Consider the following 225,754-nt stretch of genomic DNA (forward strand, 5'->3'; position numbering starts at 1 on the left):
ACGTGCACCTCGATGAATACGCCTCACACTGAAGTGTGGGCCTTTGAGACGTTAGTCGAGGTAGGCGGCTGTTCCTTACGAACTAATGTATTCCTTTCTTACGCTGCAGCGCCGAAGACAGCACCGCCGGCTCGGCCGGCGGCGTGTGGCGTGACGCCGTGAGCATCGCGGTTCGCGATCGTGGTGCTATGACTTGCGCTCGATATCGACATCATCGGCGGCGGTAAAGTCGCCCAGGGCCATCATGTGACCCAGCTTGCCGGCCTTGGTCGACAGATAATGCTCGTTGTGAGGATTGAGGCCGGTGGTCAGCGAGACCCGCTCGATGACGTCCACGCCGGCGTCGGTCAGGGCGGCGACCTTGCGCGGATTGTTGGTCATCAGGCGCAGCCCCTTGACGCCCAGATGGTCGAGCATCGGGACGCACAGGTCGTAGCGGCGCAGGTCGGCGGCGAAGCCCAGGCGCTCGTTGGCCTCGACGGTGTCGGCGCCCTCATCCTGCAGGTGATAGGCACGGATCTTGTTGAGCAGGCCGATGCCGCGTCCTTCCTGGCGCAGATACAAGATGACCCCACGACCCTCGTCGGCGATGCGCTTCATGGCTTCCTGAAGCTGGTAGCCGCAGTCGCAGCGCATCGAGAACAGGGCGTCTCCGGTCAGGCACTCGGAGTGCACGCGTCCGAGCACGGGCTGGCCATCGTCGATGGCACCGAGCGTCAGTGCGATATGGTCCTTGCCGGTGGCTTCGTCCTCGAAGCCATGCATGGAGAAGGTGGCCCAGGGAGTGGGCAGCCGGGAGGCGGCGATGAATCGAATCGTCACGGAGTACCTCGGTGTCAATACCACGGCGATGCCGGCGGGTGGGCGGTCATTCTATCAGGATCCGTGTCTTGCCTCACGACACAGCTTCCGAGCGATGCTTGCGGTACACTAGGCGCCACATTTTCCGTGGATAACGCCCGCATGGAACTCCAAAACGATCGTATCCTGCGCGCCCTGGCTCGTCAGCCGGTGGACCGCACCCCGGTATGGATGATGCGCCAGGCCGGACGCTACCTGCCCGAGTATCGCCAGGTGCGCGGCGAGGCCGGCAGCTTCATGGACCTGTGTCGCGATACCGATCGCGCCTGCGAAGTGACCCTACAGCCGCTGGAGCGCTACCCACTCGATGCCGCCATCCTGTTCTCGGACATCCTGACCATTCCGGATGCCATGGGCCTTGGCCTGTATTTCGAGACCGGTGAGGGCCCCAAGTTTCGCAAGCCGGTGCGTAGCGCCGAGGAAGTCGCCGCGCTCAAGGCGCCGGATGCGGAACGGGATCTGGACTACGTGATGCGGGCGGTGTCGACCATCCGTCGTGAGCTCAATGGCCGGGTGCCACTGATTGGCTTCTCGGGCAGTCCCTGGACGCTGGCGACTTACATGGTCGAAGGCGCCTCGAGCAAGGACTTCCGCCACGTCAAGACGATGCTCTACAACACCCCGGACGTGATGCATCAGTTGCTCGACGTCCTGGCCGAGGCGGTCACCGATTATCTCAATGCCCAGATTCGTGCCGGTGCCCAGGTGGTGCAGATTTTCGATACCTGGGGGGGCACCCTGTCGACACCGGCCTACCGTGAGTTTTCGCTGCGCTACATGGAACAGATCGTCGCTGGCCTGATCCGCGAACACGACGGACGCCGGGTGCCGGTCATCCTGTTCACCAAGAACGGTGGCCAGTGGCTCGAGGACCTGGCCCAGACCGGCGCCGATGCGCTGGGGCTTGACTGGACCACGGAGATGTCCGTGGCCCGTGCCCGGGTCGGCCGCAAGGTCGCGTTGCAGGGTAACCTGGATCCCAACGTGCTGTTCGCCAGTCCCGCGGCGATTCGCGCCGAGGTGGGGCGCATCCTCGACAGCTTCGGCCACGGGTCCGGCCATGTGTTCAACCTGGGTCATGGCATCAGTCAGTTCACCGATCCCGGCTCCGTGCATGCCCTCATGGACGCTCTTCACGACCTGAGCCCGGCCTATCATGAGCAGATCGCGGTCGGCTGAGACGCATGGCGACAAGTGGGTCGGCTGACGTGAGCTGGATCGCGACTGTTCTCGCCAGGCGTCGCCTGTGGGGGTGTCTGGCCGTGCTGGTCGCCCTGGCGATTGGCGTGGGTAGCCTGCTGCCGGCAAGCGAGTTGCCGGAGCAGCTGCCCTGGGACAAGCTCAATCATCTGCTGGGTTATGCCGCTCTTGCCGGCCTCGGTGGGCTGGCAATGCGTCGACTGGGGCCGGTGTGGCTGGCGGCGACGGTCTATGGCCTGGTGATCGAACTGGCCCAGATCCCGGTTCCGGGCCGCCTGGGTGGCGACCCGTGGGACATGTTCGCCAATGCCCTGGGGGCGGCCTTGGGCGTTGCCCTGGCAGCGGTGCTGCGCCGACTGGCGAGACCCTGACCGGGCTGGCAACGCCCTGGCCGAGGCCTCACGGCGAGCGAGCGCAGCCGCCCCTGTCGCCCGCTTACAAGCTGGGCTCGCGGCGCTGCGGTGGTCGTGGGGCCGCGCTGTCGCCTTGATCCTGCGGCTGCCCCTCGTCCCGTTCTTCCGCTAGACGTTCATTCAAGTTCAGGCCTGGCTCGCTGACGCGACGCTTGCCGAGGGGCTCGGCCGGTCGCGTCACGCGAGCGCTGCCGACGGCTTCCTCGCCTCGTGTGATGGCGCGTGCCTGGGAGGTCCAGGCCTGGTCTTCGTCGTGGACGGCGGGGCGGCGCTCGAAGGAGCGTGTCACCACGTCCGACGCCGCGAAGCCGGGACGTTGTTCCGCCAGGTGATGGGGCAGTAGCCACAATTCGGCGATCAGGCGCAGCCCGACCATGGCCGCCAGGGTCAGGCTGGCGCCGATGGCGAGTGTCGGCCAGGCGTCCGCCCAGGTGGTCGGGGCCAGCCAGGGCGTCCTGGGGGCCAGCCACCAGAGACCGGCACCGAGCACGCCAAGCTGCAGCACGGCGTGACAGAACAGGAGCGTGCCACGGCGCAGTGGCGAACGCGGAAAAAAGAAGTGACGCATGGTTTGTCCTCCGGGGTCGGCGTGGTCGTGTACCAGTGGATGGCGCCGACCACCATCCTGGGCGTGGCGGCGCCGCCAGCCACGAGGGCAGCGCTTCGTCACGCGGGGTCGGAACCCGCATGCTACCCCAACCGGGGGAGCCCCGGCAGTGTCCGTGGAGGGAGACGCCGCTGTCGCCAGATGGCATCGCCCCAGGAGCAAAGGTGGAGATACCGGTGCCTGACGCGGGCATCGGTTGACGCTCGACCGTCGCCTTGCCATGGTGAATCTGTGCCGGTTCAGACTTCTGATCGGCCCCACTTTTGTGAAGTGAGGAGCGACTATGACGACCTACATCGTGGTGGCGGATGCGGCCAGGGCGCGGATGTTCACCCGCGTTGGCCACAAGCTCAGTGAAATCGAGAGTCTGGTCCATGCCGAAGGGCGCATGCATGAGGGAGATCTCGTCACCGACAAGGGTGGCGACGTGCATGAATCGACCGCCACGTCTTCACGCTCTGCCGGGAACGAAAATGTCGCCACGAACCACCACGAGGAGATATTTGCCCGGGAGGTCGCCGATCGACTCTACCGCGCGCGCACCGAGAACAGCCTGGAGAAGCTGATCCTGGTGGCCCCACCACGTTTTCTCGGCCAACTGCGCGATAAGCTCGATGGACCCACCGCCAAGCTGGTGATCCATTCGCTGTCAAAGGATCTGACCAAGGCCAACACCGACGCCATCGGTGACGCGGTCGACGACCTGCGCTGACGGCGAGGCCTTCGCCGTCGCCGGCCCCATCCGAGCAGGGTGGGGCTCGCCCCACCCCTTTCATGCTCCCCCCTGCGGTTTCCCTCGTCTGTCCGGCGTCCAGGCGCCGATGTGGTGTGTGCAGTGGCAGGCGTCTGGCGCGACATTGCGCCACGCAGCACAGGCGCGTCTGGCGGTATCTAGCGTGCGTCGGGCCCGGCGTGGCTAGGGGATCTGTGGCAGGTCGATCTCGTCACTGCGCTGAATCCCTTCGGTCATCTGGCGGCACTGACGCAGAAACTCACGCATCCCCGCCGCCAGGTACTTGTGGCGATGCCAGATGAAGGTGAACTGGCGGCTCAAGTCGAGCTCCGGGGTCGCAATCGGCATCAGGCTGCCACGCCGAAAGGCGTCACGCAGGGCCAGGCGTGAGACACAGCCGATACCGAGCCCGGACTCGACCGCGCGCTTGATGCCCTCGGTGTGTTCGAGCTCGAGTAGAATATTGAAGCGCCCGCGACGATGTCGGGCCGCCTGCTCCAGCGTCAGTCGCGTGCCGGAGCCTTGCTCACGCATGATCCAGGCCTCCCGCAGGAGCCTGTCGAGCTCCACCGGTCCTTGGCCCGCCAACGGATGGCGTGGCGAGCAGAACACCACCAGATCGTCCTCGACCCAGGGCTGGGTAATCACATCCTCGTCTTCGCACTGACCTTCGATCAGGCCCAGGTCCAGCTCATGCTGGCGCACGCTGTCGATGATCGTGCGAGTATTGCGCACCTGCAGGCGGACCCGGCTGCCGGGGTGGCGCTGCATGAAATCGCTGATCAACAGCGTCGCCAGGTAGTTACCGATCGTCAGGGTCGCACCCACGTCCAGGGTGCCGATTCCCTGTTGGCCACGCAGCAGCTCTTCCACTTCTTCGGCACGATCGAGCAGCGCCACCGCCTTGGGCAGCAGCTGAAAGCCCAGGGCGTTGAGCTTCAGACGCTTGCCGATGCGATCCAGCAGCTGGCAGTCGAACTGGCGTTCGAGCTCCGCCAGGGCGGTACTCGCGGCGGATTGGGACAGTGACAGGGCTCGGGCGGCGCGAGACACGCTCTCGTGCTGGGCGACGGCGACGAAGACCTCGAGCTGGCGCAGGGTGTAACGCATCATGGCCTCCTCTGGCGAGGCAGTGGACGACGGGCTTATATCTATTGTATGGATAAGTGTTATCCATACAATTCATTTAACAGATATCGGTCGCCGCCTTAGAATTCATGCCAACAGTTATCTCTTCTATCTATTCCTTTGAGGAATATGTAGAGCATCTTTTCAAGGAGTCGGCATGAGCAAGTTTGCGCTCGAAGAAGTCCTCAGCGTTCATCACTGGAACGACACCCTGTTCAGCTTCCGTACCACCCGGGAGCGCAGCCTGCGCTTCAAGAACGGCCAGTTCGTGATGATCGGCCTCGAGGTGGCGGGCAAGCCGCTGATGCGCGCCTACTCCATCGCCAGCCCCAACTACGAAGATCATCTCGAGTTCTTCAGTATCAAGGTCCCCGATGGTCCGCTGACCTCGCGTCTGCAGCACCTTCAGGTAGGCGATCAGATCATGGTCAGCCGCAAGCCTACCGGCACCCTGGTGTGTGACGACCTGCTGCCCGGCCGCAATCTGTACATGCTCTCCACCGGGACCGGCCTTGCTCCCTTCATGAGCCTGATCCAGGACCCCGAAGTCTACGAGCGCTTCGAGAAGGTCGTGCTGGTTCACGGGGTGCGGAATGTCAGCGAGCTGGCCTATGCCGATTTCATCACCAAGGAACTGCCGGCCCACGAGTACCTGGGCGAGGACATCAGCGAAAAGCTGGTCTATTACCCCACCGTGACCCGTGAAGAGTTCCACACCATGGGGCGGCTGACCGACCATATCCGCAGTGGCAAGCTGGCCGAGGACAAGGGCTTGCCGCCCATCGATCCCAAGCAGGATCGTGCCATGATCTGCGGCAGCCCGGCGATGCTGGACGACACCAGCGCCCTGCTCGACGAGCTCGGCTTCACGATTTCGCCGCGCATGGGCGAGCCGGGTGACTATGTCATCGAGCGGGCCTTCGTCGAGAAGTAAGTGCGCGGTAGGTGAGTACGCGGAGGGTGTTCGCCCCCGAAAGACGTCGCCCCCGACGGGCTCGCGCCTTTCGGGGGCGTTTGCTTGCCGCCACACGCCGGCGATGCGAGCGCCTCAAGGGCATGGACCGGTGTCGGGGCGATACCGGCTTGCCAGGACGGCAGCACCGTGGCCGTCGCGACGGCCTAGCGCAGCGCGTCGCCGATCCCGCGCTCGCCATCCAGCAGCACGAATTCGCGATCCTTGAGCTGCGTCGACTTGGCCAGGTGCAACAGCGCATGGGCGACATTGGCCCGGGACACCTGGTTGGTGCCGTCGGCCTCCTCCAGCGAGGTCGCGATACGCTGGCTGGCAGGCTCGTCGGTCAGTCGGCCGGGCTTGACGATCAGGTGGGAGACGCCGGCGGCGCGCAGGTAGGCGTCGGCGGCAAACTTGGCGGCCATGTAGGGGCGCAGCTTCTCTGGGGCGTCGAGAGGGTTCTCGGCGCGCAGGGCGCTGACGAGGAGCATGCGCTCCAGGCCCAGTTCGCTGGCCTTGTCGGCGACCCGGGTAGCGCCAAACAAGTCGACCATCAGGGTCTTGTCGGGGCCGGTATCGGGGCCTGAGCCGGCGGCGAACAGCACCTGGGTGCAGCCATCGAAGGCGTGGTGAAAGTTGCCTTCGAGATCCGCGACCACGCTGACGATGCCGCGCTCCTCGAACCAGGCCTGTTGCGCCTCGTCGCGAACCATCGCCTTGATCGGTTCTCCAGCGTCGCGAGCCAGCTCGCAGAATTGGCGGCCGATCTGGCCGTTGGCGCCTACTACCAGGGTGGACATGAGGCTCTCCTTGGCAAGTGGCATGCTGGTAACGACACACCGAAATCGGGGCACGATCCCAGCACGATGGTGAGGGCGTTCCTCTCTGGGTGGCGGCACCGGTCGACGAATTCAAGGGCCGGGTGGTCGCGTGGCCCACCGGTGATGCGTCACCCCAACCGCTGGCCGGACACGCTGGGGTGAAACAGCGGTTGAACGCTGTTGCCGTCAGGGTCGAGGCAGTAGAAGCTGCGTCCGCCGTCGCCATGATCGTGTGGCTCGCGGGTGATGGTGACGCCGGCTTCGGCGAGGTAGGCGTGCCAGGCGTCGACGTCCTCGCGCAGGTCGACGACGAAGCCAAAGTGGTCAAGGCGCTGGGGATCGTCGCCGGTGGGTTGCCTGGCACGACCGAGCGAGAAGTTGTCGTTGCCGAGTGTCAGGTAGACCAGGTCGGCGTGGGCGCGACGCAGCAGGCGCATGCCGAGAAGATCGACGTAGAAGCGTTCGCAGGCTTCGAGGTCCTGCACCTGCAGGGCGATATGGCGGATTCCGTTCAAGGGGGCGGGACGGGACATCTTGCGAGCTCCGATGGAGGTGGGTAGGGTTTGTTTGGAAATATTTTCCATAATATGCCCTCAGTCATCGGCCGATGGCAAATCCCGCTACCCTACGGAAGTCGACATGTACTGTATTATTGTCAGGACACAGCTCAAGCCGGGCTGTCGCGAGCGCTTTCTCGCGGCCATGCTACCCAATGCCCGCGCCTCGGTAGACGATGAACCGGGCTGCCTGGTCTTCGATGTGATCGAAGACCAGGATACCCCGGAGCTGTTTCACCTGTATGAGATCTATGCCGATCAGCAGGCCTTGGCCGCGCACAAGGAGACCGCTCATTACCTGGCATCGCGCAGAGTGGTGACGCCCTTGATCGCACAGCAGAGCGTGGTGCGCGCCGACGTGCTGGCGACCAACCCCGTGCGCCAAGAAGAGGGCGCTGCTGGTCCGCGGATGAACGGGCCTAGAGCTTCGGACTAGGCCCTGTGGCGAGAGCTTGTGGCTAAGCTAGTGGTCAGAGCTTGTGGCGAGAGCTTGTGGCTAGAGCTTGTGGCTAGAGCTTGTGGCTAGAGCTTGTGGCTAGAGTTTGTGGCTAGCGCTTGTGGTCAGAGCCGGTGGCGAGAGCTTGTGGTCAGAGCCGGTGGCTAGCGCTTGTGGCTAGAGCCGGTGGCTAGAGCCGGTGGCTAGCCCTGTTGACGCCCTGTTTCACGAATCCCCTACGACTCCGTTTCACTAGCCTCTTTACACAGGCCCTTTTCATAAGCCCCTTTCACAAACCCCAGGATCGCCCATGAAGCCAGAAGATCTCGAACGACTGGTCACCCAGACAATGCCCTTCGGCAAGCACGCGGGCACCTTGATCGCCGATCTGCCGGGGCCCTATCTCAACTGGTTTGCCCGGGTGGGGTTCCCGAGCGGCGAGATCGGCCGCCTGCTGCAACTGATGCAGGAGATCGATCACAACGGCCTGTCACCGCTGCTCGACCCGCTGCGTCGTTAGTCCTCTTCGAGCCGCCCGAGGCGGGTCAGGCGCGCCTTGATCGAGTCGTGGGTGCGGCCGTGACGGCGCCCCAACTCGGCGAGGCGCTCGCCGCCATCGAAGGCCACCGCCAGTGCCCCCGAAACGGCAATGCCAGGGGCGCTATCGGCGCGGTTCTGCATTCGGCTGTTGGCTTGCCGTGGTCTGCCCACAACGCACAAGAGCCGCAAGCAGCGGCCCTTGGGCGACGAACAGCGTATCGCTGTAGCGCTAGCCTGTTCGCCTGGCTCTCCCGCACTCAGCCGGCGTTATACTGCATCCTTGTCGGTTTCGCCGGTGCGAATACGAATGACCTGCTCGAGCGGGGTGGCTGAAGACAGCTTCCGTCGCCTGGGCCGCGCCTTGGTCTCTGGGTCAGACCCTCTGGGTCAGACCCTCTGGGTCTGACCGCATCCTTGTCGGTTTCGCCGGTGCGAATACGAATGACCTGCTCCAGTGGGGTGGCTGAAGACAGCTTCCGTCGCCTGGGCCGCGCCTTGGTCTCTGGGTCAGGCCCTCGGGGTTATACCGCATCCTTGTCGGTTTCGCCGGTACGAATACGAATGACCTGCTCGAGCGGGGTGACGAAGATCTTGCCGTCGCCGATCTTGCCGGTGTTCGCGACCTGGGTGATGGCCTCGATGACCTGCTCGGTCATGCCGTCGTCCACGGCTACCTCGAGCTTCACCTTGGGCAGAAAGTCGACGACGTACTCGGCGCCGCGGTAGAGCTCGGTATGGCCTTTCTGACGGCCGAAGCCCTTGACCTCGGTGACGGTGATGCCCTGGACGCCGATTTCCGAGAGCGACTCGCGAACGTCGTCGAGCTTGAAGGGCTTGATGATGGCGGTCACCAGTTTCATGGTCGTGTTCCTCGTCCTGTCCATTGAGGGAAGGCTCGCGTGCACGGCGTGACGGTGCGCTGGGAGCGCTTCCTGAAGCGGCGCGGCAATGCGCCTTTCCTGTCTAGTGTGACAAAGCATACGCCTGGCGGACAGCAATAAAAAAGACCCCCGAAGGGGCCAGGTGGAGCACGCCAGCTCACTGGAGTCGCGGTAACCTCGGGGTTACTTCTTGGCGACGTTAAACTCGGGGTAGGCTTCGAGGCCGCATTCGGCAAGGTCGACGCCTTCGTATTCTTCTTCTTCGGTGACGCGCACGCCCATCACCGCCTTGATGATCAGCCACACCACCAGGCTCGCCGCGAAGACCCAGGCGAAGATGCCGGCGATTCCGAGCAACTGGGCACCGAAGGTGGCGTCGGCGTTGTTCAGCGGGACCGCCAGGACCCCCCAGATGCCGACCACACCGTGGGCCGAGATGGCACCGACCGGGTCGTCCAGGCGCAGCTTGTCGAGGGTGACGATGGACAGCACCACCAGCACGCCGCCGAAGGCACCGATCAGGGTCGCGCCGAGGGCCGACGGCGACAGCGGGTCGGCGGTGATGGCCACCAGACCGGCGATGGCGCCGTTCAGGGCCATGGTCAGGTCGGCCTTGCGGAACCACACCTTGGCAAGCCCCAGGGCGGCGAGGACACCACCGGCGGCGGCGGCGTTGGTGTTGACCAGAACCTGGGCCATGTTGTTGGCGGAGGACACGTCGGAGACCTTGAGCTCGGAGCCGCCGTTGAAGCCGAACCAGCCCAGCCACAGGATGAAGGTACCCAGGGTCGCCAGCGGCATGTTGGCGCCAGGGATGGCGAAAATCGCGCCGTTTTTGCCGTACTTGCCCTTGCGCGGGCCCAGGACCAGGACGCCAGCGAGGGCCGCGGACGCGCCAGCCAGGTGCACGATGCCAGACCCGGCGTAGTCCGAGAAACCCGCTTCGGACAGCCAGCCACCGCCCCAGGTCCAGTAGCCGGACACCGGATAGATGAAGCCGGTCATGACCACGGCGAAGGCCAGGAAGGCCCACAGCTTCATGCGTTCGGCCACGGCACCGGAGACGATGGACATGGCGGTGGCCACGAACACGACCTGAAAGAAGAAGTCGGCGCGGGCGGAGTAGTAGGGCGCATCGTCGCCACCGGCGAGCACGGCGTCGACGCTGTTCTCGGCGCCGAGCAGAAAGCCGAGATTGGGCAGGAAACCGCCGCCGTCGGAGGAGTACATGATGAAGTAGCCCACCAGCAGGTACATGGTGCAGGCGATGGCGAACAGCACGATGTTCTTGGTCAGGATCTCGGCGGTGTTCTTGGCGCGCACAAGGCCGGCCTCGAGCATCGAGAAGCCCGCGGCCATCCACATGACCAGGGCGCCACAGATCAAGAAATAGAAGGTGTCGAGCGCGTAACTCAGTTCACTGATGTCGACCATGGAGGTTCTCTCTTATTCAAACCAGGGATGCGGTAGCCGGGGAGACGGCCAAGGCTCAAACGGCGTCCGCGCCGCGCTCACCGGTGCGGATGCGGATGACGTCTTCCAGCGGGGTGACGAATACCTTGCCGTCGCCGATCTTGCCGCTGTTGGCCGCGTTGCAGATGGCGTCCAGCACGGTGTCCAGACGATCTTCATCGACCGCGACCTCGACCTTTACCTTGGGCAGGAAGTCGACGACGTACTCGGCGCCGCGATAGAGCTCGGTGTGGCCTTTCTGGCGACCGAAGCCCTTGACCTCGGTGACGGTGATGCCTTGGACGCCGTTGTCGGCCAGCGCCTCGCGCACGTCGTCCAGCTTGAATGGCTTGATGATGGCGGTGATCAGCTTCATACCGGTTCTCCCTGCGGGAAGTGTGGCGGCATGGTGCCGCTCGGTGCATTCATGGCTTGTTAAAGCGTGAACCGTGCCAGGTCCTTTTTAATCTCTTACATATCAGTTTGTTGTAATTATCTATTGGTGCCAGATGCTGCAATGCACTGTGCCGGAGATAACGATGCGCACTATTTTGGTGCTCGGCGAGAAATGGCGTGCGCCAATGAGGGGCGAGCCGACGCCGGCTCGACAGGGTGAGTGACGACAAGACACATGCGCCGACGCCGCCCCTTGCGTATCCTGTCGGGAGCGTCACACCTTCATCTCAAGGAGAATCATCATGGTCAGCCAGGACCGTATCAGCCGCTTGGCCCAGCAGATCGGCGAGCGTCTGCAGGGCGCCTCCCAAGCCCCGGACGAGATCCACAAGGGCGTGCAGCAGGTGGTGCGCGGCGCCTTCGACCGACTGGAGCTGGTGTCTCGGGAAGACTTCGATATCCTGATGGACGTGCTGCAGCGCACCCGCTCCCGGGTCGAGGCCCTCGAAAAGCAGGTCGCCGCCCTCGAGGAGGCCGTGGAACAGCGCGCAGCCGCGACGCCCCCGGCCGTGGCTCAGGAAGGTGTCGAAGCGCCGGCCGGCCCGGCGCATGGCAGCGGCGACGACGAAGCGCGCTGAACCGCCTAGGCGGTGCGCAGAGGCCGGACAGGACGTCCGGCGGACCCTGAGGCGAGGGAATGCCAATGACGCTGGCGATCATCACCACTCGAGCCGGGCTCGGGCTGGATGCCCCCGAGGTTCAGGTCGAGGTGCACCTGGCCAACGGCCTGCCGGGTATGACACTGGTCGGCCTGCCCGAGGCCGCCGTCAGGGAGAGCCGCGAGCGCGTACGCAGCGCCCTGACGACCTCGGATCTCGAGTTTCCGCTGCGCCGTATCACCTTGAATCTCGCGCCCGCCGACCTGCCCAAGGAAGGCGGGCGCTTCGATTTGCCCATCGCGCTCGGGCTGCTGGTTGCCTCCGGCCAGATCCCCTCCGAGGCACTGTCCGGTGTCGAATGCGCTGGCGAGCTGGCGCTCGATGGACGCTTGCGCCCGGTGACGGGCATCCTGCCGTTTGCCCTGGCTACCCGGGCGGCCAAGCGGCGTCTGCTGGTTCCACGTGCCAATGCCGACGAGGCGGCGCTGGTGGCCGGCCTCGAGGTCCTGCCGGCGGATCATCTTCTCGACGTCGTCGCCCATCTGCTGGGTAAGGCGCCGATCGAGGCGCACCGGGCGGTGCCGCCGGTGATGGTGTCCCAGGAGATCCCTGACCTGGCCGATGTGCGCGGCCAACACCAGGCGCGTCGGGCCCTGGAAGTGGCGGCGGCCGGTGGCCACAACCTGCTGTTCGCCGGGCCGCCTGGCACCGGCAAGACGCTGTTGGCGAGCCGCCTGCCGGGAATTCTGCCGCCGCTGTCCGATGACGAAGTGCTGGAAGTCGCGGCACTGCGCTCGGTGTGCGGCATGGCGCTGGCGCCGGAGTGGAGCAGGCGTCCCTTTCGCGCTCCTCACCATACCGCCAGCGCCGTCGCCCTGGTCGGCGGCGGCTCGAAACCGCGCCCGGGGGAGATCTCCCTGGCCCACCGCGGGGTGCTGTTCCTGGACGAGTTGCCGGAGTTCAGTCGACACGTGCTGGAAGTCATGCGTGAGCCGATGGAATCGGGCAGGATCCATATCGCCAGAGCCAACTGTGAGCGAGAGTTTCCCGCGCAGTTTCAACTCATTGGGGCGATGAACCCTTGCCCCTGCGGCCATCTGGGTGACCCGCGCCAGGCCTGCGTGTGCACCGCGACCCAGATCCAGCGTTACCAGGCCAGGCTGTCGGGGCCGCTGCTCGACCGTATCGATCTGCAGGTTGCCGTGCCGGCCCTGCCGGCGGATCAACTCACCGCGGATACCCGCGGCGAGCCCTCCAGCGCGGTGCGTGAAAGGGTCGTTGCCGCCCGGGAACGCCAGGCCGAGCGCGGTGAGTTGAACGCTCGGTTGTCCGGCCGCGCCCTGGATGAGGCCTGTGCATTGGGCGCCGCCGACCGTGCCTGGCTCGCCGAGACCCTCGAGCGGCTCAAGCTCTCGGCGCGGGCCTACCATCGGGTGTTGCGGGTCGCGCTGACGCTGGCTGACCTGGCCGGCCACCGGCGCCTGGGCCGCGACGAGCTGATCGAAGCCATCGGCTATCGCCAGCTCGATCGGTTGCTCAGAGGAGGATGAGCGCGATCACCGGGTCGCCCCCACGGGGGCGATTCGGCAAGACGCTGCGGAACCCGGGAGCGGTCGCGGCGCTCGATGCCAGCGCCAGGCGAACCGTCAACGCCTCACGTCCAGGCGGCGGTCACGCGCCGTGGAGCGTCGAGGGCGCCGGTCAGGTCCAGCATCGCAACGGCGAAATCCGCGTAGGAAATCTGTGAGGCGCCGTTGGCGTCGGTCACCAGCGTGTCCGAGCCCAGGGTGTACTCCCCGGTTCGATCACCTTGTGTCAGCATCGCCGGAGGCCGCAGGCACGTCCATGCGCAGTCTTCGAAGTCGTCGAGCAGCGCATCCTGCGCGGCGCAGGCTTCGGCGATCGGGCGCACCTGGTCCGGCAGAAATCCCGGCGCCGTCAACACACTGTGGCCGCTATTATCGGCGAGCTTGAGCAGCGCCGCGCCGCCGGTGATGAGCATCCGAGTACGGGCGAGTCGTGCCGCCTGCATGATCCGCTGGGTCAACGCTACCAGATCGCTTTCCTGGCCGGCTGGCGGGCGCAGTGCGCTGATCGCGACATCGTGTTCGGCGAGCAACTCGGCGATCTGCTCTGCGGACGTGGCGAGCACGTCGAGATTTCGGCGGGCGATTGCGTTGGGGAGCCGCGCATCGTCGGTCGCCTGGCGAGACACCGCTGTGACGTTAACGTTGCGCTGCAGTGCCTCTGCCGTGACGGCTCGACCGACATCGCCAGTGGCGCCAAAAATAATCATCTTCATGGGGTGACTCCTGAGTTGACCTTCATGGTTGCTTTGCCCCCTGCGCGCTGGCCTAGCCATACGCTGACCAACACCACCGCTGCGCCGAGGATTTGTACTGTGCTGAGAACCTGGCCCAGAGCCAGCCACCCCAGCAGCACTGCCGACAGCGGACTGAGAAACCCGAACGCCGTCACCGTTGCCGGCCCGAGCCTGGCGATGCCTCGAAACCACAACACGTAGCTGATGGCGGCACCGACGATACCCAGCCACAGGTAGCCGGCGAGGTTCGCCAACGAAGGGGCGGGCAAGGGGGCTTCGAATATCAGTGCGCCAGGCAGTAGCAGGAGGCCGCCCGCCGTCAGTTGCCAACTGGTGAAGACCAGGGGAGAGACCGGAGGCTGCCATTTGCGTGTCAGCACGGTCCCCGCTGCCATGGAGGCCGCCGCGGCGAGGGCCGCAGCGACCCCCAGCGGATCGATGGCGGCGTTGGGCCCGAGAATCAGTAGTCCGACCCCGGCGATGCCGGTCAGCGCTGCGATGACGCCTGCCGATTGCACTGGGGTCGCGAGGGCGATCCGCGAGAGCAGGAGCACCAGCAACGGTTGAATCGCCCCCAGCGTCGCCGCCAGCCCACCGGGTAGCCGATACGCGGCGACGAACAGCAGGCCCCAGAAGAGTGCGAAGTTCAGCGCACCGAGCATCAACAGTCGGCCGAGCCAGTCGCGCCCGGGCAACTGCCGTACCAGTGCCAGCAGGACCAGGCCGGCGGGTAAGGCGCGCAACATCGCCACGCCCAACGGATGCCCCGCTGGCAGGAGCTCGGTGGTCACGACATAGGTACTGCCCCAGATGACCGGGGCGAGGGCCGCAAGAGAGAGGTCGGTATAGCGCATGGCTGGCTCCTTATCTTGACGTCAAGATATTCGGTAAAAATCTTGAGGTCAAGATAAAATGCCGGCATAGTGGCGAGCATGGATCATATTGATAGCGTTCTCGCGCAGTGGCGGGCCGAGCGGCCCGACCTCGACACGGCCCCGATGGGCACGATTGGCAGGCTGAAGCGGCTGTCGAAGACCGTAAACGACCGAATGGAGCAACTGTTCGTCGTCCACGGCCTGAACAGGGCGAGTTTCGATGTCCTGGCCACCCTGCGTCGGGCGGGGCCGCCCTATGCCCTGTCGCCCTCAGCCCTGATCGAATGGACGATGGTGACGTCCGGCACCATGACCAACCGCATCGATCGCCTCGAGGCCGCTGGCCTGGTTAAGCGAACCCGCAATGAAACGGATGGGCGCGGCTTCGTTGTCGGCCTGACGGACGCTGGCTTTGCGCTGATCGATCGGGCGGTGACAGAGCATGTGGCGAATCAACATCGCCTGACCGAGACGCTCGATGACGCGGAACGAGAGCAGCTCGACCGGCTGTTGGCAAAATGGCAGCAAGGGCTCGAGGGGTAGGCCGCAGGCACTCCGTCGATCAGCGCTCTCGCGAGGCCTGCCACGCACCGTGGGGGTGGCTACCGACCGCGAATCAGCCTCCAGGCCTTGGGCCCATTGCCGGATACCCGGCAATGGGCCTTTGGGCGTTCTTCGGGTCGCCAGGCGGTTGCGGAGCGGCATCGGGTGGGCATGACATGCGCCAGGGGCGATGGGGGCTCGGAGCGAGCACAGCGTCCGGGCGAGGCGCGGATGATGGAACCTGTCTTATTGTATAGCTATTTGGGTGACTCGAGCGGTGGAGCTTCACGATTAGACATTGGTCGAATATTGCGCGCGATATCGTGCCCTTTCATGCACCTATTTTTTATCATAATTCGTTGTTTAAAATAATTTATTTAGGATTTCTCGGTGCGCCTTCGAGGCACAGGGGCGTCCGGGGTGGCGGTCGGGCTCGTGGCGGCACTGGTCGCTATAATGTATATACAAATAGGCGTTCGGTTTCCACTGCCAGAGGCTTGAGCGTTTCCTGGCGACAGGCGGGACTCTGGCGAGTGGAAGCGCCGCGACAATAACCTCAATACATCGGCCGCGCTCCAGGTGCGGTCCGGTAGCGCCCTGCGCTGCCCCCCAGGAGTGACGCCATGTCCCCCCACCCGAACAAGGGCCTCAAGGCCGGGGTCTTCTTTCCCGTGTTCGCCATCGTCATCGTCTCGGTCGTTGTCGGACTCGTCGACAACGCGCTGCTGGTGAAAACCGCAAAGAGCCTCTTCTATTTCTCACTGTCCGATTTCGGATGGCTCTATCAGCTGATCGCCATTTCCGCGCTCGGCATCACCACGTTCGTGTTCTTTTCCCGCGTCGGGCGCATTCGTCTGGGTGGGCCGGACGCCAAACCCAAGTTTTCGATGGCGTCCAACTTTGCCATGGCCCTGACCGGCGGTATCGCGACAGGCGTGGTCACCTACTCGGTCAACGAGCCGATCATCTACCTGGGCAATGTCTACGGTGAGATCGGCCAGCAGAGCTTTGCCGCGGGCAGTGGCGAAGCGGCGATCTTCGCGTTGGCGCGCAGCTTCCACAACTGGAGCTTCATCCCCTATGCGATCTACTCCATCGTCGGCCTGATGATCGCCTATATGCACTACAACCGGAAGCAGGGCTTCTCCATCGCCTCGACGGTAACGCCGGTACTGGGGCGCTTTGGTGAGATGGCGGCGGTGCGTGCCTTCATCGATGTGATTTCGGTGCTCGCCATCGCGCTGGGGCTGGCATCGTCGTTGGGGGCGGGGCTTGCGCTGATCAGTTCCGGCGTCGAGGCTGAGTACGGTATCGTCGCGAGCCCGGTGACCTGGCTCGGGCTGACGTTGCTGATTACCGTGATCTTCGTATCGTCGGCGCTCTCCGGCCTCAAGCGGGGGATACGACTGCTGTCGTCGATCAACGCCTACATCTTCTATGGCTTTCTGGTGATCCTGGTCGTGGTGGGGCCCTTGTCCTACATGCTCAGTCTCTCGACGACCAGCATTGGCTATTGGCTCGATCATTTCCTGCTGTGGTCTTTCGATACCAAGGAGTCCGGTGGTGAGGCCCTGGTGACCTGGTGGACCATGTATGACTGGTCGATCTGGATCGCCTACGCCCCGCTGATGGGACTGTTCTTGGCACGCATCTCCTACGGGCGCACCCTGCGCGAGTTCCTCGTCATCAACTGGATCCTCCCGGCCCTGTTCGGCATCGTCTGGTTCGCCATCTGGGGGAGTTCGGCGATCAAATGGCAGCTCGATGGCGCCATCGATCTGGTCGAAATGGTAAAAGCCAATGGGGCGGTCTCGGGGCTGTGGGGTTTCCTCCAGCACATGCCGCTCTCGACGCTGCTGGTGCCGCTGGCGATCTTCACCCTGATCATTTCCTTCGCGACCTCTGCCGATTCCATGTCGTCGACCATCGCGACCATCTGTACGCGCAACATCGGTGCGGATGAGGAGTCGCCCAAGGCCCAGAAGATCCTCTGGGGGCTGTCCATCAGTGCCATCGCCTACATCATGGTGGCCTTTGGCGGCGGCGCCCAGGGGGTCGATGGCATCAAGTACCTGGCCGCGGCGGGTGGGTTCAGCGTGGTCTTCCTGTTCGCCCTTATCCTGATGTCGGCGGTGCGCGTGTTGATCCTTGATCAGCGTACCGTGGAACCGATGGCGCCCCCCAAGATGAGCGCGGAGGCGCCCCATGAGTGATGGCCAAAGGATGGCCCCGGTGGTGCTGGGCGAGGGCTCGGTTGGCTGGGGTGATGTGGTGCGGGTGGCGTGCCATGGCGCACCACTGACGCTCGCAGCGCCGTGCCTGTCGCGACTGCACCGTGCGCGCGCGGCGGTGGAGGCCATCGCCGATTCCGACCAGGCCTACTACGGTATCAATACCGGGCTCGGGGCCCTGTGTGATGTGGTGCTGGAGCGCGATGCGCTGTCGCGGCTGTCGCGCCATACGCTGATGAGCCATGCCTGTGGCGTCGGTGAGCCGCTGCGCCGCGAGCAGGTGCGCGCGATCATGTGCTGTGCCGTGGTGAACTACTCCCACGGTCATTCGGGTATCAGTCCGGGGGTCGTCGAGGCCCTGGTCGGGTGTCTCAATGCCGGGATCACGCCCGTCGTGCCGGCGCGCGGGTCGGTGGGTTACCTGACCCACATGGCGCACATCGGGCTCGCGCTGATCGGCGTTGGTGAGGTCGAGGTCGAGGGCCGGAGGCTGGCCGCGACGCTTGCGCTTGACGCCTGTGGCCTGGTGCCGGTGACGCTGGGGCCGAAGGATGGCCTGAGCCTGGTCAATGGAACCCCGGCAATGACGGGGCTGGCCTGCCTCGCCTTGGACGGTGCGTCGCGCCTCGCCGACTGGGCCGACATCATCGGTGCGATGAGTTTCGATGCGTTGCGGGGGCAGCGTGATGCGCTGGGGGCGGATGTGGCCGCGCTCAAGCGCCATCCCGGTGTGGCGACGTCGGCACGCCACCTGCGTCGCCTGGTGGAGGGAAGTGCCTGGCTCGATCACTGCCACGGTGACCACCTGCAAGACGCGCTGAGCCTGCGATCGATGCCCCAGGTGCACGGCGCCTGTCGCGATCAGCTCGACCATGCCGCGCGTCAGGTCGATGCCGAACTCCGTGCTGCCACGGACAACCCCCTCGTCATCGAGACCGAGCAGGGCGTGCGGGTGGTGTCACAGGCCAACCCCCATGGCGCATCGGTGGCCCTGGCCTGTGATGCGCTGGCCATGGCGGTGTGCGAGTGGGGCTCGATCTCCGAGCGGCGCAGCTACCGACTGGTAACCCCCCAGGTTAGCCAGTTGCCGGCCTTTCTGACCCACGAGGGCGGGGTCAAGTCGGGCCTGATGATTGCGCAGTATGCGGCGGCGTCGCTCGCGGCAGATCTCAAGCGTCTGGCGCAGCCTGCGGTGACCGACAACTATCTCACCTCCGGGCTGCAGGAGGATCACTTGAGCCTCGGGGACAGCGCTGCCTTGAAGCTCGACCGCGCCGTGGACACCGCCTTGCGGGTGCTGGCCATCGAATACCTTCTCGCGGCGCAGGCCATGGACCTGATCGGCGCCCGGGACTTCGGCGCCGGGACAACCCTAGCGCGGCGTGATCTGCGTGAACGGATCGCCTATTACGACGAAGGCCACCCCCTGTCCGAGGACATGGAGGCGGCCTATCGCTTGGTCTCGCACTCGGCCCGTCTGGAGGCTTTCGCCGAATTTCTCCAATGCCCCCCGGACGGTGAACCGCCGGGGAGGTATTGAGGCGCTACGAAGCGCGCTGCTGGCCGGCTTCGTGGCCTGGCGTATCTGGCCTAGAGCGCGTCGGCATCGAAGGCGCCGCTGATGACCGTGGACCACAGGGCGGCGCCGTCGCCGGGGCGCCGCAGGCGCAGTTCGAGTCGATAGGGCACCAGCTCCCTGTCGGAAAGACGCAGCCGAGGGCCGTCGGCGATCAGGCGGCTATCCACCAGCCATTGTTGGCTGTCTCCCGAGGGGGTGCTGCCGGGTTGCCAGTCGAGCACCTGGGGGCCGTCTTTTACCCCCAGCAGGCCGCGAGTCAGGCTTTCCTGCACGCGCTCCTGGGCCAGGTTGAGCTTGGCGTCGACGTCCGGGGGCGCGAGCAGCAGGACCTGGTCTCTGAGCGCTGAGGGCACCGGCGGGGCGGAAACGACTTCTTCTGCCGCGCGCTGCCCCAGGCCCAGCAACGCCTGGCGCAGCTGGGTCGGCGCGTCCGGCGTCGTGGCGCAGCCGATCAGCAAGGCGATCAGGCTCAGTAGCCCCACCCAGTGGACGGCTCGCCGGCGGTAGCCGGGTCGGGCTGCTGCAGCGCCGCGAACGCTAGCCGATGCGGTGCTTCCCGCCCACGCTTGAATCGTCATGACGTCCGCTGTCGTTGCGCAACTCGGGGACGAACCCGCTAGGCGTCGGGGCATCGGCAAGAAGTCCTTGTCTTGGAGGTGGGGCGGAGGCGGCCGGCGAGGAAGTCGTGCAGGTGGCCGAACAGCTCGGCGCGGATGGTTTCCGCCTCGTTGACCAGATGATGCCGTGCTTCGGGGTGGCGGTGAATGCAGGCATTGGGGAATTTTTTCTCCAGCACCGCGAGATTCCAGGGGCCATCTACCGTCAGGTCCTTGTCACCTTGCAGGATCAGGGTCGGCAAGGGACAGGGGGGGAGATCCATGAGGCGCGGCATCCAGCGGCGCATGGCGGTGACCCAACCCGTGGGCAGGCGGACCGGCTGCAGCGGGTCGTTTTCGCGCAGAAACGCGGCGAAGTCGGCGTCGTTGGAATTCGCCCGGAAGCGCCTCGGTACACTGGCGACGAAGGGGCTGACCAGGCGATGCACCCAGCTGGAGCGAGCCCAGCCCCAGGGGCGCACCAGCGGTGCCAGCAGCACCAGCGCCGTCCAGTGATGGTCGGCGCCCCGGGTCAGGGCATCGGTGGCCAGAATGGCCGCGCCGGTGCTCTGCCCGACGCCGATCCAGGGGCCCTCGGCCAACCCTTCGCGGGTCAGGTGATCCTGCAGCATGCTCAGACTGTCGCCGTAGTCGGCGAAGTCGGCGATATCGGCGCGCTCGCCGCTGGACAGGCCGTGGCCGGGCAGGTCCCACAGGACGACCCGCAGGTTTTCCTCGAGCAGCAACTTGAGCAGGTGACGATAGAGCCCCAGGTGATCGTAGTAACCGTGCACGATAATTGCGGTGGCACGGGGCCGTGGGGGGCTCCACACTTGGGTCCAGAGGCGAAAGCGCGGCGTCGCCAAGTTGCCGGCGTGCAGCGTTATCGCATTGGTGAGCATGGCTCTTAGGCCGTAATGCGTGAGGTACTTGGCCAGGGTCGAGGTGGGGGCCAACGCGTTGGCGTCCACCCGGGTGAGGCCATCGAGTGCCTGCAGGGGAGTGAAATCGGTCATCGTATTCTCCACCTTGGCACTCCATGCTAGCGAGCCTGATGGTTCTGCACCACTGTTTCCTAATCACGCATGGCCCTTGGGACTTATCATTTGGTCTAGCCTGGAGGCTTCGGCAGGTCCTTTGCCTTTACATATGGAATTGTTTTCCACAAAATTATTCGTGAGCAGTCTACCTTCCCCTGTCCGGCCGGTCGGTGCCAGGGGGGCATCGAGCAGCCTTGTGAGGAGCTACACACCATGACCCAACGAATCACTCGCCATCGTCTGCAAGTGGCCGCCGAGCTGGACCAGTTCATCAATGAGCAGGCCCTGCCTGGTACCGGCATCGATGCCGAGGCCTTCTGGAAGGGCGTTGATGCCCTGTTTCATGACCTGACACCGACCAATCGGGCGTTGCTGGCCGAGCGTGATGCGCTGCAACAAAAGCTCGATGTCTGGCACCGTGAGCATCCTGGCCCGGTCACTGACATGGCCGCCTACCAGGCGTTTCTCAAGGATATCGGCTACCTGGTGGATCCGCCGGCCACGGTCGAGGTCACCACCGAAAACGTCGATCGCGAGATCGCCGTTCAAGCCGGTCCGCAGCTGGTGGTGCCGGTCAACAACGCCCGCTACGCCTTGAATGCCGCCAATGCGCGTTGGGGTAGCCTGTATGACGCGCTTTATGGCACCGACGTCATCGCCGAAGATGATGGCGCCGAGAAGGGCACCGGCTTCAATCCGAAGCGTGGCGCCAAGGTCATCGCCTATGCTCGCAATGTGCTGGACCAGGCGGCGCCGCTGGCGACCGGTACGCATCGTGATGCGGTGAAGTACTTCCTGCGTGACGGCCACCTTGTGGTGTCGCTGGACGGCGGTCGCGAGACAGGCTTGAAGGCACCGGGCAAGCTGGTCGGCTACCAGGGTGACGCGTCCGCACCGAGCTCGGTCCTGCTGTCACACAATGGCCTGCACCTGGAGATCCAGGTCGACGCCAGCCATCCGATCGGCAAGACCGACCCGGCTGGCGTCAAGGATCTGGTCGTCGAGGCCGCACTGACGTCGATCATGGACTGCGAGGATTCCGTGGCGGCGGTGGACGCCGAGGAAAAGGTCGGCGTCTATGCCAGCTGGCTTGGCCTGATGAAGGGCGACCTGAGCGCCGACATCAGCAAGGGCGACAAGACCTTTACACGCCGCCTGAACCCCGATCGCCGCTGGACCGCGCCGGACGGCGGAGACGTCACCCTGCCGGGACGTTCGCTACTGTTCGTGCGTAACGTGGGGCACTTGATGACCACCCCGGCGGTGCTCGATGAGCAAGGCAACGAGCTGCCCGAGGGCATTCTCGATGGCATCGTCACCGGCCTGGTCGCTCTGCATGACCTGAACAAGGGCGACGACGAGCCGCGCAACTCGCGCACGGGCTCCATGTACATCGTCAAGCCGAAGATGCACGGTCCCAAGGAAGTCGCCTTCGCGGCCACCCTGTTCGGGCGCATCGAAGACCTGCTTGGCATGACTCGCGATACCCTGAAGATGGGCATCATGGACGAGGAGCGTCGCACTTCGGTCAACCTGAAGGCCTGTATCGCCGAGGCGACGTCGCGGGTCGTGTTCATCAATACGGGCTTCCTCGACCGCACCGGCGACGAGATGCATACCGCCATGGAAGCCGGTCCGATGATGCGTAAGGGCGACATGAAGGGCGCTGCCTGGATCCAGGCCTATGAGCGTTCCAACGTCCTGGTTGGCCTGGCCTGTGGCCTGCGCGGCCGCGCTCAGATCGGCAAGGGCATGTGGGCCATGCCGGACCTGATGGCGGCGATGCTCGAGCAGAAGATCGGCCACCCGAAGGCCGGAGCCAATACCGCCTGGGTGCCGTCGCCCACGGCCGCCACGCTGCACGCCCTGCATTATCACCAGGTCGACGTGGCCGCGGTGCAGAAGGAGCTCGAGGCGCAGGACGAGAGCACGCTGCGTGATGAAATGCTGCAGGCCTTGCTCAGCGTGCCGGTGGAGGCTGCCGCCGACTGGAGCGAGCAGGAGCGTCAACAGGAGCTGGACAACAACTGTCAGGGCATCCTGGGCTACGTGGTGCGTTGGGTCGAGAGCGGCGTCGGCTGCTCCAAGGTGCCGGATATCCATGATGTAGGCCTGATGGAAGACCGCGCCACGCTGCGCATTTCCAGCCAGCACATCGCCAACTGGTTGCACCATGGTGTGGTCGATGCGCCGCGCGTCCAGGAGACGCTGGAGCGCATGGCCAAGGTGGTCGACGGTCAGAACGAAGGCGACCCGAGCTACACGCCGATGAGCGCGAACTTCGAGACGTCGTCCGCGTTTCAGGCGGCTAGCGACCTGATCTTCAAGGGCCGTGTGCAGCCGGCGGGCTACACCGAGCCGCTGTTGCATCACTGGCGCCAGGTGCATAAGGCCAAGTAAGGCCAAGCAGGAGGCGCCGAGGGACACCGGCGCTGGTGTCGTAGGCCGTTTTGAGCCGCAGCCTCGGGGCAGGATCGCCTGGGGCCAGGCGCTGATATCGCCCCCGTGGTTGCCCACGGGGGCGTTTTTGTGGCGTCGCGGTGCCCACGGGCGTTCGCCGGCTCGGGGCTGGGGCTCCACGGGGGCCGTAGGTAGGCGGGGTGGCCTCGGCGGGCAAGTCGCGCGCCATCGCCCCGCGACGCCGCTGTCCTGCGTTGGGCTCCGTCACGTTGTCAGGGTGGGCGCACCGGTTGGCTTGCGCTATCGTGGGCCGGGTGCCTTTGCCGGGTGCCTATGCCGAGTACCAGGCCAGAGCTCAGACCGTTTCCAGGACCCGATGTTTTCGCCACCGTGACGCTGCCAGGGAGTGCCCCATGACCGTGATGACCGCCGCCGCCATCGAAGACTTTCTCGACGAGGTCTTTCCCCAGCGTGCGGGAACCATCGAGGGGGTCGGAGACATGCGGGCCACCATGAGCCTGGCGATCGAAGACGAACACCTGAGGCCCGGGGCGAGCGTGTCTGGCCCGACCATGATGGGGCTCGCCGATGTGTGCTTGTATGTCGCTATCCTGGCCCAGATTGGCCCCGAGGCCATGGCGGTGACCACCGACCTCAACTGCCATTTCCTGCGCCGAGCCCGTGGCGATCGCGACTTGATCGCCAATGCCCGAGTGATCAAGCTCGGACGGCGCCTCGCCGTCGGCGAGGTGCAGCTGTTCTCGGCCGGTGACGAGAGGCCGGTGGCCCACGTCACCGCGACCTACGCGCTTCCCGACAGCGACTGATACGCCGCGACCCCTAGCGCTGGCGCCAGACACCGGCGGCCAGCGCCAGCCAGCCAAGCACCAGCGCGAGTCCGCCGACCGGCGTGACGACGGCGAAGGCACCGAGCCCGGTGCCGGCCAGTGCTGCCAGCCCCATCGCGTACAGCGAGCCGGAAAACAGCAGTGTGCCCGCGGCCCACAGCATCAGGGCGTAGCGCTGGGCGCTGAAGCGAATCTGGGTACGCCAGGCCAGCACCGCCAGGGCCGCCAGCGTGTGCCAGGCCTGGTAACGTACCCCGGTGGTAAAGGCCTGTTCGAGGCGCGGCGTGAGTTGCCCGCTCAGGCCATGGGCGGCGAAGGCGCCGAGCATCACGACCAGCGCACCGGAGAGCGCAACGCCGAGCCACCAGCTGCGGTCCTGCATGAAAGGGCTCCTTTTGTCGTCGACGGTGGGGAAAGTTGTCGCCCAACCGTACCCCGAGTCGTGTCGAGCCGCTACAATAAGGCCCCGCAAAAGCGCGATGACACGACGTGAACCCGTCGCGTTGCCAGCGCTGTCCAACAGCCAGCCCGATGAATGAGGTGCCCATGCAGATTCAGCTGAACGGTGAGTCCCATGACCTCGGTCGCGCGCAGACCGTGGCGGAGCTGATCGAGTCCCTGGGACTCGGCGGGCGGCGTATCGCCGTCGAGCTCAACGAGGACATCGTGCCGCGAAGCCAGCACTCCGAGACGCGTCTCGCCGCGGGCGATAGCGTCGAGATCGTCCACGCCATCGGCGGTGGCTGACCCGCGCTCGACGCGGTGCACGCCATCCGCCCGCGCCGCTGGCGCAATTTTCGCTCTGGATACTCGCTCTCGCGATAAGGACCGTTTCATGACCGACTTCTTTCAGGACAGCCCACTGCGCATCGCCGGCCACGCCTTTTCCTCCCGCCTGCTGGTGGGAACCGGCAAGTACAAGGACTTCGACGAGACCGGTGAGGCGATCGCCGCCAGCGGCGCCGAGGTGGTGACCTTCGCCGTACGCCGCACCAACCTGGGGCAGGACGCGAGCGCACCGAACCTGCTCGATGTCGTGCCGCCGGAGCGCTATACCCTGCTGCCCAACACCGCCGGCTGCTACAACGCCAAGGATGCGGTGCGCACCTGCAAGCTGGCTCGGGAGCTGCTCGACGGCCACAAGCTGGTCAAGCTCGAGGTGCTGGGCGATGACGCGACCTTGTATCCCAATGTGGTGGAGACCCTGAAGGCCGCCGAGATCCTGGTCGCCGATGGGTTCGATGTCATGGTCTACACCAGCGACGACCCCATCGTCGCCCAGGAGCTCGAGGCCATTGGTTGCTGTGCGGTCATGCCACTAGGCTCACTGATCGGTTCCGGTCACGGCATTCAGAACCCCTACAACGTGCGCCTGATCATCGAGCGGGCCAAGGTGCCCGTACTGGTCGACGCCGGCATCGGCACGGCCTCCGAGGCGGCACTCGCCATGGAGCTTGGCTGTGATGGCGTGCTGATGAACTCCGCCATTGCCCACGCTCGCGATCCGCTGCTGATGGCCCAGGCCATGAAGCACGCGGTCCAGGCCGGGCGCCAGGCGCACCTGGCCGGACGCATGCCGCGCCGCAGCGCCGAGGCGTCTTCGCCGAGCAGCGGCCGCATCAATGCCTGAGGCACCTTGCCCGGGCTTCACCTTTTCGAGAGACACGACTCAGCGCATGACCGATCCGCATCACGACGACGAGCGCCCCGACGAGGCCAGGGCCACCCGGCCGGAATCCCCCGATGCTCCGCTGCACCGTCGCGGCATCAAGAGCTATGTGCTGCGCGCCGGGCGCATGACGATTGCCCAGACCCGCGGCCTCGAGGAGGTCTGGCCACGCCTCGGCCTGACCCTGGCAGAGGGCCGCCAGGACCTGGACGCCCTGTTCGGACGGAGTGCCCCGCGAGTGGTCGAGATCGGCTTCGGCATGGGGGCCTCGCTCATCGAGCAGGCCGAGACCCATCGCGATACCGACTTCATTGGCATCGAGGTGCATGCGCCGGGGGTGGGCAAGCTGCTCGACGAAGCCGACAAGCGTGGGCTGACCAATCTTCGTGTCTATCGCGAGGATGCGCTGGCGGTGCTCGAACAGTGTCTGCCCGAGGCGAGCCTCACGACGCTGCAGCTGTTCTTTCCTGATCCCTGGCCAAAGAAGAAGCACCACAAGCGACGCATCGTGCAGCCGGCCTTCGTCGAGTTGGTGCGCACCCGTCTGGCGGAAGGCGGCACCTTGCACATGGCCACCGACTGGGAAGCCTACGCCGAGTGGATGGCGGAGGTGATGACGGCCGCGCCGGGCTATCTCAACACGGCGGCTCCCGAGACGTCGCCTTACGTGCCGCGTCCCGAGTTTCGACCGCTGACCAAGTTTGAGGCGCGGGGCGAGCGACTCGGTCACGGCGTCTGGGACCTGATTTTCCGCCGCGTCGACTGAGGCCGGCATTGGCGCCGTGGCCGCGGCGCCGGGCGCCGGCTGCCAGCGCCCAGAGCGCCCCCACTAGTGATAGCGCCAGCCCGACTAGTCCCAGGGTGTCGGGGCGTTCGGCGAACAGCGTTGCCGTCATGGCCAAGGTGATCGCCGGCGTCAGCGCGATGAGCCCCGATGTCGACGTGACGCCGAAGCGCGTCAGGCTCGCCACGAAGAACCCGTAGCCGCCGAAGGTGGCCAGCACCACCAGCCAGGTCAGGGCCAGCCAGGCATCGGTTGTCGCCGGTGGTGGCGTCGGCCAGCCGGGTTCGAGCACCAGGGCCGCGACCATGAACAGGCCCGTGGCAGCGCTGAGCTGCAATGCCAGGCGCGTTTCGAGCGCCAACGGCTCAGGCGCCAGTTGCGGGTGTTCGCGGTGGCCCGGAGGCGGTAACACGCTGCCCACGGAAACCGCCAGCACGGCGATCAGCGGCAGAGCGTAGGCCCAAGCCGGCGCCCCACCCACACCTTGCATGTCGCCCATGACCATCGCGCCAGCGCCCAGGGTCGCGAGCCCCATCCCCGCCCACTGCGCCGCGCAGCAGCGCTCCTTCAACAGTTGTGTCGCCAGTAGTGCCGCGGCCAATGGCTGCAAGGCGCCGATCAACGCCGCCACCGAGGCGCTGACGCCCTCGGCCACGGCCAGCAGCATGGTCAGCAGGTAGACCCCGACGGTCAGTCCCCCGACGAGCATTTCATGCACCACCTGGCGCCCGCTCGGGCGGTGCCCAGGGTGGGCACGGCGCCACATCACCAGCGCCCAGGCCACCAGCGTCGCCAGCGCAAAGCGCCAGGCGTACAGGCCGATCACCGGGCTATCGACGTCGACGGCGAGGCGGCTACCGACGAAGCCACTGCTCCAGCACAGCACGAAGCCACCGGCGATGGTCAGCGACAGGGTGTGGCGGCGCAGGACACGAGCACTGGGCGGGGTAAACAGGCGCGCTAGGGACAGCATGGCGAGCGCCTCCTTGACGGTAGGGTGGAAGAGAGCCGGGCGACGATGAGCAACACCACGAGAGCGTGCCGCGAGTCTGGCGCGATGCTAGGCTTTCGAGTAGCGAAACTTATTGCAGATAGAGTTCAATTTTCTTTAAGGCAGGATCATGAACACTCCGGATACTGGCGGCGCGGCGCTCGATCTCGAGGCCCTGCGCAGCTTCGTTACCATCGTTCAGCAGGGCAGCCTGGCCGCGGCCGCGGAGCAGCGCCATCGCACCGTCAGCGCGCTGAGCATGCAGATCAAGCGTCTGGAAGAGCGGCTGGCGACCCGGCTGTTGATTCGTGGGCCGCGTGGTGTCACGCCGTCGCCGGCCGGTGAGGTGTTGTTGCGTGAAGCGCGGGAGCTGTTGCGCCAGCACGATGGCCTGGTGGGGCGATTGACCGGCCAGGGGCTATCCGGGCGCGTGCGCTTCGGCATGCCCGAAGGCTATGCCCCACAGTTGGTGGAGCAGGTGCTGCCGGACTTCCTGGCGAGCCACCCCAGTGTGCTGCTGGAGGCGGTGACGGCCCCCAGCGGCGAGCTGGCGCGGCGGCTCGAGCGCGGCGACCTGTCCCTGGCTGTGGCGCTGGACCGCCCCCACCGGGTGGCGGGCGGAGAACCACTGTGGAAGACCTCGCCGGTGTGGGCGGCGTCGCGGGACTACAGCATCGACCAGCACGCACCATTGCCGCTGGCGCTGCATCCATTGGACTGCCCGTTTCGCTCGTTGGGGGTCGAGGCCCTGGAGGCCCGCGGGCGAGAGTGGTACGCGGTGTTCACCAGTACCAGCATCCATGCGGTGGAAAAGGCCGTGGAGGTAGGGCTGGCGGTGAGTATTCTCGATCGTCAACGGCTGACGCCGAGCATGCGAGTGCTCGGCGAGGCCGATGACCTGCCGGAGTTGGGGGAGAGTCAGGCGTGTCTCTACTTCAGCCGGCGGATTGCCGCTTCGTCATGGCCGGCGGTGGAGGCGCTCGCCGTCATGCTGCGGCGTCGCCTGTCTCAGGTGGGGCCGTGGCACGGGGTGTGGTAAGGAGCGTGGTAAGAGCCTCGGGACAGGCCGGGCGCTAGGCGAGTACGGCGCCGGCGTCGGCGTCGGTCGTGAGACCGCGGCACGGTGCGATGAACCAAAGTGCGATGAACCAAAAAAAGCCGCTCCTGAGGCGGAGCGGCGCATAAGGACCGTGACTAGCAATGAGGAGGAGAAACCAGATAGCGACTGGCATGTCTCGAATCTGGTTGCCGGCGACTCATCAACGCCGACAACTGAAGCGTAAATCATTCTCGTTTGACGCGTCAACACAAACGAGAATCTTTTTTGTTTAGAGCCGCTAACTCGCTGAGCCTCCGTGCTTTTTTGGGTCTTTCATCCGGCAGTAGGGCGCTGGTGGTGGCATCGGATGCCGAGCGACCTGGTCCATGGGGGCGGGAGCGGACACCTCCTCGCCAGACATGCGCTCTACGCTGCAGCCCCCGGCCACAAGAAAAAGCCGCTCCCGAGGAGGAAGCGGCGTAAGGACCGTGACTAGCAATGAGGAGGAGAAACCAGATAGCGACTGGCATGTCTCGAATCTGGTTGCCGGCGACTCATTAACGCCGACAACTGAAGCGTAAATCATTCTCGTTTACCACGTCAACACAAACGAGAATCTTTTTTAGTAAGACTGGCTATTTACCCCACCAGTCGCATCCATAGCGGCAGGGTCAGCATCGCGGCCAGGGTCTGAGCGGTGATCAGGCCGGCCATCAATTCGGCGTCGCCTCCCAACTGGCGGGCCAGAATGTAGGCGGAGGTAGCCGTCGGCAGGGCCGCAAAGAGCAGGGCCACGTCGCGGCTGACCGTGTCCAGGCCCAGGCACCAGGCCAGGATCAACACCACCAATGGCATCAGCACGAGCTTGACCGCACTCGACAGCCACAGACCAATGTCACGGCGTAGCAAGGCCTGGGGGCGCAGCGCAACCCCGACAGCGACCAACCCCAGAGGCAGTGCCGCGCGGCCGAGCAGCTCCAGGGTTCCGGCGCTCCACCCTGGCAAGCCGATGCCGGACAGGTTCAGCCCGATGCCGATCAGGCAGGCCAGAATCAGCGGGTTCTGGGCCAGCGCGGTGAGGCTGCGCCATAGGCCCGAGCGTCCGAGTGTGCCGGCGGCGATAAAGGTCAGGACGCACAGTACGTTGACGACTGGAATCATCAGCGCGAGAGCCACGGCGGCGGTGGTGGTGCCGAGGGGGCCATGCAGGGCCGCAGCACCGGCGACACCGACATAGGTATTGAACCGAATGGCGCCCTGGAACACCGAGGTGAAGGCCGCTGCGTCCATCGCGAGTCGCGACTTGCTCCACCACAACAGCGCCGTGAACACGGCCATGGCGCCAAGCAGGACGATGGCCAGCCGAGTGACGGGGACCTGGCTGATATCCGCCGTGGCCATGGTGGCGATCAGCATGGCCGGGAACAGGATGAAATAGATCAGGCGTTCCATGCGCTGCCAGAAATCGCCGCCGGGGATGCGGCCGGCGCCGAGCACGGCGCCAAGCAGAATGAGCAGGAACAGTGGGCCGAGAGCGGCCGCGACGCCAGCCATGGTGACTCCTTGTCGAGAGGCTCGCCGGTCGCTCGGAACACGATGGCGAAACGTAGTTGAATGGGCCCCAAGAATAGCCTGGCCCGACGGGCGTTGACGTCGATAGTCGCCTGGCGACAGCGTCGTCAACAGCGTTGGCAGCTGCGACATCGGCGCGCAGGGTGCCTCGGCCATTTGCTGATAAGCTTACCGGTACTACTGATTTTTCGGGAGGCTGTCCATTCCGATGCTTTCGCGACGCCTGCCCTCATCACGTTCGACCCGGCGACCGCGCCTGCGCCTGTTGATCCTGGTGACCCTCGTGACGCTCGCCGTGACGCTATGGTACCTGTTGCGTCATGAATTGAGCGATCCTGATCCGGTGACCTGGTACCCCCCGGCGTCGACGGCCTGCACCCTGCACGCCGGGCCCTGCAGCACGGCCCTCGGCGAGGGGGAGCGGTTGACCCTCGAAATAGCGGTCGATGGTGAGATTCGGCCGCTCACTCCGCTGCCGCTCGATGTCGCCATCGACGGCGTTGCCGCGAGCCAAGTGAGTATCAGCTTCGAGGGGGTCGACATGGACATGGGGCTGAATCGCTTTGCGCTCGACGCGGGAGAGGCGGGGCATTTCCACGGTCAGGGCCAGCTCGGCATCTGTACCAACGACACCATGACCTGGCGTGCCAAGGTCACGTTTGACTCGCCTCGGGGAAGACTCGGGAGCTGGTTCGATATCGACGTCGAAAGGAGTCTGCCATGAAGGGACGGCTATGGGGGCTTGGCCTTGCGACGGCGGCCGTTCTGGTTGCCGCAACGCTATGGACGTTGGCTCCCTGGCAGCAGCGTCACGCCGATGGCGAACCCGTGGGGGGGCCTATCGAGCTACCCTCGACCCGGGGCGAGTTCTCGCTGTCGTCCCTCGAGGACGATCAGCTGGCCGTGATCTTCTTCGGCTACACCTGGTGTCCCGACGTCTGTCCGATGAGCCTCGCGGTCGTGCGCCAGGCACGTCAGGCACTGCCCGATGAGCAGCGCCGGCGTGTCGTGCCGTTGATGGTGTCGGTGGACCCCGAGCGTGACAGCCTGGCACGACTCGAGGAGTATCTGGGCTTCTTCGGTGAGGACTTCATCGGCGCGACCGGCAGCCAGGCGCAACTCGACGACATCGCCGAGCGCTACGGAGTGGTCTGGCGCAAGGTCGAGACGCCGGACTCGGCGATGGCGTACACCGTGGACCATACCGCTTCGCTGTATCTGGTGAATGCCGACGGCGATATCGTGCGCCGGGTGCTGCATTCCCCCACCCCCGGCCCTCTTCAGGCCGCCCTGGATGAGGCCTTGAGCGAGGGCTGAAGGCTCTTCATCGGCCCCGCTGAGGGCTCTTTATCGAGCCCGCTGAAGGCTCTTTACCGAGCCCGCTGAAGGCTCTTTACCGAGCCCGCTGAGGGCTCTTTACCGAGCCCGCTGAAGGCTCTTTATCACCCCGCTGAAGGCTCTTTATCACCCCGCTGAAGGCTCTTTATCACCCCGCTGAAGGCTCTTTATCACCCCGCTGAAGGCTCTTTATCACCCCGCTGAGGGCTCTTTATCGAGCCCGCTGAGGGCTCTTTATCGAGCCCGCTGAGGGCTCTTCATGGCTCGACACCGTCCGCGGCGTGCCCGCGCGGGGCCGGGCCGCGTCGAGGGTGGGGTGTCAGGCCTGGCCGTCACGAAAAACGCCAGCGGCGCCCGGATTCCCCGAGGCGTCGCTGGCGTTTGTGTGCCGCTGGTGCTGACCCGGCGGTTCATGGTGGGTCTAGGTCTAGGCTTTGGTTCGTGCCCGCTCAGGGCGCGGCCTGCAGGCTGTCGATCATGCCCATCAGCGCCTTGACCTGGCGGCCGTCGCGGCTGTCCTGGAGCGGATCGAGCTGCCAGGTGCTCTCGCTGAAGCCCCACCAGTCCCAGCACCCCTTGGGGTTGGCCAGGGTCGCCTCGGCCTGGGGATAGAGCACCGCCAGGCGATTGGCGGCGGCCCAGCGGTTCAGGCCGCTGCCCGACACGAAGGCCGGGACACCGGCGTCTTCTTCGTCGGAAACGCCCATTTCGCAGCCGTGCAGGGCGACCACGATGCCGCAGTGGCCGTCCTCGCAAGCGCTCGGCAGATACAGGTAGCCGGTGTCCGCCAGGCCACGGGCGTCGAAGGCGCTCTGGTCGAAGACCAGCAGGGAGCCAGCGGCAGCGGGATCGTCCACCGCGGGCTCGGGGGACGGGTACCACCAGGCGATGGCGTCGCCGGCGAGGTCCGTGCCGCAAGCAAGCAGGTAGGGGGGGCCGCTGGCGTGGCAGTCGGCCAGCGATTCGCCTGCCGTCTCGGCGTCCACGGGCCACCCATGGCCGGCCGTTGCGTCGACCACCGTCTTGAGCTGGGCCTCCGGGTCGGCGAGCCAGCCGTCGAGCTGCGTCACTGCGGCAGTGCTGACGGCAGGATCGACGGTACCGTCGCTGCCACCCTGCCAGGCGTAGACCCTGAGCTTGCCGCGGTCGGCCTGACTGCCGACCAGTTCACGCTCGCGATAGTCTGCCCAGCGCTGATCGATGGCGCTGAGGTCGGGGGCGCCCAGGCGAGTGAACATGCACTGACCAAGCGCCCGACCGAGTTCGCCCTGGGCACAGCCCCAGGGCCCGGTCGCCACCAGGCCAAGGGCATCAAAGCGTTCGGGCCAGGCCACGGCCAACTGAGCCGCCATGTAGCCGCCGGAGGATACCCCGATGGCGGCGAGCCGCTCGCCGTCCAGGCCAAGCCTGGGCAGGGGGTCGGGTGTTTCGGCATGGACGTTGGCCGTAAACGACAAAGCCAGCCCCGCGAGGAGGCTGGCGATGATGGTACGAGGGCTGGCGGTCACGTGATCAGCCTTCGTCGCTCGGGTTCACATCCAGCAGTTCGACCTTGAAGATCAGTGTCTCGTTGGGACCGATCGGGCCCTGGCCGCGTGCACCATAGGCCAGTTCGGCGGGGATCACGACTTCCCAGGTATCGCCGACGTTCATCATCTTGAGCGCTTCCTGCCAGCCCTCGATGACCTGACCGACCTGGAAGGTGACCGGCTCGCCACGCTCGTAGGAGCTGTCGAACACGGTGCCGTCGATCAGCTTGCCTTCGTAGTTGACCTCGACGGTATCACCGGCTTCCGGCGAGGCGCCATCACCCTCTTCCAGCTCCTTGTACTGGAGGCCAGAATCGGTGGTTGTCACGCCGTCCTTGTCGCCGTTCTCGGCCAGGTAGCTCTCGCCTGCCGCCTGGTTATCTTCGCCCTGCTTTTCCCGTTCGGCGGCAAGCTGCTCCTGTTCCTCGGCGCGCTTGGCCATGGCTTCCTGCTGGAACTTGGTCAGGGCGGCGGCGATTTCCTCATCGCTCAGGTCAAGCTCCTCTCCGGCGAACACGTCCTTGACCGCATCGGAGAAGGCGTCGGTGTCGAGGTCTTCGACATCCTGCTGGATGCTCTGACCGAGGGTCACGCCGAGGCTGTAGCTGAGCTTTTCCTGATCGGTTTCGGGGGCGGAGAAGGCCAGTGGAGCGGCGCCCAGCAGGGCGACCAGGGAAGCAGAAGTCAGCAGTGTCTTCATGAATGTCCTTAACTCTTGGGCGCTTGGCGCCATGCGTGATGAGTGACGAAGGTGTATGTCGGTGTTGAGACTCTAACAGGGGGCGGAGGGTTCCGCATCTGGTGCAAAGGTGTTGCATGACCCGGGGCCAGGCCAGAAGCGCACGGGCGTGCCTTGGGCGTGCCTGTGTCGGGGGGCTCGAAGGGCACGCTCCCAGCGTTGTCGGCGTGGCCGGGCCGACGATGAGGTGAGGACAGATGTCGCCAAGCACGGATTCTGCGCCGACCGGCATGTCGGGCCGGTAGTGGCACCCGTGCAACGACCGGGCCCCGGCGCGAGCGACATTCGCCGGGGCCTGGGAACCGCGTTCGCGGGCTTAGACCACCATGGTGGCCGCGTGAGCGGAGCCTGCGACTCGTTGGGCGACGCTGCCGAGGATCAGGCTGGAGTCGCCGTTGGTGCCCTGGGCGCCGATCACGATCAGGTCGCAGTCGCGCTTGCGGGCGAAGCGCACGATGGTGCGTGAGGGGCGGCCGCCCTTGACGAAGGCGCGGACCTTGTCTGCCGGCACGCCAAGCTCCACGGCGTGGGCCTTGGCGTGTACTGCGATCTCGGAGGCGTATTCCTTCAACGCATCGTCGGGCAGGTCCAGTTTGTCGGGGCGGACCATGGACAAGGACGCCTCGAGCAGACTGTGATGCTTGAACACGCACAGCACCCACAGCTCCGAGCCGGTCAGGTACTGCAGGCCCACGGCCTTCTCGAGGGCTTTCAGGGCGCCTTTGGAGCCGTCCACCGCCACCAGGATTCTGTTGAACATCGCTAGACTCTCCGTAAAAGGGGCGTGGTCGGCATCAGCGGAACGCCACGTCGCGCAGGAACAGCGCGATCTGCGGGAACATGATCAGCAGAGCCGCGGCCAGAATCAGCAGCAGAACGAAGGGCGGGGTGCCCTTAATCACGTCGAAGTAGGGCCGCTTGAAGATCGCGATGGCGGTAAAGATGTCGCAGCCGAAGGGCGGCGTTGCCGACCCGATCGCCACCTGCAACGTGATCAGGATCCCGACCAGCACCGGATCCAGGCCGGTGGCCTCGACGGCGGGGGCGAAGATCGGTGTGAGCACCAGGATGACCACGATCGGGTCGACGAACATGCAGGCGACGAAGAAGGCGATACAGATCGCGATCAAGACGCCTGTGGCGCCGGCATCGTTGATCCCCGCGGCCTCGAGCAGGGCCTGGGGAATCTGGGCGAAGGAGATGATCCAGGAGAAGCCGTTGCCCACCGCGACCAGGATGAACACCACCGCCGTGATCAGGCCGGTGGACTTGGCGATGGCGTAGATGTGGCTGAGCTTGAGCGAGCGGAAGACCACAAACTCGAGGAACACGGCATACAGCACGCAGGCCGCCGCGGCTTCGGTGGGGCTGAAGATGCCGCCATAGATGCCGCCGACGATGATCACCGGGAAGCCCAGTGGCCACAGGGCCTCGCGCACCGAGGTCAAGCGCTCGCGCCAGGAGGCCTTGGGTTCGGTGGGGACATCGCGGATCACGGCGTAGAGCACGCAGTAGACCGAGAACATCATCAGAATCAGCAGCCCCGGGCCGATGCCGGCGATGAACAGCTCGCCGATGGAGGTGCCGGAGATGACGCCATAGATGATCATGCCGATGCTCGGCGGGATCAGAAAGGCGATATCACTGGAGTTGATGATCAGGGCCAGGGTGAAAGAGTCGGAATAGCCGGCCTTGAGCATGCGCGGGCGCAGCGGCGAGCCGACCGCCACCACGGTGGCCTGGGTCGAGCCAGAGACTGCGCCAAACAGGGTGCAGGAGGCCGCCGTGGAGACGGCTAGGCCACCCTTCACGTGGCCGATAAAGGACATGACCATATTGATCAAGCGTTCGGCCGACTGGCCGCGGGTCATGATATCGGCGGCGAGAATGAACATCGGTACCGCGATCAGCGAGGCAGGACGAATACCCGCCATCATCTGTTGGATCAGGGTATCCATCTGGCCGAAGCCGTTGAACATCATGAAGAAGCCGATCACTGCGGCACTGATCAGCGGAACCATCATGGGAAAGCCCAGCAGCAGCAGGGCAATCATGGTGACTACCATTATTGTCGTCATAGGGGGATTCTCCGTGGCCTTCTCGGCGAGTCAGACTTCCGTTTCCGTATCTTTGTAACCGTCGAGTACCCCGGTGGAGAGGTAGACGTCACGCGAGGTCAGGTTCTTGACCGCGGTCAGCAGATACTGGATGCCTGTGATTAGAAAGCCCATGGGAACCCAGATGTATATGATGAAGATCGGGAAGCCTAGAGCCGGGAGAATCCGTCCCTTGTCGTACAGGTCGAGAATGTAGATCACCGAGTAGTAGAGCAGGAAAAACATCACCGCCGCGGTGAAAAGAGAGATGGTGACCATCAGCACCTTGCGTCCACCTACCGGCAGCGCATCGTAGATAGCGGACATACGGATATGACGGCCATGGCGCGCCGCGTAGCCGATACCGGCGAAGGTAATCATGATAATCAGGATGCGATTGATCTCGCCGGTGAAGAAGATACTTTCACCGAGAGCAAAGCGTCCAATGACGTTCGCGATGGTATTGACGGCCATCAGCAGCACCCCTACGGCAAGGATCACGGCTTCGATCTTGCTGATCAGGGTATCGATGGTCCCCAGGATGCCAGGCAGCCCGGAACGGTAGTTCATCTCGGATTCTTCGTCGGTCATGGCCGAGCTCCTCTCTGAGTTCAGAGTCCGCAACAGTGGATGCCCTGACCGCAGCGTACTCCCTGTGTCGGCGCCGATGGGGCACAAGCGTCAACGCTGGATGCACGCAGCGGTCAGTGAACCTCAGTGATGGCGCGCAGCGCGTTCTGGTGTGGTCATGCCCGGAACACGCTGGCGGCGAAAACAACAAGGGGGCAGCGTGGCTGCCCCCTTGGGTGGCGACGGCTGGCGGCAACGTATTTCTGGCGGTGCCATGTGTCGCGTCAGCCGCTGTTTCAGTGCGTGGTTTAGCCGTTGTCTGCGTTCTGTTCCACGGCCTCGAGATCGGCCTTGAACTGGTCGAGCAGCTCCTGACCGCCGTCACCGGTCATTTCGATGAACTTCTCTTCGACCTGGGGTGCACGCTCCTTGAAGGCAGCGATCTGCTCATCGTTCAGACGCGTCACGGTGACCTCGTCAGAGGCTTCCTGGATCTTGCCCAGAGCCTCTTCGGCGAGCCCTTGGATGTGCTCGATGGTGGTGTCGTAGGCGGAGTCGGTGGCGTCTTGGACCAGCTGCTTGTCCTCGTCCGACAGGCCGTCAAAGAAGTCCTGGTTGGCCATCATGGCGGTGGTGAACCAGCCGTGGCCGGTGAACGTCAGGTTCGGTGACACCTCGTAGAGGCCGCCGGATTCGATCCAGAAGATCGGGTTCTCCTGGCCATCGATGATGCCGGTCTGCAGGCCGCCGTAGACTTCACCCCAGGGCAGCGGGGTCGGCGTGGCGCCGAAGGCGGAGTAGGTCTCGGCCAGCAGCGGATTGGTCATGGTGCGGATCTTCTTGTTATCGAAGTCCTCCGGCGAGGTGATCGGCTCGTCGGCGGTGACGACCATTTCCCCTTCCGGATACATCTGCAAAAGCTCGAGGCCTTGTTCGGCGTAGAGCTCCGGGAACATCTCGTTGATGGCCTTGCTCTCGTCGAAGAACTTGAGCACGGTGCCTTCGTCGGTGGGCAGCAGGTAGGGGATGAAGAAGATCTGGGCTTCCGGAATCAGGGCGCCGGTGAAGCCGGGGGACTGGTTGACGAACTGCAGGATACCGTTCTGGGTCTGCTCCATGATGTCATCGGACTCGCCCAGCTCGCCGAAGCGGTAGACCTGGACGTCGTGATCGGAGTTCTCCTCGACATACTGCTTGAACGCTTGGGCGAAGACGTCCTGCACGTCGCCTTCGTACTCTTCGTGGGCGTAGCGCCAGCTGTCGGCGAAAGCGGCGGAGGACATGCCAAGCATCAGGGCGCCGATACTGGCGGTGGTCAACAGTTGGGTTGCCTTCATTCTTGTGGTTCCTCTGCAGGTGTTGTCGTGGCGATATTATGAGAGTGCTGCGATTGCCTCATGGGAAGGTCAGGGCATAGAACAAAGTGAGGTTCAGCCGCCATTTAGCGTGGCAGCGTTCGGGATATTGTGCGCGCCAAAATAGCGCGCCAGATACGCCGTAAATCTCATGCGATGACTTTCAGGCTAGCGTGCGGCTTGGGGAGGGTCAAGCTGGCTTTCGAGGCTTATGATGGCCATAACTTGCGATTTTTTCTGTGATTCGCCGTTCGGAAGTAGCACTTTTTCCAAGCCGGGCCTAGGGCGGGGAAGGGGCGTAATAGCCTCTGATTCAAGGCTAATTTTCATGAGCCTTTCGAGGGTTTCATGCTCGGCGGCGAGTTCGGCCTGCTGGAGATGTGAGCGAACGCTTGCCACCCCGGGATGTGCGTTCGCCTCGGCCTTTAGTGCGCGACGAAGGTGGCGCAAGGGCGCGGTGACCTCGCACTGCCAGCGCAGGACCTCGTCGGGGCATGGGCCAGTCTCGGCGCCATGTCGATACAGCCAGCAGCGCCACAGCAATTCGCAGACGTCGTGGCCACCTTCGTCCTGGAGGGTCAGGCAGGCGGACTCGACGCCGGGACGGCCATACAGGGCCAAGGCGAAGTCCCAAAGGGGGGCTTCGACGAGTCGCAGGCGCAGCTGGCGCCTGAATTCGGTAGAATGGCGGTTCACGCTTCGAGCCTCTGTGTTCAAGGTGACGACGCCCCGCCTCTGTGTCCAAGCCCGGGACGAGTGCCGCCTGTATCAGCGGGACTGAATCCCCCAGGGCGTGGGCGCCGATGCCGACGGCCGTCTCGTTATTTGCCTATCCCAAGTATCGCCGAGTGGAGCCTGCATGATTGCACTGCGCCAAGTGTCCCTGCAACGCGGGGCCGAGCCCCTGTTCGAGGGCGCCGATCTAACCCTGCACGCCGGGCACAAGGCCGGCATCGTCGGTCCCAATGGCGCCGGCAAGTCCAGCCTGTTTGGCTTGTTGCTGGGGGAAATTGGCGCCGACACGGGCAGCGTGGAGATGAGTGGCGGTCAGCGTATCGCTCATATGGCCCAGGAGGTCGAGGCGCTGTCGCGGCCGATCGTCGAGTATGTGCTCGACGGCGATGCCGAACTGCGACGTACCGAAACCGCGCTGGCCGAGGCTCAGCGTCGCGAAGACCACCATCGCGAGGCCGAACTGCACGGCGCCATCGAAGCGCTGGACGGCTACAGCGCTCCGGCCCGGGCGGCCCAGTTGCTGGTCGGCCTGGGCTTCGCCCAGCACGATCTCGACAAGCCGCTGTCGGCCTTCTCCGGTGGATGGCGGATGCGCGTCAACCTGGCGCGCACGCTATTCATGCCCTCCGACGTGCTGTTGCTGGATGAGCCCACCAACCACCTGGACCTGGATGCCCTGCTGTGGCTCGAGCAGTGGCTGGTGCGCTACCCCGGCACGCTGCTGTTGATTTCCCATGACCGGGACTTTCTCGACGCGGTGTGCGACCACATCGTGCACTTCGATCGCAAGCGCCTGGTGTTGTACCGCGGCAACTACTCCATCTTCGAGCGCACCCGGGCGGAGAAGCTTGCGCTGCAGCAGGCCGAGGCGGCCAAGCAGCAGGCGCGCAAGGAAGAGATCGAGAAGTTCGTCGCCCGCTTCCGCTACAAGGCGACCAAGGCCCGTCAGGCCCAGAGCCGCCTCAAGATGCTGGAGCGCATGGGTACCATCGCCCTGGCCCACGTCGATTCACCGTTCCACTTCAGCTTGCCGGCGGCGGACAAGACGTCACATCCACTGCTGGTGCTGGATGAGGCAACGCTGGGCTACCATCACCCGCAGCAAGGTGATCGCGTACAACTCGAGCAGGTACGCCTGACCATCTTGCCGGGGCAGCGCATTGGCTTGCTTGGCCCCAATGGCGCCGGCAAGTCGACCCTGATCAAGTCGCTCACCGGCGACCTGCCGTTGCTGGGCGGCAAGCGGGTCCCCGGCGAGCACCTGGCCATCGGCTACTTCGCCCAGCACCAGCTCGAAGGGCTGGACCTGGGGTCGACGCCGTTCCAGCACGTTCAGCGTCTATCGCCGACCGCCGCCGATAGCGACATCCGGCGCTTCCTCGGTGGCTTCGGCTTCCCCGGTGACGATGTCTTCGCTCAGGTCGGACATTTTTCCGGCGGCGAGAAGGCACGCCTGGCGCTGTCGCTGGTGGCGTGGCAAAAACCCAATCTGTTGCTGCTCGACGAGCCGACCAACCATCTCGATCTGGAGATGCGCGAGGCGCTGACCGAGGCGCTAGCGGCCTTCGATGGTACCGTCATCGTGGTGTCCCACGATCGCCATCTGCTCAAGGCAACCGTCGATGAGTTCTGGAAAGTGGCCGATCATCGTGTCGAGCCTTTCGACGGCGATCTTGACGATTACCGAGTCTGGCTCAAGACCCGCCTGGAAGAGGCGCGGCGCGGTGCCCGAGCCGACAAGGCGGAACGTGTCGAGTGGGCTCAGGAGGCGCCGAAGGAAGATCGCAAGGCCAGTCGGCGGGCCGCCGCCGAGCTACGCGAAAAGCTCAGGCCCTGGAGGCGAGAGCGGGACAAGGCGGAAAAGGCGATGGAGAAGGTTCAGGGAGAGCTCGGTGAGCTTGAAGAGCGCCTGGCGGACCCCGAGGTGTATACCGATCCGGCGCGCAAGGATGAGCTCACCAAGCTCCTGGCGGGGCAAGGTGAGCTGAGCGCTCGCCTTGGCGAGCTGGAAGGTCAGTGGTTGGTCGCCGAAGAGACCCTCGAGGAAATGACCCGGGAACTATCGGAATGACGCTGCCCGGCTGCGCTTCATGGGACCCTTGCGTGAGGCCTCATCCTCGGCGTTCATCTTCGCGGCGAGCCGCTCGCGCTCCTCACGTTCGTCGTCCAGGCCGCGTTTCGGCAGCACGAGGTTCAGCACCACGGCGGTGATCGCAGCCACGACCACAGGCGAGCCGCCGATGGCGAGCTGGAGTGTGGGCGGCAAGGCGCCAAGCGCGCCCGGCGCCGCATACAGTCCCAAGCTCATGGCCAGCGCAAGGCTGGCGATGGTCATGTTGCGGGCCGATAGTTCATCCCGGGTCAGCAGCTGGATGCCGGTCATGGTGATCATGCCGAAGACGGTGACCGTGGCGCCGCCGAGCACCGGATAGGGAATGGTGGTCATCACGGCGCCGAACTTCGGCACCAGTCCTGCGACCAGCATGAACACGGCGGCCAGGCCCAAGACGGAGCGGCTCACCACCTTGGTCATTGCGACGATGCCGACGTTCTGACTGTACGACGAGGTCGGCAAGGCCCCGAACAGGGCTCCTACCAGGGTACTCAGGCCGTTCCCCAACAAGCCGCCGGACAACTCCTTTTCGCCTAGCTCTCGGTTCATGCCTGCCATGGTGGTGGCCGATAGATCGCCGATGGTCTGCACCGAATTGACCATGCAGATGACGACCATGGACAAGATGGCGGCCGGCGGAAAGCTGAGGCTGACCGGCAGGAGCTCCGGCGCACTCAACCAGGCGGCCTCGCGCACCGCCGTGAAGTCGACCATGCCCAGCGCGAGTGACAGCAGATAGCCCACGGCAATGCCGCATATGATCGCCGACAGTTTCATGAAACCGCGGGCGAACTGAGAGATCACGAGCACCACGGCGAGTGTTGCCAGGGCCACCATCCATTGCTTGCCGGAGCCGTAGCCGGGTCGGCCGATACCGCCAGCCATGTAGTGGATGGCGATGTCGTAAAGGGAGAGGCCGATCACCAGGACCACGACGCCTGCCACCACCGGCGGGAACAGGTGGCGCAAGGGGCGAATGCCGAAGCCGACCAACAACATGGCCACACCGCCGATCAACTGAGCACCGAAGATGCCTTCGAGGCCGTACTGGCTACCCACGGCGGTCAACGTTGGCACATAAGCGAACCCGACGCCGAAGATGCTCGGCAGGCGAGCGCCGAAGCGACCCACACCGTAGAGCTGGATCAGCGTGGCGATGCCGGACGTCAGCAGGGACACCTGGATGAGCAGTAGCGTCTGGTTGCTGGTGGCACCGACGGTGCCGGCCACGATGATCGGCACGGTAATGGTGCCCATGATCATGGCGAGGATGTGCTGCAGCGATAATGGCAGGGCGCGGGTGAGCGGCGGCCGGCCATGAAAGTCGAACACGGAAGTGCTGTGGGGGCTTTTCATGGATACGATTACCGGTTGTTTTTGTATACAGTCGCAATTCTGGTAATCATTTCCAAAAACTTCAAGCGATGCGCCCGTTCGCGAGGAAAATTGCGACGAATGGATGAGATCACCGCGCGACGCCGGCGGCCGGTCTGAGGGGGTGGCGGCGCCCAAGGGGCAAAGAACCGCACCACGGCCGAGCCGAAGCGCGGGCGGCCATCTAGCAGGCAAGCGTGTCACGCCGATGGCGTCAGGGGCACCGTCGGTGCAAGGGTCAGGGGCAACGGAGAGATCCGCTGGCCTCGGCTCAGGGGACGGTGGTCATGCGGTCAAGTACCGCGTGGGCGGCGCTCGGCGAGGAGTGCCGTAGGCGGGCTGGACCGAGGGCTAGGCCAATAGGGGCAGGGCCTGCCCTTGTCTCAACTCTCGAGCAGGAAGGTCACGGGGCCGTCGTTGACCAGCGAGACCTGCATGTTGGCGCCGAACTCGCCGCAGGCCACGGGGGCGTGGCGCAGGTGAGCTTTTTCGAGTAGCGCGTGAAAGAGGCGTTCTCCCTCTGCCGGTGGCGCGGCGCTGGAGAAGCTGGGGCGCAGCCCCTTGCGGGTGCTGGCGGCCAATGTGAACTGCGACACCAGCAGTAGCCCGCCGCCGGCTTGTTGAACGTCGAGGTTCATCTTGCCATCGTCGTCGCTGAAGACCCGGTAGTGCAGCAGCTTGTGCAGCAAGCGATCGACGCTGGTTTTGTCGTCGCCCTTTTCCACCCCGATCAGAGCCAGCAGTCCGGGGCCGATGGTGCCCACGCAGCGAGCATCGACTTCCACGCTGGCACGGCTAACGCGTTGGATCAGGGCTTTCATGAGGCTCTCCGTGGTGGGCTCTCTGTGCTGGGCTCGGCTGACTCGCCGGGCAAACGCAGCGAGCCTATCACGAAGGCGGCTTGCCTCGCAGACGGCCATGCCTCGGGCAAGGGTACGGCTAACCTCGCCCCAGCAGGTTATCGCGAAAACCCCGACTCAGTGGCTCATCACCCAGCCAGATGCCGAACATGGCACTGGCCAGTGCCGCCTCGGGGGCCCGATACAGGACCTCGTCGTTGAGTGTCAGGGTCAACTGCTGACCGTCCCAGGTCAGGGTGTAGCGATCTCCGGGTGCCACGTCCCGATAACTCGCGTTGAACGTCCTCAGCGCTGCCGCGATGGTGGGAAAGTCGCGGGCACCGACCTGGTCGCGCAGGGTGTCTTCGGTTACGTCGGCGAAGTCGGCGGCATCGATGGCATGAAAGTAGTGCAGCACCAGCTTGCGTGGGACGCTCGATTGGGGCGCGGGGCGAGGATACCCATTGGCCTGATAGTAGGCCCCGGCATAGGCGTCCCAGATCATGTAGGTGAATAGGCCCGCACCGACCAGGCGGTAGCCGGGCGGCTCGGTCAGTGTCGTGGCGAACTGGGCGTCCTTGACCCTCACCCGGTCTTGGGCGTTGGCCTCCAGAGCAACCAGCGAGGCCAGCACCAGACAGGCCATCAGCCCCCCGCCGCGGATCAGGCGTGCGATGAGAGGGGCGGTGAGAGGGGAGGTAAGAGGGGCGATTCGACGCGGGACGTCGGGGCCGCGCATGGCGTCGTCTCCAGGGTCATGATGTGTACAAATCATGAGGCATCGACGTCGTTATGTATAGCTGTTGTATAAATTTTAGATGGCGACGAATGCGTCGCCTACCAGGCTCTGCATAGCATGATGTCGCAGTGCAGCTCGGTCAGCAGGCGCTTGGTGATCTGGCTTCGGCGGCCCACCTGGCCACGGTTGCCTAGCGCGAGGAGATCCGGGGGCTGACGCCTCAGGTGCGCCATCAGCACCTCCAGCGGTTCGCCCTGCTCGAGGACCAGCTCGAGCTCGGGCACCTGGTCGAACTCGGACATCAACTGGTCGATCTCGCGTTCCAGCTGGGTGCGCAGTCGGGCGACTTCCTGGTCGCGCCAGCGGGCATAGCCGCTGTCGGAGCCGAGTTCGCGTTCGCCGGGCACGTCCCAGGCGTGAAGCAGGGTCAGGCGAGACTCGGGAAAGCGGATCAGCGCCTCGCGCAAGGTCCGCCGGCAGGTCAGGGAGAAATCCACCGGGACCAGGATGTCGTGCCAGTCGCTGGACGGTGGCTGGCTTACCGTCAGTACCGGGCAGGGGGCGCTGCGCAGTACCCGGGCAAGGGTCGTACCACCGACCAGGTCAGGGTGGCCGCGCTTGCGATGGGTGCCAAGGATGATCATGTCGGCGCTGCGCTCGTGGGCCTCGCGAATGATCTCGGTATAGGCCGGCCCGGTTACGGTCTGGATCAGGTGCGCCGGTTCATCGAGAGCATAGTCCTCGCGCAGGTCGGTCATGATCGACTGGATATCGGCCACCACCGCGCCCTCAAGATCGCGCAGTACACGGTGAGGCAGATACGGATCGAGGACATGGATCACATCCAGGCGAGCGCCCTGCTCGCCGGCCAGGCGGATCGCTCGGCCGAAGGCGGCACGATTTTCGGCGGACAGGTCACAGGCAAACAGCAGGGTGCGAGTCATGGCTCAGCCCTCTTAACGCCGGCGGGTGAGTCCTCAGCATGGTGCGGCATTGGCGATCGCGCAAGCGACGTCATGTGGCGCCGGTTCGGGCGGCGGACCACCAAGGTGTGCCGATACGAGGCCCTATCCACGACGTGAATGGTGTCGAGTCGGGCCGGCAAGGGCAGAAAAGGAAAGACCCGGAATGGAAAGACCCGGAAAGGAAAGGCTCGGAAAGGAAAGCGCCGGCCACCGAGGCCGGCGTCTCGCTTGTCGTGGCCGGGGGGTCGCGGGCCTAGCCCAGGGGCTTGCTCAGAGGCCGCGCTCGGGGTAGCGATATGGCGGCCATGCGGGCTACCACCAGGCGTTGAAGTGATGCACCGGCCCCCGACCCTGGCCCACGTCCAGGCGGCGGCTTGCTTCCAGCGCCTCGTGCAGCCAGCGCTTGGCGTCGCCGATGGCGGTAACGATGCGTTCGTGATCGGCATCCGGCGGCAGGTGGGCGAGGTGCGCGGCGATCGCCGACGACAGCGCGCAGCCGGTGCCGTGAAGGTTGGCGGTGTCGATGCGCGGTGCCGGAAGCCAGCGGTCGCCCTGGGGCGTGGCCAGCAGGTCCGGACAGCTATCACCGGCCAAATGGCCACCCTTGAGCAGGACATAGGGCGAGGCCAATGCCTTCAGCGAAGGCAACATCGCTTCCATGGCATCGGCCGTGGTGGGCGCGGCAACGCCGAGCAACACGGCTGCCTCGGGCAGGTTCGGGGTGATCACATCGGCCATCGGCACCAGCACGTCACGTACGGCGCTGATGCCGGCGGCATCGACCAGAACATCGCCGCTCTTGGCGACCATGACCGGATCGAGGACGATCCAGCGTGGGCGGCGAGCCTCGAGCGCCTCGCGCAGCGTTTCTGCCACCTCGCGGCTGGCGACCATGCCGATCTTGACGGCATCGATGCGTACGTCATCGAGGAGATTATCGAGTTGCTCGCGGATGATACCGGCGGGCACCGGATGAACCGCCGCCACACCGCGGGTATTCTGGGCGATCACCGCGGTGATGACATTGGTGGCATAGGTGCCGAGGGCCGACAGGGTCTTGATATCTCCCTGCAGCCCGGCGCCGCCCGAGGGGTCGGAGCCAGCGATGGTCAGAGTATGAGGAATCGATACAGCGTGAGACATGAACGTGGCTCGAATGACAGCGTGACGCACAGCATACTAAAGCCAGCGGGGGCTGGGCCATGCTGAGCCTGTTTGTCGTTGCCCTGGTCAGTGCCACGGTGTTGCCCGGTGGCTCCGAAGCCTGGTTCGCCACGCTCTGGTGTCGGGGCGAGGCGCCCCTGGCGCTGTGGGCAAGCGCGACCGCCGGCAACGTGCTGGGCAGCCTGATCAATGTGGCGCTGGGGCGCTACGCCCGCGGTTTTCAGCACCGTCGCTGGTTTCCGGTGTCGCCAAAGGCCTTGGCGCGAGCGGAGCATTGGTACCGACGTGGCGGCGAAGCGACCCTGCTGCTGGCCTGGGTGCCGGTGATCGGCGACCCGCTGACGGTGCTCGCCGGCATCGCCCGGCTGCCCTGGTGGCGGGTGACGGCGTGGATACTGATCAGCAAGGGAGGCCGCTATGCCGCGCTATTGTGGCTCGCCGAGCGGTACCTGGCGCCGCTGTGCTCTGCCTAGTGTCGCAGGTCGCCAAGTCGGACTGGCGCCGGCTGTGGCACTCGGCGTGAACCCGATGTGAAGGGGCGCTCCAGGTATCGTGGTGGGCGGTTAGAGGGACGGGTGGGAAGGCCCCTGAACAACCACACCCCACTGCCGTCAGGCAGTGGGGTGTGAGGCTTCGTCGAGGATCCAGCCCTGCGGCTTGGCACTTGGCTGCAAGGACTTGGCTGCGAGGGCCTGGCTACAGGGAGCCGCTTGTCGCGGCTCGCAGGAGGTTACTCGCCGTCTTCGCCAAAGTCCGTCCCGCCGCCGGGGTTACGGGCGTTGTAGTACGCCTGCTCGGAGATGGCATGGTAGTTCACCACCTTATTCTGGAAGTCGCGGTAGGAGTCGTAGATGCGTCCGGCGATGTCGCTGGAATCGGCCAGCTCCTGCACCACTTCCGCGGAGTACTCCTGAGCCTGGGCCAGGACGTCATCGGGCAGTTTGCGCAGCTGAACGTCGTGCTCGTTGATCAGCGTCTCCAGGGCATCGTTGTTGCGCGCGGTGTACTCGTCGAGCACGTCCTGGTTCACATCACGCACTGCCGTGCGCAGGATCGCCTGCAGGTCGGCGGGCAGTTCGGCGTAGGCGTCTTCGTTGATGATCGCCTCGAACATCACGGTCGGCTCATGCCAGCCCGGATAGTAGTAGTACTCGGCGGCCTGGTGCAGGCCGAAGGCCAGGTCGTTGTACGGACCGATCCACTCGGTGGCGTCGATGGCGCCGGACTGCAGGGAGGTGAAGATCTCGCCGCCCGGCATGTTGACGATGGCCACGCCCATGCGATTCATCACTTCGCCGCCGAGGCCCGGCATGCGCATCTTCAAGCCGTCGAGGTCGGCAACGGAGTTGATTTCCTTGTTGTACCAGCCACCCATCTGCACGCCGGAGGCGCCGGCTGCCAGCACGTCGACGCCGAAGTCGTCATACAGCTCGTTCCACAGCTCCAGGCCGCCACCGTAGTGCAGCCAGGCGTTCATTTCCTGGGCGTTCATGCCAAACGGCACGGCGGCAAAGAACTGCGCCGCCGGCGCCTTGCCCTTCCAGTAATAGGAAGCGGAGTGACCGATCTGCGCGGTGCCCTCGGAGACGGCATCGAAGACCTCGAAGCCGGGCACGAGCTGGCCGGCACCGAAGACTTCGATCTTGAGACGGCCGTCAGACATTTCCTCGACCAACTTGGCCAGGCGCTCGGGGCCTTGGCCGACACCGGGAAAGTTCTTCGGCCACGAGGTGACCAGCTTCCATTCGAAGGTGTCCTGGGCCTGGGCCTGGACGCCGATCAGCATCATGCCGGCGGCACCGGTGAGGGCAATGGCCTTGGCGAGTGACGTGCGTTGCATGCGTTGTCCCCTTAGATTGTGCGTTGTGATGTTGTGGACATGGGACAGCCCGGGTCGGGCTGGCTTGCAGAAAGGGAGCGGCGAATGGGCCGCTCCGGCTTCAGGGAAGTGACGATCCGTCGCTTCCGACACTATAGACGGCCCCGGTGGGTGGCCCGCCTACCGTAAATCCACGCTAGGCGGTGTGGCCTAGAACTGCGCCGGAAGCCAGGTGGCCAGTTGCGGGAAGAACGACAGCGCGATCAGCATGCCGAGCTGGAGCACGATAAACGGGATCACCCCGCGGTAGATCGCCGATGTCGGCACCGAGTCCGGTGCCACGCCACGCAGGTAGAACAGGGCGAAGCCGAACGGTGGGGTCAAGAACGACGTCTGCAGGTTGATCGCGATCATGATGCCGAGCCAGATCGGGTCGAGGCCCATGGCCAGCAGGATCGGGCCGACGATGGGGACCACCACGAAGGTGATCTCGATGAAGTCGAGAATGAAGCCAAGCAGAAAGATGACCAGCATGACGATGATGGTGGCGCCGATCACGCCACCGGGCATGTTGTCGAACAGATGCTTGACCAGCTCCTCACCGCCATAGGCGCGGAACACCAGCGAGAACAGCGCCGCACCGATCAGGATCAGAAACACCATGGTGGTGACGTGGGTGGTGGAGCGCAGCACTTCCTTGAGCGTGGCCAGGTCAAGGCGGCGATAGGCCAGGGCCAGAACGAGAGCGCCGAAGGCGCCGACGGCAGAGGCCTCGGTGGGGGTGGCGAAGCCTCCGAGAATCGAGCCGAGCACCGCCACGATCAGCACGATCGGTGGCACCAGCCCCTTGAGCAGTAGCAGGCCGATGCCGCTGGTGTGCCCCATCTCGGCCATCAACTCGGCGCGATCCACCGCCGGTGCCGCGCTTGGCTTGAACAGTGCCACGAGGCTCACGTAGATGATGTACGCCACCACCAGCAGCAGGCCGGGCACCAGTGCACCCATGAACAGGTCGCCCACCGAGACGGTCTTGGGGCTGAAGATGCCCATCGACAGCTGGGCCTGCTGGTAAGCCGACGACAGCACGTCGCCCAGCAGCACCAGGGCGATGGAGGGCGGAATGATCTGACCCAGGGTTCCGGTGGCGCAGATGGTGCCGGTGGCCAGCGACTGGCTGTAGCCGCGCTTGAGCATGGTCGGCAGCGACATCAGGCCCATGGTGACGACCGTGGCGCCGACGATGCCGGTGGACGCCGCCAGCATCATGCCGACCAGGGTCACCGAGATGCCGAGACCGCCGCGCAGGGAGCCGAACAGCAAGGCCATGGCGTCGAGCAGGGTCTCGGCGACCTTGGACTTCTCCAGCAGCACGCCCATCAGCACGAACAGTGGCACCGCCAATAGGGTGGAGTTGGTCATGATGCCGTAGAGGCGATTGGGGAAGGCGCCGAGGTAACTGCTGTCGAAGTTGGCATCGATGCCGAGACTCTCGAGCCCGTAGCCGAAACCGGCGAAGGCCAATGCGGTGCCGGCCAGCGACAGGGCCACCGGATAGCCAAACATGAGCACCGCACAGATGACGCCGAACAGCACCAGGGGCATGAATTCCAGCATTACAGGTGCTCCTCGTTGGCGTCGTGGTCCTGGCACTCGGGATCGAGGCGCCCGGTCAGAATCAGCCACTGGCGGCAGGCTTCCGCCAGGGCCTGCAGCAGCATTAGCGCGGCGAACAGCGGGATCAACGTCTTCAACAGGAAGACCCCGGGAATGCCGCCGGCATCGGGCGACCCCTCCAGGATGGCCCAGGACTTGCCGACGTAGCCGAGGCTGGTCGCGATCACGAACAGCATGACCGGAAGCAGGAGAAACAGGGTGCCGAGCAGGTCCACCAGCGCCTTCTTGCGGGGCGTCATGGCGCGATAGAAGATGTCGACCCTCACGTGGCCGTCGTGTTTCAGGGTGTAGGCCGCCGCCAGCATGAAGACCATGGCGTGCATGTACATTACCGATTCCTGCATCGGGATGCTGTTGACGCTGAAGGCGTAGCGCAGCAACACAATCAGGAACTGGATCGCCATCATCGCCAGAATCAGCCAGGACAAGGCCTTGCCGAGGCGATCTGAGAAGGCATCCAGGGCCGCTATCGGGCCGGGTAAGCCGCGGGATTGGGGCATGGGAGAACTCGCTGGTGGTATCCGGTTCGTCAGGGAGCATCATCGCACGGGGGCGGATCACGCCGCCGGAGTGAGGCTAACGCTGACTATACGGTAAGCTCATGGCGACTGTCATGACGGCCAAGGTCGATGCTCGATGGGCACGAGTCCCTTGCGGGACGCGGCGTCAGACGCCTCAAACGGGGCAAGAAGGACGGTCTGGGAGGTGCCTGTCGGGTCAGGAGAAGGCGGCGCCGGTGTCGATGGTGGCCAGACACGCCTTGGGCAGGCGAATGTCGATGGCGACCGGCAGGTGGTCGGAGAACAGGTGGTCGAGCACTTCGACGTCGTCGGCCTCCAGCGATGACGACAGCAGGATATGGTCCAGCGCGCGACGTGGCTGCCAGGCCGGGTAACTCGCTACCGGGCGCACCGGGTGCAGCGGAAGGGCTTCATAGAGCCGGCTATGGGCCTGGAGGCGGTCCGGCGTGCAGTTCAAATCGCCCATCACGACCACGTGCTTGAGCGGCGTAATGCATTCGCTGAGGTAGTCGAGCTGACGCGTCTGGGTGCGCTGGCCGAGGGCCAGGTGGCAGACGAACAGGTGAAGGGCTTCTGGGCCATTGCCGAAGGTGGCATGGATGGCGCCGCGGCCGGGCAGAGTGCCCGGCAGGCGGTGCTCCTCGATCCGCGATGGCTTGAGGCGCGAGAGCAGGCCATTGCTGTGCTGACCAAAGCGCCCCAGATTGCGGTTCAGCTGTTGATAGTGGTGGGGAAAGCCCGCGGTCGTTGCCAGGTGGTGCAGCTGATTGACCTGGCTCGAGCGAATACTGCCGCCGTCGACCTCCTGAAGGCCGACCACATCGAAACGCGACAGCACCTCGGCGATCACGTCCAGGCGTCGCATGCGCTTGGGGTGCGGCAGCAGGTGCTGCCAGCTGCGGGTAAGGTAGTGGTGATAGGCCGACGTCTGAATGCCCACCTGGAGGTTGAAGGTCAAAAGCTTTAGATGACCGTCCTTCAGGGTGGGCGGATGGACGTCGGCCAGCGAGGTCATTCCTGGGCGGCCTCTTCCTGGCGGACTTGTTCGATCAGCTGAGTGGCGATCTTGGGCATGTTCTCGAGGCTGCCGGCGGTGCTTGGCGAGACGATATAGCGGCCATCCACCACCAGCGCCGGGACGCCCATCAGCTCGAGGTTGCGCATCGTGGCATTGGCACGGTTGACCTGGGACTTGACGCCGAAGCCGTTCAGCGCTTTCAGCGCATCGTCTTCGCTGACGCCGTAGTCACTGAAGAAGGCGGCGATGTCGTCGGGGTCGGTCAACTGCTGGCCTTCCTGATGGATGGCGTCGAAGAAGTCCTCGTGGACGTCGTCGAGGATACCGAGCTGTTCGGCGGCGTAGAAGGCCACGGCGTGCTTGGTCCAGTTGGCCCCGAGGGTGGCCGGCATGCGATTGAACTCGACGTCTTCGGGCAGATCGGCGACCCAGGCATTCAGCGGATCTTCCAGGGAGTAGCAGTGCGGGCAGCCATACCAGAAGATCTCCGTCACGTTGACCTTGCCGTCTTGGCTACCGAATTCCACCGCGTTGGGGGCCAGCGTGTAGTCCTCGCCCTCGGTGAGGGGGGCCGCAGAGACGAGAGTGGATAGTCCAAGGCCTGCCAGACCTACGATCAGTGACTTCAGCATGTCGCAATGACTCCTTGCGCAGTGGGATACAGGGTGGTCCTGAGGGGGTGCCGTCTTGGCGAACGCTGGTTTGAGTCTACAACGGCACAAGGGTTCCCGACACATGTGCCGCAACGGAACTGGCGTCGTCTGAGGTCCCGTGGTCAATGGCGAATAGCGTCTCACGGGGGGCGACCATTCGCCAAGGGGCCGGCGGTGGTGCTTGTTTTGGGTTAGCAGTGGTGACGTGACGATGCCGCGCAGTGGCCAAGCCACTGCGCGGCATTCGGGGGCGCCCTGCGGCGCCATTCGGGGGCGCTGCGGCGCCGGGTGTATGACGTTGTGTCCGGGGAGACCTGCCGCGGTGACAGGGTACCGGGCAGGCCGCTACGAGACCCCGGGACCGGGCCGGGGTCAGTGCAGGCCGAGCACGTAATTGGCGGCGGCGGCCATGTCGGCATCGCTCATCTTGGCGGCGATGTCACCCATCACGCCGTTGGGGTCATTGGTCCTGTCGCCGGCGGCGAAGGCCTTCAGGGTGCTCTCGATATAGCCGGCGTGCTGACCGGACAGGGCCGGGTAGACAGCCGAGCCGATGCCGGCACCGGTCGGGGTGTGGCAGGCGGCGCAGGCGGGAATGCCCTTGGCCATGTCACCGGCACGGTAGAGCGCTTCGCCGCGCTCGACCAGCGCCGGATCGGCCTGGCCGACCGCGGGTTCCTGGCCGGCGAAGTAGATGGCCACGTCCCAGGCATCCTGGTCGCTGAAGTTATCCACCTGTCCGGCCATCTGTGGCACCGAACGTGTGGCGTCGCGGATGTCCATGATCTGCTTGGCCAGGTAGGAGGCCTGCTGGCCGGCGAGGTTGGGAAAGGTGGGCGCTATGCTGATGCCGGCCGGGCCGTGGCAGGCGGCGCATGCCGCTGCCTTGTCGCGCCCGGCGGCGGCATCCGCATCGCCCTGCAGGTCGGCGTGGGCCACACCGACGATGCCGAGAGTGATTGCCAGGCTTGCCAGTAACTGTCTCATCGCTAGTCCATTTATGCCGTTATGGTTTTTTTGCGGTCCGACCCTGGGCGGGTGCGTTGCCACCTGATCGCTGGAATCTCGCTGCCTGTCCCGGTACGGGCACTGTCTTTTGCATCCTGTTGTCCGAGTGCGGTCGCCAGGCCGGCCGTTCGCCACCGTCGGGTCATTCGCTGGTGGCAACAGCACGATGCTATGATGGGGCTCCCGGGTCACAGACGCCTCAAAGATTACTATAACCAAACACCCGAAGCGCGGGAATGCCAGCCCCGTCATTGCCACCCTTGATCACCGTCAGGATTTTGCTCGTCCCATGTCGCTCAACTATCAGTCTGCCCGTTTTCTCACCAGCGCCCCGACCCTGGCTCGCTGCCCCATCGACAGCGGCGCCGAAGTCGCCTTTGCCGGTCGTTCCAATGCCGGAAAGTCCAGCGCACTCAATGTCATCACCCGGCAGAAGGCGTTGGCGCGTACATCGAAGACGCCCGGCCGCACCCAGCTGATCAACGTCTTTACCCTGGGCGATGATCAGGATCGCCGGTTGGTCGACTTGCCCGGTTATGGCTACGCCAAGGTGCCCGAGAAGGTCAAGCTCGAATGGCAACGTCACCTGGCCGAGTACCTCGAGTGCCGCGAGTCGTTGAACGGCCTGGTGCTGGTCATGGATGTTCGCCATCCGCTGACCGAGTTCGACCAGACGCTGCTCGAAGTCGCTGACTCGCGGGATCTGCCGGTGCATATCCTGCTGACCAAGGCCGACAAGCTGAAGCCGGGGGCGGCCAAGAATGCCCTTCAGCAGGTGCGTGTGCGCCTGCGCGAGTGGGAGGACCTGGTGACGATCCAGCTGTTCTCGGCGCTCAAGCGCCAGGGCGTCGAGGAGGCCCACCAGCGCCTCGATAGCTGGCTCGAAGGCGATATCGCGGCGTACGAGTAGCCGGGCCGTGGGGGCCGGGTGACGATGGTTCTGAGTGGAGCTGACGGCGATCAAGTTTCGGTGTAATGGCCGATCTCCCGCGCGGCTGGTGTGCTAAGACAGGTCCTCGCCCGTTGCCGCTGGACCGTCGATGCCGCACCCTAGATCGCTGTTGCCACTTGCCCGTCTGTTGACGCTAACCTGGGCCGTGGCTGCACTGGTGGCGATGCCGGCACATGGCGCCACCCTCGATTGCAACGGGCAGGCGCTGCAGCCGGGGCAGTGCTATTTCTCCCATGGCATCGTTCACTACCCCGATCGCGTTTCCGGTGGGGCGCTCGAGGGCACGGTGGTGGGCAGTGCCGACGTTCACACGCGGTTCGAGTGCCGCGCTAGCAACGACAGTCGTCGACAAGTGCTGATTGGTCTGGACACCTCGACCTCCTATGATGCCGCGACGGGAAATGCCAGAAGCAAGTACCCCGGGCTTCAGATGGAGATTCCCGCGACCTCCTCCACCATCGGTGGGCACCTTCACCAGACCTTTCTGGCGCGGCGGTTCGGCGCCAGTGCCGGCGCCTGTCTCTCCGGTGAGCTAGATCACAGTATCGACATCGTTCGCCACGGCAGCATCGCTGCCGGCACGCAGACCTTCGGCTATAACCCTAATCCTGTCTTCGTCAGTGCCCCCGGGGCGACCAGCGCGGCGTACTTTCCCACCCATTCGTCGCTGAATGTCGAGTACATCGAAGTGGTCATGCCGTCCTGTGGCATGGTGACCTCAAACATCGGCCTGCCCGACATCGATCTTGGCAAGATGCCGAGTGCGGGCGATGTGGCCGGGGCGACGGTCGCTGATCTGGTGGTTTTCTGCGCCAATGCCACCGCCTTCACCTACCGCCTTGATGTCGAGCATGGGGTCTATGTGGTCAAGGAGATTGGGCTGTTGGCCAACGCCGCCGGCGGGGCGACCGCCGCCGCCGGGATCGGCGTTCAAGTCGAGCAAAAGGTGCCAGGCCAGAGCCAATTTTCTCCTCTGCGCTTCGGCCATCTATACACCGAGGCCAGCCCCGAGAGCGTGACCCGTATCCCCCTTCGTGCCAGCTACTTTCGCCTGTCGAGCCAGGCCTCCGGCGGGCAGGTAGCGGCCGCCATGGTCGTGACCCTGAACTATTACTGACGCGGCATTACTGACGCGGCGACCCGGGCATGTCCGCCAACAGCGCCTCGAGCTCGGTGACGCGCTCCAGGCGCACGACGCCTGCCGGCAGGCTGCCGCGGCCTGTGCTGGGCCCCTCGGGCACGGGGGTTGTCGCGGGGGCTATCCACACCGCGCGCATGCCGAGCCGCAGCGCCGGCAGCACGTCCTCTTCCCAGGAGTCGCCCACGTGCAGGGCCTGCCCTGGGCTGACGCCCAGTCGCGCGAGCATGGCGAGGAAGGGGCGCGGGTCGGGCTTGGGGGCGAACATCTCGCCGGCGGCGATGCAGGCGTCGAAATAGCGCCGCAGCGGGAGGCGGTGAAAGGCCACGTTGCCGTTGGTGATGGTGCCGAGCCGGTACTGAGGCCTTAAGCGCTCGAGCATGGCATCGGTGCTGGGAAATGGGGTCACCTGGATACGCAGGCTGTGAAAGCGATCCATGGCGAGCGCCGCCCAGAGCCGCGCGGCGGCGGTGTTCAGACCGCTTGCCTTAAGCAAGGTGATCAGCGTGCGCTCACGCAGCCAACTGAAGTCGCCGCGTCGCTCCCAGGTCCGCTTGCCGAGTGCCACCCGTTCACGCTGATAGAGCTCGAGAGCGATGGCTGGCGTCACCGGCTCGCCCCGAGCGCGTTGCCACTCGGCGAGGTTTTCCGTCAGCCAGTCGACGTGACCCTGTTCGGTGGTCAGCATCACGCCGGCGTTGTCCCACAGGGTGTCGTCAAGGTCGAAGGTCAGGGCCTTGAGCATCAGGGCATCTCCTGGGAGGGAACATGTCGCTCTTCGCTTGTCGCAGGGTCGGCGTTCGCGGTGGATGCTCCGCCCCTCGGGCGTGCCCCGTCGCTGCCCGACCGTCGCGCCCGGGGATGGGCCTGATCGTAGCTCTCGGCCAGATGCTGCCAGTCGAGGCGGGTATAGACCTGGGTGGTCGACAGGTTGGCGTGGCCGAGCAGTTCCTGGACGGCGCGCAGGTCGTGGCTCGATTCGAGCAGATGGCTGGCGAAGGAGTGGCGCAGGCGATGTGGGTGCAGATGCTCGGGCAGGCCGCGGCGGCGGGCCTGGGTCACCAGTCGGCGCTGGATGGCGCGATGTCCCAGGCGCTTGCCTTGCTGGCCGACAAACAACGCCATCTCGCCGTCGCCGGCCATGGCGCTGCGCAGGCCAAGCCATTGTCCGAGTGCCTCGGCCGCGCGCCGGCCCACGGGCACCTGGCGTGGCTTGGCGCCCTTGCCGATGACGCGGACGCGGTTGGCCTGAAGGTCGCCGAGATCGAGCGCCGCCAGCTCTGCCAGGCGCAGGCCACTGGAGTACAGCAGCTCGAGCATCGCCTGGTCGCGTACCGACAGCGGTGAGCCGTCGTGGGGGGTGTCGAGAAAGCGCCCGAGCAGATCCACGTCCAGCGGGCGCGGCAGATCGCGAGGCGTCTTCGGCGCCCGAGTGAGGGCCACCGGGTTGTGGCCGAGCTGGCCCTGTTCGACCAGGAATTCACTGAAGCGAGACAGCGCCGCGCGGCGCCGCCTGAGGCTGCGCGGTGCCAGGCCGCGGCTGCGTTCGGAAGCCAGAAACCGACGCAGCGACGCGACATTCAAGGCCGCGTCGTCGGCGATGTCGTGGTCGTCGAGATAGTCGAGCAGGGCCGCGAGGTCACGTCGGTAGGCGTCCAGGGTCGCGGGGCTGGCGGTCTGGCCGAGCTCGGCCAGAAACCGCTGTACCGCCTCGCCCAACCGGCGTTCAGCCATGTTCACGCTCGCTCAGGCGGACGCTCAAGCGCACCAGGACATCGGCCAGATACTCGGTGAACAGGGTGTCCATGCTGGCGCGGAAGTGATCCGGGTCGGGGTTGGCCAGTACCAGGTAGCCCTGGGGTTCACCCAGGGTCAGCCGCGCCAGGGCACAGGAGCCGGCCTTGGTCGGTGCCTTGGCGTGGGGCAACAGACGCTTCCAGTCGGTGGGCGTGAGCCGCGCGCAGCGACTGGCTCGGCCCTCGAGCAACGCGGCCAGGCGTTGACCGGTGTGGTCGTCGAGCACATGTCGCGGGGCCTGGGGCGGGTGAGGGTCGCGATCGGTCAGGGTCGAAGGACACCAGAGAGCCACCGCCGGGGTCTGGAAGCGTTCCGACAGCTGGGTCGCCAGCGCCTGCCCCAGGGCATCGTTGTCCTCGGCCTCGAGCAGGGCCAGGACCAGCTCCCGAGTACGTCGATACTGTGCCTCGTTGTGGCGAGCCGAGTCGAGCAGTTGCTCGAGGCGCCATTCGGCGCCCTCGGCGCGTCCGCGCAGGTCGTGGACCAGGCGCTCGAGCAGCGACGTGGCGCCCTTGGTTTCCGGGTGGGGCACCTTGAGCTGTTGCAGCAGTCCCTCGCGGCCGACGAAGAAGTCGGGATGGCGGGCCAGCCATTCGGCGACCCGATCGGGGTCCAGGGTCTTGCGAGGCTCGGGGGCGGCTTGGGGCATGCGGTTCTCCCTGACAAACTCGGTGCAAGCGCCCGGGCCAGAGGCTGGTCCGTGGTGCGCTTGCCTGGTGACATCTTAGCGTAACGCAGCCGCCTCGGAAGCGACGCCTTCAAGGCGGACGACCGTCCGGTTGACTAGCGCAGCGGGATCTTGCCGTCGAACACGCGCTCCGCCGGCCCGGTCATGACCAGGGGGCTGTCGCCGCCCTCCCAGCGGATCGACAGTCGGCCACCGGGCAGCTGCACCGTGACCGGGCTCTCGAGCAGGCCCTGGCGGATGCCGCAGGCCACGGCGGCGCAGGCGCCGGTGCCGCAGGCCAGTGTTTCGCCGCTGCCGCGCTCGAATACCCGCAGGCGGATCTCGCGGCTGGAAACCACCTGCATGAAGCCCACATTGACGCGCTTGGCAAAGCGCGGGTGGGCCTCGATGGCCGGCCCCAGGCGCTCGACCGGAGCCGTGACCACATCGTCGACGCAGAGCACCGCATGGGGGTTGCCCATGGAAGCCACGGCGATCTCGTGCACCACGCCTTCGACCTCCAGGCGGTGGCGCAGTCGATCCTCGTCGGCCTCGAACGGCAAGGCGTGAGGCGCGAAGCGCGGGGCCCCCATGTCGACGCTGACCTGGTCATCGGCGTGGACATCGAGTACCAGCGGGCCTCCGGCGGTTTCGACCCGGATCTGGTGCTTGTGGGTCAGGCGTTTCTCGAGCACGAAGCGGGCGAAGCAACGTGCGCCGTTGCCACAGTTCTCCACCTCACTGCCGTCGGCGTTGTAGATCCGATAGCGAAAATCCATGTCCGGGTCGCGCGGGGGCTCCACCACCAGCATCTGATCGAAGCCGATGCCGAAGCGACGGTCGGCCAGTCGGCGGACCTCTTCGGCGTCGATACGCGCGCGCTGGGTGACCAGGTCGACGACCATGAAGTCGTTGCCGAGTCCATGCATCTTGGTGAAGTGGAGCAGCATCAGCCGTCCTCCGCGAGCAGCGTCTCGCCGGCCCACAGGTCCTCGAGACGTTCACGTCGACGCACGATCTGGTAGCTGTCGGCATCGACCATGACCTCGGCGGGACGCGGGCGACTATTGTAGTTGGAGGCCATGACGAAGCCGTAGGCGCCGGCGGAGCGCACCGCCAGCAGGTCGCCGGGTGCCACGGCCAGCTCACGATCCTTGCCGAGGAAGTCGCCGGTCTCGCACACCGGGCCGACCACGTCGTAGTGGGCCGTCTGGCGTGGCTCGCGGGTATCCACCGGCAGAATCGCCTGCCAGGCCTGGTACAGCGCCGGCCGGATCAGGTCATTCATGGCGGCGTCGACGATGGCGAAGTTCTTGGTCTCGCCGGGCTTCAGGTACGTCACCCGGGTCAGCATCACGCCGGCATTGGCGGCGATGGAGCGACCGGGCTCGAACAGCAGCGTCAGGTGCTTGCCGCCTTCCCAGCGTGACAGGCGCTCCAGCAGCTTCGAGGCGTAGGCGAAGGGCGCCGGGGGCGTTTCGTCCTTGTAGGGCACGCCGAGGCCGCCGCCGAGGTCGAGGTGGTCGACCTCGATGCCGGCGTCGCGCAGGCGATCGAGCAGTACCAGCAGGCGTTCGAGAGCATCGAGGAAGGGGGCTATCTCGGTCAGCTGAGACCCGATGTGGCAGTCGAGTCCGGTCACGCGCAGGTTGGCGAGTCCCGTCGCCTGGCGATAGACCTCGAAGGCCTGGTCGACCGGGATGCCGAACTTGTTGTCCTTGAGCCCGGTGGAAATGTACGGGTGGGTGCCGGCGTCCACGTCCGGGTTAACCCGCAATGACACCGGCGCGATCACGCCGAGGCGACCGGCCACGGCGTTGAGCCGCTCGAGCTCCGGGCGTGATTCGACGTTGAAGCACTTGATGCCGATCTCAAGCGCCCGGACCATCTCGTGCTCTTCCTTGGCCACGCCCGAGAACACTACCTTGGCCGGGTCGCCGCCGGCGGCCAGCACGCGCTCGAGCTCGCCGACGGAGACGATATCGAAGCCGGCCCCCTGGCGCGCCAGCAGGTTCAGCACCGCCAGGTTGCTGTTGGCCTTGACCGCGTAGCAGATCAAGTGAGGGTGGTCGCCTAGGGCCTCACGGTAGGCATTGAAGTGGCGCTCCAGGGTGGCACGCGAGTAGACATAGCAGGGCGTGCCCACTTCCTTGGCGATCCGCGCAAGGGGCACGTCTTCGGCGAACATCTCGCCGTCGCGATACTCGAAATGGTCCATATCAGTTGTCGTCCTGCTCGCCCTGGGCATTGCCATCTTGGCGCTCGCCGGCGCCATCTTGGGTAGCGTCGCCCTGATCGTTGTCGTCTGCATTCTGGCCCTGTGGGTCATAGCGCTCGGCGGCCGCTTCGTCACCCGGGTGATACAGCGGACCCTTCTGGCCGCAGCCGGCCACGGCGACACCCAGCAAGGTCAGCAGCAAGGCGATCTTCAATGTCTTCATCATGCCTTGGCTCCCTGGACGGTGATGGCGGCAAGCGCATCGCGGGCGCGCTGGGCAGCGGCGCGGACCTGGTTCGGTGCGGTACCGCCGATGTGGTTACGTGCGGCAACCGAGCCTTCAAGGGTCAGCACCTCGAAGACGTCATCCTCGATCTCGCTGGAGAACTGGCGCAACTCGTCGAGGGTCATTTCCGACAGGTCCTTCTTCTCCTTCAGGCCGAAGGCCACCGACAAGCCGACGATCTCGTGGGCGTCGCGGAAGGCGACGCCCTTGCGGACCAGATAGTCGGCCAGGTCGGTCGCGGTGGAGAAGCCCTTGCGCGCGGCCTCACGCATGGAGTCGGACTTGGCTTCGATGGCGGGCACCATGTCGGCAAAGGCGCGCAGGCAGCCATTGACGGTATCGAGGGTGTCGAACAGCGGCTCCTTGTCCTCCTGATTGTCCTTGTTGTAGGCCAGCGGCTGCGACTTCATCAGGGTCAAGAGGCCAATCAGGTGGCCGTAGACACGGCCGGTCTTGCCGCGCACCAGCTCAGGCACGTCGGGGTTCTTCTTCTGCGGCATGATCGAGGAGCCGGTGCAGAAGCGATCGGGCAGATCGATGAAGTCGAACTGGGCACTGGTCCACAGCACCAGCTCTTCGCTCATCCGCGACAGGTGCATCAGCAGCAGGCTGGCGAAGGCGGTGAACTCGATGCCGAAATCACGATCGCTGACCGCGTCGAGGCTGTTTTCGGCGGGGCGCTCGAAGCCCAGCAGCTCGGCGGTGAGGTGGCGATCGATGGGATAGGTGGTGCCGGCCAGGGCGGCGGCCCCCAGCGGCATGACATTGACCCGCTTGCGGCAGTCGAGCAGGCGTTCGTGGTCGCGGGCGAGCATTTCCTGCCACGCCAGCAGGTGATGGCCGAAGGTCACCGGTTGGGCGGTTTGCAGGTGGGTGAAGCCGGGCATGATGGTCTCGGCTTCACGGTCGGCCAGCTCGATCAGGCCGTGGCGCAGGCGCGCGAGTTCGGCGGCGACGTGGTCGATCTCGTCGCGCATGAACAGACGAATATCGGTGGCGACCTGGTCGTTGCGCGAGCGTCCGGTGTGGAGCTTCTTGCCGGTGATGCCGATCTTGTCGGTCAGGCGCGCCTCGATGTTCATGTGCACGTCTTCCAGCGCCACGGACCAGGCGAACTCACCGGCGTCGATTTCCTGCTGGATCTCGTTGAGGCCGGCGATGATGGCATCGCGTTCGTCGTCATTGAGCACGCCGACCCGGGCGAGCATGGTGGCGTGGGCGATGGAGCCTTGGATATCGTGGGCAGCAAGACGTTGATCGAAGTCCACCGAGGCGGTGAAGCGGGCGACGAAGGCGTCGGTGGGCTCGCTGAAGCGGCCGCCCCAGGACTGATTGGTGGTCTGGCTCATAAGATGGGACTTCCTCGGTACGGGAGTGACGAGCCGGCCGGGGCCGGTGCGACGCGCGGGAGATGCCGACCATCCTCTCCGCGGATGTCGCCGTCGCGATATGCCCCAAAGTGTACCAGAGTCGCTACCTCTGGCGAGGGCCCTGAGGCGAGGGACATGGCGATGCGACAGCCGGTCCGATTTTACTGCCGCAGGCGGTGCTTTATGATGGCGGTATTGCTGATGAAAGGTGGGGCCGATGACGCCGTCGTCGGCACTCGACCAGGGAGAATGACGTGCAAGAGATGTCCACGCTGAGAATCGCGACGCGCAAGAGCCAGTTGGCCATGTGGCAGGCCGAACATGTGCGCGACCGCCTGATGGCGATCCACCCGGGGCTTGAGGTCGAGCTGGTGGCCATGTCGACCCGTGGCGACAAGATCCTCGATACGCCGTTGGCCAAGGTCGGTGGCAAGGGCTTGTTCGTCAAGGAGCTCGAAGAAGCGATGCTCGATGGCCGTGCCGACATCGCGGTGCACTCGATGAAGGACGTGCCGATGCACTTTCCGGAGAGCCTGGGGCTGTCGGTGATCCTGGCCGGTGCCGAGCCTACCGATGCGTTCGTGTCCAATCAGTACACCAGCCTGGATCAATTGCCTGAAGGCGCCAGGATTGGGACATCGAGCCTGCGCCGCGGCCTGCAGATGCGTGAAGCCCGCCCGGATCTTGAGGTGATCAGCCTGCGCGGTAACGTGCAGACGCGCCTGGCCAAGCTCGACGCTGGGGATTTCGATGCCATTCTACTGGCGACATCGGGGTTGAAGCGCCTGGGGCTAGGCGAACGTATCGCCCAGGAGTTGCCGCCGGAAGTGTGCCTGCCGGCCTGTGGTCAGGGCGCGCTGGGCATCGAGTGTCGCATGCACGATGCCGAACTGGTGTCGCTGCTGACGCCGCTCGACGACCCCGATACCGCCACCCGCGTGCGCGCCGAGCGAGCCATGAACACCCGTCTCGAGGGCGGCTGTCAGGTGCCGATCGGTGGCCACGCCGTCTTCGATGACGACGGTCGTACCCTGTGGCTGCGCGCGCTGGTGGGTAACCCGGAAGGGACCCGGGTGCTGCGTGCCGAGGGACGGGGCTCGGTGGACGAGCCCGAAGCGCTGGGCATCCGTGTCGCCGAGGACCTGCTTGCCCAAGGCGCCGGGGAGATTCTGGCCGAGGTCTACGGCACGCGCTGATGTCTCGTCTGCCGATCGTGATTACGCGTCCGGGTGAGCGGGCCGCAGCGTTGGCAAGTGCCATCGAGGCCGAGGGGTTCGTGGTCCATCGCATCGACGCCATGGCACAGGAGTTTCTGGCCGACACCCCGGATGCGCGGTTTGCCTGGCTCAACATCGACCAGTTTCACAAGGTGGTGGTGATCAGCCCCGCCGCGGCAGAGGGCTTGATCGAGGCCCTCGACCGGTTCTGGCCGCAGCTACCCCAGGGGCTCACCCTGTACGCGGTGGGGCAGGCGACTGCCAGTGTGCTTTATCAGGCGTTGGGGGTGCGCGTCAGGGTGCCGCCGTTGGGCGCGGGAGAAGAGACCACCGAGGCCTTGCTGGCACTGGGGTCGCTGCAGAAACTCGACCACCAGCGGGTGCTGCTGGTCGCCGGCCAAGGCGGGCGGGCCTTGCTGGGCGACGGCTTGGCGGCGCGCGGCGCTCGTGTCACGCGCCTGGAGGTATACCGGCGGCGGTTGTTATCGCTGTCGCCGGTCAACGCGCAAGTGCTGCAACAGGCGCACTATGGCGCGTTGGTGGTCAGTAGCGGAGAAATCCTCGAACATCTGGCAAGATGGTGTACAGAGGCCGCTTTGCACCAACCGCTTGTCGTATCGAGCCAGCGGTTGGCTACACTGGCCAGCAAGCTGGGGTTTCGCGTCCCGGTCGTTGCGTCGGGTGCTTCCCCCGCAGCGCTGGCCGCGGCGGTGGCAAGGACCTGCGACCCGAAGGATGCCGAATGACGATCTCGAAAAGGGCTAGCGACAGATGAGCAACCAACATAACGATCAGGACGAACAGCAGACCGCGTCCAGCGCCACCCAGGGGGGCGCTGGCGGGCCGGCCGCGGGCAAGGACGCTCAGGGCGGTGGCGAGCCCGCCAAGAAGGGCGCGCAGCGTCGCTCGCGGCGGCGCGACAAGGCCGCGTCGGCAAGCACCGCTGCGGCGGCAGGTTCCTCATCCAGTAGCGATAGCGCTGGCGCCGACGGTACGCCGGCCAAAGGCGCCGGGAAGCCGTCGACCGCTGCTCAGTCCAGCGCGGCATCGCAGGCCGAGCCGGCCAGGTCCTCGGCGACGGGGAGTACCGGCGCCGGCGCTTCGCCCCCCGCAAGCAGCGCATCCCGGGGGGATGCGGCCAAGGACAAGGCAGGAACTGCGACGGATACCACGGCTGCTGCCGGCTCCAAGGCCGCCGGCGGGGCACCCAAGGCTGACGGTGGCGCGGCGGGTAATAGCGCCTCCACCACCCCCTCTGCCGGTGATGCCTCCAAGGCCAGCAATGCCACCAAGAAGGGCGCCGCCGGCAAACCGGCATCCTCCGGCGCCGCGACGTCCAAGGCGTCGTCGGGGGGCGCGTCCGCTCAGTCCAAGCCGGCCCCGTCCTCGGGCGGCGCCGGTGCATCGGCTGGGCGCACCGGTTCCGGTTCCGATGGCAGCGGCGGTGGCAAGGCCGGCGTCATCGCCCTGGTGCTGGTCCTGCTGGTGATTGCCGGCCTTGGCTTCATCGGCTGGAAGGGCTGGCAGGTCCAGCAGGCACTGAACGCACGCCTGGACCAGCTCAAGCAGAACACCCCGGATGTGGCCCAGCTCGAGCAACTCTCCAGCCAGCTCGAAAGCGGCCTGAACGAGCGTCGCGACACCATGAGTCAGGCGGTCGATGGCATCAAGAGCGACTTCAACGACTACAAGGGTGAGGTCAATCAGACCCTGGACCGGGTGCTGACCGAACTGTCCAAGGAGCAGAGCACCGACGAGCGTGACTGGCTCCACGCCGAGGCGGCCTATCTGCTGCGCTTGGCCAACCAGCGCTTGCAGCTCGAGCGCGACGTCGACGGTGCCGTCGCGTTGCTGCGCACCGCCGATGCTCGCCTGCTCGAGGCCGACAACCCCGCCCTGGTACCGGTGCGCCGCGCCATTGCCGAGGAACTCGCGGCGCTGCAGTCGGTGCCCAGCGTCGATCGCACTGGCTTGTACCTGGCGTTGAACGGTCAGCAGGAGCAGATCGCCGGGCTGCCGCTGGCTCAGGACATCGATGAGCTCACTGCCAATGCCACCATCGAAGAGGCCCCCACGGGTGCCTGGCAGGAGCAGTTGGCGAAGGTTGGCGAGGAGCTCAAGGAACTGGTCGTGGTTCGCCATCACGATCAGGCCCTCGAGGCCTTGATGACGCCGGAGCAGGAGTCCTACCTGCGCCAGAGCCTGCGTCTGGTGCTCGAGCAATCGCAGCTCGCGCTGTTGAAAGAAGAGCAGAGCCTGTACGAGGCGAGCCTCGACAAGGCAGTCACGCTGCTCAATGGCTACTACGACCTGGACGACGACGCGGTGCAAGGCGTCATCGCTCGCCTGGAGGAACTCAAGGGCGAGTCGATCCATCCGGATCTGCCCGATATCAGCGCCTCCCAGCAGGCCCTGGCAAGCTTCATCAAGCAGCGCTTCGAATCCGGCGCTGGTGCCGGCCAGGGAGGTGATGCATGAGAAAGCTGCTCCTGCTCATTGTCCTGGGCCTCGCGCTCGGGGCGCTGTTCGGCCAGCTGATTCTGTCGGTGCCCGGCTACTGGCTGGTGCGGGTCGGTGAAACCTCTTTCCAGACCTCGTTCTGGTTTGGCCTGGTCATCTTGCTGGCGGTCTTCCTGGTCCTGCACTTCGCGCTGCGCGTGGCGATGCGCCTGACCCGGCCGGTCAGCCGCTTCAAGGTGTGGAACACGCGAGCGCGCAATCGTGCCGCCATGAAGCGCACCGTACGTGGCCTGGTAGCGTTGGCCGAGGGTCGCTGGAAGCGTGCCGAGAAAGCGCTGGTGAAGGCTGCCGACGACTCCAGCACACCGCTGGTCAACTATCTGTCTGCCGCCCTGGCGGCCCACTACCAGGGCCGCTACGAGCAGGCCGATACCCTGCTCAAGCGTGCGCACCTGTCCACCGAAGGCGCTGACCCTGCGGTGGGCATGATGCAGGCCCAGCTGATGCTGGATCGCCAGCAGTACGAAGAAGCGTTGGCCATCCTGACCCGTCTCGATCGTCACCTGCCGCGCCATCCCCAGGTCCTCAAGCAGCTCAAGGCGGCCTATATCAGTGTCAGCGACTGGGACGGACTGCGTCGGCTCCTGCCGCGACTGGGCGATCAGCAGCTGATTTCTCGCGAGGAGCGAGAACAGCTCGAGTTCCAGGCCTATCGCGAACTCATCCTGCAGGAGACGCGCAACCCCGAGGACGTGGACCGGGTGCGCAACCTGTGGGCCGATATGCCGGAGCATCTGCGCGCCAATGTTGATCTGATCGTGTTGTATGCCGAGGCACTGGTACGCGGCGATCAACAGGTCATCGCCGAGCGCCTGCTGCGCCATTCGCTGAAGGACCATTGGGATAGCCGCCTGGTGCTGCGTTACGGCCTGCTTGGCGTGGATGCCTCGCGCCAGCTGGTCACGGCCGAGAAATGGCTTCAGGAACGCCCCAATGATCCGGACCTGTTGTTGACCCTGGGGCGACTGGCACTGCGCAACGCCTACTGGGGCAAGGCCCAGGAATACTTCGAAGCCAGCCAGCGCCAGCGTCCAAGCGGCGTGGTCTGCGCGGAGCTGGCGCGGCTCTACGCCAATCTTGGCGAGCACAACAAGAGCCAGCTGTACTATCGCCAGAGCGTCGAGTTGCTCGACAAGTCCCTGCCGTCGCTGCCCCAGCCGAGCGACGCGCAGCAAAGCTGAAATAGCCTGGCGACAGCGTTGAGCACTGCAGTATGACCGCCGCGGGCGGGGCCAAGGCCTCGCCCGCGGCGTTTCCGTTGGTGGACGACGCGGGCCCTGTTCTGCGGGAGGCACCGCTTGGCACGCCAGATGCGCCCCCCCCATCCGTCTTCGTGGCAGGCCTGGACTGGCTTGGTCGGCATCGCCTCGTCGTCATGGCCTCGTCGTCATGGCCCGGCCCACCCAGCGACGTCGTGGACGGGGAATCGAGTAAGCGAGCCGAGCCAGTGAGCCGAGCGCCTGACGCGAGGCCAGTCACTCATGGCCGGGCATGAAAAAGGCGGCCCGTAGGCCGCCAGAAGAATGCGTCGCTCCGCCGGGAAGGGCGAGGGTGCCGGCTCAGGTTTGTTCGCCGGCGTCCGGGTCGGGATCGTAGTCGCCGCGGTACTTGGCATTGGTATCGGCACTAGCCGGTGCCTCGTGGGTGTTGGGCGACTCCACGCTGCCATCTTCACCGGCGGCAGGGGCGCGGCTTTCTTTCCTGGCGACGGTGCCGCCATCCTTGTCCATGAGGCGCAGGTTGGCCGCCGGCGCCCGCCCCTTCTTGTCCTCGCCGAAAAACAGCGTGGTGTGGGGGAAGGGAATCTCGATGCCGGCCTCGTCCAGATGCAACTTGACCAGGCGGTTGTAGGCGCGACCCACGGCCCACTGGTTGCCCGGTGTGGTCTTGATGCGCACGCGAATATTGACCGAGCTGTCGGCCAGGGCGATGACACCGGCCACCTCGAGGGGCTCCAGGATGTTGGCCTTATGGGCCTCATCTGTGGCCAGCTCGTCGAAGGCATTGCGCAAGGCGGTGATGGCCTCATCGATGCTCTCGCGGTAGGCGATGCCGTATTCGCCGACGTGGAAGGCCCAGTCGCGCATATAGTTGGAGACCAGGTCGACGCTCGAGAAGGGCACCAGGTGGTAGGTGCCGTGCAGATCCCGGATGCCCACCGAGCGGATGCTGAGTTTCTCCGCGGTGCCGGTGATACCGCCTACCGTGACGACGTCGCCGGTGTTCATGGCGTTCTCGATCTGGATGAAGATGCCGGTGATGATGTCCTGCACCAGTTTCTGGGCACCGAAACCGATGGCCAGGCCAAGGACACCGGCACCGGCGATCAGCGGTCCGATATTGATGCCGATCTCGGACAGCACGATCATCGCGGTCATGGTGACCAGGGCGATGGCCAGGGCATTACGGAACAACGACAGCAGTGTTTGCGCCCGGGCAGAGGGCTGACCCCTGCCGGTGGATGGGTTGAGCTTGTGTTCGATGAGGCTGGCCAGGCCAATCCACACCGCCGCCGCGACGATCAGGATAAAGGCGACGCTGGCGACCTGCCCGACCAGCAGGCGGCCTGCCGCCGAGGCATACCAGGCGGCGAGGTCGAACACGCCCCAGGCGTTGAAGACCATCATCACGGCGACGATCAGGATCAAGATGTTGATCGCGCGAAGGATGTTGGGGATGTAGGAGTTGAGCCGCGATTCGAGCAGGGGCAGCTTGCGGCGCAGGTCGTCGGACAGACTGATACGGCGGCCGATGGCCTGCACCAGCAGGCGCGACAGGAGCATGCCGGCGAGCACGATGCCCAGTGTCTTGAGGGTCGCGAAGAGTACGAAGGGCAGGGCATCCTCGGGGCGGGCCAGGGTCAGCACCAGCACGACCGAGAAGTAGACGATGGCCAGCAGGTGCCAGGTCCGGGCCAGCAGGCGCATGGCCACCCGCGAGGCCGACAAGCTGGCGCTACGCGCCTTGTCGAGCAGCGCGTCGCGCAGTTTGGACCGATTCACCAGCACCACCGTGACGGCGTACAGATAGGCACTGATCATGATGAGAGCGCCGATGCCCTCGCCCAGGCGAGGCGACAGATAGGTATTGACCAGCGGCACGACGGCCATCAGGCCGTAGCCGGTGAGCCCGATCAGGCGGGCGATCCAGCGGTTCCAGTAGGAGGCACTGGCAGCGCCGATGGGTAAAAGGCGCAAGCCTTCGTAGCGCGAGGCGAACAGCATGCGCACCGCGGCCTTGAGCAGTTCGATGACCAGGAAGGCGTTGAGGAACAGCGAAGCACGAGTCGACAGGCTGCCGGTCTCGCCGATGGCGAAGGTGGCGGCCAGGTTACCGCCGACGTAGGCCAGGCCCACCACCAGTGCATCGACCAGTACGGCAAGCATGACACACAGCACCAGTCGAATCGTGGGGTTGAGGTTTTGCCCGTTGAGCGACCACTGGCTCAAGCGAGTAAACAGCGGCCTTACCAGGCGTCGCACCACGATGAACAGGGCGAAGGTGGCCAGGATCACCAGGCCGAGGTTGATCGCCGCCTCGGTAAAGAGCCCGAAGTTCAGCCCCTCGTCTGCGACCGACCCATCGACCAGGGAGACGAGGATGGTGGCCAGGTTATCGAACTGGTCGCCGAACTCGCTGACCACGCGGCTGGTCATGTCGGCCAGCTGCTTGGGCAGGGTGGCTTCGCCGCCAGCGGCGTTGGCGGCCTGGCTCGCAGCGCCGGAGGCATCGCTAGCCGCTCCGGCAGCCGCATCGGCGGGGGCCTCGGCGAGCTGGCGCAGTTGTTCGATCAGCTTGGCGCGTGCCTGCTCGTTTTCCAGCAGGTCGGCCAGGGTCGAGTAGGCGGGGCCGTCACCGCCGCTTTCGGCCTGCTGAGCCATGGCCGGTGTGGCGATCGCCATGACGGCGAACATCAGCACCCCCATCAGCAGTGCACAGAGTCGTGATGGCATCACTTCCGAAATCTCCTTGTGTCGTGGGCCTGGTCGGTGAGAGGTGGTGATCAGGCTAACATGGTCGTGGTGGGGTGTGGCCATTACCCCTATGCAAACCTTGTACAGTATGCGGCGCTTGTGCCATATTGGCGGCGAAGCTCATCGAGCTCCATCCCTGCTAGGTAAGCATGCAATTGCGCCGCCCCTCCTCCGGGGCGGCGTTTTTTTTCTCCGCATCAGCGCTTACCATGGATGTCCTTCCCTCAATAACGGAAAGACGATGCTCCAGGGGTGGCTCACGGTGGTTCTGGTAGCGCTGGGCGGTGGCCTGGGCGGCATGGGGCGGCTGTTCGTCAGTCGCGCTGCGGCGAGTCGTTTCGGCAGCCGCTTCCCCTGGGGCACCCTGGGCGCCAATCTGCTGGGAGCCTTCGCCATCGGCTGGCTGGCGGCGGTGTTGTCCGCCGGTTCGTCGGCCCTGGCGCCGTTGCTGCTCGTCGGCGTGCTGGGCGGCTTTACCACCGTATCCTCGTTCAGCCTGCAGACCCTCGACCTGCTTCGCGAGGGCCGCATGCTCGCCGCCGCCACTAACGTGACGGTGACGCTTGGCCTTGGCCTCGCGGCGGCGGGCCTCGGCGCCATGGTCGGGGCGCCAGCATGAGCCGCCGTGGCCAAGGTGCTTGTGTGAGCCGCCGTTGGCGGGGCGCCTGGCATCGCAGAGGTGACCGATGAGCACGTGGCGCTTGTACCTGGCTGTGGGCGCCGGCAGCGCGCTGGGGTCCGTGTGCCGGCTGCTGGTCGGTTGGTTGTTCATGGCGTTCGAGACGACCTCCTTTCCCTGGGCAACGCTCTTGGTCAACGTGCTTGGCTCGTGGCTAATCGCCCGTTTCGCAGTGCACGCCAGCTTGCGTGAGTGTGGCCGTCTAGCGCGGCTGCAGCCGTTTCTTGTCGCCGGTTTCTGCGGCGGTTTTACCACCTTTTCCCTGTTTAGCCTCGAGGCGGTGACCTTCGTCGCCGATGGCCGCCCGCTACTCGCCGCCTGGTACGTCTTGATCAGCGTGCCGGCGTGGCTCGTTGCGGCCTGGTGGGGCGACCGCGGGGCCCGTCGAGCGCTGACCTGAGCCGGTGATGGCGTTGTGGTGTTCCGGCGTCGTGCCTGTCGTGCGTGTCGGAGCTGCGGCGCAAAAAACAGCAGGGCCACCCACGGGTGGCCCTGATCGTTGACAGGTAAGAAGCGGGAACAGTTCCGCTGGTGTCAGCGGTGGTTCCTGGTCTTGCTCGTTTTGGTCGATTTTGGTGTAGCGGCCGGTTCGGTCGTCTTTTCCTTTGCCTTGGCGGTACTCTTGTTCTCCGGCTCGAAGTGCCCGCGAACCAGCCCCAGCAGGCCCTGGGTCGAGGCATCGAAGTCCTGGCTGTGTTCATCGATGCGCTCGCTGATCTCGCCGGCGATGCGCTTGCCAAGCTGCACGCCCCACTGGTCGAAGGAGTTGATGTTCCAGATCACCCCTTGGACGAACACCTTGTGCTCGTAGAGGGCGATCAGCGCGCCGAGGTTGCCAGGCGTCAATTCGTCGAGCAGCAGCACGCTGGATGGGCGATTGCCCGGACAGCTATAGGGGTCCAGGTCGCCGCCCTGCTGGCTGCCCTCCATGAAGGCATTGGCCTGGGCCAGCATATTGGTCAGCAGGGCGAAGTGGTGATCCTCGACGCCGGGCTCGGGCTTGAGCGAGGCGATGAAGTCGATGGGCACATAGCGAGTGCCCTGGTGCAGTAACTGGAAGAAGGCGTGCTGACCATTGGAGCCGGTCTGGCCCCACACGATCGGGCCGGTCTTGTAGTCGACCGGGCGACCGAAGATATCCACCGACTTGCCGTTGGACTCCATGTCCAGTTGCTGGAGGAAGGCCGGCAACTGATGCAGGGCCTGGTCGTAGGGCACGATGGCCTGGGTCTCAGCGCCGACGAAGTTGATGTACCAGATGCCGATCAGGGCCATCAGCACCGGCATGTTCTCGGCCAGAGGGGCGTTCAAGAAGTGCTGGTCCATCTCCCAGGCGCCCTGCAGCATCTCGATAAAACCCTCGAAGCCGATGGCCAGGGCAATGGGCAGGCCGATAGAGGACCACATGGAGTAGCGTCCGCCGACCCAGGCCCAGAACTCGAACACGTTCTCCTCGCGGATGCCGAATTCCATCGCCGCCTTGCGGTTGGTGGAGGCGGCGACGAAGTGAGCGCCTATGTCGGCGTCGTCACCGGCCTGCTCCAGGAACCAGCGCCGAGCGGTGCGGGCGTTGAGCAGGGTCTCCTGGGTCGAGAAGGTCTTGGTCGAGACGATGAACAGCGTCGTGGCCGGGTCCAGGCGTCTCAGGACCTTCTGGATATGGGCGCCATCGACGTTGGAAACGAAGTGGAAGTTGATATCGGCGTGGCGCTGCTTGAGCAGGGCTCGGCAGGCCATGTTGGGCCCCAGGTCGGAGCCACCGATGCCGATGTTGACCACGTCACGGATACGCTGGCCGCTGAAGCCCTTCCACTCGCCGCTGCGCACGGCATCCGAGAACCGCCGAATCTGCTCGCGGGTGCTGTGGATCTCCGGCATCACATCCTCGCCGTCGACCATCACCGGCGTATCGCCCAGGTTACGCAGGGCGGTATGCAGCACCGGACGGTTCTCGGTGACATTGATGATATCGCCGGAGAACATCTGGGCACGGCGCTGCACCAGGGCCGAGTGGTCGGCGAGCTCGAGCAGCTTGTCGAGCACTTCATCGGAGATCTGGTGCTTGGAATAGTCGAGGAACAGCCCGCCGACTCGCAGACTCATCTTCTCGAAGCGCTGGGGGTCACGGGTGAAGTAGTCGCGGATGCGATCGTCGGCGGTCTGCTCGTAAAGCCGCGTCAGGGATTGCCAGGTCACACTGCGAGTCAGCTGAAACACGGGGGTGTCCTCATTGGTGTCGATGAAATCAGTCGCTGCGCGAAGAGATCCAGGCGCCGGCGTCGGGGATGTCCATCTCGTAGTCCTGGTCGAGCAGGGGAGAACTCATCATGAAATCTGCGCTGGCCGGGTTGCAGGCGACCGGAATGTTCCATAGCGCCGCCAGGCGCAGCAGCGCCTTGACGTCCGGATCGTGCGGCTGGGGCGAGAAGGGGTCCCAGAAGAACACCAGCAGGTCCAGGCGCTGTTCGGTGATACGCGCCCCGATCTGTTGATCGCCGCCGAGAGGCCCGCTCATCAGGCCTTCCACTTCGAGCCCCAGAGCCTTGCCTAGGCGCGCCGCCGTGGTGCCGGTGCCGAGAAGCTGATGGCGGGCCAGCGTCTCGCGCCAGCGGTCGGCCCAGGCCATCATCTCGGGCTTCTTGCCGTCATGGGCGACCAGGGCGATGCGCTTGCGTGCCGGCAGGGTCCGGCGCGCGTCCTTGGCGGGGTGAGTGGCGGTCATGGCGAGCCTCCGGGCTTGGGCGGTGAATGGAGTCACCGAGGATGATGCCACCTTAGTATTTTGAAGGTAATATTACTACGGTAGCGAGGTTCGACTAAGGGATAAGGCGGCGGTCCTTGGCGATAGAGTTACGGCTAAGTCTTCGTTTTTATGTGCATATAAGCATATCTTGGTAAAAGCGCCGGCAACTAATGTTGTAAGTTTACCAAAATAACACTTGAGCCCGAGGCCGGGATGTACCACATTGGTGGCCATTAGCCGACGCCTTCGCGGGGGCTGGGGAGCCTTCTCGAGCCCGCCACTCGTCGACGCCAGAATACCGTTCATCGATTTGGGGGATTCCTCGCCATGACGCTCAAGATTGCCATCAACGGATTCGGACGCATTGGTCGCAACGTGTTGCGCGCACTTTACGAGAACGACTATCGCGGCAAGGTCGAAGTGGTTGCCATCAATGACCTGGGTGATCCGACGCTCAACGCCCATCTGCTGCGTCACGACACCGTTCACGGCCACTTTCCCTTCAAGGTAGAACACGACGAGGAGAGTCTCAGCGTCGATGGTGATCGCATCGCGATCCTGTCCGAGCGCGACCCCGCCAGCCTGCCCTGGAAGACGCTCGGCGTGGATCTCGTGATGGAGTGCACGGGGTTGTTCGTCAAGCGAGCCGATGCCGGCAAGCACCTTGAGGCCGGCGCCGGCCGGGTACTGATCTCCGCGCCGAGCCCCGACTGCGATGCCACGGTGGTCTTTGGCGTCAACGAGCAGGTGCTGACGGCCAAGGATACTGTCGTTTCCAATGCCTCGTGCACCACCAACTGCCTGGCCCCGGTGGCCAAGGCACTGAACGACGCCGTCGGTATCGAGAACGGTCTGATGACCACGATCCACGCCTACACCAACGATCAGAACCTGTCGGACGTGTACCACAAGGATCCTTACCGGGCGCGCAGTGCCACCCACTCGATGATTCCGACCAAGACCGGTGCGGCCGCCGCGGTGGGCAAGGTGCTGCCGGAACTGGCCGGCAAGTTCGATGGCCTGGCGGTGCGCGTGCCGGTGATCAACGTGTCCCTGGTCGACCTGGTGTTCACCGCATCCCGCGATACTACCAAGGACGAGATCAACGCGATCGTGGCCAAGGCCGCGGAGTCGTCTCCGGTGCTGGCGGTGAATGCCCAGCCGCTGGTGTCCATCGACTTCAACCACGACGCCAACTCGTCGACCTTCGATGCCAACCATACTCGCGTCAACGGCCGCCTGGTCAAGATCATGGCCTGGTATGACAATGAGTGGGGCTTCTCCAACCGCATGCTCGATACCGCCCTGGCCATGCAGGCCGCCAAGTAAGTAAAACGCACCTGCCCGCTGCCTTCGGCGGGCCTGGTGTGGCACCCTGAGGGTCGGGGTGAATCGTCGCCTCGACCAACAGTACAGACGCCGAAGCAATCACTGCTTCGGCGTCTTCGCGCGCAAGGACCGCCATGCTGCCCGACTATTCCTGGCTCGCCTGGGCCCTGATCATCCTCTCGACCTACCTCACCGGAGTCTCCAAGGGCGGCTTTGCCGGTGGCTTTGGCACGCTGTCGGTGCCACTGATGGCGCTGGCCATCGATCCCATCGCGGCGGCGGGCCTGCTGCTGCCGCTGTTGCTGGTGATGGACGTGATGGCGGTGAAGGCCTGGTGGGGCCACCACGACATCGCCGAGGTGAAGCGCCTGGTGCCTGGACTCGCGATAGGGGTGGTGGTGGCCACCCTGGTCGCCGGCAGCCTCGACGAGAACCACGTGCGCCTGCTTTTGGGGATCATCTCGCTGGCATTCGTCGCCTACATGATCATCAAACCCTCGGCGTCGAAGCCGATCCACCCCGTCTGGGCCTGGCCGGCCGGAATCGCAACCGGTATCACCAGCTTCATCGCCCACGCCGGTGCGCCGCCGATGAACCTGTATCTGGTGCCACGCCGCCTGCCCAAGGCCACCTTCATCGCCACCACCACCCTGGTCTTCGCCTCGGTCAACGCGATGAAGCTGCCGCCCTATATATGGCTTGGCGAGATCAACCTGACCAGCATCTGGGCGTCGCTGGCGCTGGTGCCGGTGGCCTGGTTCGGTATCAAGAGCGGACTCTGGCTGCAGCACCGGGTTAACGAGCGGCTCTTCTACCGCCTGGTGGTGCTGGCCATGGCCATCGTCGGCGTGCAGCTGATTCTCAAGGCGCTGGGGTACAGCCTCTAGGATTCGCCGTGCCGCGTGAGCCTTGCCCTGGTCCGCTCGATGGCCGATGGCCGATGGCCGATGGCCGTGTGGCGTTCGCGTCTAGCGGACGACCTCGGCCCAGGTGCCGCTTGAGGCCGAGGCGAAGACGGCGTCCAGCACGCTCATGTTGGCGATGGCGTCGTCAAGGCCGAATAGCGCGACGTCCTCGCCGCGAATGGCCCGGGACATACGCGTGATTTCCTGCTCGTACTGATCCACCGGCGCAAAGGTCTCGCTTTCGGGGGTGCAGGCGTCGAGGGCGGTGGCGTGGTCCTTGTACCAGCGACTGCGCGCTCCCTCGGCGGGGACGAAGGGCAGTGGCAGGTCCAATGAGCCTTCGCTGCCGGCGATGTGCAGGTGCTGGGTGGCGCGCATGGCGGTGGAGACCATGACCGTTGCGTGGCGACCCTCGCCGTAGTCCAGGATCACGCTGGCGCGGGTGTCCACGCCGTGTTCGGGGTCGCGGCTCAAGTGCGCGAGCACGCGCCGAGGCTCGTCGCCGAAGGCGAAGCGGGTGGCCATGATGGCGTAGCAGCCCAGATCGTAGAGGGCGCCGCCACCGAATTCCGGTCGCAGACGAATATCGCCCGGGGTGTCCAGGCTGAACGACAGCATCGCCTGAATCGCGAGCACGTCGCCGATCTCTCCTGCCTCGAGCCGTTGCCTGAGCGCCAGCCAGCGCGGCTGGTGGCGCACCATGAAGGCTTCACAGAAGATCAGCCCCGCCGGGACTCTCAGGGTGCGGGCTTCGTCGGCGGTCAGGGCCAGCGGCTTTTCACACAGCACGTGCTTGCCCTTGTCGAGCGCCTTCTGGGCCAGCGCCACGTGGAGGTGGTTGGGCACGGGAATATAGACCGCCTCGATCGCGGGATCGTCGAGCACCTCGTCATAGCTGGCATAGGCCCGCGGAATACCGAGTTCGTCGGCGAACGCCTGGGCCGAGGCGAGACTGCGCGAGCCGACGGCATGGGCGATGGCGCATGGGCTCGCGTCCATGGCGGGAATCAGCTTGGTGCGGGCGATATTGGCGGTGGACAGAATGCCCCAGCGTACCGGTAGGTGATTCATCGGGTCTCTCCGTCAGTGATTGGCGCTGGTTGGCGCCACCGTGACCCAGCGGCATTCGCGGCACGAGGTGTCGATGGCGGTGATGATGTTCTGATTGTGACGGCCGAAGGCGAAGTCGGGGGTGCAGCCCTCACGACCGGCGATCCCTTGGATAAGATCGTGGATCTCGATCACCTTGACGTCGAAGTAGCCGATGCCGCCGCCGCCATAGTCGAAGGGAAAGAAGGCGCGAAACTGAGGCACCTGGGAGCCGGCCAGCAGAGTTTTGAAGCCGCGGTCGGCGGGCGCGTCGCCGAGGCGGAAGAGCTTGAGCTCATTGAAGCGCTCACCGTCGTTGTAGAGCGTTCCTTCGGTGCCGGAGACTTCCCAGGTCATGCCGAAGACCTTGCCGGCGCAGATGCGCGAGCTTTCGATCACCCCGGCGGCCCCCGAGGCGAAGCCGACTAGCGCCTGGGTCTGGTCGTCATTTTCCACCGTGCGCCGCTTCGCATCGACGCTTGCCTTGGTGGAATAGCCGCTGCCGACGCCCGCCACCGGGCGGTCCTTGAACAGGACCTGGCTCTGGGCGCAGACCTTGGTGATATCGCCCATCAAAAACTGGGCCACGCTGATGGTGTGGGCACCGAGGTCGCCAAGCGAGCCGGTGCCGGCCTGTTCCCGGGAGCAACGCCACGACCAGGGCAGGTAGGGGTCGGTGAAGAAACCCTGATCGAAGGTGCCACGAAAGCGCACCGGGGTGCCGATGGCGCCGTCATCGATCAACTGCCGAGCGAGCAGGGCCGCCGGGGTCTTGGTGTTGTTGAAGGCGACCATGGTCTTCACGCCGCGGGCCAGGGCCGCCTCGTGCATTCTCGCCGCCTGGTCGTCGTCCATGGCCAGCGGTTTCTCGCAGTAGACGTGCTTGCCGTGCGCGATGGCGGCCATGACCATCTCGAAGTGCAGGGCGTTGGGCGAGGTGATGTCGACCACCTCGACCTCGGGGTCGGCGACGAGCTCGCGCCAGTCGCCGTAGCCCCGCTCGAAATCCAGGCGTGATCTTGCCGCCTCTGCGGCGGCCTCGCCAAGGTCGGCTATAGCGTACAGGCGCGGTATGAGTGGCAGGTCGTGGTAGAGGATACGGGCGCGGCGGTAGGCGTCGGCATGGGCCTGTCCCATGAAGCCGCTGCCGATCAGGCCTACCTTGAGTGTCTTGGGCATGACGATCTCTCTTTGCTGGTGTTTGGCTGGCGTTGCCGAGCCCTGGTGTGTCGACGCCTAGAGGCTCGCGGTTATGCGCCAGGCAACTCGTAGTCCGGGGCCTCGGTGGGCATGCATTCCTTGAGCAATGCCACCGAGCGAACGACGCCCTCGCGGCGCGATAGATTGAGGTCTTCGTGCTCGATGCTCAGCACACCCTTCTGATAGCCACCGGCCTGCAGCCAATAGCAGAATGCCTTCCACCAACGGCTGTCCTGTCCGTAACCGAGGGTGACGTAGGACCAGCCGCGCTGGCACAAATCGCCCATGGGCTGCGTGTCCAGGCGCGAGGTCAGGCCGATGCGCGCCGGATTGATCGCGGTGTCCTTGGCGTGGACGTGGTAGATGTGACGGGCGTAGCGCTTCACGATCTCGATGGGGTCGGCGCCCATCCACAACAGGTGGCTGGGATCCAGATTGAGCCCGACGATGTCGCCGATCTCGCCGTGCAGGCGCAGGAAGCTCGGCAGGTTGTAGACCAGCTGATTGCCGTGCATCTCAAGGCACAGCTGTGTGATGCCCTCGGCCCGGGCGTGCTCGGCCAGATCCCGCCAGTAGGGTAGCGCCACGTCATTCCACTGGTAGTCGAGCATGTGCGCCGTTTCCGGCGGCCAGGCGGCGGTCACCCAGTTAGGACAATGGTCGCCTGGCCCTCCTCCCGGCAGCCCCGACATCAGGTTGACCTGGGGCACCTCGAAGTGGCGTGACAACGCGATGGCTTGGCGCACCACGGCGTCCTGGCGTTGGCCGTCGGTCGGGTGCAGCGAATTGCCGTTGGCGTTGAACGCCGAGATGATGAGTCCATGGTCGTCCATACGGGCCTTTAGCTCGCGGCGCTCGACGCTGCTGCGGAGAAGCCCAGTGGCATCCAGATGGGGCGAATCAGACCAGTTGCCGATGGAAAACTCCAGGCACTCGATGCCGAGCTCTGCGCTGAGGGCGATGACCTCGTCCAGGCTCAGCGATGCCAGGCTGTCGGTGACGATTCCTATCTTCATGCGGGCTCCCGTGACCTTAGCGCCCGGCCACAGGAGCCGGGCGCTGGGCGATAAGGCGTGTTCACTTCGGCGTGCAGGCACTCGCGCCGCGAGTGTCGCGCGCGATGCTTAGCGATAGCCTTGCCTGGTCAGTTCGATCACCTGCTCGGCGTTTTCTTGGGTGATAAAGTTCGGCCCGGTCTGGATATTGGTGGTGGGCCTCAGGCCGTAGCGGTTATACAGCGCCAGCGAGACGATCGGCAGGTAGCCTTGCAGGTACTGCTGCTGATCCATGGCGAAGAGCATTTCGCCGTTCTTGACCGCCTCCAGCGACTCGGGGGCGAGATCGAAGGTGGCGAAGGCAATCTTGCCCATGGCGCCCTGATCACGAAACTCGTTGATCAGGGGCACGGTCGCCAGCGAGCCGAGGCTCAAGACGCCGTCGGTATCGGGGTTGCTGTTCAGGTGAGCGAGCACTGCATTGGTGATGGAGGTAGGGTCCTGGGTGGTGGAAAGCTGGGTGGCGGCGCCATCGAAGGCGTCGGTGAAGCCCTGGCAGCGAGCGTCGAGTTGCGACTGGCCGGGAGCGAAGTTGATGCAGATGGGCTTTGTCACGCCGGCCTCCTTCATGCGCTCACCGGCGAGTTGGCCGGCGCGATACTCGCTCTGGCCGACATAGTTGAGTGCGCCGATCTCGCCGGCAATTTCTTCACCGGTGTTGAGCACTACCACCGGGATGCCGGCGGCGATGGCGTCACGCACCGGCTTGGCGAAGGCGCTGGCATCGGGCATGGTCAACGCCAGGCCGTCGGGCTGGGTGGCGATGGCTTGCTCGATCATCCTGAGCATCTGTGAGGTGTCGTACTGGGCCGGGGAGTTGTAGAGCAGTTTGACGCCCATCTCCTCGGCGGCGTCCTCAAAGCCGCGCTTCAGCACATTGCCGAAGGGGTCGGCGGCGACGATATGGGTAATGGCGACGAATTCCAGTGGGTCGTCGTCCTGGGCTAGCGCCGTCTGGCCGGTGACCAGCGTCACGGCACCGGCGAGCAGGCCTGCGGTGATGGTGGTGGAAAAACGGCGAGTGAAGGGCTTCAGAGGGCTCATGGCGGACTCCTTGTTATTGAGAGCGGTACGTCTTGCTTGGCTGTTGTCGTTATCGTTGTTGCTGGTGTTGCTGGTGTTGCTGGTACGCTCAATTCGGCCAACGCCGGGCGGCGCTGTCAGGCGCATCGCGCCCTGGCCAGGCAGGCTAAGGCGTCGTGTAGCTGGGTCTCGGGCCAGGCCTCCGTCAGCGCCCGGGCGAGTAGCTCGCGTTGGCTTTCCGGCGCCAGCCCGCCAGCGCGCGGCGCAGTGCGGTCCAGATTCGCCGGAAACGGATAGCTTTCCGCCAGCGCATCGACGCAGGCGTGGGTCTGAGGCGTCCAGCCGCCGCGCTGAAACCTCGTCGTCAGGGCCGCATAGCACTTGCGAATCAGGCGCGCGTTGTCGACGCTCTCCATGGCGCGGCCGAAGGCCGAGGAGATCTGCAGCAAGTTGGCCATGCGCCGCCGGTGTTGACTGTCGTTGTCGCCGGCGGCGTGGAACAGCGCCGGGTTGAAGAACAGGCCATCGCCCTTGGCCAGCGGAAGCTGCACCCGATGGCGGGCAAAGACCTCTTGAAAGGCAGGATCGCGGTAGGCCAGGTAGCCTTCGGCATAGCGCTGAGAATGCGGCAGCAACTGCGTCGGGCCGCTCTCGAGTGGCATATCATCGTGGGCGACGGCGCCTTGCAGGGTCAGGTACTGCGAGGCCACTTGCTGGCCAAGCGGATAGTCCAGCGCCTGGGCCTCGCTCAGAAACCCCAGGTGATAGTCGCGATGCGGGAGCTGGGCGCGACCGCCGGGCTTGACCACGTTGACCTGGGAGGTGAGCTGATACCCCGGGCCGAGCCAGGCCTTGGCCACCAGGGCGAGCACCGGGTTGGCGTAGTAGCAGACGAAGCCGTCTGGATCGGCTTCCCCATGCTTTTGGAAGGCGTTCCACAGCCGGTCGTTGGCGCCGGCCGCGGCGAAATGATCGCCGCGCTGGCCGATGCCGCGCTCGGCCTCGATCAAGGCCAGAAAGGTCTCGGTGGCGCGGTCCACCACGGCGCCTTCCACCATGCCCGTGATCGCCAGCACACCGGGCCCTTGTGCCAGGCAGTGATGCCACTCTTCGAGCAGGGCGCGGCGGCGCGCGTTGGTCTCGCTGTCGTCGCGTTCAAGGCAATCTCGAGCACAGGCCGCCGCATAGATCGGAATCCCGGCCTCGACGCGCTCGGCCAGGGGCCAATCCTCGGCCCGAGTGGGCGTCTTGACCAGGGCCTCGAAGGCGCCAGGGTCCAGGTCGGCGCGGGTGGGAAAGTGACGGATGGCGGTCATCGACTCGTCTCTTCGCCTGTCGCGCCGAGCGTCATCGGCGCCGGCGGCTGGGGCGCGGCGTCGTGGCAGCCGAGCACGCTCTGATCCAGATCGATGATGGCGCCGCTCATCATTCCCGAGGCATCGGTGACCAGAAACTCGATGGCCCGGGCGACCTCTTCGGGCTCCAGCAGACGGCCCATCGGTTGGGAACTGGCCGCGGCCTCGAGCCAACCGTCTGCAGCGCCGTGGGTGTCGGTCTGGATGCGGTGCTCGCCTGGGGTGTTCATCCAGCCGATGTTGAGTCCGTTGACGCGGATGCGGTTGCGCAGCAGCGAGTAGGCGGCGTTGCGGGTCAGGGTAGCTAGCGCCCCCTTGCTGCCGCTGTAGGCACAGATAAAGGGCTGGCCGCCGTGACCGGACATACTCAGCACATTGACCATGCGGCCCGCACTGCCGTCGCGAATCATGCGCTTGGCGGCTTCCTGCATCAGGAAGAATGGCGCCTTGGTGTTGACGTCGAAGAGTCGGTCGTAGGCCGCTTCGTCGGTGTTAAGCAGGGTGCCGCGCTCGGTATTGCCGGCGCAGTTGATAAGGATGTCGACGCCACCGAAGACCTCGTCGGCGAGGGCCACCAGGCGCCTGCCATCGGCCACCTGAGTCAGGTCGGTCGCGGCGAACAGTACATGCGCTTGTCCTTGGCTATCGAGCTCGGCCGCCAGCGCTTCGCCTCTATCGGCCTGGCGTCCGCACAGCACCAGGCCGCGCAGGCCGAGCCCGAGCAGATGGCGGGCGACGGCTTCGCCGAGGCCCTGGGTGGACCCTGTCACGATGGCGACCTGGCCCTTGAGTGGGGGATTCGCTGGCATCGTCTGTTTCCCTCTTGTCGGTGATGGCGGTGGCTTGGGCGGGGCTGCTATTTGCAAGGGCTGTTATTTCCAGAGGCTGCTACTTCCCACGGCTGTTACGTCCCACGGCTAGGCCGCTCGGCCGTCCGCGGTCTTCTCGCCGTCGGCGCGCTGGAACTCGGCGAGTTCGGCGTCCAGGCTCTCGAGTTCGGCGCCACCGGCCATCATGTTCAGCACCTCCTCACGGCTGACGTCTTCCTTGCGGAAGGTGCCGAGGCTGGTGCCGCGCTTGAGGATGGTGAAGGCGTCCGCGACCGGGTAGGCGTGATGCACGTTGTGGGTGATGAAGATCACCGCCAGGCCGTCGCTGCGGGCCTTGGCGATATAGCGCAGCACCACCGAGGCCTGCTTGACCCCGAGCGCCGAGGTCGGCTCGTCGAGAATCAGCACCTTGGCACCGAAGTACACTGCCCGGGCGATCGCCACGCACTGGCGCTCGCCGCCGGAAAGCGTGCCCACCGGTTGGGCGGGGTCGCGGACATCGATGCCGATCTTGGCCATTTCCTCCTTGGCGACTCGATCGGCGAACGTCCAGTCGACTCGCCGCGTCGGCCCCCAACCCACGGTGGGCTCGCGGCCCATGAAAAAATTACGGGTGATCGACATCAGCGGAATCATCGCCAGGTCCTGGAACACCGTCGCGATGCCGGCGTCGAGGGCGTCCGCCGGCGAGGTGAAGTGGGCCTCCTCGGCGTCGACGAGAAATTGACCGTGGGTGGGCACGTGGACCCCGGAAAGGGTCTTGATCAGGGTCGACTTGCCGGCGCCGTTGTCACCGAGCAGACACATCACTTCGCCGCTGTGGACCTTCATGGTGATGCCGCTCAAGGCGATGACGCTGCCGAAGTGCTTATCGACGTTGCGCATCTCGATCATGGGAGTGAGGGCGTTCATTACTTGGCCTCCAGCGCCTTGCGACGCACGTAGTTATTGAACAGCACCGCGATGAGCAGCATGGCGCCGAGGAACACCTGGAACCAATCGGTGTTGACGCCGGTGTAGAAGATGCCCATCTGGACCATGCCGAAGATGAGCGCACCGAAGCTGGCGCCGATGGCGGAGCCGTAGCCGCCGGTGAGTAGTGCGCCGCCGATGACTACGGCGATGATGGCCTCGAGCTCCTTGAGGATGCCGCGGATGGAGTCCGCGGAGCCGGTGTCCATCACCTGTAGCGCGGCGAAGACACAGGCGGCGAAGGCGGTGAACATGAACAGTACGATCTTGACCAGATTGACCGGTACGCCGACGTTGCGCGCGGCGTTCTTGTCGCCACCGCAGGCGAAGATCCAGTTGCCGAAGCGGGTGAACAGCAGCACCCAGGTCGCCACCGCGGTCATTCCCAGCCACCATACGATCGACACGGGAATGCCGCTGACGCTGGGATTGCCGGCGAAATTGGTGGCGATCAGACCGGCCTCGGCGAGCCAGCGGAACAGGCCCTCGCCCACCTCACCGGTGAACAGCGCGGCGAACCAGTCGTTGCCGATCACATCGTGCACGCCCCCGATCTGGGTGCGGTCCGCCACCAGGCGTGGTACGCCGATGGCGACGCCGCGCAGAATAAACAGAAAGCCCAGGGTGACGATGAACGAGGGCAGGCCGGTGCGGACCACCAGCCAGCCATTGAGGGCGCCGATGGCCAGCGCGCAGCCGAAGGCGAAGGCCAGCGCCGCCCACAGCGGCCAGCCATACTGCACCGCGGGAATGGCGATCAGCATGCCGGCGAAGCCGATCATGGAGCCGATGGAGAGATCGAACTCGCCGCCGATCATCAACAGCGCCGCGGCCACGGCGATGATGCCGAGCTGGGCCGCGACCTCGAGGAAGTTGATGACACCGGCGCCGGAAAACATCCCGGTGCCGGAGGCCACCAGGGCGAAGAAGGCGATGACCAGCAGGGTGCCGGCGACGGCGCCGAATTCGGGGCGATGCAGGGCCTTCTTCAGCGGACTAACGCGCTGCAGGCGTTCGTCGGGAGAGGGGTGAACGGTGGTACTCATGGTGACTCCTTGGCGCGGGTCGTCTTGTTGTTGGCCAGCGTCCCTGAGCGTTCGAGTGTCGCCGGCAGTGTTGAAGAACATTCGGGGGAGTTATTGAAATGTAGATTCCAGGGATAAAATTAACAAATCAAAAATTCTATACTTTGGTATAGTCGGAACATTTATTCCTTTTCGGGTAGTCTACTGCCAGTGCTGAGGGTCGGGGCCTTGGGTAAGGGCATGCCGACCACCCGAGATGAGCCTAATGGCTCGAACAAGGAGTTAACCCATGAGACTGGCACTGATTGGCGCCGGACGAATCGGCAAGGTGCACGCGGCATCCATCGATGCCCACCCCGATGTCACCCTGGTAGCGGTCGCCGATGCCATCAGCGAGGCGGCCGAGGCGTTGGCGGCCCCACGTGGCGCCCAGGCGCTGAGCGTCGACGAGATCTTCGATGACGCGAGTATCGATGCCGTGCTGATCGCCTCGAGCACCAGCACCCATATCGACTACCTGCAAAGAGCCGCGGCCGCCGGCAAGGCGATCCTGTGCGAGAAGCCCATCGCCCTGGACCTTGAGGCCTCGAAGGCGGCCGCCGAGGCGGTGACCCATGCCGGAGGGCTCTGCGCCCTGGCCTTCAATCGCCGCCACGATCCCCAGTGCGCCGCGCTGAAGGCGGCCCTGGTGGACGGTCGGATCGGCAAGCTCGAGACCCTGACCTTCACCAGTCGCGACCCCGCGCCGCCGCCCATGGACTACTTGAAGGGCTCCGGCGGCATCTTTCGCGACATGATGATTCACGACTTCGACATGGCCCGCTGGCTACTCGATGAGCCTATCGTCTCGGTGCACGCCAGCGGCAGTTGCCTGGTCGACCCTGCCATCGCCGAGGCGGGTGACGTGGATACCGCAGTGGTGGTCCTGACGACCACCTCGGGGTGCCTGTGCTCCATCAGCGTCTCGCGACGGGCGGTGTTCGGCCATGATCAGCGCATCGAAGCCTTCGGTAGCCTGGGCATGCTGCAGACCCAGAACGAGACCGACACACGGCTCAAGGTTGTCGGCGAGCAGGGTCAGGTGGAGGAGGCCCCCCAGTGGTTCTTCCTCGAACGCTATGCGAAGGCCTATCGGCAGGAGCTCGATGACTTCTATCAAAGCTGGCGCGAGGGTCGCGCGCCGCGAGCGGGACTCAACGACGGCGTCGAGGCGCTGCGCCTGGCCGAGGCGGCGAGCCGCTCGCTGGAGCTTGGACGGGTGGTGTATCTGGAAGAGCTCTGACGTGATCGGCGGCTCGCAAGGGCGGGCGGCCTTGGCGACGGATTTTCCGGCCGCCCATTGCCGCGCGATTCTGCGTGAGGCTGCGCGAGTCTCGACACCTTCTCTTGCGAGCGCCACCAAAAAGCCTCAGCTCTTGATCCACCCCGTGTGATCCACCCCGTGCTTTGAGGGAGCACCAGAGTAGCGCCGCCTTGCCGAGATCAAGGCTTGCGGTCTCGAGATAGCCGCGCTTAATTGTTCGGGCAATCCGCTCGACCCGGGCGCGCTAGGCAAGCGCCACCGTCAGGAGATCGAGCAGACCATCCGCCTGGCCGGAGAGATCGGCGTTACGAAGGTGGTGACCATGTCGGGACTTCCGGCGGCCGCCCCAGAGGACAGCGTGCCGAACTGACTGGTGTACACCAAGAGCTGGCCCGACGAGATTCCCGAGCGCGACCGTTATCAGTGGGAAGACTGCGCCTTCCCCTATTGGCATGGCTTGGTCCGGCTGGTCGATGAAGTGGGGGTCGAGAAATACGCCCTGGAGAACTTCTCCGCCATGCTGGTGTGGAACCCGCAAACCCTGCTTCGTTTGCGCGACGAGGTGGGTCCTAAGGTCGGCATGAATCTCGGCCCCTCTCACCTGTTCTGGAAGGGTGCCTGCCCGATTGCCGCGGCTCGGGCCCTGGGCGAGGCGATCCATCATTGCCACGACAAGGATACGCGCATCGAGCGCGGCCTGGCCGAGGTCAACGGCCTGCTGGAGCTTAAAGACGTTACCGACGTGGCCAGCCGCGCCTGGAACTATATCGCCGTCGGCGCCGGCCATGACCTCCAGTGGTGGAAGGAGTTCTTCTCCGTGGTGCGAATGACGGGCTACAACGACTGGATCAGCCTCGAGATGGAGGACTTCACCGTGTCCACCGAAGCGGGCATCCAGTCCTCGATCAATGCCTTGGCGCAGACCATCAGCCGCTGATCGCCCCATCGACGAGACGTCATCGAGCGGTGAGGAGAACGTCATGATCCAGGGTGTTGCAAGGGTTGCCGAGCCTAGTCGCTCGCGCTGGTCGGCGGTGGCATGATCGGCGATATCCATCGCGCGGCGGCTCCAGATCATCTTCGCTGATCGCGTCAGCCGCGGGAGGGAAAGCGTAAGCCTGGCGGGGATGCATTCACGACTCGCCGCTACGTGGCTGGGGACCCGGCAGATCGCCTGCGAGCCGGTGGGCCGCTTGGCCACCGGCCAGGAGAGGCGTCGTATGGCAGTGCCCACCAGGGCCGAGAGAACCCACCAGGGCCGAGAGAACCCACCAGGGCCGAGAGAAGTGATGGCCGGGCGACAAAAAAGCCCCGCCAGGGCGGGGCAAAAGAGAGACGTGGTTGGGTCGATGAGTCAATAGGGCGGTGCAACGCGTTACGGGTGGCTATCGTTTCGCTGTCGTTTCGCTGTCGTTTCGCCACCGCTCTACTACTGATTCACTATCCACTCATGGTCCGGGTCGTTCTTGAATTTCCACTCACGCTTGGGGCCGGCCATCACGTTCAGGTAGTACAGCTCGTAGCCGTGGGGCGCGCCGACGGGGTGGTAGCCGCGAGGCACCAATACACAGCAGCCATTTTCCACCGCCATGGTTTCGTCAAGCGAGCGATCGTCGGTGTAGACGCGCTGGAAGGCGAAGCCCTGGGACGGATTCAGGCGATGATAGTAAGTCTCCTCGAGGATCGACTCCTCCGGCAGGTTATCCAGGTCGTGCTTGTGCGGCGGATAGCTCGACCAATTGCCGGCCGGGGTGTAGACCTCCACCACCAGCAAACTGTCGGCGGGCTCGGTTTGCGGCAGGATGTCCTGAATGTGCCGGCTGTTGGTGCCGCTGCCCCGGGTGGTGCAGGCAACGTCGCTTGGCGCGATAAGGCGCGGCCCGTGGTTGCCCTTGCCTGGGGCGCTACAGACCGCGAGCTCCATGTCGCTCAGCGCCTCGACGCTGAAGCCCACGTCATCGGGCAGGTAAACGGAGTACGGCGGGATCTTGTCGAACACGTCCATGCGCTCACCGATGTTCTCCCAGCGCTCGCCACCGCCCGCCACGGTGGCGCGGCCCGAGAGCAACACCAGGCAATGTTCGCGGCTGCCGGTCTCGCCGGACAGGGTCTGGCCCTTTGCGAGTCGATGCACGCGAAAGCCGACGTGGCCCCAACCGGCGGATTCGGGGGTGACGTCGAGGATGCGGCCATCGGCGTCGGGAGCGTGGGGGCGTACCAGCAGTGAGGTCATGTCGGGACTCCAGAGAGTGTTGCCAGAAGTGGTGAGTGTGCTCAGCCTGAGGCTGGGGCGTCCTTGTCGGTAGCTCGGCCGGTGGTCGGTTTGCTGGGGCGGCCGCCACTGGCATCGGCGGCGCTGTCCTTGCGCATTCCGAGGGCGATGGCCATCGATTGTGTCAGGCACAGGGTGGCGGTCAGGCCGCGGAAGCTTTTCACCTCGGCCTCCTGCACCACCAGGGTGATGTCGGCGATCCTGGCCAGCGGGCTCAGGCTAGAATCGGTGATGGCCACCACTGGCACATTGCGCTCGCGTGCCAGCTCGGCGATATCGCGGGTCTCCTGGGCATAGGGCGAGAAACTCACTACCAGCAGCGCATCTCGTGGGCCTATCGCCTTGATCTGCTCCATATGCATGCCGCCGAGGCCGCTGACCAGGTGGCTCGGCTTGTCGATATGGTTGAGCGCGTAGTTGGCGTAGCTTGCGACCACGAAGCTGCGTCTCGCCCCCATCACATGGATCGCCTCGGCGTGCTCGAAGATATCGAGAGCCGCCTCGAGCAGGCGCGGATCGATGCGCCCGGGCAGCTGTTCGAGCATCTCCCGGTTGGCCTCGGCAAACTCCCACAGCAGCTGCGTGCCGCTGGGGGTCTCGCCGGTGGCCGTGCGCACCGCGTGAATGCGCTCGGAGTAGTTCGGCAACTCATCCACCAGCCGAGCCCGAAACAGCTTCTGCATATCGGAGAAGCCCTTGAATCCGAAGCTGTTGGCGAACCGGATCAGGGTCGATGGCGTCACGCCGGCCTGCTCGGCGAGCTTGGCCACCGTGGCGAACGCGACCTCCTGGGGATGGTCGAGCAGAAAGCGCGCCGTCTGTTGCAGTCGCCGGCTGAGCGTCGGGTACTGCTCGGTGATCTGCGCCTCGAGCGCGACGAAGTCCTGGGGGAGCTGGGTCATGGGATCCGCCTTGTCGTTGCCTGCGATCGCCAGGGTGACGTGGTGTGTTCGTCACCCTAGTCGATTTGGAATAAAAATTCTAATACTGCTTTAGTATAGAACATTGAAGCCGAACGTTTCATCCGCCTTCCGGTCTGCATTCTGCCTGCGCCGATGGAATCTCGTCTCCTGCTTTAGTCGATGGTACGGGCTACGTAGCGACGATGCTCGAGCCTGGCGCGGATGCTAGGCAGTTGATAGAACAGAAAAAAGAGTCTCGATGAGATGGCGGGCAGAATGCCAGGGATGGAAAATTCTTTCCGTTGATATTTTGGAATGTATGTTCTAATCTGCAAGCCATTCCGACACGTCGTGGCGCTGGTCGGCGAGTCTCCGCCGTCAGCATCCACGACCATACCCACTATCAGCCTCCGCGACGTCAGTCTAGCGGCAGGCGGTGAGCGATACGCCGCCTGGCCGGGCCAAGGATCTTCTCTCAGGCACGTCACGAGGCACGCTACGAGGCACCTCAGAAGGCACCTCAGGAGGCACATCATGACGCACTCTCCGATCCGCTTCGCCCTTAACCATATGGTCTGCCCTAGGTTCAGCATCGATGAGCTGATGCAGGCCGCCGCCGAGCTGGGGCTTGGCGGCGTCGAACTGCGCAGTGATATCGGCGCCCATAGCCTGACCCACGTCGATCAGGCGCTGGCTGCCCGCCAGCGTGCCCAGGAGCTCGGCATCGAGGTGCTCAGCCTTAACGCCCTTTACCCGTTCAATCTGTGGAACGACGAGCGTCATCGAGAGGCCGAACGGCTGGCCGAGTTGACAGCCGCCGCCGGCGGCCAGGGACTGGTGCTTTGCCCATGGGTCGACGGCGACGGTGATAGCCCCGACAGCGACCTCGAGACAGCGCTGCTGGTGCTGGACGAGATCCTCGGCCGCCATGGGCTCAAGGGCTTCGTCGAGCCGCTGGGCTTTGTGGCCTCGTCGCTACGCTTCAAGCGTGATGCCGTCGCTGCCATCGACGCGGTGGGGCTCGCTCAGCGCTTTTCGCTGGTACACGACACCTTCCACCACCAAGGCGCCGGGGAAGTCGAACTGTTCGCCGCGCGCACCGGCCTTGTGCATGTCTCCGGCGTCGAGGATCCCGAGCTCTGCTTTGCGGCGATGCAGGATGGTGACCGCCTGCTGGTCGGGGAGGCCGATCGGCTCGACAACGTCGGCCAGCTGCGCCGGTTGATCGAGGGTGGTTATCGCGGTGACGTCTCCTTCGAGCCCTTCGCCGAGAAGGTCCACGCGCTTGCCGATCCGCTGGCCGCGCTCGAGCAGAGCCTGGCGTTCTTGCGTGAGCGGCTGGCCGCCTGACGCCATTGGCACCGCGACCGCGCAGGGCCGTGTTCGATCACTCACCGCGAGGACCGGGCTGCGCGGCAGCGGGACTGGAACCCCAACACGCCACGTTCAATGAACCATGAAACACGACTCAGGAGCCGCAAGATGAAGATCGCCCTCGACCCCTTCATGCATCGCCATGTGCCCCTCGATGACCTGCCGCGCCTGGCGGCGGATCTTGGCTATGACTACATCGAGCTGTCGCCTCGTGCGGATTTTCTTGATTGGTTCGTCCATCCCCGGGTGTATCCCGAGCGCCTGGCCTCGTTCAAGAAATCGCTCAAGGATCACGGCGTTCAGCTGTCTTCGCTGCTGCCCATGTACCGTTGGGCGAGCCCTCACGAAGACGAACGCCAAGCGGCGGTGAAGTACTGGAAGAAGGCCATCGAGGTCGCCGTGGAACTCGGCGTCGACACCATGAATTCGGAGTTCGGGCGTGGGCCTCATCCCCAGCGCGGGAGCTGCTCGAGCTGCTGCCAGGGCGGGGCGACCACCGAGTCGAGCGAGGCCTCCTGGTGGCGCTCGATGGAAGAGCTGGTGCCGATCTTCGAGCGCGAGGGCATCCAGCTCAACGTTGAGCCACACCCGGATGATTTCGTCGAGACACTGCACCCGGCGGTGGACATGATCCGCACGATCAACTCCCACCACGTCAAGTTTCTCTACTGCGCGCCGCACACCTTTCACTTCGGCGACGACATGGAACAGATGATCCGCGACTGCGCCCCGGTACTGGCCCACGTGCACGTGGCCGATACCTTCAATCACAAGGCATCGTCGGGTCTGCGCTACATCGTCAATCCGCCGGGTTCCACCGCACGCGTCCACCAGCATCTGGACATCGGTCAGGGGGAAGTGGACTGGGACTTGTTCTTCAAGACCCTGGCCGATGTGGGCTTTGACGGCATCATGACCGCCTGCGTGTTCGCCTGGGAGGAGCGCGCCGACGATTCGTCACGCTTCATGCGCGGCGAAATCCAGCGCTACGTCGACAAGTACTGGGGCAACACATCGCTCGCTCGGTAACCCCCATGCCCCCTTTCGAATCGCTTCAGGAGAACATCATGACAGTCAGACTCGGCATCATCGGCGCCGGTATGATCGGCGAAGCCCACGCCCTGCGTATTACCCAGGAACTCACCGGTGCGCGCATCAGCGCCCTGGCAGACGTCGATCCGAACAACACTGCGCGGCTCGCCGAGCGCTTGCCGGGCGAGGTAAAGGTGTTCGACAGCGGCGAGGACCTGATCGCCTCGGGCGAGGTCGATGGCGTGCTGGTGACCTCCTGGGGGCCAACCCACGAGGCGTACGTGATCGCTGCGATCAAGGCCGGCAAGCCGGTGTTCTGTGAGAAGCCGCTGGCCACCACTGCCGACGGCTGTCAGCGCATCATCGATGCTGAAGTTGCCACTGGCAGGCGCTTCGTTCAGGTCGGCTACATGCGGCGCTTCGATACGGGCTATCGCCGGCTCAAGACGCTGCTCGAGAGCGGTAGCCTCGGCGAGCCGCTGATGATTCACGCCGTTCACCGCAACCCCGAGGTCCCAGAGCGTTACATCACGCCGATGGCCATCGAGGACACTCTGGTCCATGAACTCGATACCTTCCGCTGGCTATTGGGTGACGACTACGTCAGCGCCCAGGTGGTGTTTCCGCGCAAGACCCGCCATGCCCACGCCAAGGTCGAGGACCCCCAGATCGTGTTGCTGGAGACGACTCGCGGGGTGCGTATCGACGTCGAGATCTTCGTCAATTGCCGTTACGGCTACGACATTCAGTGCTCGGTGGTGGCCGAAGACGGGCTCGCCAACCTGCCCCAGCCCGAGAGCCTCGAGTACCGCCACGCTGGCAAGCTTTCCACCGATATCCTGCAGGACTGGAAAGACCGCTTCGCCCAGGCCTTCAGCGTCGAGCTGCAGGCATTCATCGATGGCGTCGCCGGCGGCGAGATCGCAGGCCCCTCCTCCTGGGATGGCCTGGCCGCCGCGGTGGCCAGCGACGCCTGCGTCAAGGCCCAGAACAGCGGCCAGATCGAGTCCATCACGATGCCAGAGCGGCCGACGTTTTACGCCTGATCCTGGGCTCTGGGCTCTGGCCTTTGGGTTCTGGCCCTTGGCGAAGGGCGCTCGCCTGCGACGCATCGGCGCCTTCACCGAGCTCGACGTTCAGGTCGCGCCGCGCTCGGGTCAATGCTGGCCAACGACGCCTCGTCAGGTCCCCGCCTGGCGGGGCGTCGGCGTCTGATCGCCGCGCGCTCGCTCGCGTGACGGCCTTGCCGGCGACGGAGCGAGGGGACGCAGACCAGGCCTACGACCAAAGATGAAATGAATCAAGTGTTCCGTTTGTTGATTTAATGGAATATCAGTTCTAATATCATTGGAACATGAAACGATGATACCGGTGCCGCCGGCCCGCAGCGTTCTGACACCGTGCCTTGGGGCAGGCGAAGGAAGGCGAAGGATAGGGATGGATAGGGATGGATAGGGAAGCCCTGGCGGCCACTACCGAGACCACACGACAGGGTGCCTGCCAATGACCACCAACAAGCCGCTGGATCTCATCTGTCTGGGCCGCGCCGCCGTCGATCTTTACGGTAGGCAGATCGGTAGCCGCCTCGAAGACATGTCCAGCTTCAACAAGTATCTCGGCGGGTCCTCGGCCAACATTGCCTACGGCACGGCGCGCCTGGGACTCAAGTCGGCCATGCTGACGCGAGTCGGCGATGAGCACATGGGGCGCTTCGTGCGCGAAGAGCTGGCCCGGGCCGGCGTCGATGTCAGTCAGGTGATCACCGACAAGGGGCGCCTCACCGGCCTGGTCATTCTCGGCATCAAGGATGAAGACACCTTCCCGCTGATTTTCTATCGCCACGACTGCGCCGATATGGCGATCAGCGCCGACGACATGGACCCGGATTTCATCGCCTCGAGTCGGGCGCTGCTGATCACCGGTACCCACTTCTCTACCGCCGGCACCTACGCGGCCAGCAAGACCGCCATCGAATACGCCAAGGCGGCGGGCACGCGGGTCATTCTCGACATCGACTATCGCCCGGTGTTGTGGGGCCTGACGACGCTGGGTGACGGCGAAACCCGCTTCGTCTCCGACGACGGCGTCAGTCGCCATCTGCAGACCATCCTGCCCGATCTGGACCTGATCGTCGGCACCGAGGAAGAAGTCCATATCGCCGGCGGCAGCACCGATACCATCACCGCCCTCACGCGCATCCGTGAGCTGAGCGATGCCACCATCGTGCTCAAGCTCGGCGCACTCGGCTGCACGGTGTTGGACGGCGAGATTCCCCCGAGCGAAGACGCCTTCGAGGTCCATACCGGCGTGCGTGTCGATGTGCTCAACGTGCTCGGGGCCGGTGATGCCTTCTTGAGCGGCTTCCTGCGCGGCTGGCTCAATGACCTGTCGCCTGCCCGGAGCTGTGATTTCGCTAACGCCTGCGGGGCGCTGGTGGTCTCGCGTCACGGCTGCGCACCGGCGATTCCGAGCGCAGAGGAGCTCGATGACTACCTGAGTCGGGCGGCCGATATTCCTCGGCCGGACCTGGACACTCGCCTTAACCATCTGCATCGGGTGACCACCCAGCGGCCGCCCATCGTGTGGCGTGACCTGTGTGTGCTGGCCTTCGATCATCGCAAGCAGCTGTTCGACATCGCGCGCCAGGCCGGCGCCGCCCCGGCGCGTATCAAGCCGCTCAAGCGGCTGCTGGTCAAGGCCGCGGAAGAGGGCGCCAGGCACATCGGCGACAGTCAAGTCGGGGTGTTGATCGACGATACCTACGGCCAGGCGGCGCTCAACGACGTCACCGGCCGCGGCTGGTGGATCGGGCGCCCGGTCGAGCTGCCAAGCTCGCGGCCCATCGAGCTGGAAGGCGGGCGCAATATCGCCGCGCGGCTCGCGACATGGCCGCGCGAGCATATCGTCAAGTGCCTGGTGTTCTATCATCCCCGCGACGACATCGAGCTGCGTCGGGCCCAGGAGCGTCAGGTCATGGAGCTGTATGACGCCTGCCTGCACTCCGGCCATGAGCTGCTGCTCGAGATCATCCCGCCGAAGGATCTGGCCCGCGACGATGACACCTACCTCAACGCCATGCAGCGCTTCTACAACCTGGGGGTGTACCCGGACTGGTGGAAGCTACCGCCGCAGACCGTCGCGGCCTGGACGCGGATCACCGAGCTGCTGCAAACGCGCGCACCGCACTGCCGCGGGGTCGTGATGCTGGGACTCGATGCCCCCATCGAGACCCTGCGCGAAGGGTTCATGGCCAGCGCCGGCTTCGACGTCTGCAAGGGCTTCGCCGTGGGGCGAACGATCTTCGCCGAGCCGAGCCGCGAGTGGCTCGCCGGACGCATCGACGATCAGGCGTTGATCGATGCCGTGGTGGCCAATTACCTGTCGCTGGTGGAGGCCTGGAAGGCCCGCCAGCAGGCGTCCTGAAGCGGGCTCGTGGCGTAAGGCCTCAGCCGTCCGGCGCCCAAGGCGCCCCACCGTCTTGCACGTGAGAGCATTGCTATGACCACCATCCGATTGACCATGGCCCAGGCCGTCGTTCGCTTCATGCAGGCGCAGAAGGTTGCTATCGACGGCCAGATCGAGCCGCTGTTTCCCGGCGTCTGGGCGATCTTCGGCCACGGCAACGTGGCCGGCATCGGCGAGGCGCTGTACCAGGCCCGCGAGACTCTGCCGACCTATCGTGCTCATAACGAACAGGCCATGGCCCACGCCGCCATCGCCTTCACCAAGACGCTGAACCGGCGCCAGATCATGGCCTGTACCGCCTCGGCGGGGCCGGGTTCGGTGAACATGGTCACCGCCGCCGCGGTGGCGCACGTCAACCGGTTGCCGCTGTTGTTGCTGCCCGGGGACACCTTCGCCACCCGCAAGCCTGATCCGGTGCTGCAGCAGGTCGAGAACTTCCACGACCATACCCTGACCTCCAACGACTGTTTCCGGCCGGTGAGCCGCTTCTTCGATCGCATCACCCGCCCTGAGCAGCTGCTGACCTCATTGCCCCAGGCGATGCGGGTACTGACCGATCCGGTGGAGTGCGGCCCGGTGACCCTGGCCTTGCCCCAGGATATCCAGACCGAGGCCTACGACTATCCCGAGCGGTTGTTCGCCGAGACGATCCATCGCCTGCGTCGCCAGGCCGCTGATCGCGACGAGCTGGCGGAGGCTATCGCGTTGATTCGACAGGCCGAGAAGCCGCTGATCATCGCCGGCGGCGGGGCGCATTACTCCGGCGCCCTGGATGAACTCGACGCCTTCGCTTCGGCCTACCGGCTGCCGGTGTCCGAGACCCAGGCCGGCAAGGGCGCCTTGCCCTGGGATCATGCCCGCAACGTCGGTGCTCTCGGCGTCACCGGGGCGGCGGCGGCCAACAGCCTGGCCGGTGAGGCCGATCTGGTCATCGCCGTGGGCACGCGTCTTGGCGACTTCGCCTCCGGCTCGCGGGCCTTGATCAACCCCGAGGCGCGCATCCTGTGCCTTAACGTTGCCTCCTTCGACGCCGTGAAGCATCGCGCCCAGGCGCTGGTGGGCGATGCCCGGCTGACGCTGAGCGAACTGACGCGGGGCCTGGATGGCTGGCGGCCCAGCGATGCCTGGGTCGAGCGGGCCACGGGGCTTCGCGATGACTGGAATGCAGCCGTAGAGCGCATCACCACCGACCGGGGGACGCCCCTGCCCTGCGACGCCGAGGTGGTGGGGGCGGTCAATCGCGCGGCCGGGGAGCGCGACATCGTGGTCTGTGCCGCGGGCGGACTGCCGGGGGAGCTGCAGAAGCTGTGGCGCACGCGATTCGATCGTGGCTATCACATGGAGTACGGCTATTCCTGCATGGGCTATGAGCTCGCCGGTGGGCTCGGCGTCAAGATGGCGATGCCCGATTCCGAGGTCTTCGTCATGGTCGGTGACGGTTCCTACCTGATGATGAACTCCGAGATCGCGACCTCGGTGATGCTCGGCAAGAAGATCGTCGCGGTGGTGCTCGACAATCGCGGCTACGGCTGCATTCACCGGCTGCAGCAGTTCTGCGGCGGGCCCGGTTTCAATAACCGTCTCGATGATTGCCTGAGTGTGGAAGGCGGTGCGCCGAAGACCGACTTCGCCGCCCACGCCGCCGCCCTCGGTGCCCGCAGCGAGAAGGTCGCCACCATCGCCGAACTCGAAGAGGCGCTCTGCCGGGCCAAGGCATCGGAGATTAGCTATGTGATCGCCATCGACACCGACGGCCTCGCCGACACCCAGGAAGGCGGCGCCTGGTGGGACGTGGCGGTGCCGGAAGTTTCGCCCCGCGGCGAAGTTCAGGTGGCGCGTGAGCGCTACGCCTCGCACAAGGCTCGCCAGGCACGCAACCTCTGACACGAGCCCATCGCAAGCGCCTGTTATTCGCCCTACGTTTTCACCCTACGTTTTCACCCCATGCACGCTGCGGCGCCGGTTCGCCGGCGCCGGGCAGACACCTGGCAGGAGAGCACCATGAGCGTACGACTAGGCATCAATCCGCTGACCTGGACCAACGACGATCTGCCTTCTCTCGGTGGCGATACACCCCTCTCGGTGTGCCTGAGCGAGGGCCGCGAGGCGGGTTTTTCGGGGTTCGAGCTTGGCAACAAGTTTCCCCGCAAGGCCGAGACCCTGGGGCCGATTCTCGAACGCCATGACCTGGCGCTGGTCTCTGGCTGGTACAGCGCCGAGCTGCTGACGCGCAGCGCCGAGGCCGAGATCGAGGCGCTGACGCCCCACCTGGAACTGCTCAAGGCGCTGGGGGCCGAGGTGATGGTGTTCTGTGAAGTGACTCGCTGCGTGCACGGCACGTTCGGCGTGCCGCTGTCCCACCGCCCGACCCTCAGCGAGGACGAGTGGGCCCTGTTCACCGAGCGCCTCGATCGCGTGGCCGAGCACTGTCAGGCCCAGGGGGTACAGATCGCCTACCACCACCACCTTGGCACCCTGATCGAATCCGAGGCCGACATCGATCGACTGATGGCCGAGACCGGCCCGGCACTGGGCTTGCTGCTGGATTCCGGCCATCTGGTCGGCGCCGGCGGTGACCCCCTCGCGGTGCTAAAGCGCCACTCGGCGCGAATCAACCACGTCCACTGCAAGGATATCCGTCGCGAGGTGCTGGCGGACGTCACCAACCGCAACCTGAGCTTTCTTCAGGGCGTGCTCAACGGCATGTTCACCGTGCCCGGTGACGGGTTCATCGACTACGCCGCGCTGCTCAAGGGCCTGAAGACCAAGGGCTATGACGGCTGGTTAGTGGTCGAGGCCGAGCAGGATCCCGCCGTCGCCCATCCGTTGACCTATGCGCGTCTGGGCCACGCCAACTTGATGCGCCTGTGCGCCGAGGTCGGGCTCGAGGTCATCGCCTGAGACCCGCCGCCTGTCGCGCTTTTAGCGCTTTAACCGGCGATCATCAGATACACGAAAAGAGGTCTTTCATGATAACACTGGGTAACTATCTCAATGGCCGGGCCGTGGCCAGCCACAGCGGTCGCACCGCGCCGGTCTATGACCCGGCCACGGGCGAGATCAGCCGCGAGGTCGCGCTGTCCTCGGCCGACGAGACTCGCGAGGCCGTTCGCCTCGCGGCCGACGCCTTCGCCGGCTGGTCGCGCATGACCCCGCTACGGCGCTCCCGCATCCTGTTCAAGTTCAAGGCGCTGGTGGAGGAGCACGCCGACGAGATCGCACGCTTGATTTCCACCGAGCACGGCAAGGTCTACTCGGACGCGCTCGGTGAGCTCACCCGGGGACTCGAGGTGGTGGAATTCGCCTGTGGCATTCCGCATCTGCAGAAAGGCGAGCACTCGCTGAACGTCGGTACCGGCGTCGATAGCTATTCGATGATGCAGCCCCTCGGCGTCTGTGCCGGCATCTCGCCGTTCAACTTCCCGGCCATGGTGCCGATGTGGATGTTCCCCGTGGCGCTGGCATGCGGTAATACCTTCGTGATGAAGCCGTCGGAGAAGGATCCTTCCACGCTCATGCGCCTGGCCGAGTTGCTGACCGAAGCGGGCCTGCCGGACGGCGTCTTCAACGTGGTCAATGGTGACAAGGAAAGCGTCGATGTGCTGCTCACCGACGAGCGGGTTCAGGCGGTGAGCTTCGTCGGCTCGACCCCGATCGCCGAGTACATCTATGCCACGGCCTCGGCCCACGGCAAGCGCGTCCAGGCCCTCGGCGGGGCCAAGAACCATATGGTGGTGATGCCGGATGCAGACCTTGACCAGGCCGTCGATGCGCTGATGGGCGCCGCCTACGGCAGCGCCGGTGAGCGCTGCATGGCAATTTCGGTGGTGGTCCCGGTGGGCGAGGACACCGCCGAGCGCCTGCGCGCCAAGCTGGTCGAGCGTCTCGCCAGCCTGACGGTAGGCCCGGGTATCAAGCAAGGTCCCGACAATGACATGGGGCCGCTGGTGTCGCGTCAGCATCTGGACAAGGTGCTTGGCTACGTTCAGGCCGGCGTCGATGAGGGCGCAGAGCTCGTGGTCGACGGCCGCGAGGCGGTCATCGAGGGCGCTGGGGACGGCTTCTTCGTCGGTGGCTCGTTGTTCGATCACGTTAAGCCGGGCATGCGCATTCACGCAGAAGAGATCTTCGGCCCGGTGTTGGCGATCGCCCGGGTCGAGAGCTTCGATGCGGCCGTGGCCATGGTCAACGCGCATGAGTACGGCAACGGCACCGCCATCTTCACTCGCGATGGCAACGCCGCGCGCCAGTATTGTGAGCGTATTCAGGTGGGCATGGTCGGCGTCAACGTGCCGATTCCGGTGCCCATGGCGTTCCATAGCTTCGGCGGCTGGAAGCGTTCGCTGTTTGGCCCGCTGCACATGCATGGCCCCGATGGCGTGCGCTTCTATACGCGCATGAAGACCATTACCCAGCGCTGGCCGAGCGAAAAGCGTGATACCACCAGCCACTTCACCATGCCGACACACTGATTCGTCGGAAGGCCGACGTCAGGGCTGACACAAACGGTACCGTGTGATAGCACTCGGTGCCGTTTTTGCTGTTGGCGCACGGAGGGCCGCTGTCGTGGCTTGGGCATCTGCGGCATCCGGACACCTAGGCCCGATCTCGCGCCTGGCGATGCCTGAAGGGGCCCTGCGAGGGTGGCGTTTGTCGTCGTTTCCGCGAAGTTATGTGCCGTTTTAACCGTCGTCAGCGCATTATATGCTGTGCTGTCGTGATGGAATTTTTGTTCCGTTATACTAAAAAATAGAACATATGGATTGTTTTGTGCGACTTGGGAACGTAGCTTTCATCTTAGTGGCCGAGACCGAACGCGGTCATTCGCGCCGGGTGTCGTAGGTCGGGCATCTGGCTCCGATTCACACAAGATGGACGATGGCTATGAGCACTCAATCAGCACAGGCGTCGGCGTCACCGGAAACGGATGACGTGGCCCAGAGCGAAGAGCTCGAGTACCAACGCATTCCTCCTAGCCGGCAGTTGAGCGGCAAGTATTTCCTCGGTGCCTATTCCGGTGAGCACGTGGCCGGCACCGAGTTCGTCATCGGCGCCGCTCTGGTCACCCTTGGGGTCGGCACCAGCGATCTGATCTGGGGGCTGATCCTCGGCAACTTCATGGCGGTGCTGTCCTGGGCCTGGATCTGCAGCCCGGTGGCGACGCGCACGCGCATGACCGTCTACTGGTTCCTGGCGCGGCTGGCCGGCAAGAAGATTTCCTACATCTATAACATCGTCAATGGGCTCTTCTACGCCGTCATCGCCGGCGCCATGATCACGGTGTCGGCCTCGGCCTTTCGGGTGATGACCGATATTCCGCCCCAGACTGGCCTCTATCCCACCAGCGTAAGCTTCGTCGTGCTGGCGCTGTTCGTCGGTGCCTTCACCGTGTGGCTGACGCTCAAGGGCTTCAAGCTGATCGCCAACTTCTCCACCGTCTGCGCGCCCTGGATGGCGATCATGTTTTTGGTCAGCGGCATCCTGGCGATTCCGATTGTCACCCAGCTCGGCGCCGAGCAGGGCATGACCGGCCTTGGCGCCGTGCTCGATGGCCTGGTGTGGACCGGCGTCACCCCGAGCGGTGAGGCGGGCATCAATATGTGGGTCATCGCGGCCTGGGCCTGGGGCATCAATCTGCCGATGCACCTGGGCATGAGCGACATGAGCATCCTGCGCTTCGCGCGCAAGTCCTCCTACGGCTACTTCTCCGCCGCGGGCATGTACATCGGTCACTTCATGGCCTGGGTCTGTGCCGGCATCCTCGGGGCCACGTCGGCGATGTTGCTCAAGGAAGCGCTGGTCGATCTGGATCCGGGTGCCATCGCCTATCGCCTGCTCGGTGCCATGGGCCTGGTGGCGGTGGTTGTGGCCGGTTGGACCACCTCGATTCCGAGTCTGTATCGCTCGGGCCTGGCCTTCCAGGCGGTATTCCATCGGCACAAGCCGTTCAATGTCGCCCTGGCCGTGGGGGCGGCCACCACGGCGATCGCCTGCTTCCCGTTCGCCTTCAGCGCCCTGCTCGACGTGCTCTCGTACTTCGTCATGGTCATGGCGCCGGTCGGTGCGATCATCGCCGCCGAACACTTCGCCCTGCCACGGCTTCGCATTCGTCCGCTGTGGCGTGAGCACCAGGGCATCGACGACAACCGTCCCGCCCTGATCACCTGGGTCATCGGTGTGGCCCTGGGCGCGACCCTGATCGCCCTGCCACAGGTGCACCTGTTCACGGTGTTCATTCCGGTGTGGCTGACCGCCTTCATCGTCTACCCGGTCCTGTGTCGGGTGATGGGCGCGAATACCGAGAGCGGCATCGACTACTACGCCGAGGCTTACGGCCCGGTGGATCCGCCGGAGCTTCCCGGTGAGTCTGCCGAGCCGAATCCGCCGGTGCGTCGTGATCCCTGGTACTTCGTCGCGCTGGGCTGTCTGGTGGTGATCCTGATCGCCGGCCTGTGGTCCTGGATGGGCGATCCGGCGGGTGCCGTGGATTACGTCGAGACCTTCAAGATGCTGGTCGTGCCGGTGACGGTGGTGTACTTCATCGCCGCGACCCTGTGGATCCGCAACCGCCGCAAGTCGCCGGCGGTCGCCGCCGACGATCCTCACGTCTAGGCCATCGCTACCACCTGCGGCTTACGCGCCGGCACGCCAGTTCCACCCCAGTGGCCGCCTCGACCGTCGAGGCGGCCTTTTCATGCCTCCTTGTTATCCCAGTCCTTCGCCACCGCTCGACGGTCAGGGGCGATGGAACGACGCTCGCCCCTAGAGGCATCGATGCAGGCGGAGGCGACAGGCGGCGCGTCGAGCGTGTGAGCCACCGGCCAGAGGCGTCGCGGCGTAGCGAGAAGGCGTTCAGTCGAATATGCTGGCAGCGGGTTTTCCCCGCCGCCTGCAGGGAGCATAAGAACACGAGCACTCACCCGGTGCTTACCTTCGACTGGAGACACCATGCGCCATCTTTCGCGCCTACTGACATCGGCCGCCGTCGTGCTCGGCGTTACCGCACTGAGCGCTTCTCTGACCGCCCAGGCCGATACCCGCCTGACCTACAAGTCGGCGTCCGCCGGCACCGCCTATTACCAGATGGGGGTCGAGCTGTCCGAGGCCATCAAGACCGGCACCGACGGCGCCATGACGCTGACCCTGGAAGAGAGCCAGGGCTCGGTGCAGAACGTCATGGAAGTCATGGCCCGCCAGGGCAACTACGTGTTCACTTCTCCGCCTGGCCTCGTGAGCAAGGCGCGTGATGGCAGCGGCCCCTTCGCGCAGCGCCAGAGCCCGCGTTTCCAGGACATCCGCGCGCTGTTCCCGATCCCGTCGCTGACCATGCATTTCGTCGTTGCCGGCGATACCGACGTGCTGGCTCTCGATGATCTGGCCGGCAAGCACCTGCTGATTGGCCAGGGCTCCTTCGGCGCCCGGGAAGCCTCGCGCTATCTCGAGCTGTTCGGCCTGACAGGCAAGGTCGAGGTCGATGATGCCGACGTGGGCAGCGCCCCGGATGCGCTCAAGAATGGCCAGATCGATGCCTTCGCCACGGCCAGCTCCTTCCCCGCGCCCAACGTGATCGAGACCGCCGCCAGCCACGCGGTGGGCCTGGTCTCGTTTCGCGACGAGGAGATCGCCAAGACCGGCGCCGCCCCCCAGGTGATTCCCGCCGGCACCTACGCCGGCATCGACGAGGACGTGTTGACGACCTCGCTGCCGGTGGTGGCCTACACCACCAGCGCGATGGATGACGCCGCCGCCTACACTCTGACCCGGACGTTCTGGGAGCGTCGCGAGGCCATGGGTGAGACCTCCGCCTGGTGGAGCGCCATCTCGCCCGACATGCTGGCGAACCTGCAGGGCAAGCTGCATCCTGGCGCCCTGCGCTACTACGACGAAGCCGGCATCGAGGTGCCAGACGCGCTGCGTTGATCGGCCCCATCAGTTGCCACCGCGCCGCGGCCGATGGGCCGCGGCGTCGATGTTCTCTTGAGTGAAGGTGTCATGACCCCTGCTTCTTCTTCGGCCGAGGCGCCGACTCCCACGGCCGCGACCGCGCGTGTTGGCCGGTGGTGGATAGCGCTTGGCGCCCTGTCGGTGCTGTTCCACCTCGGCCTGATCTTCCACGGTCTGACCCCGGCGTTGGTCAGTCGCCCCTTGCATATGGCGCTGGTATTGCCCTGGGTGCTGGTGTTTGCCGCCAGGGGCCGTGTTCAGCGCCTCGGCGGGCTGATTCTCACCGCCCTGGGCATCGCCGCCTGTGTCTGGATCGCCTGGAACGAAGACGCGCTGAGCGGCCAGTACGGCTTCATCGACACGCCCTTCCAGATGGCGGTAGGCGTGTTGGTGATCGTGGTGGCGCTGGAGGCGGCACGCCGGGCCATCGGCTGGCCGCTGCCGCTGGTGACGGCCCTGGCGCTCGCCTATGCGGTCTTCGGCGAGTTCGTGCCCGGTGAATTCGGCCACCCCGGCATGCCCATGGCGAGCCTGGTCGGGTCGCTGACCATCGCCGAGAGCGGACTCTGGGGCAAGCTCACCGGCGTCAGCGTGTCGGTGGTGGCGATCTTCGTCATCTTCGGCGCGGTGCTCAATGCCGGTGAAGCGGGCAAGGGCTTCATGAACCTGGCCGGCGCGGCGGCGGGGCGCCTGACCGGCGGCGGCGCCAAGGTATCGGTGATCTCCTCGGCGCTGATGGGTTCGATCTCGGGCTCGGCCTCGGCCAACGTGGCCTCTACCGGCGCCATTACCATTCCGTCCATGGCTCGGCTCGGCTACCCGAAGTCCCTGGCCGGGGCGGTGGAGGCGGTCGCCTCCTCGGGCGGCCAGATCATGCCGCCGCTGATGGGCGCCGGCGCTTTCGTGATGGTGGAGCTGACCGGCACGCCCTACACCGAGATCATGGCCGCGGCCCTGCTGCCGGCGTTTCTGTACTTCGCCACGGTGTGGCTCGGCATCAACGCCTTCGCCACCCGCTATGACCTGCGCCCGGTCGACGCCGCCGATCGTCCGGCCCGGCGCGAGGTGGTGATGACGGCGCTGTTCTTCGCCGTGCCCTTCGCGGTGCTGCTGGAGCGCATCTTTATCGCCGGCAACACGCCGCAGTACGCCGCCAGTGTGGCGATCTTCGCCGGGGCTGCACTGCTGGCGCTGAATGCCGAGCTCAAGGTCAACGGCCGCGAGTTCCGCGCGCGCCTGGCCCAGGCGGCACTGACCGCGGGGCGCCAGATTGGCGTCATCGGCGCCATCATTCTATGTGCATCTCTGGTGATCGGGGTGCTGTCGCTGACCGGGCTCGGGGTCAAGGTGACCTCCGGCATCCTGGCGCTCTCCGGCGGCGCCCTGTGGCCGGCGCTGCTGCTCACCGCCCTGGCCTGCCTGGTGCTGGGCATGGAAGTCCCGACCACCGCCGCCTACGTGATCTGCGTCTCGGTGGCAGGCCCTGCGCTGACCGAGCTGGGGCTGCCGCTGTTGACCGCGCACCTGTTCGTGTTCTGGTTCGCGCTGCTTTCCACCATCACGCCGCCGGTCTGCGGCGCGGTCTTCATCGCCGCCGGCATGGCCGATGAGAACTGGCTGAAGGTCGCGGCCAAGGCCATGGCGCTTGGTGTGGGGCTGTATGTCATCCCCTTGGCCATGGTCGCCCACCCGGCGCTGCTGGCGCTCGGTGATGGGCCGCTGACGGCGGTGGTGACGACGCTGGTGGTGCTGGCCGGGCTCGGGGCGATCTCCTACGGCCTGATCGGGCGCTTCGCCTGGTGGCTCAGGGCCCTTCTGGTGGCGCTGGGGCTTACGCTGATCTTTGTGCCCTGGCCGGTGTAGCCCCGTTGGCGGCCGGCCCGAGTCTCGCTTGCCCCATGGCGCCGTCTGTTCGGCCTTGGCGCCGGCGCCAACGAACTGCTGGTCGACAAACTCAACAGCCAGTACAGCGACCTTCCAGCGGCAGAAAGAGGCCGGCTGCTGGTGATGAACTCCCAGATCATCGGCGTGATCGCCGCCGAGATCGCCGGTAATGACGACAGCGAGCTACAGATCGGCGCCCAGGTGGCGGGTAGTGCCACGCAGTATAACTACCTTCCCCATAACGATCAGAGTACCTGGATTGAGCGGGCGTCCGAAGAAGACCCCGCCAAACAATTCCGTTTGGCGGCGGCTGCCTGCGTCGAAATTCACTGCTCGGCGGAGTTCCCGGTGGATAGCGGGCAGTCCGCCTGCTATCGAGGCCTGGAAGCGTTGGGGAGCCGTCCCAGAGGGGCACCTTGCTGATTGCCTGCCGGAGCCCCCCGGGGGAATGCGCGAGTGGCAGCCATCGGTCCGCCAGACTGGCCGTGCCAGGCAGTGAGAAAAGGGCGATGATGGGAACGGCGCTGGCGTTGGCACCACGGATTCAGGGAGTTGAAAGGATCGCCAAGTCTATCCGTAGCTAACGGGGAAGCGATTTTTCAAGGGATGTTTCAAGCCTCGTTATTTCGGAGGGGTGGCTCCAGGATGGAGTTGCCGGTTTTCGCAAGGAGAGTGAACCATGAATGATAATGTCGTAGAAAACATCAGACCTCTTACGGGTATGGAGAGGCGATATGTGAACGCTTATGTCGTCAGGAGAACTTGGCTGCAAAGGATTATGGGTGGTGTGGCTTTGGTGTGTCTCTCTTCTTTTCTTGTGTGTGCTATTATTTTTATTTTTGACGTTGACAGGATGGTCGAGTTGGCCTGGGTGTTTTTTCCCACCCAGTTTTTATGTTTTTTTGGAGTAAGATACTTTTCCAAGAAATACAAGGTTAGAGGGTACGCCTAGAGGGTGGGTGGTGGCGTAAGTAAGGTCTCTGGAAAGTTTGAAGAGTTGAGTTTTTCTGTGAGCATCCCTAATGGCGGTAGACACACTCACTATCGGCACTTTATCGGTGACATTGAGTTGATCTTTCCGCCTGGTGCTCGTCTTGCCTTTCTTGGTATGCACGGCAGAAATGTGACATTGTCGGGGGTGCTGTGGCACAACCTGGGTGATGTTGAGTTTTCCCGTTACGCCAGTAAAGTTATGCCAGAGGCGGCTGCCAGGGTTCCGGCAATTCAGTTCCTGGTGCTTGAGTGGCAGGGCTTGATCGATGTCGGTGGTGTGCTGGAAAAGTATGGAAAGTATTATTTTCTTCAGTATCGTGCAAAGAGCTTCTGCGAAGGCTTGGTCTTGGCTGTCGTCGTATCAGCCCTGGTAGGGATTCCCTTTCTCTTTGACTCCTGTTTTGACTTTTATGTTGATCGTAGCGTACTGGGAGCTGCGCTACTTTTTCTTGTTCATATATTAGCTTCGATAGCCATTTCGATCTTTATTTTGATTTATCTGTCAAAGGGCTACGTAGCGATCAGAAAACGACACGACCCCGATTACGACACGACGCCCCACGAAGATCGCCTGAAAGGGCATTGGTAGGCGCTGCCGTCGTGGCAATATGGTGTCGGCTTCGCTGGTTGTTGTCCGGGTGATCGTAAAGCTGGATGAGCAAAAAATGTATCAGAGTAATGAGGGCGTTCGGTGGTACAGTGCAACCTGGGTACGTTGATGTGTCTGGAAAAACGATTAACGACGCGGGAATTCAGGGATGAGTGATGCGCCGGTCAGTGTGGTCAGGAATGTAAGAAAAGTGACAGCAAGTGAAAAGGCCTATCTTTCCAGTTGGAGGAGGAGAGATAAAATTGCGCTGGGATATATAGTGGTATTTTTTTTGGTCATGCTTGTGGCGATGGTTTATTTGAGCATCCTGGTCTTGCGAAGAGATGATTGGTCTGAGTTTTCATCTATTGCTTGTTTGATCGCGTTCTTGTTGTTTGGTTCGGGGGCCGGGGCCGTTGTCTTCCTGATATTGACTGGTGAAAAGGTCATTTATGGCACGGCGGCGTCGAGGGTTGTTGGGTCGCTGAAATTTAAAAAAGAGAAAAGTAGTGGCCTAAGGCGATCGCCGGGCTGGCCCTTGTCTCAATATTATCTGGATGATTGTCCGCTGAGGTGGCCGCCTGGGTTTCAAACACGCCTTTCACCATGTGTCGGATCAGAGGTCGAGGTGATTGCCGTATTTCCGATGATCGTATCTTCACATGATCCGGTTGATAATGGAAACAACCATGATGCGTTATCATGTGCTGAATGCGCGCAGATGTTTCGCGGTGTTGGTTACGTAATCGAATTTAATAATGAAAGTGTGATCGCAGGTTGATGCCCGGCGTCGGAAATGGCTGGGATGGCTGGGGTCGTCTGAAAGAAGCGCCATCACTGGTACGGCGAAATGGAGCGTCGTCGCGTCATGTGGACATGTTGTCTTTCGTCGCCCTGAAGTGCTTCGACACCGCGTCGTCGGTCCCCAGCATCGGCCCCTGTTCTCTACTCGGGAGCAGGGGCCGATTGGCGTAGAGCACCCAGGTATCCAGCGCCGCGCCTAGCGGACGGATCAGACGCAGGCGCTCGGGATACTTCGTCAACGAGTCGGCGGCGACGATGGCGGCATCGGCCGCGCCCGCAAGGAGCGCGTCGAGCGCGGCGACGATGGTCTCGGCATCGTGTTCCTCCAAGGCGCCAAGGTCGGTGTAGTGGCGGGTGGCGGGCTGACGCAGCACGCTCCTTGGCGTCTTGATCTCACGCCTTGCCACCAGCGCCAGCGGTCGGCTCGGAGCAACAAACGCGTCCACCGGAAAGGCCCGGTGCATGAAGCGACCGACGCAGTCGGCGTGGCTCGGGTGGGCGCTGACCTGAAGCACATAGTCATGGCCGCCGATCACCAGGGCCTCGAAGGCGGCGGGGAAGTCGTCTATCAAGGTGATGTCCACGCAAGCGTCGGCCACCGGCTCGCCCGGATCGGGGGCACCGGCACGGCCCGGGGCGCTGGGCGTGCCTGGCGCATTGACGAGGCCTTGCCGACCGACCAAGCCGCGAGCAGCCAGGTAGCGTGATAGCACCAAGGCGTGGTTGCTGTCGGCGGGGCCAAGAGTCGCGAAACGCAGCGTCATGCCGGAGGGTTCCTTAACGCAACAGAGTACCGAGTATCGCTTGTGTTGGCATGACAGCCAACACCACAGGACGCAGGACGACGGCTCGGCTTCTGGCCTGATACTGACGATGCGGCTTCGCTGCATGACAATCGACTGCCATGTTGGGGGCGAACGCCTCGGTGACTTCCTTCTAGCGCTCTATCCCGCCAAGGGCAGCATCACTACCGTGGGATCGAACGGTGTCTCGACGCGCCTATTGAGCGGCAGTCGTTTGGCTCTTGCCTCTGTGGCCTGGCTCATCTCATTGACCGGCGGCGTGTCAATCTGGTGCGCCCTGAGTGATCGGTTCCCAGCGGGGCAGCATCGGTAGTGGACGCTTTAGTAGAGGCCGTTTTGCCCGCCGTTCGATGTCAGCGACAGCGAATATCTTGCTTTCGCGGGGGCCGTTCGGCGCTCCAGGCGCTGTTTCGCTTATAGCTGGCGCCGCCAACGGCTCTCGATGGTGTCGAGCTCGGCGGGGCCGTACACCGGTGCCGAGTTCAGACCCTGCTGTCCCTGGTAGTGGGCCCACAGCTGGTCGCCGTAGTCGAAGTGCCACCATTCGCTTGGCAGGTTGGTGAACCCCTGGTCGGCCATGGCGTGATAGAGCAGGCGGCGGTTGTCGCGGGCGTCGCGCTGGCTGCCGCTCAGGTCGTTGCGGCCCTCGTAGGCGGCGCTGTGAGAGTCCGGCACCGCCTCGTCGAATTGGGTGCCCATGGGCAGCGGCAGGCCGTCGCTATCGCATAGGGTCACGTCGACGGCGCCTCCGGTCAGGTGCGGGCTCGGCGCGTTGGGGGCCCGGCTGGGCAGCGAGACGAACTCCCGGGTGCGGGCCGTCAGGTCCTGCTCCGAAATGGTCGGGTTGGCATCACGAATGGCCTCCATCAGGGTCTCGAACAGGTACTGCTGGACCCGCCAGGGACGCCAGCCATCGAGCACCAGTAGCGTCATGCCATGCGGCAGCGCCCGAGCGACCGCCAGCAGGCGGCGGTAGACGCCTTCGCGGACGTAGCATTCGTTGACCGCCCCCGGGATATCCATGCGCGCGTAGGCGGGAAATACGCGAATGGGAGGGGGGGCCAGGCTCATGGGAACCAGTGGCTCGGTACTGCCGAGAATGGCGCGGCCTGTCAGGGCCGGCCAGTCCGGTTCCGGGAAGACGGGGATCGGGCGCTGACGCAGCGTGTGAGCGGCTGAGCTGGCTGCGTCACGGGGAGCGGCCTGGTGGGGGTCGTGGGTCATGGGGTCATCCGAGAAGAGTCGGTAGCCAGAGAGTCAGCGGCGGGGCGAGGATCAGCGCCAGCAGCACGATCAGCGCCGTGACCACGAAGGGCCAGATGGTGCGAAAGAGTGCCGTGATCTCGAGCCGGCTGACGGCGGCGGCGACGAACACGCAGGCGCCCATGGGCGGCGTGATCAGCGCGATGGTGATGTTCAAGGTGATGATGATACCCAGATGAACCGGGTCGATGCCCGCCATCATCGCCACCGGAGCAAAGATCGGCGTCAGCAGCATCAGCGCCGAAACCTCTTCCATGAACATGCCGGTGATAAAGGTGATGGCGCTGAGCAGTAGCAGGATCAGCACCGGGTTGTCGACGTAGGGCGTCAGCAGGGCGACGAACTGGTTGGGCACCTGGGCGTAGGCCAGCAGCCAGCTGACGGTGGCCGAGGCGGCCATGATCACGAAGATCGCCGCGGTGAGCCGGGTGGTATCGACGATGGCCCGCCACACGCCGGCGATGCCGAGGTTCCCGGCGACCATGCCGTAGAGTGCCACGTAGAGTGCGGTGAGTGCCCCGGATTCGGTCGGGGTGACCAGCCCCATGACGATGCCGGCGACGATGATGAAGGGCGCAATCAGCGCCGGCAGCGCGCCCAGGGCCGCACGTCCGAGGTCTCCGGCAGCTGGCCAGGTGCCGCGCTTGGGCAGGCCCTTGCGCCAGGCGTAGAGGGCGTTCATGGCCATGAAGGCGACGCCAAGCAGCAGCCCCGGCACGACGCCGGCGAGGAACAGATCGCCCACCGAGGTATTGGTCAGCGAGGCATACAGGATCATGAAGATGCTGGGCGGAATGATCGGCCCGATCAGCGAGCTGCCCGCGGTCAGGCCAGCGGCGAAGGCGGTGGAATAGCCTTCCTTGCGCATCGCCGGTACCAGCAACGAGCCCAGCGCCGAGGTGTCGGCCACCGCCGAGCCATTGACGCCGGCGAAGAACACGCTGGAGATAACGTTGACGTGCCCCATGCCGCCACGCAGATGACCGACCAGCAGCCGGGCCAGGGTGAGCAGCCGGTCGGTCAGGCGGCTGGCGTTCATCAGGTTGCCGGCGAGGATAAATAGCGGGATGGCCATCAGCGAGAAGGCATTGATCCCGCCAAAGAACTGCTGGGGCATCAGGCGCGGGATCATGCCGATATCGACGAACAGGAAGCCGACCACCGCGGTGGCGAGCAGGGCGATGAACAGCGGTAGGCCGAGCAGCACATGGGCGACGAAGACGCCAAGCATGGCAAGGGTCATGGGCGAGGCTCCTTCGTGGCTGGGGTAGCGTCGTTTGAATCGTCGCTACCGTCGTCGCCGGCCTCCAGATCCAGCGTCGGAAGCGGCTGCGGTCCGTGGCAGATCGCCATCAGCGCCAACAGCGCAAAGCCGATCGGCAGTGACATCACCGGGACCGAGCGGCTGATGCCAAGGCCTTGGCTTTGAAACATCGCCACCGACTGGGCGTAGTGATAGCTGAACCAGGCCCCGGCCAAGGCCAAGGCCAGCGTCAACAGCCACTGGTACCAGGACAGCACACGGCCGAGGACCCGCGGCAGCAGCCGCTCGATCAGGGCGACGCGCATATGGCCGCCCTCTATCCACACCGCGCCCATGGCGAGCATGACGGCACCGATGATCAGAAAGCGCGCCAGCTCGTCGGTCCAGATCGGCGCGCCACCGGCGATGTAGCGCATGAATACGCCGTAGAGCATGGCCGTCAGGTCGACGGCGAGCATGCCACTGGCGATCCACAAGGAAAGCCGCCGGACGGTGTCCGGCAGCGGTGACAGCGAAGCAGACATGGCAATTTCCGTGGTCTCGGGGGCAGGGGCGAGAGCTCCGTGCAAGGCCTCACGACGTCGGTCGGGGGCGCAGGCCTTGCCAGTGGCGAGTACGCCGGTTCGTCTCGCAGAACCGGCTAGCCAACATTATTCGCTGGCGCTGACACCCATTTCGACGCCGGCATCCTCGAGGGCCATGTCGATATAGCTCTGCTCGATGTTCTGATCGGCGAGCCAGTCCAGGTAAGCCGGTTGGCCCTGTTCGCGGAAGGCATCGAGCTGTTTGGCGGTCGGCCGGATGACCTCCATGCCCTGATCCTCGAGGAAGGCGATGCGCTCATCGACCTGGGCCTGGTTGTGCTCGCGTGCCATCTGGTTGGCCTCGGCAACGGCCTCGCGGAAGGCGGCCTGGGTCTCGCTGTCCCACCCGTTGAGCATGCTGGCATTGCCGACCAGGAACTGATCCGAGTACTGGATATTGGCCAGCGTCAGGTAGTCCTGCACCTCGTAGAGGCTGCCGAGGATGATGTACATCGGCGGGTTCATCTGGCCGTCGGCGACGCCGGTCTTCAGCGCCATGTAGACCTCGGTCCAGGGGATCGGTGTGCCCGAGGCGCCGAACGCCTCGTACAGCGCTACCTGGCTCGGGTCCATGGCGCGAAAGCGCAGGCCGTCGAAGTCTGCGGGTTCGGCGATGGGGGTCTTGTTGTTGGTGAAGGCCAGAAAGCCACCCTCTTCCACGACCGCCAGCAGCTCGAGGCCTGCACGACCGTTGAGGTCGTCTTTTACCGCCTGCCAGTACGCGCCCTGGTCGAAGAAGTTGCGTGCCGCACCGAAGTCATCGAACAGGAAGGGAATGGCGCTGACGAACACTTCAGGGACCACCGGCGACAGGCCGGCGAAGGAGGCAATGTTGAGGCTCGGCGAGGTCATGGTCTGTTCCATGCGCTCCTGCTCTTCGCCCAGCATGCTGTTGGGGTAGAGCTTGATCTCGATCTCACCGTCGGTCTTTTCCGCGACCAGCTCCTGAAGGTTGGTGGCGAAGACGTGAACGGCGTTCTTGTCCGGGTCGGGGGCGCCGTTGTAGCTCAGGTTGACCGTGGTAGCGGCCTGGGCGCCAAACGCAGTGCCCAGCAGTATGGTCGCCAGGGCAATGGTCACAGGCTGGGTCAGCGCCTTGAGCGAGCAAGAGGCGGTGGGACGCATGTCTATCATCGAAATCTCCGAAGTTTATGACGTTGTTATGGGGGCGGGGTGGGAGATGGCGGCGTCGGCCGGCGCAACGACTGGACCGAACCTCGTCGTCCTGCTGAGAGCCTAGGCGTTGTCGCGTTGACTAATCAAACCCGAAGGTGTTGATGTTGATGCAACGCGTCGAGGTTTTTATGTGCTGATATGTCTACGCATTCCCGATGCCGCAAGGGAGCTTGGTACTTTGGTACTCTAGCGCATGGCGTGGCAGGCGGCATTCATGCCTCTGCTGCACGGAACGACAAGGACAGCGTTCAATGAAATCTTTTTCCATTTATGAGCATCCCCACCATGGGATCAAGGCGGTCAAGCAGGGGATGTCCTGGCCGGCATTTTGCTTCGGACTGCTGTGGGCGCTGTACAAGACCATGTGGCTGTTGAGTGCCATCTGGGTCGCCGCCCTGGTCCTGTCGGGGCTCCTTGTGCCACTGGATTCCGCGCTCGACACGGTGATCAACGGGCTGTTCCTTGGTCTTCAGCTGGGCGTCGCGTTCAAGGGCAACAGTTGGTACGAAGGTGTGTTGCGCGCGCGCGGTTTCATCTTTCGTACCACCATCGAAGGCAATAATCCGAGTCAGGCGTTAGGCAACTACGTCTCGAGCCGTGATGCCTCGGAGTTCTCGTTGTCGACGCGGCAAATATCCGCGCCCGATGACGAGGACGATGGCCCGTCGAATCTCAAGGCCTGAGCGAGCCGTCTGGCGTGCCCTTAACGGTTCGCGTGCTGGCCCATCAGTCGCGGTGCGTCGGCCTTGAAGAAGCGCATGCCCGAACGCAGATGGTCGAGGCAGGCCAGCGCCGCTACCGACAGCTCGCGGTCTTCGCGACTGACGATCTGGGCACGAGCACCGCTGAGGACGCGGTGCGCCAACGGCACCACCGCGATATCACCGTGCTCGATCTCCTCGGCCACGCTTAGCTCCGGCATGAAGGTGACGCCGATCCCGGAGCGGACGAAGTTCTTCAGCACCGCGACCGAGTTGGTGTGCAGCCGGGCCTTGAGGTGCAGGCGCTCTTGGTGGGCGACCTGATTGACCATCTGGCGCATGCCGAAGGGGTTATCCATCAATGCCAGGGGCCAGTCGGCGATGGCGTGAAGCGACAGTGGCGCGCCGGCGCCGATCAGTGGGTGATGGCGTGGCACGATCAGGTCCAGCGGCTGGCGGGTCTCTACATGACACCTGAGCAGAGGGTCCATGGGCGGCGCGTAGAGCAGCGCCAGATCCACGCCACGATCCTTGATCAACGCCATGGCCTCGTTGACGCCGGCCATGACCACCTCGATGTCGATGCCGGGATAGGCGGTCATGAAGGTCTCGAGCGGAGCGTTGATCAGGTCGGCGATGAACCCCTCACCGACGGCGATGCGGACCTCGCCGGCATCGAGCCGAGTCAAGGCACGCAGGCGAGATACCGCGGCTCCGTCGGCATCGCGCTGGGCGCGGTGGTGTTCCGCCAGCAGTTGACCCGCCTCGGTCAGTTTGACGCCGCCGCTGTGTCGCTCGAGAAGGACCACATCGAGTTCGTCTTCCAGGCGCTTGATCAGGCGGCTGACCGCGGAGACGTCCACATGCAGATAAATGGCGGCACCACGTAGCGAGCCTCGCCGTTGCACTTCACACAGGTAGGCAAGAGCGCGCTGATTGAGCATGGGGTCTCCGTTGGGTGGCCAGGACAGGGGCGCTCGAGCAACATGCCTGATGACACAAGTCGTTGGCGTCGCGTCGAGGTGGTGGCAGACTCATCGAGCATATCGACATATGGTCATAACGATAACGCCAAAAGGATACTATCGATGCGACGTGTTTTTCTTTCCGTCTCCGCGGTCACGCTGGGGACTCTGCTCGGCTGTGCATCCCTCTCTGCCCAGGCCGCCGAGCCGCTGAAGCTTGCCGTGGACATTCCCTTCGAGCCGTTCGAGTATCGCCTGCCCGACGGCACCCTGACCGGTTTCGAGGTGGAACTTGGCGAGGAGGTGTGTCGACGCATCGAGCGCGAGTGTGAGTGGGTCGAACAGACCTGGGACGGCATCATCCCGGGGCTGCTGGCGCGCAAGTACGACGCCGTCATGTCGTCCATGGCGATCACCGAGGAGCGTCGTCAGCAGGTGCTGTTCTCCGATCCGTACTACAGCAATCCAAGCGTCTGGGTCACCCGCCGCGGCGAAGAGATCGACGTTGCCGACGAGGCCTCGCTGGAGGGACTGACGGTGGGCGTGCAGCGCGGCACCATTCGCGACCGCTTCATTACCGATACCTACGGCGAGCGCATGGAAGTGCGGCGCTATGCGACCGCCGAGGACCTGGCTCTTGACGTCAAGACCGGCCGCCTGGACAGCGCCTTCATGTACTATCCGCTGGCGCTGTCCAACCTCGGGGTCGACGCCGCGGACAGCGACGTGGTGGTGAGCTCCGAGCTGATTCGCGAGCCCAAGTCGTACTTCGGTTATGGCGTGGCGGTGGCCTTCAGGCCGCGGGATGAAGATCTGGCCGAGCAGTTCAACGCGGCCCTGGCCGAGATCAAGGCCGACGGCACCTACGATACCCTGATGACCAAGTACGTCGACTACGATATCAAGATCTAGCGTCGGGCGAGCAAGATCTGGAATCGTGATATCGAGGTTTCGGGTCGGGATCATGAGAGCCAGGGCCGCGACGCTAGGCGCGATGCGCAGCGCCGGGCCCAAGGGAACGAGCCGCCAGGGGCACGTTCCCGCCTGGGGTCCTTGGCAGGCCGCTGGCCGCAAGAGGCCTTAGTGATTCACGCCGGGTTCGAGAATCTCCTGGGCCAGGCGACGTCCCGCCTGGGTCAGCTGCAAGCGTTCGCCGTGTTGGGTGATCAGCTGGCGCTGGCGGGAACGCTCCACGACGTCTCTGGCCCTGGCCGGGGCCCAGCGCAGGTGCTCGCGCAGGGCCTGGGTGACGTTCTCGACGGCCTTTTCGGGACCGTCTTCGTGGTTGTACAGGTGCACCATCAGGGTTCGGCTCTCGTTGAGCTGGCGCTGGCGGCGGCGCTGCAGCCACTGGGCGGCGATGCCGTAGCGGGGACCGGCGAGAAAGGCCAGGGCCAGGAACACGCCGGTCATGACCGCCATCATGCCGCCGATGGAGACGTCCCAGGCCACCGCCAGGTGGTAGCCCGAGATGCTCGAGGCGATCGAGATCAGGGCGCCGTAGAGGAACATGCGCCCGAGGCTATCGGTCAGCAGGTAGGCCGCGGAGGGCGGCACGATGACGAAGGCCACGAACAGCACCGCGCCGACGGCGTCGAAGGCGGCGACGGCCGTGCCGCTGGTCAGCAGCAGCAGGCCGTAGAACAGCACCCCGGGCGCGAAGCCGAGCGCCTTGGCGAGGGCCTCGTCAAAGGTGGCAAGCTTGAGCTCCTTGTAGAACAGCGCGATGAAGGCGCCGTTGAGCAGCGTCATGGCGCCCATGGACAGCAGCGAACGAGGCACCTCGGCGCCACCGAGGGTCAGGGTGTCGAGCCAGACGAAGCCAATCTCACCGAGCAGCACGGTGTGGGCATCGATGTGCACGTCGCTGGCATAGAGGTTGATCAACAGCACGCCAAGCGAGAACAGTACCGGGAACACCAGGCCGATGGCGGCGTCTTTCTTGACCTTCTGGGTCGACACCAGCAGCTCGGTGAGAAAGACCGTGAGGATGCCGGTCAGGGCCGCGCCGATGATCTGCAGCGGGCCGCTGGCCTGATGGGTAAGCAGCCACACCACCACGATGCCGAAGACGATGGAGTGGCCGATGGCATCCGACAGCATGCTGGTGCCGCGCAGCACCAGGAAGGTGCCGACCAGGCTCGAGGCGATGCCGACCAAGGCGCCGACCAGCATGATCATCAGTTCGATGTCGTTGAACAATGCGGTGATCATGCGCTGGCCTCCTGGCCAAGGCTGTCCAGGATGCGTTCGGCCTCGCGGCAGCCTTCGGCGGTGAGCACCCATTGCTTGCGCTGGCCGGGCTCATGGCTAGGCGGCGTCGTCAGGGTGACGAGGCCACGGCGCATGAGGCGTTCAAGGGCACGCTTGGTGTTGGTGCGGTGATAGGCGTCGACCATGCCCTGATCCAGGCGATAGCCGGGGTCTGAATGGTGGCTTGCGAGCCGGTAAAGCGTGGTCAGCACCTGCTGGTAGCGCAACTGGCGCCTATCGCGCTTGAGCTTGAGGATCTCCCACACGAACCCGCGTCCCGGGGCGAACATCAGCGACACGATCACCACGCTGGACAGGCTCAGGATGATCAGCGGCCCGGTGGCCAGGCCTCGGGCCAGGGCACTGATCATGGCGCCGCTGACGCCTCCGATGATGCCGAATACCGCCGCCAGGAGGACCATGGACTCGAGCCGATGGGCCCACTGGCGGGCGGCGACGGCGGGGGCGATGATCATCGCCGCCATCAGCACCACGCCAACCATCTGCAGGCCGACCACCACGGCCAGCGCGATCATCACCGTCATCAAGGCCTCGAGCCAGGCCACCGGCAGGCCCAGCGTCGCGGCGAACTGAGTGTCGAAGGACACCAGCTTGAACTCCTTCCACAGGGCGGTGACCAGGGCCAAGGCAAAGACGCTGACGCCTCCCATGATCCACAGGTCGCTTCTCAGGGTGGCGGCGGCTTGGCCGAACAGGAAGGCATCGAGTCCTCCCTGGGAGGCGTTGCTGCCCCCTTGAAGGTAGCTCAGCAGTACCACGCCGACGGCGAAGAAGACGCTGAGCGAGATGCCGAGTGCGGCGTCGGTCTTGAGCCGACTCATGCGGGTCAACAGCAGCATGACGAGGGCTGCCAGGGCGCCGGTGATCAGGGCGCCGGCGAGAATGCTGCCCATGTGGCGACCGCCGCCGATGATGAAACCAAGACAGACGCCGGGCAGTGCCGCGTGGGACAGGGTGTCGCCCAGCAGGCTCTGCTTGCGCAGCACCGCAAAGCTGCCCAGCACGCCGCTGACCAGGCCCAGGAGGGCGGCGCCGATGGCCACGTTCTGCAGTGTATAGTCCGAGAGCAGGGCCAGCAGTGACATCAGGGCGTCTCCCGGGCGATGTCGCCAAGTGCGTTATCCGCAGGGGGATCCCGGGCATCATCCACGGTCCGGTCCACCGGCGTGGCGGCGGTGGGGCTTTCTGCGTGGGGCGCGGTAACGTCGTCGAGCAAGGCGATCTGCCCGCCGTAGGCCCGGCGCAGGTTGTCGGCGGTGTAGACGTCGTTGACCGGCCCCTGGGCGATGACGCGCACGTTGAGAATCAACATCCAGTCGAAGTAGCTGCGCACGGTCTGCAGGTCATGGTGCACCACGATCACCGTCTTGCCCTGGTCGCGCAGGCGACGAAGGATATCGACGATGGCGCGCTCGGTGGTGGCATCGACCCCGGCCATCGGCTCATCGAGGAAATAGACATCGGCCTTCTGCACCAGCGCCCGGGCGAGGAACACGCGCTGCTGCTGACCGCCGGAGAGTTGGCTGATCTGACGGCCGGCGAAGGCCGCCATGCCGACCATGTCAAGCGCGGCCATGGCCTCGGCTCGCTCGCGCTTACCCGGCCGCCTGAGCCAGCCAAGGCGCCCGTACAGGCCCATGGTCACGACATCCAGGGCGGTGGTGGGGAAGTCCCAGTCGACGCTGGAGCGCTGCGGCACGTAGCCGACCCGGCGGCGGGCGCCACGGTAAGGGCGGCCGAACAGGGTGACGTGGCCGGCAACGCTAGGGACCAGTCCCAGCACGCTCTTGATCAGGGTGCTCTTGCCTGCGCCGTTGGGACCGACGATCGCGGCCATGACACCCGGGGGAACATCGAAGTCGATGTCCCACAGGACCGGCTTGCCGTGGTAGCTGACCGTGAGGTCTTCGACGTGGAGGGCGAGGTTGGGCTCGTGGAGGGTATCGCTCATGATGAGGTGTCCCCGTCGCTGGTCTGTTCGTCGCTGGTCTGTTCGTCGCTGGCCTGTTCATCACTGGCCTGGTCATCACCGGCCTGGCTGACGCCGACACCGTCGCTGGCAATGCCCCAGCGCCGCGCCCAATCGCTTAGCGCAGGAGGCAGCGGCGCCGGCTGGCCGCCGAGCGCCTTGACGATGTGGGTGGTGTTGGCATGCAGCATGCCGATATAGGTGCCGCTGGCGGTGTCGGCATCGCCCATGGCGTCGGAGTAGAGCTGGCCGCCGATGGAGATCGCCAGGCCCTGTTCCTTGGCCGCGGCGATCACCGCCTGCACGGTGCGTGGGTTGATCGTGCTCTCGACGAACATGGCCGGAACACCGCGCGCGACGACCACGTCGGTCATGCGACGGATATCGGCGACGCCGGTCTCGGTGGCCGTGGACAGGCCCTGGATCCCGGTGACCTCGATGGCGTAGGCGCGACCGAAATAGCCGAAAGCGTCATGGGCGGTGACCAGAATGCGCTGGTCCTCGGGAATGCTGGCGATGCTGGTGTCGATCCAGGCGTCCAAGGCCTCAAGTTCCAGGGCGTAGGCCTCGGCATTGGCGTGCATGGCGTCGCGGCAGCTGGGACGCTGTGCTGACAGCGTAGCGGCCACTATCGGGACGGTCTGGGCCCAGAGCCCGACATCCATCCACAGGTGAGGGTCGACGCCGTAGGCGTCCTGGGTGCGGATCAGTTGGGCATCATCTACTGCCGCTTCGGCCACGGCCTGGGTCGGCTTGATCCGCGAGAAACGCTCGAAGACCTTGCCGAGCTGGCCTTCCAGGGAATACCCGGCATAGAGAATCAGTTCGGCCGCGTCGAGATCGTGAACGTCACGCGCGCTGGCCTGGTACAGGTGGGGGTCGACGCCGGGGCCCATCATGGTGGTGACGGCGACGCAGTCGTCACCCACGGTCTTGACCACGTCGGCGAGCATGCCGACGGTGACCACGGTGTCGAGTGGCGCCGGTTCGGGCTCGGAGGCGGCCAGCACTGCGGTGCTGGTTCCCAGCAGCGCGGCAGCGAAGGCGCTACGACGATACCCCATCAGACTCTCCTTGACTGGCCTGCTCGCGGTGGTGCCTGGCGATTCGCACCGAGCGGCGATTCGGTATGTGGCTGATTCGGTGCCGGGCCGACGAGGTGCATGGTGGTACGACCCAACCTGGCATTTTTGGCATTTGGCTATCATTTATAGACTTGGCTAAGTTTTGGCGCTTACGCCGGCTGGGTCAAGCCTTTCAAGGGCTATGGTGGATATAGCGGCGGCCTATGGAGGCGGCCAAGGCCCGCGCTGGCGCAGCGGGCATCGATGCGCCGCGGGGCGATGGCGCTACTGGCTCAGAAAACGCTCGAAGGCGGCGAGCGTCTCGGCGCTGACGTGGTGCTCGATCCCTTCGGCATCGAGGCGCGCGGTGTCGTGGGTGATCCCCAACTTGATCAGGAAAGCCTCGACGATGCGGTGGCGCTGGCGGCTGGCGTCGGCCAGGGCCTCTCCTGACGCTGTCAGGAATACCCCGCGATAGGGGCGCTTGACGATCAACCCCTCCTCGTCCAGGCGCTTGAGCATCTTGGCGACGGTGGGCTGGGCGACGCCGAGGCGCAGCGCGATATCGGTCTGGCGGGCTTCGCCGCCATCGGCGATCAGATCGGAGATCAGCTCAACGTAGTCTTCGATGAGCTCGGTACGACGCGCGTCCCGGGCCTTGCGGAAGCCTTCGACATGGCTTTCGGGCGAAATGAGCGACGCACGGGGGTCGTCGGGGCTGACGGAGTCATTCATGGGGGTAGCGGGCTGCACCTTGGGACAAGAGTCCCATCTTGCCAAGCGGTGGGGCTAATGCAAGTTCAGTCGTGATGATCGGAGGTCGGCGCGGGGGGGAAGGGGGCGGCGGGAGGGCTCACCTTTGCCGTGTCATCGAGAAATTCACCGCGCGGACGCGGCGCCGAGAACAGATAGCCCTGAAACTGACGACAGCCCAGTTCGGTCAGGCGTTGGAGCTGCTGCTCGGTCTCGACGCCTTCGGCGATGACCTGCAGCTCAAGGGTATGAGCCAGGGCGATGATGGTCTGTGCTATCGGAGCCGCCGTGGGCTCATCGGCCAGGTCGCGGACGAAGGCGACGTCGATCTTCAGCGCGTCCAGGGGCAGCCGTTTCAGGTAAGCCAAGGACGAATAACCGGTGCCAAAATCGTCGATGGAGAAGCGTACCCCCAGGGCCTTCAGTCGAGTCATGGTGTCGATGACAGGGTAGGCCTCACCCATCATCAGAGACTCGGTCAGCTCCAGGGTCAGGCGCTTGGCCGGAGCACCACTTTGCTTGAGCATGCCCTCGACGGCATTGACGAATTCCAGGCGCTGAAATTCCCGCACGCTGACATTCACCGAGAGCTGCCAGTGGCGCTTGACCGGGTCGTGTTGCCAAAGGGCCAGAGTTTCGCAGGCATGAAACAGCACCCAAGCGCCGAGCTCGATGATCTGGCCCGTGTCCTCGGCCAGGCCAATGAAGGCGTCGGGGGTAATCAGCCCGCGTTCCGGATGCTCCCAGCGTACCAGCGCCTCGGCCCCGAAGATGGTCCGGTGGTTGTCGAACTGTGGTTGCAGGTAGAGGCGCAACTGGCCGCCGCGGATCGCTTCGCGCAGTTGGCGTTCCAGCCGCAGCCGCGAATTGAGGCGTTCGACCATCGATGCGGCGAAGGCTTGCGGGCGTTGGTCCTGCTGACACTTGGCTTCGAGCAGAGCGAGGCCGACTCGCTTGAGCAGTTCATCGACGCCGACCTCGTCACCATGAAACACCAGGAAGCCACCACTAATGGCGCAGTTATGGCGCTCCCCGGCGAGCGAATAGTCGCCATTGAGCGACTCGAGCACGCCACGCGCCTTGGCCAGCGCCTGGGCGTCTGCCTTGTCGGCATTGGATGAGAGTCCATCGTAGAGCAGCGCGAACTCGTTGCTGCTCAGGCGTGCCAGGTCATCGCCCTGACGCCCCCAGGGCTTGAGCCTGGCGGCGACCGCCTTGAGCAGCCGGTCGCCGGTGGCCTGGCCCAGGGAGTCGTTGATCCCTTTGAAGTTATCGATATCGACCAGCAGTAGCATGATGTGCCGTCCACTGACACCGCTGGCCAGCTGCAGGGCATAGATGCGTTCGCGTAGCGAGCTTCGGTTGGGTAGCCCGGTGAGCCCATCGTGATAGGCCTGGTAGTGGATGCGACGCTGGGCATCGTGATGTGCCGAGGTGTCGGATAGCGTCGCCACGAAGTGGCTGATGTCTTCGCCATCGGGCCTGACCTGATTGATGCTCAAGCGGGCAGGAAATCGGCGCGCGTCGAGGTGTCGAACCTCGACGTCACCGACCCAGGCACCGTGCTCTCTCAGCGAGCGCAGAATATCGCTGCGCTGATGGCTAACCCGCAAGATCGTGTTCATGCGCAGCAGGGAATGGCCCTGAATATCCCGGTGGGGGATGCCAGTAAGCGTCTCGAAGGCGTGGTTACAAATGACGACCCTGGCGCGGCTATCAAGTAATACCACGCCGTCGTGCATGGATTCGATGATGTCGGCAAGCTGCCGCCGTGACATTCGCATGTTCTGGGCATTGGCTTGCAGGTGACGGTCGACCAGTACGGCGGCCATGGCCGCGATGCCTAGCAAGACGGATAGACCGCCCACGATACCGGCGAGCAAGCCGACATGAGCGGCATCCAGTTCGTGTGAGGAGGCATGGGGTAGGAAGTAGGCGGCCTCCATGGCGACGTAGTGTGTGCCGTCGATGGCCGCCGCCATCAGGGCCCCGCCCAGCAAGGTACGCAGGCCGATGCCGAACCGCCGTGGCCAGGGGCGGCCGGCATGCAAACCGTGGACACCGGCGACGGCGGCTCCCATGGCGAACAGCACCGACAAGCCAAGCGGAATGGGGGCGTAGCGAAGGCTGGCGTGCATTTCCAGAGCCGACATGCCGAGGTAGTGCGTGGCGCAGACGCCTAGCCCCAACAGGCAACCACTGAGGGTACGCTGGGCCCCCGACCAGTCGTCGCGTGACAGTACCTGGATGGCCATCAGGCCAGCGGCGAGAGCGGGTAGCAACGAGGCGAAGGTTAGCCAAGGGGCATGACTGACGGGGAAGGGAAGGCGATAGGACTGCATTGCGGTGAAGTGCGTGCCCCAGATGCCAATCCCCAGCAGGCCACCACCGCATAACCACCAGGCCAGGCGAGGCCGGCGCCAGCGCGCATTGTTCAGGCGCTCGCAGATAGCCAGTGCGGAGTACGCCGTCACCAGAGCCACGAGGCAGGAGAGCAAGACTATCCACAGGGTATAGTGCCCCTGTACCGCCTGCGCTGCCTGTGGATAAGTGATGAAGATTGCATGCATCGTGTGGGGCAGTATCCAGAAAAACGACGGGTGAACGTGTCTGACTTAATTGATTAGCATGACCTCAATACTAGAGCAACGCTCAGAATGTCGGATCGCGACAGTCAATCGGCTTACTCGTATGCTCATTTAGGCAAAATATCGTTAAATGTCCGGAATGGCTATAGAAGCGACCGAGCCCACACGATGGTGACTCGGCGCCGGGGCAGAGAGGCGGTCCAGGGTCGGCTAGCGCGCGGCGACGTTAGCCGCCGGGAAGGCTAGGCGCAGACGTGCTTGACCACCGGCCTCCCTGCGGGAGGCCGGTGGTCCGCACTAAAGAAGGGCTGCCTGGCGCCGACGCCAGGCAAGGTGGTTCGTCTCAGTCCAGCCGTTCCTGGTTGCCTATGCGAGCGAACATCTCGGTAAACATCTGGATATCCAGCATCAGGTTATCCCTCTTCTTGAACTCCTCCGAGGTATGTCCGGTGTAGTCTTCGCCGGGCATGGAGGGGCCGAAGTTGATGGCGTTGGGCAACAGCTTGGCGGTCGTGCTGCCGGCCGATGAGACGGGCTTTGCGGGTAGCCCCGTCGTATCGCCGAAGATGTTCAGCAGGGTTTGCAGCCAGGCGCCCTGGGGGTCGCGCAGCATCCAGTCGCGGATGCTCACATCTACCTCCATGGTCGAGGCGTTCTGCTCGGCGTAGGCGGTCAGCGTGTCGCGAATATCCCCGGCCAGTTCGTCCGGCGACCGTTCGCCAACGGGCGCGCGGACATTGACCGCGACGCGCAGACGGTCATCGCCAAGTTCCAGATAGGTCGGCGAGACCAGCAGCGGCCCCATGAAGTCGTGCTCGTAGGCGACGCCGAGTTTCTCGCCGTGGTAGTCGAGCCCATAGTTGCCATTGAGGTAGGCGATGGCCGCGGTGTAATGATTCGCGGAGAAGGCCACCTCGGATTCTCCCAGCAGTCCGGTCAGGCGTGGCACCGGATTGATCCCGGAGTCGGGCTTCGATGAGTGAGCGGACTTGCCCTTGACGGTCAGCGTTACAGCGCCATCGTCGACCTCGCTTGTGACCTCGAAGTCGCCGCCGTTTGCCTTGGCGTAGGCGTCACCCTGGGCCTGTAGCGTCTCGCTCAATGCCTCGGGATCATCGGCCTGAATGGTCGCCACCGCGGTCGCGGGAATCTGGTTGGTGGCGAGACCACCGGTGATCTCGGTGATCACGGCGCCGTCGCCAGGAGCCGCGACCCGCGGGAAGTAGGCATCGATCGTGCCGAAGCCGTTCTCGGCGATGACCGCCGGATAGCCACTATCCAGCACGATGTTGTAGGCCGGCAGTTCATTGCGTTCTTGATAGTAAGCGAAGCCTTCGCCACCGGTTTCCTCGGTGGTTTCGATCATGAGTCGGATGGTGCGGTTGAGTGGCACCTCGTTTTCGCGGATGGTCTTCATGGCGTAGAGGGCGGCGGCAATGGAGGCCTTGTCGTCTTCGGTGCCGCGACCGTAGAGCCGTCCATCCTTCGGCGTGATCTCCAGCGGATTCAGCTCGGTGCCATCCTCCAGCGTCCAGCTGTCGGCGGCGGGAACGGTGTCGCCGTGGGTCAGGATGCCGAAGGCCTCGTCGCTGCTGCCGGGCAGCTCGACCTCGAAGACGCGGTTGTCCACGTTGCGAAACTCGAGACCAAACTCCTCGGCCTTGGCTTCGATCAACTCGCCGAAGCGCGCGATCTCGGGGTTCTCGTGCTGAGGGGCCTCGCCTTTCTTGTCGGTCGGGATGGCCACCATCTCGCCGAGCAGATCGACGACGTCATCGCCGTAGTGCAGGCGAGTGTAGATGCCCAGCAGTCGGTAGAGGTTGACGAAGTCATCGCCCTCGACCGGCTCGTCGTGAAGATAGGACTCGACCGCGCCCTGCAACTCGGCGTTGGAAGACTCTTCGCGCACCTGCTGGAGGAATTCATTGAAGTTCGACGGCACCTCGTCGGCGTGAGCCGTCAGCAGCGTCTGGATCTCATCGCGCTTGAGGGTGCCCGTTTCGTCTTGTGCCTGCACCGGCGCTGCCAGGCTTACGGCCAGGGCGGCGGCGGACAGCATGAAGAGCGGAGTGTTCATCGTCATCATCGCTTCCTTGTGGTTGTCAGAGTGTCGAGGAGGGCCCGTGCAAAGGAGATGTCGTGTCTGCACAGGTCGGCCTGATGGCAGTCTAGTTCGATCCGTCGGCGGGTGATTGTTTTGATCTTCTCGTAACGACTAGAGGAAAGGGCTGTGGATGTGATTAAGCGTGATCTAATTCACTGTCGTCAGCATATACGCCCATTGGTGCAGGGACAAACTGTCGGAGCCCGAGTGACGCGGCGGGAATGGAACCCCTGGGCTTGTAGAGAGCGCCGACCCCGCCCTTCGGCTCTCAGTCTATTCTGGGCACAAAAAAAGCCCCCTTTTCAGGAGGTTTCTTCGTCGACTGTTGGTGGAGGCGGCGGGAATTGAACCCCGGGGCTTGTTGAGAGCGCCGACCCCGCCCTTCGGCTCTGCTTTCGTTTTTTATCCTTGGCTATGCCTAGAAACGACAAAAGCACCCGAAGGTGCTTTTGTCGTCGACTGTTGGTGGAGGCGGCGGGAATTGAACCCCTGGGCTTGTAGAGAGCGCCGACACTCGCCCATCGGCTCTCAGCCTTTTCTGGGCACAAAAAAAGCACCCGGAGGTGCTTTTTTTGTCGGTGTTGGTGGAGGCGGCGGGAATGGAACCCCGGGGCTTGTCGAGAGCGCCGACCCCGCCCTTCGGCTCTGCTTTCGTTTTTTATCCTTGGCTATGCCTAGAAACGACAAAAGCACCCGAAGGTGCTTTTGTCGTCGACTGTTGGTGGAGGCGGCGGGAATTGAACCCGCGTCCGCCGACACTCGCCCATCGGCTCTACATGCTTAGGTCCGTCTTTTGATTTAACACGACTGGCTCCGACGGGCAGGATCCAGCTATGCGATTCCTCTAAGTTTTAGCGGCTGACACGAGGACAGGGCCAACCGCGATCCCATCAGTCTGAGCTCATATCCCTTCTGTGATGAATGGGCACATCACTTCCGGGCCGGACAAGAAGCTAGCAGTTGTTACGCTGCCAGCGCGCCCTGAGCGTAGTTGTCGTCGTTTGCGACTATTCAATTGTGATGTTGGATTTACGAGATACATCACGCTCTCGGCATGCACCTAAGGGGTTGTCATCGGCGTCGAAACCATGTCGCCCCCTAAAACACTGACCAGTCTATCAAACTGGGCAATGGTTAGCACTAGTTCTGATCGCTCAACCGCGATTTTGTTCCCGCATGACACGTCCCTTCTGGCGTTCCCAGTCGCGATCCTTCTCGGTGGCGCGCTTGTCGTGGAGCTTCTTGCCGGTGACCAGCGCCAAGGCACACTTCACCCTGCTGCCCTTCCAGTACAGTTTGAGCGGCACACAGGTGTGTCCCTTGTCCTGGGTGCGCGAGAAGATGCGGGCGATCTCCTTGCGATGCAGCAGAAGCTTGCGAGTTCGGGTGGGGTCGGCCACCTCGTGGGTGCTGGCGGTATTGAGCGGCATGATATGGCTGCCGAGCAACCAGGCTTCGCCGTTTTTCACCAGAATGTAGGTGTCGGTCAGCTGCGCCTTGCCGGCGCGCAGGCTCTTGACCTCCCATCCGGACAGCGCAAGCCCCGCCTCGAAGGTCTCGTCGATATGGTACTCGAAGCGTGCCTTCTTGTTCTGGGCGATGGTGCTGCTGCCGGGACCCTTGTCCTTTCCCTTCTTGTTGGCCATGGAACCTCTTGGACGAAAACCGAATGTTGGCCTTGCGACGTCCCTTCGATATGGGGGGAAGCGTGATACCATTCAAGGCCCGAAAACACCGCTCATGATACGCCCTGGGCCCCTTGAAGTCAGCGGAGAGGTCAATGCCAACGGTTAATCGGTCCGCCATGGTGCGGCACACCCCCAAGCAGATGTTCGATCTGGTCAATGATTTCGAGAGTTATCCCGAGTTCTTGCCGGGGTGTCGTCGTGCGCGCCTGGTCGAAAGCACGGCGTCGCATCTGGTGGGAGAGATGACCCTGGGCCGGGCCGGCATCGAGCAGACCATCGCGACGCGCAATGACCTGCACGAGCCCGAGCGTATCGAGATGTCGCTGGTCAAGGGGCCCTTCAAACGCCTGACAGGGCGCTGGAAGTTCACCCCCATGGGCGAGAGTATCTGCAAGGTCAGCCTGGAGATGGACTTCGAGTTTTCTAGCCGCCTGCTCGGCATGGCCTTCGGCAAGGTCTTTCAGCAGATCGCCGGCCAGCAGGTAGATGCCTTTACCCGGCGTGCCGATGAGATCTATGGCCGCTGAGGTGGCCGTCGAAACGCGCAGCGGGATCGCGCCAACAGCCGAGCATGAGGGCGGCGTGCCTGGCGACACTATCCATGTCGAAGTGGCCTTCGCGCTACCGCACAAGCAGCGCATCCTGAACCTGGAGGTGCCGGACGGAACCACCGCTCGCCAGGCCCTGGATCGGTCGGGCATCGCGGCGCTGTTTCCCGAGGTGCCGGCCGAGACGTTTGACCAGCCTGCTCTCGGCATCTTCGGCAAGGCCTTGAGACACCCGGAGCAACAGGCGCTGCGCGAGGGCGATCGCGTCGAGGTCTACCGTCCGCTAAAGATCGACCCGAAGGCCGCCAGAGCCGAGCGCGCCGCGAAAGGCGCCCGCCGCTAGAGCGAGCGCCTCGGCGTAGGGCCAGCGCCTGTACCCGGGACGGCGCAGTGGGCGCCGCCAGCGGCGTTCAGGGCAGGTTCTTTTCCGGGTCGATGGTGCGGTTGTAGATCGGCTGAATGTCCTGGCCGCTCTCGGAGCTTTCTTCGGCGCCACCGCTGGTGGGACCAACGCCGTAGCCACCTGCCTGGCCGGCAACGTTCGGGTCCATGCTGAAGTCACCCTCGCGCTCGATGTTCGTCAACTGGTTGCCGGCGAAGGTCAGGGTCAGGCGGCGTTGCATGACGTCACCGTACGCCTCGTCGAGGCGATAGACGTAGTCCCATTGGGATTCGTCGAAGGGTGCCTCCAGCAGCGGTGAGCCCATGACGCTCACCACCTCCTGACGTGACATCCCCGGGCGCAACTGGTTGACCATTTCATTGGTCACCAGGTTGCCCTGGGCAAGGTCGCGCTTATAGACGCTGAAGTAGGTGCAGCCGCTGGTCAGTGCCAGGGCGAGAGAAAGGGTGACAATTCCGGTCAGCTTTTGCATTTGCGCCTGTTCTTCACTATCGTGGGGTCGGTCGATCATACCCGACCCTACCTGATACTGCGAAGAGCAACCATGGCCGACAAGAACCATGAACTGCGCAAGGCCGGACTCAAAGTCACGCTGCCGCGCGTCAAGATCCTGCAGATCCTCGAATCTGCCACCGATCAGCATCACCTGAGCGCGGAAGATGTCTACAAGACCCTTCTCGAAGCCGGGGAAGATGTGGGCCTGGCGACCGTCTATCGCGTCCTGACTCAGTTCGAGTCGGCGGGCCTGGTGATCCGACATAACTTCGATGGTGGCCACGCGGTCTTCGAGCTGTCCCAGGAGGAGCACCACGATCATATGGTGTGCCTGGAAAGCGGCGAGATCATCGAGTTCTTCGACGACACCATCGAGCGCCGTCAGCAGGAAATCGCCGAGGAGCACGGCTTCGAACTCGTCGATCATGCTCTGGTGCTGTACGTCCGCCCCAAGGGGTCGAAGGCGACTCGCCAGGAAGGCATTTCGAAGAAGTGAATTCTGTCTGCTCCCGGAACGTCGTGTTCGGCACCCGGGAACGGCAACGCTGTGCCGCTTGTTGAGCGGTGTTTCGTGAGCGGCACGGCAACGCAAAAGGCCCCGATCGTTGATCGGGGCCTTTTGCGTCGTGTCTCTTTGTGTTGTGTCTCTTTGCGTCGTGGCTCTTTGTGCCATGGCCGTGCGTATTTGATCCGGGGCGGTACCGCCTGCCGGGGTGCCGGGCGTTCGGTGCAGGGTGTCCAGGGGCTGGTCGCGGCTCGCCCCGGGATCAGTGGTGGGCGCGCTGGCTGGCGTTCAACATCTCCCGGGCGTGAGCGAGTGTCTGATCGGAGAGTGTTACCCCGCCCAGCATCCTGGCCAGTTCGCCGACGCGGCCTGCCTCGTCGAGAATCTCCATACGCGTCAGGGTGGTATCTTCCTCTGCCTGCTTTTCGATGTGCAGGTGGTGATGTGCCTGCGCTGCCACCTGGGGCAGATGGGTCACGGTCAATACCTGGCCGTCCTTGCCCAGGCGCCTCAGCAGTTGGCCGACGATCTCGGCGGTGGCGCCGGACACGCCGACATCCACTTCGTCGAACACCAGGCTCGGGATGGTGGAATGCTGGGCGGCGATGACCTGGATGGCCAGACTGATCCGTGACAGCTCGCCGCCGGAGGCGACCTTGGCCAGTGGCCGGGGCGGCTGACCGGGGTTGGCTGCGATCAGAAAGCGCACGTGGTCCATGCCTTCCGGGGCGGCGGTGTCGCGGCGTGATACCTCGACCTCGAAGCGGGCCTTGCCCATGGCCAGGAAGGCGAGCTGCTGCTGTACGTCGTCGCCGAAGCGGGTGGCGGCGCTGCGGCGTTGCTCGCTGACTCGCTCGGCCAGCTCGCGCCACCTTGCCTTCAGGGCTTCGGCGTCTTGGGTGAGCGCTTCGAGATCGTCGTCGCCACCTTCCAGTCCGCCGAGTTCGCTGGCCAGCCTGGCGTGCAGGGCGGGAATCTCTTCGGGGAGCAGGTGATGCTTGCGAGCGATGCGATGCACTTCGCTAAGGCGCTGCTCGACCGAGGCCAGGCGTTCGGGGTCGAGCTCCACGTCGGCCAGGACGTGGCCGAGCTCGCGGCCGGCTTCTTCGATCTGAATGCAGGCATCGCCGAGCATGGCGAGGGCATCGGCCAGGGCACCTGTGTCGCTGCCGGGCAGGGCGTTGAGCCGCTGCACCGCCTGATGGAGGACCGGCAGAGTGCCGCCATCGTCGCTGTCGCAGCAATCGAGGGCGAATTGGGTCTCGGTCAGGCGTGTTTCGGCGTGGGCCAGATTTTCCTGTTCCTGCTCCAGGCTCGTGAGCTCGTCGTCGCCGAGGGCCAGCTGGTCGAGCTCTTCGACCTGATAACGCAGCAGCTGGCGCCGGGCGCGAATCTCGTCACCGTCGTCGGCCAGGCGCTTGAGCTTGCGTCGGGTCGCTTGCCACTGGCGGTACAGGTCGGCGAGTTCGACGATGTCGTCGCGATGGCCGGCCAGGTCATCGAGCAGCCTCAGGTGGGTGTCTTCCTGCAGCAGTGCCTGGTGGGCGTGCTGCCCGTGGATCTCGATGAGCGTTTCGCCGAGGGACTTCAGATCGGCGATCGTCGCGGGCTGACCGTTGATCCAGGCCTTGGAGCGCCCGCTTTTGGTGACGACTCGGCGCAGCAGGCAATCGTCTTCCGGCAGGTCGCGGCCATTGAGCCAGGCCTTGGCGGCGGGCAAGGCCTGGATATCGAAACGGGCCGACAAGTCGGCCCTGGGCTGGCCGTGACGTACGCTGCCGGTATCGGCTCTTTCACCGAGGCAGAGGCCGAGTGCGCCCAGCAGGATCGATTTGCCGGCACCGGTCTCGCCGGTGATGGCGGTCATGCCGCCATCGAGTTCGAGTTCCAGATGGTCGACGATGGCGAAGTCACGAATCGCGAGCTCGGTCAGCATGCATGCCTCCTGGCGTGGCCCTGGGTGGGCATCGGCGTGGTCACGGGCGGGTCGAGAGTGGATGGGATGAAACACTGGCTATGCATCCACTATCATGGCTGTTTATACAGTAGTCAAGTGGGACGCTCAATGGCTGGTGTCGCGGTTCGACAGGGGTTCTTGGCCGAGCCGGCCGACGAGTTGGAGATAGAGACTTGAGATCGTCGCGGCAAGCCCCATATACAGTGCCAACCTTCGGTTGCGACCGACATCCATTGGACGTTGGCGGCTAGCCGCCCACTTTCTTCAGGAGGCTTACATGGCCAAAGATCCCCAGACCCCGCTGGACGACGAGCTCGCGCGCCAGGAACAGGACGCCGATCCGCAGCAGGCGGCAGGCGCCGTGGAAGGCGAGCTGGAGGATATCGTCGACCAGGCGGAAGACGCCGAGCAGGCCGAGGCGGCTGTCGAATCCGACAATCCCGAGGCCGAAGTGCTGGCCGCCCGGGTCGAGGAACTCGAGCAGAGCGTGGCCGAGGCCAAGGACCAGGCGCTGCGCGCATCGGCAGAGGCCCAGAACGTGCGTCGGCGTGCCGAAGCCGAGGCGGACAAGGCGCGCAAGTTCGCGCTGGAGAAGTTCGTCAAGGAGCTGCTGCCGGTGGTCGACACCCTGGAGAAGGCGCTCGAGGCGATGGGGGATGATGCCTCGCAGGCCCACCGCGAGGGCGTGTCGATGACGCTCAAGATGCAGCAGGACGTGCTCGGCAAGTTCGGCGTCGAGGTGGTAGAGCCCCACGGCGAGCCCTTCGATCCGCAGTACCACGAGGCCATGGCGATGGTGCCGAACCCGGAAATGGACCCCAACACCGTGATGGAAGTGATGCAGAAGGGCTACCTGCTCAACGGTCGCCTGGTGCGTCCGGCCATGGTGGTGGTGACCCAGGCGCCGAGCTGAAGCACGCGCCATTCGGGGCGCTCGACGCGCTCTTGGCGGTCTCGCGACGCTATTCGGTTGTCGATTTGGTTAAGGGTCAGGGCTTGAAAACGATGCAGACGCCCCCCAGATAGTCGGCAACCCCGCGGTGAAGGCCGCGAACACGACATCACGTTTTGAAAGACACTGAATTCGAGGATTTCCTATGGGACGCATTATTGGCATTGACCTTGGTACCACCAACTCCTGCGTGGCCGTACTCGACGGTGACAGCGCCAAGGTAATCGAAAACGCGGAAGGTACCCGTACCACGCCGTCCATCATCGCCTACACCGACGATGGCGAGACCCTGGTCGGCCAGGCGGCCAAGCGCCAGGCCGTTACCAACCCCGAGAACACGCTGTACGCCATCAAGCGCCTGATCGGCCGTCGCTTCAAGGACGACGTCGTCCAGAAGGACATCAAGATGGTGCCGTACACCATCGCCGAGGCCGACAATGGCGACGCCTGGGTCGAGGTCAAGGGCAAGAAGCTTGCACCGCCCCAGGTCAGCGCCGAAGTGCTGAAGAAGATGAAGAAGACCGCCGAGGACTACCTCGGTGAAACGGTCACCGAAGCGGTCATCACCGTACCGGCCTACTTCAACGACAGCCAGCGTCAGGCGACCAAGGATGCCGGCCGTATCGCCGGTCTCGAGGTCAAGCGCATCATCAACGAGCCGACGGCGGCTGCGCTGGCCTACGGCATGGACAAGTCCCGCGGCGACAAGACCATCGCGGTCTATGACCTGGGTGGCGGTACCTTCGATATCTCGATCATCGAAGTGGCCGATGTCGACGGCGAGACCCAGTTCGAGGTGCTGGCCACCAACGGTGACACCTTCCTCGGCGGTGAAGATTTCGACCTCAAGCTGATCAACTACCTCGTTGACCAGTTCAAGGCCGACAGCGGCATCGACTTGTCCGGTGACAAGCTGGCCATGCAGCGCCTCAAGGAAGCCGCCGAGAAGGCCAAGATCGAGCTGTCCAGCGCCCAGCAGACCGACGTCAATCTGCCGTACATCACCGCCGACAACACTGGCCCGAAGCACCTGAACGTCAAGGTGACCCGTGCCAAGCTCGAGGCGTTGGTGGAAGAGCTGGTGGCTCGCTCGCTGAAGCCGTGCAAGACCGCGCTGGCTGACGCTGGCCTGTCCGCCTCCGAGATCGACGACGTGATCCTGGTCGGTGGTCAGACGCGCATGCCGATGGTTCAGGCCAAGGCCGCCGAATTCTTCGGCAAGGAAGCGCGCAAGGACGTCAACCCGGACGAAGCCGTGGCCGTGGGTGCCGCGATTCAGGGTGGCGTGCTGGGCGGTGACGTCAAGGACGTGCTGCTGCTCGACGTGACGCCGCTGACCCTCGGTATCGAGACCCTGGGTGGCGTGATGACGCCCTTGATCGAGAAGAACACCACCATCCCGACCAAGAAGACACAGACCTTCTCGACCGCGGATGATAACCAGACTGCCGTGACCATTCACGTGCAGCAGGGTGAGCGTAAGCAGTCCAGCGGCAACAAGTCTCTGGGCCGGTTCGACCTCTCCGACATTCCGCCGGCGCCGCGCGGTGTGCCGCAGATCGAAGTCGCCTTCGATCTGGACGCCAACGGCATCCTCAACGTGTCCGCCAAGGACAAGGCCACCGGCAAGGAGCAGTCGATCGTCATCAAGGCCTCCAGCGGCCTGAGCGACGACGAGATCGAGCAGATGGTCCAGGACGCCGAGGCCCACGCCGACGAGGACAAGAAGTTCGAAGAGCTGGTTGCGCTGCGCAACCAGGCCGACGGCATGGTCCATGCATCGCGCAAGACCCTCGAGGAAGCCGGCGACAAGGCCTCCGACGAAGAGAAGCAGGCCATCGAGGGCGCCATCAAGGAGCTCGAGGAAGCGCTGCAGGGCGACGACAAGGAGGCCATCCAGGCCAAGCTTGATGCCCTGACCGAAGCGTCCGGCAACCTGGCGCAGAAGATGTACGCCGAACAGGCGGACGCGGCTCAGCAAGAGGGCGGAGCCGACGCCGACGCTGGCACCAAGAAGGAAGATGACGTGGTCGACGCCGAGTACGAAGAAGTCAACGACGACCAGAAAAAGCAGTAAACCACGACATCTGAACCCCAGATAGCGCCAGCGCGGGAGCCCGTCTCCCGCGTTGGTGTTCCTGAGCGTCGCGACGGAGGCGGACAGACTCATGTCCAAGCGAGATTTTTATGAGGTGCTGGGCGTAGAGCGTGGCGCCGACCCGAAAGACATCAAGAAGGCCTATCGCCGTCTGGCGCAGAAGTATCACCCGGATCGTAACCCCGGTGATGACACCTCGGCCGAGAAGTTCCGCGAGGTCTCCGAGGCCTACGAGGTGCTGACCGACAGCGAGAAGCGCGCGGCCTACGATCAGTTCGGCCATGCCGGCGTCGATGGCCAGGGTGGCGGTGGCTTCGGCGGAGCGGGGGCCGGCGGTTTCAGTGACATCTTCGGCGACGTCTTCGGCGATATCTTCGGCGGCGGCGGCGGTGGCCGGCGCAATCCGAATGCCCCCCAGCGCGGCAGTGACCTGCGCTATAACCTCGAGCTCGATCTCGAGAGCGCCGTGGCGGGCACCAGCGTCGATATTCGCGTGCCGCGTCATGTCGAATGCGAGCGTTGCGATGGCGACGGTGCCGAGCCGGGTTCCTCCAAGGAGACCTGTCCGACCTGTCATGGTCACGGCCAGGTGCGCATGCAGCAGGGCTTCTTCGCCGTGCAGCAGACCTGCCCGACCTGTCACGGCAGCGGCCAGCACATCAAGGTGCCGTGCCACAAGTGTCATGGTGAAGGACGGGTACGCGAGACCCGCACCCTGTCGGTGAAGATTCCGGCGGGCGTCGATTCCGGCGACCGCATTCGCCTGAACGGTGAAGGCGAGGCCGGCGTCAACGGCGGCCCACCTGGTGACTTGTACGTGCAGGTGGCGATCAAGCCGCACCACATCTTCGAGCGTGAAGGCCGTCACCTGCAGTGTGAGGTGCCGATCAACTTCATCGATGCCGCCCTCGGCGGTGAGCTCGAAGTGCCGACCCTGGACGGTCGCGTCAAACTCAAGATTCCGGCCGAGACCCAGACCGGCAAGCTGTTCCGGTTGCGTGGCAAGGGGGTCAAGCCGGTACGGGGTGGCCCCGCGGGGGATCTGCTGTGCCGGGTGGTGATCGAGACGCCGGTCAAGCTCAGTGATGAGCAAAAAGACCTGTTGCGCCAGTTCCAGGACAGCCTGGGTGGCGCCAATAGCCAGCACTCACCGAAGAAGTCGAGCTTCTTCGACGGTGTGAAGAAGTTCTTCGAAGACATGAAGATCTGATGCCCGGGGCAGGGTGCCCCGAGGCTAGCGTCATACGCCAGCCCAGATGGTCGCCGCGACAGCGGTGGCCATTGGCGAGCAAGCGGTAACCAGAACCCCCGAGGCCCGGCTTCGGGGGTTTTGCATGTCTGACCGACGGCTGTCGGTCATGGAGCGCAGGGAGCGAAGGCGAATGATCGAGAATAGCGACCGCCCACTGGCGGGTATCGTCTTGCGATTGCTGTCGGGCCTGCTGTTCGCCGGGATGCTGGTGTGCGTGAAGTGGGTCAGTGACGAGGTGCCGCTCGGGCAGGTGGTGTTCTTCCGTTCGGCCTTTGCGTTGTTGCCCATCGTCATCTTCCTGGCCTGGCGACGTGAGTTTCCCGCGGCGCTGGCGACGCGCCGCCCCGGGGGGCACTTGCTGCGCTCGGGAATGGGGGCGGCGGCGATGTTCGCTTCGTTCGCCGCGGTGGCCCGGTTGCCGGTGGCGGAGGCGACCTTGTTGGCCCAGTTGGCGCCGGTGTTGATGGCGCTGGGAGGAGTGTTGATCCTGGGCGAGCGCTTCACGCCGCTGCGGGCGGTGGCCCTGGGGCTGGCGGTATGTGGCGTGGCGGTGCTGGTGGTGCCGGATCTTGGCGGTGGTCAGGATGCCGGCAGGGTGCTGGGCTACGGCCTGGGCATCCTTGGTGCCTTGCTGACCGCGGGTGCCTTGCTCACAGTGCGGCGAATTTCCCGCACCGAGACGGCCGGCGCCATTGCCTTCTACTTCGTGCTGGTCTGTACCCTGGCGGGCCTGGCGACCTGGCCGCTGGGGTGGGTGCGCCTGCCTGGGCAGACGCTGGCCTTGCTGATTCTCGCCGGTCTGTTCGGTGGGGCCGCGCATATCTGCATGACCCTGGCACTGCGCTACGCCGAAGTGTCGCGCCTGGCGCCGTTCGAGTATGTCGCGCTGATCTGGCCGGTGCTGGCGGATCTACTGCTTTTTCGACTGCCGATATCCACGGGCTTCCTGGTCGCCTTGCCCTTCGTACTCGGTGCGGCGGCCCTGGCTGCGCTGGAGGGTCGCCGGCTCAGATGGCCGCTTCGACGATAAGCTGCGGGTGGCCCTTGGAGCAGGGCTCGTCTCAGTGGGCAGCGGCCGACGGGTGGGGTGACGAGCCCTAGAGCCAGCCGGTGACGCGAAAACGGTAGTAGAGGCCACCGCTGGCGGTGCCCATCATGAGCAGTGCCAGCGGGTAGCCGAGGCGCCAATCGAGTTCCGGCATATGGGTGAAGTTCATGCCCCAGATGCCGGCGAGAATGGTGGCCACGGCGAAGATCGCCGCCCAGGCGGCCAGGCGCTTGTTCACTTCGCTTTCGTCGATGGCGACCATCGACAGATTGACCTGGATCGCGGTGATGATGGTCTCGCGGATGGTATCCACCGCCATCTCGATGCGGTGCAGGTGGTCGTAGACATCGCGAAAGTAGTCCTGGGTGTCGTAACACAGCGCCGGCACGCGCCCACCAAACAGGTGGGCGCTGGCCTCGGCCAGGGGTGCCACCGCACGCTTGAGCTCCATGGTGCGGCGCTTCAGTTGGTAAAGTCGTTCGAGGCTCGCCCGAGCCGTTCCCTTGATGAATATCTGATCTTCGATGCCTTCGAGCTCGGTCTCGAGCTCCTCGACGACAGGAAAGTAGCGGTCGACCACGACATCCATCAGGGCGTAGAGCACGAAGGCGGGCCCCTGCTTGAGCAGGTCCGGTTCGCGCTCACAGCGGGCACGCACATCGGCAAAGCCGCGGCCGGGATGTTGCCGCACCGAGAGCACGTATCCCTGGCCGGCGAAGACCGCCAGTTGGCCGTGCTGGATATCGCCCTCGCTGGCCGTGACCATCTGAGTGATGACGAAAAGGGCGTCACCGTACTCCTCGACCTTGGGTCGTTGGCCACCGACCAGGGCGTCTTCGATGGCAAGCTCATGCAGGTCGAAGACCGATTGGAAGATCGCCAGTTCGTTGGCGTCGGGATCGTGCAGCGCGACCCAGACGAAGCAGTCCGGACGCGTCAGGTAGTCGCCGATGTTCTCGGGCGCGATGTCACTCAGACGGCGTCCTTGTTCGTAAGCCACGCAGTTCACGATCATCGCCAAGTCCCTCTATCGAAGATTCTGGTTGTCAGGATAGCCCGACGTTGCCGTGGGCCGGTGAAACGTATCTCAACGTAAACGCGCGTGCCGGCCGCGAGGCAAGGAACGGAGCGGACGAGGCAGTGGATGGCCGGGCAAAGGCGTGAGGTCGCGGCCCTTGCCGCACCCTGTTCTGGCTGGCAGCAACACCCCGTTGCCTGTCGTGCCGGGCTGGCCCTTTGCTAGCCTTTGTGGATCATTCTGATTGGCAGAGGGCGTTCCATGGTCGAATCGCGATCCACTATTGCCACGGCGTCGGGACAGCGCCTGATCCATCGTCTGTGCAAGCACTGGTCCCACAAGCTGGAGGTCGATGCCGAGCGGGGGCTGGTGGTATTCGAGGGAGGCCGCTGTGTGATGCAGGCCGGCGCCGATACGCTGGATGTCCGCCTCGACGCCGATGATGCCGAGGTGCTCGAGCGCTTGAAAGCCGTGGTGGCAAGCCACCTGGAGCGGATGGCGGGCAAGGAAGAACTGGTCGTTGCCTGGGGCTAGCACCGCCAGGGCCTTGACCTAGACCTGCTCGGGGCTTGGGGCTTGGGGCTCGGGGCTCGAGGTTCCAGGCTCGGCACGCCGGAGGCGCTGCGCTGGGGTAGGGCCACCTTGTCCCTGCCCTCCCGGCGCCGCTGAGTGGTGCCGGCAACCTGATCGGGTTGGCGATATCGCTTGTAATCAAGTATCTTTACCTAAAGATTCTTGTCGTCAAAGGAAATGACCATGTCACCATCGTCGACGCAGGGCCCCATCGCGGCCCTGGAGACCCGCTCCGCGGACGAGCCCTGCGATGCCATCGACCGCCTGATGGCGGAATGGCAGCGGGTGTTGCCCGACCGTGACCCTTCTGCCATGGGCATCTTCACGCGGCTGTATCGGGCGCTGAAGCACGTGGACCGTCGCGTCTCGGCCGTGTTTCGCGCGCACGGTCTGCGCGAGGGGGAGTTCGACCTGCTGGCCACCCTCTATCGGCGCGACGAGCCGGCGGGGATGACGCCCAACGCGTTGTGTGATGCCGTGGTGCTGAGTTCCGGCGCCATGACCAATCGTCTCGACCGCCTGGCCAGCCGCGGTCTCGTCGAGCGCGTCGCCAATCCCGAAGATCGGCGCAGCGTGCTGGTGCGTCTGAGCGATGAGGGCCGGGCCATGATGCCTGCGCTGCTGGATGACTATCTGGCGGCGCTGGACCGGCTCAAGGCGGTGCTTCCGGCGGGTCAGGACGTGGCCTTGGCGGGGGGGCTGCGGTCATTGCTTCTGTCACTGGAGGGTGATGTTCCCGGGGGTGACGCATGAGTCGGTGGTTCGAGGGCGCCTGGGGGGCTCATTTAGGGATGCTGTTCTGGGCGCTGTTCGTGGGGTTGTCGTTTCCTGCGGTGGGGCTGCTCACCGAAGGGCTGCCGCCGCTGCTGCTGACGGCGATGCGTTTCGCCATCGCGGCGCTGGCGGTATTGCCGCTGGTGCTCGGCGCGCCGGGCCTCAAGCCATGCCGCGCCGGGTTTCTGCTGTATGCCCTGATGGGCGTGTGCCTGGCCGGCTTCTTCGGCACCATGTTCTGGGCCGCGCATCGCACCACGGCGCTGTCCATGGCGACGTTGTTCGTCAGTGTTCCGCTGCTCGCCTATGCGCTCGGGCGCCTGATAGGCGTCGAGAGGCGCGCCTTGGGGCTGCTTGGGTTGCTCGCCCTTGGCGCCTTCGGCGCGATCGGCCTGGCCTGGGCCGAGGCCGGGGGAGATCTCGCTCAGCTCCAGTTCGGGCTTGGCGAAGCGGCATTCTTCATCGGCTGCGTGGCGTCGGCGCTGTACCCGGTGCTGACCAAGCTGGGTCTGTCCAAGGGCTGGCTATCGCCCCACGCGGGGGTGAGAACGCTGTGGAGCCTGGTGCTGGGGGGAGTGTTGATTGGCTTGCTCGGTGTGCTGTTCAACTCGCCCGCAGCGATCACGCGCCTGACGCTCACCGACGTCGCCCTGGTGGCCTATCTCGGGTTGTTCTCCAGTGGTGTCACCTTCTGGTTGCAGCAGCGTGCCACCGATGTGCTGACACCGGCGGCGGTGACGGCCTATGGCTACCTGGTGCCGTTCGTGTCGATGCTGCTGCTGTTTGCGAATCATCCCGAGCGGTTATCGGTAGTGTGGTTGCCGGGAAGTGCCCTGGTAGTGCTGGCCATTGCGGCCTTGCTGCGTCGCGACCTGAGCCAGCGCCGCCACGCCAGGCGCAACACGGCGGCGCCCAGGCCCTCTTGAAGGGGGAGGCTCACGAGCCTAACGCTATTGGGCTGGCATTTGTGCATTGCGCGCTGGTCGTGGTGGCAAACGGGAGTGTCAGACGCGGCTTCTGCAGCAGCGTGCATGAGGGAGCGGCGCTGGCGGTTTCGGCGTAGTTCTCGATAGAGCGCTTTCGGTGGTTCCGATAATGGTGATAGTTCGGTCCGCACCGTGGTGGTGGGGCTGCAGAGCGAGGCATTCCGCCGTCGCCGCCACGGAATCTGCCATGAAGCTGATCAACGATGCCTTCTCGCCGGCGCTCAGCGAGCGCTACGACGAGTTGGCCCATCAGGCGCTGTACGCCATGTTCACGGGGTCGGTGCTGCATTACGTTCACGCCGGTGGGGGGGTGCAAGGCAAGTCGATCCTCGACGTCGGCTGTGGCAATGGTGACATGTCGGCGTTGTTGAAGCTGGAAGGGGCCGCCATGGTGTTGGGCATCGACGTTAGCCCCGCCCAGGTCGCCCTGGCAGCGTCACGCCACACCGCCCCCGGGCTCGGCTTTCGGGTAGAGGACGCCTACCGCCCGCTGGCGCTCGAGCAGGCCCCCTTCGATAGCGTGGTCTGTGTTTACGCCTTTCACTTCATCAAGAACCAGCAGACGCTTACCCAGGCCTGTCGCAATCTTTTCGACGCTCTGCGTCCGGGCGGCCTATTGGCGTTTCTTGATATCACCCACGACTACGTTTACGACCGGGCCAAGATGGCTCGTCTCGAAGCACTGACCAGCTACCGCTATGACCCCGGTGTCGCCGAGGGCGAGGTGCCGCGCCCCTGGAGCCTGGTGCGCGGTTACGTGACGGCCGGTGCCGATACCTTGAGGGTCGATCACGTCGTGATCCACGGCGAAACAATTCGTCAGACCCTGGAAGCGGTCGGTTTCGTTGACGTGGTGCGTGAACCGTTGCGTTTTCATGACCCCAAGATTGCGTCGCTGTGGGGCCCCGATGGCTTCAATCACCACCTGTTCGTGGCGCGTCGTTAGGCGTCGTCGCCCCGGGCAGATTGCCCCCGTGTCCGGCTGGCTGGCTCAAGTGCTGGGCCACCCCTTGCAGGTGGCCCAGTACCGCCTCGCGCCCGGGCAGCCGATCGGTATCGAGATGCTGCAAGTACGGGCAGGCAAGCACGCCAACGATGTTGCCTGGGCTTGAAAACACGGGAACGGCAATGTTGTACACGGCTTCGGTCTGCTGGCTCGGCAGCATGGCGTAGTGCTGGTCGCGCACCCGTTCGATGTCGGCGGACAACTCGCTCATGACGGCCTGCGACGGTTTGCTGTTTTCGAGCATTATCAGATCCCGCGACGCGGCGCTGGCGAAGGCCAGCATGACCAGGCCAGACCCGGTGTCCAGCACGCCGAGGCGCGAGCCGAGACGAATGCCGAACCCCCAGTACCCCGGGGCATCGACCTGTGCGATCACGGTCAGGCTGCCGCGCTCCTGAACGCTTAAGTGGCACGCTTGCCCTGTGACCTGGGCAAAGCGGCGCATGTGCGGCAGGGCGTGACTGGCGAGGCGGCGAGTCGGTGACTGACGGTAGGCGAGCTCGAACAGCTTCAGGGTGAGCTCGTATTGGTCGGCGTCGGTGCGCAGCACGTAGCCGCGCCGCACCAGGCGGTCCAGCATGCGGTAGATTTCGTTGGGTTTGCGCCCCAGTTCCTTGGCGATCTCGGCCTGGGATAACCCCGCTTCACGCTCCGCCAACACCTCGATGATATCGAGTCCCTTGTCGAGAGCGGGCGCCCGGTAGCGGTCTGCGCTCTGATCGCTCGCCGGTGGTGCATCCTTTCCGCGTACTGCCATCGATACCGCTCCGTTGGTCGTTCGCCTCGCATCATTTCCGATCGTCCCCACCAGGTCAATGTCGCCCTTGGTCGAGTTGCACCTTCGACGCACTGTGTTTATAAATGAATTAACTATTCAAATATAAATTCTGGTTTGGGCGGTCGCACCCTGCAGCAGAGGGGGCTCACGGCCAAGCCTTCAACGACGGGAAGCCGTGTAATGACACAGCTGCAAGGAAAGACCGCGCTGGTGACAGGGGCCGCGCAGGGGATCGGTCGAGCCGCCGTGCTGCGCTTGGCCGAGGCGGGTGCTCGGGTCATCGCAACCGATGTGAATCGGCAGGCGCTCGAGGATCTGGGGACGCTGCCCGGCGTCGAGATCGACCACCTGGATGTGCTCGACCCGACGTCGATCAACGGCCTGGCCGGCAAGCATGAGGTGATCGATGTGCTCTTCAACTGCGCCGGGATTGTCCACAGCGGCACCATTCTCGAGTGCGACGAGAGTGATCTGGACATGGCCTATCGGCTAAACGTGCAGTCGCAGTATCGGCTGATTCGCGCCGTGCTCCCCGGCATGTTGGCGCGCCAGGACGGCAGCATCATCAACATGGCCTCGGTGGCATCGAGCGTGAAGGGCGTGGCGAATCGCTTCGCCTACGGCGTCACCAAGGCCGCGGTGATCGGACTGACCAAGGCCGTGGCGGCGGACTACATCACCCAAGGCATCCGCTGCAACGCGATATGCCCGGGTACCGTCGACAGTCCCTCCTTGCGTCAGCGCCTCGAAGCCCAGGGGGACTACGAAGCGGCGCGTCAGGCATTCGTGGCGCGCCAGCCCATGGGACGCATCGGCACGCCGGAGGAGATCGCCGAACTCGTGCTCTACCTGGCGGGGGCGACCTTTACCAGCGGCCACATTCACATCATCGATGGCGGTTGGACCGCCTGAACCTCGAACCAGGGAGATCTGCATGAAACTTCTGCGTTATGGCAAGGCGGGTGAAGAGCGCCCCGGCATCCTGGATGCCAGCGGCCGGCTGCGCGACCTGTCTGGGCACGTTGCGGACCTGAGTGGGCTGTATCTGTCCGATCAGTGCTTGGAGAAATTGCGCGCCATCGACACGGAGCGTCTTCCGCGTGTGGAAGGGACGCCGCGTATCGGCCCCTGCGTTGGCGACGTCGGCAAGTTCATCTGCATCGGGCTGAACTACTCCGATCACGCCGCGGAAACGGGGGCGACGGTTCCCCCTGAGCCGATCGTGTTCATGAAGGCGACGAGCTCCATCTGCGGCCCAAACGATGGCATCGAGATACCGCGCCATTCGCAAAAGACGGACTGGGAAGTCGAGTTGGGCGTGGTCATCGGCAAGACGGCCAAGTACGTCAGCGAAGCGGACGCACTCGATCATGTCGCCGGTTACTGCGTGATCAACGATGTCTCGGAGCGCGCCTTTCAGATAGAGCGTGAAGGGCAGTGGTGCAAGGGCAAAGGCTGTGACACCTTCGGCCCGATCGGCCCTTGGCTGGTCACCCGTGATGACGTCGCCGATCCGCAGAACCTTGATCTGTGGCTAGAGGTTGACGGACATCGCTACCAGCAGGGTTCAACTCGGACTATGGTCTTCGGCGTCGCCTACCTCGTGTCGTACCTTTCGCAGTTCATGAGCCTTCAGCCGGGCGACATCATCAGCACCGGCACGCCGCCAGGGGTGGGCCTTGGGCAGCACCCGCCGGTGTATCTGCGTCCGGGCCAGACGGTTCGGCTGGGGATCGAGGGGCTCGGTGAGCAGTCCCAGCACACCTATCCCGCCGAGTAGACCGCGCCAAGCAAGCGCCGTCGCCGCAAAGGCGACAGGGCGCGGAGCCCGACAAAAAATCATAACGAGGCCACGTCGATGACCGTTACCGCGAGTGAAGCCGCCCCTGACAATCTCAGTGGCGGTGAGGACAGGATGTACCGAAAGATTTTCTGGCGACTGATTCCGATGCTGTTCTGCTGTTACATCGTCGCCTATCTGGACCGGGTCAATGTCGGTTTCGCCAAGCTGCAAATGTTGTCCGACCTGCAGTTGAGCGAAGCGGTCTATGGGGCGGGGGCCGGCATCTTCTTTATCGGATACTTTATCTTCGAAGTGCCGAGCAACTTGATACTGCATCGAGTCGGTGCACGGCGCTGGATCGCACGCATCATGATCTCGTGGGGCCTCGTCTCGGGCGCCATGATGTTCGTGTCCTCGGAAATGTCGTTCTATATATTGCGCTTCATTCTCGGGGCCTGCGAAGCCGGCTTCTACCCTGGGGTCATCCTTTATCTGAGCTCCTGGTTCCCCGCCGCCCGCCGCGGCGCGATCATGGCCGGTTTCATCGTCGCGGTCCCGGTGGCCGGGATCATTGGTGGTCCTCTGTCGGGGGCCATCCTGGGCGGATTTCACGAGATCGGCGGGATGGCCGGGTGGAAGTGGCTGTTTCTGATCGAAGCGATTCCTTCGTTGATCGCCGGCGTGTGCGTGCTGATATGGCTCGATGATCGCCCGGAAACCGCCAAGTGGCTCAGCGATGGCGAGAAACAGGCGCTGCGCGAGCAGCTCAAGAGCGACCAAAGCTCGGTCGCAACCCACGACACCGCGGGCGGGTTTCGTGAGCCTCGGGTGTGGCTGCTGAGCCTGATCTACTTCGGCATCGTGATGGGGTCCTATGGCATCGGCTTCTGGCTGCCATCGCTGATTGCCGATATCGGGGTGACCAGTGCTGTTGATGTGGGCCTGTGGAGCGCGCTTCCTAATCTCGCCGGGATCGTTGGCATGCTGGTGTTGGCCCGCACATCTGACTTCTGGCGCGAGCGTCCGCTGCATGTCGCCGTGGCCTGTGTCGTCGGTGCCATCGGCCTGATCGGCAGTGCCATGGCCGGCACCAGCCTTGGTGTGGGCATGGCGTGTCTTAGCCTTGCCACCTTCGGCATCTACGCCGCTCTGCCGGTGTTCTGGACCATGCCGCCGCTGTTTCTGGCCGGTGCCGCCTCGGCGGCTGGCATCGCCATCATCAACTCCATCGGCAATCTGGCGGGCTTTGTCAGTCCCTTTATCGTCGGCTGGGTCAAACAGACGACCGGCAGTGCAAATATCGGCCTGTACCTGATCAGTGGCTGCCTGCTCGCCGTTGCGCTCGTGCTGGTCGTTGCCCGAAGGCACTTGGCTGGCGCCCCGACGGACTCCGCGGGCCGAGCCTGAACCTCCTCTCCCACATCATTTATAGAAGGAAGAACCCATGGCCAAAATTGCTTCGGTAGAGGTGCTTCAGGTCAACCTCAAACCCAAGGTGAAGCGCACCGACGCGGTGCAGAGCTTCGAGCTGCAGGAAACGCCGATGGTGCGCATCACCGACACCGACGGGGTGACCGGGCTCGGCTACAGCTACACCATCGGCACCGGCGGCTCGTCGGTGTGCAAGCTGCTGGATGATCACCTGGTGCCGGTACTGCTTGGCCAGGAAGCCGAAGACATCGACGGCCTGTGGCGGCGGCTGTTCTATCGGGTCCACGCGCTGACCGTGGGGCCGGTGTGCTCGCTGGCGCTGGCCGCCATCGATACCGCGCTGTGGGACCTGCGTGCTCGCCGAGCCAAGTTGCCGCTTCACCGCGTCGCCGGCGGTGCCAAGGACAGCATCCCGCTGTATTCCACCGAGGGTGGCTGGCTGCACATGGATGAGGCCGAACTGATCGATGAGGCGGTCAAGGCGAAGGAGCTCGGGTTCGGCGGCGGTAAGCTCAAGGTGGGACGCGACCACGTCTCGGAGGATGTGCGGCGAATCAGCATCGTGCGCGATCGGGTGGGGCCCGAGTGGGAAATCATGACCGATGCCAACCAGGGCTTCACGGTGGAAGAGGCGATTCGCCGAGCGCGCCAGTTCGAGGCGCTCGATATCGCCTGGTTCGAAGAGCCGATTCATGCCGATGACATCGGGGCGCACCGCCGGCTGGCCGCGTCGACGTCGGTGCCGATCGCGGTGGGGGAGTCGATGTATAGCCTTTCCCAATTCAAGGACTATCTTGCCAGTGGCGCCTGTTCGATTGTCCAGACCGATGTGGCGAGAATCGGTGGCATCACGCCGTGGCTCAAGGTGGCGCACCTGGCCGAGGCGTTCAATGTTCCGGTGTGCCCGCACTTCTTGATGGAGCTGCACCTGGGCTTGTGCTGTGCGGTGCCCAATAGCCGCTGGTTGGAGTACATTCCGCAGCTCGACCTGGTGACACATTCGAGCATCGAGATCTCGGCGGGTCGCGCCTACCCAAGCGACGCCCCAGGCCTTGGCATCGACTGGGATCTCGAGGCCCTCGAGCGCCACGTGGTGCATCGTGCGCGCCATGGCTAAGCGGTGCCTTCGCGCTATGGCAAAGCGGCGCACCGTCGCGTCATGGCCAAGCGGCGGATCTTCGCGTCATGGCCAAGCGGCGCACCGTCGCGTCATGTCTATGCGGTGCGCCTTCGCGTCGTGTCTAAGCGTCGGTCAGGTGTAAGCAGCTCACCAGGGTGCGTTGAAGCGGACTGAAGTTGTCGTCACTGACCATCAGCACGCGGCCGTCGGGCAGCATCGTCAGGCCTTCCATGTTGTCGACGCGCCAGCCGTCGGCGCTGGACAGCGCGGCCAGGCGCGTGACGCGCACCGCGGGCGGCGCCAGCAGCTCCACGCGGCTCAGCGAAATCACCAGCGGACGGGGCGGGGCGTAGGCGCGCTCCAGGGCGAGCAGGGCCGGCGGCCCGTCTGGCGGCGCCGAGTCCAGCGCCGCCAGGTCGGTCAGGGCGCTGCCGGCGGCGCCTGACAGGGGGTAATTCCAGCGGCGATTGTCATCGAGGGTGAACAGCCGGGTGATCCGCTCGGGCGAGTCGGCGGTTGGCGCCTCGAGGCCGGCGATGGTGCCGATCCCCGCCAGGCGGGCGAGCGATTCCATGCCCTGGTTCTCGCCGGCATCCTGGGCCGCGGCGGGGCGGATGGTGGGGCCGACGGGCTCGCCGTCGGGGCGAAAGCGTTGCAGGCGGTGGTCCTGCTCGAAGCCGACCAGCAGCCGCGTATTGCCCGCGATGCCATCGTCTGCGGCGTCGAGCACCAGCGACTCGGCGTCCACGTTCTTGCCGCCAAGGGGGTGCCCGTCCGGCCCCTTGAGCCGATGGCTGTCGATCACGACAAGATCCGCCAGTTGCTTGCCGTCAAATATCACCCGGGCGCGATGCACTCGGCCGCGATCGGAGACCAGGTGCAGCAGGCCCTCGTCGGCGTCCCAGGCCAGCGCCGACAGGCCGCCCAGCGGCACACCCGGCGCCGCCGACGAGGCCGGCCACTCGCCGGGCAGCTCGAGGGTGCCACAGAACGCGATGCCAGGCGGCGCCAAAGCCGCCGGCTCGTTTGCGTTTGCGCCGGCCAGGGACGCGACCCTCACCCGGTCGCTGCAGCCCGTCGCTGTCAGCATCAGGCACAGTGCGGCGACTATGGCGCGTTGCCAGCGGCGTCCGGCGCTGGGGCGGGCTGGCCATGGGGTGGCCGATGGCGGGGTATCGACCGTCGGCGATAAGACGCAGGATCGCTCCGTCGCGACGCTTGTGCCTTGCATGGGGGCTCACTTCTCCTTGGCGCGGCTTTCCTCGCGCTGTTGTCGCCCAGGCCTGCCACTGCCACTGCCACTGCCGCGTCCGGTGTGCGGTTCGGCGATGGGGTGCCATGGCGAGCGCGGCGCTTCATTGTTGGCCGTGGCGCGTCGTTGTCGGGTGTGGCGTTGTCAGGGTAATCGCCCCCTGTGACCGTGGGATGGCGACGCGCTGGCACAGACGGGCCGAGATGCCGTTGGTATACTGCGTGCTGTCTTTCGAGTCTCGTTTACCTTATCTGTCCGCCCCGTTCCCGCTATAGCCCGAGGAGTTCGCATGAGTCGCACTGCCCCCCGTATCGCCATCGTCGGTGTGGCCGGCCGCATGGGCCGCACCCTGGTCAACGCCGTGGAGCAGGAGCCGGACGCGGCGCTCGCCGGGGGCATCGTCGAGCCGGGCAGCACCCTGGCCGGTACCGACATCGGTGAGCTGGCCGGGGTGGGGCGTCTGGGCGTTCAGGCCGTGGACTCCCTGGCGGCCATCGTCGATGATTTCGATGTGCTGATCGACTTCACCACGCCCCAGGTGACACTGGGTAATCTGGCTTTCTGCGCCGAACATGGCAAGGCGATGGTAATTGGTACCACCGGCCTTAGCGATGACGAACTCGCCCAGCTCGATGGCCACGCCGATCGCGTGCCGATGGTCTTTGCGCCGAACATGAGCGTGGGCGTCAATCTGACGCTGAAGCTTCTCGAAACCGCGGCTCGGGCGCTGGGCGATGAAGGCTACGACATCGAGGTGATCGAGGCCCACCATCGTCACAAGGTCGATGCGCCTTCCGGCACGGCGCTGCGCATGGGCGAGGTCGTGGCGGCGGCGCTGGACCGTAACCTCAAGGACCATGGCGTCTTCGAACGTGTCGGTCAGTGCGGTCCTCGTGACGCCAAGGAAATCGGCTTCGCCACGGTGCGTGCCGGCGATATCGTCGGCGAGCACACGGTGATGTTCGCCACCGAAGGCGAACGCATCGAGATCACTCACAAGGCATCGAGCCGCATGACCTTCGCCAAGGGCGCGGTGCGGGCCGCGCGCTGGGTGGCCGGCCGCGAGGCGGGCTGCTACGGCATGGCAGACGTCTTGAACCTGGACTGACGCGTTTGTCTCCGTTCACGCCGGGTCCCCAGCGCGATTCGGGGTAGTCAGCAGGGCGGAAAACCTGTAACATTCCAAAAATTTTGGCCGGGCACGAGGCATTCAGATGCCGTCTTGCGCGCGCTCTTGGCAAGCGAGATTGGCAAGAGAGGCGAGATGGTGGCGCCGGCCCTGCATTCCGAGCGAATGACAATAAGCGGGATGAAACCGGTCAAACACCGGCTTCGTCCCGCTTTTTTACGGCCCGGCTCCTTGCGCCATCATGCGCAGCGAGCCGGGTCGGTGCCGACTGGGCGGGCGGTTCTGGCAGGCAGTTGGTCCGCAGTTACCTTGACGAGTTTTGGGAGGACGTAACGTTGAACAAACCCGCGATTTTGGCCCTGGAAGATGGCAGCGTATTCCACGGGACGGCCATTGGCGCCGATGGGCAGACCAGTGGTGAGGTGGTGTTCAATACGGCCATGACCGGCTATCAGGAAATCCTGACCGACCCCTCCTACTCGCGACAGATCGTGACCCTCACCTATCCCCATATCGGCAACACCGGGATCAATCCCGAAGACGTCGAGTCCGATACCATCGCCGCCGCTGGCCTTGTGATCCGTGACCTGCCCCTCGTCGCCAGCAACTTCCGCTCCACCCAGAGCCTGTCGGAGTACCTGGCCGGGCAGAACGTGGTCGGCATCGCCGATATCGATACCCGTCGCCTGACCCGCATCCTGCGCGACAAGGGCGCCCAGAACGGCGCCATCCTGGCCGGGGCCGACGCCGAGGGCGACGCCGCCGAGGCGCGCGCGCTCGAGGCGGCCCGCGCCTTCCCGGGGCTCAAGGGCATGGACCTGGCCAAGGTCGTGTCGTGCACCGAGACCTATGAGTGGAGCCAGGGCGAATGGACGCTGGGGCAGGGCTATGCCGATGGTGAAAGCCTGGAGCGGCCCTTCCACGTGGTCGCCTACGACTACGGCGTCAAGTTCAACATCCTGCGGATGCTGACGAGCCGCGGCTGCCGCTTGACCGTGGTGCCGGCCCAGACCAGCGCCGCCGAGGTGCTGGCGCTGAATCCCGATGGCATCTTCCTGTCCAACGGCCCCGGTGACCCCGAGCCCTGCGACTACGCCATCGCGGCGATTAAGGCCATTCTCGAGACCGATACGCCGGTGTTCGGCATCTGCCTGGGCCACCAGTTGCTGGCGCTGGCCAGTGGGGCGAGCACGCTGAAGATGGGCCATGGCCACCACGGCGCCAATCACCCGGTTCAGGATCTCGATACCGGCAAGGTGATGATCACCAGTCAGAACCACGGCTTCGCCGCCGATGAGGCGACCCTGCCAGACAACCTGCGAGCCACTCATCGCTCGCTGTTCGACGGCACCCTGCAGGGAATCGAGCGCACCGACCGCCCGGCCTTCAGCTTTCAGGGGCATCCGGAGGCGAGCCCAGGGCCGCGTGATGTGGCGCCGCTGTTCGATCGCTTCATCGACATGATGCAGCGCCGGCGCTGACGCCCTCCGGCTCGCCCTTACTGGTTCATCGTCCAAATTTCTTGCGGGAAGCACCATGCCTAAGCGTACAGACCTAAAAAGCATCCTCATCATCGGCGCCGGCCCCATCGTCATCGGTCAGGCCTGTGAGTTCGACTACTCCGGCGCCCAGGCCTGCAAGGCCCTGCGTGAAGAGGGCTTTCGCGTCATCCTGGTGAACTCCAACCCGGCCACCATCATGACCGACCCGGCGATGGCCGATGCCACCTACATCGAGCCGATTACCTGGCAGACGGTGGAGAAGATCATCGAGGTCGAGCGGCCCGACGCGGTGTTGCCGACCATGGGCGGCCAGACGGCGCTTAACTGTGCCCTCGATCTGGATCGTCACGGCGTGCTCGAGAAGTACGGCGTGGAGATGATCGGTGCCAACGCCGACACCATCGACAAGGCCGAGGACCGCGATCGCTTCGACAAGGCGATGAAGAATATCGGCCTGGAGTGCCCCAAGGCCAAGGTCGCCCACTCCATGGACGAGGCCTGGGAGATTCAGGCCGAGCTCGGCTTTCCCGCGATCATTCGCCCGTCCTTCACCATGGGCGGCTCCGGCGGCGGCGTCGCCTACAACAAGGAAGAGTTCAAGGAAATCTGCGATCGAGGCTTCGATCTCTCGCCGACCCATGAGCTGTTGATCGACGAGTCTCTACTCGGCTGGAAGGAGTACGAGATGGAGGTCGTTCGCGACAAGAACGACAACTGCATCATCATCTGTGCCATCGAGAATTTCGACCCCATGGGGGTCCACACCGGTGACTCCATCACCGTCGCGCCGGCCCAGACGCTGACCGACAAGGAGTACCAGATCATGCGCGACGCATCGCTTGCGGTGCTGCGTGAGATCGGTGTCGAGACCGGTGGCTCCAACGTCCAGTTCGGGGTCGATCCCGAGACCGGACGCATGGTGGTCATCGAGATGAACCCGCGGGTGTCGCGCTCCTCGGCGTTGGCCTCCAAGGCCACCGGCTTCCCGATCGCCAAGATCGCCGCCAAGCTGGCCGTGGGTTACACCCTCGATGAGCTGCAGAACGACATCACCGGCGGTCGTACGCCAGCGTCCTTCGAGCCGTCGATCGACTATGTCGTGACCAAGATTCCGCGCTTCACCTTCGAGAAGTTCCCCCAGGCCAACGATCGTCTGACTACCCAGATGAAGTCTGTCGGCGAGGTGATGGCCATCGGCCGGACCTTCCAGGAGTCGCTGCAGAAGGCCCTGCGCGGGATGGAGACCGGCAACGATGGCCTCGACCCCATCGTCACCGACTTCAATGAAGAGAACATGGCGACGATCAAGGGTGAGCTGCAGGCCGCCGGCGCCGAGCGCATCTTCTACATCGCCGACGCCATGCGTGCCGGGCTCAGCGTCGAGGAGATCTTCGGCCTGACCAACGTCGACCCCTGGTTCCTGGTGCAGCTTGAAGACTTGATCAAGACTGAGGCCTGGGTCGCCGAGCGGTCGCTTGCCGATTTCGACGCCAAGGCGCTGTATCGTCTCAAGCGCAAGGGCTTCGCCGACGCTCGCCTGGCCACGTTGCTCGGCGTCTCGGAGAAGGCCTTCCGCAAGGCGCGCCAGGCCGTCGGTATTCGCCCGGTGTACAAGCGCGTCGACACCTGCGCCGCCGAGTTCGCCTCCGACACCGCCTACATGTATTCCACCTACGAGGAGGAGTGCGAGGCCGAGGTGTCCGATCGTAACAAGATCATGGTGCTGGGGGGCGGCCCGAACCGTATCGGCCAGGGCATCGAGTTCGACTACTGCTGCGTCCACGCCGCTTTCGCCATGCGCGACGATGGCTACGAGACCATCATGGTCAACTGCAATCCAGAGACCGTGTCCACCGACTACGACACCTCCGATCGGCTGTACTTCGAGCCGGTGACCCTCGAGGACGTGCTCGAGATCGCCGACAAGGAGAAGCCTGTCGGCGTGATCGTGCAGTTCGGCGGCCAGACCCCGCTGAAGCTCGCCCGGGAGCTCGAGGCCGCTGGGGTGCCGATCATCGGCACCACGCCGGATGCCATCGACCGGGCCGAAGATCGCGAGCGCTTTCAGCAGATGATCGACAAGCTGGGGCTCAAGCAGCCGCCCAACGCGACCGCGCGCAGCTTCGGTGAGGCCTTCGCCAAGGCCGAGGTCATCGGCTATCCGCTGGTGGTGCGTCCGAGCTATGTGCTCGGCGGTCGCGCCATGGAGATCGTCTATGACGCCTCCGAGCTCGAGAACTACATGACCCATGCGGTCAAGGTCTCCAACGATTCACCGGTGCTGCTGGATCACTTCCTCAACGCCGCCATCGAGATCGACATCGATGCCGTGTCCGACGGCGAGCAGGTGGTGATCGGCGGCATCATGCAGCATATCGAGCAGGCGGGGGTGCACTCCGGTGATTCGGCCTGCGCCCTGCCGCCATACTCACTGCCGGCCGATGTTCAGGACGAGATGCGCGATCAGGTTAAGCGGATGGCGGTGGAGCTGGGCGTCAAGGGCCTGATGAACGTGCAGCTGGCCTGGCAGGACGGCGAGATCTATGTCATCGAGGTCAATCCGCGCGCCTCGCGGACGGTGCCCTTCGTGTCCAAATGCATCGGCACCTCGCTGGCTCAGGTGGCGGCGCGCTGCATGGCCGGTGTCACCCTCAAGGAGCAGGGCTTCGAGCGCGAGATCGTGCCGCACTTCCATAGCGTCAAGGAGGCGGTGTTCCCGTTCAACAAGTTCCCCGGTGTCGACCCGATCCTGTCGCCGGAAATGAAGTCCACCGGTGAGGTGATGGGCTCCGGCGATACCTTCGCCGAAGCCTTCTACAAGGCGCAGCTCGGCGCCAGCGAGGCGATTCCGCCGCTGACCGGGGAGCGCAAGGCGTTTCTGTCGGTGCGCGAGCCCGACAAGGCGGGTGTTATCGAAGTGGCGCGTTCTCTGGTAACATTGGGCTTCACACTGTGCGCGACGCAAGGCACGGCGGCGGCCCTCGACCAGGCCGGACTGCCTGTCGAGGTCGTGAACAAGGTTTACGAAGGCCGGCCGCATATCGTCGATTCGATCAAGAACGACGAGATTGCCTATATCGTCAATACCACCGAGGGCCGCCAGGCCATCAACGATTCCTCGGTGATCCGCCGCACCGCACTCGCTCGCAAGGTTCCCTATGCCACCACGCTGGCAGGGGCCAGTGCTGTTTGCTTGGCGCTCGAGTATGGCAATGCCATCACCGTGCGGCGGTTACAGGAACTGCATGCAGGAGCGAATACATGAATAAGGTCCCGATGACCGTCGCCGGTGAGCAACGCCTGCGGAAGGAGCTCGACGGGCTCAAGAGCGAGTCTCGCCCGCGGGTGATCGCCGCCATCGCCGAAGCGCGTGAGCACGGCGACCTGAAGGAAAATGCCGAGTACCATGCGGCTCGCGAGGAGCAGGGCTTCATCGAGGGGCGCATTCAGGAGATCGAAGGCAAGCTGTCCAATGCCCAGGTCATCGACGTCACCAAGCTGCCCAAGACCGGCAAGGTGATCTTCGGCGTGACGGTGGAGCTTCTGAACCTCGACACCGACGAAGAGGTGACGTACCGCATCGTGGGTGAAGACGAGGCCGACATCAAGCATCGTCGGATCTCGGTCACCTCGCCCATCGCCCGCGCCCTGATCGGCAAGGAAGAGGGTGAAGTGGTGCTGGTGCGCACGCCCGGCGGCGAGGTCGAGTACGAGATCTCCGGGGTCGAGCACCTTTGAGTGCAAGCGTGAAGCGCCCGATGGTTGGCGCTTTGCGTGGCGACAACGAGCTGCACGCAACAGACCCCCGCCGGCCGGCGGGGGTCTGTTGCGTTTGCTGGCCGCATGCGAAGGTGCGGCTGGCCTGACGGTTGGCAGGCTTGCACGCCATGGCGTCCAGTCATCCGTGATGCGAAAACAAGAACGCCCTCGCAGCATTGCTACGAGGGCGTTCTTGTTGTGACTTTCGTGACTTCTTGTCGTGGCTCGGTCTGCGGCTTGGGGCTCGTCGATGCCGGGGCGCTGGCCGTCGCCTGCGGAAGGCGACTCTCTAAACGTCCTTCTCGACGCAAGCTCAAGCCCTTCTCAAGGCATGTACAAGCGCTTCTGGCCCAAGTCTTGTTCAGCGCCGTCCGTGATGGTTCTCGAAGCGGGTGATGTTGGACAGCTTGGGGTTGGCCTTGGGGTTGGCCCGGTAGAGCAGGGCGACCTTGCCGATTTTCTGGATCACCTCGGCGCCGCTGGCACTGGCCAGTTCATCGAGGACCGCCGTGCGATCTTCACGCTCGGCCACGGCCAGCTTGATCTTGATCAGCTCGTGGTCGTTGAGGGCTCGCTCGAGTTCCGCCAGCAGCCCCTCGGAGATGCCGTTCTCGGAGGCGGTAACCACCGGGTCCAGATGGTGACCGATGCTGCGATATGCTTTCTTTTGTGCCTGTGACAAGCTCATGGTATCTTGCTTCTTCCCGGTTGGCGCGCAACTGCACATGGTACGGGGATTCCCGCCATGGTGAAAGCGCTGTCGTCCTGGTTGGCGTTATCGTCCTGCGGGTTTCGCGTAAGCTATTGGCGATTGTCGTCGACCAAGGCCATCGCTAGACAGTATCGACTGGCGCCATCGCCAGCCATGATCCCGGGAGTCATCGACAGGCGCGATTCTGGTCGCGCTGCGCGTCGCACCCCCCACCCCGCTTAGCATGCGGCTGGTTCCAGCGAAGCATCAGCGGTCCGGGTGGCCCCTCGATCGGCGATCCTTGGCCGAGCGCCATGGCGAGACTGCCTGCCTTTCGTTACGTTTTTTTCAGGTGATTTTGTGGCCTCTTCACGCTCCTCTTCCTCATCCGGTGGCAAGCCCGGATCCAGCAAGTCCGGCTCGAACAAGTCCGCTTCAGGCAAGGCCGGTGCCAGCAAGACCAGCGCCAGCTGGCTAAAGGAGCATTTCGACGATCGCTATGTGCAGCAGAGTTGGCAGGATGGCTATCGCTCCCGGGCGAGCTACAAGCTGATCGAGTTGGACGACAAGGACCGCCTGTTGCGACCGGGCAGCACCGTGATCGATCTCGGTGCGGCCCCCGGTGGCTGGAGCCAGATCGCCGCCGAGCGCGTCGGTGACGGCGGCGTGGTCATCGCCTCGGACATCCTCGAGATGGATGCCCTGGCCGGAGTCGACTTCATTCAGGGGGATTTTACCGAAGAGAGTGTGCTCGACGAGATTCTCGCGATGCTTGGAAATCGCCCGGTGGACCTTGTGATGTCGGACATGGCCCCCAATATGAGTGGGATGGCGGCGATCGACCAGCCCCAGGCGATGTATCTGGTGGAACTCGCGCTGGATCTCGCCCGTCAGACGCTGGCTCCCGGCGGCACCTTCCTGGCCAAGGTGTTCCAGGGAGAAGGCTTCGACCCGTACTTGAAGGAGCTGCGTGGCAGCTTCAAGCGCGTCGTGACGCGTAAGCCAGGGGCCTCCCGAGCGCGTTCTCGGGAGGTGTACTTGCTGGCGGAAGGTTTTCGCGGCTGAGGCGTCTGTTCGCAGGCGCCCCGGCGGCATCCATGGCCAGCGCCATTCGCTTGGCCGTGGCCAGGGCCCCCGGAATTGGTGAGGTGCAGCGTCGATAGCCGGCGCCTACCAGATCAATGCCCGGACACAACGGCCGGAGTGTGACACAGTGGCGCTATCGGGCCCCTGGATCGACGCCTGAGAAGGTGGCTTCCGGGTGCCTTTAAAGGCTGGCTCAACATGCCAGGCTCATGTAGTGTCAAACGTTAAGTAGTGTCGAACCCCGCATCACGCCCAGGGCCGACAGATTTCTGCAATTGAGGGTAGTCCCTTGAACGATATGGCGAAGAACCTGATTCTGTGGTTGGTCATCGCGGCGGTGTTGCTGACGGTGTTCAACAACTTCAGTGTCGAAAACGCACCGAACACGATGAACTACTCGCAGTTCGTCCAGCAGGTGCAGAACGAGCAGGTGCGTACGGTCACCATCGATGGGCCCACCATCACCGGCGAGCGTTCCGACGGCTCCAGTTTCCAGACCATCCGCCCCTCGGCGGAGGATCCGAAGCTGATGGACGACCTGTTGGCTAACAATGTCACCGTGGTCGGCAAGAAGCCGGAACAGCAGAGTCTGTGGACGCGCCTGCTGATCGCGAGTTTCCCGATTCTGCTGATTCTCGCTATCTTCATGTTCTTCATGCGTCAGATGCAGGGTGGGGGCGCCGGCAAGGGCGGGCCGATGAGCTTCGGCAAGTCCAAGGCCAAGCTGCTGTCCCAGGACCAGATCAAGACCACCTTCGCCGATGTCGCCGGCTGTGACGAGGCCAAGGAGGAAGTCGAGGAACTGGTCGACTTCCTGCGCGACCCGACCAAGTTCCAGCGCCTCGGCGGGACCATCCCGCGTGGCGTGCTGATGGTCGGCCCGCCGGGGACCGGCAAGACGCTGCTGGCCAAGTCCATCGCCGGCGAAGCGAAGGTGCCGTTCTTCTCCATCTCGGGCTCCGACTTCGTCGAGATGTTCGTCGGTGTCGGTGCTTCGCGTGTGCGCGACATGTTCGAGCAGGCCAAGAAGCAGGCGCCCTGCATCATCTTCATCGACGAGATCGATGCCGTGGGCCGCTCGCGCGGCGCCGGCATGGGCGGCGGCAACGACGAGCGCGAGCAGACCCTCAACCAGCTGCTGGTCGAGATGGATGGCTTCGAGGCCAATGAAGGCATCATCGTCATCGCCGCCACCAACCGTCCCGACGTTCTCGATCCGGCGCTGCTGCGTCCGGGCCGCTTCGACCGCCAGGTGGTGGTGCCGCTGCCCGATATTCGTGGGCGCGAGCATATCCTCAATGTGCACCTGCGCAAGGTGCCGTTGGCCGACGACGTCAAGCCGTCGCTGATCGCTCGCGGTACCCCGGGCTTCTCTGGTGCCGACCTGGCCAACCTGGTCAATGAAGGGGCCCTGTTCGCCGCGCGCCGCAACAAGCGCCTGGTGGGCATGGAAGAGCTGGAGCTCGCCAAGGACAAGATCATGATGGGCGCGGAGCGTCGTTCCATGGTCATGACCGAGAAGGAAAAGCTCAACACCGCCTATCACGAGTCTGGTCACGCGATCATCGGCCTGGTGATCCCGGAGCATGACCCGGTCTATAAGGTCACCATTATCCCGCGCGGCCGAGCCCTCGGCGTGACCATGTTCCTGCCGGAACAGGACCGCTACAGCCTGTCGCGTCAGCAGATCATCAGTCAGATCTGTTCACTGTTCGGTGGGCGTATCGCCGAGGAAATGACCCTGGGGCCGAACGGCGTCACCACGGGTGCCTCCAACGACATCAAGCGCGCCACCGAGCTTGCCCACAACATGGTGGCCAAGTGGGGCCTGTCCGAGGAGATGGGGCCGATCATGTACGACGAGGACGAGTCCCATCAGTTCCTCGGCGGTCCGGGGCAGAGTGGCGGCAAGCTCAAGTCCGGCGAGACCACCACCCGCCTGGACAAGGAAGTGCGCAAGATCATCGATGGCTGCTACCGCCAGGCCGAGCAGATCCTCGAAGACAACCGTGACAAGCTCGATGCCATGGCCGATGCCCTGATGCAGTTCGAGACCATCGATGCCGACCAGCTCCGCGACATCATGGAAGGCCGGGCGCCGCGTCCGCCCAAGGATTGGGACGACAGCGACTCCGGCGGTGGTTCGCCGATCACCGGAGAGCCCGCCAAGGCGCCCGAAGCCGAAGGCTCGGATACCGAGAGCCAGGGCGGCGGGAGCCAGGGCGATGATGGCGATGGCGAAGAGGACGATGACACGCCGCCGCGGCGTCCTTCCGACCCCCTCGGGGGGCCAGCCGGCAGCTAGGCGTGCTCGTCGCGCCTTTATAGCCCTCTCTCAAGGCGCCCTGCGGGGCGCCTTCGCCGTGGCGCTGGCAACCCAGTGCTGCCGCCGTGCTGCGTGACAGTCACGCCGGTTGTTTGCCGTACACCGACAGCAGGACCCCTCTCACGATGGATTCCCGAACTCCCTCACTACTCGCCTGTGGCCGCCACCGGCTCGACCTTTCCTTTCCGCGCATCATGGGCATTCTCAACGTCACCCCGGACTCCTTCTCCGATGGGGGCCGCCATGTGGCAGTGGATGATGCCCTGGAACGAGCCGAACAGATGCTCGCCGAGGGGGCCGCGATCATCGATGTCGGCGGCGAGTCGACGCGCCCCGGAGCCGAGGTGATCAGCGTCCAGCAGGAACTCGATCGCGTGATGCCGGTGGTCGAGGCGCTGGTGCGTGAGCTCGACGCCCTGGTCTCGGTGGACACGTCCACGCCTGAGGTCATGCGCGAGTGCGCTCGGGTGGGTGCGGGCATGATCAATGACGTGCGTAACCTGCGCCGAGAAGGGGCGATGTCGGCCGCGGCGTCTTCCGGCCTTCCGGTATGCCTGATGCATATGCTCGGCGAACCCGGCAATATGCAGCAAGCACCGCACTACGCGGGCGCGGTGGAGGACGAGGTGGCGAGTTTTCTCGCCCAGCGAGTGGCCGCCTGTGAGGCCGCGGGTCTCAAGCGTGAGCGGCTGTTGCTCGACCCGGGATTTGGCTTTGCCAAGACCGTCGAGCACAATCTACGCCTGCTTCACCGCATGGATCGGCTCAATGAGCTGGGCCTGCCCTTGCTGGTCGGCATGTCGCGCAAGAGCATGATCGGCAAGGTGCTGGACCGTCCGGTCGAGGAGCGCCTGGCGGGTGGTCTGGCGCTGTCGGCGCTAGCGGTAGAGCGCGGTGCACGGATACTGCGCGTTCATGATGTAGGGCCCCACGTGGACGCGGTGAACATGACTTGGGCTGTACTCGAGGAGGGTGAATCCCATGGGTAGACGCTATTTCGGCACCGACGGTATTCGTGGCACGGTCGGCCAGGCGCCGATCACGCCGGATTTCATGCTCAAGCTCGGTTGGGCCACCGGTCGGGTGCTGGAGCCGCGTCGCCAGCGTCCTCGCGTGCTGATCGGCAAGGACACGCGCATTTCCGGCTACATGTTCGAGTCGGCGCTCGAGGCGGGGCTGTCCGCGGCGGGGGTCGATGTCATGCTGCTGGGGCCGATGCCGACCCCGGGGATCGCCTATCTGACGCGTACCTTTCGCGCCGATGCCGGCATCGTCATCTCGGCATCGCACAATGCGTTCCAGGATAACGGCATCAAGTTCTTCTCTGCCGAAGGCACCAAGCTCGACGACGCCGTCGAGGAACGCATCGAGGCGGCCCTGGAGGAGACCCTGACCACGGTGGCCCCCGACGAGCTCGGCAAGGCGACGCGGGTCGATGACGCCTCGGGGCGCTATATCGAATTCTGCAAGTCCACCGTCCCGGACCGGGTCAGCTTGCATGGCCTGCGTATCGTCCTCGACTGTGCCCATGGCGCGACCTATCACATCGCCCCGAGCGTGTTCAAAGAGCTCGGCGCCAAGGTCAGCCTGATCGGCGCCAGTCCCGACGGCATGAACATCAATCACCAGGTCGGCTCGACCCATCCGGCGGCGCTGCGCGCCGCGGTCATCCAGCAGGGCGCCGATCTGGGCGTGGCCTTCGATGGCGATGGCGACCGGGTACTGATGGTGGATGCGGACGGCCACGAGCTCGATGGCGACGACATGCTGTTCTTGATCGCCAAGGACCGGTTCGAGCGTGGCGAGTTGCAGGGCGGCGTGGTCGGCACGCTGATGAGCAACTTTGGCCTGGCCGCGGCCCTGGAGGGCATGGGGGTGCCGTTCGAGCGAGCCAAGGTCGGTGATCGCTATGTGATGGAGCGGCTGGCGGCCAACAACTGGCAGCTGGGGGGCGAGTCATCCGGGCATATCGTCTGCGGCCATATCCAGACGACCGGCGACGGTATCGTCTCGGCGCTGCAGGTGCTGTCTTACATGGTGCGTGAAGACAAGCCGCTGTCGCGCCTGCTGCATGGCTTCGACAAGGCGCCCCAGTCGCTGATCAATGTGCGCCTGGCGCCCGGCGTCGATGCCAAGCAGGTGATGGGCGATGAGCGTCTCAAGGAGGCAGTGGCGGCCGTCGAGGCCGAGCTTGGTGACGCGGGTCGTGTCCTGCTGCGTCCATCCGGCACCGAGCCATTGATCCGAGTCATGGTCGAAGGCCGGGCCCATCTCGATGTCGAAGGCCTGGCGCGTCGACTGGCCGATGACGTTCGCGCACTGTTGAACTGAGGCGGCCTCGGGTACGCCACGCGATGTGATGCCGCCGCCCACGGCGCGTATGGATGAGTCCTGCACGCGGTGACGGTGGCTCGTTGACGGTTGCCGTGGCGGTCATGAGTCGCTGTTTGCGGTCGGTCTTGTTGTCTTGACAGGGCCGCTCCTATACCATTTCGGCCCACCTTGAAAGAGGATGTCCCATGCGCGCACCACTGATCGCCGGCAACTGGAAGATGAACGGCTCCTCGAGCCTGGTCGAAACCTTCGGCGAGGTACTTCGCGGCGCCGAGTTGCCCCGCGGAGTCGACGTGGCTCTGATGGTGCCCTTTCCCTACCTCGCGGCGGCCCGCGCGCGGTTCCCACAGGACGTGGTCGTGGGGGCTCAGACGCTCAGCGACCAAGGCGCGGGTGCGTTCACCGGCGACGTCGGTGGGGCCATGCTGAAAGACCTGGATGTGGGCATGGTGCTGGTGGGGCATTCCGAGCGCCGCACGCTGTTCGGCGAAGACGACGCGGCCGTGCTGGCTCGCGTCAAGGCGGCGCTCGACGTCGGCCTGACGCCGGTGCTGTGTCTTGGCGAAACGCTGGAAGAGCGCGACGCGGAGCGCACGGAGGCGGTGGTGCTGGGGCAGCTCGAGGCGGTTCTCGATGCCCTGGCACCGAGCGATCGTGAGCGCCTGGTGCTGGCTTACGAGCCGGTGTGGGCCATCGGCACCGGACGCACGGCAAGCCCTGAACAGGCGCAACAGGTGCATGCGGCCATCCGCGCTCGCCTGGTCCGCTACGCGGCAGGCCTGGGCGAGGCCATGAAAGTTCTCTACGGCGGCAGCATGAAGCCCGACAACGCGGCGCAATTGCTGGCCCAGCCCGATATCGACGGCGGCCTGATCGGCGGTGCATCGCTGAAGGTCGACGATTTCCTAGCCATTTGTCAGTCAGCAGGTTGAATCCATGCAAGTTGCCATTCTCATGATCCACGTGGCGATCGCCATCGCCCTGGTGGTCCTTATCCTGCTGCAGCAGGGCAAGGGCGCCGAAGCCGGTGCCGCCTTCGGTGGCGGTGCCTCCCAGACCGTGTTCGGTTCCCGCGGCAGCGGCAACTTTCTGTCTCGGGCCACGGCGGTGCTGGCGGCAGGTTTCTTCGCTACCTCCCTGACCCTGGCCTATTTTGCCTCTCAGGCCGGTGAAGCCGCGCCGGAAGTCGGTATTCCCGACGCCGAGGTGATTGAGCAGCAGAATTCCGCGCCAACGCTTGACGAAGGTTCAAGTGGTGTGGATAATGCAGCGCCAGTGCTGGAGGAAAGCAGCGACTAAGGTCGCGTATCCAGCCTCCCCTTGCCGAAGTGGTGGAATTGGTAGACACGCTATCTTGAGGGGGTAGTGACCTTATGGTCGTGCGGGTTCAAGTCCCGCCTTCGGCACCATCGAATATGCTTGACCAGCCAGACGGTCACAGCGATTCGCGCAGGGTTGGCAGTACGGTGAAAAGCTTGACGCAGCAGTCAAGCAGGCATATACTCACCGGCCTAAGTTGATGCGGGGTGGAGCAGTCTGGTAGCTCGTCGGGCTCATAACCCGAAGGTCATCGGTTCAAATCCGGTCCCCGCTACCATCTTTTCGACAGGCATGCAGGTATCCTCAGGGGCATGCCGAAGCTGTCGAGATGGTTACAGGTTTCTTGTAAAAGCCCCTTCCTGTGAAGGGGCTTTTTGTTAGCAGCTCGTCGGCAATAGTCGGCAGCGCGCAACGCCAATCAGCCACCTGTCTTTCCTGTTCACTCCCGGCCAGGTGCTGATGCAACGGCTGTAGGAGCTTTCATTCGTGGCCATCAAGGATGCCGCGCTTCACGCGCTGATCGAACCAGTGGTAACGGCCATGGGGTTCGAGCTTTGGGGTATCGATCATCTGTCCCAGGGAAAACATTCACGTCTGGTGATCTACATCGATCACGAGAACGGTATCAACGTCGATGATTGCGCCGACGTCAGTCGGCAGGTCAGCGCGGTGATGGATGTCGAAGACCCCATCGCCGGCGAGTATCGTCTCGAAGTGTCGTCCCCTGGAATGGACCGTCCGCTGTTTACTCTCGAGCAGTTCGCCCTTTATGTCGGACACCGAGTCAATATCAAATTGCGCGCGCCCTTCGATGGTCGGCGCAAGTTCGAGGGCCTGCTGGCCGGTGTCGAGGGTGACGAGGTGTTGTTGCAACTCGATGGCGAGGAGTACTGCTTTCCCATAGAAGGCATCGATCAGGCGCGGGTGGTCCCGCAATTTGGATCATGATGTCGGCGAACAAGGACAGGTTATCTGGCGAGGCTAAGGCATGAGTAAAGAGATTCTGGCGGTCGTTGACGCGATCTCCAACGAAAAGGGTGTCCCCCGGGATGTCATCTTCGAAGCCGTCGAAGCGGCGCTGGCCAGTGCCTCGCGCAAGCGTTTCGAGGACGAAGAGGCCAGCGTGCGAGTGCACATCGACCGGGTCACCGGCGAGTACGAGACGTTTCGTCGCTGGGAAGTCATCGAAGACGATGATTTCGATGGTCCCGATGCGCAGATCAAGCTGACCTTCGCCGAACGTCGCGATCCGCCCCTGGGCCTCGGTGATGTCGTCGAAGAGAAGATCGAGAACGCCTCGTTCGGGCGTATCGCCGCCCAGACGGCCAAGCAGGTCATCGTGCAGAAGGTGCGCGAGGCCGAGCGGGCCGAGGTCGTGCGCTTGTACGCCGAGCGTGAAGGCGAGCTGGTGGCCGGCATCGTCAAGAAAACGACACGCGACGGCCTGATCATCGACCTTGGCGACAACGCCGAGGCGTTCCTGCCGCGTAGCGAAATGATTTCCGGTGAGCGCTATCGCATGAACGAGCGTGTGCGCGCGTTGCTGGTCAAGGTCGACGCCGAGGCACGTGGTGCCCAGTTGATCCTGTCGCGGACCAATCCGCAGATGATCATCGAACTGTTCAAGATCGAGGTCCCCGAGATCGCCGAGCAGCTGATCGAGATCAAGGGCGCTGCCCGCGATCCGGGCTCGCGGGCCAAGATCGCGGTCAAGACCAATGATCGCCGCATCGATCCGGTGGGTGCTTGTGTGGGCATGCGCGGCTCGCGCGTCCAGGCCGTGTCCTCCGAATTGCAGAACGAGCGCGTCGATATCGTGCTGTGGGATGACAATCCCGCCCAGCTCGTCATCAACGCCATGGCCCCGGCCGACGTAGGCTCGATCCTGGTGGATGAAGATGCCCACGCCATGGATGTGGCCGTCGCCGAGGACAATCTGGCTCAGGCCATCGGCCGCAGCGGCCAGAACGTACGCCTGGCCTCCGAACTCACCGGCTGGCGTCTCAACGTCATGACCGAAGAGGACGCCGAGGCCAAGCGTGACCAGGAGATCGACAGCCTGGTCGAACACTTCGTCCAGCATCTGGACATCGATGATGATGTCGCGCGCCTGTTGGTCGAGGAAGGGTTCACTTCGTTGGAAGAAGTGGCCTACGTACCGGTCGAGGAAATGCTGGAAATCGAAGAGTTCGACGAGGACCTCATCGAGGAACTTCGCGCTCGCGCCAAAGACGAGCTCTTGAACCTGGCCATCGCTTCCGAGGAACAACTGGATGGTGCCCAGCCGGCAGATGATCTGCTGGAAATGGACGGTATGGAACGCCATCTGGCCTTCATCCTGGCCAGCCGGGGCATCAAGACCATGGAGGACCTCGCAGAGCAGTCCGTCGATGACCTGATGGACATCGAGGAGCTGGACGAAGAGCGCGCCGCGGCACTGATCATGACTGCCCGTGCGCCATGGTTCGAGAGCGAACAGTAATAGGGTCACGGGCTGAGGAGGGTCGTAATGTCAGAAATGACCGTTAAGGATTTTGCAGCGAAGGTGGGGCGCGATGTGCCCCGTCTGCTGGAACAGATGAAAGAAGCCGGCCTTGAGCATAAGGCCGAGGGTGACGCCGTGTCCGAGGAAGACAAGCGCAAGCTGCTCGACTTCCTGACCAAGAGTCACGGTGGCAGCGGTGCTGGAGTCGGAGCCGGCGCCAAGAACCGCATCACCCTGACCCGCAAGACGCGCAGCAAGATCAAGACCAGCGATCGCGGCAAGACCATTGAGGTTCAGGTGCGCAAGAAGCGTACCTACGTCAAGCGCGACGACGAGCAGGACGACAAGCCTGTCGAGGTCGAAGATCAAGGTCCGCGTCAGTTGGTCGGCGACATGGCGTCGGCCGAGGCCAAGCGTGAAGCCGAGGCGGCAGAAGATGCCAAGCGGGCTTCCGAGGAAGCGGCACGCCAGTCGGCTGCCGATGCCGAAGCCAAGGCCGCCAAGACGGCGCAGGTTGCCGAGCCGGACATCCCGGTGCCGGTGCTGGATACCGGTGCCCCCGCCGGCGACGAGCCCCCGGCTCCGCCGAAGGAAGGTCGCGGTGACGTGCGCCGTGCGGCGGTCAAGAAGGCCGCCGCCAAGGTCGGCAACAAGAAGGGCCGTGGCGAGCGTGACGACGACGACCGCAGCGATCGCGAAGAGCGTCGTCGCGGTGGCGGCGGCAAGAAGGTCAAGCGCGCCGAGCGTCGTGGCAGTCGCCGTGGTGGCAGCCAGGGCAACGGCAAGCATGGCTTCCAGAAGCCGACCCAGCCGATCGTGCGCGAGGTCTCCATCCCCGAGTCGATCTCGGTGGCGGAGCTGGCCGACAAGATGTCGATCAAGGCCAATGAAGTCATCAAGGCCATGTTTACCATGGGCGCCGCGGTGACGATCAACCAGACCATCGATCAGGACACCGCGGCGATTGTCGTCGAGGAAATGGGCCACACGCCCAAGCTGGTCAAGGACGATGCGCTGGAAACCGAGATGCTTCAGGCGATCTCTTACGAAGGTGAAGAGATTACCCGTTCGCCGGTGGTGACCGTCATGGGTCACGTCGACCACGGCAAGACCTCGCTGCTCGACTTCATCCGTCGTGCCAAGGTTGCCACGGGCGAGGCCGGTGGCATCACCCAGCACATCGGTGCCTACCATGTCGAAGATGACCATGGTGGCGTGACCTTCCTCGACACCCCAGGCCACGCGGCGTTTACCGCCATGCGTGCCCGTGGTGCCAAGGCCACCGACGTGGTCATCCTGGTGGTCGCGGCGGACGACGGCGTCATGCCGCAGACCGTCGAGGCGATCGAGCATTCCCGCGCCGCGGAAGTGCCGATGGTGGTCGCGGTCAACAAGATCGACAAGTCGGGTTCCGATCCGGATCGGGTCAAGAACGAACTGTCCCAGCACGGCGTCATCTCCGAGGAGTGGGGCGGTGACACCCAGTTCGTCCACGTCTCGGCCAAGAGCGGTGAAGGCATCGAGGATCTGCTGGAGTCCATCCAGCTGGTGTCCGAAGTGCTCGAGCTCAAGGCGGTGCCGAGTGCACCGGGCAAGGGCGTGGTGGTCGAGTCCCGTCTCGACAAGGGCCGCGGCCCGGTCGCGACAGTGCTGGTCCAGAACGGCACTCTGAAGAAGGGCGATATCGTGCTCGCCGGCCTGCACTATGGCCGCGTCCGCGCCCTGACCAACGAGCTCGGCAAGCAGGTCGATGCCGTGGGTCCCGCCATGCCGGTGGAGATCCAGGGACTCGACGGCACGCCGGAAGCCGGTGACGACTTCATGGTCGTGGCCGACGAGAAGAAGGCCCGTGAAGTGGCCAACTTCCGCCAGGGCAAGTACCGCGAAGTGCGTCTGGCGCGTCAGCAGAAGGCCAAGCTCGAGAACATGTTCTCGCAGATGGGCCAGGACGTTGCCGCCAAGCTCAACATCGTGCTCAAGGCCGACGTGCAGGGTTCCCTTGAGGCCATTCGTGGCGCACTCGAAGAGCTCTCCACCGACGAAGTTCAGGTCTCCGTGGTGTCGTCTGGCGTTGGTGGTATCACCGGTACCGATGCCAACTTGGCGCTGGCCAGTGAAGCCATCGTGGTCGGCTTCAACGTGCGTGCCGACGCCGCCGCCCGCGAGATCATCGAGCGGGAAGGTCTGGAGCTGCGCTACTACAGCGTCATCTACCACCTGATCGACGAGGTCAAGCAGGCCATGAGCGGTATGCTCGAGCCTGAGTGGAAGGAAGAGATCGTCGGTGTGGCCGAAGTCCGTGACGTCTTCCGAGCACCCAAGATCGGCGCCGTGGCTGGCTGTATGGTGGTCGAGGGCACCGTCTTCCGTAACAAGAAGATCCGCGTGCTGCGTGACAACGTGGTCATCTACGAAGGCGAGCTGGAATCGCTGCGTCGCTTCAAGGATGACGTCCAGGACGTGCGCAACGGCATGGAGTGTGGCATCGGGGTGAAGAACTACAACGATGTCCAGGTCAACGACAAGATCGAGGTCTTCGATCAGGTCAAGGTCGAGCGCACGCTGTAAGCGTTCGAGGAGCCGTTAGCCATGCGCGAGTTCAAGCGTACCGACCGAGTCGCCGACCAGCTCCAGAAGGAGCTGGCGGTACTCATCCAGCGTGAGGTCAAGGACCCACGCCTGGGCATGGTCACCGTCAGCGGGGTCACGGTCAGCCGTGACCTCGGCTACGCCGATGTCCATATCACCCTGCTCGGCGAGCAGGATCCGGAGCGCATCAAGGAGAACCTTCAGGTCTTGAAGCGTGCCGGAGGCTTCCTGCGTAGCCAGGTGGCGCGACGCATCAAGCTGCGTCACGTACCGGAGCTGCGCTTTCACTACGACGAGAGCGTGGTGCGTGGTCAGCACCTGTCGTCGTTGATCGAGGAGGCCGTGGCCAGCGACCGCTCGCGTGCCCCGGATGAGGTCGATGAGACCGATGCCGAGCGCGATGGCGGCGAGGGCGACGGCGGGGCCAAGCCCTGATGGCGCGTCGTCGTCGCGGTCTGCCGGTAGACGGCGTGCTATTGCTGGACAAGCCTCAGGGCCTGTCCAGCAATCACGCGCTGCAGCGAGCCCGTCGCCTGTTTCAGGCCCAGAAGGCCGGTCACACCGGCACCCTGGATCCGATGGCGACGGGCTTGTTGCCGGTACTGTTCGGTGAGGCGACCAAGTTTTCGTCCCAGTTGCTGGAAGCCGACAAGGTCTACCGCACCCGGGTCGAGCTCGGTGCCAGCACCGATACCGGCGATGCCGAGGGCGCGATCATCGAGCGTCGCCCGGTGCCGCGCCTCGAGGAAGCCGAAGTGGCTGGCATGATCGACAGGTTCATCGGTGAGCAGGAGCAGTTGCCGCCGATGTATTCGGCGTTGAAGCATCAGGGGCGTAAACTCTACGAGCTGGCCCGAGAGGGCAAGACCGTAGAGCGTGCAGCGCGCAGAATTAGCGTGTATGATGCCCGGCTACTTTCGGCGTCGCTTGCCGGTAGCGCCCCCTGGTTCGACCTGGAAGTGCGGGTCAGCAAGGGCACCTATGTGCGCACGCTGGCCGGCGATATGGCCAAGGCGCTGGGCTGTGAGGGACATATTTCGCAGCTCAGGCGGCTCAAGACCGGCCCTTTCGACGCCGACGGCATGCTGACGCTTGAGGCGCTCGAAGCCCTCGAGGATCAGTCGGCCAGGGAAGCGACGCTGGCACCGATCGACGTGCTCCTCGAGCACTTGCCGGCTCACCAGTTGAGCGAAGCGGGGCGCGAGGCACTGCGCTTCGGACGCCCGGCCAGAGCAGAGCCGCTGGCGGCAGCACCGCCAACGGCCGAGTCGGCGGCAGGCGACGACGATGGGGTACTCACGCGACTCTACCATGACGAGGTCTTTGTCGGTCTCGGTGTGGTGGATGCGTCCGGGGATATCGTGCCCCGGCGCCTGTTGAGCTCGTTTGTCGCGGGCGCGAAGACAGACTGACCCACTCAATGGGTGCAGGTTGGTAGCAATGGAGACTGCAAATATGCGTGGTCTCCGACATTCATCATCTAGGCATATTGCTTACTGGAGAGACAGATGGCACTTACCGCCGAACAGAAGTCCGAGATCGTCACCGAGTACAGCCGTGGCGAGAACGACACCGGCTCCCCCGAGGTTCAGGTGGCCCTGCTGAGCGCCAATATCAACGGCCTGCAGGATCACTTCAAGACCAATAAGCAGGATCACCACTCGCGTCGTGGCCTGATCCGCATGGTCAACCAGCGTCGTAAGCTGCTGGACTACCTCAAGCGTAAAGACTTTGAACGCTATCAGTCTCTGATCCAGCGTCTCGGTCTGCGTCGCTAAGACGTTCAGACGTTCAGACGGTGGTGCAGGCTCGGAGACGTTGAAGCTTTCGATAGTCCCTGATCCAGCGTCTCGGTCGGCGTCGCTAAGACGTTAGGACGTTTAGACGTCAAGACGGTGGTGCAGGCTCGGAGACGTCGAAGCTTTCGATAGTCCCTGATCCAGCGTCTCGGTCGGCGTCGCTAAGCAGTTCCAGGCTTAGCAGGTCCAGGCTTAGCGGAGACGATTCCGTAGAGCCGGCGCCATTGGCGCCAGACAACGGGCAGCCCCACGGGGCTGCCCGTTGTCGTTTTTGGCGTTGCCGTTTCAGGCGTTTGTCTTCAGCGGATCGGGACGCCCGTCGGCGAGCCCTTGCGCCTAAGCCGAATCGACTCGTGGTCCTTGACCTTTGTGGTGGCCCTTGACGCCGTGACCCCCTAAAATAGTGGCCGAGTCAAAAAGACCCAAACATCGAAAAGTAAAGGAAGTCGCCGTGAATCCGGTCAAGAAAACGTTTCAGTACGGTCGCAGCACCGTCACCCTGGAAACCGGGCGCATCGCCCGCCAGGCCACCGGTGCCGTCATGGTCACCATGGACGACACCGTGGTGCTGTGCACCGTGGTCGCGCGCAAGGAAGCCAATCCGGCCCAGCCGTTCTTCCCGCTGTCCGTCCATTATCAGGAAAAGACCTACGCAGTCGGCAAGATTCCCGGCGGCTTCTTCAAGCGTGAAGGCCGTCCCACCGAGAAAGAAACCCTCACCTCGCGCCTGATCGATCGCCCGATCCGTCCGCTGTTCCCCAAGGGCTTCATGAACGAGGTGCAGGTCGTCTGCACCGTGCTGTCGACCGACCGCAACCATGATCCGGACATCGCGGCGCTGCTCGGCACCTCCGCGGCGCTGGCCGTCTCCGGCGTGCCGTTCAAGGGCCCGATCGGGGCCGCCCGCGTCGGTTTCGACGAAGATCGTGGCTACTACTTGAACCCGACCGTCGAGGATCTTGCCAGCTCCGAGCTGAACATGGTCGTGGCCGGCACCGAGAAAGCCGTGCTGATGGTCGAGTCCGAAGCGGCCGAGCTGCTCGAAGACGAGATGCTTGGCGCCGTGCTCTACGGTCACCAGGAAATGCAGGTGGCGATCTCGGCCATCAATGAACTGGTCCAGGAAGCCGGCAAGGCCAAGTGGGACTGGCAGCCTGCCGCCGAGAACACCGCGCTCAAGGATGCCGTGGCGAGTGCCTTCGAGGCCAAGGTCGGCGAGGCGTACCGCGTCACCGACAAGATGCAACGCCAGGACGCCCTGTCCGCGCTCAAGGCGCAGGCGGTTGCCGAACTCGCCGGTGAAGACGACGGCAAGTTCGACAAGGGTGAGGTCGAAGGCGCCTTCGCCGGCCTCGAGAAGCGCGTCGTGCGCTCTCGCGTGGTCAAGGGTGAGCCGCGCATCGACGGCCGCGACCACAAGACCGTGCGTCCGCTGGCCATCGAAGTCGGCAGCCTGCCGAAGACCCATGGCTCGGCGATCTTCACCCGCGGCGAGACCCAGGCCATCGTGGTGGCGACCCTCGGCACCCTGCGCGATTCCCAGCTGATCGAGTCGCTGGAAGGCGAGCGCAAGGACCGCTTCCTGCTGCACTACAACTTCCCTCCCTACTCCGTGGGTGAGGCCGGCTTCATGGGCGGCCCCAAGCGCCGTGAGATCGGCCACGGTCGCCTGGCGCGTCGCGGCATCCAGGCCATGCTGCCCAAGGACGACGATTTCCCCTACACCATTCGCGTGGTGTCCGAGATCACCGAGTCCAACGGTTCCAGCTCCATGGCCTCCGTGTGTGGCTCATCCTTGGCGTTGATGGATGCAGGCGTGCCGATCAAGGCGCCGGTGGCCGGTATCGCCATGGGTCTGGTCAAGGACGCCGACGGCTACGCCGTGCTCACCGATATCCTTGGCGACGAGGATCACCTCGGCGACATGGACTTCAAGGTGGCTGGCTCCGCCGAAGGCGTGACCGCGCTGCAGATGGACATCAAGATCGAAGGCATCGACGAGCAGATCATGGAAACGGCGCTGACTCAGGCCCATGAGGCTCGCCTGCATATCCTCGAGCAGATGAACGCCGTGATCGGCGAGAGCCGTGCGGACGTGTCCGACAATGCGCCGTCCATGGCCACCATCAAGATCGCCCCGGACAAGATTCGCGACGTGATCGGCAAGGGCGGCGCCACCATCCGCAAGATCTGCGAAGACACCGGCGCCTCCATCGACCTCGACGACGATGGCACCGTGCGTATCTACGCCGAGGACAAGAAGGCCGCCAAGAAGGCCATCGATACGGTGCTGGCGATCACCGCGGAAGCCGAGATCAACAAGCTCTATCGTGGCAAGGTGGTGCGTATCGCCGACTTCGGCGCCTTCGTCAACATCATGCCCGGCACCGACGGCCTGGTGCACATCTCCCAGATCGTGGCCGAGCGTGTCAATGACGTGCGCGACTTCCTGAATGAAGGCGACGAGATCGTGGTCAAGGTGCTCGACATCGACAACCGCAATCGCGTCAAGCTGACCATCAAGGAAATGACCGACGAAGAGAAGGCAGCGTTCGAGGCCGAGGAGGCCGCGACCGAAGCCTGATCGATCGGTGGATCGAGTAACGCCCCCGTCGCCTGCGCCTCGGGGGCGTTCTTGTGTCAGGCCGGGGGCTTTTACCCGGTCGCCGGCGCGTGACCTGATGGCGAGCAAGGGCCACGAGCAAGGGCCACGAGCAAGGAGCCCGGTCTCGGGCGTCGTGAAAGGGGATGGCAGGGAGCAGGACGATGGGGAAAACGACATCGGAGTCGTCGGTGGTCAACGTGAAGACCACCACGGCAAGGCGTGACTGGTGGGCGGTGGTGGCGGTCATGATCGGGATCTTCCTGTTGGTGACCGCCGAGCAGCTGCCGATTGGGCTATTGTCCCAGGTCGCGGCGTCGCTATCGGTGACGCCGGGGATGGCCGGCTTGATGATCACCGTGCCGGGCGTGGTGGCGGCCTTTGCCGCGCCGCTATTGCCGGTGGCGGTGGGGCGCCTGGATCGGCGCATCATGTTGACCGCGCTGATGGCGCTGATGACCCTGGCGAGCCTGGCCGGGGCCTTCGCGGAGAGCTTCGGCTGGTTGCTGGCGACCCGGGTGCTGGTCGGTATCTGCATCGGCGGCTTCTGGGCCATCGCCGGCGGGCTGGCGTCTCGTCTGGTGGCGCTCGAGCAGGTGCCAAGGGCCATGGCGGTAATCTTCAGTGGGGTGGCCGGGGCCTCCGTGCTGGGGGTGCCGGCAGGCACCTGGCTCGGTGACCTGACCGATTGGCGCACCGCCTTCATCGCCATGGCCGCGTTGAGTCTGGTGGTGAGCGTGGCGCTATGGTGGCTGCTGCCGGCATTGCCGGCCCGCGAGCCGGTACGCTTGACCAGCCTCAGCGGTCAGTTCGTTAGCCGCGGCGTGCGTGTCGGCGTCATCGCCACGGCCCTGATCGTCGTGGGCCACTTCGCCGCTTACACCTTTATCAGCCCGATCCTGCAGGACATCGCCGGGGTTCCCGTGGCCAGCGTCAGCGGCCTGCTGCTGCTTTATGGAGGGGCGGGCCTTGCGGGCAATTTCCTCGCCGGCACCGCGGCGGGCCGTCGGCCCTATCGCACCGTGCTGGTGATTCCGATCCTGCTCGCATTGGCGACGCTGGCCTTTCCCTGGCTGGGCCGTGAGCCGGCCACGGCCATACCGCTGTTGATGCTGTGGGGGGCGGTGTTCGGCAGCATCTCGGTCAGCCTGCAGACCTGGATCCTCAAGAGCGCGCCCAACGCCGAGGCGGCCACTGCGCTGATGGCGTTTGTCTTCAACCTGTCGATCGGCTTCGGTGCCATGGCCGGTGGCCAGGTGGTGGACGCGCTGAGTCTCGAGGGGGTGCTCTATATCGCCGGTGGCCTGTTTGCCTTGGCGGCGGTGATCGTGGCACGCACACCGGCAAGCGCGGTCGGGCGCGGCGATAGCGCATAAGGCGCAGAGACAGCCCTTCACGAAGGCGCCATGAGGCCAGCTCTCGACGATGCGCCCCCAGGAGAAAGCACCATGCAATGGCGTGCCCTGAAGTACTTCGATACCGTCGCGCGCTGTCGCTCGCTGCGTCAGGCCGCTGCGCGTCTGCACATCGCGCCGACGGCGGTCAGCCGCCAGATCGATCAACTCGAGCATCAACTCGGTGCGCCCTTGCTCGAGCGTGGCCCCGAGGGCATCCGCCTGACCGCCGCCGGGGAATTGCTTGCCGAACAGGCACGAAGGACGCTGCGGGATCTTGAGCGTGTCGAGGCACGCATCGCCGACCTTCAGGGAATGCGCACCGGGCGGGTCGCCATCGAAGCCGCTGAAGGGCTCGTGTCCAGCCTGCTGACGCCGGCGCTGACCGATCTCAATCGGGATTATCCACGCCTCGAGTTCGATATCGCCATCGCCAGCGCCGGTGGTGTCATCGATGCCCTGCGCCGAGGCGACACCGATATCGGCCTGGCGTTTTTCCTGCCGCCACGGGACGATATTTTGCGGGTGGCGACGGCGGGACTCGAGCACTGCGTGGTGATGGCACCCAGCCACCCGCTGGCTGCTGACGAGGAGGTGTCATTGGAAGCGGCGTTGGCTCATCCGCTGGCCTTGCCGGATGATTCCTACGGCGTGCGTCAGGCGCTGGACCGCGCGGCCAAGTCTCGGGGGTTGCAGTATGCACCGAGCTTTACCACGGCATCGCTCGAGACTCAGAAGGCCCTGGCCATGGCCGGCGCCGCGGTGCTGATCCTGCCGGCCATGGCGGTGGCCCGTGAATGCCAGCAAGGGACCCTGACGGCAGTGCCGCTGGAAGAAGGCGCGCTGGAGCGGGCGAGGATCGATCTGTGTATCTATCGCCACCGCTCGCCGAGCCCCGCCGTGCAGACCTGTCTGGAGCGGCTCGAGACGGCGCTCGACGGCCGAGCGACCCGGACGGGGGGACCGTGAAGGACTAGGCGCACACAAATTGTGAGCGCAGAGTGCCTGTGATTGTGATGGCGGTGTTCACCAGCGACTTCCATGCTGAGGGTGTTACCGAAACGGAGTCGCCGGAATGGAAGCCTGCCTGAACTACACCACCCGCCAACTCGTCGCCGCCTATCGCCGCCGCGAGCTATCGCCGACGCTGATGGCCGAGGCGCTGATCGACCATGTGCAGCGCTGGGAGCCGCGTATCAACGCGCTGTACGCCTACGATCCCGAGCGCTTTCTCGATGCCGCCCGGGATTCCACACGGCGCTGGGACAAGGGCGCGCCGAGGGGCCCGCTTGACGGCGTGCCGGTGACGCTGAAGGAGTTGATTGCGACTCGTGGCACGCCGATTCCCCATGGCACGCTCGCCGGTGCCGGGACCGCCGAGCAAGGTCACCCACCGGCGCAGGACGATGCGCCGGCGACGCAGCGCCTCGCCGAAGACGGTGCCTTGTTGCTCGGCAAGACCACCTGCCCGGATTTCGGCATGCTGTCCTCGGGACGTTCCTCGTTTCATGGTCTGACGCGTAACCCCTGGAATACCGAGTTCAATACCGGTGGGTCGAGTTCAGGCGCTGGTGCGGCGGCGGCGGCGGGGTATGGCCCGCTGCATCTGGGCACGGATATCGGCGGATCGATTCGCCTGCCGGCGGCCTGGTGCGGTCTGGTCGGCTTCAAGCCGAGCCTTGGTCGGGTGCCCATCGACCCTTACTATGTGGGCCGCTGCGCGGGTCCGATGACGCGCACGGTGGATGACGCCGCGTTGATGATGGCGACGCTGTCGCGCAGCGATACTCGGGATGCCATGCGCCTTCCGCCCAGTGAGATCGACTGGAGTGCGCCGGGCGGTGGCGTTGGCGGGATGCGCATCGGCGTGATGCTCGATGCCGGCTGTGGGCTGGCGCCGGACCCTCAGGTGCTGGCGTGCGTCGAGCAGGCGGCGAGGCAGTTCGAGCAGGCGGGGGCCACCCTGGTCCCTATCGCCCCGGTCATGACGCGGGACATGCTCGATGGCCTGGAGCGCTTCTGGCGGGCGCGCCAGTTCAGTGAGCTCGAGCGACTCTCGCCGCAGGAGCGGGCCAGGGCACTGCCGGAAATTCTGGCCTGGGCGGATGACGGTGCAAAGCTCTCCGGGATCGACGTGGTGCGTGGTTTCGAGCAGACGATGGCCATGCGTCGGACCACCGAAGCGGTGTTCGAGGATGTCGATGCGCTGTTGAGCCCGACCGCCCCCAATCTTGCTTTCCCGGCAGACTGGCCGTCTCCGACCAACGATCCGTCGCGGCCGTTTGAACATATCGTGTTTACTGTGCCTTGGAACATGGGCGAGCAGCCGGCGATCTCGTTAAATGGCGGGTTCTGCCGTGATGGCATGCCCATCGGCCTGCAGATCGTGGCGCCGCGCTTCGAGGACCTGCGGACTCTGCAGTTGGCCCGTTCCTTCGAGCAGTGGCGCGGGCCGATCGGCCAGTGGCCGAGCCCGCCGTGATCGAACATCGTCCGAGCGCCGCCTCTGCTTGAGCACGGCCCCGGACACCTGCGGTCGAGAGCGCCAGGCGTTCTCGCCGTGGTCAACTATCAAGACAAGGAGTCTTCCGTGCGTCGATCCTTCCTGTTGCCGACCAGCTGGCGTGGCTGGTGTGTGCTGGTGTGCTTCGCGCTGGTCATCGCGGCCGGGCTGTGGCCGGTCATCGAGCTGGTCAATCGGGGTGGCCTGGTGTTCGGCCTGCCCGCCCTGGTGACCTGGAGCTACGTGATCCTGCTTGGCTGCTGCGCGGTGATGGCGCTTGGCAACCTGCTGATCCGGGAGATCGACGATGAATAGCCCCTGGCCGCTGATCATTACCCTTGGCTACATCGTGATTGCCATCGTCATCGGGCTTGGCGCCCGCGGGCGGCGCAAGATGAGCTCGCTGGAAGAATGGGGAGTGGCCGGGCGCAGCATGGGGCCGATGACGCTGTATCTGTTGATCGCCGCCGGCAGCGTCAGCGCCTATACCTTCATGGGGGCACCCGGCTGGGCCTATGCCAAGGGCATCCCGGTGTTCTATGTGGTGATCTATCTGGGCTATCTGGCGCTGGTGGCCTGGTACTTTGGCCCCAAGGTATGGGCCTTCGGTGCCAGGTTTGGCCATGTCACCCAGGCCAGTGCCATCGCCGATCGTTACCAGAGCCCCGTGCTGGGCGCCCTGGCGGCGCTGGTCATGTCGGTGGGCTCGATAGCCTATGCGGTGCTGCAGACCATCGGCTCGGCCTACATCCTGTTTGTCATGAGCGGTGGGGCGATTCCCGTCTGGGCTGGCGTCATCCTGGTGCTGTGTTGTATCGCCATCTACCTTTACGCCAGCGGCCAGCGCGCGATCGGCAAGACCAATGTCTTCCAGGGCGTACTGATGTTCATCGTGGCCTGGGCAGTCGGCCTGTGGGCGGCCCACACCGCGACCGGTAGCTGGGGCTTCGCCGAGGTCTTTTCTCGCCTCGCCGTTGAGGCTCCTGAGTACCTGTCGCTACCCGGGGCAGGGGGCGACATGAGCTTCGCCTTCTGGACGACCTCCATCGTCGTGTCGATGCTGTCGTTCATGCCGCCGGTCTGGACCCAGTGGATGAGCGCGACTTCGGCGCGCACCATTCGACGCGCCGCCACCTGGTTGCCGACCTACTATCTGGTCATCCTGCCGATGGTGGTGGTGGGCTTCATCGGCATCTTCGCGATGCCACAGCTTGCCCGGGCGGATACGGTCGCGCTGGAGTATGCCATGCAGCACCTGCCGGTGGTGTTGGTCGGGCTACTGGGGGCGGGTACGCTGGCGGCGTCGATGTCGTCGTCTGAGCCGTTCATCCATTCGGTGGCACTGACCTATGCCAAGGATGTCTTTCAACCGTTGTTCAAGCTCTCGGACGCGACGGCGGGCAAGCTGGCGCGCTGGATGATCTTTCCCCTGATGGCGCTGGTCATCGCACCACTGGCCATCGCCGAGCCCGGTAATCTGGTGATGATCCTGCTGATCGGGCTGGGCTTTGCCTCCCAGGTGCTGCCGGCCTTTATAGGCATGTTCTTCTGGAAGAAGGCGACGGCGCTCGGGGTAGGCGCTGGTATCGGCGTGGGGTTTCTCGTCACCGTCGCCTTTACTACCTTGTGGCCGCATCCACTCGGCGTGCACGCCGGCTTCTGGGGGCTGATGGTTAACCTGCCGATGTTCTGGCTGGTGTCACGGATCACGGCGCCGGTGGCGGATGATGTCGTCGAGCGCTTCTTTCGCATCGCGGTCCCCTGGCAGTATCGCGCCGACAAGGCGACCCTCGGCTCGGCGTCTGCCGAGACGCGGTGATGGGGTGAGAGCGACGTGGTCGGTCCGGTCAGTGGCCGAGCCTGGTGCTTAATCGCGAACACCCGCCGCGAGCATCCGTCGCAAACGACAGGCAAAGAAAAGCCCCCGCCTCGGCGGGGGCTTCAGTACCTGCAGATGGGACGGCGTTGCCGCGTCTAGCGCTCGATCGCCAGCGCCACACCTTGACCGCCACCGATACACAGGGTGGCTAGGCCCTTCTTGGCATCCCGGGCGATCATCTCGTGGACCAGGGTCACCAGCACGCGGCAGCCGGAGGCGCCGATGGGATGGCCAATGGCGATGGCACCACCGTTGACGTTGATCTTCGAGGTATCCCAGCCGAGTTCCTTGTTGACCGAGATGGCCTGGGCGGCGAAGGCTTCATTGGCCTCGACCAGGTCCAGGTCATCGAGGCTCCAGCCGGCCTTCTCGAGGCAGCGGCGGGTCGCCGGTGCCGGGCCGATGCCCATGATCGCCGGATCGACACCGGCGTTGGCGTAGGCCTTGATGCGTGCCAGCGGCTCGAGGCCGAGTTCCTTGGCCTTCTCGGCGGAGCACAGCATGACCACGGCGGCGCCATCGTTCAGTGATGAGGCATTGCCGGCGGTCACGCTGCCATCCTTCTTGAAGGCTGGGCGCATGGTGCCTAGCTTCTCGGCGCTGACTTCGCGGGGGTTCTCATCGGTGTCGAAGACCACCGGATCACCCTTGCGCTGGGGAATCTCGATCGGCACGATCTGGCCCTTGAAGCGGCCTTCCTTGATGGCGGCAGAGGCCTTCTGCTGAGAGTCAGCCGCGAAAGCGTCCATCTCCTCACGGCTGATGCCATATTTCTCGCCCAGGTTCTCTGCGGTGATACCCATGTGATAGCCGTTGAAGGCATCCCACAGGCCGTCGTGAACCATGGTATCGATGGCCTTCCAGTCGCCCATGCGCTGGCCATTGCGCGAGTTCGGCAGCACGTGGGGCGATAGGGACATGTTTTCCTGGCCGCCGGCGATGATCACGTCGGCGTCGCCCAGCAGGATGGCCTGGGTGCCGAGGTGCAAGGCCTTGAGGCCGGAGCCGCAGACCTTGTTGATGGTCATGGCGGGCACGGCATCGGGCAGGCCGGCCTTGATGGAGGCCTGGCGCGCGGGGTTCTGGCCGACGCCGGCGGTCAGTACCTGCCCCAGCAGGACCTCGTCGATCTGTTCCGGTGCGACGCCGGTCTGGGCCAGCACGTCCTTGATCACGGCGGCGCCGAGATCGCTGGCGGGGATGCCGGCCAACGAGCCTCCGAAGGAACCAACGGCGGTACGGCGGGCTGCAACGATCACCACTTCTCGCATGGAGAGTCTCCTGACATTAGGGGCTTTCTTGAGGGCTATCCCTTCAGCATAGGGAGCCTTGTGCACTGCGACAATCCCCAAGCGTGCGGTTTTAACGGGGGACTTTAGTATAGCGACCGAGATCAATTCTGCGCGTTCGTAGGCCATTAGCGCATAGCAGCATAGGGCGTCACGCGCGACCGGAGTGCGCCGAACCGCGGGGCCGGCGCCGGGTGAGCTGGGGCGAGTGCCCGTGGGGGCAAACCGGCGCGGCACCGGTGACGGGCTCGCGGCACGCAGCGCTAGGCGCTGACGCCTTCGCCGAGTGCCGCCGCCAGGCGTGCGATGACCCCCGGTAGCTCGTCCGCCTGGGTGATGCCGATGGCGCCAACGGGGGTGCTTTCCTGTTCGGGAAAGTGGTTTAAGTGGACCACCTGCATGCCGGCTTTGAGGCCCGCAGCGACGCCGACGGCGGCGTCGTCGATCACCACGCAGCGTTCCGGTGGGTATCCCATAGCCGCGGCGGCGGCCAGGTAGAGCCCGGGATCCGGCTTCCACATCTTGAGCTCGTAGGCGCTGAACAGGTTGTCGGCGAAATGCGGCGCCAGGCCGCTAGCCCCCATGGCGCAGCGAATCTTGGCCAGCGGGCCGTTGGAGACCACCGCCTTGGGATAATTTGCCAGGCGGGTCAGTGCCTCGGGCATGTCGCCGATCGGCATCAGCTCCGCCAGCATGCGTTCTTCCATGCGCGCACGCATGCCGGCCTCGAGACGGTCACGGGCGGTGTCGTCCAGGGCCTGGAAGCGGCGCTCCAGGGTCAACACGATGTCGAGAAAGCGGACACCACGAAACTCTTCCATGTACTGGCTGGCCGTGAACGGCAGGCCGAACGGTGGCAAGACCTCTGCCATGACCTCGGCCAGCAGGATCTCGCTATCGACCAGGGTGCCGTCGGAGTCGAATAGCAGGCATAGCCCACCAGCAAGGCGGGCGGTGGGCGATGCACAGCGTGAAGCGCAAGGGTCGGACATGCGGACCTCGAAGGAAGCAGGGAGCGGTAGTCGAACGGTCGGGGCCACCCAGTGTAGCGAAGATTCATGGACACTGGGGGCGCCGGGGCGGGTGCCACGAGCCGGGGGAGCGATGTCAGACAAAGTCCGGGGCAATCAGGCGCGGAATCGCCAGCACCAGGTCGGGATAGACGATCAGTAGGACGATTACGCCGATCATGACCGCCAGGTACAGCAATGTGGTCGCCAGTGCCTTGAGCAGCGGAATACCGCCGATCTTGGCCGAGATCATCAGGCACAGCCCGTAAGGGGGAGTAATCAAGCCAAGGCCCAGTGCCATGACGCCGATGACGCCGAACTGCACCGGATGGATTCCGGCCTGCATGGCCAGCGGTTGGAAGATCGGCGCCATGATGGCCATCGCCGGCAGCGAGTCCATGAAGGTACCGATCAGCAGCATCACGGCGGTCATGATCAGCAGAAGCGTTACCGGGTCGGTGATCGAGACACCTGCCATCAGTTTCGGCGGGATTTGATAGAAGCTGATCAGGTAGCCGAAGATCGCCGCACCGACCAGGCTGAACAAAGACAGTGAGCACAGCCGCACGGTGTCGGTGGAGGCGTCCAGCACCTGCCGGAAAGTGAGTTCCCGGTAGACCACGAAGCCGAGCACCAGGGCATACAGCACCGCGATCACGGCGGCCTCGGTGGGGGTGACCAGGCCAAGGGTGATGCCGCCGATGATGACGATGGGGATGCCGGCGGCGAGCAGACCATCCTTGCCCGAACGCATCACATCGGACAGCGCTGCCCGTGGCCGGATCGGCACGTCGTAGCGGCGGACATAGCCGACATTCAGCGCCAGTTGGGCGACGCCGATCATCACTCCGGGGAGGATGCCACCGAGAAAGAGGCCGGCGATCGACGTATTGGTCAGGGCGCCCCAGACGATCATGTTGATCGAGGGCGGGATAATGATGCCCATGACCGATGACGCAGCGGTTACCGCCACGGCGAAGTGGGTCGGGTAGCCTTCCCGTTGCATGGCGGGAATCAGCACCGTTCCGATGCCGGCGCTGTCGGCGGTGGACGAGCCGGAAACGCCGGCAAACAGCATGCTGACCATGACATTGACGTGGGCCAGGGCGCCCTTGACGTGGCCAACCAGGCGCATGCACAGCGTGATCAAGCGGTCGGTGATGCGGGCGGCATTCATCAGGTTGCCGGCCAGCAGGAACAGCGGCACCGCCAGCAGGACGAAAGAATCCATGCCGTTGTACATGCGCTGGAACATGACCCAGTAGGTCAGACGTGGGTCGAGAATCACCATGCCCACTGCGGTCAGCACCAGGGCCATGGCGATGGGCACACCGATGATGATCAGTACCCCGAGCAGGCCGAACAGCAGCCAGGGCAGAATGAACAGGGCGTCCATGGAGATCATGGCGTCCTCCCGTCGTGGGTGGCGGAGGTGGGGCCGGCGTCTTGCGGGGCGAGGCCTGGGAGGCCGGTGTCGTGGGACACGGTCATGGCCTCATCGACAGGGTTGGGGGTATTGAGCTCGCGCTCCATCCCCGTCATGCCGTCGAGTAGGGCCATGAGCAGACGTTGAGAGGCGAACAGGACAATAAAGACGCCAGAGACGGCGAAGGCCGAGTAGACGTAGACCATCGACATGCCCGAGGCGGTGGCGCTGCGTCTTAGTCCGGAAAGGCCGAATTCCTTGCCGTGAACGATGAACAGAAGGCCCACCGCAAGGCACGCCAGATCGCGGATCCAGCGGGTGACGAGGTCGGCCCGAGAGCCTCGTGGAAAGGCCTCGAGAACAAAATGGTCGGCGTGCAGCACGCCAATGGCGGTACCGAGCATGATCATCCACTGGAAGGCGAAGCGGCTGAATTCCTCGGTCCAGTAGAGCCGCGGCAGCAGCGGCAGATTGCGGCTGACGATCTGATAGATGATCAGCGCGATGAAGCCGAAAAGCAGCGCCAGCAAGAGCCAGTGCAGCAGTCGCTCCAGTATTCGATTGACGCATGCGAGACCGTGCAGGAAGTGCCTCATGGTCGCTTCCTCATGAATGGGATAGGACGTTTGGGCTGGCATACGCCGGGGCCACTGGCCCCGGCGTATGCGCCTGTGCCGGCTTACTCGGCGTCGATGATCTTCTGGTGCAGCTCGGTGAGGCCCATCTCGTCGATGACCTCGGCCAGCGGCTCACGCACGATCTCCTGCATCTTCTCTCGGTCCATCTCGTACAGGGTGGCGCCTTCCTCAACCAGCGTGTCCAAGGCTTCGGCATCCTGCTTGAGCTGGATCTCACGGGCGTAACTGGCGGCCTCGCTGGCCGCTTCCATCACCGCTTGGCGCTGGGTGTCGTCAAGCCGCTCCCAGGACATCTCGGACAGGGTCAGCAGGCGCACGGTAATGTCGTGCTCGGACAGGCCGATGTGCGGGGCGACCTCGTGGAAGCGCATGCGCTGAATCCACTCGGCTTCGTTGAGTAGCCCGTCGATGGCGCCAAGCTGGAGCCCGGTGTAGATCTCCTTCCAGGCCATGACCGTAGGCACGGCGCCGAGCGCGGACCAGGCGGTGATCAGCGGCTTGGTCGGATTGGTACGCAGCTTCATGCCTTCGAGGTCGTCGAGGGTCTCGAGCGGCCGAGTGGAGACGATCTGACGCTTGCCGCCACCGAAGAAGGCCAGCACCTTCACCCCGGTCTCGGCGGTGATCTGGTCGGCGATCTCGCGCCCTACCTCGCCATCGAGCACGGCCTCCCAGTGGGCCTGGTCGCGGTATAGGAACGGGATCGAGAAGACATTGGCGGTGGGCGAGAAGTCGGTGATCAGGCCCGGGTTGATGATCGACATGTCGAGGGCGCCGGCCATCTGCTGCTCGAACATCTCGGTCTCGTGGCCGAGCACGGAGTTGCCCATGATCTGGACACCGAGATCGCCGTCTGTCTTCTCCTCGATCAGTTCCTTGAAGCGGGTCGCGCCGAGGTGGTAGGCGGTGTCTTCGGTGCCGCCATGGCCGAAGCGCAGATCAAAAGCCTGGGCGGAGGACGCCAGGCCAAGGCCGGCCAGCAGGGTGGCGCCAGCGACGGCGCCGGTGGTCAGGCGGCGCAGGACCGTGCGATTCGGCGTCGAGCGAGTCTGATGGGTGCTGTGCATGTGTTTCCCCGTAATCGTTGTGTGTTGTCGGGTTGTCAGGTGTCTAGCGTGGCCGGGTATCGAAGGTGGAAGGCCCCGGCGGGCCCGTGTGAAGGCGTATGGCGTCGTCGAGACGGGCCGGCGGTGGACGGACAAACCGGGTTCAGTCCACTCGACTCGACTCGACCCGCGCAGCGTCGCGCGTCACCCCTTGAGCACTTCCTCGTTGACCGGACTGATGGGGCGCTCGCCGCGGAGGGCCAGGCGAATATTGTCCACCGCACGCTGGGCCATGGCGGTGCGGGTCTCGTGGGTCGCCGAACCGATGTGCGGCAAGGCGACCACGTTGTTCATCTGCGGCAGCGGTGAATCCGCCGCCAGGGGCTCGTGCTCGAACACGTCGAGGCCGGCGGCGTGCAGGGTGCCGTCACCGAGCGCCTCGATCATCGCCGCTTCGTCCACCACCTTGCCGCGGGCGATATTGATGAAGCAGGCGCCGGGCTTCATCTGGGCGAATTCGCGGGCGCCGAACAGCTTCTCGGTTTCGGCAGACAGCGGTACGGTGACACAGACGATATCCGCCTCGGCGAGCAGCTGGTCGAATTCGCGTCGCTTGGCGCCGAACTCGCGTTCGAGCTCGGGCTTGGGCGAGGCCTTGGTGTAGAGGATCTTCATGCCGAAGCCGAGTGCGCCGCGGCGGGCCACGGCGGCACCAATACGGCCCATGCCGACCATGCCGAGGGTCTTGCCGTGGACGTCGCTGCCATACAGATCGCTGCCGATGCTCTCGGTCCAGTTGCCCTCCTTGATCAATTGCGCCAGCTCGATCGCCCGACGGGCCGTGCACATGATCAGCAGGAAGCCGGTATCGGCGGTGGTCTCGGTGAGTACGTCCGGCGTATTGCACAGCAGGATGCCGCGGCGCGTCAGCTCGTCCACTGGGTAGTTGTCGTAGCCCACCGAGATGCTGGCGATGGTCTCAAGGTGTGGCGCCCGGTCGAGCAGTGCAGGGGTAATGGCAAGGCTGGAGCCGACCAGACCATGGGCATGCGCCAGGGCGTCGAGAAAGGCGGGGTCCTCGACGCTTGCGGTATCGGGCAGGTAGTCGACGCTGAAGTCCTGCTTCAGGGCGGAGAGCTGTTCGTCACTGATCTGGCGGAATACCAGGATACGTTTGGTCATGGGATGTCCTCGGGGGTTGTCGGTGTCGCGTCAATCGACTCGCGTACGCGCTCGATCGTGCCGGGTGGAGGGCGAGCCAGCGCCTTGGATGGCACCACCGGCCTAGTCGGCGAGGGTGGCTTCGAGCCGGGCCAGGGTCGTACGGTTCGGCAGGCCTTCCATGTCGCCGAGCACCTGTACCGCCTCGGCGCCAATCAGGTTCGCTCGCTGCAGCGCCTGGCGCGGGGCCAGGCCATCGAGCATGGCGCTGACGAAACCGACCGCGAAGCCATCTCCGGCGCCGACGGTGTCGATCACCTTGGCAACCGCAACGCCGGCGACGCTGAACGTCTGTTCTGTGCCACCGATGCGGCCACGATAGTAGCTGCCCTCCGGGCCCAGCTTGATCACCACCGCCTCCGCTCCCTGGTCGAGGTAGAAACCGGCGATGTCATGGGGCGTCTCGAAGCCGGTCAGCAGCCGGCCCTCGGCGAGCCCGGGCAGGACCCAGTGGGCCTTCGCGGCCATGGCGTTCAAGGTGTCGCGCATGTCCGCCTCAGTGGTCCACAGGGCAGGGCGCAGGTTGGGGTCGAAGGAGACGCTGGCGCCGTGGCGGCGGGCTTCGTCGAGCAGGTGCCAGGACAGCTCGCGACAGCTCGCCGACACCGCCGGGGGGATGCCGGTAGCGTGCAGGTGGCGCAACGCACTGACGTCGACATTGACCGCATCGGCCGGTGATAAATGGCTGGCGGCGCTGCCCTTGCGCATGTACTCGGTACGCGGGTCGGCACCTTCGAGCGCCCGTTCCTTGAACATCAGTCCCGTGGGGTTGCTGGGGTCGGTGATGAGGTGTCGGCAATCGAGCCCCTCGGCCTCGAGCTTGGTCCGCAGGTAGCGGCCGAAGCTGTCGTCGCCGACGCGGCTCAGCCAGCCGACGGAGAAGCCCAGCCGAGCGAGCCCGATGGCGACGTTGGTATCGGCGCCGGCGATGCGGCGCGAGAAGCCTTCGATCTGTGCCAGATCGCCGGGAACGTCGGCGACGAACAGGGTCATGGCTTCGCCAAAGGAGAGAATCTCGGGGGCATGGGGCGTGGGCATGGGGGGCCTCTATCAAGAATGGGGACAAGGGTGGGGCAATGACGATGTGTGGCCGCGTCAGCCGGGCGAAAGCTGGGTCGAGCCCCGCGCAATCAGGCGTGGCGCGAACAGCAGGCGGCGTGGGGCGTGGCCAGCCTGCGAGGCCGGTCGGTTGCGCAAGGCGTCGAGGGCGGCCTGGCCGATATCATCGGTGGGCTGGGCCAGGGTGGTGATGCCGGGGCGGACCAGATCACACCAGTCCAGCTCATCGATGCCCATCAGGCCCAGGGGGCCGAGGGTAATGCCACGGCGATGACAGCAACGCGTCACGGCCAGGGTGACCTGGCCGTTGCCGCAGAGGATGGCGGCGGGGCCCATCGCGCCGGAAGCCTGGTCGTCGTGGTCGCGAGGGATCAGCGTGTCCAGCGCCGCCGCCAGTGCATCATCATCACCGAGGTCGGTGCTGAGCGTTTCTCCGGCGAGACGGTGGTCGGCGCAACGGGCCTGGAAGCGGTCCAGGCGGGCCTGGCGGGAGCTGGCTTGGGCCGGGGGCTCGGTAATGAACAGCAGGCGCCGGTAGCCCTGGGCGATCAGGTGATCCAGCGCCATGTCGATGGCGGCGGCGTTATCGAGCCCGACCTCATCGGCATCCACGCCGGCCAGGGCGCGGTCCAGCAGCACCACCGGTGTGCCGCTGTCGGCCAGCTGTGACAGCGCCTCGCTGTAGCGTCCCGCGGCGTTCACCACCAGCCCCTCGATACGATAGGACGACAGCAGGGCCAGGTGCTTGCGCTCCTGCTCCGGGTCGTTGTCGGTGTTGCACACCATCAGCGACAGGCCTTGCTCACGGCAGGCCTGTTCGACGCCATGCATGACCGCCACCGAAAAAGGATTGCGGATGTCGGCGACCAGCATGCCGATCAGCCCGGAGGGCCCCCCCTTCAAGCCCCGTGCCATGGGGTTGGGTTGGTAGCCGAGGCGCTCGGCGGCGGCGACGATACGCCGGCTCATGTCGGCGGAGAGGCGATCACGCTCGCCGCTGTAATAGCGCGACACACTGGTCTTGGAAACGCCGGCGGCGCTGGCGACTTCCAGGATGGTGGCGCGTCTGGGGCGCTGCGACATGGCCTGGGCTCCGACGATAGAGGAGAATGGGAACGTTCCCATCGTAGAGGATCGTGGTTTTTCGCCGCAAGTCACCCGAGGTTAGACATAGGTCGTGTATTCGCCTAGGGCCATGAATGGGCGGGGCATTTTTTCCGTCGCAGGCTTCCCGGGCAGAGCCCCCAGGGGGCCCAGGGCGCCGCCACGGAAGCTGCGTTGGTCGCAGAGTCTCGACGAGTCAGTAGTGGCAGAGCGCTGGCCGCAACGCCACCGTCGGCGACGCTGGGCCCTGGGCCAGCGGCGGACACAACCGCACCGGCCACGGAGCGCCAGAGCGCCGATGAGGGTTCGTTATCGAACATGGGGCGCTCGTGCGTTGCGCAGAGTGGGCCCGGGTGCAGGGTCGCGAGACGTGGCCTAGCCGTGAGAGGCCCTGGCGGAATGACGCTCGCGGTCGCGCTGGATGCGTCCAATGACGGTCGGCAGCTGGAACATGCTGGTGATGGTGTGAGCGCCTTCGGGAGTCTCTTCGGCGTCGGCGAAGCGGTTCAGGTGGATGACCGTCATGCCGGCGGCAAGGGCGGAACGCACGCCGACGATGGCGTCATCGATGGCGATGCAGTCCTCGGCGGCGTAGCCCATGATGCTTGCCGCGTGGAGGTACAGGCATGGGTCCGGCTTCCAGCAGTTGGCGGTGTAGCCGCTGAACAGGCGATTGCCGAAGACCTCGGTGAGACCGACGGTCTTGAGCGAGGTACGTACCTTGTTCTCGGGGCCGTTCGAGACCACGCCCATGGTGTAGGTCATCAGCGTTGCCAGTGCCTCGGTGGCACCCGCGATGGGCGTCAGGTCAGTTTCCAGACGCCGATTGAGGTTGGCGCGCATGGTGGCTTCGACCGCCTCGAGGTGCTTCGGGTCGACGCTGCCGTGCTGGGCTTCCAGGGTCGCGACAATATTGCGGAATCGCGCCCCGCGAAAATCTCCCATGTAGTCTTCCGTTCGAAACGGTAACCCGGCAGCGGAGAGGCTGGCGGCCATTTCGGCGGCCAGCAAGGGCTCGCTGTCAACTAGGGTTCCGTCGCAGTCGAACAGAAGGCAGAGAGGGCCAGACATGGTCGAACCTCGCAAATCGTGCAGTCAGGTTATCGAACAGTGTTGCAGATTTCGCCGCAGTCTGCCTGTGTTCGAAGGCGAAAACCACATTTTTTGAACACTGTTTTTCAACGTGCCCAGAAACGCATAGTGGCGCCGCAGAATCCCTCGGTTGGGTGTGCTGAAGGGATTCGCTATGCTGGTTGTGACACGTTCTCTTTCCGACTCTTTCGCCGCCGGGCCTCATGCCCTAAGGATCCTGCCATGAAGGAAGACACGCTCTGGTCATTGATTGGCGCTACCGCCGCGGTCAGCGCGGCGGTATTGGCTCGCCGAGCCGCGGGCCGTGCCTACCGCAAGGCGACCGACCGCGATCCCCCCACCGCGCCGGATCGCGATGACACGGGCTGGCGCGAGGCGATCGCCTGGGGGGCAGCCACCGGCATGCTGGTTGGTGTCGTCCGGGTGGTCGGGCGCAGTGCCGGGCGCAAGGCACTCGCCAAGACCCGAGGTCAGCGTCGCCTGGCGCGCCTCAAGCGCTAGCTGCGTGTCACCCGGCGGGTCCTGCTCGTTGCGGGGACGGCTCCCGGCGCTCTTTGTCGTGGGGGCGGCTCTTGGCGCTCCTGGGGCGTGTCTCGGGCCGGGGTGGATGGGGACGCCGCGGTCGCGGCGGTGTCCCGCCGTCACTCGGTTCTCGCACATGTTGCGCCGCTTCGCGCGGAGGTGGCTGGCCAGGCACAGGGTGTTAAGTCTTTCATAACCCCGATGTGATTCACTTGCTTGACGTGTGGCATCGAACGGGGACTTTCCGTACTGCATCCCTGGCGGCGGTGTCGTGTCGTTCACTCCGGTTCCGGGAAGCTTACCCTATGACGTCGCTATGGAAGGCCTATCGCTTCGTGCGGCGCGAGCATGACCGCATCGACGGCGCCACGGCCCGAGACGAGCTGGTCGCCATTCTCGATCGTGCCAAGGGCGCGGCGATTACCCTTAATCCACGCCCATCGACGCTCGCCGTGGTGCTTGGTGTTGCATTGGTGCTGGTGGGGGGGTTGGGCTTTCTGGTCACGCTGGCCAGCGAAGATCCCCACGCCGCGCTGCTGATTCTTGTGCTGGCGGGAGGCGGTCTGCTGGCCTTCGATTTTTATGCCACCGAAACCGTCGCCGACTTTCTACGTCGGATGGTCACGCGGGCGGCGCATCTCGATTTTCGCTTTGCCGAACCAGAAGTCGATCTTCGCCGCGTGCTCGAGGGGCTGCGAGGGCGCATCACTGATTTCGCTCGGACCTATGCCGATAACGGCGAGCTGGAGTATTGCCGCAAGGCGGTGGATGACCGAGCTGGCGGTGAGTACTGGGTCTATCGCTTTGCCTACGCCGAAGGCGACGACATGGACCGCCGTACCTATCACCGCAACGGCCTTATCTGCGACCTGTTCGACTTCGGGCCGGTGGATTTGTGCAACCCGCGCGAAGGCAAGTGGAAACCGCTGCGCGGGGGCGGCCTGGGTGAGCGCATCGGTGAGGCACCGTTCAGCCGCTATTTTGTTGCCTGCACCGCTGCCGACGGCGATCTGGAACGGTTTCTCACCCTCGGCGTACAAGAGGCACTGGTGCGCCTCGCCAGGGGTTATCCCGAGGTCAACGTGCAGGTCACCGAGGATCACCTGCTGTGCCTGACCTGGTCCGGGGAGGACCCGTACGCCACCTTGTTCGAGCCGGTGGTACCCGCAATGGCCGCGGCGATCCCCTACCGTCACGGCTCTCCCGGGGCCGACAAGGCCAGCAAGGCCTATCAGGCCGGCGAGGACCCCGATGCCATCTATCGCTCGCTGGAGTTGCGCCTGCGCAGCCCGCGTCACCTGACCGGGCTGGAGCCTTTGCTGAACGCATTGAAGCGGCTGCGTGAGCATCTCGAACCGAAGGCGGACGCCAGTCCACCCCGGCCGGCGGCAAGGGTACCGCTCGCGGACCGGGTCCTGGCACCTAGCTAGGCTCGTCGGCCCGGTCCTCATCGCGAGGGCCGCATGTCGCAGGGGGGCCTGTGCGGCGTTGCCAACCCCTTTCCAACGCCCAGTCAGATAGCCGGACTCCACAGCGTGCATACGCTGACCGTGTCCCTGTGCCAGGTTCACAACACGAAGTGCCGGAAACCGTGGGCTTCCAAAGTGCTGGCCTGGACTGGACTGGGTGCAGCGAAAGGGCCTGGCCGCCTGCTCGATCGTCTCGAATCCCCATGAAGCAACGACGAACGTTTTCACGCGGGGATGCTTATCTCTGATACTTTGATAGCGGCCTATTCGATGCGTGATGCTTGCGTGGCGCCGCGGTGAAGGAAGCATTTTTTCCGTTCAGAGAAAAGACAGGCGAGATGATTGACGACGTCAGACCGTCTACGGCCTCGCCCCTGGTTGGCTCCCCGTCGGCGCCTCGACCTTCGCTTCAGAATTAGCCTGGCACTCCCTTGCACCAGGGGTGACGCACAAGGGAGGTCTGGCGGGGCGAGGGAAATGCTGTTCGGTGAGGGGAGGGGGGGCGCAAGAATGCTGCTTTGGACGCGCTGCCACCGCGGGAAAATGCCGGCCGAGCCGAGCCGTTGAAAAGCCAACCAAGACACCGAGTCAGCGGAGGGTGCGGCCTCCGCTGAACAGGGGGCTAGTGGCGAAGGGTGCCTCAGCGGACCTTGGGGTCCAGCTCGCCGCGGGCGTAACGCTCGAACATGTCGTCGAGGTTGATCGGCTTGATCTTGCTGGCGTTGCCGGCGGTGCCGAAGGCCTCGTAGCGGGCCACGCAGATGTCTTTCATGGCGCTGACGGTGAGCTTCAAGAACTTGCGCGGATCGAATTCCGCCGGGTTCTCGGCGAGGAAGCGCCGCACGGCGCCGGTCGAGGCCAGACGCAGGTCGGTGTCGATGTTGACCTTGCGCACCCCGTGCTTGATGCCTTCGACGATTTCCTCGACCGGCACGCCGTAGGTCTCGGGGATGGCGCCGCCGAACTCGTTGATGATCGCGAGCCATTCCTGGGGCACGCTGGAGGAGCCGTGCATCACCAGGTGGGTATCGGGGATACGCTGGTGGATTTCCTTGATGCGCTGGATCGAGAGGGTGTCGCCGGTGGGGGGACGGGTGAACTTGTAGGCACCGTGACTGGTCCCGATGGCGATGGCCAGGGCGTCCACGCCGGTCGCCTTGACGAAGTCGGCGGCCTCTTCGGGATCGGTCAGCAGCTGGTCGTGCTCGAGCTTGCCTTCGGCGCCGATGCCGTCTTCTTCGCCGGCCATGCCGGTCTCGAGGCTACCCAGGCAGCCGAGCTCGCCTTCGACGGAAACGCCACAGGCGTGGGCCATTTCCACCGTGCGACGGGTGACATCGACGTTGTAGTCGTAGTCGGCCGGGGTCTTGCCGTCTTCGCCGAGCGAGCCGTCCATCATGACCGAGGAGAAGCCAAGCTGGATGGAGCGCTGGCACACCGCGGGGCTGGTGCCGTGGTCCTGGTGCATGACCACGGGGATATGCGGAAACTCTTCCACGGCGGCCAGGATCAGGTGGCGCAGGAAGGGGGCGCCAGCGTACTTGCGGGCACCGGCAGAGGCCTGGAGGATGACCGGGGAGTCGGTGGCATCCGCCGCTTCCATGATGGCGCGGACCTGCTCGAGGTTGTTGACGTTGAAGGCCGGGACGCCGTAGCCGTGTTCGGCGGCGTGATCCAGCAGTTGGCGCATGCTGACAAGAGCCATGAAAGTACCTTTGCCTCAATATGAAGGCGCGGCTTTTCGCCGCGCCGGTTGTTTCTTTGGGGGAGGGAGTCAGTCCGCGGCGGCCTCAAGGGCGGCAACGGCTGGCAGGGTCTTGCCTTCCACGTACTCGAGGAAGGCGCCACCACCGGTGGAGATGTACGACACCTGGCCTTCGATGCCGTACTTGTCGATGGCCGCCAAGGTGTCGCCACCGCCAGCGATGGAGAACGCAGCGCTCTCGGCGATGGCTCGGGACAGGGTCTCGGTGCCGCCGCCAAACTGGTCGATCTCGAACACGCCGACCGGGCCGTTCCATAAAATGGTGCCGGCGTCCTTGAGCATGGCGGCGAGAGTCGCCGCGGTGTCGGGACCGATGTCGAGGATCATTTCGTCGTCGTTGACCTGGTCCACCGGTTTGGTGACGGCTTCGGCGGCATCGGAGAACTCGGTGGCCACGACGACATCGGTGGGCAGCGGAATCTTGACCTTGGCCATCAGCGCCTTGGCCTGGTCGACCAGGTCGGCCTCATACAGTGACTTGCCGACATTGTGACCGGCGGCGGCGATGAAGGTGTTGGCGATACCGCCACCGACGATCAGCTGGTCGCACTTGTCCGACAGCGCGGTGAGCACATCGAGCTTGGTGGATACCTTGGAGCCGCCGACGATGGCGGTCATCGGGCGCTTGGGCTGGGCCAGGGCCTTGTGCAGGGCCTCGAGCTCGGCGGCCAGCAACGGGCCGGCGCAGGCGAGCTTGGCGAAGCGGGCGACGCCGTGGGTGGAGGCCTGGGCGCGGTGAGCGGTGCCGAAGGCATCCATGACGAAGACATCGCACAGCTCGGCGTAGCGCCTGGATAGCGCCTCGTCGTCCTGCTTCTCGCCGATGTTGAAGCGCACATTCTCGAGCAGCACCACGTCGCCGTCTTCGAGTTCAGGGGCCCTGTCGAGGTAGTCGGTCACCAGGCGTACCGGGCTGTCCAGCAGGTCGCTCAGAGAGTCCGCCACCGGGGCCAGGGTGAACTCGTCGGCGCTTTCGCCTTCGGTGGGGCGGCCCAGGTGGCTCATCAGCAGCACCTTGGCACCGGCCTCTCGGGCGGCCTTGATGGTCGGCAGGCTGGCACGCAGGCGAGCATCGCTGGTCACCTTGCCGTGCTTGACGGGCACGTTGAGATCTTCGCGAATCAGCACTCGCTGGCCACGGAGATCGAGATCGGTCATCTTGCGCACGTTCATGTCAGCAGATCCTCATCTGAAAAGCCTGGGACGTCACCGGCGGTCTTGACGGGGGGAGGCGTCGAGCCTGGCCACCTGGCGGGCCACGTCGAGCATGCGATTGGCAAAGCCCCACTCATTGTCGAACCAGCACAGAAGTTTGAGCAGGCGGCCGCCGGCCACCCGTGTCTGAGTGGCGTCTACGATACCGGAGCGTGGATCATGGTTGAAGTCGATGGACGCCATGGGCTCCTCGGTGTAGCCGAGCAGGCCACCCAGACGGTTCTCGCTGGCCTCGCGCAGCAGACGGTTGACCTCGCCGGCGTCGGTGTCGCGTTTGACGCAGATGGCCATGTCCATGGCCGAGACGTTGATCGTCGGTACACGCACGTGAAGACATTCGAAGCGCTCGGCCAGGTGGGGCATCAGGCGGTTGATGCCCTTGGCAAGGCCCGTATCCACCGGCACGATGGACTGCATGGCCGAGCGTGTCAGGCGCAGGTCGGTCTGGTGGTAGGCGTCGATCACCGGCTGGTCGTTCATCGCCGAGTGAATGGTGGTGGTAACGCCATGCTCGATGCCAAGCGCCTCATCCAGCACGGTCAGCACCGGCACCAGACAGTTGGTCGTGCACGAGGCCGCCGAGACGATGCGTGCCTGGGCCGTCAGCTCGGCATCATTGATGCCGGTAACGATGGTCGCATCGACGTCACTCTCGGCCGGCTGGGAGAACAGCAGCCGTCGTGCGCCGGCGGCCAGGTGACGCTCGGCGGTGGCACGATCCTTGAAACTGCCGGAGCACTCCAGCACCAGGTCGATGCCGAGCTCGGCCCAGGGCAGACGATCGGGGTCGGCCTCGGACAGCACCCGAATCGCTCGGCCGTTGATCACGAGTTTGCCTTCGCCGCTCTCTACCCGGCCGGGAAAGCGGCCATGAGTCGTGTCGTAGCGCGTCAGGTAAGCGATGGTATCGAGGCCCGAGAGTTCGTTGATCGCCACCACCTCGAACTCGGGGTCGCCGCGTTCGATCAGGGCGCGCAGAACGCATTGGCCGATGCGGCCATAGCCGTTGATGGCGATGCGGAGGGGCATGGTCTCGGGGATCTCTCTCACAGGGGCTCGGGGGTCTCTAAAGAGGGACAGCAAGCGCAGGATTCTACCTCAACTCGGTCGGTTAGTCCCGTCGGCCGGGCCATGCCGGCTCATGCGCCGAAGCCGGCAAGGCGCCATACCAGCGGCAGCAGAAGTGCGGTCAGAACGCCGGTCAGGGTCATGCCGAGGGAGGCGAAGGCGCCGGCGGTGGGGCCGATTTCGAAGGCGCGAACCGTGCCGATGGCGTGGCCGTTGACGCCGAGAGCCAGGCCCAGCAGGCGCTCATCGTCGATCTTCAGCCAGCGCCCGAGCAGGGTAACGAAGGCGGTGGCGGCCACGCCGGTGATCAGCAGGCCGCCCATCAGGATCGACACAGAGCCGCCGAGGGTCTCGGTGATGCCCATGGCGATGGGGGCGGTGACTGACTTGGGGGCCAATGACGCCAGCAGCGACGGCGGCGCGCCCAGGGCCCAGGCGATGGCCACGGCGTAGAAGGCCGCCAGCAATGTGGCCACCGGCAGACACACCGCCAGGGGCCGCCATAGGGCCCGCACATGGTGCATCTGCTGGTACAGCGGCACCGCCAGCGCCACGGTGGCAGGGCCCAGCAGCAGCATCAGCCAGGCCGCGCCGCGGCGATAGTCGCCATAGGGGATGTCGAGTAGCCGCAGGGTGGCGGCGAGCAGCAACGAGGCGATCAGGATCGGCGGGCACCAGCCCGGCGAGCCGAGTCGCCGAAACAGGGCGAACCCGGTCAGATAGGCGCCAATCGACAGCCCTATTGCCAGTAGTGGCGTCTGCAACCAAGCTTCGATCAGCGTACTCATGACGCATCTCCATCGCGCGATGGAGATGCCGCCGAGGGCAACAGGCGGCGCATCAGCCACAGGGTGCTTGCCACGCTCAACAGGGTGCCAAGGGTCAGGGACAGGGCCACTGCCAGCCAGTGCTCGGCGACCTTGTCCAGCACCTCGAAGACACCCACGACACCGGGCATGATCAGCATCGCCAGCAACATGATCAGCGGCTGGGCGGCGCCGGCCACGTCTTCGTTGATCCGCCCACGCACCACGAAATAGAGCGTCAGCAGCATCAGGCCGACGACTCCCGGCGACAGCGGCAACTGGGCCAGGCGCACCAAGGCGTCACCGGCGAGCCAAAAGCCCACTAGCCAAAGAAAGCCACGTAGCACTCGCATCGTCATCCTCGCTTACCAAGGTGTCCCTCTGCGGGGACAGGTAGGGTCTGCATTGTGCCGACTCATGGCATCGTCGTCAGCAAGGGGGTTCGCTGCGCCGCGTCATCCGCTACCCTGTCTAGACGCCAAGACTTTACCTGAAACCCAGAGGTTCACCATGGCGGTGACATCGTCGCCGCCAGTCAAGACACGGAGATGGAAGATGAGTGATATCGGAAGCTGGCTGGGCGCCGAAGCCGAGAACCTGCTGACCCATGAGTGCAAGGGAATCTCCAAGGACCACCTGCACCTGCCCGGATCCGACTTCGTCGATCGGGTGATGATCGACTCCGACCGCTCTCCTGCGGTGCTTCGCACCATGCAGACGATGTTCAATCACGGTCGACTCGGGGGCACCGGTTACCTCAGCATTCTGCCGGTGGATCAGGGCATCGAGCACTCCGCCGGGGCGTCCTTCGCCCCCAATCCGATCTACTTTGACCCGGCCAACATCGTCGAGCTGGCCATCGAGGGCGGCTGCAACGCGGTGGCCTCGACCCTGGGCGGCCTGTCATCGGTGGCGCGTCGCTACGCCCATCGCATCCCGATGATGCTCAAGCTCAACCACAACGAGACCTTGACCCACCCGCCGGTGTTCGACCAGACGCTGTTTGCCGAGGTCGATCAGGCCTTCGATATGGGCTGCACGGCGGTGGGGGCCACCATTTACTTCGGCTCGCCCGATTGCCGTCGCCAGATCGAGGAAATCAGTGCCGCCTTCGAGCGCGCCCACGAACTCGGCATGGTCACCGTCCTGTGGGCCTACTTGCGTAACCCGGCCTTCAAGCATGAGGGCACCGACTATCATGTCGCCTCTGACCTGACGAGCCAGGCGGTGCACCTGGCGGCCACCCTCAAGGCCGATATCGTCAAGCAGAAGCTGCCGGAGAACAACGGCGGCTATCGCGCCATCGGCTTTGGCCATACCCACGACAAGGTCTACTCGGAGCTGACTAGCGATCACCCCATTGACCTGGCCCGCTACCAGGTGGCGAACGCCTACATGGGCCGCGCCGGACTGATCAACTCCGGTGGTGCCTCCAGCGGCGAGGGCGACCTGACCCAGGCGGTACGCACCGCGGTGATCAACAAGCGTGCCGGTGGCATGGGCCTGATCTCCGGGCGCAAGGCATTCCAGAAGCCGATGCGCGAAGGCGTTGCGCTGCTCAATGCCATCCAGGACGTGTATCTGGCACCGGATGTGACCATCGCTTGATCGATAGCGTTACGCTTTCAGCGGTGCGGCCAGAAGCCGGCGGCTGAAAGAGCGAAGGTCGAACCGGGTCGAATAGTGGCCCTCGAAGGGCCGAGCCGGCCAAGCATTCGATCACGGCCGCGACATCACAAGAAGGGCACGGCGATCACTCGCCGTGCCCTTCTTGTTGGTTGCCTTGGCGTACCAGTCGCTGACGCCGGTGGCGTCAGCGACCGGTCGGGCGCTTAGCCGAGCAGTGCCTTGGCTTTCTCCACCACGTTGTCCTTGGTGAAGCCGAAGTGCTTGAACAGATCGCCGGCCGGTGCTGATTCGCCGAAGCTCGCCATGCCCACGACGTCGCCGTCCAGACCCACGTACTTGGTCCAGTAGTCGCGGTGGCTGGCTTCGATGGCCAGGCGTGCGCGCACGGCGCGGGGCAGTACCGACTCGCGGTAGTCGGCGTCCTGGGCGTCGAACACGTCGGTGGCCGGCAGCGACACGACGCGTACCTTCTTGCCCTGGCTCTCGAGTTCGCCGGCCGCGTCCATGGCCAGGCCGACCTCGGAACCGGTGGCGATCAAGATCAGCTCCGGGGTGCCGTCCGCGTCCTTGAGCACGTAGCCGCCACGTTGGATGTTGGCCAGCTGGCTCTTGTTGCGCTGCTGGTGCGGCAGGCCCTGGCGGGACAGCACCAGTGCGGTCGGGCCACCGCTGCGCTTCAGGGCGTGGGCCCAGGCGGCGGCGGTCTCGACGGCGTCGGCCGGGCGCCAGGTGCATAGGTTCGGCGTGGTGCGTAGGCTGGTCAGTTGCTCGATGGGCTGGTGAGTCGGCCCGTCTTCGCCAAGACCGATGGAGTCGTGGGTGAACACGTAGATTTCCTGCTGGCCCATCAGTGCCGCCATGCGCACGGCGTTGCGCATGTATTCCATGAAGATCAGGAAGGTCGCGCCGTAGGGAATGAAGCCCCCATGCAGGGCGATGCCGCTCATGATGGCGCCCATGCCAAACTCGCGCACGCCGTAGTGCAGGTAGCTGCCGTCCGGGGACTCGGCGGAGATCGCCTTGGCGCCGTTCCAGAAGGTCAGGTTCGACGGTGCCAGATCGGCGCTGCCGCCGAGCAGTTCCGGCAGTTGCGGGCCGAGCTCATTGAGGCAGTTCAGCGAGGCCTTGCGCGAGGCCGGCGACTCGGCCTTTTCCTGGGCCGCTTCGACTAGCGCCTCGGTGTTGAGCTCGCTCGGCAGGGTGCCCTTCTGGCGACGCTGGAACTCGCGGGCGAGGTCTGGATGAGCGTCCTGATAGCGCTCGAAGCGGGCCTGCCAGTCGTCCTGGTGCTTCTGGCCACGCTCGCAGGCCTCCCAGCCCTGATAGATGTCTTCGGGGATATGGAAGGGGGCATGGGACCAGCCGAGCTGCTCGCGAGCGGCCGCCACTTCAGACTCGCCGAGGGCGGCGCCGTGGCTCTCTTCCTTGCCTTGCTTGTTCGGCGCGCCGAAGCCGATGATGGTCTTGCAGATGATCAGGCTCGGGCGGTCGTCATGGGTACGGGCCATCTCGATCGCGGCCTTGACCTCGTCGGGCTTGTGGCCGTCGACGCCAGACACCACGTGCCAGCCATAGGCCTCGAAGCGCTTGGCGGTGTCATCGGTGAACCAGCCGTCGACGTCGCCGTCGATGGAGATGCCGTTGTCGTCATAGAACGTGATCAGCTTGCCGAGCTTGTGGGTGCCGGCCAGCGAGGATACCTCGTGGGAGATGCCCTCCATCAGGCAGCCATCGCCGACGAAGCAATAGGTGTAGTGATCGACGATGGTGTGGCCGGGGCGGTTGAACTGGGCCGCCAGGGTGCGCTCGGCGATCGCCATGCCCACGGCATTGGCCAGGCCCTGGCCCAGCGGGCCGGTCGTGGTCTCGACGCCCGGCGCGTAGCCGTACTCCGGGTGGCCGGCGGTCTTGGCGTGCAGCTGGCGGAAGTTCTGCAGTTGTTCCAGGCCCAGGTCATAGCCGGACAGGTGCAGCAGCGAGTAGAGCAGCATGGAGCCATGACCGTTGGACAGCACGAAGCGATCGCGGTTGGACCATTTCGGGTCACACGGATTGTGGACGAGGTAGTCGTTCCACAGCACTTCGGCGATGTCGGCCATGCCCATGGGGGCGCCGGGGTGACCGGAGTTGGCCTTCTGGACAGCATCCATGGACAGGGCGCGAATGGCGTTGGCCAGTTCGAAACGGGACGGCATTGAGGGCTCCTCGCCTACAGCAAAGTGGCAATGGCTGACGCGCGCCGAGCCTTGGGCCGGCTGCACTGGTGGCTTTGGGAGCGCCGCCGGTCTTGACTGCGAGTCGGGGCGGCGCGAATCGATAGGGGCGTTATTGTCGCCGGAAACGCGGCGTCCATCAAATCGAACGCCCATGATCCGGGGCATGCGCTGGCGAGACCGGCGCGGCAACTCGCTAGGAAGGCGCCGGGCGAGCGTGTAGAATTTCGCCCCGTCAGGTCCATCCGGAATCTGCATACTGCGGTCGTGCATCACGACCGGCCCTGTTTTCATCTGCCAGGCCCGCCTGCCGCTTAGCCTACAGAGGGTCGAGGACGCCATGAGCGAATACTCCCTGTTTACCTCCGAGTCCGTCTCCGAAGGACACCCGGACAAGATTGCCGACCAGATTTCCGATGCGGTGCTCGACGCCCTGATCGCCCGAGACAAGAACGCCCGAGTGGCCTGCGAGACGCTGGTCAAGACCGGCGTTGCCATCGTTGCCGGTGAGATCACTACCTCGGCATGGGTCGATCTCGAGGATCTGGTGCGCAAGGTGATCCTGGATATCGGCTACACCTCTTCCGACGTTGGCTTCGACGGCGAGACCTGCGGGGTGCTCAATCTGATCGGCAAGCAGAGCGTCGAGATCGCCCAGGGCGTCGACCGCTCCAAGCCCGAGGACCAGGGAGCCGGTGACCAGGGCCTGATGTTCGGCTACGCCACCAACGAAACCGAGTCCTACATGCCGGCGCCGATTCATTACAGCCATCGGCTGGTGGAGCGTCAGGCCGAGCTTCGAAAGCGTGGCTTGTTGCCGTGGCTGCGCCCGGATGCCAAGAGCCAGTTGACCTTCCGCTACAACGAAGCGGGCAAGCCCTGTGCCGTCGAGGCGGTGGTGCTGTCGACCCAGCATGACCCGGACATCGACCAGAAGCAGCTGCGCGAGATGGTCAAGCGCGAGATCATCGAGCAGGTGTTGCCGGCCGAGTGGCTGTCGGATGCCACCCAGTACCACATCAACCCGACCGGCAAGTTCGTCATCGGGGGGCCGGTAGGGGATTGCGGCCTCACCGGACGCAAGATCATCGTCGATACCTACGGCGGCATGGCCCGCCACGGTGGCGGCGCCTTCTCCGGCAAGGACCCGTCCAAGGTCGACCGCAGTGCCGCCTACGCCGGTCGCTACGTGGCCAAGAACATCGTTGCCGCAGGCCTCGCCGAGCGCTGCGAGATCCAGGTGTCTTATGCCATCGGTGTCGCCGAGCCGACCTCTGTCTCGGTCAACACCTTCGGCACTGGCAAGATCGACGACGAGCGCATCGTCGCGCTGGTGCGTGAGCACTTCGATCTGCGCCCCAATGCGATCACCCGCATGCTCGACCTGCTGCACCCGATGTATCAGTTGACGGCGGCCTACGGCCACTTCGGGCGCGAGCCGTTCGAGACCAGCTATACCTGGACCGACACCAACGGCGAGAGCCAGACCGAGACCTTTACCGCCTTCCCCTGGGAGAAGATCGATCGCGCCGACGATCTGCGCGCCGCGGCGGGTCTCTAGGTCGGCGACACAGAAGATGCTCGTCGGTTGGGCGGCCTGATTGGGCCCCCGGCCTGGGCGACGCCAGGTCTGGCGATCATCTTCAAGTAACATAGCCCCGCCGGCCGGTGGGGCTTTTTTGTGTTCCCTCTTTGTGTTCCCTCTTGCGCGCCTCGTAGCGCCTTTGTGCTTCGACGTACCCCGCGCTTCGGCATGGCTTCGATGCCTGGGCGAGGGTTCTGCTGTCTGTCGCGCGGGCGTGTCCTGTTTCCGGCCATTGTGGATTAGCTTTTCTAGTACGAGAAAGGCTGGCCGAAGGGAGAGGGAAACATGCCGAGAGACGCGACCTTGAGCGACAAGTGCTGGGCGAGTCGGCGGCTTGGGAGAGGACGCCGGGGCTGTCGAGAGAACCGGGGGTGGAAACAAAGGCGCGGTGGCACCTGGGGTGAGCTATCGAGGAGATGTCCGCGGCCGCGGGGTCTCATGGTAGCGGTTCTCTTGGCTGCACTGGGGGTGTCGTCGCCGCTGTTGGCGGAGTGTCCGGACTGGCCTGGCGAGCAGGCTGAACAGGAGCTATCGCGCTTGAGCGAGCGCCTGGGCGCGTGGAACCTTGCCTATCGGCGGGACGGCAGTTCTCCGGTCAGCGACGATGTCTACGATCAGGCGCAGGCCCGGCTGGCAGCGCTGAGAACCTGCTTTCCGAGGGTCGCCCTGGAGCCTAATGTGGCCCTGCCATCACCCACGGGCGAGGTGCGCTCCCACCCCTATCCCCAGACGGGGCTTGCCAAGCTCGCCGGGCGCGATGAGGTCGCGGCCTGGCTTGCGCGTCACCCCGGCGCCTGGGTCCAGCCCAAGGTCGATGGGGTCGCGGTGAGCCTGGTCTATCAGGAGGGTGAACTCGGCGCGGTGATCAGCCGCGGCGACGGACATTCGGGGCAGGACTGGATTCGTCATGGCCGCGTCATTGACGCGATACCCGCCCGGCTGAGCGATGCCTGGCGCGATCTCTCCCGGGATGATCGCCTGGTGCTGCAAGGGGAGCTCTACCTGCGTAGCGAGGGGCACGTGCAGCGCGATGACGGCAGCGCCGGCGCGCGCAGCCAGGTCGCCGGCTGGCTGGCGCGTGATGAACTCGGCGAAGAGCTTGGTCGTCGTCTCGGCCTTTTCGTCTGGGGCTGGCCGGACGGGCCCGACGCCTTGCCAGAGCGTCTGGCGGGCCTGACCCGGCTCGGCTTCGACGAGAGTGCGCGCTTCAGCGTGGCGGTCGATGATCTTAGCGAGGTCTCGCGGTGGCGCGAGCGCTGGTACGCCTCGCCCTTGCCATTTGCCACCGACGGCGTGGTGCTGCGACAAGGGCACCGGCCGGGGGGCGATACCTGGCTAGCCGAGCCTCCGGACTGGGCGGCGGCCTGGAAGTACCCGCCCAGGGAAGCCCTGGCCGAGGTGCGGGCCATCGAGTTTCGCATCGGTCGCACCGGGCGGATTACCCCCATGGCACGCCTCGAGCCGGTTCGTATCGATGATCGCACGCTGCGCTACGTCAGCCTCGGCAGCCTCCAGCGCTGGCGCCGGCTCGACCTTGCGCCCGGTGACGAGGTGGTCATCCGTCTGGCCGGGTCGGTCATTCCTCGTCTCGATGCCGTGGCCTGGCGAGCCGTCAGGCGAGCGGCGGTCACGGCGCCGGACCCCGAACGCTATCACCCGCTGAGTTGCTGGCACCCGACGCAAGGTTGTCGCGAGCAGTTTCTCGCGCGACTCGACTGGTTGGGGGGCGACCGGGCGCTCGCCCTTGACGGCATCGGGCCGGGGACCTGGGCGGCGCTGGTCGAGGCAGGACTGGTCGACGACGTGCTGGCCTGGCGCTCCCTCGTTCGGCGCCAGCTACGTGAGGTGCCGGGTATCGGTGAGCAAGCCGCCGAGGACCTGGCAAGGCGCCTTGCCGGCGCCGAGAAACGCGGCTTTCGCCGCTGGCTGGTGGCCCTCGGCGCGCCGCCCTTGCCCGATGTGTTGCCCGCCACCTGGGCCGAGATCGCCCGGCGCAGCGTCGATGACTGGCGCTCGGTGGACGGGATCGGCGAGGTCAGGGCGAGGGCCTGGCGAGACTTCGCTACCCACCCCGAGGTCGTGACGCTGGTGGCTCGGTTGGGCGCGGCAGGCGTGGAGGGCTTCGCCGGTGGATTCGCCAGTAGCCGCCGCCTCGGCGTTGGCGAGCCTGCGCCTTAGCTGCCTATAGTGAGGGGCAGCGCGATGTTTCAGTGTCCCGAGTCAGGAGACCGGCATGACCCCGAACCAGGCTTCCAACGCCTCAGTTGCCTCTTCTTCGCCAGGTGATGCATCGTCCCCTGTCGCACCAGCATCCGCGGCGCTCGGTGCCTTCGACGACTACCGCGTGGCCGATATGGGGCTTGCCGACTGGGGCCGGCGTGAGATTCGCATCGCCGAGAGCGAGATGCCGGCGCTGATGACGATTCGCGCCAAGTATCGCGACGCCCAGCCGCTTGCGGGCGCGCGCATCGCCGGCTGTATCCATATGACGATTCAGACCGCGGTGCTGATCGAGACCCTCATCGATCTGGGAGCGTCGGTGCGCTGGTCGTCGTGCAACATCTTCTCGACCCAGGATCACGCCGCCGCGGCCATTGCAGCAGCCGAGATTCCGGTGTTCGCCTGGAAGGGCGAAAGCGAGGACGAGTTCTGGTGGTGCATCGAGCAGACCGTGGCCGGCCCGGGCGGCTGGACGCCTAACTTGGTGCTGGATGACGGCGGCGATCTCACCCTGCGGCTGCACGCCAGTCATGCCGACAAGCTCGCTGCGGTGCATGGCATCAGCGAAGAGACCACCACCGGGGTCCATCGCCTGCTGGACATGGCCCGCCTGGGCGAGCTGATGGTGCCGGCGATCAACGTCAACGACGCCGTGACCAAGTCCAAGAACGACAACAAGTACGGCTGTCGCCATAGCCTCAACGACGCCATCAAGCGCGGGCTCGACCATCTGCTGGCCGGCAAGCAGGCCTTGGTGATGGGCTACGGTGACGTCGGCAAGGGCTCGGCGGCCTCGCTGCGCCAGGAAGGCATGATCGTCCGGATCGCCGAAATCGATCCGATCTGTGCCATGCAGGCCTGCATGGACGGCTTCGAGGTCGTCTCCGCGCATCGCGACGGCATCAACCGCGGCGAGGACAGCGTCGATCAGGCGCTGCTTGGCAAGATCGATCTGGTGGTCACCTGCACCGGCAATATCGGCGCCTGCGACGCGGCCATGCTCGGGGCCCTGAAAAACGGCGCCGTGGTGTGCAACATCGGCCACTTCGACAGCGAGATCGATACCGCCTTCATGCGCCGCCGCTGGCAGTGGGAGGAGGTCAAGCCCCAGGTGCACAAGGTCTATCGCGACGCCGCTCCGGGCCAGGCTATCGACCCTCAGAGTCGTAACGTGCTCTACCTGCTGTCCGAGGGGCGCCTGGTCAATCTGGGCAATGCCACCGGGCATCCTTCCCGGGTCATGGACGGCTCCTTCGCCAACCAGGTGCTGGCGCAAATGCATCTGTTCGAGCGGCGCTTCGACGGCCGACGCTTCGCCGAGCTCGAGGGCGATGAGCGCCAGGCGGCCATCGAGGTCACGGTGTTGCCGCGCCATCTCGATGAGGAGGTTGCACGCTACATGGTCGAAGGCTTCGGCGGGGTGATCACCCGACTCACCGAGGAGCAGGCGCAGTACACCGGGGTCGCGGTCGACGGGCCCTACAAGCCGGATCACTATCGCTACTGATGGGTGGCACAGGGCAATGTTGGGGACCGACGTCGAGGCTGATCGCCAGGGGCCAGCTCACGCAGCGGCGCTGTGGGGCCATCGACGCGGGCCACGCGGGACCGGGGGGAGCGCGTGGGACTGGCGAATGCGCGGGACCGGGGAGTGCGGGATCGGGGAGCGAAGAGCCACGACGGTCATTGCTTGGTCACCCGGGTGCCACGACGTTGTCATTGCCGGTGGGCAGGCTGAACGGGCGTTCACAGGAGATCGCCCATGGCTACCCCGCTGACCGTTCGAACTCTCTTCATCTCCGATCTGCACCTTGGCACACGAGACTGCCAGGCGGCACTGCTGTCGCGACTGCTGCGCCGGGTGCGCCCAGAGCGGCTGTATCTGGTCGGTGACATCATCGACCTGATCGCCATGCATCGGCGTGCGGCCTTGCCGGCCGAGCAGCAGCGCCTGGTGGCCAGACTGCTGCGCCTGGCCAGGGGCGGCTGCGAGATCGTCTATATTCCCGGCAATCACGATGCGGCGCTACGGCGCCTGTGTGGCTTGCAGGTGCATCGTGTCAGCATCGAGCGTCGGGCGATTCATGAAACCGCCGATGGCCGCCGCCTGCTGATCAGCCACGGCGACGAGTTCGACACCCACGTGCGGGTCGCGCCCTGGCTTCTGGCGCTTGGCGATGGCATGCATCAGTTCGTGCTGGCGCTCAATCGCTGGTGCAACAAGACGCGCTCGGCGCTGGGTATGCCCTATTGGTCGCTATCGGGCGCGGTGAAGGGGCGTATCGGCGCCGCCCAGCGCTACGTTGCCCAGTTCGAGCAGGCGGCGCTGCATCAGGCCGCGCGCGAAGGGCTGGATGGCTATGTCGGAGGACACATCCACAAGGCCGGCTTTCGCGTGCGCAATGGCGTGCTGTACTGCAACGACGGCGACTGGGTAGAGCACTGCACGGCGCTGATCGAACGCCCCAACGGCCAGCTGGCGTTGATCGACTGGCAGGGGCGGGTGATCGAAGAGGAGCCGGTCATGGTCCCTCACGGCGCAGGCGCGCTGGCCGGGGCCTGATGGGCTTTCTTCACAGGACACATCCACAAGGCCGGCTTTCGCGTGCGCCACGGCGTGCTGTACTGCAACGACGGCGACTGGGTAGAGCACTGCACGGCGCTGATCGAACGCCCCAACGGCCAGCTGGCGTTGATCGACTGGCAGGGGCGGGTGATCGAAGAGGAGCCGGTCATGGTCCCTCACGGCGCAGGCGTATTGGCCGGGGCTTGATGGGCTTTCTGTGTCCCCTGGCGGTCGTGCCGTGACGCCGGGGAGAGGGCTCTCCAACGTTGATCGTGGCTGGATGATCCAATTGGCAAGCCACGGCATATATTCTTGAACATCTGCCGTGGCTTGCCATGCTTTGGGTAGCGCGGGGATGGCCTCGCGTGGATACCGGCTCTCGGTGTCGCCTGCTTGCAGAGGAAGATGATCATGTCCGCGGTTCATATTATCGGCCCGACGTTCAGCAACTTCGTGCGCAGCGTGATGTTGACCTGCCATGAGAAGGGCATCGAGTTCGATGCCGGCATGACCCATGGCGGTACTCGCTACGGCCTGCACGCGCCGGAGCTCACAACGCTTAACCCCTTCGACAAGGTGCCGGTGCTGATCCACGGCGAGCACAGCCTGTTCGAGACGGCCAGCATCTGTCGCTATCTCGATGCCGAGTTCGATGGCCCGGCCCTGCAGCCGACCGATAGCGTCCAGCGTGCCCAGGTCGACCAATGGTGCGCGGCACTCTCGACCCAGGTCGACCAGGCCATTGTGCGGCGTTACCTGCTTGAGCTCGTTTTCCCCAAGGGGCCCGACGGCAGCGTGCGGGAAGACCAGGTACGCGAAGCCACGCCGGATGTCGCACGCGTGCTGGCGATCCTCGAGCAGCAGCTGGGCGACGGTGACTACCTGGTCGGAAAGACCTTCACGCTGGCCGACGCCATCGCCGCGCCGATGCTCGACTATCTCGTGGGTACGCCGCCGGCGCGGGGTCTGATCGACAAGGCGCCACGCGTGGAAGCCTACGTCGAGCGCCTGCGGGAACGGGCATCCGGCAAGGCCGTGCTGGTAGCGCCGGAGTTTCCTGGCTAGTTATTGGGGTGAAAGTCGGAGGAGATCCACAGGGTGCTGCGATTTTTGGCAACCCGGAAAGGCTTCCACATCGGCCACCCTCCTCGGTGGTGACACTGCGCTGAAGGTAAGGGTGTCGATGGTCCATACTGAGGCGATAGCGCCGCGAGGGCGGCGTCGCCCAGACGAGCCGAGGGGCTCAGGGAGGCCGTATGTCGTCCGTTCATATCGTAGGGCCCAGGTTCAGCAACCTGGTGCGCAGCGTCGCCTTGGTGTGCCACGAAAAAGGCATTCCCTTCTGTGCCGGTCTGGACGTCGAGGGCCGACGCTATGGGTTCAAGAGCCCGGAACTCGCCTCGATCAACCCATTCTGTCGTGTTCCGGTGCTTCTCCACGGCCAGCGCGTGGTGTATGAGACAACGACGATCTGTCGCTACCTGGACGCCGCATTCGACGGTCCGCCCCTTCAGCCCTCTGATGTCTGGTTGCGGACCCAGGTCGATCAGTGGTGCTCGGCGCTATCGCTCTACGTCGATGACACCCTGATGTCGCGGTACCTGGCCGAGTTCGTGTTTCCCATGGGAGAGGCTGGCGGTGTGCGTGACGACAAGGTTCGCGAGTCAGAGCCCGAAGTCCGGCGTCAGCTAGGCCTTCTCACGCGCCAGCTGGGGCAGCGTGACTTTCTGGTCGGTGACGCGTTTTCCCTGGCCGATGCCATGGCCGCGCCGATTCTCGACTACGTGTTGGGGTTGCCGCAGGCGGCGACGCTCGCCGCCGAGGTACCTTCGTTGGTGCGCTACACCGAGGCACTGCGTCGGCGCCCCTCGGGTCGGCAGGTGCTGGTAGCCACCGACTTCAGCGATGATTGACGCGGTGGGCTATCCCACCATCGCCAGCATGCCGCTCAGGTACAGCGGAATGACCACCGGCGCCGCCAGGGTCGTGATCAACACCGCCATCGCACCCTTCTCCGGGGCGATGCCCAGTTCCATGGCTACCACCACCACGTTGGCGGCCATCGGCACGACGCCGACCAGCAATAGTGCCAGGGCGAGCTCCTGGGACAGGCCAACGCTTGCCTTAAGCGCCATGACCGCACCCAGCATCAGCACCGGCCACAGGACGTAGCGAACCGCGACGCAGGCGCCGATGAAGCGGGTGTCGATGGCGCGCAGCGACACTCGGCCCAGGGTCATGCCGATGATCATCATGCCGAGCAGGGTGTAGGTCGACGGGAACACCTCGAGGGCCGACATCACCGCGGTCGGCACCTCCACGGCCAGCGCCTCCACCAGCAGCGCCGCGAGAAAGGCGTAAAGCAGTGGCAGTCGCGCGATCTTGACCAGGCTGTCACGCACCGTGAAGCGCCCGCGGGCGCTCAGGTAAAAGCCCACCGTGAACTCATACAGGGTCACCCCGAGCACGCAGAACAGGTACAGGGTGACGCCCTGGGGCGGCAGCAGCACCAGCGCCACCGGCAGGCCAAAATAACCGGTATTGCCGGTGCCGGCCGAGAACGCCAGCACCGCGCCTTCTTCTCCTGGCATCAGACGCCGGGCTACGGCGTTGACCGCCAGTGCCACCAGGCTCGCGGTCACGAACAGCGCGGCGGTCAGCGCCAGGTAGTCGGGCGTGGGGCCGCCCAGCACCAGGGCGCGAAAGAAGGTCAGCGGTGCGATCAGATAGATGAGCAGTGTGGCGATGGGGCGCGGATCGATGCGCAGCCGTCGGGCGGCGAGCACGCCGAGTCCGACGAAGGCGAGCAGCGTCCAGAGGGGGCCCATCAGGGCGGAGGGATCGAGTGCCATGGTGATGTCCTTATCCTGAAGGGGACATAATGCCGGGCCAGGCTCGCGCTGTCAGTCGGTGCGAGGAGGGATCGAGATGGCGGGGTATTTTTAGAACCGTTGGTTATGCTTCGTGCCGTTTTTATATGAATGAAATTGATAGTGACCGACGAAACTTTCATTGGTCGCGACTTGGGCGAGCCGTCACAATAGCTGCCAGCTTCAGGGAGAATCCGCTTCCGTCGGGTCAGACGACGGTGCCAAGGTGCCGGCGCGACGCCAGGATCCTGCACTCCCTTCATGAGACATCTGCCGGCCACCGCCGCCGACAACCGCGAGGAAACCGCCATGAGCGCACAAGAGCATCCGCTGGGTATCAGCTTCGAATTCTTCCCGCCCAACACCGACGCCGGGCGTGAAAAGCTGATGCACACCCGCGATATGCTCGCCGAGCGCAACCCGCGGTTCTTCTCGGTGACCTACGGCGCCGGAGGCTCCACCCAGAATCGGACCATTTCCACGGTCAATGCGGTCCGCGAGTGCGGAATCTCCACCGCGCCTCACCTGTCTTGCGTCGGCAGTGAAAAGAGCCAGCTGCGTGAGCTGCTCCACGACTACAAGGCCCAGGGCATCGATAGCCTGGTGGCGCTGCGTGGCGACCTGCCGTCGGGCATGGGCGGCATCGGTGAACTGCGCTATGCCAATGAGCTGGTGGAATTCATCCGCGAAGAGACCGGAGATCATTTCGAGATCGCCGTGGCCGCCTACCCGGAGTCCCACCCCCAGGCGTCGAGCTATGAGCGCGACCTTGAGAACTTCGCGCGCAAGATGAAGGCCGGCGCGGATATTGCCATCACCCAGTACTTCTTCACCGCCGATGCCTACTTCCACTTCGTCGACCGCGCGCGCGCGCTCGGTGTCGAAGCACCGATCATTCCGGGCATCATGCCGATCACCAATTACTCCAAGCTGGCGCGGTTCTCCGATGCCTGCGGCGCCGAAATCCCGCGCTGGATCCGCAAGCAGCTCGAGGCCTACGGCGATGACAGCGAGTCCATCGCGGCCTTCGGCGAGGAGGTGATTTCACGGCTGTCCCAGCGTCTGCTGGACGGCGGCGCCCCGGGCCTGCATTTCTATACCTTGAACCAGGCCGCGCCGGTGCTGAAGGTCGTTGATAACATCACCGGGCGCCGATAGCGCCGCGTCCGGCCAGCCAGTACGGATATGTCCCGGGCGGTGCTAACTTAGTACCCGCACGGCCCCGCCATTGGCGGGGCCGTGCTGCGTTCAGGGACGGGCCGACCAGCTCCTCGTTGTTTGGTTGACGCTGAGCCAGGTGTCGAGTCGAGTATCGCGTCGCGCACCCGGCCGGGCGCCGCTCCGCCAAGGGCCGCCTTGCGCCGGGCAGCCGGTCGAGATAGCGGTCGAGTTAGCGGGCGTGGATGCGTCGTGCGATGCGAGGAACGGCGACATGAAAACAACGAGGCCCCGTCATTGGCGGGGCCTCGTTGTGTCGATGGCGGTGGGTTTGCCGGGGTGCTCTTAACTCGAGGTAGCCGGTTTGGCACCACCGTGACTGCTACGCTGCATCATGACCAGGCCGGCGCCGATGGCGAGGCCCGCAAGGTCGGTGTAGATACCGCCGTAGATCAGGAACATCGCTCCCACCAGCATGACCAGACGCTGCCAGGCCTTTACCGGCCCGAAGAACCAGGCCTGAACCGTTGCCGACAGCAGCACGATGCCGATCGTCGCGGTGGCGCCGACGCGCAGGATCTGCAGCCAGCTGCCTTCCATCAGCATGGCCGGGCTGTAGAAGAACATGAACGGCACGATGAAGGCGGCTAGGCCGATCTTGAACGACGCGACCGAGGTGCCCATGGCATTGTCGCCGGAGATGCCCGCCGCGGCGTAGGAGGCCAGCGCAACCGGCGGGGTGATCGCCGAGACCACCGCGAAATAGAACACGAAGAAGTGGGCCACCAACGGCTGGATGCCGATGTCGATCAGGCCCGGCGCGACCACCGAGGCGGCCACGGCATAAGCGGCGGTGGTGGGCATGCCCATGCCGAGCAGGATGCTGATCAACATGGCGAAGACCAGCGCCAGCAGTTGGCTGACACCGGCAAGCCCCAGCAGCAGCGACGAGAAGCGCGCGCCGACCCCGGTCAGGGCGATGACGCCGACGATCAGGCCGGCGCAGGCGCACACGGCGATGATCTGGATCGACATGGTGCCGGCCAGGCTGAGCGCCTTGAGGATCGACTTGATGCCCATCTTGTGCGGTGACAGCCAGCTGACCACGGCGGCGGAAGCGGTCGCCAGGGTGCCGGCGCGGATCACCGAGTAGCCCATGAACAGGGCGGCCACCAGGATGATGATCGGCGCGAACAGGTAGACCTGCTTGATCAGTTTGGAGAACTGCGGAATCTCTTCCTTGCGCATGCCGCGCATGCCCTTGCGGGCGGCCTCGAAGTCGACCATGAAGTAGACGGAGGCGAAGTAGAGAATGGACGGAATGATGGCGGCGATGGCGATCTCGGTATACGGGATGCCGGTAATCTCGGCCATGATGAAGGCGCCTGCGCCCATGATCGGCGGCATGATCTGGCCGCCGGTGGAGGCCGCTGCCTCGATGGCGCCGGCGCTTCGGGCCGGGTAGCCGACCTTCTTCATCAGCGGAATGGTCAGCGAGCCGGTGGAGACCACGTTACCGGCGCTGGTGCCGTTGATCATGCCCATCAGGCCGGAGGCGAAGATGGAGACCTTGGCCGGGCCGCCGCGAGCGCGACCGGCGCCGGCGAAGGCGAAGTTGACGAAGTAGTCACCGACCTTCGACGCCTGCAGGAAGGCGGCGAAGATGATGAACAGAATGATGTAGGTCGACGACACCGCGGTGGTCGGACCGAGCACGCCGGCGTCGGTATAGACCTGGCTGAAGAAGCGCCCGACCGACAGGCCCGGGTAGCCGAGAAAGCCCGGCAGCCAGGGTCCGGCGAACACGTACAGCAGGAAGATGGCGGAGATGACCACCAGGGCGAGGCCGGCCACACGACGCGTCAACTCGAGAATCAGGGCGGAGCCGGCGATGGCGGCATAGGAAATGCCCATGGGCGCGAAGGAGGTGCCGGTGGAGGCGCGCAGGGGGCTGTTGAACATGACCAGCAGGTAGCTGGCGACGGCCATGGCGCAGACCATCAGGACGAGATCCGCAACCGGCAGGCGGCCACGGTGGTCGCGCTGGGTCCAGCTCAGCAGGATCGCCACGGCGGTGGCCAGGATCAGCGGGAAGCCAAAGTGCCAGGCCTCGACCGCGGGTTCGATGCGCATGGCGCCGGCGGCCATGGTCTGCTGCATCAGGAAGGTCTGGATCAGGGCGTAGGCGGCGGGAATCATCGCCAGCCACGCGGCAACCGTGTGCCATAGCGGCGAGGCTTTGCCGTCGTCATCGGCGAAGCGAGTACCGGCATAAAGACCGAAACCGAGCACCAGGGCGCCACAGATGTGGATGATGCGAAACGACCAGGTCTCGATCGGATAGATGTTCAGCGAATACAGGTGAAAAACGGAATAGGCGATGGCGAGAATGCCGAATAGCCACCACTTCCACCCTTCGAACAGGCGGCGGTTGGGCTCGACGGCGTCTTCATCGACGCCCTCGACAACGATGGGCGTGACGACGTCATCGCGCTCATCGCGGGGAGAATCGGGAGTATGGGTCATGGGTGGATACCTTGGGGAGGACCGGCGTGATGCGATCCCCGCGGCGCGCACGCCGCGGGGATGTTCAGGCGTTTACTGCTTGATCAGGGCCGGGTCGATGTCGACCCCGTTCTCTTCGTACCAGCGAGCGGCACCCGGGTGGAACGGCAGCACGGTGTTGTACTTGACGTTCTCGGGGATGGTGGTCGCCGCGCTGCGGTGGATGTCCATCATCTTGTCGTTGTTTTCCATGGTCAGCTTGGTGACTTCGTAGACGAAGTCCTCGGGCAGATCGCACCCGGCAATGGCGAAGTTCCACATGGAAACGGCACGGGCGTCCTCTTCCAGAGTGGTGTAGGTGCTGGCCGGGATCTGGAAGTCGGACACCGGGAAGGCGTCGATGATCTGCTGCTGCTCTTCTTCGGTGAACTGGACGATGTTCACGTCGGTCTGGACTTCGAGCTGGCTGACTGCCGGGATCGGGATGCCGGCAGCGAAGGCGATGACGTCCAGCAGGCCATCCTGAAGCTGGCCACCAAGATCCGACCAGCCGCCGTTGCGGCGCTCGAAGTTGACGCCGAGCTCCTCGAGGATCGCCGGGAAGTAGGTGTCGGAGGTGGAGGCCGCCGGACCGAAGCCGATGCGGGCACCGTCGGGGATCTCGGAGATGGAGGTGATGCCGCTGTCGGTCAGGGCGGTGATCGAGAACGGCGTCTCGTACATCGGGAACATGGCACAGACGTTGTCCATGGCCACCCCGGGCGCCAGCGGGCTCTTGCCGGCCACGGCGTCGGCGGCGGGGCCCATGGTGGTCAGGCCGAAGGCGACGTCGCCACCGTGGACCAACGCCAGGTTCTGGGTCGGACCGCCGGTGACTTCACCGCCGCCGGACAGGCCGAGCTGATCGGCGACGAGGTTGGCCCAGCCGGAACCGTAGACGAAGTAGGTGCCACCCTGGCTTGCGGTGCCTACGGTGAAGCTCTCTGGCCAGTCCTCACGATCGGCCTGGGCGGCGCCTGCGATCAGCAGGGTGCCGGCGAAGGTGCTGGCGAGGGTGGCGGTGAGAATCCGAGAAGGCGTGCTCATGAAGTGTCTCCCAATGCGGTGCAATTATGATTGTGAAGTGCTCCAACTGCAGCGTAGACGCTGTGGTGGAGCAGACCGGCGGCCCGGTCAACGCTTGCTGACTATCACAATAGGTATCGCAATGGGTGTGCCGTGTTGGCATGAAGCAAAGAAAAACAAGGTGTTGACGGGTTTTTGTTCGACAAAAGTCGAAGCCGGCTCGGCGTGAATCGTCCGAACTTCCGCACGGCCGGCGGTGGAACCTGTGTGGGAATCCGCACGGTTGCGTGGCGCGTGACGAAGGACGGTCGACCGCCCTTCGTCGGGGTGCCAATTGGCCAAGGGGGCGGGTGACGGTCGACGACGCGGGTGACTGGCGCGGGTGACTGGCGCGGGTGACTGGCGCGGGCCAAGCGTCCGGCACACCTCACGCCAGGGTCAGCCCGAGGTGTGTTCTATGGCGCTGCGCTGCGGCGTCAGGGGCGGCCTTTGGGGTCGAGAATCCTCACCGGCTGAAGCTCGTCGCCTGCTGGGGTCTCGTCGGGCCGATTGACGCGGGTGGTGAGTTCATCGACGGCATCGTCTTCGACGGCGAGCTGCTCGAAGAAGTCGCAGTTGACGCACTCACGGTAGCGCACGCCGTTCTGCTCCCAGGCGCGGATGCGATCCATCTCGGCGCAGCGGGGGCAGATGACGCCGGCAATAAAGCGTTTGATGACGGCCATGAGGCCTCCTGTGAAACGCCGACGCCCCGGCAGGCGGGGCGTCGGTAAGGATGGTGAGCGTCAGGCGGCGCGGATGCCGCTTTGGGTCAGCAGCGGATCGATGCTGGGCTCGCGGCCGCGGAACGCCTTGAACAGTTCTGCGGCGTCCCGGGCTCCGCCCTGCTCGAGAATCTCGCGGCGGAAGCGCGAGCCGGTTTCGGGGTCGAAGATGCCGGCCTCTTCGAAGGCGCTCCAGGCATCGGCAGACAGCACTTCGGCCCACTTGTAGCTGTAGTAGCCCGCCGCATAACCACCGGCGAAGATGTGGCCGAAGCCGTTCTGGAAGCGGTTGAACTCGACCCGAGGCACCACCGAGACGGCATCGCGTACTTCATCGAGCAGCGCCTGGATATCGGTGGCGGAGGGGGCGGCCTTCTCCAGATGCAGGCGGAAGTCGAACAGCGACAGTTCGACCTGGCGCAGCATGCCCATGGCCGACTGGAAGTTGCGTGCCGCGGTGAGGCGCTTGAACAGCTCATCGGGCAGCGGCTCGCCGCTATCGACATGGCCGGAGATCAGGTCGAGTCCCTCGCGCTCCCAGCAGAAGTTCTCCATGAACTGGCTTGGCAGCTCCACCGCGTCCCAGGCCACCCCGTTGATGCCGGAGATATCGGCGACGTCCTGCTGGGTCAGCATGTGATGCAAGCCGTGACCGAACTCGTGGAACAGGGTGGTGACTTCGTCGTGGGTCAGTGCCGCCGGCTTATCGCCCACCGGGCGGGTGAAGTTGCAGGTCAGGTAGGCCACCGGTAGCTGCAGCTCGCCTTCGTGGCGACGGCGCACTCGGCACTCGTCCATCCAGGCACCGCCCCGCTTGCCTTCGCGGGCGTAGAGATCGAGGTAGAAGCCGGCGATGGGCGTGTTCTTGTCGAAGATACGATAGAAGCGCACATCCGGATGGTAGCTCGGGGCCGTGGGGTCTTCGCTGACGCTGACTCCGTAGAGCCGTTCGACCACCGAGAACAGGCCATCGACCGCGCGCGGCGCCGGGAAGTAGGGCCTTAACTGCTCATCGGAGATGGCGTAGCGCGCCTCGCGCAGCTTCTCGGAGGCGTAGCCGACATCCCACGGCGACAGGTCGTCGATGCCGAGTTCGTCCCGGGCGTAGTCCGTGAGCTCACTGAACTCCTCGTGGCCCTGGGCCAGTGCGCGCTCGGCCAGGTTGTCCAGAAAGCCCAGTACCTGCTGGGGGCTATCGGCCATCTTGGTGGCCAGCGACAGGTCGGCGTAGGTGGCGAACCCGAGCAGGTCGGCAAGCTCCCGGCGCAGGGCCAGGGTCTCTTCCATGATCGGCGCGTTGTCGTACTCGCCGCCATGGGGGCCGGTGTCCGAGGCACGGGTGACGAAGGCGGTGTAGACCTCTTGGCGCAGCTCGCGATCGTCGGCGTAGCTCAACACCGGGTAGAAGCTCGGGAAGTCCAGGGTAATGCGATAGCCCGCCTTGCCCTTGGCCTCGGCATTGGCGGCCAGCGTCTGCAGGGCGCTGTCGGGCAGGCCGGCGAGGCGCTCGGCGCTGTCGAGCTCCAGCGACCAGGCCTGGGTGGCATCGAGCAGTTGATTGGAGAAGGTACTGGCCAGGCTCGACAGGCGCGACTTGATCTCGGCGTAGCGACGCTTCTTGGCCTCGGGCAGGTCGACCCCGGCCAGGCGGAAGTCGCGCAGGGTGTTCTCCACCGCGCGGCGTTGGCCATCGTTCAGCTTGGCCCAGTCGGGTCCGGCTTTCAGTGCCTGCCAGGCACGGAACAGCCCCTCGTGCTGGCCGAGCCAAGTGCTGTAGTCGGACAGCTCCTGCAGGCAGCCGTCATGGGCCTCGCGCAACTCGGGCGTGCTCATGGTGCCGTTAAGGTGGGACACCGGCGACCAGGCCTTGGACAGGCGGTCGTTGATGGCCTCGAGTGGTGCGGCCAGACTCTCCCAGGTGGGGGCCTCGCGCTCGGCGCGGGATACCAGCGCCTCGGTCTCGCGGCGACACTCCTTGAGCAGAGTGTCGATGGCGGGCGCGATGTGTTCGGGACGGATGTCGCCGAAGGGCGGCAGGGTGTGGGACTCGAGCAGCGGGTTGGCGGACATGCGCACCTCAGTTGATGTTCAGCATTGAGAGGGAAGATGCGGGCGACTATGGCCGGTTTCAATGTGCTAGTCTTGCCGCCTTCGATGCACCGACCGGGATTCTGACACACCATGAACCAAACGCTGGAGCGCTGGAGCAGTCGCCGCGCCTTTATCCTGGCCGTCACCGGGGCCGCCGTGGGCCTGGGCAACATCTGGCGCTTTCCCTACATCACCGGCGAGAACGGCGGTGCCGCCTTCTTGCTGCTCTACATCGCCTTCGTGGTGCTGCTGGGGCTACCGGTCATGATGGCCGAAATACTGATCGGGCGCGCCGGGCGCCGAGGGCCGATGCAGTCTCTCGGTCACCTGGCCAGGCAAGCCGGCAGCAGCGGCCACTGGCGCTGGTTGGGGCTGTTCGGTGCCTTTACCGTGTTCTGTATCTTGTCGTTCTACTCGGTTGTCTCCGGCTGGTCCATCGACTTTATGGTCAACGCCTTCTCAGGAGGTTTCGTCGGCAAGACCGGGCCGGAGATCGGTGCGGGTTTCGATGCCTTCCTGGCCGATCCGCTGCGCATGACCCTCAATCACACCCTGTTTCTGGTGATGACCATGGTGGTGGTGGCCGCCGGGGTGTCCAAGGGGCTTGAGCGGCTCAACAACCTGCTGATGCCGTTGTTGTACCTGCTGCTGATCGTGCTGGCCGGTCATGCCGCGACCATGGCGGGCTTCGTTCCCGCGCTCAAGTGGCTGTTTACGCCAGACTTCTCGGCGCTGACCCCGATGGTGTTTATCCACGCCATGGGCCACGCCTTCTTTACCCTGGCGGTCGGTGCCTGCGCCCTGATGGCCTATGGCGCTTATATGCCGGACCACCAGAGTCTGCCCGGTGCGGCGGTGGCGGTAGCGGTGCTCGATGTCGCCGTGGCACTGCTCGCCGGTATCGCGATCTTCTCGGTGGTGTTCACCCAGGGCATGGACCCGGCGGAAGGCCCGGGCCTGGTCTTCGTGACCCTGCCGGTGGCCTTCGCCGACCTGCCCGGCGGGGCCTTCTGGCTGGGGCTGTTCTTCCTGTTGTTGCTGCTGGCGACCTGGACCTCATCAATCAACCTCGCCGAGCCCATGGTGGCCACGCTGCAGGGCTGGGGGCTCAAGCGCCGCAGCGCCGCCTTGGTCGTTGGCCTGTGCGTGTGGCTGGTGGGGCTTCTGTGTGTGCTGTCGTTCTCGACGCTATCTGACGTCTACCTCATCGGTCAGATGACCTTCTTCGGCCTGGTCAGCACCATTCCGCCGGAAGTCTTCCTGCCGCTCGGGGGGCTGCTGATCGCCATCTTCGCGGCCTGGGTGATGCCGGAACAGGAGGCGCTCAGAGCGCTCGACGCGGGTCCCAACGGCTTTCGCCTGTGGCGGGCCGTGGTACGCTGGGTGTCGATCCCGCTGGTGGTCGTGGTGCTGGTCAGCGGTCTGATCTGACGACCTTCACGCCGCCCCTGGAGGCGGGCAAGTGACAACACGAGAGGAGACACATCGATGCCAGCCGACACGCCGGGCTTCCCGGTCATCAGGTCCTGGAACGGCACGTCGCCGCAGCTGGGCGAACGGGTCTATATCGATCCGCAATGCATGGTTCTGGGGGACGTCGAACTGGGCGATGACTGCTCGGTGTGGCCGATGGCGGTGATTCGTGGCGACATGCACCGTATCCGTATCGGGGCTCGCACCAGCGTTCAGGATGGCAGCGTGCTGCATATCACCCACGCCAGTGATTTCAATCAGGGCGGCTGGCCGCTGACCATCGGTGACGAGGTCACCATCGGGCACAAGGCGGTGCTGCACGGTTGTACCCTGGGTAACCGCATCCTGGTCGGCATGGGCGCTATCGTGATGGATGGCGCCGTGGTCGAGGATGAGGTGATCATCGCCGCCGGCGCCGTGGTGCCCCCAGGCAAGCGCCTCGAAGGTGGCCATGTCTATGCCGGTAATCCGGCCAAGGCGCTGCGCGCGCTCAAGGACTCGGAGCGGGCCTTCTTTCCCTACACCGCGGGCAACTATGTGAAGCTGAAGGATCAGTATCTGATGGCTTCCCGCGACCGTTGAGCCAGGCTCGTGCCGCCCGGGAATGCTTGAGAGGTGACCGACGCCCCGTCCCAGTGACGGGGCGTCGTCGTTGGTGGGGCGCCTCATCGGCCAGACAGACGAGAAGAAAGTCGCCAACTGATTGTTTTTTATTGAACTGCCGGGTCATAATCTGGTCATTTATCCAGTATCTGACGAGATTCGAGGGCACGCCCGGCATGGCCAACTTTCGCACCCACCTCAGCGTGGCCGCCGCCGGCGGCGCGGTGCTGGCCCATGGCGGCTGGCAGGCAGGGCTGTGGAGCGCGGTGGACAGCCTGCCGATCCTGGCGCTGACCGCCCTCGGCGGCATTCTGCCGGATATCGATTCCGATAGTTCGAAGGCCATTCGCCTGATCTTCAACCTGCTGGCGGTACCCGCCGTGGTGGCCGCGGCGGTGATGCTGCAACCACGGCTCTCCGACGGCGCCTTGCTGCTGGTGTGTGGCGCCATCTATCTTGGTGTGCGTTATGTGGCGGGGGCAGTCTTCGCGCGCTTCACCGTGCATCGCGGGTTGTGGCATTCGCTGTTGGCCGGCGCCATGTGCGGGCTGGCGACTTCCGCCATCAGCTACCGCCTGTTTCCGTTGTCGGAGGCGCTCGCCTGGGCCCACGGCGGGGCACTGGCGGTAGGCTTCGCCATTCACCTGTTGCTCGATGAGATCTACAGCGTCGATCTGGAAGGCGCGCGCCTGAAGCGCTCCTTCGGCACCGCGTTCAAGCCCTTCGACTTTCGTGACCCGGGAAACTCCCTGGCGATGCTGTGTGTGACCCTGAGTCTGGCGCCGTGGCTTCCCTCCTGGGACGGGCTATTGGCGCTGGCTCAGCAGGGCCAGGCGCTGATGCCCGGAGGCTGGCGCTGACCCCGCTCTCGGTGGCGCTAGCGGGGCCGAGGACTCAGTCGTCGGTGCCGCCCTGGCGGTAGTGGTCGGGCTTCAGGTCGTGCTTGCGCAGCTTGTCGTAGAGGGTCTTGCGTGGCAAGCCGAGGTGCTCGCAGACATCACCGATGCGCCCGTGGTGGCGGGCCAGAGACTGGCTGATCAGCTGTTTCTCGAACAGCTCCACTTGTTGCGGCAGGGGCAGTTCGCCGCCGTCGGTGGCGGCCCCTTCCATCAACATGTCCAGACGGTAGTCGCAGGTGACGCCGAGCAGCACGTAGCGTTCGGCCAGGTTGCGCAATTCCCGGGCATTGCCTGGCCAGTCATGGGCCAGCAGAGTCGAGACGCCGGCGGCATCCAGCGGCGGGGCCTCCATGCCGCTGCGGCTCGCGGCCACGGCGGCGAAGTGCTGGAACAAAAGCGGGATGTCCTCGCGTCGCTCGCGCAGCGGCGGAATGGGCAGGGTGACCACGTTGAGTCGGTAGTACAGGTCTTCGCGAAATTCGCCGGCTTCGGAGGCCTGCTTGAGGTCGACCTTGGTCGCGGCGATGACACGAATATCCAGTGGCACGGGCGTATTGGAACCGAGCCGCTCGATCATGCGCTCCTGTAGCACCCGTAGCAGCTTGACCTGCAGCGACAGCGGCATCGATTCGATTTCATCGAGAAAGACGGTGCCGCCACAGGCGTGTTCGAACTTGCCGATACGCCGCTCCACCGCACCGGTGAAGGCGCCTTTCTCGTGGCCGAAGAGTTCCGACTCGATGGTGCTTTCCGGTACCGCACCGCAGTTGATGGCGACGAAGGGCTTGCCGCTGCGTCCGCTGCGCTCATGGATGGCGCGAGCGACCAGGTCCTTGCCCGAGCCGGTCTCGCCGAACAGCAGCACGTCGGCCTCGACCTGGCTGATGCGCTGGACCATGGAGGCCAGGCGCTGGATCGCCGGGGTGCGCCCGACCAGCCGCGGCCCGGGGGCGGACTGCTGGGCCTCGAGCTCGGCCTTGAGCTGACGGTTTTCTAGGCTCAAGCGACGCTTCTCGATGCCGCGACGGACCATTTCGACCAGGCGCTCGCCGGCGAAGGGCTTCTCGAGAAAGTCCCAGGCGCCTTCACGCATGGCTTCTACTGCGGTGGAAATATCGCCGTGGCCGGTGATCAGGATCACCGGCAGATCCGGATCGCGGTGACGGACCTCACGCAGCAAGGCCATGCCGTCCATCCCGGGCATGCGAATGTCACTGACCAGCACTCCCGGGAAGTCCACCGGCAGCTGGTCGAGGGCGAGTCGTGCTCCCTCGTAGGGAAGCGGCCTGTAGCCCGCCAGCTCCAGGGTCTGTCCGGCGGTGATGCGCAGGTGAGCTTCATCGTCGATGATCATGACCGGGGTGGGCTCAGACATGGGAGTCGCCTTGTGGGGGATGGGAAAGGGCGTCGGCTGCTTGGTCAGCCAAGGGCAGGGTGATGGTAAACAGGGCGCCGCCATCGGTTGAGCGACCCGCGGCGAGATGGCCATCAAGATCGTCGACGATGCGTGCGGAAATGGACAGACCAAGGCCTAGGCCACTGCCCGGGGCCTTGGTGGTGTAAAACGGCTCGAAGATGCGCTGGCTGGCGTCGTCGGGAATGCCGGGACCGTTGTCGCCGACCCACAGCAAGGCCTGGTCGCCCTGGCGTGTCATGCCGAGCGTCAGGCGTGGCGAGGGCGTGTCCAACATGGCCTGCAGCGCATTGCCGATCAGGTTCACCAGGACCTGTTCGAGACGTACCAGATCCGCCAGCACCCAGAGGTCAGGCTCGCTGTGGTCATGAATCACCGCCACTTCCTGATCGCGCAGACGCGTCTGAAACAGGCGCAGCGCATAATCGATGCAAGAGGCTGCCGATACGGCCGTGGGGCGGTCGCCACTCTTGCGCGAAAATTGTCGCAGCTGGGCGCTGATATCGGCCATGCGCTCGGTCAGCTCGACGATCTGGGCCAGGTTGGCATCGGTCTGCTCCAGGCGTTCGCGCTCGAGAAAGGCGCGTGCGTTCTCGGCATAGGCCCGAATGGCCGCCAGGGGCTGGTTGAGCTCGTGGTTGATACCGGCGGCGAGTTGACCCAGCACCGCCAGCTTGGCCGCCTGGACCAGTTCGTCGCGGGTGCGGCGCAGGGTGTCTTCGGTGCGGCGACGCTCCTCGATTTCGGCAGACAGGCGCTCGTTGGTCGCCACCAGGTCCTTGGTGCGACTCGCCACGTTGCGTTCCAGCTCGTCCCGGGCACGGGCCAGGGTATCGCGTTCGCGGGTGGCGAAGCGCTCGCGTTCCCGGCGCAGGCGGTGGCGTTGCCAGCCGACGCCGCCGCCGAGCACCAGGATGCCATACAGGCCGCCGGCCAGCAGCATCGCGAGCCACTGGGCCTCGGTCACCGCCGTCAGTGGCTTGAGGATGCGCATGTCCCAGCGCAATTGCGGCAGCGGGCGAGAAAGGCTCAGATATTCCCGGCCGGCCAGCGGGCCCTCATCGAATCCCACCAGCAGAGTGTTGTCATCGAGGGCCTCGATGGTCTTGAGCCCGCTTGCCTCGAGCGGTTCGTCGGCGTAGCGGCGGGTGTCGAGCAGTTGCTGGCGGCGCTTGGCATCGAGGGCGTGTAACGCACGCAGGCGCAGCTGCGGTTGGCTCGCCATGAACACGACATCATCGTGGTCGATCACCAGCAGCTCCGAGTCCTGGCTTTGCCAACTCGCTTCGATGGGGTCGAGTAGGACCTTGACCACCATCACCCCATCGGGCTTGGCGCTTGGGTTGGCCTCATCGAGCCACACCGGCGCGGAGAAGTAGTAGCCACGGTCGCCCGAGACGACGCCGAGGCCGTGGAAACGCCCTCGGCGGCCGGCGATGGCGTCTTGATAGTAGGGGCGAAAGCCATAGTTCTCGCCGATGAAGGTGTCGACACGGTGGTAGTTGCTGGCCGCCAGGGTATCCCCGGCTCGGTCGATCAGGTAGATGTCGGAGACATCGGCGGTATCACGAAAGCGATCCAGCAGGCGATTGAGGGGCAAGGCGTCCTGCAGCGTCGGTGCACTCAGGAAGCGTTTGACCATCTCCCGGGAGGCCAGCAGTTCGGGCAGGTACTCATGGCGCGACAGGTAGCCGGTCAGGCCCGCCGCGGACAAGCGCAACTCGTTCTCGGCATCCCGCGTCAGGGTCTCGAGGGCCGCTTCTCGGGCGAGCTCTGCCGCCTGCCATAGGCACAGTGCCAGGCCCGCGGGGACCAGGATCCACAGCAGCGTTCGGGTGCGGGGCTGGTGACGACTCGTCATCGGGGCCTCAGCGCGAGCGTGGCGGCATGACCTGGGCTCGGCGCAGGGCGCGCTGTGCCCGGGTCTCGGCACGCTCGGCTTCGAGCAGGCCTTCCTCGACGAAGACCAGGTGTTCGTGGGCGCGGGCCTGGGCGTCTTCGGCACGGCCCTCGAGAATCGCATCGAGCAGGGCACGGTGCTGGGTCATCAACTGGGGACGGGACTCCGGTTTCTCGAACAAGTGGGCGAGGTTGTCGACGATGCTGCGCTCCAACAGATGAAAGATGCCGCGAATAGTGTGCAGCAACAGCACGTTGTGAGCCGATTCGGCGATGGCCATGTGAAAGGCCGCGTCGGCCTTGGCTTCCTGCTGGGGGTCTTCGCCACGGAAGCTCGATTCCAGTTCCTCGAAGCGCTGCAGCAACAGCGCCTTGTCGGTGGGTGTGGAGCGCAGCGCCGCGTAGTAGGCCGAGAGTCCCTCCATGGCGTCGCGAAATTCCAGCAGGTCCAGGTGGAATTCACCGTGGCGGGCCAGCATGTCGAGCAGGGGGTCGCTGTAGCCGCTGTTGAGTGACTCGGTGATATAGGTGCCACCGCCCTGGCGGCTGGTCAGGAGTCCTCGGGCGGCGAGCTTCTGGATGGCCTCACGCAGCGACGGGCGGGAGACGCCGAAGCGTTCGGCCAGTTCGCGTTCGGGCGGCAGACGCTGCCCCGGGCTGAGGCTGCCTTCGAGGATCAGCGCCTCGAGGCGTTCGGTGATGACATCGGCCAGGCGAGGCTGGCGCACGGGCTGGTAGGCCATGACAAGGTCCTGCGGCGATCGAATCTCGGCGCATGGTAATACCAATGAATTGGTATTACCAATAGCCTGCTTGTCATTGTGCCGCTGAAGTGACTATAACGGCTTGGGAGACAACGGCTTGCTGCCGTGAGTCGGTGTTGCTATACCAAAGTCTATGCCGTGTTGGCGAGAAATTGCGCAGCACTGGTTTGACACTGCACTCAGGGCGCCATAGTGTGCCTCGAGCCGCTGTTGTCAATTGGTATTACCAATTTTACGAAGATGCGTTCGCCGCTTGCGTGGAAAAGGGACTAGCCTCTCCAGTAAACAGGCGGTTCGCCCCGCCAACAATAAGCTGACACAGCATGCCGTGCCTGAGACCGAGGACTCGCCGATGAGCTCCATCAAGCTGTACCCCGCGCGCCCGGAGAAGGTTTACTTCTTCGGTACCTGTTTGATCGACATGTTCTTTCCCGAGGCCGGCCTGGACGGCATTCGCTTGCTGGAACGGGAAGGCATCGAGGTCCTCTACCCCGATGATCAGACCTGCTGCGGTCAACCCGCCTACACCTCCGGCTACCATGACGAAGCGCGTAGCGTCGCCGAGGCGCAGCTCGACCTGTTTCCCGAGCCCTGGCCCATCATCGTGCCCTCCGGCTCCTGCGGCGGCATGATGCGCACCCATTACGGTCAGCTGTTCGCCGGCACTGCCCGTGAAGACCAGGCCAGGCAAGTGGCGTCGCGCGTGTTCGAGCTGACCGAGTTCCTGGTCCACGTCTGTCATCTCAAGCTCAGTGACCAGGGCGAGCCGCAGAAGCTCGCCATGCATACGTCGTGCAGCGCCAGGCGCGAGATGGGGCTGGCGGAGACCGGCCCGGCGTTGCTGGCTCAGCTCGGCCAGGTCGAGCTGGTGGAGCAGGCGCGGGCCAGCGAGTGCTGTGGCTTCGGTGGAACGTTCGCCGTACGTCATCCCGAGGTCTCGGCGGCCATGGTCGAGGACAAGGCTCGGGCCATCGAGGAGGCCGGGGCCGACCACTTCGTGACCTCCGACTGTGGCTGCCTGATGAACATTGGCGGTCGCCTCGAACATCAGAAGCGTGAGCTCAAGGGAGAGCATATCGCCTCGTATCTCTGGCGGAGGACCTCATGAGCTCACCGGTGCAGACCTTTACCCCGCAGCAGTTTCATCGCCAGGCCCACGAGGCGCTGGAAAACCCCCAGATACGTGCCAATTTCCGCAAGGCGATGGATGGCCTGATCGGCAAGCGCCGCGAGGCCTTCGACGATTGGGAGCTGGAGACGCTGCGTGAGCTGGGCGCCAACATTCGGTTGCGTGCGCTGTCGCGCCTGCCCGATCTGCTCGAGCGGCTGGAAGCCAACTGCGAGGCCAATGGCATCCGCGTGCACTGGGCCGAGGACGGCGACGATGCCTGTCGGTTGATTACGCGAATCTGCGAGCGCCACCAGGCACGCTCCGTGATCAAGGGAAAGTCCATGGTCACCGAGGAGATGCACCTCAACGAGCACCTTGGTCGGGCCGGCATCGAGGCTCTGGAGTCGGACCTTGGCGAGTACCTGGTGCAGTTAAACGAGCAGACACCCTCGCATATCATCATGCCGGCGATTCATCTCAACACCGATGAAATCTCGACCATCCTGCATGAGCGTACCGGGACCGAGCAGACTCGAGACGTGGATGCCATGACCGCTGCCGCTCGAGCACAGCTGCGCGAGCGTTTCATGGCGGCCGACGTGGGAATCTCGGGAGTCAATTTCGCGGTTGCCGAGACCGGCACCCTGTGCCTGGTCGAGAACGAAGGCAACGGCCGCATGACCACCACCGCCCCCCCGGTGCACATTGCCGTGACCGGTATTGAAAAGGTCGTCGAGCACCTGGCGGATGTGCCAGCGCTGTATGCCCTATTGACTCGATCGGCCACCGGTCAGCACGTGACCACCTACTTCAACATGATCACGTCGCCGCGCAAGGCGGGCGAACATGATGGTCCGCAAGAGGTGCACCTCGTGCTGGTCGACAACGGCCGCTCGCGGATCTACCAGGACGATGAACTGCTCGACACTCTGCGCTGTATCCGCTGTGGCGCTTGCATGAACCATTGCCCCGTCTATACCCGGGTCGGGGGCCACACCTACGGCACGACCTATCCGGGGCCCATCGGCAGTATCCTGATGCCGCACCTGATGGGGCTCGAGGCGACCAAGGACCTGCCCTCGGCCTCGAGCCTGTGCGGTGCCTGTGGCGAAGTCTGTCCGGTCAAGATTCCGATACCCGATCTGCTGGTGCGCCTGCGTCGCGAAGCGGTGGGCGAGGGCAAGGGCAACGTGCCTGGCGCTGGTGCCAAGCGCTCACGCAAGGAACTTGCGGCCTGGAAGGGCTGGCAGTGGCTCGCCACCCACCCTGGCGCCTGGCGCGGGGCAGCGGGTGTGGCGGGCAAGTTCCGAGCCCTGATGCCGTCGCACCTGGGCCCCTGGACCGAATATCGAACCGCGCCAAAACCGGCCAAGACATCGCTGCACGCGCTGATCAAGCGCCGACGCCAGGAGGGCGACTCATGAGCGCCAGAAGCCGAATTCTCGACCGACTGCGCCAGCGCGACGGCAAGCCGTTGCAGGCACCGAAGAGTGACTTCTCGGTGGTGACCGAACGCGGCTGGTCAGCGCAGGAGCGCCTGGTACGCTTCGAGAGGTGGATCACCTCCGTCCACGCCGAGGTGATTCACTGCGACCGGTCGGACTGGGCGAGTGCGCTGGCTCGAGTGTTGAGCGACAAGGGGGTAAAGCGGCTTGCCCTGGGCCGTGAGCACCCGGTGGCTCGAGAAGCCAGAGCGGCGCTTGCCGGGGGCGGTGTGGCACTGGTCGACGCCGATCGTGACATCGAGGGCTGGCAGCGAGAGCTGTTCGATGACGTCGATGCCGGGTTGACCTCGACCCTCGGCGGCATCGCCGAGACCGGCAGCCTGTGGCTGTGGCCGACGACGGACGAGCCGAGACTGTTGAGCCTGGTGCCACCGATACATATCGCCGTGCTGGATGCCGAATCCCTCGCGGATACCTTCTTCGATGTGCTGCAGGATCACGGTTGGGCGAAGGAAATGCCGACCAATGCGCTGTTGATCTCCGGGCCGAGCAAGACGGCGGACATCGAGCAGACCTTGGCCTACGGCGTGCACGGGCCCAGAGAGCTGGTGGTGTTGCTGCGTCATGCGGCGAGAGAGCAGACCGACAGCTAGTCGCTCGTCAGTGGTGGGGATTGCTGCAAAGTGGTAAGTTCGCATCTCTTTTATTAGCTGTTTTATATGCGACTCGAGGGATGGATAGGTGATGCCACAGGGATCTAGTGGGTTCTCGTACCGCGCGTTGCGTGCGGCGATGCGCAGTCGAGGCGTGATGGCTGGCGTAGCGGCCGGTGTACTGCTGGCGGGTTGCGGCGATAGCGGCTCGGCGCGCTTTGTCGACGCCGAGTCCAGCGTCCTCGGTGAGAGCATCCAGGGAGAGCTGACCTCCAAGAGTGACGTCAACCTCAACGATGGCAGCCGCCATGACCGCCGATGGGTTTGTCCGAGTGATGGCGACGAGACGACTCTCTATGAGCTCGACGCTCCCTTTGCCGCGTCGCTGACGGTCTTCGACGAGTCCGGTCGACGCCTCGGCGGCGCCACGTCGGATGGGGATGAAGCGGCCCGGCTGATGATGACCCCCGGCGAGAGCTGCACGCTGGTGGTCATCAGCGGTGACGGCGCATCGGCGTTTGGGCCGTTCTCGTTGGCCCCCACGTCACTGCCCGACGGCGATACGCTGGTCGATGGTGAGTCCGTTTCTGGCGAATTGGGGACAGACGCCGAAACCTACCGTCTCTCGCTGGATGAGGCGCGTCGGGTGAACCTGACGCTGAACGGCGGCCAGCAAGGCACCCTGTCGCTGAGCGGGGACAACGATACCGCCGTTCAGGCGGCGCGCTGCTACAGCGGTCAGCAGTCACTCAGCGTGTTCCTCGATGCCGGTGACTACGAGGTCGCCCTGACGCCAGGCGGCACGGGGACGCAGGCAAACGCCAGCCAGTGTCAGAACCGTACGCTGAGCGTCGGCAGCGGCTACTTGCTCTCGATGCAAGTCGATGACCTGTCCCGGGGCGAGCGCAATCAGGGGCCACTGCGAGACGGCGATAGCATCACCGGTACCCTCGCGGCAAACGGTGCCTCGAACGACTACAGCTTGAGCGTTGTCGAGCCCGTCCGAGTGAACATCGCACTGAGCGCCAGTGGCTTTGACACGGTGCTCGAGGTCAGCGGTGGTGAGGTCAACCTGCACAACGATGACGCCGATGGCCAGACCAACTCGCGCATCGAGTCGATCTTGATGCCGGGCGAGTACAGCGTCAGCGCTCAGGGCTATGGCGACGAAGGCGGCGACTATGCCCTGGAGGTCAGTACACAGCCGTTCGATGGCGAATTGCGAAACAGTGGTGAGCTGGTCGCCGGAGAGACGCTGCAAGGCATGGCGAGCGTCGGCGGGGCCTCCTATAGCCTGATCGTGGACACCACATCGGAAGTCGACCTGCGCGTGTCGGCGACGGATTTCGACAGCGTGCTGGCGGTGCGGGGCGAAGGTGTGCAACTGGAAAATGACGACTTCGAGGGGAGTACCGACTCGCGCATCCAGAGCGTCCTGGAACCGGGTGAGTATCGGGTCGAGGTCAGCAGCTACGGTGGTTCCGCGTCGGGTACCTTCGAACTGGCGACGGCAATGACGAGCTTCGAGGGTGAGCTGCGCGATTCCGGGGTCATCGAGCCCGGGGCGCCGGTCATGGGCATGCTCTCGTCCGGCAGCGACAACCAGTACGAATTTACCCTCGAGGAGACGGCCCAGGTCTCTCTTTCGGTCAGTTCGCCAGCCTTCGATACCGTGCTCGAGGTCAGCGGACCCAGTACCGAACTTCGTGATGACGATGGTGCCGGTGATGGGACGACCAACTCTCGGGTGCGGTCGGTACTCGAGCCTGGTACCTACACGGCCAGCGTCCTGAGTTACCGAGGAGAAGGGACGTTTACGCTGCAGCTCGAGGCGACGGCGTTCGACGGCGAGCTGCGCTCGAGTGGTGAGATCCGTTCCGGCGAGACGGTGCAAGGACAGCTCGATGCCGGAGGCAGCCTTGAATACGAACTGGTCGTGGAGCAAGCCTCTCGCCTCAGCCTGGAAAGCGGCGGACAGGGCGTCGATACCGTCATGGAACTGTCGGGCCAGGGCGTCAAGCTGGTCGATGACGACAGCGGCTCGAACTATGGCTCGCGCATAGAGACCGAGCTGGAGCCAGGGACCTATCAACTGAGAGTAACAGGCTACCAGGCCGACGCGGGGCTGGTTCAGGTCGAGGTCAAGACGTCGAGCTGAGCCTGGCAGCGCCTGCGATAGGGAAGACGCCACTGATGCTCAGTGGCGTTTTTTGTGCGCCGCGCCAACGTCGCCTGTCATCAACCTCGAACGCTGGCGCCGGGTGGGAACAACAAGCCTCGGTCACGGCGGGCGCCGCGCGGCAAGACCGCGTGGCCAACGGCAATCGCCATGTGGTGTGTCGACGACAACGGTGACGGCGACGGCCCTTGCGCCATCAGCCGTCGCCGGCGCGCCTGAGATCAGCATGCTCCGACGTCCGGTTGGGCTGTCGGCGTGGCTCAGGTCGACTATAGTGAGCTATTGCTGCTACGCACTGCGATAGCCGGTCCTCACCATGTCTGGAGGCATACGTGTCTGAAAAAGGAACTTTCCTCACTGAAGGCCGCCCCTTGATCGCCGTGAGCCAGCGCGCGGCGCTGCTCGGCGGTGCTGCCGTCCTGGCCCTGTTGGCCGGGTGCGACGGTAGTGACAAGGGCGCGAGCCGATTCATGGATGCCGAGGAGGCTGTCGCCGGTGACGTCATCGTTGGCGAGTTGACATCGGCAAGCTCGATCAACCTGAAAGATGGCACCCGTTTCGAGAGTCGCTGGGTGTGTTCGGCCCAGGGCGAGGGTGGCCAAGGTGACCTCTATCGGCTGGAAGCCCCGTTCGCTGCGGATCTGTCGGTCTTCGATAGTGCCGGTAACTGGCTCGGCGATGCTCGTTCCAGCGAGGGGGCTCCGGCGCAGTTGCTGATCGCGCCCACCGAGAGTTGCAGTCTGGTGGTGGTCAGCGGTCGAGATAAGGCGGCCTTCGGTCCGTACTCGCTGGAGCCTGAGCCGCGCCAGGAGCCACAAGAAGGCGCCGAGCTAGCCAGTGGGCAGACCCTTGCCGGCAGTCTCGGCGACGAGGTGACGACCTATCCGCTGAGTGTCGACGAGGCGACCCAGGTTAGTCTGCTGCTGTCGGGTGCGCGGGATGGCATTCTCGCGTTGAGTGGCGAGGGTGTTGCCGCAAAGGCAGCGCGCTGCGCCGACGACCAGCAGACCCTGACAGCCTTCCTCGACCCGGGGGATTACGAGGTCAGCCTGACCCCGGGTCAACCGCTGAAGAAGACCGTCGACACCGACTGCCTCGATGGTCTGGTGAGCGTCGGTAGCGGCTATCGCCTCACCCTGGTCCAGAGCGACCCCTCCACGGGAGAGCGTAACGATGGGCCCCTGCGCGATGGCTACCGGATCACCGGCACGCTCGAGGACGCATCGTCCAGCAACCGCTATACGCTGGTCATCGAAGATGGGCCGACCCAGGTAGACCTGGCGTTGTCGTCGTCTGATTTCGACACCATTCTTGGTATTTCCGGCAATCAGACGGATATCTCGGTAGATGACTCCGGGGCTGGCACCGACGCACGCTTCGACTCCTTGCTGATGCCCGGCGAATATCGCGTCGAGGTCAGTGGATACGGTGGCGAAAATGGCGCCTACACCATCGCGTTATCCACCACCCCGTTCGACGGTGAGTTGCAAAACGATGGCGAGTTGCCGCTCGGGGAAACCATTCACGGTATCGCCTCGGGTGGTGTCAGCAACATATACACGCTGCGCCTCGACGACGTCTCGGAGGTGGTGATCGACCTGTCGTCGTCGGCGTTCGATACCCAGCTGTACGTCAATGGCAATGGCGCCTCACTGAGCGACGACGATGGCGGCAACAACACGGATTCTCGGCTGACCACGCTGCTCGAGCCCGGAGAGTATCGTGTCGAGGTCGGCAGCTACAGCGGTTCGCCGTCGGGGATGTTCAGCCTGTCGACGACGGCTACCCCCTTCGACGGCGAGGTCAGCAATAGCGGTGAGCTAGCCCCGGGCCAGACGATTCGTGGCGCCCTCAGCGCCGGTGGGTCCAATCGCTACGCATTCACTCTGGCGCAACCCGCCGAGGTCAACCTGGCGATGAACTCGTCTGCCTTCGATACCCTGCTCGAGTTGAGCGGAGCCGAGGTCAGTCAGCGTGACGACGACGGTGGAGGCGATACCAACTCCCTGATCAACGCGGTGTTGGCGGCGGGAACCTATCAGGTCAACGCCAGCAGCTACAGTG

201 protein-coding genes, 2 tRNA genes, 1 other RNA gene and 1 pseudogene (1 of these 205 running past the window's edge) are annotated in these 225,754 nt (G+C 64.8%); 107 read left to right on the forward strand and 98 right to left on the reverse strand.

Features of this window, described 5'->3' with window-relative positions; genetic code table 11:
• Positions 1-186 precede the first annotated feature (186 nt).
• Positions 187-822 carry a GTP cyclohydrolase II gene (gene ribA / locus ACUN9Y_RS03445; RefSeq protein WP_445459283.1) on the reverse strand — a complete coding sequence of 212 codons (636 nt, stop codon included), beginning with the start codon at positions 820-822 and terminating at the stop codon, positions 187-189.
• A 141-nt stretch (positions 823-963) separates the two neighbouring features.
• On the opposite strand from ribA, the gene hemE reads away from it, so the two are divergent.
• Both hemE and ACUN9Y_RS03455 read left to right on the forward strand, forming a co-directional pair.
• Positions 964-2,040: a uroporphyrinogen decarboxylase gene (gene hemE, locus ACUN9Y_RS03450; RefSeq protein ID WP_445459284.1), complete on the forward strand. Its 1,077-nt coding sequence runs from the start codon at positions 964-966 to the stop codon at positions 2,038-2,040.
• Between the two features lie 29 nt (positions 2,041-2,069).
• The gene (locus ACUN9Y_RS03455) at positions 2,070-2,432 is read left to right on the forward strand and encodes a VanZ family protein (RefSeq protein WP_445459285.1); all 363 of its coding nucleotides are present in this window, start codon (positions 2,070-2,072) and stop codon (positions 2,430-2,432) included.
• A gap of 64 nt (positions 2,433-2,496) precedes the next feature.
• On the opposite strand, the gene ACUN9Y_RS03460 is transcribed toward ACUN9Y_RS03455, so the two are convergent.
• On the reverse strand, positions 2,497-3,042 hold the full coding sequence (locus tag ACUN9Y_RS03460) for a hypothetical protein (protein WP_445459286.1): 546 nt from the start codon (positions 3,040-3,042) through the stop codon (positions 2,497-2,499).
• 322 nt (positions 3,043-3,364) lie between these two features.
• On the opposite strand from ACUN9Y_RS03460, the gene ACUN9Y_RS03465 reads away from it, so the two are divergent.
• Positions 3,365-3,793, forward strand: coding sequence for a host attachment protein (locus tag ACUN9Y_RS03465; RefSeq protein ID WP_445459287.1), 429 nt, complete (start codon positions 3,365-3,367; stop codon positions 3,791-3,793).
• A gap of 204 nt (positions 3,794-3,997) precedes the next feature.
• Here ACUN9Y_RS03465 and ACUN9Y_RS03470 read toward each other — a convergent pair whose 3' ends face one another.
• Complete coding sequence (locus tag ACUN9Y_RS03470) at positions 3,998-4,924, reverse strand: LysR family transcriptional regulator (protein ID WP_445459481.1); 927 nt, start codon at positions 4,922-4,924, stop codon at positions 3,998-4,000.
• Between the two features lie 175 nt (positions 4,925-5,099).
• Between ACUN9Y_RS03470 and ACUN9Y_RS03475 the strand changes: the two genes are divergently transcribed.
• Positions 5,100-5,876, forward strand: a complete 777-nt coding sequence (locus tag ACUN9Y_RS03475; protein WP_445459288.1) for a ferredoxin--NADP reductase — start codon at positions 5,100-5,102, stop codon at positions 5,874-5,876.
• Positions 5,877-6,061: 185 nt separating this feature from the next.
• On the opposite strand, the gene ACUN9Y_RS03480 is transcribed toward ACUN9Y_RS03475, so the two are convergent.
• A complete protein-coding gene (locus tag ACUN9Y_RS03480; RefSeq protein ID WP_445459289.1) occupies positions 6,062-6,694 on the reverse strand; it encodes an NAD(P)H-binding protein in 633 nt (210 codons plus the stop codon).
• A gap of 149 nt (positions 6,695-6,843) precedes the next feature.
• Positions 6,844-7,248 (reverse strand): VOC family protein, encoded by a 405-nt coding sequence (locus ACUN9Y_RS03485; protein ID WP_445459290.1) that lies wholly within the window; start codon positions 7,246-7,248, stop codon positions 6,844-6,846.
• A 106-nt stretch (positions 7,249-7,354) separates the two neighbouring features.
• Here ACUN9Y_RS03485 and ACUN9Y_RS03490 point away from each other — a divergent pair, with 106 nt between their 5' ends.
• Positions 7,355-7,708 carry a putative quinol monooxygenase gene (locus ACUN9Y_RS03490; protein ID WP_445459291.1) on the forward strand — a complete coding sequence of 118 codons (354 nt, stop codon included), beginning with the start codon at positions 7,355-7,357 and terminating at the stop codon, positions 7,706-7,708.
• 310 nt (positions 7,709-8,018) lie between these two features.
• Positions 8,019-8,228 carry a DUF3820 family protein gene (locus ACUN9Y_RS03495; protein ID WP_445459292.1) on the forward strand — a complete coding sequence of 70 codons (210 nt, stop codon included), beginning with the start codon at positions 8,019-8,021 and terminating at the stop codon, positions 8,226-8,228.
• On the opposite strand, the gene ACUN9Y_RS03500 is transcribed toward ACUN9Y_RS03495, so the two are convergent.
• The 4 genes from ACUN9Y_RS03500 to ACUN9Y_RS03515 all read right to left on the reverse strand — a co-directional run bounded on the left by ACUN9Y_RS03500 (position 8,225) and on the right by ACUN9Y_RS03515 (position 10,957).
• A complete protein-coding gene (locus ACUN9Y_RS03500) occupies positions 8,225-8,389 on the reverse strand; it encodes a hypothetical protein (protein ID WP_445459293.1) in 165 nt (54 codons plus the stop codon). The genes ACUN9Y_RS03495 and ACUN9Y_RS03500 overlap by 4 nt on opposite strands.
• 380 nt (positions 8,390-8,769) lie before the next feature.
• Positions 8,770-9,108 carry a P-II family nitrogen regulator gene (gene glnK / locus ACUN9Y_RS03505; protein ID WP_073437251.1) on the reverse strand — a complete coding sequence of 113 codons (339 nt, stop codon included), beginning with the start codon at positions 9,106-9,108 and terminating at the stop codon, positions 8,770-8,772.
• A gap of 204 nt (positions 9,109-9,312) precedes the next feature.
• Complete coding sequence (locus ACUN9Y_RS03510) at positions 9,313-10,563, reverse strand: ammonium transporter (protein ID WP_445459294.1); 1,251 nt, start codon at positions 10,561-10,563, stop codon at positions 9,313-9,315.
• Between the two features lie 55 nt (positions 10,564-10,618).
• On the reverse strand, positions 10,619-10,957 hold the full coding sequence (locus ACUN9Y_RS03515; protein ID WP_445459295.1) for a P-II family nitrogen regulator: 339 nt from the start codon (positions 10,955-10,957) through the stop codon (positions 10,619-10,621).
• 322 nt (positions 10,958-11,279) lie between these two features.
• Between ACUN9Y_RS03515 and ACUN9Y_RS03520 the strand changes: the two genes are divergently transcribed.
• Both ACUN9Y_RS03520 and ACUN9Y_RS03525 read left to right on the forward strand, forming a co-directional pair.
• Positions 11,280-11,615, forward strand: a complete 336-nt coding sequence (locus ACUN9Y_RS03520) for an accessory factor UbiK family protein (protein ID WP_445459296.1) — start codon at positions 11,280-11,282, stop codon at positions 11,613-11,615.
• 65 nt (positions 11,616-11,680) lie between these two features.
• Positions 11,681-13,186 (forward strand): YifB family Mg chelatase-like AAA ATPase, encoded by a 1,506-nt coding sequence (locus tag ACUN9Y_RS03525; RefSeq protein ID WP_445459482.1) that lies wholly within the window; start codon positions 11,681-11,683, stop codon positions 13,184-13,186.
• Positions 13,187-13,290: 104 nt separating this feature from the next.
• On the opposite strand, the gene ACUN9Y_RS03530 is transcribed toward ACUN9Y_RS03525, so the two are convergent.
• The gene (locus ACUN9Y_RS03530) at positions 13,291-13,938 is read right to left on the reverse strand and encodes an NAD(P)-dependent oxidoreductase (protein WP_445459297.1); all 648 of its coding nucleotides are present in this window, start codon (positions 13,936-13,938) and stop codon (positions 13,291-13,293) included.
• Positions 13,935-14,813, reverse strand: a complete 879-nt coding sequence (locus ACUN9Y_RS03535; RefSeq protein WP_445459298.1) for an EamA family transporter — start codon at positions 14,811-14,813, stop codon at positions 13,935-13,937. The genes ACUN9Y_RS03530 and ACUN9Y_RS03535 overlap by 4 nt, the downstream gene beginning before the upstream one ends.
• A 78-nt stretch (positions 14,814-14,891) precedes the next feature.
• Here ACUN9Y_RS03535 and ACUN9Y_RS03540 point away from each other — a divergent pair, with 78 nt between their 5' ends.
• The 3 genes from ACUN9Y_RS03540 (at position 14,892) to ACUN9Y_RS03550 (ending at position 19,148) form a co-directional block, all read left to right on the forward strand.
• Positions 14,892-15,377, forward strand: coding sequence for a MarR family winged helix-turn-helix transcriptional regulator (locus ACUN9Y_RS03540; RefSeq protein ID WP_445459483.1), 486 nt, complete (start codon positions 14,892-14,894; stop codon positions 15,375-15,377).
• Positions 15,378-16,000: 623 nt separating this feature from the next.
• Positions 16,001-17,590, forward strand: a complete 1,590-nt coding sequence (locus ACUN9Y_RS03545) for a BCCT family transporter (RefSeq protein WP_445459299.1) — start codon at positions 16,001-16,003, stop codon at positions 17,588-17,590.
• Entirely contained in the window at positions 17,583-19,148 is a 1,566-nt protein-coding gene (locus ACUN9Y_RS03550; RefSeq protein ID WP_445459300.1) for an HAL/PAL/TAL family ammonia-lyase, read from the forward strand. The genes ACUN9Y_RS03545 and ACUN9Y_RS03550 overlap by 8 nt, the downstream gene beginning before the upstream one ends.
• A gap of 50 nt (positions 19,149-19,198) precedes the next feature.
• On the opposite strand, the gene ACUN9Y_RS03555 is transcribed toward ACUN9Y_RS03550, so the two are convergent.
• Both ACUN9Y_RS03555 and ACUN9Y_RS03560 read right to left on the reverse strand, forming a co-directional pair.
• Entirely contained in the window at positions 19,199-19,765 is a 567-nt protein-coding gene (locus tag ACUN9Y_RS03555; protein ID WP_445459301.1) for a hypothetical protein, read from the reverse strand.
• Positions 19,766-19,803: 38 nt separating this feature from the next.
• Entirely contained in the window at positions 19,804-20,799 is a 996-nt protein-coding gene (locus tag ACUN9Y_RS03560; RefSeq protein ID WP_445459302.1) for an alpha/beta hydrolase, read from the reverse strand.
• A gap of 237 nt (positions 20,800-21,036) precedes the next feature.
• Between ACUN9Y_RS03560 and ACUN9Y_RS03565 the strand changes: the two genes are divergently transcribed.
• The gene (locus ACUN9Y_RS03565) at positions 21,037-23,223 is read left to right on the forward strand and encodes a malate synthase G (RefSeq protein WP_445459303.1); all 2,187 of its coding nucleotides are present in this window, start codon (positions 21,037-21,039) and stop codon (positions 23,221-23,223) included.
• 413 nt (positions 23,224-23,636) lie between these two features.
• Entirely contained in the window at positions 23,637-24,050 is a 414-nt protein-coding gene (locus ACUN9Y_RS03570) for a PaaI family thioesterase (protein ID WP_445459304.1), read from the forward strand.
• Between the two features lie 13 nt (positions 24,051-24,063).
• Here ACUN9Y_RS03570 and ACUN9Y_RS03575 read toward each other — a convergent pair whose 3' ends face one another.
• Positions 24,064-24,453, reverse strand: coding sequence for a DUF423 domain-containing protein (locus ACUN9Y_RS03575; RefSeq protein ID WP_445459305.1), 390 nt, complete (start codon positions 24,451-24,453; stop codon positions 24,064-24,066).
• Between the two features lie 164 nt (positions 24,454-24,617).
• On the opposite strand from ACUN9Y_RS03575, the gene thiS reads away from it, so the two are divergent.
• From thiS to trmB, 3 genes are all read left to right on the forward strand, one after another.
• Positions 24,618-24,818: a sulfur carrier protein ThiS gene (gene thiS / locus ACUN9Y_RS03580; RefSeq protein ID WP_445459306.1), complete on the forward strand. Its 201-nt coding sequence runs from the start codon at positions 24,618-24,620 to the stop codon at positions 24,816-24,818.
• A gap of 88 nt (positions 24,819-24,906) precedes the next feature.
• Entirely contained in the window at positions 24,907-25,701 is a 795-nt protein-coding gene (locus ACUN9Y_RS03585) for a thiazole synthase (protein WP_445459307.1), read from the forward strand.
• A gap of 46 nt (positions 25,702-25,747) precedes the next feature.
• Complete coding sequence (trmB, locus tag ACUN9Y_RS03590) at positions 25,748-26,506, forward strand: tRNA (guanosine(46)-N7)-methyltransferase TrmB (protein WP_445459308.1); 759 nt, start codon at positions 25,748-25,750, stop codon at positions 26,504-26,506.
• Between the two features lie 58 nt (positions 26,507-26,564).
• Here trmB and ACUN9Y_RS03595 read toward each other — a convergent pair.
• Positions 26,565-27,497 (reverse strand): annotated as a pseudogene (locus tag ACUN9Y_RS03595) (DMT family transporter); the annotation flags it as partial.
• A 148-nt stretch (positions 27,498-27,645) separates the two neighbouring features.
• Between ACUN9Y_RS03595 and ACUN9Y_RS03600 the strand changes: the two are divergent.
• Positions 27,646-28,554 (forward strand): LysR family transcriptional regulator, encoded by a 909-nt coding sequence (locus tag ACUN9Y_RS03600; RefSeq protein ID WP_445459309.1) that lies wholly within the window; start codon positions 27,646-27,648, stop codon positions 28,552-28,554.
• A gap of 639 nt (positions 28,555-29,193) precedes the next feature.
• Here the strand turns inward: ACUN9Y_RS03600 and ACUN9Y_RS03605 are convergent.
• Complete coding sequence (locus tag ACUN9Y_RS03605; protein WP_445459310.1) at positions 29,194-30,108, reverse strand: AEC family transporter; 915 nt, start codon at positions 30,106-30,108, stop codon at positions 29,194-29,196.
• Between the two features lie 226 nt (positions 30,109-30,334).
• Here ACUN9Y_RS03605 and ACUN9Y_RS03610 point away from each other — a divergent pair, with 226 nt between their 5' ends.
• Together ACUN9Y_RS03610 and ACUN9Y_RS03615 are read left to right on the forward strand one after the other, a co-directional pair.
• A complete protein-coding gene (locus ACUN9Y_RS03610) occupies positions 30,335-30,850 on the forward strand; it encodes a hypothetical protein (protein WP_445459311.1) in 516 nt (171 codons plus the stop codon).
• Positions 30,847-31,443 carry an SCO family protein gene (locus tag ACUN9Y_RS03615; protein ID WP_445459312.1) on the forward strand — a complete coding sequence of 199 codons (597 nt, stop codon included), beginning with the start codon at positions 30,847-30,849 and terminating at the stop codon, positions 31,441-31,443. The genes ACUN9Y_RS03610 and ACUN9Y_RS03615 overlap by 4 nt, the downstream gene beginning before the upstream one ends.
• Positions 31,444-31,913: 470 nt before the next feature.
• Here the strand turns inward: ACUN9Y_RS03615 and ACUN9Y_RS03620 are convergent, their stop codons facing one another.
• From ACUN9Y_RS03620 to ACUN9Y_RS03650, 7 genes are all read right to left on the reverse strand, one after another.
• The gene (locus ACUN9Y_RS03620; RefSeq protein WP_445459313.1) at positions 31,914-32,972 is read right to left on the reverse strand and encodes an alpha/beta hydrolase-fold protein; all 1,059 of its coding nucleotides are present in this window, start codon (positions 32,970-32,972) and stop codon (positions 31,914-31,916) included.
• 4 nt (positions 32,973-32,976) lie between these two features.
• On the reverse strand, positions 32,977-33,693 hold the full coding sequence (locus ACUN9Y_RS03625) for an FKBP-type peptidyl-prolyl cis-trans isomerase (protein WP_445459314.1): 717 nt from the start codon (positions 33,691-33,693) through the stop codon (positions 32,977-32,979).
• Positions 33,694-34,048: 355 nt separating this feature from the next.
• Complete coding sequence (locus ACUN9Y_RS03630; RefSeq protein WP_445459315.1) at positions 34,049-34,492, reverse strand: universal stress protein; 444 nt, start codon at positions 34,490-34,492, stop codon at positions 34,049-34,051.
• A 34-nt stretch (positions 34,493-34,526) separates the two neighbouring features.
• A complete protein-coding gene (locus ACUN9Y_RS03635) occupies positions 34,527-35,810 on the reverse strand; it encodes a TRAP transporter large permease (RefSeq protein ID WP_445459316.1) in 1,284 nt (427 codons plus the stop codon).
• 30 nt (positions 35,811-35,840) lie between these two features.
• Positions 35,841-36,419: a TRAP transporter small permease gene (locus ACUN9Y_RS03640; protein ID WP_445459317.1), complete on the reverse strand. Its 579-nt coding sequence runs from the start codon at positions 36,417-36,419 to the stop codon at positions 35,841-35,843.
• Positions 36,420-36,706: 287 nt separating this feature from the next.
• Complete coding sequence (locus ACUN9Y_RS03645) at positions 36,707-37,735, reverse strand: TRAP transporter substrate-binding protein (RefSeq protein ID WP_445459318.1); 1,029 nt, start codon at positions 37,733-37,735, stop codon at positions 36,707-36,709.
• A gap of 186 nt (positions 37,736-37,921) precedes the next feature.
• On the reverse strand, positions 37,922-38,449 hold the full coding sequence (locus ACUN9Y_RS03650) for a TIGR02444 family protein (protein ID WP_445459319.1): 528 nt from the start codon (positions 38,447-38,449) through the stop codon (positions 37,922-37,924).
• Positions 38,450-38,612: 163 nt separating this feature from the next.
• Between ACUN9Y_RS03650 and ACUN9Y_RS03655 the strand changes: the two genes are divergently transcribed.
• Positions 38,613-40,559, forward strand: coding sequence for an ATP-binding cassette domain-containing protein (locus tag ACUN9Y_RS03655; protein WP_445459320.1), 1,947 nt, complete (start codon positions 38,613-38,615; stop codon positions 40,557-40,559).
• Here ACUN9Y_RS03655 and ACUN9Y_RS03660 read toward each other — a convergent pair.
• The 5 genes from ACUN9Y_RS03660 to thiD form a co-directional block, all read right to left on the reverse strand.
• Positions 40,548-41,957: a uracil-xanthine permease family protein gene (locus tag ACUN9Y_RS03660; protein ID WP_445459321.1), complete on the reverse strand. Its 1,410-nt coding sequence runs from the start codon at positions 41,955-41,957 to the stop codon at positions 40,548-40,550. The genes ACUN9Y_RS03655 and ACUN9Y_RS03660 overlap by 12 nt on opposite strands.
• Before the next feature lie 401 nt (positions 41,958-42,358).
• Positions 42,359-42,796 (reverse strand): D-aminoacyl-tRNA deacylase, encoded by a 438-nt coding sequence (gene dtd / locus ACUN9Y_RS03665; protein ID WP_445459322.1) that lies wholly within the window; start codon positions 42,794-42,796, stop codon positions 42,359-42,361.
• A gap of 118 nt (positions 42,797-42,914) precedes the next feature.
• Positions 42,915-43,553 carry a chalcone isomerase family protein gene (locus ACUN9Y_RS03670; protein WP_445459323.1) on the reverse strand — a complete coding sequence of 213 codons (639 nt, stop codon included), beginning with the start codon at positions 43,551-43,553 and terminating at the stop codon, positions 42,915-42,917.
• 98 nt (positions 43,554-43,651) lie between these two features.
• Positions 43,652-44,497 (reverse strand): universal stress protein, encoded by an 846-nt coding sequence (locus ACUN9Y_RS03675; RefSeq protein ID WP_445459324.1) that lies wholly within the window; start codon positions 44,495-44,497, stop codon positions 43,652-43,654.
• 333 nt (positions 44,498-44,830) lie between these two features.
• Positions 44,831-45,661, reverse strand: coding sequence for a bifunctional hydroxymethylpyrimidine kinase/phosphomethylpyrimidine kinase (gene thiD / locus ACUN9Y_RS03680; RefSeq protein WP_445459325.1), 831 nt, complete (start codon positions 45,659-45,661; stop codon positions 44,831-44,833).
• 59 nt (positions 45,662-45,720) lie between these two features.
• Between thiD and ACUN9Y_RS03685 the strand changes: the two genes are divergently transcribed.
• Entirely contained in the window at positions 45,721-46,155 is a 435-nt protein-coding gene (locus tag ACUN9Y_RS03685) for a YqaA family protein (RefSeq protein ID WP_445459326.1), read from the forward strand.
• A gap of 257 nt (positions 46,156-46,412) precedes the next feature.
• On the opposite strand, the gene ACUN9Y_RS03690 is transcribed toward ACUN9Y_RS03685, so the two are convergent.
• The 6 genes from ACUN9Y_RS03690 to ACUN9Y_RS03715 form a co-directional block, all read right to left on the reverse strand.
• Entirely contained in the window at positions 46,413-47,522 is a 1,110-nt protein-coding gene (locus ACUN9Y_RS03690) for a TRAP transporter substrate-binding protein (protein WP_445459327.1), read from the reverse strand.
• A gap of 189 nt (positions 47,523-47,711) precedes the next feature.
• Positions 47,712-49,115, reverse strand: coding sequence for a TRAP transporter large permease (locus ACUN9Y_RS03695; protein WP_445459328.1), 1,404 nt, complete (start codon positions 49,113-49,115; stop codon positions 47,712-47,714).
• Positions 49,115-49,675 (reverse strand): TRAP transporter small permease subunit, encoded by a 561-nt coding sequence (locus ACUN9Y_RS03700; protein ID WP_445459329.1) that lies wholly within the window; start codon positions 49,673-49,675, stop codon positions 49,115-49,117. Before ACUN9Y_RS03700 ends, ACUN9Y_RS03695 begins: the two co-directional genes overlap by 1 nt.
• A gap of 217 nt (positions 49,676-49,892) precedes the next feature.
• A complete protein-coding gene (locus ACUN9Y_RS03705; RefSeq protein ID WP_445459330.1) occupies positions 49,893-50,711 on the reverse strand; it encodes an endonuclease/exonuclease/phosphatase family protein in 819 nt (272 codons plus the stop codon).
• On the reverse strand, positions 50,708-51,346 hold the full coding sequence (locus tag ACUN9Y_RS03710) for a thiol:disulfide interchange protein DsbA/DsbL (RefSeq protein WP_445459331.1): 639 nt from the start codon (positions 51,344-51,346) through the stop codon (positions 50,708-50,710). The genes ACUN9Y_RS03705 and ACUN9Y_RS03710 overlap by 4 nt, the downstream gene beginning before the upstream one ends.
• Before the next feature lie 393 nt (positions 51,347-51,739).
• On the reverse strand, positions 51,740-52,354 hold the full coding sequence (locus tag ACUN9Y_RS03715) for a c-type cytochrome (RefSeq protein ID WP_445459332.1): 615 nt from the start codon (positions 52,352-52,354) through the stop codon (positions 51,740-51,742).
• Positions 52,355-52,664: 310 nt separating this feature from the next.
• Here ACUN9Y_RS03715 and yihA point away from each other — a divergent pair, with 310 nt between their 5' ends.
• Together yihA and ACUN9Y_RS03725 are read left to right on the forward strand one after the other, a co-directional pair.
• A complete protein-coding gene (gene yihA / locus ACUN9Y_RS03720; protein WP_445459333.1) occupies positions 52,665-53,285 on the forward strand; it encodes a ribosome biogenesis GTP-binding protein YihA/YsxC in 621 nt (206 codons plus the stop codon).
• Between the two features lie 130 nt (positions 53,286-53,415).
• Entirely contained in the window at positions 53,416-54,444 is a 1,029-nt protein-coding gene (locus ACUN9Y_RS03725; RefSeq protein WP_445459334.1) for a hypothetical protein, read from the forward strand.
• Positions 54,445-54,451: 7 nt separating this feature from the next.
• Here the strand turns inward: ACUN9Y_RS03725 and ACUN9Y_RS03730 are convergent, their stop codons facing one another.
• From ACUN9Y_RS03730 to argH, 7 genes are all read right to left on the reverse strand, one after another.
• Complete coding sequence (locus ACUN9Y_RS03730; RefSeq protein WP_445459335.1) at positions 54,452-55,210, reverse strand: HAD family hydrolase; 759 nt, start codon at positions 55,208-55,210, stop codon at positions 54,452-54,454.
• Positions 55,210-56,199, reverse strand: a complete 990-nt coding sequence (locus ACUN9Y_RS03735) for a tyrosine recombinase XerC (RefSeq protein WP_445459336.1) — start codon at positions 56,197-56,199, stop codon at positions 55,210-55,212. The genes ACUN9Y_RS03730 and ACUN9Y_RS03735 overlap by 1 nt, the downstream gene beginning before the upstream one ends.
• The gene (locus ACUN9Y_RS03740; RefSeq protein ID WP_445459337.1) at positions 56,192-56,911 is read right to left on the reverse strand and encodes a DUF484 family protein; all 720 of its coding nucleotides are present in this window, start codon (positions 56,909-56,911) and stop codon (positions 56,192-56,194) included. Before ACUN9Y_RS03740 ends, ACUN9Y_RS03735 begins: the two co-directional genes overlap by 8 nt.
• Before the next feature lie 134 nt (positions 56,912-57,045).
• Positions 57,046-57,879 carry a diaminopimelate epimerase gene (gene dapF, locus ACUN9Y_RS03745; protein WP_445459338.1) on the reverse strand — a complete coding sequence of 278 codons (834 nt, stop codon included), beginning with the start codon at positions 57,877-57,879 and terminating at the stop codon, positions 57,046-57,048.
• Entirely contained in the window at positions 57,879-59,147 is a 1,269-nt protein-coding gene (gene lysA / locus ACUN9Y_RS03750; RefSeq protein ID WP_445459339.1) for a diaminopimelate decarboxylase, read from the reverse strand. The genes dapF and lysA overlap by 1 nt, the downstream gene beginning before the upstream one ends.
• Position 59,148: 1 nt before the next feature.
• Positions 59,149-59,373 (reverse strand): LPS translocon maturation chaperone LptM, encoded by a 225-nt coding sequence (lptM, locus tag ACUN9Y_RS03755; RefSeq protein ID WP_445459340.1) that lies wholly within the window; start codon positions 59,371-59,373, stop codon positions 59,149-59,151.
• Positions 59,370-60,782 carry an argininosuccinate lyase gene (argH, locus tag ACUN9Y_RS03760; protein WP_445459341.1) on the reverse strand — a complete coding sequence of 471 codons (1,413 nt, stop codon included), beginning with the start codon at positions 60,780-60,782 and terminating at the stop codon, positions 59,370-59,372. The genes lptM and argH overlap by 4 nt, the downstream gene beginning before the upstream one ends.
• 284 nt (positions 60,783-61,066) lie before the next feature.
• On the opposite strand from argH, the gene hemC reads away from it, so the two are divergent.
• From hemC to ACUN9Y_RS03780, 4 genes are read left to right on the forward strand one after another with little or no spacing between them, the layout of a single operon-like run.
• Entirely contained in the window at positions 61,067-61,999 is a 933-nt protein-coding gene (gene hemC / locus ACUN9Y_RS03765; protein ID WP_445459484.1) for a hydroxymethylbilane synthase, read from the forward strand.
• Positions 61,999-62,766: a uroporphyrinogen-III synthase gene (locus ACUN9Y_RS03770; protein ID WP_445459342.1), complete on the forward strand. Its 768-nt coding sequence runs from the start codon at positions 61,999-62,001 to the stop codon at positions 62,764-62,766. The genes hemC and ACUN9Y_RS03770 overlap by 1 nt, the downstream gene beginning before the upstream one ends.
• A gap of 25 nt (positions 62,767-62,791) precedes the next feature.
• Positions 62,792-64,498, forward strand: coding sequence for a uroporphyrinogen-III C-methyltransferase (locus ACUN9Y_RS03775; protein ID WP_445459343.1), 1,707 nt, complete (start codon positions 62,792-62,794; stop codon positions 64,496-64,498).
• Positions 64,495-65,721, forward strand: a complete 1,227-nt coding sequence (locus ACUN9Y_RS03780; protein WP_445459344.1) for a heme biosynthesis HemY N-terminal domain-containing protein — start codon at positions 64,495-64,497, stop codon at positions 65,719-65,721. Before ACUN9Y_RS03775 ends, ACUN9Y_RS03780 begins: the two co-directional genes overlap by 4 nt.
• A 378-nt stretch (positions 65,722-66,099) precedes the next feature.
• Here ACUN9Y_RS03780 and ACUN9Y_RS03785 read toward each other — a convergent pair whose 3' ends face one another.
• Positions 66,100-68,493, reverse strand: coding sequence for a mechanosensitive ion channel domain-containing protein (locus ACUN9Y_RS03785; protein ID WP_445459345.1), 2,394 nt, complete (start codon positions 68,491-68,493; stop codon positions 66,100-66,102).
• A 262-nt stretch (positions 68,494-68,755) separates the two neighbouring features.
• Between ACUN9Y_RS03785 and ACUN9Y_RS03790 the strand changes: the two genes are divergently transcribed.
• Both ACUN9Y_RS03790 and ACUN9Y_RS03795 read left to right on the forward strand, forming a co-directional pair.
• Positions 68,756-69,133: a fluoride efflux transporter FluC gene (locus tag ACUN9Y_RS03790; RefSeq protein ID WP_445459346.1), complete on the forward strand. Its 378-nt coding sequence runs from the start codon at positions 68,756-68,758 to the stop codon at positions 69,131-69,133.
• A 67-nt stretch (positions 69,134-69,200) separates the two neighbouring features.
• Positions 69,201-69,593, forward strand: coding sequence for a fluoride efflux transporter FluC (locus tag ACUN9Y_RS03795; RefSeq protein ID WP_445459347.1), 393 nt, complete (start codon positions 69,201-69,203; stop codon positions 69,591-69,593).
• Between the two features lie 134 nt (positions 69,594-69,727).
• On the opposite strand, the gene pgi is transcribed toward ACUN9Y_RS03795, so the two are convergent.
• Positions 69,728-71,410: a glucose-6-phosphate isomerase gene (gene pgi, locus ACUN9Y_RS03800; RefSeq protein ID WP_445459348.1), complete on the reverse strand. Its 1,683-nt coding sequence runs from the start codon at positions 71,408-71,410 to the stop codon at positions 69,728-69,730.
• A gap of 28 nt (positions 71,411-71,438) precedes the next feature.
• Complete coding sequence (locus tag ACUN9Y_RS03805; protein ID WP_445459349.1) at positions 71,439-71,915, reverse strand: methylglyoxal synthase; 477 nt, start codon at positions 71,913-71,915, stop codon at positions 71,439-71,441.
• A gap of 348 nt (positions 71,916-72,263) precedes the next feature.
• On the opposite strand from ACUN9Y_RS03805, the gene gap reads away from it, so the two are divergent.
• Both gap and ACUN9Y_RS03815 read left to right on the forward strand, forming a co-directional pair.
• A complete protein-coding gene (gene gap, locus ACUN9Y_RS03810) occupies positions 72,264-73,265 on the forward strand; it encodes a type I glyceraldehyde-3-phosphate dehydrogenase (RefSeq protein WP_445459350.1) in 1,002 nt (333 codons plus the stop codon).
• A gap of 134 nt (positions 73,266-73,399) precedes the next feature.
• On the forward strand, positions 73,400-74,152 hold the full coding sequence (locus tag ACUN9Y_RS03815; protein ID WP_445459351.1) for a sulfite exporter TauE/SafE family protein: 753 nt from the start codon (positions 73,400-73,402) through the stop codon (positions 74,150-74,152).
• An 81-nt stretch (positions 74,153-74,233) separates the two neighbouring features.
• Here ACUN9Y_RS03815 and ACUN9Y_RS03820 read toward each other — a convergent pair whose 3' ends face one another.
• The 8 genes from ACUN9Y_RS03820 to ACUN9Y_RS03855 form a co-directional block, all read right to left on the reverse strand.
• Positions 74,234-75,241, reverse strand: coding sequence for a Gfo/Idh/MocA family protein (locus ACUN9Y_RS03820; RefSeq protein WP_445459352.1), 1,008 nt, complete (start codon positions 75,239-75,241; stop codon positions 74,234-74,236).
• Positions 75,242-75,253: 12 nt separating this feature from the next.
• Positions 75,254-76,438, reverse strand: coding sequence for a Gfo/Idh/MocA family protein (locus ACUN9Y_RS03825; protein ID WP_445459353.1), 1,185 nt, complete (start codon positions 76,436-76,438; stop codon positions 75,254-75,256).
• 71 nt (positions 76,439-76,509) lie between these two features.
• Positions 76,510-77,475 carry a sugar phosphate isomerase/epimerase family protein gene (locus tag ACUN9Y_RS03830; protein WP_445459354.1) on the reverse strand — a complete coding sequence of 322 codons (966 nt, stop codon included), beginning with the start codon at positions 77,473-77,475 and terminating at the stop codon, positions 76,510-76,512.
• A gap of 108 nt (positions 77,476-77,583) precedes the next feature.
• Positions 77,584-78,558: a sugar ABC transporter substrate-binding protein gene (locus ACUN9Y_RS03835; protein ID WP_445459355.1), complete on the reverse strand. Its 975-nt coding sequence runs from the start codon at positions 78,556-78,558 to the stop codon at positions 77,584-77,586.
• Between the two features lie 116 nt (positions 78,559-78,674).
• Complete coding sequence (locus ACUN9Y_RS03840) at positions 78,675-79,853, reverse strand: phytanoyl-CoA dioxygenase family protein (protein ID WP_445459356.1); 1,179 nt, start codon at positions 79,851-79,853, stop codon at positions 78,675-78,677.
• Positions 79,850-80,701, reverse strand: coding sequence for an SDR family oxidoreductase (locus tag ACUN9Y_RS03845; protein ID WP_445459357.1), 852 nt, complete (start codon positions 80,699-80,701; stop codon positions 79,850-79,852). The genes ACUN9Y_RS03840 and ACUN9Y_RS03845 overlap by 4 nt, the downstream gene beginning before the upstream one ends.
• Positions 80,702-80,809: 108 nt before the next feature.
• Positions 80,810-81,634: an ATP-binding cassette domain-containing protein gene (locus ACUN9Y_RS03850; protein ID WP_445459358.1), complete on the reverse strand. Its 825-nt coding sequence runs from the start codon at positions 81,632-81,634 to the stop codon at positions 80,810-80,812.
• Complete coding sequence (locus tag ACUN9Y_RS03855; RefSeq protein WP_445459359.1) at positions 81,634-82,740, reverse strand: ABC transporter permease; 1,107 nt, start codon at positions 82,738-82,740, stop codon at positions 81,634-81,636. Before ACUN9Y_RS03855 ends, ACUN9Y_RS03850 begins: the two co-directional genes overlap by 1 nt.
• Positions 82,741-83,008: 268 nt before the next feature.
• On the opposite strand from ACUN9Y_RS03855, the gene iolG reads away from it, so the two are divergent.
• Together iolG and ACUN9Y_RS03865 are read left to right on the forward strand one after the other, a co-directional pair.
• Positions 83,009-84,001, forward strand: a complete 993-nt coding sequence (gene iolG, locus ACUN9Y_RS03860) for an inositol 2-dehydrogenase (protein ID WP_445459360.1) — start codon at positions 83,009-83,011, stop codon at positions 83,999-84,001.
• A 394-nt stretch (positions 84,002-84,395) separates the two neighbouring features.
• Positions 84,396-84,959, forward strand: a complete 564-nt coding sequence (locus ACUN9Y_RS03865) for a sugar phosphate isomerase/epimerase family protein (RefSeq protein WP_445459361.1) — start codon at positions 84,396-84,398, stop codon at positions 84,957-84,959.
• 492 nt (positions 84,960-85,451) lie between these two features.
• On the opposite strand, the gene iolB is transcribed toward ACUN9Y_RS03865, so the two are convergent.
• Complete coding sequence (gene iolB, locus ACUN9Y_RS03870) at positions 85,452-86,255, reverse strand: 5-deoxy-glucuronate isomerase (RefSeq protein WP_445459362.1); 804 nt, start codon at positions 86,253-86,255, stop codon at positions 85,452-85,454.
• A gap of 41 nt (positions 86,256-86,296) precedes the next feature.
• Positions 86,297-87,196: a MurR/RpiR family transcriptional regulator gene (locus ACUN9Y_RS03875; RefSeq protein ID WP_445459363.1), complete on the reverse strand. Its 900-nt coding sequence runs from the start codon at positions 87,194-87,196 to the stop codon at positions 86,297-86,299.
• Between the two features lie 534 nt (positions 87,197-87,730).
• On the opposite strand from ACUN9Y_RS03875, the gene ACUN9Y_RS03880 reads away from it, so the two are divergent.
• The 14 genes from ACUN9Y_RS03880 (at position 87,731) to ACUN9Y_RS03945 (ending at position 105,258) form a co-directional block, all read left to right on the forward strand.
• A complete protein-coding gene (locus tag ACUN9Y_RS03880; protein WP_445459364.1) occupies positions 87,731-88,546 on the forward strand; it encodes a TIM barrel protein in 816 nt (271 codons plus the stop codon).
• Between the two features lie 132 nt (positions 88,547-88,678).
• The gene (locus ACUN9Y_RS03885) at positions 88,679-89,599 is read left to right on the forward strand and encodes a sugar phosphate isomerase/epimerase family protein (RefSeq protein ID WP_445459365.1); all 921 of its coding nucleotides are present in this window, start codon (positions 88,679-88,681) and stop codon (positions 89,597-89,599) included.
• Between the two features lie 38 nt (positions 89,600-89,637).
• Complete coding sequence (locus ACUN9Y_RS03890; RefSeq protein ID WP_445459366.1) at positions 89,638-90,648, forward strand: Gfo/Idh/MocA family protein; 1,011 nt, start codon at positions 89,638-89,640, stop codon at positions 90,646-90,648.
• 457 nt (positions 90,649-91,105) lie between these two features.
• Positions 91,106-93,025 carry a bifunctional 5-dehydro-2-deoxygluconokinase/5-dehydro-2-deoxyphosphogluconate aldolase gene (locus ACUN9Y_RS03895; protein WP_445459367.1) on the forward strand — a complete coding sequence of 640 codons (1,920 nt, stop codon included), beginning with the start codon at positions 91,106-91,108 and terminating at the stop codon, positions 93,023-93,025.
• Between the two features lie 75 nt (positions 93,026-93,100).
• Positions 93,101-94,951, forward strand: a complete 1,851-nt coding sequence (iolD, locus tag ACUN9Y_RS03900) for a 3D-(3,5/4)-trihydroxycyclohexane-1,2-dione acylhydrolase (decyclizing) (protein WP_445459368.1) — start codon at positions 93,101-93,103, stop codon at positions 94,949-94,951.
• Between the two features lie 117 nt (positions 94,952-95,068).
• Positions 95,069-95,968 carry a myo-inosose-2 dehydratase gene (gene iolE / locus ACUN9Y_RS03905; RefSeq protein WP_445459369.1) on the forward strand — a complete coding sequence of 300 codons (900 nt, stop codon included), beginning with the start codon at positions 95,069-95,071 and terminating at the stop codon, positions 95,966-95,968.
• A 68-nt stretch (positions 95,969-96,036) separates the two neighbouring features.
• Entirely contained in the window at positions 96,037-97,539 is a 1,503-nt protein-coding gene (locus ACUN9Y_RS03910; protein WP_445459370.1) for a CoA-acylating methylmalonate-semialdehyde dehydrogenase, read from the forward strand.
• A 412-nt stretch (positions 97,540-97,951) separates the two neighbouring features.
• Positions 97,952-99,679: a purine-cytosine permease family protein gene (locus ACUN9Y_RS03915; protein WP_445459371.1), complete on the forward strand. Its 1,728-nt coding sequence runs from the start codon at positions 97,952-97,954 to the stop codon at positions 99,677-99,679.
• A gap of 336 nt (positions 99,680-100,015) precedes the next feature.
• Positions 100,016-100,987 carry a TAXI family TRAP transporter solute-binding subunit gene (locus ACUN9Y_RS03920; RefSeq protein ID WP_445459372.1) on the forward strand — a complete coding sequence of 324 codons (972 nt, stop codon included), beginning with the start codon at positions 100,016-100,018 and terminating at the stop codon, positions 100,985-100,987.
• A 72-nt stretch (positions 100,988-101,059) separates the two neighbouring features.
• A complete protein-coding gene (locus ACUN9Y_RS03925; protein ID WP_445459373.1) occupies positions 101,060-102,874 on the forward strand; it encodes a TRAP transporter permease in 1,815 nt (604 codons plus the stop codon).
• Between the two features lie 144 nt (positions 102,875-103,018).
• The gene (locus tag ACUN9Y_RS03930; RefSeq protein ID WP_445459374.1) at positions 103,019-103,318 is read left to right on the forward strand and encodes a hypothetical protein; all 300 of its coding nucleotides are present in this window, start codon (positions 103,019-103,021) and stop codon (positions 103,316-103,318) included.
• Positions 103,319-103,574: 256 nt separating this feature from the next.
• Entirely contained in the window at positions 103,575-103,847 is a 273-nt protein-coding gene (locus ACUN9Y_RS03935; RefSeq protein WP_445459375.1) for a hypothetical protein, read from the forward strand.
• Between the two features lie 57 nt (positions 103,848-103,904).
• Positions 103,905-104,477, forward strand: a complete 573-nt coding sequence (locus ACUN9Y_RS03940; RefSeq protein WP_445459376.1) for a hypothetical protein — start codon at positions 103,905-103,907, stop codon at positions 104,475-104,477.
• A gap of 169 nt (positions 104,478-104,646) precedes the next feature.
• Entirely contained in the window at positions 104,647-105,258 is a 612-nt protein-coding gene (locus tag ACUN9Y_RS03945) for a hypothetical protein (protein WP_445459377.1), read from the forward strand.
• Between the two features lie 85 nt (positions 105,259-105,343).
• On the opposite strand, the gene ACUN9Y_RS03950 is transcribed toward ACUN9Y_RS03945, so the two are convergent.
• The 5 genes from ACUN9Y_RS03950 to dctP form a co-directional block, all read right to left on the reverse strand.
• Positions 105,344-106,045 (reverse strand): hypothetical protein, encoded by a 702-nt coding sequence (locus tag ACUN9Y_RS03950; RefSeq protein ID WP_445459378.1) that lies wholly within the window; start codon positions 106,043-106,045, stop codon positions 105,344-105,346.
• Positions 106,046-106,498: 453 nt separating this feature from the next.
• On the reverse strand, positions 106,499-107,308 hold the full coding sequence (locus tag ACUN9Y_RS03955) for a M15 family metallopeptidase (protein ID WP_445459379.1): 810 nt from the start codon (positions 107,306-107,308) through the stop codon (positions 106,499-106,501).
• Positions 107,309-107,312: 4 nt separating this feature from the next.
• Positions 107,313-108,590 carry a TRAP transporter large permease gene (locus ACUN9Y_RS03960; RefSeq protein ID WP_445459380.1) on the reverse strand — a complete coding sequence of 426 codons (1,278 nt, stop codon included), beginning with the start codon at positions 108,588-108,590 and terminating at the stop codon, positions 107,313-107,315.
• On the reverse strand, positions 108,587-109,135 hold the full coding sequence (locus ACUN9Y_RS03965) for a TRAP transporter small permease (protein ID WP_445459381.1): 549 nt from the start codon (positions 109,133-109,135) through the stop codon (positions 108,587-108,589). Before ACUN9Y_RS03965 ends, ACUN9Y_RS03960 begins: the two co-directional genes overlap by 4 nt.
• 126 nt (positions 109,136-109,261) lie before the next feature.
• Positions 109,262-110,320, reverse strand: a complete 1,059-nt coding sequence (dctP, locus tag ACUN9Y_RS03970) for a TRAP transporter substrate-binding protein DctP (RefSeq protein ID WP_445459485.1) — start codon at positions 110,318-110,320, stop codon at positions 109,262-109,264.
• 302 nt (positions 110,321-110,622) lie between these two features.
• On the opposite strand from dctP, the gene ACUN9Y_RS03975 reads away from it, so the two are divergent.
• Positions 110,623-111,054 (forward strand): DUF2628 domain-containing protein, encoded by a 432-nt coding sequence (locus ACUN9Y_RS03975; RefSeq protein ID WP_445459382.1) that lies wholly within the window; start codon positions 110,623-110,625, stop codon positions 111,052-111,054.
• A gap of 20 nt (positions 111,055-111,074) precedes the next feature.
• On the opposite strand, the gene ACUN9Y_RS03980 is transcribed toward ACUN9Y_RS03975, so the two are convergent.
• A complete protein-coding gene (locus ACUN9Y_RS03980) occupies positions 111,075-112,016 on the reverse strand; it encodes a LysR family transcriptional regulator (protein ID WP_445459383.1) in 942 nt (313 codons plus the stop codon).
• Between the two features lie 144 nt (positions 112,017-112,160).
• Between ACUN9Y_RS03980 and ACUN9Y_RS03985 the strand changes: the two genes are divergently transcribed.
• Positions 112,161-112,949 carry a transporter substrate-binding domain-containing protein gene (locus tag ACUN9Y_RS03985; protein WP_445459384.1) on the forward strand — a complete coding sequence of 263 codons (789 nt, stop codon included), beginning with the start codon at positions 112,161-112,163 and terminating at the stop codon, positions 112,947-112,949.
• Positions 112,950-113,117: 168 nt separating this feature from the next.
• Here the strand turns inward: ACUN9Y_RS03985 and ACUN9Y_RS03990 are convergent, their stop codons facing one another.
• The 9 genes from ACUN9Y_RS03990 to smpB all read right to left on the reverse strand — a co-directional run bounded on the left by ACUN9Y_RS03990 (position 113,118) and on the right by smpB (position 124,435).
• Entirely contained in the window at positions 113,118-114,251 is a 1,134-nt protein-coding gene (locus ACUN9Y_RS03990; RefSeq protein WP_445459385.1) for a metal ABC transporter permease, read from the reverse strand.
• A complete protein-coding gene (locus ACUN9Y_RS03995; protein ID WP_445459386.1) occupies positions 114,248-115,396 on the reverse strand; it encodes a metal ABC transporter permease in 1,149 nt (382 codons plus the stop codon). Before ACUN9Y_RS03995 ends, ACUN9Y_RS03990 begins: the two co-directional genes overlap by 4 nt.
• A complete protein-coding gene (locus ACUN9Y_RS04000) occupies positions 115,396-116,262 on the reverse strand; it encodes a metal ABC transporter ATP-binding protein (protein ID WP_445459387.1) in 867 nt (288 codons plus the stop codon). The genes ACUN9Y_RS03995 and ACUN9Y_RS04000 overlap by 1 nt, the downstream gene beginning before the upstream one ends.
• A complete protein-coding gene (locus tag ACUN9Y_RS04005) occupies positions 116,259-117,344 on the reverse strand; it encodes a metal ABC transporter solute-binding protein, Zn/Mn family (RefSeq protein ID WP_445459388.1) in 1,086 nt (361 codons plus the stop codon). The genes ACUN9Y_RS04000 and ACUN9Y_RS04005 overlap by 4 nt, the downstream gene beginning before the upstream one ends.
• Positions 117,345-117,629: 285 nt before the next feature.
• Positions 117,630-118,079 carry a manganese-binding transcriptional regulator MntR gene (gene mntR / locus ACUN9Y_RS04010; protein ID WP_445459389.1) on the reverse strand — a complete coding sequence of 150 codons (450 nt, stop codon included), beginning with the start codon at positions 118,077-118,079 and terminating at the stop codon, positions 117,630-117,632.
• A gap of 65 nt (positions 118,080-118,144) precedes the next feature.
• Entirely contained in the window at positions 118,145-120,667 is a 2,523-nt protein-coding gene (locus ACUN9Y_RS04015; protein ID WP_445459390.1) for a bifunctional diguanylate cyclase/phosphodiesterase, read from the reverse strand.
• 361 nt (positions 120,668-121,028) lie between these two features.
• Positions 121,029-122,768 (reverse strand): dipeptidase, encoded by a 1,740-nt coding sequence (locus ACUN9Y_RS04020; RefSeq protein WP_445459391.1) that lies wholly within the window; start codon positions 122,766-122,768, stop codon positions 121,029-121,031.
• A gap of 740 nt (positions 122,769-123,508) precedes the next feature.
• Positions 123,509-123,888: a transfer-messenger RNA gene (gene ssrA / locus ACUN9Y_RS04025) on the reverse strand.
• 55 nt (positions 123,889-123,943) lie between these two features.
• Positions 123,944-124,435: an SsrA-binding protein SmpB gene (gene smpB, locus ACUN9Y_RS04030; RefSeq protein ID WP_445459392.1), complete on the reverse strand. Its 492-nt coding sequence runs from the start codon at positions 124,433-124,435 to the stop codon at positions 123,944-123,946.
• A 134-nt stretch (positions 124,436-124,569) separates the two neighbouring features.
• Between smpB and ACUN9Y_RS04035 the strand changes: the two genes are divergently transcribed.
• Together ACUN9Y_RS04035 and ACUN9Y_RS04040 are read left to right on the forward strand one after the other, a co-directional pair.
• Complete coding sequence (locus ACUN9Y_RS04035; RefSeq protein ID WP_445459393.1) at positions 124,570-125,004, forward strand: type II toxin-antitoxin system RatA family toxin; 435 nt, start codon at positions 124,570-124,572, stop codon at positions 125,002-125,004.
• Between the two features lie 55 nt (positions 125,005-125,059).
• Positions 125,060-125,368 carry an RnfH family protein gene (locus tag ACUN9Y_RS04040; RefSeq protein WP_445459394.1) on the forward strand — a complete coding sequence of 103 codons (309 nt, stop codon included), beginning with the start codon at positions 125,060-125,062 and terminating at the stop codon, positions 125,366-125,368.
• Positions 125,369-125,435: 67 nt separating this feature from the next.
• Here the strand turns inward: ACUN9Y_RS04040 and ACUN9Y_RS04045 are convergent, their stop codons facing one another.
• Positions 125,436-125,939 carry an outer membrane protein assembly factor BamE gene (locus ACUN9Y_RS04045; protein ID WP_445459395.1) on the reverse strand — a complete coding sequence of 168 codons (504 nt, stop codon included), beginning with the start codon at positions 125,937-125,939 and terminating at the stop codon, positions 125,436-125,438.
• A 33-nt stretch (positions 125,940-125,972) separates the two neighbouring features.
• Between ACUN9Y_RS04045 and fur the strand changes: the two genes are divergently transcribed.
• A complete protein-coding gene (gene fur / locus ACUN9Y_RS04050; RefSeq protein WP_445459396.1) occupies positions 125,973-126,419 on the forward strand; it encodes a ferric iron uptake transcriptional regulator in 447 nt (148 codons plus the stop codon).
• 271 nt (positions 126,420-126,690) lie between these two features.
• Here the strand turns inward: fur and recN are convergent, their stop codons facing one another.
• Positions 126,691-128,364, reverse strand: coding sequence for a DNA repair protein RecN (gene recN, locus ACUN9Y_RS04055; protein WP_445459397.1), 1,674 nt, complete (start codon positions 128,362-128,364; stop codon positions 126,691-126,693).
• A 298-nt stretch (positions 128,365-128,662) separates the two neighbouring features.
• Here recN and grpE point away from each other — a divergent pair, with 298 nt between their 5' ends.
• The 4 genes from grpE to ACUN9Y_RS04075 all read left to right on the forward strand — a co-directional run bounded on the left by grpE (position 128,663) and on the right by ACUN9Y_RS04075 (position 133,717).
• Complete coding sequence (gene grpE, locus ACUN9Y_RS04060) at positions 128,663-129,298, forward strand: nucleotide exchange factor GrpE (protein ID WP_445459398.1); 636 nt, start codon at positions 128,663-128,665, stop codon at positions 129,296-129,298.
• 184 nt (positions 129,299-129,482) lie between these two features.
• On the forward strand, positions 129,483-131,414 hold the full coding sequence (gene dnaK / locus ACUN9Y_RS04065) for a molecular chaperone DnaK (RefSeq protein WP_445459399.1): 1,932 nt from the start codon (positions 129,483-129,485) through the stop codon (positions 131,412-131,414).
• A 91-nt stretch (positions 131,415-131,505) separates the two neighbouring features.
• Positions 131,506-132,645 (forward strand): molecular chaperone DnaJ, encoded by a 1,140-nt coding sequence (gene dnaJ, locus ACUN9Y_RS04070; protein WP_445459400.1) that lies wholly within the window; start codon positions 131,506-131,508, stop codon positions 132,643-132,645.
• Between the two features lie 172 nt (positions 132,646-132,817).
• Complete coding sequence (locus ACUN9Y_RS04075) at positions 132,818-133,717, forward strand: DMT family transporter (protein WP_445459401.1); 900 nt, start codon at positions 132,818-132,820, stop codon at positions 133,715-133,717.
• A gap of 67 nt (positions 133,718-133,784) precedes the next feature.
• Here the strand turns inward: ACUN9Y_RS04075 and corA are convergent, their stop codons facing one another.
• The gene (gene corA / locus ACUN9Y_RS04080; RefSeq protein WP_445459402.1) at positions 133,785-134,750 is read right to left on the reverse strand and encodes a magnesium/cobalt transporter CorA; all 966 of its coding nucleotides are present in this window, start codon (positions 134,748-134,750) and stop codon (positions 133,785-133,787) included.
• 264 nt (positions 134,751-135,014) lie between these two features.
• On the opposite strand from corA, the gene ACUN9Y_RS04085 reads away from it, so the two are divergent.
• From ACUN9Y_RS04085 to ACUN9Y_RS04100, 4 genes are all read left to right on the forward strand, one after another.
• Positions 135,015-135,287 carry a DUF2218 domain-containing protein gene (locus ACUN9Y_RS04085; RefSeq protein ID WP_445459403.1) on the forward strand — a complete coding sequence of 91 codons (273 nt, stop codon included), beginning with the start codon at positions 135,015-135,017 and terminating at the stop codon, positions 135,285-135,287.
• Between the two features lie 222 nt (positions 135,288-135,509).
• Positions 135,510-136,079, forward strand: coding sequence for a MarR family winged helix-turn-helix transcriptional regulator (locus ACUN9Y_RS04090; RefSeq protein WP_445459404.1), 570 nt, complete (start codon positions 135,510-135,512; stop codon positions 136,077-136,079).
• The gene (locus ACUN9Y_RS04095; RefSeq protein WP_445459405.1) at positions 136,076-137,026 is read left to right on the forward strand and encodes a DMT family transporter; all 951 of its coding nucleotides are present in this window, start codon (positions 136,076-136,078) and stop codon (positions 137,024-137,026) included. The genes ACUN9Y_RS04090 and ACUN9Y_RS04095 overlap by 4 nt, the downstream gene beginning before the upstream one ends.
• Before the next feature lie 247 nt (positions 137,027-137,273).
• Positions 137,274-138,032, forward strand: a complete 759-nt coding sequence (locus ACUN9Y_RS04100) for a class I SAM-dependent methyltransferase (protein WP_445459406.1) — start codon at positions 137,274-137,276, stop codon at positions 138,030-138,032.
• On the opposite strand, the gene ACUN9Y_RS04105 is transcribed toward ACUN9Y_RS04100, so the two are convergent.
• A complete protein-coding gene (locus ACUN9Y_RS04105) occupies positions 138,001-138,849 on the reverse strand; it encodes an IclR family transcriptional regulator (RefSeq protein WP_445459407.1) in 849 nt (282 codons plus the stop codon). The two genes, ACUN9Y_RS04100 and ACUN9Y_RS04105, sit on opposite strands and share 32 nt — an antisense overlap.
• A gap of 201 nt (positions 138,850-139,050) precedes the next feature.
• Here ACUN9Y_RS04105 and ACUN9Y_RS04110 point away from each other — a divergent pair, with 201 nt between their 5' ends.
• The 4 genes from ACUN9Y_RS04110 (at position 139,051) to ACUN9Y_RS04125 (ending at position 143,201) form a co-directional block, all read left to right on the forward strand.
• Complete coding sequence (locus ACUN9Y_RS04110; protein WP_445459408.1) at positions 139,051-139,782, forward strand: SDR family oxidoreductase; 732 nt, start codon at positions 139,051-139,053, stop codon at positions 139,780-139,782.
• 22 nt (positions 139,783-139,804) lie between these two features.
• Positions 139,805-140,650, forward strand: a complete 846-nt coding sequence (locus ACUN9Y_RS04115) for an ureidoglycolate lyase (RefSeq protein WP_445459409.1) — start codon at positions 139,805-139,807, stop codon at positions 140,648-140,650.
• A 135-nt stretch (positions 140,651-140,785) separates the two neighbouring features.
• Positions 140,786-142,060 carry an MFS transporter gene (locus ACUN9Y_RS04120; protein ID WP_445459410.1) on the forward strand — a complete coding sequence of 425 codons (1,275 nt, stop codon included), beginning with the start codon at positions 140,786-140,788 and terminating at the stop codon, positions 142,058-142,060.
• Positions 142,061-142,097: 37 nt separating this feature from the next.
• Entirely contained in the window at positions 142,098-143,201 is a 1,104-nt protein-coding gene (locus ACUN9Y_RS04125; protein WP_445459411.1) for a mandelate racemase/muconate lactonizing enzyme family protein, read from the forward strand.
• Between the two features lie 124 nt (positions 143,202-143,325).
• Here the strand turns inward: ACUN9Y_RS04125 and ACUN9Y_RS04130 are convergent, their stop codons facing one another.
• Complete coding sequence (locus ACUN9Y_RS04130; RefSeq protein ID WP_445459412.1) at positions 143,326-144,216, reverse strand: esterase-like activity of phytase family protein; 891 nt, start codon at positions 144,214-144,216, stop codon at positions 143,326-143,328.
• Between the two features lie 529 nt (positions 144,217-144,745).
• On the opposite strand from ACUN9Y_RS04130, the gene dapB reads away from it, so the two are divergent.
• From dapB to greA, 4 genes are all read left to right on the forward strand, one after another.
• The gene (gene dapB, locus ACUN9Y_RS04135) at positions 144,746-145,564 is read left to right on the forward strand and encodes a 4-hydroxy-tetrahydrodipicolinate reductase (protein ID WP_445459413.1); all 819 of its coding nucleotides are present in this window, start codon (positions 144,746-144,748) and stop codon (positions 145,562-145,564) included.
• Positions 145,565-145,920: 356 nt separating this feature from the next.
• Positions 145,921-147,066, forward strand: coding sequence for a glutamine-hydrolyzing carbamoyl-phosphate synthase small subunit (gene carA, locus ACUN9Y_RS04140; RefSeq protein WP_445459414.1), 1,146 nt, complete (start codon positions 145,921-145,923; stop codon positions 147,064-147,066).
• 55 nt (positions 147,067-147,121) lie between these two features.
• Positions 147,122-150,352: a carbamoyl-phosphate synthase large subunit gene (carB, locus tag ACUN9Y_RS04145; protein ID WP_445459415.1), complete on the forward strand. Its 3,231-nt coding sequence runs from the start codon at positions 147,122-147,124 to the stop codon at positions 150,350-150,352.
• Positions 150,349-150,825 carry a transcription elongation factor GreA gene (greA, locus tag ACUN9Y_RS04150; RefSeq protein WP_445459416.1) on the forward strand — a complete coding sequence of 159 codons (477 nt, stop codon included), beginning with the start codon at positions 150,349-150,351 and terminating at the stop codon, positions 150,823-150,825. The genes carB and greA overlap by 4 nt, the downstream gene beginning before the upstream one ends.
• 382 nt (positions 150,826-151,207) lie before the next feature.
• Here greA and yhbY read toward each other — a convergent pair whose 3' ends face one another.
• Positions 151,208-151,534, reverse strand: a complete 327-nt coding sequence (yhbY, locus tag ACUN9Y_RS04155; RefSeq protein WP_445459417.1) for a ribosome assembly RNA-binding protein YhbY — start codon at positions 151,532-151,534, stop codon at positions 151,208-151,210.
• A gap of 363 nt (positions 151,535-151,897) precedes the next feature.
• Here yhbY and rlmE point away from each other — a divergent pair, with 363 nt between their 5' ends.
• The 20 genes from rlmE (at position 151,898) to ACUN9Y_RS04255 (ending at position 173,794) form a co-directional block, all read left to right on the forward strand.
• Positions 151,898-152,602 (forward strand): 23S rRNA (uridine(2552)-2'-O)-methyltransferase RlmE, encoded by a 705-nt coding sequence (gene rlmE, locus ACUN9Y_RS04160; RefSeq protein WP_445459418.1) that lies wholly within the window; start codon positions 151,898-151,900, stop codon positions 152,600-152,602.
• Positions 152,603-152,912: 310 nt separating this feature from the next.
• Positions 152,913-154,928: an ATP-dependent zinc metalloprotease FtsH gene (gene ftsH, locus ACUN9Y_RS04165; RefSeq protein ID WP_445459419.1), complete on the forward strand. Its 2,016-nt coding sequence runs from the start codon at positions 152,913-152,915 to the stop codon at positions 154,926-154,928.
• 146 nt (positions 154,929-155,074) lie between these two features.
• A complete protein-coding gene (folP, locus tag ACUN9Y_RS04170; protein WP_445459420.1) occupies positions 155,075-155,938 on the forward strand; it encodes a dihydropteroate synthase in 864 nt (287 codons plus the stop codon).
• Positions 155,931-157,280 (forward strand): phosphoglucosamine mutase, encoded by a 1,350-nt coding sequence (glmM, locus tag ACUN9Y_RS04175; RefSeq protein WP_445459421.1) that lies wholly within the window; start codon positions 155,931-155,933, stop codon positions 157,278-157,280. The genes folP and glmM overlap by 8 nt, the downstream gene beginning before the upstream one ends.
• A 188-nt stretch (positions 157,281-157,468) precedes the next feature.
• Positions 157,469-158,215, forward strand: a complete 747-nt coding sequence (gene tpiA / locus ACUN9Y_RS04180; RefSeq protein ID WP_445459422.1) for a triose-phosphate isomerase — start codon at positions 157,469-157,471, stop codon at positions 158,213-158,215.
• Positions 158,216-158,219: 4 nt separating this feature from the next.
• Positions 158,220-158,582: a preprotein translocase subunit SecG gene (gene secG / locus ACUN9Y_RS04185; protein ID WP_445459423.1), complete on the forward strand. Its 363-nt coding sequence runs from the start codon at positions 158,220-158,222 to the stop codon at positions 158,580-158,582.
• A gap of 23 nt (positions 158,583-158,605) precedes the next feature.
• Positions 158,606-158,692: transfer RNA gene (locus ACUN9Y_RS04190), tRNA-Leu, on the forward strand.
• Between the two features lie 111 nt (positions 158,693-158,803).
• Positions 158,804-158,880, forward strand: a tRNA-Met gene (locus ACUN9Y_RS04195).
• 209 nt (positions 158,881-159,089) lie between these two features.
• Positions 159,090-159,551, forward strand: a complete 462-nt coding sequence (gene rimP, locus ACUN9Y_RS04200; RefSeq protein ID WP_445459424.1) for a ribosome maturation factor RimP — start codon at positions 159,090-159,092, stop codon at positions 159,549-159,551.
• Positions 159,552-159,591: 40 nt separating this feature from the next.
• The gene (gene nusA / locus ACUN9Y_RS04205) at positions 159,592-161,085 is read left to right on the forward strand and encodes a transcription termination factor NusA (RefSeq protein WP_445459425.1); all 1,494 of its coding nucleotides are present in this window, start codon (positions 159,592-159,594) and stop codon (positions 161,083-161,085) included.
• A 27-nt stretch (positions 161,086-161,112) separates the two neighbouring features.
• Positions 161,113-163,656: a translation initiation factor IF-2 gene (gene infB, locus ACUN9Y_RS04210; RefSeq protein WP_445459426.1), complete on the forward strand. Its 2,544-nt coding sequence runs from the start codon at positions 161,113-161,115 to the stop codon at positions 163,654-163,656.
• Positions 163,657-163,677: 21 nt separating this feature from the next.
• Positions 163,678-164,112 carry a 30S ribosome-binding factor RbfA gene (rbfA, locus tag ACUN9Y_RS04215; RefSeq protein WP_445459427.1) on the forward strand — a complete coding sequence of 145 codons (435 nt, stop codon included), beginning with the start codon at positions 163,678-163,680 and terminating at the stop codon, positions 164,110-164,112.
• Positions 164,112-165,089 (forward strand): tRNA pseudouridine(55) synthase TruB, encoded by a 978-nt coding sequence (truB, locus tag ACUN9Y_RS04220; RefSeq protein WP_445459428.1) that lies wholly within the window; start codon positions 164,112-164,114, stop codon positions 165,087-165,089. The genes rbfA and truB overlap by 1 nt, the downstream gene beginning before the upstream one ends.
• A gap of 96 nt (positions 165,090-165,185) precedes the next feature.
• On the forward strand, positions 165,186-165,455 hold the full coding sequence (gene rpsO / locus ACUN9Y_RS04225) for a 30S ribosomal protein S15 (protein WP_445459429.1): 270 nt from the start codon (positions 165,186-165,188) through the stop codon (positions 165,453-165,455).
• A 472-nt stretch (positions 165,456-165,927) separates the two neighbouring features.
• Positions 165,928-168,060 carry a polyribonucleotide nucleotidyltransferase gene (gene pnp, locus ACUN9Y_RS04230; protein WP_445459430.1) on the forward strand — a complete coding sequence of 711 codons (2,133 nt, stop codon included), beginning with the start codon at positions 165,928-165,930 and terminating at the stop codon, positions 168,058-168,060.
• A 266-nt stretch (positions 168,061-168,326) separates the two neighbouring features.
• The gene (locus ACUN9Y_RS04235; protein ID WP_445459486.1) at positions 168,327-169,454 is read left to right on the forward strand and encodes an MFS transporter; all 1,128 of its coding nucleotides are present in this window, start codon (positions 168,327-168,329) and stop codon (positions 169,452-169,454) included.
• A 72-nt stretch (positions 169,455-169,526) separates the two neighbouring features.
• Positions 169,527-170,441: a LysR family transcriptional regulator gene (locus ACUN9Y_RS04240; protein ID WP_445459431.1), complete on the forward strand. Its 915-nt coding sequence runs from the start codon at positions 169,527-169,529 to the stop codon at positions 170,439-170,441.
• 106 nt (positions 170,442-170,547) lie between these two features.
• The gene (locus ACUN9Y_RS04245; protein WP_445459432.1) at positions 170,548-171,954 is read left to right on the forward strand and encodes an amidase; all 1,407 of its coding nucleotides are present in this window, start codon (positions 170,548-170,550) and stop codon (positions 171,952-171,954) included.
• Between the two features lie 108 nt (positions 171,955-172,062).
• Positions 172,063-172,290, forward strand: coding sequence for a hypothetical protein (locus ACUN9Y_RS04250; RefSeq protein WP_445459433.1), 228 nt, complete (start codon positions 172,063-172,065; stop codon positions 172,288-172,290).
• Positions 172,283-173,794, forward strand: coding sequence for a sodium:solute symporter family protein (locus ACUN9Y_RS04255; RefSeq protein WP_445459434.1), 1,512 nt, complete (start codon positions 172,283-172,285; stop codon positions 173,792-173,794). Before ACUN9Y_RS04250 ends, ACUN9Y_RS04255 begins: the two co-directional genes overlap by 8 nt.
• Before the next feature lie 155 nt (positions 173,795-173,949).
• Here ACUN9Y_RS04255 and ACUN9Y_RS04260 read toward each other — a convergent pair whose 3' ends face one another.
• The 9 genes from ACUN9Y_RS04260 to ACUN9Y_RS04300 form a co-directional block, all read right to left on the reverse strand.
• Complete coding sequence (locus ACUN9Y_RS04260) at positions 173,950-175,125, reverse strand: acetyl-CoA C-acetyltransferase (RefSeq protein WP_445459435.1); 1,176 nt, start codon at positions 175,123-175,125, stop codon at positions 173,950-173,952.
• A 281-nt stretch (positions 175,126-175,406) separates the two neighbouring features.
• Positions 175,407-176,135, reverse strand: a complete 729-nt coding sequence (locus ACUN9Y_RS04265) for an HAD-IA family hydrolase (RefSeq protein WP_445459436.1) — start codon at positions 176,133-176,135, stop codon at positions 175,407-175,409.
• Positions 176,136-176,250: 115 nt separating this feature from the next.
• On the reverse strand, positions 176,251-177,558 hold the full coding sequence (locus tag ACUN9Y_RS04270) for a TRAP transporter large permease (protein WP_445459437.1): 1,308 nt from the start codon (positions 177,556-177,558) through the stop codon (positions 176,251-176,253).
• Entirely contained in the window at positions 177,555-178,175 is a 621-nt protein-coding gene (locus tag ACUN9Y_RS04275) for a TRAP transporter small permease (RefSeq protein WP_445459438.1), read from the reverse strand. The genes ACUN9Y_RS04270 and ACUN9Y_RS04275 overlap by 4 nt, the downstream gene beginning before the upstream one ends.
• Positions 178,176-178,258: 83 nt before the next feature.
• Positions 178,259-179,284, reverse strand: coding sequence for a TRAP transporter substrate-binding protein (locus ACUN9Y_RS04280; protein ID WP_445459439.1), 1,026 nt, complete (start codon positions 179,282-179,284; stop codon positions 178,259-178,261).
• 183 nt (positions 179,285-179,467) lie between these two features.
• Positions 179,468-180,445 carry a 2-hydroxyacid dehydrogenase gene (locus ACUN9Y_RS04285; protein WP_445459440.1) on the reverse strand — a complete coding sequence of 326 codons (978 nt, stop codon included), beginning with the start codon at positions 180,443-180,445 and terminating at the stop codon, positions 179,468-179,470.
• A 102-nt stretch (positions 180,446-180,547) separates the two neighbouring features.
• Complete coding sequence (locus tag ACUN9Y_RS04290) at positions 180,548-181,522, reverse strand: sugar kinase (protein WP_445459441.1); 975 nt, start codon at positions 181,520-181,522, stop codon at positions 180,548-180,550.
• Between the two features lie 57 nt (positions 181,523-181,579).
• The gene (locus tag ACUN9Y_RS04295) at positions 181,580-182,626 is read right to left on the reverse strand and encodes a LacI family DNA-binding transcriptional regulator (protein WP_445459442.1); all 1,047 of its coding nucleotides are present in this window, start codon (positions 182,624-182,626) and stop codon (positions 181,580-181,582) included.
• 396 nt (positions 182,627-183,022) lie between these two features.
• Positions 183,023-183,718 (reverse strand): HAD-IA family hydrolase, encoded by a 696-nt coding sequence (locus ACUN9Y_RS04300; RefSeq protein WP_445459443.1) that lies wholly within the window; start codon positions 183,716-183,718, stop codon positions 183,023-183,025.
• 243 nt (positions 183,719-183,961) lie between these two features.
• Here ACUN9Y_RS04300 and ACUN9Y_RS04305 point away from each other — a divergent pair, with 243 nt between their 5' ends.
• Positions 183,962-184,240 (forward strand): DUF4235 domain-containing protein, encoded by a 279-nt coding sequence (locus tag ACUN9Y_RS04305; protein WP_445459444.1) that lies wholly within the window; start codon positions 183,962-183,964, stop codon positions 184,238-184,240.
• A 326-nt stretch (positions 184,241-184,566) separates the two neighbouring features.
• Positions 184,567-185,691: a hypothetical protein gene (locus tag ACUN9Y_RS04310; protein WP_445459445.1), complete on the forward strand. Its 1,125-nt coding sequence runs from the start codon at positions 184,567-184,569 to the stop codon at positions 185,689-185,691.
• Positions 185,692-186,370: 679 nt separating this feature from the next.
• Here the strand turns inward: ACUN9Y_RS04310 and fba are convergent.
• The 5 genes from fba to ACUN9Y_RS04335 form a co-directional block, all read right to left on the reverse strand.
• Positions 186,371-187,435, reverse strand: coding sequence for a class II fructose-bisphosphate aldolase (fba, locus tag ACUN9Y_RS04315; RefSeq protein WP_445459446.1), 1,065 nt, complete (start codon positions 187,433-187,435; stop codon positions 186,371-186,373).
• A gap of 69 nt (positions 187,436-187,504) precedes the next feature.
• Positions 187,505-188,668, reverse strand: coding sequence for a phosphoglycerate kinase (locus ACUN9Y_RS04320; RefSeq protein ID WP_445459447.1), 1,164 nt, complete (start codon positions 188,666-188,668; stop codon positions 187,505-187,507).
• Between the two features lie 33 nt (positions 188,669-188,701).
• On the reverse strand, positions 188,702-189,739 hold the full coding sequence (locus ACUN9Y_RS04325; protein WP_445459448.1) for a type I glyceraldehyde-3-phosphate dehydrogenase: 1,038 nt from the start codon (positions 189,737-189,739) through the stop codon (positions 188,702-188,704).
• Positions 189,740-189,849: 110 nt separating this feature from the next.
• Complete coding sequence (locus tag ACUN9Y_RS04330) at positions 189,850-190,566, reverse strand: LrgB family protein (protein WP_445459449.1); 717 nt, start codon at positions 190,564-190,566, stop codon at positions 189,850-189,852.
• Positions 190,563-190,937: a CidA/LrgA family protein gene (locus ACUN9Y_RS04335; RefSeq protein ID WP_445459450.1), complete on the reverse strand. Its 375-nt coding sequence runs from the start codon at positions 190,935-190,937 to the stop codon at positions 190,563-190,565. Before ACUN9Y_RS04335 ends, ACUN9Y_RS04330 begins: the two co-directional genes overlap by 4 nt.
• Positions 190,938-191,139: 202 nt before the next feature.
• Here ACUN9Y_RS04335 and ACUN9Y_RS04340 point away from each other — a divergent pair, with 202 nt between their 5' ends.
• Positions 191,140-192,192 (forward strand): class I fructose-bisphosphate aldolase, encoded by a 1,053-nt coding sequence (locus ACUN9Y_RS04340; RefSeq protein ID WP_445459451.1) that lies wholly within the window; start codon positions 191,140-191,142, stop codon positions 192,190-192,192.
• 224 nt (positions 192,193-192,416) lie between these two features.
• Here the strand turns inward: ACUN9Y_RS04340 and tkt are convergent, their stop codons facing one another.
• Positions 192,417-194,408 carry a transketolase gene (gene tkt, locus ACUN9Y_RS04345; protein ID WP_445459452.1) on the reverse strand — a complete coding sequence of 664 codons (1,992 nt, stop codon included), beginning with the start codon at positions 194,406-194,408 and terminating at the stop codon, positions 192,417-192,419.
• A 358-nt stretch (positions 194,409-194,766) separates the two neighbouring features.
• On the opposite strand from tkt, the gene metK reads away from it, so the two are divergent.
• From metK to ACUN9Y_RS04380, 7 genes are all read left to right on the forward strand, one after another.
• A complete protein-coding gene (metK, locus tag ACUN9Y_RS04350) occupies positions 194,767-195,987 on the forward strand; it encodes a methionine adenosyltransferase (RefSeq protein WP_445459453.1) in 1,221 nt (406 codons plus the stop codon).
• A 462-nt stretch (positions 195,988-196,449) separates the two neighbouring features.
• Entirely contained in the window at positions 196,450-198,189 is a 1,740-nt protein-coding gene (gene ligB / locus ACUN9Y_RS04355; RefSeq protein WP_445459454.1) for an NAD-dependent DNA ligase LigB, read from the forward strand.
• A 175-nt stretch (positions 198,190-198,364) separates the two neighbouring features.
• On the forward strand, positions 198,365-199,738 hold the full coding sequence (locus tag ACUN9Y_RS04360) for an adenosylhomocysteinase (RefSeq protein ID WP_445459487.1): 1,374 nt from the start codon (positions 198,365-198,367) through the stop codon (positions 199,736-199,738).
• A gap of 255 nt (positions 199,739-199,993) precedes the next feature.
• Positions 199,994-200,794 carry a UDP-2,3-diacylglucosamine diphosphatase gene (locus tag ACUN9Y_RS04365; protein WP_445459455.1) on the forward strand — a complete coding sequence of 267 codons (801 nt, stop codon included), beginning with the start codon at positions 199,994-199,996 and terminating at the stop codon, positions 200,792-200,794.
• Between the two features lie 42 nt (positions 200,795-200,836).
• Positions 200,837-201,004, forward strand: a complete 168-nt coding sequence (locus ACUN9Y_RS04370) for a hypothetical protein (RefSeq protein WP_445459456.1) — start codon at positions 200,837-200,839, stop codon at positions 201,002-201,004.
• A 204-nt stretch (positions 201,005-201,208) separates the two neighbouring features.
• Positions 201,209-201,862: a glutathione S-transferase family protein gene (locus ACUN9Y_RS04375; RefSeq protein WP_445459457.1), complete on the forward strand. Its 654-nt coding sequence runs from the start codon at positions 201,209-201,211 to the stop codon at positions 201,860-201,862.
• A gap of 191 nt (positions 201,863-202,053) precedes the next feature.
• Positions 202,054-202,710, forward strand: coding sequence for a glutathione S-transferase family protein (locus ACUN9Y_RS04380; RefSeq protein WP_445459458.1), 657 nt, complete (start codon positions 202,054-202,056; stop codon positions 202,708-202,710).
• 9 nt (positions 202,711-202,719) lie between these two features.
• Here the strand turns inward: ACUN9Y_RS04380 and ACUN9Y_RS04385 are convergent, their stop codons facing one another.
• Positions 202,720-203,649: an AEC family transporter gene (locus tag ACUN9Y_RS04385; RefSeq protein WP_445459459.1), complete on the reverse strand. Its 930-nt coding sequence runs from the start codon at positions 203,647-203,649 to the stop codon at positions 202,720-202,722.
• A 327-nt stretch (positions 203,650-203,976) separates the two neighbouring features.
• On the opposite strand from ACUN9Y_RS04385, the gene metF reads away from it, so the two are divergent.
• Positions 203,977-204,825: a methylenetetrahydrofolate reductase [NAD(P)H] gene (gene metF / locus ACUN9Y_RS04390; RefSeq protein WP_445459488.1), complete on the forward strand. Its 849-nt coding sequence runs from the start codon at positions 203,977-203,979 to the stop codon at positions 204,823-204,825.
• 345 nt (positions 204,826-205,170) lie between these two features.
• On the opposite strand, the gene ACUN9Y_RS04395 is transcribed toward metF, so the two are convergent.
• The 4 genes from ACUN9Y_RS04395 to prlC all read right to left on the reverse strand — a co-directional run bounded on the left by ACUN9Y_RS04395 (position 205,171) and on the right by prlC (position 211,229).
• Positions 205,171-207,351: a TRAP transporter permease gene (locus ACUN9Y_RS04395; RefSeq protein WP_445459460.1), complete on the reverse strand. Its 2,181-nt coding sequence runs from the start codon at positions 207,349-207,351 to the stop codon at positions 205,171-205,173.
• Between the two features lie 72 nt (positions 207,352-207,423).
• Positions 207,424-208,416: a TAXI family TRAP transporter solute-binding subunit gene (locus ACUN9Y_RS04400; protein WP_445459461.1), complete on the reverse strand. Its 993-nt coding sequence runs from the start codon at positions 208,414-208,416 to the stop codon at positions 207,424-207,426.
• A 455-nt stretch (positions 208,417-208,871) separates the two neighbouring features.
• Complete coding sequence (locus ACUN9Y_RS04405) at positions 208,872-209,120, reverse strand: YheV family putative zinc ribbon protein (RefSeq protein ID WP_445459462.1); 249 nt, start codon at positions 209,118-209,120, stop codon at positions 208,872-208,874.
• Positions 209,121-209,180: 60 nt separating this feature from the next.
• Entirely contained in the window at positions 209,181-211,229 is a 2,049-nt protein-coding gene (gene prlC / locus ACUN9Y_RS04410; RefSeq protein WP_445459463.1) for an oligopeptidase A, read from the reverse strand.
• A gap of 111 nt (positions 211,230-211,340) precedes the next feature.
• Between prlC and ACUN9Y_RS04415 the strand changes: the two genes are divergently transcribed.
• The 3 genes from ACUN9Y_RS04415 (at position 211,341) to ACUN9Y_RS04425 (ending at position 214,186) form a co-directional block, all read left to right on the forward strand.
• Complete coding sequence (locus ACUN9Y_RS04415) at positions 211,341-212,681, forward strand: sodium-dependent transporter (protein ID WP_445459464.1); 1,341 nt, start codon at positions 211,341-211,343, stop codon at positions 212,679-212,681.
• Between the two features lie 57 nt (positions 212,682-212,738).
• On the forward strand, positions 212,739-213,305 hold the full coding sequence (locus ACUN9Y_RS04420; RefSeq protein WP_445459465.1) for a gamma carbonic anhydrase family protein: 567 nt from the start codon (positions 212,739-212,741) through the stop codon (positions 213,303-213,305).
• A 197-nt stretch (positions 213,306-213,502) separates the two neighbouring features.
• Positions 213,503-214,186, forward strand: coding sequence for a metal-dependent hydrolase (locus ACUN9Y_RS04425; RefSeq protein ID WP_445459466.1), 684 nt, complete (start codon positions 213,503-213,505; stop codon positions 214,184-214,186).
• A 34-nt stretch (positions 214,187-214,220) separates the two neighbouring features.
• Here the strand turns inward: ACUN9Y_RS04425 and ACUN9Y_RS04430 are convergent, their stop codons facing one another.
• Genes ACUN9Y_RS04430 through ACUN9Y_RS04440 form a run of 3 tightly spaced genes read right to left on the reverse strand, consistent with a single transcriptional unit; the run spans position 214,221 to position 218,281 of the window.
• Positions 214,221-215,600, reverse strand: coding sequence for a sigma-54-dependent transcriptional regulator (locus ACUN9Y_RS04430; RefSeq protein WP_445459467.1), 1,380 nt, complete (start codon positions 215,598-215,600; stop codon positions 214,221-214,223).
• On the reverse strand, positions 215,593-217,500 hold the full coding sequence (locus tag ACUN9Y_RS04435; protein WP_445459468.1) for a sensor histidine kinase: 1,908 nt from the start codon (positions 217,498-217,500) through the stop codon (positions 215,593-215,595). The genes ACUN9Y_RS04430 and ACUN9Y_RS04435 overlap by 8 nt, the downstream gene beginning before the upstream one ends.
• Positions 217,501-217,507: 7 nt before the next feature.
• Positions 217,508-218,281, reverse strand: a complete 774-nt coding sequence (locus ACUN9Y_RS04440; RefSeq protein ID WP_445459469.1) for a GntR family transcriptional regulator — start codon at positions 218,279-218,281, stop codon at positions 217,508-217,510.
• 373 nt (positions 218,282-218,654) lie between these two features.
• Here ACUN9Y_RS04440 and ACUN9Y_RS04445 point away from each other — a divergent pair, with 373 nt between their 5' ends.
• The 5 genes from ACUN9Y_RS04445 to ACUN9Y_RS04465 form a co-directional block, all read left to right on the forward strand.
• Positions 218,655-219,410, forward strand: coding sequence for a (Fe-S)-binding protein (locus ACUN9Y_RS04445; protein ID WP_445459470.1), 756 nt, complete (start codon positions 218,655-218,657; stop codon positions 219,408-219,410).
• Entirely contained in the window at positions 219,407-220,837 is a 1,431-nt protein-coding gene (locus tag ACUN9Y_RS04450; protein WP_445459471.1) for a LutB/LldF family L-lactate oxidation iron-sulfur protein, read from the forward strand. Before ACUN9Y_RS04445 ends, ACUN9Y_RS04450 begins: the two co-directional genes overlap by 4 nt.
• Positions 220,834-221,511 (forward strand): LutC/YkgG family protein, encoded by a 678-nt coding sequence (locus tag ACUN9Y_RS04455; protein ID WP_445459472.1) that lies wholly within the window; start codon positions 220,834-220,836, stop codon positions 221,509-221,511. Before ACUN9Y_RS04450 ends, ACUN9Y_RS04455 begins: the two co-directional genes overlap by 4 nt.
• Before the next feature lie 91 nt (positions 221,512-221,602).
• Positions 221,603-223,669 (forward strand): hypothetical protein, encoded by a 2,067-nt coding sequence (locus tag ACUN9Y_RS04460; protein ID WP_445459473.1) that lies wholly within the window; start codon positions 221,603-221,605, stop codon positions 223,667-223,669.
• Positions 223,670-224,022: 353 nt separating this feature from the next.
• On the forward strand, positions 224,023-225,754 hold the 5' portion of the coding sequence (locus tag ACUN9Y_RS04465; protein ID WP_445459474.1) for a hypothetical protein. Its footprint extends 353 nt past the window's final position; 1,732 of the gene's 2,085 nt are visible here — the first part of the coding sequence; it begins with the start codon at positions 224,023-224,025; its stop codon lies off the right edge, out of view.

Source organism: Halomonas sp. V046 (assembly GCF_052645355.1).

Excerpts from the sequence above, each read along its gene's own strand:
- ligB (WP_445459454.1), top strand. The coding sequence starts at position 196,450 with ATGGTAGCGGTTCTCTTGGCTGCACTGGGGGTGTCGTCGCCGCTGTTG.
- ACUN9Y_RS03490 (WP_445459291.1), top strand. The coding sequence starts at position 7,355 with ATGTACTGTATTATTGTCAGGACACAGCTCAAGCCGGGCTGTCGCGAG.
- ACUN9Y_RS04260 (WP_445459435.1), bottom strand. The coding sequence starts at position 175,125 with ATGCGAGAAGTGGTGATCGTTGCAGCCCGCCGTACCGCCGTTGGTTCC.
- ACUN9Y_RS03850 (WP_445459358.1), bottom strand. The coding sequence starts at position 81,634 with ATGAACGCCCTCACTCCCATGATCGAGATGCGCAACGTCGATAAGCAC.
- ACUN9Y_RS03730 (WP_445459335.1), bottom strand. The coding sequence starts at position 55,210 with ATGCTCAAGGCCCTGACCTTCGACCTTGACGACACCCTGTGGGACAAC.
- ACUN9Y_RS03740 (WP_445459337.1), bottom strand. The coding sequence starts at position 56,911 with ATGCCCCAAGCCGCCCCCGAGCCTCGCAAGACCCTGGACCCCGATCGG.
- ACUN9Y_RS03885 (WP_445459365.1), top strand. The coding sequence starts at position 88,679 with ATGAAGATCGCCCTCGACCCCTTCATGCATCGCCATGTGCCCCTCGAT.
- ACUN9Y_RS04015 (WP_445459390.1), bottom strand. The coding sequence starts at position 120,667 with ATGCATGCAATCTTCATCACTTATCCACAGGCAGCGCAGGCGGTACAG.
- ACUN9Y_RS04335 (WP_445459450.1), bottom strand. The coding sequence starts at position 190,937 with ATGCGAGTGCTACGTGGCTTTCTTTGGCTAGTGGGCTTTTGGCTCGCC.
- thiS (WP_445459306.1), top strand. The coding sequence starts at position 24,618 with ATGCAGATTCAGCTGAACGGTGAGTCCCATGACCTCGGTCGCGCGCAG.
- dtd (WP_445459322.1), bottom strand. The coding sequence starts at position 42,796 with ATGAAAGCCCTGATCCAACGCGTTAGCCGTGCCAGCGTGGAAGTCGAT.
- ACUN9Y_RS04440 (WP_445459469.1), bottom strand. The coding sequence starts at position 218,281 with ATGGCCTACCAGCCCGTGCGCCAGCCTCGCCTGGCCGATGTCATCACC.
- yhbY (WP_445459417.1), bottom strand. The coding sequence starts at position 151,534 with ATGAGCTTGTCACAGGCACAAAAGAAAGCATATCGCAGCATCGGTCAC.
- ACUN9Y_RS04005 (WP_445459388.1), bottom strand. The coding sequence starts at position 117,344 with ATGGGGTATCGTCGTAGCGCCTTCGCTGCCGCGCTGCTGGGAACCAGC.
- ACUN9Y_RS03835 (WP_445459355.1), bottom strand. The coding sequence starts at position 78,558 with ATGAGCCCTCTGAAGCCCTTCACTCGCCGTTTTTCCACCACCATCACC.
- corA (WP_445459402.1), bottom strand. The coding sequence starts at position 134,750 with ATGATCGTGAACTGCGTGGCTTACGAACAAGGACGCCGTCTGAGTGAC.
- ACUN9Y_RS03825 (WP_445459353.1), bottom strand. The coding sequence starts at position 76,438 with ATGCCCAAGACACTCAAGGTAGGCCTGATCGGCAGCGGCTTCATGGGA.
- ACUN9Y_RS04360 (WP_445459487.1), top strand. The coding sequence starts at position 198,365 with ATGGGGCTTGCCGACTGGGGCCGGCGTGAGATTCGCATCGCCGAGAGC.
- ACUN9Y_RS03605 (WP_445459310.1), bottom strand. The coding sequence starts at position 30,108 with ATGGCTGGCGTCGCGGCCGCTCTCGGCCCACTGTTCCTGCTCATTCTG.
- ACUN9Y_RS04245 (WP_445459432.1), top strand. The coding sequence starts at position 170,548 with ATGGAAGCCTGCCTGAACTACACCACCCGCCAACTCGTCGCCGCCTAT.
- ACUN9Y_RS03525 (WP_445459482.1), top strand. The coding sequence starts at position 11,681 with ATGACGCTGGCGATCATCACCACTCGAGCCGGGCTCGGGCTGGATGCC.
- ACUN9Y_RS03945 (WP_445459377.1), top strand. The coding sequence starts at position 104,647 with ATGAGTGATGCGCCGGTCAGTGTGGTCAGGAATGTAAGAAAAGTGACA.
- recN (WP_445459397.1), bottom strand. The coding sequence starts at position 128,364 with ATGCTGACCGAGCTCGCGATTCGTGACTTCGCCATCGTCGACCATCTG.
- ACUN9Y_RS04235 (WP_445459486.1), top strand. The coding sequence starts at position 168,327 with ATGATCGGGATCTTCCTGTTGGTGACCGCCGAGCAGCTGCCGATTGGG.
- thiD (WP_445459325.1), bottom strand. The coding sequence starts at position 45,661 with ATGTCTCACGCTGTATCGATTCCTCATACTCTGACCATCGCTGGCTCC.
- ACUN9Y_RS03585 (WP_445459307.1), top strand. The coding sequence starts at position 24,907 with ATGACCGACTTCTTTCAGGACAGCCCACTGCGCATCGCCGGCCACGCC.
- iolE (WP_445459369.1), top strand. The coding sequence starts at position 95,069 with ATGAGCGTACGACTAGGCATCAATCCGCTGACCTGGACCAACGACGAT.
- ACUN9Y_RS03640 (WP_445459317.1), bottom strand. The coding sequence starts at position 36,419 with ATGACCGACGAAGAATCCGAGATGAACTACCGTTCCGGGCTGCCTGGC.
- ACUN9Y_RS03550 (WP_445459300.1), top strand. The coding sequence starts at position 17,583 with ATGAGTGATGGCCAAAGGATGGCCCCGGTGGTGCTGGGCGAGGGCTCG.
- ACUN9Y_RS04290 (WP_445459441.1), bottom strand. The coding sequence starts at position 181,522 with ATGCCCACGCCCCATGCCCCCGAGATTCTCTCCTTTGGCGAAGCCATG.
- ACUN9Y_RS03985 (WP_445459384.1), top strand. The coding sequence starts at position 112,161 with ATGCGACGTGTTTTTCTTTCCGTCTCCGCGGTCACGCTGGGGACTCTG.
- ACUN9Y_RS04310 (WP_445459445.1), top strand. The coding sequence starts at position 184,567 with ATGACGTCGCTATGGAAGGCCTATCGCTTCGTGCGGCGCGAGCATGAC.
- ACUN9Y_RS03840 (WP_445459356.1), bottom strand. The coding sequence starts at position 79,853 with ATGACCGCCATCCGTCACTTTCCCACCCGCGCCGACCTGGACCCTGGC.
- ACUN9Y_RS03635 (WP_445459316.1), bottom strand. The coding sequence starts at position 35,810 with ATGACGACAATAATGGTAGTCACCATGATTGCCCTGCTGCTGCTGGGC.
- ACUN9Y_RS03540 (WP_445459483.1), top strand. The coding sequence starts at position 14,892 with ATGGATCATATTGATAGCGTTCTCGCGCAGTGGCGGGCCGAGCGGCCC.
- ACUN9Y_RS04115 (WP_445459409.1), top strand. The coding sequence starts at position 139,805 with ATGAAACTTCTGCGTTATGGCAAGGCGGGTGAAGAGCGCCCCGGCATC.
- ACUN9Y_RS03535 (WP_445459298.1), bottom strand. The coding sequence starts at position 14,813 with ATGCGCTATACCGACCTCTCTCTTGCGGCCCTCGCCCCGGTCATCTGG.
- fba (WP_445459446.1), bottom strand. The coding sequence starts at position 187,435 with ATGGCTCTTGTCAGCATGCGCCAACTGCTGGATCACGCCGCCGAACAC.
- ACUN9Y_RS03790 (WP_445459346.1), top strand. The coding sequence starts at position 68,756 with ATGCTCCAGGGGTGGCTCACGGTGGTTCTGGTAGCGCTGGGCGGTGGC.
- ACUN9Y_RS03600 (WP_445459309.1), top strand. The coding sequence starts at position 27,646 with ATGAACACTCCGGATACTGGCGGCGCGGCGCTCGATCTCGAGGCCCTG.
- ACUN9Y_RS03510 (WP_445459294.1), bottom strand. The coding sequence starts at position 10,563 with ATGGTCGACATCAGTGAACTGAGTTACGCGCTCGACACCTTCTATTTC.
- ACUN9Y_RS04380 (WP_445459458.1), top strand. The coding sequence starts at position 202,054 with ATGTCGTCCGTTCATATCGTAGGGCCCAGGTTCAGCAACCTGGTGCGC.
- grpE (WP_445459398.1), top strand. The coding sequence starts at position 128,663 with ATGGCCAAAGATCCCCAGACCCCGCTGGACGACGAGCTCGCGCGCCAG.
- ACUN9Y_RS04045 (WP_445459395.1), bottom strand. The coding sequence starts at position 125,939 with ATGATCGACCGACCCCACGATAGTGAAGAACAGGCGCAAATGCAAAAG.
- ACUN9Y_RS03805 (WP_445459349.1), bottom strand. The coding sequence starts at position 71,915 with ATGACCGCCACTCACCCCGCCAAGGACGCGCGCCGGACCCTGCCGGCA.
- ACUN9Y_RS03705 (WP_445459330.1), bottom strand. The coding sequence starts at position 50,711 with ATGACCTCGCTGGCCGACGTCCATCCGCCCACCCTGAAGGACGGTCAT.
- ACUN9Y_RS03625 (WP_445459314.1), bottom strand. The coding sequence starts at position 33,693 with ATGAAGACACTGCTGACTTCTGCTTCCCTGGTCGCCCTGCTGGGCGCC.
- ACUN9Y_RS04415 (WP_445459464.1), top strand. The coding sequence starts at position 211,341 with ATGAACCAAACGCTGGAGCGCTGGAGCAGTCGCCGCGCCTTTATCCTG.
- ACUN9Y_RS03695 (WP_445459328.1), bottom strand. The coding sequence starts at position 49,115 with ATGCTGGAATTCATGCCCCTGGTGCTGTTCGGCGTCATCTGTGCGGTG.
- ACUN9Y_RS04435 (WP_445459468.1), bottom strand. The coding sequence starts at position 217,500 with ATGACGAGTCGTCACCAGCCCCGCACCCGAACGCTGCTGTGGATCCTG.
- ACUN9Y_RS03675 (WP_445459324.1), bottom strand. The coding sequence starts at position 44,497 with ATGACTCGCACCCTGCTGTTTGCCTGTGACCTGTCCGCCGAAAATCGT.
- ACUN9Y_RS04125 (WP_445459411.1), top strand. The coding sequence starts at position 142,098 with ATGGCCAAAATTGCTTCGGTAGAGGTGCTTCAGGTCAACCTCAAACCC.
- glnK (WP_073437251.1), bottom strand. The coding sequence starts at position 9,108 with ATGAAACTGGTGACCGCCATCATCAAGCCCTTCAAGCTCGACGACGTT.
- ACUN9Y_RS04395 (WP_445459460.1), bottom strand. The coding sequence starts at position 207,351 with ATGACCCATACTCCCGATTCTCCCCGCGATGAGCGCGATGACGTCGTC.
- ACUN9Y_RS04020 (WP_445459391.1), bottom strand. The coding sequence starts at position 122,768 with ATGACGATGAACACTCCGCTCTTCATGCTGTCCGCCGCCGCCCTGGCC.
- ACUN9Y_RS04420 (WP_445459465.1), top strand. The coding sequence starts at position 212,739 with ATGCCAGCCGACACGCCGGGCTTCCCGGTCATCAGGTCCTGGAACGGC.
- dapF (WP_445459338.1), bottom strand. The coding sequence starts at position 57,879 with ATGCTGCTCCACTTCACCAAGATGCATGGACTCGGCAACGACTTCATG.
- ACUN9Y_RS03880 (WP_445459364.1), top strand. The coding sequence starts at position 87,731 with ATGACGCACTCTCCGATCCGCTTCGCCCTTAACCATATGGTCTGCCCT.
- carB (WP_445459415.1), top strand. The coding sequence starts at position 147,122 with ATGCCTAAGCGTACAGACCTAAAAAGCATCCTCATCATCGGCGCCGGC.
- prlC (WP_445459463.1), bottom strand. The coding sequence starts at position 211,229 with ATGTCCGCCAACCCGCTGCTCGAGTCCCACACCCTGCCGCCCTTCGGC.
- mntR (WP_445459389.1), bottom strand. The coding sequence starts at position 118,079 with ATGAATGACTCCGTCAGCCCCGACGACCCCCGTGCGTCGCTCATTTCG.
- folP (WP_445459420.1), top strand. The coding sequence starts at position 155,075 with ATGGATTCCCGAACTCCCTCACTACTCGCCTGTGGCCGCCACCGGCTC.
- ACUN9Y_RS03460 (WP_445459286.1), bottom strand. The coding sequence starts at position 3,042 with ATGCGTCACTTCTTTTTTCCGCGTTCGCCACTGCGCCGTGGCACGCTC.
- ACUN9Y_RS03495 (WP_445459292.1), top strand. The coding sequence starts at position 8,019 with ATGAAGCCAGAAGATCTCGAACGACTGGTCACCCAGACAATGCCCTTC.
- ACUN9Y_RS04035 (WP_445459393.1), top strand. The coding sequence starts at position 124,570 with ATGCCAACGGTTAATCGGTCCGCCATGGTGCGGCACACCCCCAAGCAG.
- ACUN9Y_RS04300 (WP_445459443.1), bottom strand. The coding sequence starts at position 183,718 with ATGTCTGGCCCTCTCTGCCTTCTGTTCGACTGCGACGGAACCCTAGTT.
- ACUN9Y_RS03795 (WP_445459347.1), top strand. The coding sequence starts at position 69,201 with ATGAGCACGTGGCGCTTGTACCTGGCTGTGGGCGCCGGCAGCGCGCTG.
- ACUN9Y_RS03815 (WP_445459351.1), top strand. The coding sequence starts at position 73,400 with ATGCTGCCCGACTATTCCTGGCTCGCCTGGGCCCTGATCATCCTCTCG.
- ACUN9Y_RS03560 (WP_445459302.1), bottom strand. The coding sequence starts at position 20,799 with ATGACCGATTTCACTCCCCTGCAGGCACTCGATGGCCTCACCCGGGTG.
- ACUN9Y_RS03915 (WP_445459371.1), top strand. The coding sequence starts at position 97,952 with ATGAGCACTCAATCAGCACAGGCGTCGGCGTCACCGGAAACGGATGAC.
- ACUN9Y_RS04450 (WP_445459471.1), top strand. The coding sequence starts at position 219,407 with ATGAGCTCACCGGTGCAGACCTTTACCCCGCAGCAGTTTCATCGCCAG.
- ACUN9Y_RS03925 (WP_445459373.1), top strand. The coding sequence starts at position 101,060 with ATGACCCCTGCTTCTTCTTCGGCCGAGGCGCCGACTCCCACGGCCGCG.
- ACUN9Y_RS03895 (WP_445459367.1), top strand. The coding sequence starts at position 91,106 with ATGACCACCAACAAGCCGCTGGATCTCATCTGTCTGGGCCGCGCCGCC.
- ACUN9Y_RS03565 (WP_445459303.1), top strand. The coding sequence starts at position 21,037 with ATGACCCAACGAATCACTCGCCATCGTCTGCAAGTGGCCGCCGAGCTG.
- ACUN9Y_RS03875 (WP_445459363.1), bottom strand. The coding sequence starts at position 87,196 with ATGACCCAGCTCCCCCAGGACTTCGTCGCGCTCGAGGCGCAGATCACC.
- secG (WP_445459423.1), top strand. The coding sequence starts at position 158,220 with ATGCAAGTTGCCATTCTCATGATCCACGTGGCGATCGCCATCGCCCTG.
- ACUN9Y_RS03655 (WP_445459320.1), top strand. The coding sequence starts at position 38,613 with ATGATTGCACTGCGCCAAGTGTCCCTGCAACGCGGGGCCGAGCCCCTG.
- ACUN9Y_RS03500 (WP_445459293.1), bottom strand. The coding sequence starts at position 8,389 with ATGCAGAACCGCGCCGATAGCGCCCCTGGCATTGCCGTTTCGGGGGCA.
- ACUN9Y_RS04270 (WP_445459437.1), bottom strand. The coding sequence starts at position 177,558 with ATGATCTCCATGGACGCCCTGTTCATTCTGCCCTGGCTGCTGTTCGGC.
- truB (WP_445459428.1), top strand. The coding sequence starts at position 164,112 with ATGGCGCGTCGTCGTCGCGGTCTGCCGGTAGACGGCGTGCTATTGCTG.
- lysA (WP_445459339.1), bottom strand. The coding sequence starts at position 59,147 with ATGGACCATTTCGAGTATCGCGACGGCGAGATGTTCGCCGAAGACGTG.
- trmB (WP_445459308.1), top strand. The coding sequence starts at position 25,748 with ATGACCGATCCGCATCACGACGACGAGCGCCCCGACGAGGCCAGGGCC.
- metF (WP_445459488.1), top strand. The coding sequence starts at position 203,977 with ATGAGCGCACAAGAGCATCCGCTGGGTATCAGCTTCGAATTCTTCCCG.
- ACUN9Y_RS03515 (WP_445459295.1), bottom strand. The coding sequence starts at position 10,957 with ATGAAGCTGATCACCGCCATCATCAAGCCATTCAAGCTGGACGACGTG.
- ACUN9Y_RS03710 (WP_445459331.1), bottom strand. The coding sequence starts at position 51,346 with ATGCTGAAGTCACTGATCGTAGGTCTGGCAGGCCTTGGACTATCCACT.
- ACUN9Y_RS03845 (WP_445459357.1), bottom strand. The coding sequence starts at position 80,701 with ATGCCAGCGAATCCCCCACTCAAGGGCCAGGTCGCCATCGTGACAGGG.
- ACUN9Y_RS04375 (WP_445459457.1), top strand. The coding sequence starts at position 201,209 with ATGTCCGCGGTTCATATTATCGGCCCGACGTTCAGCAACTTCGTGCGC.
- ACUN9Y_RS04285 (WP_445459440.1), bottom strand. The coding sequence starts at position 180,445 with ATGACCAAACGTATCCTGGTATTCCGCCAGATCAGTGACGAACAGCTC.
- ACUN9Y_RS04385 (WP_445459459.1), bottom strand. The coding sequence starts at position 203,649 with ATGGCACTCGATCCCTCCGCCCTGATGGGCCCCCTCTGGACGCTGCTC.
- lptM (WP_445459340.1), bottom strand. The coding sequence starts at position 59,373 with ATGATGAAGACATTGAAGATCGCCTTGCTGCTGACCTTGCTGGGTGTC.
- ACUN9Y_RS04365 (WP_445459455.1), top strand. The coding sequence starts at position 199,994 with ATGGCTACCCCGCTGACCGTTCGAACTCTCTTCATCTCCGATCTGCAC.
- ACUN9Y_RS04265 (WP_445459436.1), bottom strand. The coding sequence starts at position 176,135 with ATGTCCGACCCTTGCGCTTCACGCTGTGCATCGCCCACCGCCCGCCTT.
- ACUN9Y_RS03715 (WP_445459332.1), bottom strand. The coding sequence starts at position 52,354 with ATGAGACAGTTACTGGCAAGCCTGGCAATCACTCTCGGCATCGTCGGT.
- iolG (WP_445459360.1), top strand. The coding sequence starts at position 83,009 with ATGAGACTGGCACTGATTGGCGCCGGACGAATCGGCAAGGTGCACGCG.
- ACUN9Y_RS04275 (WP_445459438.1), bottom strand. The coding sequence starts at position 178,175 with ATGAGGCACTTCCTGCACGGTCTCGCATGCGTCAATCGAATACTGGAG.
- ACUN9Y_RS04240 (WP_445459431.1), top strand. The coding sequence starts at position 169,527 with ATGCAATGGCGTGCCCTGAAGTACTTCGATACCGTCGCGCGCTGTCGC.
- ACUN9Y_RS03690 (WP_445459327.1), bottom strand. The coding sequence starts at position 47,522 with ATGCAACGCACGTCACTCGCCAAGGCCATTGCCCTCACCGGTGCCGCC.
- ACUN9Y_RS03775 (WP_445459343.1), top strand. The coding sequence starts at position 62,792 with ATGAGCAACCAACATAACGATCAGGACGAACAGCAGACCGCGTCCAGC.
- ACUN9Y_RS04405 (WP_445459462.1), bottom strand. The coding sequence starts at position 209,120 with ATGGCCGTCATCAAACGCTTTATTGCCGGCGTCATCTGCCCCCGCTGC.
- nusA (WP_445459425.1), top strand. The coding sequence starts at position 159,592 with ATGAGTAAAGAGATTCTGGCGGTCGTTGACGCGATCTCCAACGAAAAG.
- ACUN9Y_RS03575 (WP_445459305.1), bottom strand. The coding sequence starts at position 24,453 with ATGCAGGACCGCAGCTGGTGGCTCGGCGTTGCGCTCTCCGGTGCGCTG.
- ACUN9Y_RS03735 (WP_445459336.1), bottom strand. The coding sequence starts at position 56,199 with ATGGCTGAACGCCGGTTGGGCGAGGCGGTACAGCGGTTTCTGGCCGAG.
- ACUN9Y_RS04340 (WP_445459451.1), top strand. The coding sequence starts at position 191,140 with ATGAGTGATATCGGAAGCTGGCTGGGCGCCGAAGCCGAGAACCTGCTG.
- ACUN9Y_RS04400 (WP_445459461.1), bottom strand. The coding sequence starts at position 208,416 with ATGAGCACGCCTTCTCGGATTCTCACCGCCACCCTCGCCAGCACCTTC.
- ACUN9Y_RS03780 (WP_445459344.1), top strand. The coding sequence starts at position 64,495 with ATGAGAAAGCTGCTCCTGCTCATTGTCCTGGGCCTCGCGCTCGGGGCG.
- dnaK (WP_445459399.1), top strand. The coding sequence starts at position 129,483 with ATGGGACGCATTATTGGCATTGACCTTGGTACCACCAACTCCTGCGTG.
- ACUN9Y_RS03910 (WP_445459370.1), top strand. The coding sequence starts at position 96,037 with ATGATAACACTGGGTAACTATCTCAATGGCCGGGCCGTGGCCAGCCAC.
- ACUN9Y_RS03960 (WP_445459380.1), bottom strand. The coding sequence starts at position 108,590 with ATGACCCTTGCCATGCTTGGCGTCTTCGTCGCCCATGTGCTGCTCGGC.
- ACUN9Y_RS03475 (WP_445459288.1), top strand. The coding sequence starts at position 5,100 with ATGAGCAAGTTTGCGCTCGAAGAAGTCCTCAGCGTTCATCACTGGAAC.
- ACUN9Y_RS03975 (WP_445459382.1), top strand. The coding sequence starts at position 110,623 with ATGAAATCTTTTTCCATTTATGAGCATCCCCACCATGGGATCAAGGCG.
- ACUN9Y_RS04460 (WP_445459473.1), top strand. The coding sequence starts at position 221,603 with ATGCCACAGGGATCTAGTGGGTTCTCGTACCGCGCGTTGCGTGCGGCG.
- iolD (WP_445459368.1), top strand. The coding sequence starts at position 93,101 with ATGACCACCATCCGATTGACCATGGCCCAGGCCGTCGTTCGCTTCATG.
- dnaJ (WP_445459400.1), top strand. The coding sequence starts at position 131,506 with ATGTCCAAGCGAGATTTTTATGAGGTGCTGGGCGTAGAGCGTGGCGCC.
- ACUN9Y_RS03955 (WP_445459379.1), bottom strand. The coding sequence starts at position 107,308 with ATGACCCACGACCCCCACCAGGCCGCTCCCCGTGACGCAGCCAGCTCA.
- ACUN9Y_RS04430 (WP_445459467.1), bottom strand. The coding sequence starts at position 215,600 with ATGTCTGAGCCCACCCCGGTCATGATCATCGACGATGAAGCTCACCTG.
- ACUN9Y_RS03725 (WP_445459334.1), top strand. The coding sequence starts at position 53,416 with ATGCCGCACCCTAGATCGCTGTTGCCACTTGCCCGTCTGTTGACGCTA.
- ACUN9Y_RS04105 (WP_445459407.1), bottom strand. The coding sequence starts at position 138,849 with ATGGCAGTACGCGGAAAGGATGCACCACCGGCGAGCGATCAGAGCGCA.
- ACUN9Y_RS03855 (WP_445459359.1), bottom strand. The coding sequence starts at position 82,740 with ATGAGTACCACCGTTCACCCCTCTCCCGACGAACGCCTGCAGCGCGTT.
- hemE (WP_445459284.1), top strand. The coding sequence starts at position 964 with ATGGAACTCCAAAACGATCGTATCCTGCGCGCCCTGGCTCGTCAGCCG.
- yihA (WP_445459333.1), top strand. The coding sequence starts at position 52,665 with ATGTCGCTCAACTATCAGTCTGCCCGTTTTCTCACCAGCGCCCCGACC.
- ACUN9Y_RS03950 (WP_445459378.1), bottom strand. The coding sequence starts at position 106,045 with ATGACGCTGCGTTTCGCGACTCTTGGCCCCGCCGACAGCAACCACGCC.
- dapB (WP_445459413.1), top strand. The coding sequence starts at position 144,746 with ATGAGTCGCACTGCCCCCCGTATCGCCATCGTCGGTGTGGCCGGCCGC.
- ACUN9Y_RS04090 (WP_445459404.1), top strand. The coding sequence starts at position 135,510 with ATGTCACCATCGTCGACGCAGGGCCCCATCGCGGCCCTGGAGACCCGC.
- ACUN9Y_RS03570 (WP_445459304.1), top strand. The coding sequence starts at position 23,637 with ATGACCGTGATGACCGCCGCCGCCATCGAAGACTTTCTCGACGAGGTC.
- ACUN9Y_RS03530 (WP_445459297.1), bottom strand. The coding sequence starts at position 13,938 with ATGAAGATGATTATTTTTGGCGCCACTGGCGATGTCGGTCGAGCCGTC.
- ACUN9Y_RS04320 (WP_445459447.1), bottom strand. The coding sequence starts at position 188,668 with ATGAACGTGCGCAAGATGACCGATCTCGATCTCCGTGGCCAGCGAGTG.
- ACUN9Y_RS03820 (WP_445459352.1), bottom strand. The coding sequence starts at position 75,241 with ATGAATCACCTACCGGTACGCTGGGGCATTCTGTCCACCGCCAATATC.
- greA (WP_445459416.1), top strand. The coding sequence starts at position 150,349 with ATGAATAAGGTCCCGATGACCGTCGCCGGTGAGCAACGCCTGCGGAAG.
- ACUN9Y_RS03630 (WP_445459315.1), bottom strand. The coding sequence starts at position 34,492 with ATGTTCAACAGAATCCTGGTGGCGGTGGACGGCTCCAAAGGCGCCCTG.
- ACUN9Y_RS04110 (WP_445459408.1), top strand. The coding sequence starts at position 139,051 with ATGACACAGCTGCAAGGAAAGACCGCGCTGGTGACAGGGGCCGCGCAG.
- ACUN9Y_RS03555 (WP_445459301.1), bottom strand. The coding sequence starts at position 19,765 with ATGACGATTCAAGCGTGGGCGGGAAGCACCGCATCGGCTAGCGTTCGC.
- ACUN9Y_RS03890 (WP_445459366.1), top strand. The coding sequence starts at position 89,638 with ATGACAGTCAGACTCGGCATCATCGGCGCCGGTATGATCGGCGAAGCC.
- ACUN9Y_RS04330 (WP_445459449.1), bottom strand. The coding sequence starts at position 190,566 with ATGAGTACGCTGATCGAAGCTTGGTTGCAGACGCCACTACTGGCAATA.
- glmM (WP_445459421.1), top strand. The coding sequence starts at position 155,931 with ATGGGTAGACGCTATTTCGGCACCGACGGTATTCGTGGCACGGTCGGC.
- ACUN9Y_RS04085 (WP_445459403.1), top strand. The coding sequence starts at position 135,015 with ATGGTCGAATCGCGATCCACTATTGCCACGGCGTCGGGACAGCGCCTG.
- dctP (WP_445459485.1), bottom strand. The coding sequence starts at position 110,320 with ATGCGTCCCACCGCCTCTTGCTCGCTCAAGGCGCTGACCCAGCCTGTG.
- rpsO (WP_445459429.1), top strand. The coding sequence starts at position 165,186 with ATGGCACTTACCGCCGAACAGAAGTCCGAGATCGTCACCGAGTACAGC.
- ACUN9Y_RS04280 (WP_445459439.1), bottom strand. The coding sequence starts at position 179,284 with ATGCACAGCACCCATCAGACTCGCTCGACGCCGAATCGCACGGTCCTG.
- metK (WP_445459453.1), top strand. The coding sequence starts at position 194,767 with ATGAGCGAATACTCCCTGTTTACCTCCGAGTCCGTCTCCGAAGGACAC.
- ACUN9Y_RS04000 (WP_445459387.1), bottom strand. The coding sequence starts at position 116,262 with ATGAGCGATACCCTCCACGAGCCCAACCTCGCCCTCCACGTCGAAGAC.
- ACUN9Y_RS03660 (WP_445459321.1), bottom strand. The coding sequence starts at position 41,957 with ATGAAAAGCCCCCACAGCACTTCCGTGTTCGACTTTCATGGCCGGCCG.
- ACUN9Y_RS03830 (WP_445459354.1), bottom strand. The coding sequence starts at position 77,475 with ATGAAGATAGGAATCGTCACCGACAGCCTGGCATCGCTGAGCCTGGAC.
- ACUN9Y_RS03485 (WP_445459290.1), bottom strand. The coding sequence starts at position 7,248 with ATGTCCCGTCCCGCCCCCTTGAACGGAATCCGCCATATCGCCCTGCAG.
- ACUN9Y_RS03770 (WP_445459342.1), top strand. The coding sequence starts at position 61,999 with ATGTCTCGTCTGCCGATCGTGATTACGCGTCCGGGTGAGCGGGCCGCA.
- ACUN9Y_RS03930 (WP_445459374.1), top strand. The coding sequence starts at position 103,019 with ATGAACTCCCAGATCATCGGCGTGATCGCCGCCGAGATCGCCGGTAAT.
- ACUN9Y_RS03645 (WP_445459318.1), bottom strand. The coding sequence starts at position 37,735 with ATGAAGGCAACCCAACTGTTGACCACCGCCAGTATCGGCGCCCTGATG.
- ACUN9Y_RS03480 (WP_445459289.1), bottom strand. The coding sequence starts at position 6,694 with ATGTCCACCCTGGTAGTAGGCGCCAACGGCCAGATCGGCCGCCAATTC.
- ACUN9Y_RS03685 (WP_445459326.1), top strand. The coding sequence starts at position 45,721 with ATGCTGAGCCTGTTTGTCGTTGCCCTGGTCAGTGCCACGGTGTTGCCC.
- argH (WP_445459341.1), bottom strand. The coding sequence starts at position 60,782 with ATGAGCCAGACCACCAATCAGTCCTGGGGCGGCCGCTTCAGCGAGCCC.
- ACUN9Y_RS03980 (WP_445459383.1), bottom strand. The coding sequence starts at position 112,016 with ATGCTCAATCAGCGCGCTCTTGCCTACCTGTGTGAAGTGCAACGGCGA.
- ACUN9Y_RS03465 (WP_445459287.1), top strand. The coding sequence starts at position 3,365 with ATGACGACCTACATCGTGGTGGCGGATGCGGCCAGGGCGCGGATGTTC.
- ACUN9Y_RS04425 (WP_445459466.1), top strand. The coding sequence starts at position 213,503 with ATGGCCAACTTTCGCACCCACCTCAGCGTGGCCGCCGCCGGCGGCGCG.
- ACUN9Y_RS04295 (WP_445459442.1), bottom strand. The coding sequence starts at position 182,626 with ATGTCGCAGCGCCCCAGACGCGCCACCATCCTGGAAGTCGCCAGCGCC.
- ACUN9Y_RS03935 (WP_445459375.1), top strand. The coding sequence starts at position 103,575 with ATGAATGATAATGTCGTAGAAAACATCAGACCTCTTACGGGTATGGAG.
- ACUN9Y_RS04305 (WP_445459444.1), top strand. The coding sequence starts at position 183,962 with ATGAAGGAAGACACGCTCTGGTCATTGATTGGCGCTACCGCCGCGGTC.
- ACUN9Y_RS03990 (WP_445459385.1), bottom strand. The coding sequence starts at position 114,251 with ATGATCACCGCATTGTTCAACGACATCGAACTGATGATCATGCTGGTC.
- ACUN9Y_RS04100 (WP_445459406.1), top strand. The coding sequence starts at position 137,274 with ATGAAGCTGATCAACGATGCCTTCTCGCCGGCGCTCAGCGAGCGCTAC.
- ACUN9Y_RS03920 (WP_445459372.1), top strand. The coding sequence starts at position 100,016 with ATGCGCCATCTTTCGCGCCTACTGACATCGGCCGCCGTCGTGCTCGGC.
- rbfA (WP_445459427.1), top strand. The coding sequence starts at position 163,678 with ATGCGCGAGTTCAAGCGTACCGACCGAGTCGCCGACCAGCTCCAGAAG.
- hemC (WP_445459484.1), top strand. The coding sequence starts at position 61,067 with ATGTCCACGCTGAGAATCGCGACGCGCAAGAGCCAGTTGGCCATGTGG.
- ACUN9Y_RS03520 (WP_445459296.1), top strand. The coding sequence starts at position 11,280 with ATGGTCAGCCAGGACCGTATCAGCCGCTTGGCCCAGCAGATCGGCGAG.
- tkt (WP_445459452.1), bottom strand. The coding sequence starts at position 194,408 with ATGCCGTCCCGTTTCGAACTGGCCAACGCCATTCGCGCCCTGTCCATG.
- ACUN9Y_RS04325 (WP_445459448.1), bottom strand. The coding sequence starts at position 189,739 with ATGCCCCTCCGCATCGCCATCAACGGCTATGGCCGCATCGGCCAATGC.
- smpB (WP_445459392.1), bottom strand. The coding sequence starts at position 124,435 with ATGGCCAACAAGAAGGGAAAGGACAAGGGTCCCGGCAGCAGCACCATC.
- ACUN9Y_RS04255 (WP_445459434.1), top strand. The coding sequence starts at position 172,283 with ATGAATAGCCCCTGGCCGCTGATCATTACCCTTGGCTACATCGTGATT.
- gap (WP_445459350.1), top strand. The coding sequence starts at position 72,264 with ATGACGCTCAAGATTGCCATCAACGGATTCGGACGCATTGGTCGCAAC.
- ACUN9Y_RS04120 (WP_445459410.1), top strand. The coding sequence starts at position 140,786 with ATGTACCGAAAGATTTTCTGGCGACTGATTCCGATGCTGTTCTGCTGT.
- ACUN9Y_RS04455 (WP_445459472.1), top strand. The coding sequence starts at position 220,834 with ATGAGCGCCAGAAGCCGAATTCTCGACCGACTGCGCCAGCGCGACGGC.
- ACUN9Y_RS03670 (WP_445459323.1), bottom strand. The coding sequence starts at position 43,553 with ATGCGCGGCCCCGACGTCCCGCGTCGAATCGCCCCTCTTACCTCCCCT.
- ACUN9Y_RS04095 (WP_445459405.1), top strand. The coding sequence starts at position 136,076 with ATGAGTCGGTGGTTCGAGGGCGCCTGGGGGGCTCATTTAGGGATGCTG.
- ACUN9Y_RS03615 (WP_445459312.1), top strand. The coding sequence starts at position 30,847 with ATGAAGGGACGGCTATGGGGGCTTGGCCTTGCGACGGCGGCCGTTCTG.
- ACUN9Y_RS03700 (WP_445459329.1), bottom strand. The coding sequence starts at position 49,675 with ATGCCCCAATCCCGCGGCTTACCCGGCCCGATAGCGGCCCTGGATGCC.
- iolB (WP_445459362.1), bottom strand. The coding sequence starts at position 86,255 with ATGACCTCACTGCTGGTACGCCCCCACGCTCCCGACGCCGATGGCCGC.
- ACUN9Y_RS03995 (WP_445459386.1), bottom strand. The coding sequence starts at position 115,396 with ATGTCACTGCTGGCCCTGCTCTCGGACTATACACTGCAGAACGTGGCC.
- ACUN9Y_RS03610 (WP_445459311.1), top strand. The coding sequence starts at position 30,335 with ATGCTTTCGCGACGCCTGCCCTCATCACGTTCGACCCGGCGACCGCGC.
- fur (WP_445459396.1), top strand. The coding sequence starts at position 125,973 with ATGGCCGACAAGAACCATGAACTGCGCAAGGCCGGACTCAAAGTCACG.
- ACUN9Y_RS04445 (WP_445459470.1), top strand. The coding sequence starts at position 218,655 with ATGAGCTCCATCAAGCTGTACCCCGCGCGCCCGGAGAAGGTTTACTTC.
- ACUN9Y_RS03470 (WP_445459481.1), bottom strand. The coding sequence starts at position 4,924 with ATGCGTTACACCCTGCGCCAGCTCGAGGTCTTCGTCGCCGTCGCCCAG.
- ACUN9Y_RS03785 (WP_445459345.1), bottom strand. The coding sequence starts at position 68,493 with ATGCCATCACGACTCTGTGCACTGCTGATGGGGGTGCTGATGTTCGCC.
- ACUN9Y_RS03545 (WP_445459299.1), top strand. The coding sequence starts at position 16,001 with ATGTCCCCCCACCCGAACAAGGGCCTCAAGGCCGGGGTCTTCTTTCCC.
- ACUN9Y_RS04075 (WP_445459401.1), top strand. The coding sequence starts at position 132,818 with ATGATCGAGAATAGCGACCGCCCACTGGCGGGTATCGTCTTGCGATTG.
- tpiA (WP_445459422.1), top strand. The coding sequence starts at position 157,469 with ATGCGCGCACCACTGATCGCCGGCAACTGGAAGATGAACGGCTCCTCG.
- infB (WP_445459426.1), top strand. The coding sequence starts at position 161,113 with ATGTCAGAAATGACCGTTAAGGATTTTGCAGCGAAGGTGGGGCGCGAT.
- ACUN9Y_RS03965 (WP_445459381.1), bottom strand. The coding sequence starts at position 109,135 with ATGTCTGCTTCGCTGTCACCGCTGCCGGACACCGTCCGGCGGCTTTCC.